Source organism: Endozoicomonas sp. 4G (assembly GCF_023822025.1).
Classification (GTDB): Bacteria; Pseudomonadota; Gammaproteobacteria; order Pseudomonadales; family Endozoicomonadaceae; genus Endozoicomonas_A.
This window is the reverse complement of record NZ_CP082909.1, coordinates 3,476,335-3,707,020: the sequence shown is the minus strand read 5'-3', so window position 1 is coordinate 3,707,020 and position 230,686 is coordinate 3,476,335. Positions and strand designations below refer to the sequence as shown.

Below are 230,686 nucleotides of genomic sequence, written 5' to 3'. Positions count from 1 at the left end.
CCTGCTGACCAGAGAGCCAGGATACCCAAGAGATCCAAGGTGCATCAGTGTGACCATGAGGGCTGTAACTACAGCACTATCTATTCGGACAATCTGAAAAAGCACAAACAGACTCACCTGCCTGCTGACCAGAGAGCCAGAATACCCAAGGGATCCAAGGTGCATCAGTGTGACCATGAAGGTTGCAACTACAGCACCTACCAGACAACCAATCTGAAACATCACAAGTACGTCCACCTGCCCGCCGAGCAGAGACTCAAAGTGCTGTGTGACCATGAGGGCTGCAACTACCGCACCGACCGGGTGGGCAATCTGAAAGTGCACAAACGGACCCACTTGCCTGTCGAACAGAGACTTGAGATGCCCAAGGTGCACCATTGTGATTATGAGGGCTGTAAATACAGTACCAACCATTCAGGTAATCTGAAAACGCACAAACAGACCCATCTGCCTGCCGACCAGAGGCTCAAGAGACCTAAGCCGCTCCTGTGTGACCATCAGGACTGCCACTTCAGCACCAGCCGTACGAGTGATCTGAAATCGCACAAACGGACCCACCTGCCTGCCAATCAGAGACCCAGGATTCCCAAGGGCCTCAAGTTGCTCAAGTGTGACCATGAGGGCTGCTACTATATCACCAACCATTCGGGCAATCTGAATAAGCACAGACAGACCCATCTGCCCGCCGACCAGAGGCTCAAAAGGAAAGCGCATGATCAGCCGTCATCTAACAAGAAAAGAAAGAGGGCTAATAAAGAATGATCTGCCTCTCAACCTTTGCGACACCTACTTCAGGGCGGGGTTTCTTGATCGCTGATGTATTGGCCCAGGTATGCAAAAATATGGGCGGCAACCCGGGTAAGCCCTCTGACCAAAGCAACCAGGGGAAAAACAGCGTTACTGGCTCCGAGATTAAGATGACCGCTGGTATGGAGGAAGTCTCTGGGAAATTGTTTTTGCTTATCCAGAGGGTGCAAAAGTTCCGGGTACAGTATCTTATCCAGGTGCCCCGTGAGCTGTAGGTGTTGTGAGTAGCACTCACCGGAAGGGGTGGATGCACAGGGGTCTGTGACTTCATAAGGTTGCCGGGCCGTCCAGTACAGGATCTCCTGAGCGGTGCGAGTCAACCATGAACGGTATTTGCTATCGTCAAGCTGCATGAGTGCTTGCAGTCTTGGTTTGGGTTGTAATTCTTTTTCTTTTGCAAACAGGCCCGACAGGTACTCGTTCAGCAGCTGTTCAATAAAGTTTTCGGTCTCCGCCACTGCCTGTTTATCTTTATAGTGATAATCCGGCGAGTCCCGACGCAGGCGTGACCTTAACAACACGGCTGCCAGCAGGTTTTCACACAGGGCATTGGCAAAGCTTAAGCGTTGAAAAACCTCAGGAGTATAACCCCAGGCTTTAGAGTCTTGGGCACTAAGGCCGCTTTTCATCGAGCCATAGAACTCAACATCGCCCCAATCCCGTAAACCATCCCAGCCAAAATCAGGACGTTCAATAGCTTCGATCCAGTTTTCAAAATCTCCGGGTAACGGGAAGGCGTAATAATCGGAGTTGCCCAACAACGGACTCAGGAACACCCAGCGACGTCCGGTAGCATGAAATGCCGGTATCGTTGATGTAGGCATAATGCCAAACTGGCCATTTAGTACGCCAATATCATGGATGCCATTTAATAAACCACGCTCGCCAGCTGCGTAAGGCGTGCGGGTTTCATCAGGCCTGTGTGCGTATTGACTGTAGTCGTCCGTAGCTGTGAAGTGATAGACCCGGTAATCGGGTTCACCGTTAACAAAGCTCACTTTTAAACGGTCAGTGAAACCTCGGGTACTTTCCGGAAGGTCCTTTTCCAGTACCACAAGGTACTGGCCAAAGCGGGGTTTCCGACTTTTAAAGCGGTCACTTTTGGCAATAAATTGATGCATAATGCCTTCTTGCGCAAGGGTGGCCTCGGACTCTCCGACTCGAATAAACTTATAGTAATCAACCTCTTTACCATTGGGATTGGGGACTGCCAGTGTACGACCACCAACGACGGTACCTTTTTCCTTAAACAGTGATAGCGAGTGTTGATCAGGATATACCGGCTGAAAGACTGTTCCACCGGCATGAGCAAATTCTGACTGTAACTGAGCAACGGAATCTCCACCCCCAGGATTTGAAACAGGTGCCTTGAGAGCCACCATGAATTCGAATAGCGAAGTATTGGGCAGTTGAAAATTGAGCGGGTTAACAGGTTCTGCTAATTTGTCGGAAGAATCCAGTTTGTAAAAAAGTGCCGGGTCTTTGAGAAAATCCAGAGTATCATCCAATAATTTTTGGGGTAGATAATACTGCCAGTACAGCAGTGCATCTTCTTTATTGGTAACTAACCTTTGTGCAAGTGTTAGAATGAGCCTTTGCCGTACTGTTGGATTAGAGAAGTGATTCTCAAAGTATTCTTTATTTTTAAAAAAATACAAAAATTCCCGATGCTTTTCAATATAGTTTATTAAAGTGTGAGGGTTGCCGGGCTCTAACTTTCTGATCAGAATGTAGTTGTGTCCTTTATCAAAAGGTTCTGAATTGGATACCATTCTGTCGAGCTTCTCCAGAATGACCTCCGGAAGCATCTCGATACCCGGGTCAGGAAAATACCGATAAATAATATTCAAAACATAGGTTTTAAACTCGTTGTCTGCATTAATGGCTTCAAAGAAAGAATAAAGGAAAGTAATATCAAAACCCCTGCTTACTTCGGGTCTGTTTTTTAATATGTCCAAAAATGAAGTTTTAGCTGTCTCGATTAGCTTCTGAAGTAGCCTATCATTCAGATTTTCAATGTAAGCTAATAAAAAAGGATTGGCTTTCACCAGTTTTTCTAATAACAAACCAAGTTTTTCTTCGTCTTCCTCATATCTTTCTGAGGCTAAATCATATGCTTTAAACAGAGACTGTCGATAGTTTTCATCTGATTTATGATTTGTTTCCAATTCAGTGGTTACAGCCTTGATCAGTATTTCTTCAAAAAAGACAGGATCCTTGTTGAAGTGATCGTAATTGTGACGTTTAGAAAAAATACTTATAAAATTACTATACCAATGCTGACTATTGAACGAATCTAAAATTATTTCTTTTGTTATAAACTGAATCGGAACCTCTGATAATTTAGTCAACCCTTGTGATAATTGTGACAGGCAGTACTCTTTGTTTTTGATTTTGATGTCTTCCGGAAGGTCTTTAAGTTTTATCATCCCTGAACGAATGAGTTCATCGTACAAATCATCATTTCCATTTTTAAAACTGTCAGGAAAGGCATTCAAGGAAATAAGTTTTTCTGCGATGTCCAGATGACCATAAATATAAACTGCCAGAGCTTCCGATATACCATTGGGAATACCATGTATTTTCGAATATTCAATAAGTGATTTAACGTCATTTTTCAATTCATCAGGTAGATCATTGTAATGAATTCTGAGAAATTTATTCTTGGATCGAGTTAATAGTATATCTTTAGTTAGTTTATTTTTTTCTATTTCATCTTGCAGTAAAATACCATTTTTAAAAAATTCTTTCGTAAATATGGGGTCTGTTAAATAAGTTTTGGGCACATATGCTCCACGACTTTTTAGTGGTATATAGCTGATAATTTCTATAAATTGATCTTTTGTGAGTTCATAGACTCGACCATCAACGAGTTTTTTAATCAGTTCGACGTGTTTTTCGGTCAAGATAGCAGTGTTTGCCCCCTGACTGGTTTTAAGCCTTTTTAAAGGTCTGGTCAATGAGGCTTCGGGCTCCATCATAAAACTTTTAAATAAGCTGGGGTGCAGTCCCCATAGCATCGGTAAAACATTGTTGAGCCTTTCTGATTTCCAGATACCCCTTTCTGGCATCAATGCTTTAACGGCTGGCTGTAAAGCTGTAACGAATTTATGGGGTGATGGTACGATGGCCGTTTCAGGACTGACTTCCTCTTGTTTTTGCTGAACAGAGGCCATAAAAAAGTGCAGAGTCGCCTTTTCCAGCAGTTGCAACATCAGCTCAGCACGGTTGGCATTCGCCAGTTGTGCAAGGGTCGCGTCAACGTTGCTCTTAATGTCATGCTGCCCCTGCAAAGTCATCCCGAAATGTGGGTATGGAAACAGTTTATAGGTTAATTGCAGGTGGCTGTCGCAATCAGGTTGTTGCTCACCGCAAAGCGGCAGCTGACCGCTATGACCATCCGCCGTAAATTCAACTTTGCCAGCGACCTGTGACACCGGGATGCTGGCTGGGGCTGAATTCGGACTTTGGATCAGGGCTACGGTGTGGTTAATGATCACATCGCTTAACAGGCTGGCAATAGCATGACCATTAGCAAAATCGCCCGCTTCATCGTTCGCTTCATTGTGCAACAACGACTCAATACTCACCGGGTGACTGTCTGAATCACCGCTTTGGGCCAGTGTCACTAACCTTGACTCCGCAGGTTTGTCTGAATAATGAATGTCGATGCGAATAGCTTCTGGCGATTCGGGCGCCACCCATGAGAGATCAATATGAACGACACTGTGTTGCGAACTGGTTTCATACAACTCCAGCCAGGGCGAGTAGCCGCCAGATAAGGCAGTCTCGACCATGGATGGATTTAATGGGAAGGGTGTTATTCGCAACATCTGTTGATGATTTTTCTGCTGGTAAATCAGCTCCAGGTAAAATCGCCTGCGGATATGGGGAGGGTCTACCTGGATTTGCTCTGAGCCCAAACGAGTTCCGGTATACCAACTGTAGAGTGCACTTTTTACGCCGGGAAAAATGGCCATGGACAGGACTTGAGCTGTGTGCAGCGCCAAAGGGTTTTCTGTCCAGCGACTCAGTACGGAGGCGGTTGTTTTGCTCACCATCCAGTAGGTCATGGCACTGAATGCCAGCGAGGGCAGTGTGTTCAATGAGAGATAATCACCATAACGGCGAAAGGTAAAATCATCGCCAAGTCGGAAAAAGAAGCCCAATGGTGCGGTTGGGTGAAACTCAACATCAATTGGTGACAGTGTGTTTAATTGGTTTTTATGAGCGCCATCATCCTGATTATCTGTATCTGAAAAGCTGAAGCTTGCCAAAGATAACAGCAGAAAAAAAATGACTAATAATGCGTGATTTTTCATAAACTACAGGCAGTAGGTAGTAACAATATTGTTTAAATTTAATAACGGAAGATCCCATCAAAAACAGCATGAAAGCGTAGTTGGATTATGGAAACTTTTCCAATAATGATCCGCCTCAAAGAATGGTTCCGTAAGGATGGCTCAATTATGGCAACTTTTTCAACTGGCTCTCAAGATATTTAATACGATTATAAGCACCCCGGTTTTCAAACATGAAGAAACAGCCGCTACAGACTGACACACAATCGACTTTTAATGAGCCATAATGACAAAGTTTTACATGATTGCTCATTTCATCTGAGTTAGGGTAGTCCTGACAGTTTTTCAGCTCGAAGTTCAGCCAGTTCTCAATAATTTCCAGCTCGTCCTGGCTCCAGCCTTTGCGCAGAGGCAGGCATTCCTTTGTCAAAAAGTTGTCAAATTCGTCGCCCATTTCGCTCTCCACATACGGCACATACTTCCATCCTCTTTCCTGAAAAATCTCATAATTCCTGTAGTCTTTTTCATCAAAAAAAACAAATGCACAGTGGAACTTCACCAAAGCTTGATACTCCTCTGGAGCCAGCTTGTCTCTGCCAGACCAGTCTTTATTCAGGAACTGATATAACGCTGTCGGCAACTTCATTAATATTGAGTCGGCCAGTAATTTTTCTTCATCCCACGTAGGCAGATCGTCTCTATTGTTTCTTTCATAAAGAAAAACCAATCTGTCGTGTACGTACTCTATAAGGGCATCTTTCAGTTTTCGGGGATTTACATTTAAATCAAAGCCGGGGAGATTGGAAGAATAATCGGGGTAGATGAGCAATAGATCATCTTCCTGAAACGTTACCGGTGATTGAACAGACTCTATTTTTACGACAGCAGACTTTTGATCAGGCATTTGATGATTATCCAGCCATTGCATTGGACGCTTTACGGAATCAAGAAGCGGACTTGCTGGCATCAACGTTTCAGGCTGCAAAGCTACAACGGGTTTATGGGGTGATGGTACGAGGGCCGTTTCAGGACTGACTTTCTCTTGTTTTTGCTGAACAGAGGCCATAAAAAAGTGCAGAGTCGCCTTTTCCAGCAGTTGCAGAAGCAGCTCAGCACGGTTGGCATTTGCCAGTTGTGCAAGGGTCGCGTCAACGTTGGTTTTAATGTCATGCTGCCCTTGCAAAGTCATCCCGAAATGCGGGTATGGGAACAGTTTATAGGTCAATTGCAGGTGGCTGTCGCAATCAGGTTGCTGCTCACCACAAAGCGACAGCTGACCGCTACGACCATCCGCCGTAAATTCAACCTTGCCAGCGACCTCTGACACCGGAAAGCTGGTGGGGGCTGAATCCGGATTTTGGATCAGGGTCTGGGTGTGGTTAATAATTGCATCGCTTAACAGGCTGGCAATAGCATGACCATTAGCAAAATCGCTCGCTTCATCGTTCGCTTCATTGTGCAACAACGACTCAATACTCACCGGCAGACTGTCTGAATCACTGCTTTGGGTCAGTGTCACTAACCTTGACTCCGCAGGTTTGTCTGAATAATGAATGTCGATGCGAATAGCTTCTGGCGATTCGGGCGCCACCCATGAGAGATCAATATGAACGACACTGTGTTGCGAACTGGCCTCATACAGTTCCAGCCAGGGCGAGTAGCCGCCAGATAAGGCAGTCTCGACCATGGATGGATTTAATGGGAAGGGCGTTATTCGCAACATCTGTTGATGATTTTTCTGCTGGTAAATCAGCTCCAGGTAAAATCGCCTGCGGATGTGGGGAGGGTCTACCTGAATTTGCTCTGACCCCAAACGAGTACCGGTATACCAGCTGTACAGGGCACTTTTTACGCCGGGAAAAATGGCCATGGACAAGACTTGAGCTGTGTGCAGCGCCAAAGGTTTTTTTGTCCAGCGGCTCAGCACGGAGGCCGTTGTTTTACTCACCATCCAGTAGGTCATGACACTGAATGCCAGCGAGGGCAGGGTGCTCAGTGAGAGATAATCACCATAACGGCGAAAGGTAAAATCATCACCAAGGCGGAAAAAGAAGCCCAATGGTGCGGTTGGGTGAAACTCAACATCAATTGGTGACAGTGTGTTTGATTGGTTTTTATCTGCACCATAGTTCTGATTATCGGAATAGCTGAAGCCTGCCAAAGATAGCAGCAAGACAAAAATAAAAAATAATGCGTTACTTCTCATTGTTTGGGACACCGTTGAGATTGTTTATATCGAATAATGATTAACTGCACACTCTTTTAATCCTTGGTGTATTGAGCGGAGTGTTCAAAAACTTTGTGGGCAATCGATGTAAATCCTGTGGTCAAAGCGGTCAGTGGAAAACCAGAGCCAGTGGCTCCGAGATGGAGTCGACCAGAGGTTCTCTGAAAGTCTCTGGGAAACGCTTTCCGTGCGTCCATGGGATGCAAAGGATCCGGGTACAGTGTTTTATCCAGGTGCCCCGTGAGCAGTAAGTGTTGTGAGTAACACTCACCAGAAGGGGTGGATGCACAAGGGTCTGTGACTTCATAAGGTTGCCGGGCCGTCCAGTACAGGATCTCCTGAGCGGTGCGAGTCAACCATGAACGGTATTTACTATCGCCAAGCCCCATAAGTGTTTGCAGTCTTGGTTTCGGCTGTACTTCTTTTTCTTTTGCAAACAGACCAGACAGGTACTCGTTCAGCAGCTGTTCAATAAAGTTTTCTGTCTCCGCCACGGCCTGTTTATTTTTATAATAATAATCCGGCGAGTCCCGACGCAGGCGTGACCTTAACAATACGGCTGCCAGCAGGTTTTCACACAGGGCATTGGCAAAGCTTAAGCGTTGCAAAACCTCTGGAGTATAACCCGACGTTTTGGAGTTTTTGGAAGTAAGGCCGCTTGTCATCGAGCCGTAAAACTCAACATCGCCCCAATTTTGTAAACCATCCCAGCCAAAACCAGGACGTTCAGTCGCTTCGATCCAGCTTTCAAATTTTCCAGGTAACGGAAAGGCGTAATAATCGGAGCTTTTCAACAACGGGCTAAGGAACACCCAACGTTGCCCGTCAGTATGAAATGCCGGAATCGCTGACTTAGGCATAATGCCAAACTGACCATTAAGCACGCCAATATCATGAATGCTATTCAATAGACCTTGCTCAGGTCTTGCGTAGGGCGCGCTGCTGGTTTCATCAGGAGTATGGGCGTATTTATGATAGTTGTTTGTCGCTGTGAAGTGATAAGCCAGGAGGGCTTTTTCGTTGTGAATATAGATCTCCAGCAAGGGGTCAGTGAAGCCTCGGGCGCTCTCGGGGAGATCCTTTTCCAGTACGACAAGGTACTGGCCAAAACTTGGTTTCTTGCTTTTAAAACGGTCATTTTGGTCAATAAACTGATGCATAATGCCTTCTCGCGCCAGAGGGGATGTGAACTCTCCGATCCGTTGGAATTTATAGTAGTCAGCTTCTTCCTCGTTATCGTTCGGTATTACCAGTGTACGACCGCCAACGATGGTTCCTGCTTTTTCAAACAGTGGTCGCCGATGTTGATCAGCAAAAACCTGATGAAATTCTACGTCACTGGCATGGGCTAATTCTGACTCTAGCTGACGAGCGATATCTACACTGGCAATATGAAGGTCAGCTGCGTGAGCCATCACAACTAGTCCGAATGCCGAAGTATTAGGCAATTGACGTTTGAAAGGATGAGCAGGCTCTGCCAATTTGTCGGCAGAATCCAGTTTTAATAAAAGTGCCGGATCTTTGAGGAACTCCAGAGTATCATCCAGTAATGTTCTGGGGAGAGCAGATACCCAGACCTTCAATAACCAAGGCTTGTTAACAATTAACCTTTGTGCCAGTACGCGTATGAGTCTTTGCCGGTGTATTGGGTCATTGCAATAGTGCTCCAGATATTCTTTGTCGTTAAAATCGCAGAAAAAATCCAGATTGCGTTCAATGTAGTCTATGACAATTCCAGGGTTGTCTGGCCGTAACTTTCTGCTCAAAAAGTGTTCATACCCCCTGTCAAAGGGTATAGATTTGAGTACTAAGTCGTCTTGCTTCTTCAAAAGTTCTTCAGGAAGCTTATCCTTACCCTGATAAGGGAAATAAGGATAAATAATATTCAGAACGTGGCGTTTAAAACTTTCATCGGCATAAGTTAATTTAAAGAACTCATAAAGTAAGCCAATATTAAAACCTTCGCTGACTTCAGGCTTGTTTCTTAATATTTCCAAAAGTGAAGCCTTTGCTATATCGATTAAATCCTGAGGCAACTCATTATTCGGACTCTCAATGCAAACTAAAATAAAAGGGTTGATGTTCACCAGTTTTTTTAATAGTAAATCAAGTTTTACTTGATCTGTGCTGTATCTTTCTGAGGCAATAGAATATAACTCATCTATGATGGACATTTGAAAGTCTGATTTTGAAGTATCGAATTTATTAATCGCTTCTAAATCAGCTATTCCAGCCTTGATCAGAAATTCTTCAAAAAAATCAGGATCATCGGTAAATGTTTTATATTTGTCTGATGAAAGGAATCTAAAAAAATTATATCTCCAATATTTACTATTGAGCGCATCCAAAACGGAATCTTTGGTCAAAAAATGAACTGGAACCTTTGCTAATGTGCAGAAGCCTTTTGATAATTGTGAAAGACAGTATTCTTTGTTGTTATTTTTAATGTGTTCTGGAAGGTATCTAACTTTTATCATTCCTGAACGGATGAGTTCGTCGTACAAATCATCATTTTTAAAACAGTCTGGAAGTTTTTTCAGGGATGTTATTTTTGTACGGATATCCAGGTGACTGTAAGTAATAAAGGCCTCTTTCGGGGGGGTACCATCAGGAATATCATTAATTCTCGAATATTCAATAAGAAAAACAAAGTCGTTTTTCAGCTCGTCAGGTATGTCATCGTAGCGAAGAAAAAATTTATCATTAATGGGCTGAGCCAATAGTATATCTTTAGTTCGTTGGTTTTTTGGTATATCGACAACCGGCAAAATGCCATTCCTTACTAACTCTTTCATAAAGCTGGGTGTTTCCAAGTAAGCATCAGGCACATAATCTCTAAAGTTACCTAATGACAAATAGTCGATAACCTCCATCAATTCATCTTCTGTGAACTTATGTGTTTTACCACCATAAGCGAGCTTTTTAATCAGCTCGACTTGTTTGCCGGTAAGGATAGCGGTGTTGACATCCGGACTGGTTTTAAGACTATTTGAAGATCTGGACGATGAGGCTTCGGGCTCCATCATAAAACTTTTAAATAAGCTGGGGTGCAGTCCCCATAGCATCGGTAAAACATTGTTGAGCCTTCCTGATTTCCAGATCCCCCTTTCTGGCATCAATGCTTTAACGGCTGGCTGCAAAGCTGTAACGAATTTTTGGGGTGATGGTACGATGGCCGTTTCAGGGCTGACTTCCTCTTGTTTTTGCTGAACAGAGGCCATAAAAAAGTGCAGAGTCGCCTTTTCCAGCAGTTGCAGCATCAGCTCAGCACGGTTGGCATTCGCCAGTTGTGCAAGGGTGGCGTCAAGGCTGGTTTGAATGTCATGCTGCCCCTGCAAAGTCATCCCGAAATGTGGGTATGGGAACAGTTTATAGGTCAATTGCAGGTGGCTGTCGCAATCGGGTTGCTGCTCACCACAAAGCGACAGCTGACCGCTATGACCATCGGCCTCAAATTCAACTTTGCCAGCGACCTGTGATATCGGGAAGCTGGTCGGGGCCGAATCCGGGCTTTGGATCAGGGCTACGGTGTGGTTAATCACTGCATCGCTCAAAAGGCTGGCAATAGCATGACCATTGGCAAAATCCTTCGTCTTATCTTTCGCTTCATTGTGCAACAAGGATTCAATACTCACCGGCAGACTGTCTGAATCACCGCTGTTGGTCAGTGTCACTAACCTTGACTCCGCAGGTTTGTCTGAATAATGCATGTCGATGCGAATGGCTTCTGGCGATTCCGGTGCCACCCATGAGAGATCAATATGAACGACACTGTGTTGCGAACTGGTTTCATACAACTCCAGCCAGGGCGAGTAGCCGCCAGATAGGGGAGTCTCGACCATGGATGGATTTAATGGGAAGGGTGTTATTCGCAACATCTGCTGATGACTTTTCTGCTGGTAAATCAGCTCCAGGTAAAATCGCCTGCGGATATGGGGAAGGTCTACCTGGATTTGCTCTGAGCCCAAACGAGTACCCGTATACCAGCTGTACAGGGCACTTTTTACGCCAGGAAAAATGGCCATGGACAAGACTTGAGCTGTGTGCAGCGCCAAAGGTTTTTTTGTCCAGCGGCTCAGTATGGAGGCGGTTGTTTTGCTCACCATCCAGTAGGTCATGACACTGAATGCCAGCGAGGGCAGTGTGTTCAGTGATAAATAATCACCATAACGGCGAAAGGTAAAATCATCACCAAGGCGGAAAAAGAAGCCCAATGGTGCGGTTGGGTGAAACTCAACATCAATTGGTGACAGTGTGTTTAATTGGTTTTCATCTGCACCATAGTTCTGATTATCGGAATAGCTGAAGCCTGTCAAAAATAACAGCAGAAAAAAAATGACTAATAATGCGCCAGTTCTCATAGATTTAACCACTCGTTCCCACGCTCTGCGTGGGAATGCATACCTCCCCTGAAAAGCGGACTCTACATCGCGAGATAGGTATGGGTTCCCACGCTGGAGCATGGGAACCAGAGTAAATTGTTCAAATCGAATGATGATTAAGCGCACAGTCTTTTAATCCTCGGTGTGTTGAGCAGAGTGTTCAAAAACTTTGTGGGCAATCGATGTAAATCCCGTGGTCAGAGCGGTCAGTGGAAAACCAGATTTAGTGGCTCCGAGATGGAGTCGACCAGGGGTTCTCTGAAAGTCTCTGGGAAACTTTTTTTGTGCGTCCATGGGATGCAAAGGGTTCGGGTACAGTGTGTCATCCAGGTGCCCCGTGAGCAGCAGGTGTTTTGAGTAGCACTCACCAGAAGGGATGGATGCACAAGGGTCTGTGACTTCATAAGGTTGCCGGGCCGTCCAGTACAGGATCTCCTGAGCGGTGCGAGCCAACCATGAACGGTATTTACTATCGCCAAGCCCCATAAGTTTTTGCAGTCTTGGTTTGGGCTGTACTTCTTTTTCTTTTGCAAACAGGCCAGACAGGTACTCGTTCAGTAACCGTTCAATAAAGTTTTCTGTCTCCGCCACGGCCTGTTTATTTTTATAATAATAATCCAGCGAGTCCCGACGCAGGCGTGACCTTAACAATACGGCTGCCAGCAGGTTTTCACACAGGGCATTGGCAAAGCTTAAGCGTTGCAAAACCTCTGGAGTATAACCCGACGTTTTGGAGTCTTGGGAAGTAAGGCCGCTTACCATCGAGCCATAAAACTCAACATCGCCCCAATCTCGTAAACCGTCCCAGCCAAAATCAGGACGTTCAGTCGCTTCGATCCAGCTTTCAAATTTTCCGGGTAATGGAAAGGCGTAATACTTGGAGTTCCCCAACAACGGGCTAAGGAACACCCAACGTCGTCCGGTGTAGTGAAATGCCGGTATCGTTGACGTAGGCATAATGCCAAACTGACCATTAAGTACGCCAATATCATGAATGCTATCCAATAGACCTTGCTCAGGTCTTGCGTAAGGTGCGCTGCTGGTTTCATCAGGAGTATGAGCGTATTTACTATAGTGGTTTGTTGCTTTGTAGTGATAAACCAGGATGGCTCTTTCGCCCTTAACATCGGTCACCTGCAAGGGGTCAGTGAAGCCTTGGACGCTCTCGGGGAGATCCTTTTCCAGTACAACAAGGTACTGACCAAAACTCGGTTTCTTACTTTTAAAACGGTCATTTTTGGCAATAAACCGATGCATAATGCCTTCTTGCTCCAGGGTGGACTTGAACTCTCCGACTCGTTGGAATTTATAGTAGTCAGCCTCTTCCTCGTTATCGTTCGGTATGACCAGTGTACGACCACCAACGACGGTTCCTGCTTTTTTAAACAGCGGTAGCTGATGTTGATCAGCAAAAACCCGTTGAAATGCTAAGCCACCGGCATTGGCAAATTCTAACTGTAGCTGACGAGCGATGGTTAAATGCGCAATACGAAGATCTGTTGCATGAAGCATCACCACTAATCCAAATGCCGGAATATTGGGCGATTGAAATTTGAAGGGATGAACAGGTTCTGCCAATTTGTCGGAAGCATCCAGTTTGAATAACAGTGCCGGATCTTTGAGGAACTCCAGAGTATCATCGACTAATGTTCGGGGGAGAGCATCTACCCAGTACTTCAATAACCAAGGCTTGTTAGCAATTAACCTTTGTGCCAGTACGTGTATGAGTCTTTGCCGGTGTAGTGGGTCTTTGCAATACTGCTCCAGATATTCTTGGTCGTCAAAATAGTACAAAAAATCCAGATTCCGTTCAATGTAGTCTATGACAATTTCAGGGTTGTCTGGCCGTAACTTCCTGCTCAGAAAGTGTTCATACCCCTTGTCAAAGGGTACAGATTTGAGTACAAAATCGTCTTGCTTATTCAAAAATTCCTCAGGAAGCTTATCCACACCCTGATAAGGAAAATAAGGATAAATAATATTCAGAGCGTGGCTTTTAAAATATTTATCTGCATTAATGTTTTCAAAGAATTGATAAAGTATGCCAATATTAAAACCTTTACTTAATTCAGGCCTGTTTTTCAATATTTCCAAAAATGAAGCCTTTGCTATATCGATTAAATCCTGAGGCAATTTATCATTCAAACTCTCAATGTAAATTAAAACAAAAGGGTTGGCGTTTACCAGTTTTTTAAATAACGAATTGAGTTTTACTTCATTTGTACTGTATCTATTCGAGGCAATATCATATAATTGATCCATGATCAAATTTTGAACTCCTTTGCATGAAGTGTCGTATTTATTAATTGCTTCTAAATCAGCTATTACAGCCTTGACCAGTAATTCATCAAAAAAGTCAGGATCCTTGGTAAACGTATTATATGTATTTATTGAAAAAATTAAGTTGAAATTAGTACTCCAATATTGACTGTTGATCGAATCCAAAGCGGACTTTTTGGTCATAAAATGAGCTGGAACATCTAATAATGTGCAGAAGCCTTTTGATAATTGTGAAAGGCAGTATTCTTTATTTTTATTTTTAATGTGTTTCGGAAGCTCTTTAAGCGCTATCATTCCTGAACGGATGAGTTCGTCGTACAAGTCATCATTTTTAAAACTGGCTGGAAGTTTTGTCAGAGATTTTATTTTCTCGCGGATATCCAGGTAACCGTAAATAATAACGGCTATTTCTGGTGGGGTATTAACAGGAATACCATTCATGCTCGAAAATTCAATAAGAAAATCATTGTTTTTCAGCTCATCAGGTATTTGGTCGTAGGAATAATAATGAGAATTTTCATTAATGGGGTGAGCCAATAGCATATCTTTAGTTAGTTTGTTTTTTGGTATTTTGTAAGCCTGCAATATGCGATTTCTTACCAATTCTTTCATAAAGCTGGGTGTTTCTAAGTAAGCATTAGGCACATAATATTTAAAGTTACCTGATGACAAATAGTCAATAACCTCGAGCAATTCATCTTCTGTGAACTCATGTCTTTTACCACCATAAGCGAGCCTTTGAATCAGCTTGACTTGTTTGCCGGTAAGGATAGCGGTGTTGACATCCAGACTGGTTTTAAGACTATTTAAAGATCTGGACGATGAGGCTTCGGGCTCAATCATAAAACTTTTAAATAAGCTGGGGTGCAGTCCCCATAGAATCGGTAAAACATTGTTGAGCCTTCCTGATTTCCAGATTTCCCTTTCTGGCATCAATGCTTTAACGGCTGGCTGCAAAGCTGAAACGAATTTTTGGGGTGATGGTACGATGGCCGTTTCAGGGCTGACTTCCTCTTGTTTTTGCTGAACAGAGGCCATAAAAAAGTGCAGAGTCGCCTTTTCCAGCAGTTGCAGCATCAGCTCAGCACGGTTGGCATTCGCCAGTTGTGCAAGGGTCGCGTCAACGCTGGTTTGAATGTCATGCTGCCCCTGCAAAGTCATCCCGAAATGCGGGTATGGAAACAGTTTATAGGTCAATTGCAGGTGGCTGTCACAATCAGGTTGCTGTTCACCACAAAGCGACAGCTGACCGCTATGACCATCCGTCGCAAATTCAACCTTGCCAGCGACCTGTGATATCGGGAAGCTGGCTGGAGCCGAATCCGGACTTTGGATCAGGGCTACGGTGTGGTTAATCACTGCATCGCTCAAAAGACTTGCAATAGCATGACCATTGGCAAAATCCTTCGTCTTATCTTTCGCTTCATTGTGCAACAACGACTCAATACTCACCGGCAGACTGTCTGAATCAGCGCTGTTGGTCAGTGTCACTAACCTTGACTCCACAGGTTTGTCTGAATAATGAATGTCGATGCGAATGGCTTCTGGCGATTCCGGTGCCACCCATGAGAGATCAATATGAACGACACTGTGTTGCGAACTGGCTTCATACAGTTCCAGCCAGGGCGAGTAGCCGCCAGATAAGGGCGTCTCGACCATGGATGGATTTAATGGAAAGGGCGTTATTCGCAACATCTGTTGATGATTTTTCTGCTGGTAAATCAGCTCCAGGTAAAATCGCCTGCGGATGTGGGGAGGGTCTACCTGAATTTGCTCTGACCCCAAACGAGTACCGGTATACCAGCTGTACAGGGCACTTTTTACGCCGGGAAAAATGGCCATGGACAAGACTTGAGCTGTGTGCAGTGTTACCGGATTCACTGTCCAGCGACTCAGTATGGAGGCGGTTGTTTTACTCACCATCCAGTAGGTCATGACACTGAATGCCAGCGAGGGCAGGGTGCTCAGTGAGAGATAATCACCATAACGGCGAAACGTAAAATCGTCGCCAAGGCGGAAAAAGAAACCCAGTGGTGAGGTTGGGTGAAACTCAACATCAATCGGTGCAAGTCTGTTTAACAGAGCTTCATCTTTGTCATAATCCTGATGATCCGTATCTGAGTAGCTGAAACTTGCTAAAGACAACTGCATGAAAAAAATGAAAAATAATGCACAATCTCTCATAATTCTATGGTTTTAGATCGTAATGAAATGGTTTAAGTCCAATAATTGATGAACTCATGAAAAAAGAGTAGTGAGCTTTATCGTTATCCTTAAAACAGAAATCCAGATTTAACAGATTTAACGATTGAACCCTGTTCGCGAATGAGACTAGTCAATATTTTTGGTTCCGGCAAAAAATATTCGCTCAGTATTCTAGCCATTGCCCCAAAGATAAATGGTCTACTATTCCTGACTGTGACGGTGAACAGCGTTTATCGGGACAATACGCGAAAGGTATATTACATGCTGGCTGTTTGCAGATTTCTTTTTTTCTGCTTTGTGGTGCAACTGGCAACGATACAGCAGGCAATGGCCGCGGTTAGTCTTGCTGAGCCCATGTCTTTTAGTTCGTTGTTGCCCTTGCTGGCCACTGTTTACCGGGGGACGCCTGAAGCTAAGAATTCATTGCCTGATTTGGATCTGCCGCCCCAGCTCACCTTTCAGGATTCCATTGGGTTAAAGCTTGATGAGGAAGAATCGCTGGTTCTTGCACCTTCGCAGTTCCCTGCGGTAGCAAAAGTCAGCGATATGGCTGATGAAAACTGGCCGCAGCTTATTGCGGCTGAGTCTGTTGACAGTGATACCAGTGGTATTCGATCTGTGTTCAGATGGTCTGATCAATGGCGGCTGAACGCGTTCCCGGACGACCCGTTATTAAGATTTCTTGCCTTTATTCACGGAGCCGCCTTTTGTGTGCAGGATAATAATGGGCAGCTGTCATACATTATACAGCGCAACGGCAAGCTGTTATCTGTCAGCAGGTTTGAAGCTTACTTACAGTTCAGTCTGTATAGCCAGAGTTTCCTTGAGTCACTGTATCCGGAGATTTTCGGCCCGTCGCTGCCAGCGAGTGGCGGCTGGCATGAATGGAACCGTTTTGTTCGCAAGCAGCCTTTTCATCCCTATAAGAGTCCCGAACAGGATGCTAATAATGAAAGGCCTGTAAGCCTCAAAGGCGGTAATCATGAAAGACCATCACGATCTGAAGCTCATTCAGTGCGTCATTCAGAAAGTAGTTCAGAACAAGCTCGGGAACCCGGTACAGCATCTACCAAAAGAGATGGAAAGCAAGAACACCTGAACCAGCAGAAAGTTGAGGCTATTTACGATTATAAACCGCCAGAAAATGGCGATGAAACACCCATTCCGTTATACGCGATCGCTTTTCTTAATAAAGACCAGCAACATATGTATTGCCCCGTTTGCGATGAATTCATTTCCGGAGAAGCGAAAATCTGCCATTCCAGTACTCCTCACAGTATCTGTATCGGGTGTTACAATGGAATGATTCGAGCAGGTGTGGAAAACATTGGACAATGTGTCAGCTGTCGTGGAGCAATGAATGATCATTCATTCAACTACGAAGATGCTGCCGCGCTCGTCATGTTTCAATGTCCGTTAGGGTGTGACTACAGCTGCCCGCTGGCATTCATGAAGAATCATATCAAAGAGGATCATAGTATCCTTGACGATCGATCAGAACCCATGAGCCGGGGTCAGGAAGAACAGGCAATTCCTCCGGGTAGTGTATTATTTTATGGTGTGCCGGTAACGCCAGAAGATAAAGAGAGAGTCGAGCAATTTCTTCTCGCTTGCCGTCAGATCAACGATCCCGAACACCTGCAACTGGCAGAGACATTTACCCGGATATTCGAGGCAGGTCAGAACCGGTGCAAACAGCTGGCCGATGGTCAATCTGGACAGCAGAGCACAGGCGCAGCATGTCATACCCATCACTCATCCTATGCTTTTTTTCAATTCCGGAGGAAACAGCCTTGATTCGGCTTACTTGAAATGCATCAGAAGCGCGGGTCAACAAAGCGCCAAATGCCGTTTTTGTAATACCCGTTTATCGTTGAATCAAGGTGTGACGAGTATAGGGGGTGCATTTAAACAACTGCTGGGGAATGGTTCCTTGTCCTAATGCCGCTGATGGCTGTACTTTTCAACATCAGCCTGCCTTAGTGCCACTGCACCTGAGGAAATGCCGTTACAACAAAGTCAAATGCCGGATATGCCTCCAACAGGTAATTTTATCGGGAATGAGAGAACACAGAGAAAACTGCCTGTCCAGTGTGCGACTGGATCAGTGTGATACCTTGTTTTATGAAAAAACCGAACAGAAACCCATTCAACTCTGCACAAGGAAAGAGAAAACAGGAGTTATTCCAGTGTATAAGACACCTGAAGAGGATACCTTCTACTGTAAAATTTCAAAGCTTTTTTATGAGTCAATAACCGACAGAGGGTATAAATCCGGAAAATACTCCATAAAGTTTATGGGCGATAACCCTGATGCCTCCGATAGTTTTTCTGTTAAATTCAAATTTGATATCTTGGAAGGTAGTTTGACTTTCGAAATAGATCCGCAAGCAGAACATCGCCGCATGGCACTACCCATAATTTTTAACGGAAAAGGTGAAAAGCTGGTAGACAAATCGTTTGTACTAACAGGTGACTCATCATGTGAAGAGTGTGGTTGCGATATTAGTCGCGATATGAGTACGCATCCCGATCCTTATCCAATATGCCTATCGAGTTTACTCTGGCAACACCTGTCTGGCAAAGACAAAGGTAAACACAACAATGATTTTCCTGAGTGTGTTTACGTTCAGATTAAACTCACCCCGGTTGGCCGGTAGAGCATTTGATGGTCTATCCTGCTATGCAATATCGAATTCACTGGGAGTGGAAGGCATCTCTGTCCCGGTAATTCATTGAATGGAAAAGCAGGTAATTGGCACTAAGGAAAGTCCATCGACAATAATTTTTTAACTCGATTATACATTCCCATTAATTGATTTCTGACTGGGATGGTGAATCACGGAGATCATAGCGATATGAAAAAAAACTATTACACATTGGCTGTTAGCAGATTTCTTTTTTTCTGCCTTATAGTGCAACTGGTAACGATACAACAGGCAATGGCTGCGAGTAGTCTTGCTGAGCCCATGTCATTAAGTTCGTTGTTACCCTTGCTGGCCACTGTTTACCGGAGTCCTGAAGCAAAGAACTCATTGCCTGATTTGGATCCACCGCCTCATCAGCCAGTGCCATTTCCAAAAAATGTCGGAGACAGTCCAGACTCTTTTGACCCCTTCGTTACTATGGTTGCACCGCAATACCGTGAGATAAAGTCACAGCTCACCGTTCAGGATCCCATTTGGCTAGAGCTTGATGAGGAAGCGTCTTTGGTTCTTACGCCTTCGGAGTTTCCTGCGGTAGCAAAAGTCAGCGATATGGCTGATGAAAACTGGCTGCAGCTTATTGCGGCTGATGAATCTGTTGGCAGTGATACCAGCGGTATTCGAGCTGTGTTCCAATGGGCTGATCAATGGCAGTTGAATGCCTTTTCAGATGACTCACTACTAAGGTTTCTTACCTTTATTCACGGAGCTGCCTTTTGTGTGCAGGATGATAATGGGCAGCTGTCATACGTTATACAGCGCAACGGCAAGCTGTTGTCTGTCAGCAGGTCTGAAGCTTACTTACAGTTCAGTTTGTATAGCCAGAGTTTCCTTGAGTCACTGTATCCGGAGATTTTTGGCCCGTCGCTGCCAGCGGGGGGTGGCTGGCACGAATGGAATCGTTTTGTTCGCAAGCAGCCTTTGCTTCCCGATGAAAGGCCTGAACAGAATGCCAATAATCCTTCTGGTGTTCAAAGACCTTTAAGCCCTGAAGGTGAGAATAATCAAGGATCGACCCGAACTGAAGCTCATGCCATCGATCACTCAGAACAAAGCTCAGAACTGCACAGGGAAAACAGGCTTCCCAGTGTGCAACTGGATCAGGATCATGCCTTATTATATGACCGAATCAGGCAGAAGCCCATTCGGCTCTATGGAGATAATGATAAAAAGGGGACTATTCCAGTGTATAAGGTACATGGAGAAGATACCTACTATCTCAAGATTTCAAAGCTTTTTATGAATCAATAACTCAGGATGGACGTATAAAGGCAGCAGAGCACAGTGTAAACTTTATCGGCAAGGATCCCAAAAAGCTCCCTGATTTTTTTATAGACTTTCATTTTAATGCACAGTTAAGTAGTTTGAGTTTAAAAATACATGTATTAAACGGAGATATAAAAAAATGTCGTCGTATGGCCCTACCCATCATTTTTAACGAAAAAGGTGAAAGGCTGTTAAATAAATCATTTGTACTAAGAGGCCAATCGTCGTGTAATGAATGTGGTTGTGAGGTTACTGAAAATACGATCACTCATCCCAACCCTTATCCAATATGTTTAAATAGCTTATTTTTTGGCGCGTTATATAACAACGATAGAATTCGTCACAATTTCAATTTTCCTGAATGCATTTACGTTCAGATTAAACTCAACCCGGTTGAGTAATAGAGCATCTATTCTCGGTCAGGCTCCTAGGAATGGTTCTCATTTCCAGCATCTGGCAGAGTTTTTTGAATAACGGATAGTAGGGCGATATGAAAAAAAACTATTACGCATTGACTGTTTGCAGATTTCTTTTTTTCTGCATTACGATGCAACTGGCAATAATACAGCAGGCAATGGCCGCGGGTAGTCTCGCTGATCCCATGTCATTCAGTTCGTTGTTGCCCTTGCTGGCCACTGTTTACCGGGGTACTCCTGAAGCAAAGAACTCATTGCCTGTTTTGGATCCACCGCCCCAGTCAGTGCAAATCCCGGGAAATATCGGAGATAGTCCAGACTCTTTTGACCCCTTCTTTTCCGTGGTTTCACCGCAATACCGTGAGATAAAGTCACAGCTAACCTTTCAGGATTCCATCGGGCTAAAGCTTGACGAGGAAGAGTCTTTGGTTCTTGCGCCTTCGGAGTTCCCTGCGGTAGCAAAAGTCAGCGATATGGCTGATGAAAACTGGCCGCAGCTTATTGCGGCTGAGTCTGTTGACAGTGATACCAGTGGTATTCGATCTGTGTTCAGATGGTCTGATCAATGGCGGCTGAACGCGTTCCCGGACGACCCGTTATTAAGATTTCTTGCCTTTATTCACGGAGCCGCCTTTTGTGTGCAGGATAATAATGGGCAGCTGTCATACATTATACAGCGCAACGGCAAGCTGTTATCTGTCAGCAGGTTTGAAGCTTACTTACAGTTCAGTCTGTATAGCCAGAGTTTCCTTGAGTCACTGTATCCGGAGATTTTCGGCCCGTCGCTGCCAGCGAGTGGCGGCTGGCATGAATGGAACCGTTTTGTTCGCAAGCAGCCTTTTCATCCCTATAAGAGTCCCGAACAGGATGCTAATAATGAAAGGCCTGTAAGCCTCAAAGGCGGTAATCATGAAAGACCATCACGATCTGAAGCTCATTCAGTGCGTCATTCAGAAAGTAGTTCAGAACAAGCTCGGGAACCCGGTACAGCATCTACCAAAAGAGATGGAAAGCAAGAACACCTGAACCAGCAGAAAGTTGAGGCTATTTACGATTATAAACCGCCAGAAAATGGCGATGAAACACCCATTCCGTTATACGCGATCGCTTTTCTTAATAAAGACCAGCAACATATGTATTGCCCCGTTTGCGATGAATTCATTTCCGGAGAAGCGAAAATCTGCCATTCCAGTACTCCTCACAGTATCTGTATCGGGTGTTACAATGGAATGATTCGAGCAGGTGTGGAAAACATTGGACAATGTGTCAGCTGTCGTGGAGCAATGAATGATCATTCATTCAACTACGAAGATGCTGCCGCGCTCGTCATGTTTCAATGTCCGTTAGGGTGTGACTACAGCTGCCCGCTGGCATTCATGAAGAATCATATCAAAGAGGATCATAGTATCCTTGACGATCGATCAGAACCCATGAGCCGGGGTCAGGAAGAACAGGCAATTCCTCCGGGTAGTGTATTATTTTATGGTGTGCCGGTAACGCCAGAAGATAAAGAGAGAGTCGAGCAATTTCTTCTCGCTTGCCGTCAGATCAACGATCCCGAACACCTGCAACTGGCAGAGACATTTACCCGGATATTCGAGGCAGGTCAGAACCGGTGCAAACAGCTGGCCGATGGTCAATCTGGACAGCAGAGCACAGGCGCAGCATGTCATACCCATCACTCATCCTATGCTTTTTTCAATTCCGGAGGAAACAGCCTTGATTCGGCTTACTTGAAATGCATCAGAAGCGCGGGTCAACAAAGCGCCAAATGCCGTTTTTGTAATACCCGTTTATCGTTGAATCAAGGTGTGACGAGTATAGGGGTGCATTTAAACAACTGCTGGGGAATGGTTCCTTGTCCTAATGCCGCTGATGGCTGTACTTTTCAACATCAGCCTGCCTTAGTGCCACTGCACCTGAGGAAATGCCGTTACAACAAAGTCAAATGCCGGATATGCCTCCAACAGGTAATTTTATCGGGAATGAGAGAACACAGAGAAAACTGCCTGTCCAGTGTGCGACTGGATCAGTGTGATACCTTGTTTTATGAAAAAACCGAACAGAAACCCATTCAACTCTGCACAAGGAAAGAGAAAACAGGAGTTATTCCAGTGTATAAGACACCTGAAGAGGATACCTTCTACTGTAAAATTTCAAAGCTTTTTTATGAGTCAATAACCGACAGAGGGTATAAATCCGGAAAATACTCCATAAAGTTTATGGGCGATAACCCTGATGCCTCCGATAGTTTTTCTGTTAAATTCAAATTTGATATCTTGGAAGGTAGTTTGACTTTCGAAATAGATCCGCAAGCAGAACATCGCCGCATGGCACTACCCATAATTTTTAACGGAAAAGGTGAAAAGCTGGTAGACAAATCGTTTGTACTAACAGGTGACTCATCATGTGAAGAGTGTGGTTGCGATATTAGTCGCGATATGAGTACGCATCCCGATCCTTATCCAATATGCCTATCGAGTTTACTCTGGCAACACCTGTCTGGCAAAGACAAAGGTAAACACAACAATGATTTTCCTGAGTGTGTTTACGTTCAGATTAAACTCACCCCGGTTGGCCGGTAGAGCATTTGATGGTCTATCCTGCTATGCAATATCGAATTCACTGGGAGTGGAAGGCATCTCTGTCCCGGTAATTCATTGAATGGAAAAGCAGGTAATTGGCACTAAGGAAAGTCCATCGACAATAATTTTTTAACTCGATTATACATTCCCATTAATTGATTTCTGACTGGGATGGTGAATCACGGAGATCATAGCGATATGAAAAAACTATTACACATTGGCTGTTAGCAGATTTCTTTTTTCTGCCTTATAGTGCAACTGGTAACGATACAACAGGCAATGGCTGCGAGTAGTCTTGCTGAGCCCATGTCATTAAGTTCGTTGTTACCCTTGCTGGCCACTGTTTACCGGAGTCCTGAAGCAAAGAACTCATTGCCTGATTTGGATCCACCGCCTCATCAGCCAGTGCCATTTCCAAAAATGTCGGAGACAGTCCAGACTCTTTTGACCCCTTCGTTACTATGGTTGCACCGCAATACCGTGAGATAAAGTCACAGCTCACCGTTCAGGATCCCATTTGGCTAGAGCTTGATGAGGAAGCGTCTTTGGTTCTTACGCCTTCGGAGTTTCCTGCGGTAGCAAAAGTCAGCGATATGGCTGATGAAAACTGGCCGCAGCTTATTGCGGCTGATGAATCTGTTGGCAGTGATACCAGCGGTATTCGAGCTGTGTTCCAATGGGCTGATCAATGGCAGTTGAATGCCTTTTCAGATGACTCACTACTAAGGTTTCTTACCTTTATTCACGGAGCTGCCTTTTGTGTGCAGGATGATAATGGGCAGCTGTCATACGTTATACAGCGCAACGGCAAGCTGTTGTCTGTCAGCAGGTCTGAAGCTTACTTACAGTTCAGTTTGTATAGCCAGAGTTTCCTTGAGTCACTGTATCCGGAGATTTTTGGCCCGTCGCTGCCAGCGGGGGGTGGCTGGCACGAATGGAATCGTTTTGTTCGCAAGCAGCCTTTGCTTCCCGATGAAAGGCCTGAACAGAATGCCAATAATCCTTCTGGTGTTCAAAGACCTTTAAGCCCTGAAGGTGAGAATAATCAAGGATCGACCCGAACTGAAGCTCATGCCATCGATCACTCAGAACAAAGCTCAGAACTGCACAGGGAAAACAGGCTTCCCAGTGTGCAACTGGATCAGGATCATGCCTTATTATATGACCGAATCAGGCAGAAGCCCATTCGGCTCTATGGAGATAATGATAAAAAGGGGACTATTCCAGTGTATAAGGTACATGGAGAAGATACCTACTATCTCAAGATTTCAAAGCTTTTTTATGAATCAATAACTCAGGATGGACGTATAAAGGCAGCAGAGCACAGTGTAAACTTTATCGGCAAGGATCCCAAAAAGCTCCCTGATTTTTTTATAGACTTTCATTTTAATGCACAGTTAAGTAGTTTGAGTTTAAAAATACATGTATTAAACGGAGATATAAAAAAATGTCGTCGTATGGCCCTACCCATCATTTTTAACGAAAAAGGTGAAAGGCTGTTAAATAAATCATTTGTACTAAGAGGCCAATCGTCGTGTAATGAATGTGGTTGTGAGGTTACTGAAAATACGATCACTCATCCCAACCCTTATCCAATATGTTTAAATAGCTTATTTTTTGGCGCGTTATATAACAACGATAGAATTCGTCACAATTTCAATTTTCCTGAATGCATTTACGTTCAGATTAAACTCAACCCGGTTGAGTAATAGAGCATCTATTCTCGGTCAGGCTCCTAGGAATGGTTCTCATTTCCAGCATCTGGCAGAGTTTTTTGAATAACGGATAGTAGGGCGATATGAAAAAAAACTATTACGCATTGACTGTTTGCAGATTTCTTTTTTTCTGCATTACGATGCAACTGGCAATAATACAGCAGGCAATGGCCGCGGGTAGTCTCGCTGATCCCATGTCATTCAGTTCGTTGTTGCCCTTGCTGGCCACTGTTTACCGGGGTACTCCTGAAGCAAAGAACTCATTGCCTGTTTTGGATCCACCGCCCCAGTCAGTGCAAATCCCGGGAAATATCGGAGATAGTCCAGACTCTTTTGACCCCTTCTTTTCCGTGGTTTCACCGCAATACCGTGAGATAAAGTCACAGCTAACCTTTCAGGATTCCATCGGGCTAAAGCTTGACGAGGAAGAGTCTTTGGTTCTTGCGCCTTCGGAGTTTCCTGCGGTAGCAAAAGTCAGCGATATGGCTGATGAAAACTGGCCGCAGCTTATTGCGGCTGAGTCTGTTGATACTGATACCAGCGGTATTCGATCTGTGTTCAGATGGGCTGATCAATGGCGACTGAACGCGTTCCCGGATGACCCGTTATTAAGATTTCTTGCCTTTATTCACGGAGCCGCCTTTTGTGTGCAGGATAATAATGGGCAGTTGTCATACGTTATACAGCGCAACGGCAAGCTGTTATCTGTCAGCAGGTTTGAAGCTTACTTACAGTTCAGTCTGTATAGCCAGAGTTTCCTTGAGTCACTGTATCCGGAAATTTTTGGCCCGTCGCTGCCAGCGGGTGGCGGCTGGCATGAATGGAACCGCTATGTTCGCAAGCAGCCTTTTCATCATCATGAAAAGCGTAAAAAGAAGGCCAAGAACAGTTCCGGTGCTAAAAGGCCTGTAAACTCTAAAAGTGGGAGTAATAAAAGATCGTCACGATCTGAAGCTCATACAATGCATCGTTTAGAACAAAGCTCAGAACACAATTCAGAACAAGCTTGGGAATCCGGCGCAACATCTATGGAAACAGATGGAAGGCAAGAACACATAAACCACCAGAAAGTCGAGGCCATTTACGATTACAAACCGCCAGAAAACGTCGATGAAATGCCGACTGCGTTATACGCAACCGCTTTTCTTGATGGTAGCCAGCAACATTTGTATTGCGTCGCCTGCAAAGGGTTTATTACCGGAGAAGCGAAAGCCTGCAATTCGAAAACTCCTCATAGTGTTTGTATTGGCTGTTTTGAGTCAATGGTTAAAGAAAGAGCGCACAACATCAAAGAGTGTATTACTTGTAGTAGGAAAATGAAGAAGGTTTCATTTAACTATAGAGCCGCTGCCGAGCTCGTCATGTTTCAATGTCCGTCAGGCTGTAATCACCGCTGCCCGCTGGCATTTATGAAAAATCATATCAAAGAGCACCATAGCCAGGATGCGCTTGAAGATCGATTAGAATCCACAAGTCTGGGTGAGGAAGAACAAGCAACTCCCCCGGCATTCCAGACAGTTCAAAGCCGGTTAGAACAGTCGGCCATTGCTCATACTGGCCAGATGAACGAAGGCGCAGCTTGCCATACTCATCACTCGTCCCATGCTTTTTTCAATTTCACAGAACACAGCATCCATTCGGCTTACTCGCAGTGTATCAGAAGCACTGATCAACAAAGTGCCAGATGCCGTTTTTGTAATACCCGTTTATGTTTGAATGAGAGTATGACGGGTGTGCAGGAACATTTAAAAACATGTTCTGGAATTGTTACCTGCCCTAACAAGGGGGATGGCTGTTCTTTTCAAGACAAACCTGCCCTGATACCGCCGCACCTATTAAAATGCCGTCACAAAAAAGGCGAGTGTCGTATATGCCGTCAACAGGTAGCCTTATCGAGAATAACCATGCACAGGAAAAATTGCCTTCCCAGTGTGCAACTGGATCAGGATGATGCCTTGTTTTATGACCTAGCTTGGCAGAAGCCCATTCAGCTCTACGGAGAGCATGATAAAAAGGGGACTATTCCAGTGTATAAGGTACCTAAAGAAGATACCTACTATTGCAAAATTTCAAAGCTTTTTTATGAATCAATAACCCAGGGAGGAAGTATAGGGACAGAAGTTTACGATATAATCTTTATCGGAAATAACTCCGATAAATCCGTTGATTTTCGTATAGCGTTCTTTTTTGATGGCGGATCAGGTGGTTTTAGTTTTTTTATATCTTTACCAGATGAAAATATAAATATATCAGAAGAATGTCGTCGTATGGCTACACCCATCATTTTTAACGGGAAAGGTGAAAAGCTGTTAAATAAATCATTTGTACTAACACTAATAGATGATTTCTCGTGTGATCATTGTGCTAATAAAGCAAGCAAAGGCACGTTAACCCATCCCAATTCCTATCCAGTATGCTTAAATAGCTACCGTCGTAAACAGTTTGCTAGTAAAGATGGAGTTCTTCACAATAACGATTTTCCTGAATGCATTTACGTTCAGATTAAACTCACCCCGGATGACCGGTAGAGCATTTATTCTATGAACAGTTCTCATTTCCAGAATCTGGCAGAGTTTTTAAATAACGGATATCAGGGCGATATGAAAAAAAACTATGACACACAGGCTGTTTGCAGATTTCTTTTTTTCTGCCTTATGCTGCAAATGGTAACGATACAGCAGGCAATGGCCGCAGGTAGTCTCGCTGAGCCCATGTCATTAAGTTCGTTGTTGCCCTTGCTGGCCACTGTTTACCGTGGTACTCCTGAAGCAAAGAACTCATTGCCTGTTTTGGATCGTGAGATAAAATCACAGCTCACCTTTCAGGATTCCATCGGGCTAAAGCTTGATGAGGAAGAGTCGCTGCTTCTTGCGCCTTCGGAGTTTCCTGCGGTAGCAAAAGTCAGCGATATGGCAGATGAACACTGGCCGCAGCTTATTGCGGCTGAATCTGTTGGCAGTGATACCAGCGGTATTCGATCTGTGTTTAAATGGGCTGATCAGTGGCGGCTGAACGCGTTCCCGGATGACCCACTATTAAGATTTCTTGCCTTTATTCACGGAGCTGCCTTTTGTGTGCAGGACAATAATGGGCAGCTGTCATACATTATACAGCGCAACGGCAAGCTGTTATCTGTCAGCAGGTTTGAAGCTTACTTACAGTTCAGTCTGTATAGCCAAAGCTTCCTTGAGTCACTGTATCCAGAGATTTTTGGCCCGTCGCTGCCAGCGGGGGGCGGCTAGCATGAATGGAACCGCTATGTTCGCAAGCAGCCTTTTCATCCCTATAAAAGGTCTGAGAATGCCAATAACAGTTCTGGTGTTCAAAGGCCTTTAAGCCCATACGGGAATAATGAAAGATCGACTCGATCTGAAACTCATGCACATCACTCAGAACCTAATTCAGAACAAGCTCGGGAATCCGGCACGACATCTATGGAGACAGATGGAAGGCAAGAACACATAAACCAGCAGAAAGTTGAGGCTATTTACGATTACAAACCGTCAGAAAACGTCGATGAAATGCCGACTGCGTTATACGCAACCGCTTTTCTTGATGGTAGCCAGCAACATTTGTATTGCGCCGCCTGCACAGGGTTTATTACCGGAGAAGCGAAAGCCTGCAATTCGAATACTCCTCACAGTGTTTGTATTGGCTGTTTTGAGTCAATGGTTAAAGAAAGAGCGCACAACATTTGTATTACTTGTCGCGGGGAAATGCAGAAAGGTTCAATTAACTATAGAGCCGCTGCCGAGCTCATCATGTTTCAATGTCCGTCAGGCTGTAATCACAGCTGCCCGCTGGCATTTATGAAAAATCATATCAAAGAGCACCATAGCCAGGATGCGCTTGGAAATCGATTAGAATCCATAAGTCTGGGTGAGGAAGAACAAGCAACTCCCCCGGGGAGTGTATTATTTTATGGTGTACCTGTAATGCCGGAACACAGGGATAGAATCGAGGGTTTTCTTAGTACTTGCCGCCAGATCAATAATCCCGAAAACCGGCAACTGGCAGAAGCATTTACCCAGGTATTCCAGGCAGTTCAAAGCCGGTCAGAACAGTCGGCCCATGTTCATACTGGCCAGATGAACGAAGGCGCAGCTTGCCATATTCATGACTCGTCGCAGGATTTTTTCAATTTCACAGAACACAACATCCATTCGGCTTACTCGCAGTGTATCAGAAGCACTGGTCAACAAAGTGCCAGATGCCGTTTTTGTAATACCCGTTTATGTTTGAATGAGAGTATGGCGAGTGTGCGGGAACATTTAAATACCTGTTCTGGAACTGTACCCTGCCCTAATAAGGGTGTTGGCTGTTCTTTTCAACAGAAGCCTGCCCTGATACCGGCGCACCTGTTAAAATGCCGTCACAACAAAGGCGAGTGTCGTATATGCCGTCAACAGGTACCCTTATCGAAAATAACAATGCACAGGAAAAACTGCCTTCCCAGTGTGCAACTGGATCAGAATGATGCCTTGTTTTATGACCGAACCAGGCAGCAGCCCATTCAGCTCTACGGAGAGCATGATAAAAAGGGGACTATTCCAGTGTATAAGACACCTGGAGAAGATACCTACTATTGCAAAATTTCAAAGTGTTTTTATGAATCAATAACCCAGGGAGGACGTATATGGGCAGCTAACTACGATATAGGCTTTATCGGAAACAACCCTGATAATTCCGTTGATTTTTGTATAAAGTTCAGTTTTGATGGCGGGCCAGGTAGTTTAGCTTTTTATATATTTTTACCAACTAGTCATACAGGTATATCAGTAAAAGAATGTCGTCGTATGGCTCTACCCATCATTTTTAACGGAAAAGGTGAAAAGCTGATAAATAAATCATTTGTACTAACACGAACAGGTGATTCCTCGTGTGATAATTGTGGTTGTGAGGTTACTGAAGACACGTTCACCCATCCCCATCCCTATCCAGTATGCTTGGAAAGCTACTTTCATATAGGGTTTGGTAGCAGAGATGAACTTCTTCACAATAACGATTTTCCTGAATGCATTTACGTTCAGATTAAACTCACCCCGAATGACCGGTAGAGCATCTATTCTATGAAAAATAGTCTATCATTCCTGACTGCAATAGTGAGTAACGGCTATCAGGGTGATATGAAAAAAAATCATCAAATACAGGCTGTTTGCAGATTTCTTTTTTTCTATCTTACGATGCAAATGGCAATAATACAGCAGGCAGTGGCCGTGGGTAGTCTCGCTGATCCCATGTCATTTGGTTCGTTATTGCCTTTTCTGACCACTGTTTACCGGGGTACGCCAGAAACTAAGAATCCATTGCCTGATTTGGATCTGACGCCCCAATCAGTGCAACCTCCAAAAATTATCCGTGACAATTCAGACGCTTTTGACCCCCTCGCTTCCGTCGTTGCACCGCAATACCATCAGATAAAGTCACAGCTCACCTTTCAGGATTCCATCGGGCTAAAGCTTGATGAGGAAGAATCACTGGTTCTTGCGCCTTCAGAGTTTCCTGCGGTAGCAAAAGTCAGCGATATGGCTGATGAAAACTGGCCGCAGCTTATTGCGGCTGAATCTGTTGGCAGTGATACCAGCGGTATTCGATCTGTGTTTAAATGGGCTGATCAGTGGCGGCTGAACGCGTTCCCGGATGACCCGTTATTAAGATTTCTTGCCTTTATTCACGGAGCCGCCTTTTGTGTGCAGGATAATAATGGGCAGCTGTCATACATTATACAGCGCAACGGCAAGCTGTTATCTGTCAGCAGGTTTGAAGCTTACTTACAGTTCAGTCTGTATAGCCAGAGCTTCCTTGAGTCACTGTATCCGGAGATTTTTGGCCCGTCGCTGCCAGCGGGGGGCGGCTGGCACGAATGGAACCGCTATGTTCGCAAGCAGCCTTTTCATCCCTATAAAAGGTCTGAGAATGCCAATAACAGTTCTGGTTTCCAAAGACCTTTAAGCCAATACGGGAATAATGAAAGTTCGACTCGATCTGAAACTCGTGCACATCACTCAGAACCTGATTCAGAACAAGCTCGGGAATCTGGCACAACATCTACGGAAACAGATGGAAGGCAAGAACACATAAACCAGCAGAAAGTCGAGGCTATTTACGATTATGAACCGCCAGAAAACGCCGATGAAGAACCGACTGCCTTATACGCAATCGCTTTTCTTAATGAGAGCCAGCAATATTTGTATTGTGCCGTCTGCACTCTGCTTATTACCGGAAAAGCGAAAGCCTGCAAATCGAATACTCCTCACAGTGTTTGTATTGGCTGTTTTGAGTCAATAGTTAAAGAAGAAGCGTGGAACATCAAACAGTGCATTACTTGTCGCGGGGAAATGCAGAAAGGTTCAATTAACTATAGAGCCGCTGCCGAGCTCATCATGTTTCAATGTCCGTCAGGCTGTAATCACAGCTGCCCGTTGGCATTTATGAAAAATCATATCAAAGAGCACCATAGCCCGGACACGCCTGACGATCGATTAGAATCCACAAGTCCGGGTGAGGGAGAACAAGCCATTCCCCCGGGGAGTGTATTATTTTATGGTGTCCCTGTAATGCTGGAACACAGAGACAGAATTGAGGGTTTTCTTCAGACTTGCCGCCAGATCAATAATCCCGAACACCAGCAACTGGCAGAAGCATTTACCCAGGTATTCCAGGCATTTCAAAGTCGGTCAGAACAGTTGGCCATTGCTCATACTGGTCAGATAAACGAAGGTGCGGCTTGCCATATTCATGACTCGTCCCATACTTTTTTCAATTCCATAAGACACAGCGTCCATTCGGCTTACTCGCAGTGTATCAGAAGCACTGGTCAACAAAGTGCCAAATGCCGTTTTTGTAATACCCGTTTATGTTTGAATGGAAGCATGATGGGCGTGCGGGAACATTTAAGCGAATGTTCTGGAATTGTACCCTGTCCTAACAGCGGTGATGGCTGTTCTTTTCAACATAATCCTGCCCTGGTGCCGATGCACTTGCTAAAATGCCGTTACAACAAAGTCGAGTGTCGTATATGCCGTCAACAGGTAGCCGTATCGGGAAAAACAATGCACAGGAAAAACTGCCATTCCAGTGTACTACTGGATCAGGATTATGCCTTGTTTGATGACCGAACTGTGCAGAAGCTCATTCAGCTCTACGGAGAGCATGATAAAAAGGGGACTATTCCAGTGTATAAGGTACCTGAAGAAGATACCTACTATTGCAAAATTTCAAAGCATTTTTATGAATCAATAACTCAAGGAGGACGTGAACGGGAAAGGCAGGGCATAGTGTTTATCGGTAACAACCCCGATAATTCCGTTGATTTTATTATAGAATTCTTTTTTGATGGCAGATCAGGCAGTTTAGCTTTAATGATATTTTTACCAACTGAAAAACTACATAAATCAAAAGAATGTCGTCGTATGGCTCTACCCATCATTTTTAACGGAAAAGGTGAAAAGCTGTTAAATAAATCATTTGTACTAACAAAAGATTTCTCGTGTGGTGATTGTGGTTGTAGGGTTACCAAAGACACGTTCACTCATTCCGATCCCTATCCAATATGCTTAGACAACGTCATTCATAAACGGCTTCATAGCAGAGGTGAAGTTCTTCACAATGACGATTTTACTGAATGCATTTACGTTCAGATTAAACTCACCCCGTTTAAGCGGTAGAGCATTTATTCTATGAACGGTTCTCATTTCCAGCATTTGGCAAAGTTTTTGCAATGACGGATATCCTCGTTCCCACGCTCTGCATGGGAATGCATACCTCACCTAACAAGCTAGTACACGCTTTCAATCTAATTGACGGGTTCCCGGTTCCCAGTTCCCCCTATTAATGGCACCCAAGCTCCGCTCAGGATGAACGGGGTTTGGTTGCTCAAGATGACATAAAGTCACTGCACTAAAGATAAATAGTCTATCATTCCTGACTTCAATAATGAGTAGCGGCTATCAGGGTGATATGAAAAAAAAATATTACGCACTGGCTGTTTGCAGATTTCTTTTTTTATATCTTACGATGCAAATGGCAATCATACAGCAGGCAGTGGCCGTGGGTAGTCTCGCTGATCCCATGTCATTCAGTTCGTTGTTGCCTTTTCTGGTCACTGTTTACCGGGGTACGCCTGGAGCTAAGAATCCATTGCCTGATTTCGATCCGATGCCCCAGCCAGTGCAACCTTCACAAATTATCGGTGACCGTTCAGACGCTTTTGCCCCCCTCGATTCCGTCGTTGCACCGCAGTACCGTGAGATAAGGTCACAGCTCACCTTTCAGGATGCCATCGGGCTAAAGCTTGATGAGGAAGAGTCGCTGCTTCTTGCGCCTTCGGAGTTTCCTGCGGTAGCAAAAGTCAGCGATATGGCAGATGAACACTGGCCGCAGCTTATTGCGGCTGAGTCTGTTGACAGTGATACCGGCGGTATCCGATCTGTGTTCAGATGGGCTGATCAGTGGCGGCTGAACGCGTTCCCGGATGACCCGTTATTAAGATTTCTTGCCTTTATTCACGGAGCCGCCTTTTGTGTGCAGGACAATAATGGGCAGCTGTCATATATCATCCAGCGCAATGGCAAGCTGTTATCCGTCAGCAGGTTTGAAGCTTACTTACAGTTCAGTCTGTATAGCCAAAGCTTCCTTGAGTCACTGTATCCGGAGATTTTTGGCCCGTCGCTGCCAGCGGGGGGCGGCTGGCACGAATGGAATCGCTTTGTTCGCAAGCAGCCTTATCCTTATAAAAAACAACATTCCAAAAAACGCTACGGTGCTCAAAGGCTTGTGAACCCCAAACGCGTGAATCGTGAACGAAATAAAAGATCGACTCGATCTGAAGCGCATTACTCAGCACGTAATTCAGAACAAGCTCGGGCACCCGGAACAACATCTACCGAAAGGGATGGAAAGCAAGAACCCATAAACCAGCAGAAAGTTGAGGTTATTTACGATTATAAGCCGCCGGAAAACGGTGATGTAACTGGCATTTCGTTATATGCGATCGCTTTGCTTAATAGCAGCCAGCAGTATCTGTATTGCCCTGTTTGTACGGGACTCATTACTGAAGGAGCGAAAGCCTGCAAATCGAGTCCTCCTCACAGTGTCTGTTATGGCTGTTTTAACTCAATGGTGAAATCAGGAGTGGACAACATTGAAATGTGCGTTACTTGTCGTGGGAAAATGTGTCGCGGTTCATTCAACTACAAAGATGCTGCCGAGGCCGTCATGTTTCAATGTCCGTTGGGGTGTAACCACAGTTGTCCGCTGGCATTTATAAAGAACCATATCAAAGAGCACCATAGTCAGCTTGCTTCCGAAGATCGATCAGAAAGCTTGGGCCTGAATGAGCAAGAACAAGCGATTCCCCCTGGGCATGTATTATTTTATGGTGCGCCTCTAATGTCAGAGCACAGAGACAGAATCGAGCAGTTTCTGCAAACTTGCCGCCAGATCAATGATCCCAAACACTTGCAACTGGCAGAGGCATTTACCCAGGCATTCGAGGGACTTCAAAGCAGGTGTGAACAGCAGAGCGCAGCTCATAATGCATCGTATGTTTTTTTCGATTTCAGAGAGAGCCGCCTTGATATAGCCTACTTGCAGTGTATCAGAAGTACTGACCGACAAAGCGCCGAATGCCGTTTTTGTCATACCTGTTTACCGTTGAATCAAGGCGTGATTGGCGTGCGGGAACACCTGAACGAATGCTCTGGAGTCGTTTCCTGCCCTAATAGCCGTGATGGCTGTTCTTTTCAACAATGGCCAGCCTTGATGCCGCAGCACCTGTTAAACTGTCCTTACAACAGAGTCAAGTGTCGTATATGTCATCAACAGGTAGCCTTACCGAGGATAAAGATGCACAGGGAAAACTGCCTTTCCAGTGTGCAGTTGGATCAGGATGATGCCATATTTTATGAGCGAACCGAGCAGAAACCCATTCAGCTCTACGGTGAGCAGGATAGCAAGGGGACTATTCCAGTGTATAAGGTACCTGGAGGAAATACCTACTATTTCAAAATTTCAAAGTTATTTTATGAATCAATAACTCAGGGAGGATGTTTAAGGGCAGATCACACTATAGAGATTGTTGGTAATAACCCCAATAATTTCGTTGATTTTTCTGTGCAATTCGATTTTGATGCCGCATCAGGTAGTTTTGGTTTTATAATAGTTTCAGCAGATCAATATAAACTTGGATATCCAGAAAGAGAAAAGCATCGTCGTATGGCGCTGCCCATCGTTTTTAACGAAAAAGGTGGAAAGCTTTTAAACAAATCGTTTTTACTAAAAGGCCGTTCCTCATGTGATGATTGTGGTTGTAAGGTTACCGAAGATACGTTCACCCATCCCGATCCATACCCAGTATGTATGGACAGTTTATTGAATAATCAGTTTACTGGCGACGATGGAATTCGTCATAACGATGATTTTCCTGAATGTGTGTACGTTCAGATTAAACTTACCCCGGTTGCAGGGCTTACGCATGAAGATAATCATTCTCATTAAATAACCGATTTACCCTCGTTCCCACGCTCTGCGTGGGAATGCATACCTCACCTAACAAACTAGTACGTCACTTCATTGAGTTTGATGTGAACAATCCACGTTCATCCTGAACGGGGTTTGATTGCTCAAGATGACATAAAGTCATTGCACTCAAGAAAAATAGTCTATCATTCCTGACTGCAATAATGATTAGCGGCTATCAGGGCGATATGAAAAAAAACTATTACGCATTGGCTGTTTGCAGATTTCTTTTTTTCTGCATTATGATGCAACTGGCAACGATACAGCAGGCAATGGCCGCGGGTAGTCTCGCTGACCCTATGTCATTAAGTTCGTTGTTACCCTTGCTGGCCACTGTTTACCGTGGTACTCCTGAAGCAAAGAACTCATTGCCTGATTTGGATCGTGAGATAAAATCACAGCTCACCGTTCAGGATTCCATCGGGCTAAAGCTTGATGAGGAAGAGTCGCTGGTTCTTGCGCCTTCAGAGTTTCCTGCGGTAGCAAAAGTCAGCGATATGGCTGATGAAAACTGGCCGCAGCTTATTGCGGCTGAGTCTGTTGGCAGTGATACCGGCGGTATTCGATCTGTGTTCAAATGGGCTGATCAATGGCGGCTGAACGCGTTCCCGGATGACCCGTTATTAAGATTTCTTGCCTTTATTCACGGGGCTGCCTTTTGTGTGCAGGACAATAATGGGCAGCTGTCATACATTGTACAGCGCAACGGCAAGCTGTTATCTGTCAGCAGGTTTGAAGCTTACTTACAGTTCAGTCTGTATAGCCAGAGCTTCCTTGAGTCACTGTATCCGGAAATTTTTGGCCCGTCGCTGCCAGCGGGGGGCGGCTGGCACGAATGGAACCGTTTTGTTCGCAAGCAGCCTTTTCATCCTTATGAAAGGCCTGAAAAAAAGGCCGATAAACATTCTGTTCAAAGGCCTTTAAGCCCAGACGGGAATAATAAAGGATCGACTCGATCTGAAACTCGTACACATCACTCAGAACCTAATTCAGAACAAGTTCGGGAACCCGGCACAACATCTACGGAAAGAGATGAAAGGCAAGAACACATAAATCATCAGAAAGTTGAGGTTATTTACGATTACAAGCCGCCAGAAAACGGCGATGAAACCGGCATTCCGTTATATGCGATCGCTTTTCTTAATAAAAGTCAGCAGCATCTGTATTGCTCCGTTTGCGCGGAACTCATTACCAAAAAAGCGAAAGCCTGCAAATCGAGTCCTCCTCACAGTGTCTGTTCAGGCTGTTTTAACTCAATGGTGAAATCAGGACTGGACAACATTGAAATGTGCGCTACTTGTCGTGGGGAGATGTGTGGCGGTTTATTCAACTACAAAGATGCTGCCGAGACCGTCATGTTTCAATGTCCGTTGGGGTGTAAGGACAGTTGCCCGCTGGCATTTATAAAGAGCCATATCAAAGAGCACCATAGTCAGGTTGCCTCCGAAGATCAATCAGAAACCTTGAGCCTGAATAAGCAGGAACAAGCGACTCCCCCAGGGCATGTATTATTTTATGGTGTGCCTCTAATGTCAGAGCACAGGGACAGAATCGAGCAGTTTCTGCAAACGTGCCGTCAGATCAATGATCCCAAACACTTGCAGCTGGCAGAGGCATTTACCCAGGCATTCGAGGGACTTCAAAGCAAGCGTGAACAGCAGAGCGCAGCTCATCATGCATCGTATGAATTTTTCGATTCCAGAGAGAGCCGCCTTGATTTGGCCTATTTGCAGTGTATCAGAAGTACTGGCCTACAAAGCGCCGAATGCCGTTTTTGTCATACCTGTTTACCGTTGAATCAGGGCGTGATAGGCGTACGGGAACACCTGAACGAATGCTCTGGAGTCGTTTCCTGCCCTAATAGCCGTGATGGTTGTTCTTTTCAACAACGGCCTGCCCTGATGCCGCAGCACCTGTTAAGATGCCCTTACAACAGAGTCAAGTGTCGTATATGTCATCAACAGGTAGCCATACCGAAAATAAAGATGCACAGGGAAAACTGCCTTTCCAGTGTGCAGTTGGATCAGGATGATGCCTTATTTTATGAGCGAACTGAGCAGGAACCCATTCAGCTCTACGGTGAGCACGATAGCAAGGGGACTATTCCAGTGTATAAGATACCTGAAGAAAATACCTACTATTTCAAAATTTCAAAGTTATTTTATGAATCAATAACTCAGGTAGGATGTATAAGGGCAGACCACACTATAGAGATTGTCGGTAATAACCCCGATAATTTTGTTGATTTTCTTGTGCGTTTCGATTTTGATGAACCAACAGGTAGTTTTGGTTTTCAAATAAAATCAGCAGATAACTATATGCTTGGATATCCAGAAAGAGAAAAGGATCGTCGTATGGCGTTGCCCATCGTTTTTAACGAAAAAGGTAGAAAGCTTTTAAACAAATCGTTTTTACTAAAAGGCCGTTCCTCATGTGATGATTGTGGTTGCAAGATTACCGAAGATACGTTCACTCATCCCGATCCATATCCAGTGTGTATGGATAGTTTGATGTATACACGGTTTACTAGCGGTGATGGAATTCGTCACAACGGTGATTTTCCTGAATGTGTGTACGTTCAGATTAAAGTTACGCCGGTTGCAGGGCTTACGCATGAAGATAATCATTCTCATTAAATAACCGATTTACCCTCGTTCCCACGCTCTGCGTGGGAATGCATACATCACCCATCAATTACATTGAAACCGTGTGCCAGTACGTCACTTCAGAGAGTTTGATGTGAACAATCTACGTTCATCCTGAACGGGGTTTGGTTGCTCAAGATGACATAAAGTCATTGCACTCAAGAAAAATAGTCTATCATTCCTGACTGCAATAATGAGTAGCGGCTATCAGGGTGATATGAAAAAAAATTATCAAACACAGGCTGTTTGCAGATTCCTTTTTTTCTGCATTATGATGCAAATGGTAACGATACAGCAGGCAATGGCCGCAGATAGTCTCGCTGACCCCATGTCATTAAGTTCGTTGTTTCCCTTGCTGGCCACTGTTTACCGTGGTACTCCTGAAGCAAAGAACTCATTGCCTGTTTTGGATCCACCGCCCCAGTCAGTGCAAATCCCAGGAAATATCGGAGATAGTCCAGACTCTTTTGACCCCTTCTTTTCTGTGGTTTCACTGCAATACCGTCAGATAAAGTCACAGCTCACCTTTCAGGATTCCATCGGGCTAAAACTTGATGAGGAAGAATCACTGGTTCTTGCGCCTTCAGAGTTTCCTGCAGTAGCAAAAGTCAGCAATATGGCAGATGAAAACTGGCCGCAGCTTATTGCGGCTGAGTCTGTTGGCAGTGATACCAGCGGTATTCGATCTGTGTTCAAATGGGCTGATCAGTGGCGGCTGAACGCGTTCCCGGATGACCCGTTATTAAGATTTCTTGCCTTTATTCACGGGGCTGCCTTTTGTGTGCAGGACAATAGTGGGCAACTGTCATACATTATACAGCGCAACGGCAAGCTGTTATCTGTCAGCAGGTTTGAAGCTTACTTACAGTTCAGTCTGTATAGCCAGAGCTTCCTTGAGTCACTGTATCCGGAGATTTTTGGTCCGTCGCTGCCAGCGGGGGGCGGCTGGCACGAATGGAACCGCTATGTTCGCAAGCAGCCTTTTCATCCCTATAAAAAGTCTAAGAAAACCAATAACAGTTCTGGTGCTCAAAGGCCTTTAAGCCCATACGGGAATAATGAAAGTTCGACTCGATCTGAAACTCGTGCAACGCATCGCTCAGAACGCAATTCAGAACAAGCCCAGGCACCCGGCACAACATCTACCGAAAGGGATGGAAGGCAAGAACACATAAACCAGCAGAAAGTCGAGGCCATTTACGATTATAAAACGCCAGAAAACGACCATGAAAAAGCCACTGCGCTATATGCGACCGCTTTTCTTGATGAAAGCCAGCAACATCTGCATTGCCCCGTCTGCGACGGATTCATTACCGGAGAAGCGAAAGCCTGCAATTCCAGTCGTCCTCACAGTGTCTGTATTGGCTGTTTTAATTCAATGAAGAAAGCCAAAGTGCCCAATATTGAACAATGCGTCACCTGTCGTGGAAAGGTGTGTGGCGGTTCATTCAACTACAAAGATGCCGCTGCGGCCATCCTGTTTCAATGTCCGTTAGGGTGTAACCACCGCTGCCCGCTGGCATTCATGAAGAACCATATTAAAGAGCACTATAGTGACAATACCCTTGAAGGTCGATCAGAAGCCGTGAGCCAGGGCGAGGGAGAACAGGGAATTCCCCCGGGCAGTGTATTATTTTATGGTGTGCCGATAACGCCAGAAGATAAAGAGAGAGTCGAGCAATTTCTTCTTACTTGCCGTCAGATCAACGACCCCGAACACCTGCAACTGGCAGAGACATTTACCCGGCTTTTAGAGTCAGCTCAGAACAGGTGCCAACAGTTGGCCAGCGGTCATTCTGGACAGCAGAGCACAGGCGCAGCTTGTCATAGTCATAACTCGTCGAATGATTTTTTCAATTTTGGAGGAAGCAGCCTTGATTCGGCTTACTTGCAATGTCTCAGAAACGTGGGACAACGAGGTGGCACATGCCGTTTTTGTAATAGCGAATTATGGTTCAATCAAGGAGTGACGTCTATACAGGAACATTTAAACCAGTGCTATGGACCCGTTTACTGTCCTAATGTCGATAATGGCTGCACTTTTCGACATCGGCCCGCCATAATGCCGATGCACTTGTTAAAATGCCGTTACAACAAAGCCAAATGCCAGATATGCCTCCAACAGGTAGCTTCAGAGGCAATGAATATGCACAGGGAAAGATGCCTGTCCAGTGTGCAACTGGGTCAGGGTGACGCCTTTTTTTATGACCGAACTGAGCAGACGCCCATTCAGATCATCGGAGAGCTAAATAGAGATGGGACCGTTCTGGTGTATAAGGTACCTGAAGAAGATACCTACTATTGCAAAATTTCAAGGCTTTTTTATGAATCAATCACTAACTTCGGAATTAAATCTGGATTTAAAAGGGGAAGGCACCGCATAAAGTTTATTGGCAATGATCCTAATGACTCTGGTGGTTTTTCTATAGAGTTCCAATTTGATGAGGGAGAAAGTAGTTTGTCTTTCCGTATTTTTTCTGAAGAAAACCATCGTCGTATGGCGCTACCCGTAATTTTTAACGAAGAAGGTAAAAAACTGGTAGAAGAGACATTCGTACTAAGGGGTCATTCCTCATGTGATGTCTGTGGTTACAGGGTTGATAAGGATACGATGACTCACCCCGATCCGTATCCAATATGTTTGAGTAGCCTGACTTCTAACCTGCTATATAGCAATGATCAACGTGATCACAATAGTTTTTTTCCTTCATGTATTTACGTTCAGATAAAACTCACCCCGGTTGAGCGATAGAGCATCTATTCTATTAACGGTACTCATTTCAAGCATCTGGCAGAGTTTTTGGAATGATGGATATCGGGGCGATATGAAAAACTATCACGCATTGGCTGTCTGCAGATTTCTTTTTTTCTGCCTTATGATGCAACTGGCAACGATACAGCAGGCAGTGGCTCTGGAAAGTCTCGCTGAACCCATTTCACTGAGTTCGTTGTTGCCCTTGCTGGCCACTGTTTACCGGGGTGCGCCAAAAGCAACGCTCCCATTGCCTGATTTGGATCCACCCCTCATTTCCGACGTCGCACCGCAATACCGTCAGATAAAATCACAGCTCACCTTTCAGGATTCCATCGGGCTAAAGCTTGATGAGGAAGAGTCTTTGGTTCTTGCGCCTTCGGAGTTTCCTGCGGTAGCAAAAGTCAGCGATATGGCCGATGAAAACTGGCCGCAGCTTATTGCGGCTGAGTCTGTTGACAGTGATACCGGCGGTATTCGATCTGTATTCCGATGGGCTGATCAGTGGCGGCTGAACGCGTTCCCGGATGATCCGTTATTAAGATTTCTCGCCTTTATTCACGGAGCTGCCTTTTGTGTACAGGATAATAATGGGCAGCTGTCATATATCATCCTGCGCAACGGCAAGCTGTTATCTGTCAGCAGGTTTGCAGCTTACTTACAGTTCAGTCTGTATAGCCAGAGCTTCCTTGAGTCACTGTATCCGGAGATTTTTGGCCCGTCGCTGCCAGCGGGCGGTGGCTGGCACGAATGGAACCGTTTTGTTCGCAAGCAGCCTTTTCATCCTTATGAAAGGCTTGAACATAATCCCGATAAACATTCTGGTGCTCAAAGGCCTGTAAACCCTGAAGGTGTAAAGAATCCACAAAATAAACAATCGACTCGATCTGAAACTTATGCAACGCATCATTCAGAAGGCAATTCAGAACAAGCACGGAAACCCAGCACAGCATCTACCAAAGGGGGTGGAAAGCAAGAACACGTAAACCTGCAGAAAGTTGAGGGCATTTACGATTATAGAACGCCAGAAAACGACTATGAAAGACCCATTCCGCTGTATGCGATCGCTTTTCTTAATAAAGACCAGCAACATCTGTATTGCTCCGTTTGCGAGGAGTTCATTACCGGAGAAGCGAAAGCCTGCCATTCCAGTCCTCCTCACAGTGTCTGTATCGACTGTTTTAATGCAATGACTAAAGCAGGTTTGAGGAACATTGGGAAATGCGTCACCTGTAGTTTAGAAATGTATGGTGGTTCATTCAACTACGAAGAGGCTGCCGCGGTCATCATGTTTCAATGTCCGTTAGGGTGTAACCACAGCTGCCCGCTGGCAATGATGAAGAATCATATCAAAGAGCACTACAGTGACAGTCCCCTTGAAGATCGGTCAGCACCCGCGAGCCTGAGTGAGAAAGAACAGGCCATTTCTCGGGAGAGTGTATTATTTTATGGTGTGCCGGTAATGCCAGAAGATAAAGACAAAATTGAGCAGTTTCTTCTCAATTGCCGTCAGATCAACGATCCCGAACACCTGCAACTGGCAGAGGCATTTACCCGGGTATTCGAGGCCGCTCAGAACAGATGCCAACAGCTGGCCGACGGTCATTCTGGACAACAGAGCACAGGCGAAGCTTCTCATATTCATCACCAGTCGTATGCTTTTTTCAATTCCGGAGGAAACACCCTTGATTCAGCTTACTTGCAATGCATCAGAAGCACGAGTCGACACAGCGCCACATGCCGTTTTTGTAATACTCGTTTATCGTTGAAACAAGATGTGGTGATGGGAATACGTGAGCATTTAAAAAACTGCTGGGGAATTGTTCCCTGCCCTAATGCTGCTGATGGCTGCACCTTTGAACATCAGCCTGCCATAGTACCGATGCACTTGAGAAAATGCCGTTACAACAAAGTCAAGTGTCGTATCTGCTACCAACAGGTCGCTCTATCAAGAATGAGGGTGCACAGGGAGATCTGCCTTCCCAGTGTGCGACTGAATCAGGATGATGCCTTATTTTATGACCGAACTGAGCAGTCCCCCGTTGAGCTCTACACGGGTGAAGGCAGGGAGGGGATTATTCCAGTGTTTAAGAAATCAGGGGAAGATACCTACTATTGCAGAATTTCGAAGATATTTTATGAATCAGTCACTAGAATAGGGTATCGACGCGAAACCCACTGTGTAAAGTTTATCGGCGATGATCTTTATAACTCTGATGGTTTTTCTATAGAGTTCAATTTTGATCTCGGAGGAAGCAGTTTTTCTTTCCGTATTTTATCTAAATTAGAACATCGTCGTATGGCGATACCCATAATTTTTAACGAAAAAGGTGAAGAGCTGGTAGAAAAATCATTCGTACTGAGAGGCAGTTCATCATGTGATGTCTGTGGTTACAAGTTTAAAAGGTCTATGATGACTCATCCCGATCCGTATCCAATATGCCTGCGTAACCTGATTGGTGGGCTGCTGTATAGCGAGGACAATGTTAAATACAACAACAATTTTCCTGAATGTATTTACGTTCAGATAAAACTCACCCCGGCTGGCAGGACAAAAGATAACTAGTGCACCCAAGCTCTGATATCCGTACACCCCCTCGTTCCCACACTCCGCGGGGAATGCATACCTCACCCATCAATTAAATTGAAAGCGTTTACTATTCGTTTTCCTTCTGAAACCGTGCCCGGATTGAGCTAATGATCTCTTTCGTCATTTTCCCCATTCCTGGCCGCTGACCCTCTGCAAAAGGCACCGGCCGGCACAGTTCCATGGCCAGAAGACCGATTCTTGCCGTATAGAAACCCATACCTGCCCCCGTTGCGGCCTGAGTGCTGATCGTGCTGATCAGTTTGCTGGAGGCCAGATCTACCAGCTGGTCGGTAATCAGCTCGGTACTGCCCGCCAGGGCCATTTGGGTGAGTGCCATCTTTAATAATTTCATTCTTGCAGGCAAAGAGGGACAAAGACCATAAATCTGGCAGATTTCATCCAGCATCTTCAGGCAACGCCAGCCTGACAACAGGATATCCAGCAGCGCCAGTGGACTGATAGCCACCATAATGGCCGTTTGCTGGCTATGCTGGGAAATTCTGGCAACAGCCTGTTCATCCAGATGATTAAAAAGCTGCTTATCAAGATGCTGGAGGGTTTCGGTATCATCGGCATAATCAGGCAGGGTGCTGAGGGCTTTTTCCAGCAACAGTTGATGAGGCTTGTTCCGATAAAGCGCATTTAATTTTGCCAGCCAGGATTTGGATTGTCCGCAGGAGCGGACTTTAACAATGCTCTCGGCGCCTGACTGCAACTGGTTGACACTTTTGAAGTCTTGCTGATAGCCGAAGTATTCCCAGACTGCTTTTCCCAACACCCCCATAAGGCCAGCAACCAGCAAGCCAAATACGGTGGCTAATGACCAGTGTGTCTGACTCAGGAAATGAAAGAATTCAACCGTTTGCCAGGTGGCGAGAATGGCAATCAGGGCAAGCACGCCTTTGGCCGCACGGCTTAGAAAACGCAGTGGTTTCAGTGATAGTGAGGGATCACTAAACAGCGGCAGGTTGTGATCATCGCTCAGGGACTGTGGCGTTTCCAGTTCTACGCTTTGATCCAGGGGAATAAAAAACTCGTCTTTCTCTTGAGTGGGCTTCATTGAAATTTATCTCCCAGCAGATCATTCAGAACACTGTCCAGGCGGATATGAGGTAACCGGCTTCCGTTGTTTAGTTTCAGTCCGGCTGGAGGTAGTAGTTTGCGCAGTTGCCATTGCTTGCAGTTCTGCCAATAGTCATTATCAGGATACTGCTCTGGCAAGGGAGGATGGAGAAGCAGTCCGGGCCCCTCTTCGGTATTGCCTTTCAGGACTCTCTGGCCCTGATGATCGGCATAGCTGGTGGAACGCACCGAGGCGATGGCTTCGCAACGAATATCAACCTCTTTAAACGTGGCCTGTCGTTGAGATTCCCTGACCAGAGACGCCGTCAGGGATCGCACCTGTTCATGCTGGTCAGGCAAAACCTGATCGATTTTGCTGGCCGCGAAGACAATTCGGTCAATCCGGGGCTGAATCAATCGGCGAATAATATTGTTAGTCCCGTATTCAAAGTTTTGCAGAACCTGGGTCAGTGACAGTCTCAGGTTGTCCATGGTTTCCTGACCCTGATTGAGACTTTTCAGCACATCAATCAGAACCAGCTGGCGGTCGATGCGTTGAAAGGTATTTTTGTAGAAAGGCTTTACCCACTGTTTCAGATAATGCTGGTAATTCGTTTCACAGATTCGATAGAGCGCATCCTCAGGAGCCGCCGTTTTTGCTGCTTCGCTCAGCTCCACCAGTTGTGGCAGGGGAATAAATGGAAAATGGCTTTCAGGGCTGTCGGGAGCCAGGTGCAGCAAGCGTCCGGGCTGAATCATCGTTAACCCTTTTTGCTGGCAGCGTTTCAGAAAATCCAGTTGTTGTTGCCAGAGTGAGTTCAGCCGCCATGGGTCAAGAGGTTCCAGAAGGTTCAGCGACGTCAGTTGAGTTAAAAAAGGATCTTCAGGCATGGCGGCGGATAGTTTTCGGCTTTGCTGGCACCAGTCCTGGTAACTCATTTCCAATAGCGGCAGATCCAGCAACCATTCCCCCGGATAGTCGTGTATTTCCAGATAAAGACGACCAATGCCCGGTTTTTTTCCGGGAATCAGATGGCTGCGGGCGCGGTATTTGATCTCCAGCAAACATCCTGATGCCTGTCGTGTAGCCTGGGGCCAGGCTTCCCTGTCCAGTGCATTGGCTCCCTGTTGATAGGGAAACAGCGGCAGATCCTTCAGTGGTGATATTTCGACACCCAGCAGACGATCCTGCAACGCGGGGGGCAATGCGGTCAGGGCAGCATCGGGGTAGTAACGAAGCTGGTGAATAAGGCTGGTGATCAGAGTCGTCTTGCCGCTGCCACTGAAGCCGGTAATACCCAGACAGACTCTTTTATCCAGCAGACGGTCAACACCGGCAGCGACGGCAACTGATGTCGAATTGGCCAGTCTTTTCGCCCTGTCGCCAGTGATTTTTAATGTTCTTTTGAGGTCTTGCTTGCGCACATTGATCAACTATTTGTTTAACTATTCGTTTCTGTTCCTCTGATAGTGATGTCGGGTGGTGTTATTTTCAAGGGGGCTTGTCCTGATAAAAAAGCCCGGAGTCATGCTACTGACTCCAGGCTTTTCAAGAAACACACTGTTTCAGCAACATCAGCGGTTATTCACAAACAAATGCCTCTTTCCAGACCGGAGCAACTCCCGGCTCTTCACCCGGGTTTGCCCAGTATTCTGCTGTCCAGGCAATGCCGTTGTGGCTGACTTGCTCACCCTGCTCGTAGGACAGATTGGTATTCCACGGCTCAGCGACATCGCTGTAGAGTTCCCAGGTATCGGATACACCTGGCTCTTCACTGGCATTAGCATACCAGGCCGCTTTCCAGACCAGATTATTATGGCTCACCATTGAACCACCTTCGTAATCCTGAGCTTGCCATGGCTCGTAGTTGGCTGCTTCAGGGTCGATGGCTTCGCAGGAACCTGTTGAACCACCACTGCCTTTTACGGTGAGCGTTGAGTTTGCTTTGGCTGAGCGCCCGTCATCGCTGCTTACCTCAACCGAGAAGGGAGAACTGCTATCGTTACTTTGAGTGGGAGCGGTTACCGAAATGGAAGGGCTACCCTGGCCGTCGAACACAATGTTGGCCGGCAGGATCCATTCGTAGATCAGGCTTTCACCGCCGTCTGCTTCTGCCGTGATCTCAATCGTTCCACCTGAGTTGACCTGATACTCTTCGTTCAGACTGACAACCAGTTGCTCAGCACTGCTCACCGTTACAGTGACGTCATCTTCATCTGTATACTGACCATCTGTGACTGAGAGAGTAAAGGTATAACCGGCGTTGACCGCAGCAACATTAAAGCTGGGTGTGGCGGTATTGGCATTCTTTAATGCAACAGGATCGCCTGCTTTCTGAGTCCAGGTATACGTCAGTGCATCACCATCAGGATCGGAGGAACCGCGACCATCCAGTATGACTGTGGTTGGTCCTGTCACTCTTTGATCAGAACCGGCATCGGCAGCAACATAGTCAGTGGTGGAGCTGTCATTGCCAAAGGGTGAGAAGATCTCACTGAAAGCATAAGCTTTGGCCTGTTCGGAAGTCAGCCCACTGTGATCCGGCGCGACCTGATCTTCAGTACCCGGTTTATCCCGGGCAATAGACCAGATTCCCACCATGCCCAGACCTTTGTCCTGTGCATGGTTATACACCAGCTCAGCATCGGACAGGTAGAAAACTTCAGCATCAACATCATTGTGACCGATCATGGGAGTAGTGCCTAACATGTCCCAGATCTGCTCATCTGATTTGTCAGTAAAGATGCCCTTGACCTGTTTGAACAGAGCGTTAATGGCATTGACACTGCACCGACCATGAATCTCTGAGCCTTCCTGACCTTCTGACCGACACTCCGGCGAGCCGTAATTCATTGTCATGACGTTAATGCCATCCAGCTCAACACCGTGTTCTTTGGCACTGTTCAGCACATTCAAGCCGTCCACTGTCAGGCCGGTTGGCATAACGGGCAGGGTATACCAGATTTTGACCTGGCGGTCTTCCTGCTGCCATTGATCCTGAACCATTTTCAGCGCCTTACTGCGCCGCTCAATAGAGTCCGGGTCGGCCACTGCTGCACCTTCAATGTCAAAGTCCAGAGCTTTGAGGTTCATATTGTCGACGATGTCATAGTAAACCGTGGCCAGATCATCCAGGTTGGTACAGGCTGTTGCCAATGGCGTATTGGTGGCCCCGCCGATGGATGGCATGACGTCACCACCGGCCTCACGAAGGCTCTTGATATTGTTGTACTGAGCGTACTCGCCAACGGGGTAAACACCGCCCCAGCTTGGCAGACAGGTGGTCGGCGTTTGCGCAACAATAAAGGCGGTAGTGAAATGCTTTATGTTCTGGTTTTTGGCCAGCTCGGCAAAGTCAGGAATATCCCCAAGCGTCAAGTCTACATAGGGAGCAAAAACCTGATCCGGCCATGGCTGACTGGCTTCACCAATCATTGCTTTGGTGTTACCCCAGTCAATAAATAGCTTCCAGGGGTTAGCCTGATCCGGGGTAACAGACGTCACCTGTTGCTGAGCTACGTAAGGTTTATCCTGATACTTGACTAGTTCGTTCGCCTGATAGGTTTTGTCGGTTTCCAGCTCAGGGGCATTAGCCAGTTCTTCTTCCGTGAATACCAACGCTTGACCCAGTGGGTACCAGGGCATGCCATTATTTTTGTCCGGGTTCTGATTGTCAGGATTAGAAGGGTCAGCACCCTGAGTGTAGAAAAGGGCCTCATAAGCCTGACCCTCTTTTTCAACCACATCGCCAGTGTTATAGACGACAGCGGCACTCCAGGCAGGGAGTGGAGCATAGGCTTGCCAGGGATTTTCCTGTCCCGGAATAAATGAGTAAGCCGTTATCGTCGCAGTAGCAACATAGCCTATTTCGTTGTAGGAGATTTCATCACCTTCCTTATAGTCGACGGTTGGATCGAATTCAGGAAGCTCTGTGGCATCTTCTTCCCCGCCGCCACTACTTAAGTCGCAACTGGTAGGATTTCCGTGTTCGGCTAGTTCGTCTTTTGTGGCCGCACGGGTGAACCGCCAAGGGTTGTGATTAGGGTTTTGTGCCGCTTCTGCCGGGCAATGTGTTGACTCAACCCACCATTGATTCTGATAGACAGAGCCATCAAAAATAACGTCATAAGTGTCTGAGCCACTTTGGCCATTCCAGGCTTCTAATGCATAAAGTGGCGTCGAAACAGTGGCGGCCAGAGTGACCATACTGATGATTCTGGCCAGCTTTTTCGGTCGGATTATTTTTTTTTCAGAAGAGATCAAGGCGCTATCCTGTAGGGAGTTTATAAGAGATTTTTTAACTCCTCTGGAAAAACAAGAGAGCCTGAGAATCCAAAAAAGCGCAAGGTCGGCTTCTGCATGGACTAAGGAAATGCAGTTTGATTTTCACAGCTGGCTGCCACTCTCTTACTCTCCCAAGGCTTAAGAAGGAGTCACTTCCTAATCTATAGAATAAGCTTGTGGTCGTGTATTTCGGAGATTACGTATTTCCGAGGTCAGTTTATGAAGTAAGAGTTCTCAAACCAATTTGTTAAGAATTTTCCTGACACCATTTAATACAAACATACAGACAATGGCATAAACCCATACCACGCCGATCAATTCAAAACTGATGGCTGGCATCAATAACCCGAACGCACAAATAAAGACGGCAACGATCTGAGTCAGGACAATGGCCAGAAACAACTTCAGCGACGGCCAGGGTTTCATCCAGAACCAGTTGTTGTGGCGGCAGATAAACAACAGCAAGTGACCCGCCACTACCAGTTGTAGAAACATCACCGTTTGCATAAGGTCAGCACCGAGTTGATAACACTGCGTCATCAATACCATCAAACCAAAGTTACCGATAACACTCACCAACCCAAGCCCCGTGGCTACCGTAAGCACTCTCTTGAGCTGCCATTTCATAGGTTCTGGTGCACTTTCGGTGTTGTCATAGGCAATGGTAATAATGGGAATGTCATCCAGAAGGGCCAGAATAACAATCATGATGGCTGACAGAGGCACCACCCTGAGAACCAGTACTGAGACTGCAACAAACACCATCAGGTTAATGGTCATGGCAATGCGATAGTTTATATAACTGATCATTCGGGCAAATATACGGCGAGCCTCTTCTACGGCGTGAATAATGACCGACAATCCGGGTAGGGTCAGAATCAGGTCGGCAGCAGCCCGGGCCGCATCGGTGGCCCCTGAAACGGCAATCCCGACATCGGCCTGTTTGAGAGCCGGGGCGTCATTAACGCCATCGCCCGTCATGGCGACAAAAAAACCTGACTTTTGCAAACTTTTCACAATGCCGTATTTATGCTCTGGAAAGACTCGGGCAAAACCTTCAGCGTCAACAATGGTGTGCCTGACGTCTTCTGGCAGATGATCCATATCGGTGTGCTCATCAAAGAGATCATCAGCGGCCAGTAATTCCGTGCCCAGTCCCAGCTGGCGTGAGATCTCCTGACCTATGGCCAGATCATCCCCGGTGACCATTTTGACATCCAGGCCGTAGGCTCTGGCCTGGGCAATCACCTCCTTCGAATCTTCCCTGGGTGGGTCGAATAATGTCAGCAAGCCTGCCAGTTGGAAGTTTTCATGGCTATCAGTTCTCGCGACCCCCAGAGTTCGAAGGCCTTTTGCCGCCATTCTCTGAACATGGTCCCGGGCATCTTTTTTAACGCTGTCGCTGTCGGTGCATAAATCAATAATGACCAGAGGGGCTCCCTTGGTGACCCGAAAGTGCTTATTCGCCTCTTGGATGGAAGCTTCGCTTCGTTTGCTGACCGGATCGAAGGGGATAAACTCCAGTTGCTCAAACTGCTGCATTAAATCCGCCGGAACGGAGCGGCAAATCAGGGAATCAATCGCGTCTTTACCATCCAGACTGGAGGCCATGGCGGCATTGAGATTCAGGTCTTCGGCAGATTCAGCCCCATAGAGCACGGGTTCGCCAAAAGTCAGTTTGTTCTGGGTAAGGGTTCCGGTCTTGTCGGAGCAGAGGACATCAACACTGGCCAGTTCCTCTATCGCTTGCAAGTTCGAAACAATGGCTTTCTTTTTCGATAACAACAAGGCACCCAGCGCCATGGTCACCGACAGCACTGCCGGCATCGCTACGGGTATAGAAGCAATAACGAGCACCAGAACCAGCTCGGTGATGCTTAATACAGGGGCTTGCTGATACCACTCTTTGACGATAATAAGAACAGAGAAAAGCAAGGTGCCATAAATCAGGAACTTGCCAATGCCCAGCACTGATTCCTGAAAGTGAGATACGTTGCCTGCCGTTTGCACCAGCTTTGCGGTGTTGCCAAAAAAGGTATTGCTCCCCGTTTGGGTCACCAGTGCCTGCATGCTTCCCTGTTTAACGACAGAGCCTGAGTAAATGGTGTCGTTGACGGCTTTATCCACCGGCAGGGATTCCCCGGTCAGGGCGGCCTGATCAACACTCAGGTATTTCCCTTCACATAGCAGGCAGTCTGCCGGCACAATATCGCCATTTTCGATATGAACGATATCCCCCGGAACCAGCTCCCGGGCGGGCAGGTCCAACCAGTTCCCGTCTCGTTTTACCCGTGCCTGAAGCGCCATGGAAGATTTCAGGGCAGCCAGTGCATCCTGCGCTTTACTGCTCTGGATAAACTCAATCAGGGAGTTCAACACCAGCATAAAAAGAATGATAAAAAAATCCGGCCAGTGCCTTATAACTGCCGACAGTACAGCGGCTATCTCGATAAGCCAGGGAATAGGGCCCCAGTAGGTTTTGAGGAACTGCAATAATTTGCTTTCACGCTTTTCCTCAAGCTCGTTGTACCCGTATTGATGCAGCCTGTCTCTGGCATTGCCGGATGACAGTCCACTCAACGAAGTGTCAAGCTGGTTTAGAGCCTCTTGATAGCTCGCCCCAACAGATTGCTTTTCGGTCATGATTGAAACCGCAAAAAGGAAGAACCGTTGGAGATAGAGCTTAGATCATATATTGCGAAGTGGTTCGACGTCGTCTATTTGCAGGGCAGGTTCTTTATTCTGACGGTCTGGATCAAGACTCCAACGACAGTTTTCAGAAAATTGGCTACTGAGATAATCAGCCTGTTCGGGCAAAATCCTGTTGCTGTTCACCAACGCCAGGTATTCAGCCGCGTTGGGCCGATAGGGCAAAGCCACCAGTGTCATATTCAGTTCTTTCAGCAAACGATCACTTTTGAATTGATTGCATCGCTTGCAGGCGGCCACTACATTCATCCAGTCGTCTAGCCCGCCTCTTGAAGTTGGCAGGATATGGTCACGGGTCAAAAAGCGGCGTGACAGGAACTTGCCACAGTACATACACTGGTGATTATCGCGCTCGAAAAGAGAGGAGTTAGTTAAAGCAGGATTAGTGCGGGCCGGGAAGAGTCGTTTACCACCGCAGGCGATGATGCTGGGTAATTCAATGATGGTCTGGCTGCCAAGCCATCGGTTACGACCGCCTCTGACTCGATAAATAATATCACCAAGACTCCAGCGGATCAGGTCTCTTGAGTAGAGACAGACTGTCTCCTGCCAGGTCAGCCACTCAACCGGTTGTCCGGCAGCATTCAGTCGCAGAATATACATAATTCAGCTCCCGTTTTTTCATCCCTGATACAGCCAGTATCGCAGCACAACTCAATATATAGTGTGTCGGCGAATGATGACTATCTTCTACTAAGGTACCGAAATGATGCCCCCTTGCCAACGATATATTTATGCCAATTTTTGGGGCTTTTTCAGGCTCCTAGTTATAGCTTTTAGGGCATTGGTACGGCCCGCACTGGCTAATGAACATCATGTTAAACGTATCAATGAACTGTTCTACGGTCATTTTAATGATGCCGGTCCTGGCAGGGCTCCTCTCAGAAGTAGACATGGATAATGGAATATTGGAAGGGATTATGCCTTTGGCTATGTTGTCCATCATCAGTGCGGCGGTTTGGTTAAGAAAGTAGTTTAGTTGAGGCTCCATCAGTCCATTGTCCATCATCAGTGCGACGGTTTGGTTAAGAAAGTAGTTTAGTCGAGACTCCGTCAGTCCATAAGCGAGTTTATACTCAGGATTCCAGGGATGACTGTTTATGACTTCAAATATTTCACTGTTGCCTGAGGAAAGAGTCTGAATATGGCGATTGATGGTATAGATATTTACAGTCGCATCAGACTGACCTTGAGGGTCACGAATATAAACAATATCTTTTTCTTTGTCATAGCCAATCAGGCTATAGGCGTGCCTGCTCCTGATTTCAGCGAATGGCCTTAACTTCAGGAAAGTTGAAACTGATGGGGTAGCAGCAACAATCACTACTTTTTCATTATCAACAAAAGCGTTGAGTTGCTCCTTCAGCTGCTCCTGACTTTGAAATTGCGGGTTGATGTAATTGGAATTCGACCCCATCAGTACAGTAAAAGCTTGATTTTCATCTACTTCGTCCAGCTCTGAATATTTGCGATAGTCAAAGCGTGACCAGTCATTTTGTCGATATTTTTTAATGAAACTTTTTGGCAGGTGGTTGTAAGCGGCTTCCAGCATAGCCAGCCAGACACCGCCATCCCGTGTTTTGGCAAATTTGTGGTGCTCAACTTCTCTGAATCGAGTCAGTATATTTGTATCACTGCCGCGAAAAACAATGCTAAATATCTCTTTATCAGCCGTCTTATAAAAGTAATTGAATATCAGCCTTTTTCCGGTTTCAAAGCTGGCTATTGAGGCCAGCGAGGCAATCAGAACACAATCTGGAAAATACCTTTGCACAAGATTATCCGGAGTAATGCTGGTCAGACCATGGGGAAAAAGTCGTCTATAGGCATCGGCATAAGGTTGCCGTTCCGGCTTTGCAAGCCAGGCATCCCAAAAAGTGTTGTCCTGCTCGTGGTGATACTTTGCCACTTGCCCAGACAGTTCGGCCAGCTCAATACTATCTCTGCTTAATGAGACGGTGACAGGGTTTTGCCATGACTCGAAATTAACGAGGTAAAGCCTGATGGTTTGGTAAAGCTCTTTGTTCAGATACGGAGCATGGTAGCCATCAATGAGTTCATCGTAGGAGAGCAGGCCATCAAAGTTTTTATCAAGTGCAGTAACCAGCTCTGGGAAGTGGCGGTATGCCGTCGCGTAGCCGGGTGAGAATTCCCTGCTAAAAGCCTGGGCAGGAAAAAAGATCAGAATGGTCACTAATAGAATGCGTAATCGACCCATAACGTGTTATCCCTCTAAAAGCACATTGTTGGCGTTACGCAACTCCCTCTGGTGAGATCAGAGGTGGCGATACAGCCTGTTTAATTATTAGAGGCAGGAAAGCTTTAAAGAGTTCATATATAGGTTAGTGAAATGGACACACCTGTTAGTACACGGTTTCAATGTGATTGTTATTAGGGCATTGGTACGGCCCGCACTGGCTAATGAACATGTTGTTAAACGTATCAGCAAACTGTTCTAAGGTCATTTCAATGATGCCGGTTCTGGCAGGGCTTCTCTCAGAAATATGCAAGGGTACTGAAATATCAGAGATTGTGCTTTTGTCTATGATGTCCACTGCCTGTGGTGCGGTTTGGTTAAGGAAGTGGTTTAGTTCAGGCTCCGTCAGTCCATAAGCAAGTTTATAGTGAGGGTCCCAGGGGTGGCTCTTTATGACTTCAAATATTTCGCTGTTTCCTGAGGAAATAGGCTGAATATGTTGATTAATGGTATAGAGGTTTGTAAGCGTAGCAGAATAGCCATTAGGGTCACGAATATAAACAATATCTTTTTCTTTGTCGTAGCCGATCAGGCTATAGGCGTGATAGCTTACGATTCTAGCGAATGGCCTTAACTTCAGTAAATTTGAAACTGCTGGGTCAACACCCAAAAACGCTATTTTTTCATTATCAACAAAAGAGTTGAGTTGCTCCTTCAACTGCTCCTGACTTTGAAGTTGCGGGTTGATGTAATCGGTATACGACCCCATAAGTACATCAATAGCTTGAACATGATCTACCCCGTCCAGCTTTGAATATTTGCGATAGTCAAACCGTGTCCAGTCATCTTGTTGATATTTTTTAATGAAACTTTTCGGCAGGTTGTTGTAAGCGGCTTCGAGCATTGCCAGCCAGATACCGCCATCACGTGTTATGGCAAATTTGTAGTGCTCAACTTCTCTGAATCGAACCGGTATGCTTGTATTACTGCCGCGAAAAGCGATGCTAAATACCTCTTCATCAGCCGTCTTATAAAAGTAATTGAATATCAGCCTTTTTCCGGTTTCAGAGCTGGCTATTGAGGTCAGCAAGGCAATCAGAACACAATCTGGAAAATACCTTTGCAAAAGATTATCCGGAGTAATACTGGTCAGACCATGGGGAAAAAGCCGTCTATAGGCGTCGGCAAACGGTTGCCGTTCCGGCTTTGCAAGCCAGGCATCCCAAAAAGTGTTGTCCTGCTCGTGGTGATACTTTGCCGCTTGCCCCGACAGTTCGGCCAGCTCAATACTATCTCTGCTTAATGAGACGGTGACAGGGTTTTGCCATGACTCAAAATTAACGAGGTAAAGCCTGATGGTTTGGTAAAGCTCTTTGTTCAGATACGGAGCATGGTAGCCATCAATGAGTTCATCGTAGGAGAGCAGTCCATCCAAGTTTTTATCAAGTGCAGTAACCAGCTCTGGGAAGTGGCGGTATGCCGTCGGGTAGCCGGGTGAGAATTCCCCGCTAAAAGCCTGGGCAGGAAAAAAGATCAGAATGGTCACTAATAGAATGCGTAATAGATCCATAATATGTGATCCCTCTAAAAGCACATTGTTGGCGTTACGCAACTCCCTCTGGTGAGATTATAGGTTGCGATACAGTCCGTTTAATTATTAGATGCAGGAAGATTCAAAGAGTTCATATATAGGTTAGTAAAATGGACACACCTGTTAGTACATGGGTTCATCCTGAGCTTGTCGAAGGATAACCTGGATCAGCATAAAAAGCCCGCTAAGTGCATGAACATTTGCTTTTAGGCAACCATAAACATTCTTGCAGCCTGCGGGCAACAAAACATACAACTTCATTCGGCCATGTACTTATGTTGAATTTGACGTGATTCTTGATATTGTTTAATAGCATCGAGAAACTTGGTTCCATTATTAACAGTTCCTTTGTATGCAGTTGTTGTAAAGATACCTGAAGCCAATATAGTCCCTGTTCGTGTCTCAATGGTGTATTTCACAGGGTAGTGTATATCTTTTACTTCAAGAATTCGTTTAGCTCCTGTTAGCGATGGCAGGAGCATTCCTTCATGCGCTTCGCTGGCTTTCAGCATAAAGGCTTCCTCAGCAATATTCTCATTACTAGCAACACTATTCTGTGTAAGAACAATAAGGTAATGCTCTGGTGTCACCTCAAGATAGTCAATACTATTGTCTTCGATGGGCTTAAATTTTATGTTCCTGAATTTGTAATCGCCACTACTTTTCTGATTTCCAATGACTTCTGTAAATACCATGTGAGTACCTACTTCAAGGTCATCTGGAAGCGTTTGTACAAAATCACCAACTTCAACTTCTTCAACTGATACCTCCTTCAAAGATTCCGCAGGGCATAACCCAGTATCCTTTACGTAATCCTCTTTGCGACAAATAACAAATCTGGTGTTACTTGAAAAAGAGGGTAGAGTGCAAGCTACTTCACACGCAAATATGCAAGCTGGAATAGTTACGGGTATCATGTAGCAAGCTTTAACACAACGTCTCATGCATTCAGGGAAACTTGAATCTGCATAAATTTTGTTAGAAAGAATCAATAGCGCTATTGATAACAGTCTTTTAATTGAAGGCTTTAAAAAAGCTATTTGTCTTGCCGCGAACATCAGGGAATTCTCCTCATACAACTTCATTCGGCCATGTGCTTATCTTGAATTTGATATGATTCTTGATATTGTTTAATAGCATCAAGGAACTTGGTTCCACTATTAATAGTTCCTTCGTATCCTGTTGTTGTAAAGATACCTGAAGCCAATATAGTTCCTGTGCGTGTCTTAATTGTGTATTTCACAGGGTAGTGTATATCTTTTACTTCAATAATTCGTTTAGTGCCTGTTAGCGATGGCAGGAGCATTCCTTCATGCACTTCGCTGGCTTTCAGCATAAAGGCTCCTTCAGTAACATTCTCATTGCTAGCAACACTATTCTGTTTAAGCACAATAAGATGATGCTCTGGTGTCACCTCAAGATAGTCAGCACTATTATCTTTGATGCGCTCAAATTTTATGTTCCTGAATGTGTAATCGCCATTACTTTTCTTATTTCCAATGACTTCTGTAAATATCATGTGAGTACCTACTTTAAGGTCATCTGGAAGCGTTTGTACAAAATCACCAACTTCAACTTCTTCAGCTGATACCTGCTTCAACGCTTCCGCAGGGCATAACCCAGTATCATTTACGTAATTCTCTTTGCGACAAATAACAAACTCGGTGTTACTTGAAAAAGATGAAGCAAGGCAACCTAGTTCACACCCCAGTATGCAAGCTGGAATAATATCTGATATAAGGCAATCTTCTATACAATTGTTCACGCATTTCTGGTATGGAGTTGCAAAAATATTGTTAGAAAGAATCAATAGTGCTATTGATAGCAGTTTTTTAATTGAAGGCTTTAAAAAAGCTATCTGTCTTGTCAAGAACATCAGGAAAGTCTCCTCATAGTACTAAAACTAAGGAATAAGCTCACTGAGTGCACGAACATTTGCTTTTAGGCGAGCATCAACAGTAAGAGCAGAAATCCCCGCTGACCAGCGCCAAGAGAACAGGGCGTTCTCACACTGATCTTCACTGCCGTAATTAACCATAAATTGCATAACGCCAATGCCTTTTTGGAACTGAATGGTATTTTTACACATCAGTTTTACCTTCAAGCATATGACTACCGACGCTTATTATAGCAGCTGATTCATTAGGCAAGATCAGTGGTAATCAGGAAAACATATGCATGATGTGAACAATCTCCGCTCAGGGTGAACGGAGCCCGTCAATTTTATAGAAATGGTGTACTAACCCATCTCCTGAGGATCCACATCCAGTGTCCAGCGAAGATCTCTGGGTAATTTCGTGGCGTCCAGATGCACGACAGCAATAGCCAGTAAACGGTGCAGGGCAGCACGTTGGCTACTCTGCAAAAACAGTTGATAACGATAGCGCCCCTGTCTTTTTTCCATAGGCGCCGGGATGGGGCCCAGAACTCTGACAGAGCCTTGCTGGTGGTGGTTTAATAAAACATGCCGGAGATTTTTTAACAGGTTTTCACCGGCTGCCGCCATAGACGACTCTGTTCTGAACAGCGCCAGATAACCTTCAGGTGGCAGTTTGAGGTGTTTGCGTTCATTCATCAAACAGTCAGCAAACTGGCTGTATGGCTGAGTGACCAGCATCTGCAAAGCCGGGTGTTGAGGGTTGTGGGTTTGTATGATGACATGGCCCGGTTTTTTTTCTCTGCCTGCTCTGCCAGCGACCTGAAGGATCAGCTGCCCGGTTTTTTCCAGCCCTCTGAAATCAGCACTGAACAGTCCGGAATCGGCGTTGATGATCGCCACCAGAGTGACATCGGGAAAATGATGGCCTTTGGCCAACATTTGAGTGCCCAGAAGTATGCAGGGGTTGCCGGTGTGAACCGTATCCAGAATTTCTGCAAGTGCATTTTTACGGCGCGTTGAATCTCTGTCCACTCTGATTAACGGGATATCCGGAAACATCTGCTCCAGAGTTTGCTCACAGCGTTCGGTGCCCTGACCGGCAGGCTGAAGATTTTTGCTGTGGCATTTTGGACACGACCAGGGAATAGCGGTTTGATAATCACAGTGGTGGCAATGCATATGAGGCGGCAGGCGATGCAGTGTCAGGTGAGCATCGCAGTGGGGGCAGTCGGTCACTTCACCGCAATCATGGCAGACCAGAGAGGGAGCGTAGCCTCTGCGGTTCAGAAAGACCATCACCTGTTCACCCTTGTTGAGGGTGGATTGCATTCTTGTTATCAGGCTCTGGGCAAACCCTTCATGGAGTACCTGCTGTCGTATATCCAGTAGCTCCAGAGTCGGTGGTCGGGAATGCCCGGCCCGGCTACTGATCTCAAGATGGCTGTAACGACCCTTTCTGGCATTAACGAGGGTTTCCAGAGAGGGGGTGGCGGAACCGAGGACAACCGGGCAGTCTGCTATTTTGGCCCGGTATATGGCCAGGTCCCGGGCATTGTATCTGAGGGTATCCTGCTGTTTGTAAGAGTTGTCGTGCTCTTCGTCAACAATAATTAATCCCAGTTCGGGTAATGGCGTAAAAATACCGGAGCGGGTGGCAATCAGTATCCCGGCAGTGGCTCGACTGGCAGCAAGCCAGCCCTGTAAGCGTTCGCCGTCGCTTAATCCGGAGTGAAGGCAGGCCACCGGGACGGTAAACCGATTGCGAAATCGTCTGACGGTTTGCGGTGTCAGACCGATTTCCGGCACCAGCACAAGCGCCTGTTTACCGGCTTTAAGTGTGGCTTCTATGGCCTGAAGGTAGACTTCTGTTTTACCACTTCCGGTAACACCATCCAGTAAAACCGGGTGAAAAGACGGACATGCCAGAATGCCTTTCAGGGCGGAAGTCTGTTCAGGATTCAGTGTCAGAGGCGCTTGTCTGACTGGGTTTGCATACTCAGTGAACAGTCGGTCAGTCCGTTCAATCTCACGAACCACCACCCGTTGCTTTTTTTGTAATTGGGTGAGGATGGTTTTACTAAAACCCACTTCCCGAAGTTCAGTTTCTGACAGGCCTTCAGGATATTTTTCCAGCCATTGCAGGGCCTTGAGCTGTTTGTGGGCTCTTTTCAGAGACTGGCTGGTGGCTTCATCAAGCGGAGCAGCAAGGCTCCAGAGTGCTATTTTTTCCCGGCTGGCAGGTTTTCCCTGTCGGAGTGCTTTGGGCAATGCCTGAAGCAGGGTTTCTCCAAGGCTGTAGTGATAGTAACCGGACGCCCAGCGGCACAGTTGCATAATGTCTTCAGGAATCAGAGGGGCCTGGTCCGGAACGGCGGAGACTTTTCTGAGTTTTTCCCTGGGGTAATCGGATTCCGGTTTAATGGCTTCGATAATGCCAACCAGTTTTCTGGGGCCAAAGGGAACCTGAACTCTCATACCCGGTTGCAGGTGTGTCTCATTATCAGGAGGAAGGTAGTCGAACATCTGCCTCAACGGGGTGGGTATGGCGATGCTGAGATAATTATCGTCACATGAGGTCATGAAGGTTGCTTTTTAATGGCTGTCAGAAGGCTTCCGGAAGAAGTCCTGACCAGTGTAACCTGATATGTGGTTTGGTTAAAATGAATGCGCGGTGAAATACTGGTATTTGCTTGACGCAGATACTTTGGTATGATTCCGCCTCAATTTTCCAGGGTCACTGAAGAGCGGTTCCTGGGCGGCACTTTCCAGTGACTGCCCTGGTGTGCTGTTCGGTGACCGTTTCGCGTGCGGTGCCCTGGCCGAGTTGCTATTAGCCAGAGACCGGGTGGCGGCACGCATTGTTTTGAGGTAGATCCCATGAAGCCGAAAATCCATCCAAATTACAAAGAAATCGAAGTTACCTGCTCCTGCGGTAACAAGATCAAGACTCGCTCTACTCTGTGCAAAGACTTGCACATTGAAGTTTGCTCCAAGTGCCACCCATTCTACACCGGCACCCAGAAAGTGATGGACACCGGCGGTCGTATCGAGCGTTTCACCAAACGTTTCGGCAAGGTTGGTGCTCGCAAGTAAGCGTCTCCTGCTGCCAGCAGCCATGAGTTAAAAATACCGCTATGCTTGTTCGGAGTGATTCGAAAGGTAGCGCGATGTTTTTTTCAGATTTTACTGGCTGCGAGAAAAAGGCGATTCACAGTTTTGTGGGCGCCTTTTTTTATGTCTGGTTATTTTTGTGGGTATCCCCTGTATCCGCCATTGAGACCTGCACTCTGAAAGGTGCTTCAGAAATGGTGGTGTGGGACGCCATCGCTGACGGCGATTCGCTGCGCTTGAAGGATGGCCGTAAAATCCGTTTTCCCTCTATTAATACGCCTGAAGTAGCCCATGACAATAAACCGGCAGAGCCTTACGGAGATCAAGCCTCCCTGGCTCTCAAAAAACTGCTGTCAGGAACAAAGAAAATCAGGATTCAGGTGGTGGGAAAGGATCACCATGGTCGGGTACTGGCTCATCCCTTTCTCATGGACGGTCGATCCATTGAATCACTACTGATTGAACAAGGTCTGGCTTACCAACTGTTTTCTGAAGAGCCTGATATTTACCGGGCATGCCTGAAGCAGCAGGAAGCAAAAGCCAGAAAGGGGAAAACAGGTGTTTGGTCAGACAATCCGGTTCTGGATATCAGGGCCAACAGGCTGAAGCCCGGCTTTAACCTGCTCAGGGGTAAGATCGTTCAGGTTGCCAGTCCCAAAAAGAGTGATTTTCTGTGGGTGGAAATGGATGGCCCTGTGGTTATTCGTATACCCAAATCCGCTGTACAGGGAGAATGGCTGAAAAAGCTGGCAGGTCAGCATGTTGAGCTCAGGGGCTGGCTGGTGGACCGCAAGGATAAAAGTAAGGGAGGGCGACGCTATAAACGCTGGATGATAGGTGTTTACAGTCGTGATGGTATTTTTGTTGAGCTTCCGTAGTACGTCACTTCAATGAGTTTGATGTGAACAATCTACGTTCATCCTGAGCGCCCTTCGACTCCGCTCAGGGTGGGGGTCATTGATAATCTGGAGCATGGGAGTGGTATGAATCGAGAGGTTCACGTACCGTTCTGAGAGGGGCTGGCGGGGAAGTTCCGCCGGTCTACTCACCAGGGGGAGCGGATATCAGAGCTTAGCTCCTAGTGATGGCTGCCACAAAATGTTTTGCTTGCGCTATAGCTGTTTCGTTACAGTGCATTAATTCAGGTTACCGGTCTGTAGATATACTTTTCTGGCCGACCGGCTCCTTGTTCGATAAACAGTGATCCGATATTCTGCACGTTTCCTCTCATGTTTTCATTAGGATGAAAGTACAAGGATATGAAGCAAGCTGCTCTGGATTACCATGCCCTGCCTAAACCCGGAAAGATCTCGATTGAACTGACCAAGCCAGCGGAGACCGCCAAAGATCTGTCTCTGGCCTATAGCCCGGGCGTTGCCGAGCCCGTGCGTGAAATCGCCGCTGACCCTGAAAATGCCTACAAATACACCATGAAAGGTAATCTGGTTGCAGTGATCAGTAACGGTACTGCCATTCTTGGTCTGGGTAATCTTGGCGCGCTTGCCAGTAAGCCTGTGATGGAAGGCAAGGCGCTGCTGTTCAAACGTTTCGCTGGAGTCGACTCCATTGATCTGGAAGTGGACTGCGAAAGCCCTCAGGATTTCATTAACACCGTGAAGCGGGTGGCCTGTAGCTTTGGTGGTATTAACCTTGAGGACATCAAGGCACCGGAGTGTTTTGAAATCGAACGTCGCCTGATAGAAGAGTGTGATATTCCTGTCTTCCACGATGATCAGCACGGTACTGCCATTGTCACAGCAGCAGGTATGTTGAACGCCCTTGAGATTGCTGGCAAGAAGATCGAAGAAGCCCGTCTGGTTTGTCTCGGTGCCGGTTCTGCGGCCATCTCCTGCGTCAAGTTGCTGATCAGCTGTGGTATGGATCCAGCCAATATTTTTATGCTGGACAGTAAAGGAGTTATTCACACAGAACGTGATGACCTCAACCAGTACAAGGCTCTGTTCGCAGTTGAGACCGATTGCCGTACCCTGGATGACGCCATTGATGGCGCTGATGCGTTCTTGGGGCTGTCTGGCCCAAATCTGCTGACTCCGCAACAGCTGGCAAAAATGGCCAGTAATCCTATTGTCTTTGCCTGTGCCAATCCCGACCCGGAAATTCGTCCGGAGCTGGCCAGGGAAGTACGCTCTGACGTCATCATGGCAACCGGTCGGTCTGACTATCCAAACCAGGTGAATAACGTACTTGGTTTTCCCTTCATCTTCCGTGGCGCCCTGGATGTTCGTGCCAGCCGTATTAATGAAGAGATGAAAGTGGCTGCGGTTCATGCTATTCGTGAACTGGCGAAGGAAGAGGTGGTTCAGGAGGTAATTGATGCTTATGAAGGTGCTGAGCTGAGCTTTGGTTCGCAATACATCATACCCAAGCCCACTGATCCTCGTTTGTTGGGCTCTGTCTCTGCCGCAGTGGCAAAAGCGGCTGTGGATTCTGGCGTCGCTCGCCAGCCTTATCCTGCCCATTATCCTCTGAAGTCTCTGGACGATATTTAAACCTGCGATTCAGTGGTTAGAAAAAAACCGGCTCTGATTTCAGAGCCGGTTTTTTTTGGGGTGAAGTCATTCAAGATGCGCTCGGATTTTAGAACAAATCCTCTGGTTTCAGTGAGTCACTTTCTTCCAACGAGGGAGGGGTTCCTTCACTGACACTTTTGGGTGTGTTTTCTTTCCTGAACAGTTCGAAAATAGCCTCAGGGTCACCCTGCGTTGCCAGTTGCCCTGTCTTTGGATCAATTCGAGCCGTTTCAATGCCTGTGGGTTGGGGCAGATGTCTTTCTGGCAGGTCTGCCAGAGCGGTTTTCATATAACTGAGCCAGATGGGCAGAGCCGCGTTAGCGCCAAACTCCCAGCGTCCCAGGGTAGTGTTGTCATCCATGCCAATCCAGACACTGGTCAGAACATCAGGATTAAACCCGATAAACCAGGCGTCCTTGCTGTCATTGGTGGTGCCTGTTTTACCACCAATATCATGACGTTCAAGGGCTCTTGCTCTTTTACCCGTGCCTTTCTGGATAACATCGCGCATCATATCATTGAGGATGTAGTTGACCCGGCTGTCCATAACGGGCTCAGCTTTATTGAGGATGTCAGCAGAAACCAGGGCTTTGTCTTCTGCCAGAGGTACCGACGAGGTTTCAGAGACTTGTTCTGAGACGAACCCTTCTTCAGGAGCCTTTTCTTTCCGGCAGTCCCGGCAGACCGTTGCCGGGTTGGCCTCGTATACGATGTCATCCATAACATCGACTCTCTGAATCAGGTAGGGCATGACCTTGTAACCGCCGTTGGCAATCGTCGCATAACCTGTGGTCAATTCCAGCGGTGTCATGGAAACATTGCCCAGGGCCAGAGAGAGATTTCGGGCCAGAGTGTCTTCAGGCAGTCCCAGCTTCGTCAGGAAGTCCACGGTCGGGTTGATACCAATCTCCCTGAGCACACGAATTGAGACCAGGTTTCTTGAACGATAGAGACCTTCCCTGAGTCGCGTTGGGCCGTTGAACTTCATATTGTCATTATTCGGGCGCCAGATCCCTTCGAGTCCTTCATCTGCAAACACGATGGGCGCATCATTGATGATGGTCGCGGCGCTCATGCCATCATTCAGGGCGGCCAGGTAGATAAAAGGTTTGAAAGCTGAACCCGCCTGGCGGATGGACTGGGTGGCACGGTTGTACATGCTGTCGTAGAAGTTGAAGCCACCAACCAGCGCGAGAATGGCGCCATTTTCCGGATTCATGGAAACCAGGGAAGATTGCGCCAGAGGTTCCTGACTCAGACGGAAGCGGCCATCAGGCATTTTTCTTACCCAGATCAGGTCACCGGGCTTGAGAATGTCAGATGCCTGCTCCGGGTTGTAGCCAAAGGCATTCACATTGATATAGGGTTTTGCCCACTTGAGATTGTCCCAGTCAATGTGACTGATCTGGTCCTCTTTCATCAGGATCGTCACCGATTGCTCTTCTACGGCGGTGACGACAGCAGGTTCGAGGGTGCCGGTAGAATCGGTTTCCTCCAGGGTCTTTGTCCAGAGAGTCGTTGTCTCTTCTTCTTTTTCGTCCTCGCCCAGGTTGGTAACGGGGCCCCGGTATCCATGTCTTTCGGTATATTCGAAAAGACCTTGGGCTATGGCATCGTTAGCGGCCGTTTGTAAGACGCTGTCAACCGTGGTGTAAACCTTGAAGCCTTCGGTGTAGGTTTCTGGCCCAAATCTCTCGATCATTTCCTGACGAACCATCTCGGCAATGTAGGGAGCCTGCATTTCGATCTGGGGGCCATGGTAACTGGCGGTTATCGGGGCATGGACGGCCTCTTTATAATCAGCCTGGTTGATGTAACCCAGGTCGTACATTCTGCCAAGAATCCAGTCTCTGCGAATCAGTGCCCGTTTAGGGTCATTGATTGGGTTATAACGGGAAGGGGCTTTGGGTAAACCGGCGATCATAGCCCATTGAGCCAGGTTAAGTTCGTTGATGGATTTACCGTAGTAAACCTGTGCGGCAGCCTCTACTCCGTAGGCACGGTTACCCAGATAAATTTTATTGAGATAGAGCTCAAAAATTTCGTCTTTGGTCAGTTCCTGTTCGATCTGTAAAGCCAACAGAATCTCGTTGAACTTTCTGGAGAAGACCCGTTCGTGACTCAGGAAGAAGTTCTTTGCCACCTGCATGGTGATGGTACTGCCTCCTGACTGGATTCTACCGGTGGAAGCCAGTTGTAAGGCAGCTCGCATCAGACCCATGATATCGACACCGGGGTGGTGGTAGAAGCGGTCATCTTCGGCGGCCATGAAGGCTTTAATCAGCAGCCCGGGGGCATTGTCAAAGTGGATGGGCGTTCGGCGCTTTTCCCCAAACTCTGCGATCAGTTTTTCGTCCTTTGAGAAGACGCGCAGCGGTGTCTGCAAGTGAGTGTCACGCAGTGTCTCAACTGAAGGCAGTGAAGGGCTCAGGTAGAGGTAGGCGCTGGCTGCTATAAGAGTGATGCCACTGGCGGCTGCCAGCCCGCTCCAGAGCAGAAATTTTAAAAACTTTACCGATCGATACATTCTTGGTTGATACTCAGTTTTGGCTTGAGGAGTCTGACTGGGAATAGACAGACTCCCAGCCGCTCATTATAAAGGGAAATGTATAATTTCCCTAGAAACCAGATTGTTAGTAAATGTAATGTTCGGCTTTACATAGCTCCACCCTGGTACACGGTTTCAATGCGATATCCGTACGCCCCCTCGTGCATCCTGAGCAACCAACCCCGTTCATCCTGAAAGGAGTCGAAGAACGTAAACTTCATACCCCGCTCAAAACACCGGATGCGCGATAAATTTCTGTCATCAGTGACAGAAATTTATCGGGGCGGTCACGGCGAAGTGGATAAACCGACAGGTTCTCTAAGTAAATTGAGCTCGAACGGTTGCTTCATTGCGCAATCGAATGGACTGATATTAAATGAAAAAAAGGGAGTTTTTCATAACTTTTCATAACAAAGCCGCCATAAGCGACAGGTGCCAAAGAATAGATGTTGATCAGGCTGGCGTTTCATGGTGATAAAAGCAGGAATCACATCTGTGTTTGGGCTTTTCAATAATAAAACAAGTGCTGTCCTTGGAGTGGACATCAGTTCGACCTCAGTGAAGGTACTCGAACTGAGTCGTGGTGGCAGGGGCTACCGGGTTGAAGCCTACTGGCAGGAACCTTTGCCACCCGGGGCTGTGGTGGAAAATATTATCCAGGAACCTGAAGCGGTTGGCGAGGCTATCAAGCGCGCTGTTTCCCGCAGTCGCAGCGGCGTGAAAAATGCTGCGGTGGCTGTTTCCGGTTCGGCTGTCATCACCAAAACCATCGAGATGGATGCTTCCCTCAGTGATGATGAGATGGAAACACAAATTACCGTAGAAGCCGATCAGTATATTCCATACGCATTAGATGAAGTGGCGATTGATTTTGAAGTCCTTGGCTTAAAGGAAAATAATCCTGAGCGGGCAGAGGTACTGCTTGCCGCCTGCCGTCGCGATAATGTTGAAATACGTGAAGAGGCGCTTGGGCTTGGCGGTCTGAAAGCCAAAGTGGTGGATGTCGAGGCATTTGCCATGGAAAGGGTCTACGAGTTGGTAGGTGATACGCTGGAGTTGCCAGAAGAGGAAGCGGTGGTGGCCATTGTTGATATGGGAGCCAGCAGCACTTCCATTAGTGTGTTGAGAAATGGGCAGACGATCTACACACGGGAACAATTGTTTGGCGGCCGGCAGCTCACCGATGAGATTCAGCGCCGCTACGGTCTCAGCCCTGAAGAAGCAGAGAAGTCCAAACACGACGGGGGACTTCCAGACGATTTTGAACCTGAGGTACTGGAGCCTTTCAAAGAGGCGGTTGTGCAACAGATTTCCCGATCCCTCCGGTTTTTCTATTCTTCCAGTCAATACAACGATGTTGATGCCATTCTGATGGCTGGCGGAACCTCTTCCATTTCAGGCCTTGCTGCCCTGGTTCAGGATAAGCTGGGAACACCGGCATTTCTGGCTAATCCGTTTGCCAGCATGTCCGTTTCCAGAAAAGTGGATGCCAGTAAATTAACTGCCAGCGCTCCGGGTCTGGTCATCGCCTGTGGATTAGCCATGAGGAGTTTTGACTGATGGCAAGAATCAACCTTCTCCCCTGGCGTGAGCAACTACGTGAAGAACGCAAGAAACGCTTTTTCGCAGTTTGGATGATGACCATTCTGGCCGCTGGCAGCGTGATATTCATGGCCGACCTCTACACAGGCAATGTCATCAGCGAGCAGCAGAACAGGAATCAGTACCTTCAGAATAAAATTATCCAGCTCGACAAAAGTATTGCTGAGATCAAGGGGCTCAGAGAGAAGCGAGCCCAGCTTCTGGAGCGTATGGAGGTTATCCAGAGTTTACAGGGTAACCGCCCTATTATTGTCCGGGTCTTTGATCAGCTGGCTCGACTGATTCCTGATGGCGTTCATTTCAAGAGCCTCCAGTACCAGGGAGATACTTTAAAACTGGTGGGCGTAGCGGAGTCGAATAATCGTATTTCCAGCCTGATGCGTAATTTTGATGCCTCTGAGTGGTTTTCCGATCCCAATCTGACGGCTGTGCGCAAAGTAACCCTTGGCGGTAACCGGATGAATGAATTTGATCTGACTGTGATTCGAACATCGCCTGAAAAAGAAGGGGGAGACGAATCATGAGTTTCGCCGATTCGCTAAAAAAATTGAATGAACTGGATCTGGCAGAACTGGATCTGGAAAATATCGGTGGCTGGCCCTTACCGGTCAGGGTTATTGCCTGTGTGCTGACTTTCGGGTTGGTGCTGTTTCTGGGTTATCAAATGCACTTGAGTCCGCTCCAGGACACTTACGACACGGTTATTGCAAAAGAGAGAGAGTTAAAGGACCAGTTCAGGGTCAAGGCTTTCCAGGCTGCGAACCTGGATGCTTACCGGGTTCAGATGCAAGAAATGGAGGCTTCCTTTGGTGCTCTGGTAAAACAGTTGCCGAGTGATACCGAAGTGCCGGGCTTATTGGAAGATATTACTTTCACTGGTCGTGGTGCCGGTTTGGCGTTTGAGACCATCAAACTGGAGCCAGAGAAAGCCACGGAATTTTATATTGAGCTCCCCATCAGTATCTCAGTCAGTGGCAGTTATCACGATATTGGCAATTTTGTCAGTGGTGTCGCCAGTTTGCCTCGAATTGTGACGCTTCATGACTTTTCTATCACTCCGGAAAAAAATGGGCAGATTCTGAAAATGGAGATTCTGGCCAGAACCTATCGCTACAACGACAAGGAGTCTCAGTAATGAAGTATTTACCAAGACTTCTGGTGGTTTGTTTGGGGTTTTTATTGGCAGGGTGTTCCGGAAACACTGGCTTCAGTGATCTTGACCAGTACATGGCTGAGATGAAGGCCAAGCCTTCCGGAACCGTTGAACCCTTGCCTACTTTTACTCCTTACGAGGCATTTACTTACAGGGCTTCTGGTTTAAGAAGTCCCTTTGAGCCGCCGATCAAGCTGAAGGTCTCTGATCGGAGTCTCAACAGTAATGTCAAGCCTGACAACCGCCGAACCAGGCAATATCTGGAGCAGTTCGATATTGAAACCTTTGCCCTGGTGGGCTCTATCAGTAACGATGATGGCCTTTGGGGTCTGGTTCGTGGTGATGATGGCATTCACCGGGTCAGGGTGGGTGATTATCTGGGTAAAAACCACGGTCGAATCACGTACATTGATGACAGTGAATTAAGAATTGTCGAGATTGTGCCTGCGGGTTCTAATCTCTGGATTGAAAGACCCAGAAGCCTGAGACTGGATCTTGGTCAGCCCTGATCGCCAACCCCGCTTTGCCATACCTCCCTCACCGATTGAATCTTCAGAAAACTGAATTTTTCTGATGTCATGCCGATTAGAACAACAATTCTAAAGTGCTAAGTGGGTTCAATAGATGAAGAATAAGCCCGTGTTGAAAGCCAGCACAGTCCGAGTGCTGTTGTATACGGTGTTGGCGTGGTTGCCGCTTTCTGTATGGGGTGTGACGCTCAAAAAAATGGACGCTGGTACCCTGCCGGGTGATATTGTAGAGCTGCGTCTGATGTTCGATGGTCCTGCACCTGAAGCCAGGGGCTACAGCATAGAACAGCCTCCCAGGATTTCTTTGGATCTGCCATTTACTCGCAGTGATCTGCCCAAATACAACGAAGTGGGATTTCAGAACGCCCAGAGTGTCACAGTACTTGAGGCCGGAGGCAGAACCCGACTCGTTATTAATCTGAAAACAACCGCCAGCTTTACCACCAAAACCGATGGTAATGTGCTTTATGTTTATGTCGGAGCAGAAGGCTCCAACCCCCGTTCAGTGCTGCCAACCGTTGCTCTTTCTGGTGCCCCTCTGGCGGATCCTGCCAGTCGGGGCATTACCCATATTGATTTCCACAGGGGGGAAGAAGGTGAGGGTAATGTGGTCATTACGCTGGCAAACCCTAACATTCCAATGGATATTAATGAGCAGGGCGGTCGCATTCGACTGGAGTTTCAGGGGAATGTGCTGCCAGGTCGGTTACGTAACCGTCTGGATGTCATGGATTTTGCTACCCCGGTAAAATTCATCGATGCCAGGGTCGAAGATGGCAATGGGGTGGTGATTATTGAGCCCGAGGGTGAGTTCAGCCACCTGGCTTATCAGACGGATAACACGTTAACGGTTAGTGTTAAGCCGGTATCCGATAAAGACTTTGGTCGTGACCGCAAAGGTTTGTCCTACAAGGGGGACAAACTCTCCCTGAACTTTCAGGATATCGAAGTGCGCGCGGTGCTTCAGTTGATTGCTGACTTTACTGATCTGAACCTGGTCGCTTCCGATACCGTCAGCGGTAACGTAACCCTGCGCCTGCAGAATGTTCCCTGGGATCAGGCTTTGGATATTGTTCTTAAATCAAAAGGTCTGGACAAGCGCCTTGAAGGCAATGTTCTGACGGTGGCACCAGCCGATGAAATTGCTGCCAGAGAACGTCAGCAGCTGGAGAATGACAAACAGATTCGTGAGCTGGCACCAGTTTACACGGATCTGATTCAGATCAATTATGCTGATGCCGAAGAGATAGCGGAGGTGCTTGCCGGAGCGGGTGAAGAAACCAGCCTGCTGACCGAGCGGGGTTCGGTTCAGGTCGTGGCCCGTACCAACAGCCTCCTGGTTAAGGACACCCAGGAAAAACTGGATGAACTGCGTGCCCTGATACAGCGTCTTGATATCCCGGTCAGGCAGGTGATGATTGAGGCGCGTATTGTCAATATGAACTCTGACTTTACCCGGGACCTGGGGGTGAAGTGGAGCGGCGCAACTGATCTGGCATCCAATGACTCGAATCGGTCTATCGGTATTGGCGGCGGTGGTACTACCGCAGGGAATGAAGGAGGCACACCTTCAGCCGGAGTGGGTAACAACCCATTTATAGATTTTGGTGTAACCGGCACTAATGCCGCTACTCTGGCCATTGGCTTTGCTACTAACAGTACTATTTTGAACCTTGAGTTATCCGCTATTTTATCTGACGGGGGTGGTGAAACGGTTTCTCAGCCAAAAGTGATTACTGCCGACAAAACGAAAGCGGTGATCAAGTCCGGTAAGGAAATCCCGTACGAAGAGAAAACATCCAGCGGTGCCACTTCTGTGGCTTTCAAGGATGCGGTGTTGTCTCTTGAGGTCACTCCACAGATCACGCCTGAAGGCAGTATTATCATGGATGTAACGGTTACCAATGACTCTCAGGGGGCTGATGCGCCCAATGGCGTGCCAACCATTAATAAGAATGAAGTGAATACTCAGGTGCTGGTCAGGGATGGTGAAACGGTTGTTCTGGGCGGAGTCTTCACTCAGGAGAAGCAAAAAGGCACGGTTAAAGTACCTGTATTGGGTGATATTCCTTACGTAGGTCGACTTTTTAGAAAAGATACCAAATCAGATAGCAAAACTGAGCTGATGATTTTTATCACCCCCCGGGTCATCAACGATAATATTACCCTCCGTTAATTTCTCCACCCCGGAAGGTTCAGGCCTTCCGGGATCGCTTCCCGAAAAAATGCCCTGCAATGGATCCGCACTGATAGGGTAATCTTGTTTTGAATCAAGGTTTTATTCATTTAACAAAAAACGGGAGTGAAAGCTCCCGTTTTTTGTTGTCAGCATGACTCAGGATGCGCTAGGCTCAGCTCCACACGCAGGCAGGAAGTCAGGCAAGCAAAGACAATGCCATTAAGAAATATATATTTGATAGGCCCAATGGGGGCTGGTAAGAGTACCATCGGGCGGATGCTGGCCAAAGAGCTGGGGCTGCCATTTTTCGATTCTGACCATGAGGTGGAGGCACGCAGTGGTGCTGGCATTCCCTGGATTTTTGATGTTGAGGGCGAAGAGGGCTTTCGGCAACGGGAAATACAGGTAATACAGGATCTCTGCTCCAAAAAGGGGATCGTGCTGGCCACCGGAGGTGGAGCCGTGACCCGGCTGGAAAATCGCCAGCAGCTGGGTACGAACGGGGTGGTTGTTTTTCTCAAGGCATCCGTGGCAGCACAGCTGGCCAGAACTGAGAAAGACAAGAAAAGACCCCTGTTGCAAAGGGCCGATCGTAAGGAAGTGCTGACACAACTGTTGACTGACAGAGCGCCATTGTATTCCAGTATTGCCGATATCGAGCTGGATACCGAGTCGCTGTCACCCAAAGCACTGATTAACGAAATCGTCCGAATTGTTGGCAAATTGCCATAAAACAAATTGCCACAAAAGAAGTAGAGAGAGACGTTTGATGCAGGAGTCGCAGATCCTTGAACTGAACGTAGATCTGGGTGACAGAAGCTACCCCATCTTTATTGGTTCAGGCCTTTATGCGGGTGCTTCCAGACCCGGGTTGCTCAAGCCTTACATCAAGGGGCAACAGGTGGCCATTGTCACCAACACAACGGTGGCTCCCTGCTATTTGGCAAGGGTGCGCAGCCTGCTGGATGGCTTTGATGTGATGGAGATCATTCTTCCTGATGGCGAAGCATTTAAAAACCTGGCCACGCTTGAAACCGTGTTTGATGGTCTGCTCAAAGCCCGCCATACCCGTAAAACCACATTGATTGCCCTGGGTGGTGGTGTGGTCGGTGATATAACCGGCTTTGCTGCGGCATCCTATCAGCGTGGTGTCGATTTTATTCAGATTCCAACCACGCTATTGTCTCAGGTCGATTCTTCCGTTGGCGGGAAAACCGGCGTCAATCATCCGCTGGGCAAGAATATGATCGGTGCGTTTCATCAACCCAATGTGGTGCTGATTGATACCGACTCTTTGAATACCCTCCCCGATCGGGAGTTTTCTGCTGGCGTTGCCGAGGTGATCAAATACGGCCTGATTTGTGACGAATCCTTCTATCAGTGGTTGCAGGCCAATATTGAGCGAATAATGGCGAGGGATCAGGAGGCACTGACTTATGCCATCCATCGTTCGTGCTCTGACAAAGCCAGGGTCGTGGCAGAAGATGAAAAAGAGTCCGGTCTCAGGGCTATTTTGAATTTGGGCCATACCTTCGGTCATGCTATTGAAACCCACACGGGCTACAGTGAGTGGCTGCACGGTGAGGCCGTCGCTGCCGGTATGGTGATGGCGGCTGAACTGTCTTGTCGATTGGGATACATTGCCAGAGCAGAAGTGCAGGGGATTGTGGCTATACTCAAAGCCGCCAATCTGCCGGTAGAGCCTCCTGAAGGTATGTCACCTGATCGGTTTATTGAGCTGATGTCCGTTGATAAAAAAGTGCTGGATGGCAAGCTGAGGCTGGTACTGTTAGAGCAGATCGGTAAGGCGGTTGTGACGGATAGTTTTGACCGGGGCGTGCTGGATGAGATGCTTCTGGAGACGTGTAAAGTGTAGAGTTTACTGCTTATTGTTCTTTTCATGCATTTGTGATCAAGGGGGTGGCTGTGTAAAATGGTCAGCCCCTTATTTGAATTTAAAACCATAAAAACGAATTAATATTCTTTTTCTTGCTTACAGGGAAGCGTTTAAAGCCGTCGGAGTTCAGGGGCAGCGACGGTGTGGGTTCCGGAGTGACAGAAGTTTGAAAGTTAATAATAAGTGATGACGAGAGAGTGCCTATGAAAGCAGGTCTGTATAATCCTGGGGAATTCAGGGATAACTGTGGCTTTGGGCTGATAGCCCACAGGGAAGGAGAGAAAAGTCACCACCTTCTGACCACCGCTATTGAAGCGCTTACCTGCATGACACACCGGGGTGGTATTGCCGCGGATGGAAAAACAGGCGACGGTTGTGGTTTGTTAATTCAGACGCCCGATACGTTCTTTCGCACTGTCGTCAAAGAGCAACTGGCCAGAGACCTTCCCGCCCAATATGCGGTGGGAATGCTATTCCTCAGCCAGGATAAAGCCATCGCCGACCATGCCAGAAAAACCCTCGAAGCTGAGCTGCAAAAGAAAAACCTGTTAGTGATCGGCTGGCGAAAAGTACCGGTCAACAGTGATTGTCTCGGCCCTATCGCTTTGGATCAGCTACCGGTTATTGAGCAGGTGTTTGTGGGGCATCAGGGCGAGTTGGATGAGGCAGAGTTTTCAGCTCGCTTATACATGGCTCGTCGTTTCGCTAACATGGCGCTTGAGCAGGATCAGGACTTTTATATCTGTTCACTGTCTACCCAGGTAGTGACCTACAAAGGCCTGATGATGCCGGTCGATCTGGCTAACTTTTATCAGGACCTGGGGGATCCCCGGTTTGAAACTGCGATCTGTGTATTCCATCAGCGTTTCTCCACAAACACCATGCCACGCTGGAAGCTGGCGCAGCCTTTCCGCCTGCTGGCCCATAATGGTGAAATTAATACCATCACTGGTAACAGAAACTGGTCACAGGCCCGTCGAAACAAATTCAAATCAGAGCTTCTGCCGGATTTGAACCAGATCTCTCATCTGGTCAACCGAACCGGGTCTGATTCATCCAGCCTCGACAACATGCTGGAAGTTCTGGTGACCGGTGGTGTTGACCTGTACCGGGCTATCCGGATGCTGGTCCCGCCTGCCTGGCAGAATGTTGATACCATGGATCCCGGTCTCAGGGCATTTTACGAATACAACTCTATGCACATGGAGCCTTGGGATGGTCCTGCCGGTCTGGTGATTACCGACGGTCGTCGTGCGGTTTGTGCACTGGATCGCAATGGTTTGCGACCTTCCCGCTGGGTTATTACCAAAAACGGCTATCTGACCGTTGCTTCTGAAGTGGGCGTTTACAATTACCAGGCTGAAGATGTAGTAGCAAAAGGTCGTGTCGGACCGGGTGAAGTGCTGGCTATTGATGTCGAGTCAGGCGAGTTGCTTCAGGCCCATGATATTGATGACCAGTTGAAGACTCGACAGCCTTACAAACAGTGGTTGAAACAGCACGCTTATCGTATCCGTTCCCGGTTCAGGAATGAAGATCACAAGGTTGAGCGACTGGATTCAGAACTGCTGAAGGTTCATCAGAAAATGTTCTCGGTCACTTTTGAAGAGCGTGATCAGGTGATTCGTCCTTTGGCTGAGAATGGACAGGAAGCGGTAGGCTCAATGGGCGACGATACGCCAATGGCGGTATTATCCGGTCGTGTGCGCTCAGTGTATGACTACTTCAGGCAGCAGTTTGCCCAAGTCACCAACCCTCCTATCGACCCACTGCGTGAAGCGATAGTGATGTCGCTGGAAACCTGTCTGGGGCGTGAGAAAAATGTTTTTGAAGAGACCCCTGAACATGCCCGCCGTGTGGTACTCAAATCGCCCGTGTTGTCGACGACAAAATTCCTGAATCTGATCAATGCCCATCATCAGCAAGATGAGTTGAATGTCGTGTGCATCGATATCAATTACCGGCCTGAAGAAGGGCTAAAAGCCGCCATTGAGCGCATCTGTAATGAAGCAGAACAGGCGGTAAGAGATGGCAAGGCGCTGATCCATCTGAGTGATCGTGCTATCAAAGAACACAAACTGCCAGTCCATGCTGCTATGGCTACAGGCGCTGTTCATCACCGGTTGATTGATACGGGTTTGCGTTCCGATGCCAATATTCTGGTAGAAACGGCGACAGCCAGGGATTCTCATCAGTTCGCGGTGTTGCTGGGTTTTGGTGCGACGGCTATTTATCCTTATCTGTCTTATGAAATTATCCATGACCAGATTCGCTCCGGCGAGATTCTGGCCGATCCCCTGGATGCCTACAAAGCTTACCGAAAGGGGATTGATAAGGGCCTGTTGAAGATTCTCTCCAAGATGGGAATCTCCACCATTGCGTCCTATCGTGCTGCGCAGTTGTTTGAGGCTATTGGTTTATCCTCTGAAGTGATTGATCTGTGTTTCAAAGGCGTTCAGAGTCGTATAGAAGGCGCCGGTTTTACAGCGCTTCAGCAAGATCAGCAATGGCTCTCCGATACTGCCTGGAAGCAGAGAAAACCCATTCAGCAGGGCGGTCTGCTGAAATATGTACACGACAGTGAGTATCACGCATTCAATCCTGATATCGTTCAGCAGCTTCAGAAAGCCGTTGCCAGCGGTGATTATGAAGAGTTCCGTCGTTACTCCAGACTGGTTAACGAAAGACCGGTCACAACCCTGCGTGACCTGATGGGGCTAAAAGCAGCCGACAAAGCTCTGGCTATTGATGAGATTGAACCCGTCACTGACATTCTCAAACGATTCGACTCGGCGGCCATGAGTCTTGGTGCCCTGTCTCCGGAAGCCCATGAAGCTCTGGCTGAAGCGATGAACCGTCTGGGAGGCCGTTCCAACTCCGGCGAAGGCGGTGAAGACGAAGCGCGTTTTGGCACTGACCGGGTTTCAAAGATAAAGCAGATTGCCTCAGGTCGTTTTGGTGTCACGCCTCATTATCTGGTCAATGCCGATGTGTTGCAGATTAAAGTGGCCCAGGGAGCCAAGCCAGGTGAAGGAGGGCAGTTGCCCGGCGGCAAGGTAAACAAACTGATTGCCAGACTGCGTTATTCGGTTCCCGGTGTCACACTGATTTCACCACCACCGCATCATGATATTTATTCCATTGAAGACCTGGCCCAGCTGATCTTTGATTTGAAGCAGGTGAACCCGGACGCGCTGGTTTCCGTAAAACTGGTATCAGAGCCCGGTGTCGGCACCATTGCTGCGGGTGTTGCCAAGGCTTATGCTGATCTGATTACCATCTCCGGTTACGATGGTGGCACTGCTGCAAGTCCGTTGACGTCTATAAGGTACGCCGGTTCTCCGTGGGAGTTGGGTTTGACCGAGGCTCATCAGGCATTGAGGGCTAATGATCTGCGTGGCAAGGTTCGCCTTCAGACAGATGGTGGTATCAAAACCGGTCTGGATGTGGTTAAAGCGGCTATCCTGGGGGCAGAAAGTTATGGTTTCGGAACAACACCCATGGTCGCCATGGGTTGCAAATACCTGAGAATCTGCCACCTGAATAACTGCGCAACCGGTGTGGCAACCCAGGATCAGCACCTGCGGGAAAACCACTTCATCGGCACGGTTGAAATGATTATGAACTTCTTCACTTTTGTCGCTGAGGAAGTGCGTGAGTGGTTGTCAGTGCTGGGTGCTAAAAGCCTTGAAGACGTCATTGGTCGTACAGAGTTGCTGGAGCTGCTGCCCGGTAATACCGACAAGCAAAAAGGTCTTGATCTGACGCCGCTGGTTCGCAACGACCTGATTCCTGAAGATAAGCCCCATACCTGTCAGGTTAAGCGTAATCCTTCCTACGACAAAGGTGCGCTGGCTGAGGTGATGGTGAAAGCCTGCCTACCCGCCATCGAAAGCGGTAAAGGGGGCGAGTTTGAGTTCACGGTAGGCAACTGTGACCGTTCAATTGGTGCCAGATTGTCCGGTGAGATTGCCAAACGTCATGGTAATCAGGGGATGGCAGACAGTCCGCTCAGGTTGAGCCTGAAAGGTACAGCCGGGCAAAGCTTTGGTGTCTGGAATGCCGGTGGCCTGGATATGTATCTGGAAGGCGATGCCAACGACTACGTGGGTAAGGGCATGACGGGCGGCAATCTGATTATCCGTCCGCCCAAAGGGAGTGCTTTCCATTCTAACGAAGCTTCTATCATTGGCAACACCTCGCTTTATGGTGCGACTGGGGGACGCCTGCTGGCCGCTGGCTGTGCCGGTGAGCGTCTGGGAGTTCGGAACTCTGGTGCGACTGCCATTGTCGAAGGGGCAGGGGATCACTGCTGTGAGTACATGACGGGTGGCCTGGTGGTGGTACTGGGCGAAACAGGTCACAACTTTGGTGCCGGTATGACCGGTGGCTTTGCCTACGTACTGGACCTGAAGCGTAACTTTGTTGATCACTACAATCACGAGCTAGTGGATATTCACCGAATTGATACCGAGTCCATGGAGGACTACCAGTCTCACCTGATGGGTCTTCTGGATGACTATGTAAAAGAAACCGGCAGTGAATGGGGGCGTGAACTTCGGGAGGAGTTTTATGACTATCGGGGGCGTTTCTGGCTGGTGAAGCCAAAAGCAGCCAGTCTGGACTCATTGCTGGCGAGCACACGTGGGCGTCCTGAATAGCTCTCCTGAATAGCTATGAATAGCTGAGTAGGATATGAGGGTATAAAAACAATCAGCGAATGAGGTCAAATCCATGTCACAGTTTAACAGTCGGCTGAATAATCATTTTCAATTTGTTGAAGTTGGAAGAGAAGATCCGGAAAAAAAAGCGCTTCGGGTCCGTAAGAGTGATTTTGTAGAAATCTATGAGCCTTACAGTGAAAAGCAGGTCAAGCATCAGTCTCATCGTTGCCTGGCCTGTGGTAATCCTTATTGTGAGTGGAAGTGCCCTGTCCACAATTATATTCCGGATTGGTTGAAGCTGGTTGCCGAGGGTAACCTGTTTGAAGCGGCTGAGCTTTCTCATCAGACCAACAGTCTGCCGGAAGTCTGTGGTCGTGTATGTCCCCAGGATCGACTCTGTGAAGGTGCCTGTACCCTCAATGATGGGTTTGGAGCGGTCACTATTGGTGCCACTGAAAAATACATTACCGATACAGCGCTGGCCCTGGGTTGGCGCCCGGATATGTCGAAAGTGGTATGGACGGACAAAAAGGTCGCGGTGATCGGTGCCGGTCCAGCGGGTCTGGGTTGTGCCGATGTGCTGGTCAGAAATGGTGTAAAGCCCGTCGTCTTTGATAAGAACCCGGAAATTGGTGGTCTGCTGACGTTTGGTATTCCTGAGTTTAAACTTGAGAAATCCGTTATGTCCCGCCGTCGGGAGGTGTTCACGGAAATGGGCATTGAATTCAGGCTGAATACGGAAATCGGTAAAGATGAACAGATGGCCGATCTGATGGCAGAGTACGATGCCGTATTTATGGGTATGGGTACCTACACCTTCATGAAAGGTGGTTTTCAAGGTGAGGATCTTCCCGGTGTTCATGATGCTTTGCCATTCCTGATTTCCAGCGTTAATCGTAATCTGGGTTTTGAAAAGCAGGCGTCTGATTTCATCGATATGAAAGGAAAACGTGTCGTTGTCCTGGGCGGGGGTGACACGGCGATGGATTGCAACCGTACCTCCATTCGTCAGGGGGCTGAATCAGTCGCTTGTGCCTACCGCCGTGATGAAGAAAATATGCCGGGCTCCCGTCGTGAAGTAGCTAATGCCAGACAAGAAGGCGTCAAGTTTCTGTTTAATCGTCAGCCCGTTGAGATTGTCGGTGATGGCAAGGTGGAAGGTGTCAAGGTCATCACCACCAAACTGGGAGAGCCTGATGAGCAGGGGCGCCGCCGCCCGGAGCCGGTTCCAGGCAGTGAGGAAATTCTGGTTGCAGACGCAGTGCTGATTGCTTTTGGGTTCCGTCCAAGTCCTGCTGACTGGTTTGAATCTTATGATATTCAACTGAATGAGTGGGGAGGCGTGGTTGCGCCTGAGCAGGCCAGGTACAAGTTTCAGACGTCCAACCCGAAAGTATTTGCCGGTGGGGATATGGTTCGCGGCTCTGACCTTGTGGTGACAGCGATCTGGGAAGGTCGTCAGGCGGCTGAAGGGATTATGGATTATCTGGATGTTTGATGAAGCGCCATTAAAATATCAATACCAAACCTTTTGATTGATCGAGACTCCAGAGGAGGTCAACCATGTCACAGAGTATCAATCTCGTTAAGTACGAGGCAGCTAATGATGGAAAGCTATACGAAACCAAAACAGACCTCATTGAAACGGCCTTCGTCACCTCATCCTTGCTTGAGGAATTAAAGGGGCAGTTTTCCTTAACAGAAAAGAATATCTTTGAGGCTTTAGGCTCTGAAGATCACTATTCAATAGACTGCTTTAATGACTCAGATGTTGAAGCGGCTATCAGGAAACTGGAAGACATTTTTTTATCCATTTTAAAATCTGAAGGGAAAAATCTATGTGACGAGAGAGGGGGGACTGCTTCCGAAAACCTCCCTTCCAAGCTCTCTGCGCATATTAGCTCACAGGACATCGGGGACTCGATCAGCCGTTTCAGAACACTCACCAACCTGATACACGTGTTCAAATTGAAGCACAATCAATTCAGAACTGATAACTCTGTTGTGTTGAAGGTTGGGTAACAGGCTCTTGAGCGCAGGAAGATTGTCAATACGGGGTGGAATCAGTATTCTCTCGTCTTTTATTTTGCAACATCGTAGTTTACCCCATGACCGAGCTGAAAAATGACCGCTTTCTGAGGGCTCTGCTGAAAGAGCCTGTTGATGTCACCCCCGTATGGATGATGCGTCAGGCTGGACGTTATCTTCCTGAATATCGGGAACTTCGAAGCAAGGCGGGCGATTTTATGTCGCTGTGTATGAATCCGGAGCTGGCCTGTGAAGTGACCATTCAGCCACTGGAGCGTTTCGACCTGGATGCGGCCATTCTGTTTTCTGATATTCTCACCATCCCGGATGCAATGGGTTTAGGGTTGTATTTTGAGACGGGCGAAGGCCCAAGATTTAAAAAGCCCGTTCGTACCGCCACTGATATTGAAGCGCTGTCTGTTCCGGACCCGGAAAAAGATCTGGGTTATGTGATGGATGCAGTGCGCACCATCCGCTCTGAGCTGAATGGCCGTGTACCTCTGATTGGTTTTTCCGGGAGTCCCTGGACTCTGGCTACTTACATGGTTGAAGGAGGGAGCAGTAAAGACTTTCGTCGCATCAAGGCGATGATGTTTGATCAGCCCCGACTGCTGTCTCAGTTGCTGGATGTTCTGGCAGAGTCTGTCACACATTATTTGAACGCCCAGATTAAAGCCGGGGCTCAGGCTGTCCAGATTTTTGATACCTGGGGGGGAGCACTTTCTCCTGAGTGTTATCAGGCATTTTCCTTAAAATATATGGAAAAGATTGTTGCCGGCCTGATCAGTGAACATGAAGGTAGAAAGGTGCCCGTCATTCTATTTACCAAAAATGGTGGTCAATGGCTTGAATCCATGGCGGCAACCGGTGCTGATGCGCTTGGCCTGGACTGGACGACGGATATTTCTGCTGCACGTCGTCGTGTAGGGGACAAGGTTGCCTTGCAGGGAAATATGGATCCATCGGTTCTCTACGCATCACCAGAACGTATAAGAGAAGAAGTCGCTAAAATTCTCAGAGATTTCGGTTCGGGTGAAGGTCATGTATTCAATCTGGGCCACGGCATTCATCAATTTGTTGAACCTGATCGAGCCAAGGTCTTTGTCGATGCCGTTCATGAGCTGTCAGCCCAATACCACGTCCAATAATTGACCCTGTTGATCAGCCCGATGTCTTTTGGCATCAGGCTGTATCATTCTCATCCTGCCGGGTTTCTCGCAGTACTTGTGAAAGCGCCTTCTGAAGCGTTTTGTATTCAGCGGGTTTGGTCAGGAATATATTGATTCCCAATCGTTTTGCCCGCTCTTTTCCGGGGGGATTTGTGGTCCCCGTGAGCATGATGATGCCCGGGGTGTCCATCTGGCTCTCTTCCTGAAGTCTTTCCAGCATCTGGATGCCATTCATCCCCGGCATATGATGGTCAAGAATGATCACGTCGAAAGGTCTTCCCAGGTAGGCTTCGTTGCGAATCATAGCCAGTGCTTCCAGGCCGTTTTCAGCATCCAGGGTATTAATACCCATCAGGGCGCATTGTTGGGCGAGAACCTGTCTGCAGGTGTTATTGTCATCAACAATCAATGCTTTAATGTTCTTGTGAGAGAAAAGTGGTTGTACATCCTGACAAATGGCGTCTGTCGTTTGTTGTTTATGTGGAATGGCAAACCAGATATGCGTGTTGCCCTGATTCATAACGCCAAAGTGCCCGGACATGGCCTTAATTAATTGGATGACAATGTACAGCTGTATGCTGATGTCAGTTTGTTGCTTTGCTTGCGAGTAGCTGAGTTCGTGGATATCAGCCGGAAGATTCAGGGCCTGCTGCCCCTGACTGTACCTGATCTGATAAATAATGAAGCTGTCTTTAATCTCTTGTTGTCTGTCCGGCTCTGAGCCCGGTAGCCAGGGGGTGTTATTAACAGAAATCATTATTTCACTGTTTTCTGTATGGCGGCTAAAAATATGACTCAGGATACCTTCTAAAATGAGTGATAACTGACGTGTATCTGTTTCGCTGATATCCGGGACATCAGAGTGCACAAAGCTGATCAGTTCAGTATTCAGTTGCTCTGCCCGGAATCGGAATTTCAAGAGGCAGTCGTTCAGAAATTCATTAATATCGTAGGGTTTGATGTCAGAGTTGATGTTGTTTTGCTTAAGTTTCCAGGCTTCTGAAAGCAGGTTGATCAGGTTGCTGAGTTCATTACCTGCATACCTCAGGGTTTCAACGTAGTTTTCCTGTTTGGGTGTCAGCTGTGTGCTTTGAAGGAGTTCAGACATCCCCAGGACACCATTCAGAGGCGTTCTGAGTTCATGCCCCATAGTGTTGAGCAGGTCATTGTCTTTGCTTATTTGGGTTGTCGGTGTCGGGCTGAACAATGGGTTTTGCTTAGGGGCTGATTTTGTTGCCGGGCACCGCTGGTTACCAAAATAAAAGCTGAAGGCAAGAAGGGTTAACGAGGTCGTGTGCAGCAGCAGCCATGTGGCGGCAGTGGGGTTGTAATTGATAACGCCCAGAATAGCCAGTGAGGCGATCAGGTGGATAATCACATAAGGAGTGAAAAGCCAGGCAGGAATGGTCAGCGCACCAGGGACTCTGATGAACAGACTGCAATACCAGACGATCAGAGTCGTTATCAGGTTGAGCAACAGACTGTGCTCCAACGAAGCATAGACGCCTGTCACAGTAAAAAGCAGGAATACTGCCGGGATGATGGAAAGGGTGTTAAAACAGTAGATCAGTTTGACACTGTTGCCCGCCAGATTGACGCGGGCTATTTGACTGAGCAGAATGGTGCTAACGATCAGTGAGAGATTCATCATTAAGACCTGCTGCCATTCCAGCTCGAACCCACTGATCGGAAGCAATCCCTGCCAGCTTATCAAGAACACCGAGCCCGTTAAGCAGATGCCAGCCAGGTAGATATAAGCCCTGTGGTGATTCTTAAAGCCGTTAATGGCATTGATCATCATCATGACGAAAAACAGGGCCAGTAGCCAACCGGTTTGCCAACCGGTAAATACCTGATCACTGAGAACTTCCCTGGGGGATTTTAGATAGGCCTGCAAATCGTCGGCAGCGTCGGCAGGTATCTCAATAAATACGTCCAGCTTCTTATTTATAATGGGCTTCAGATTATAGAGATAAATATTACTGTTTTCCTGTCGTCCATCTGGCAGCATTCGGTAATAGTTTGGACCTGAAATATAGGCATTCAGGGATACGCCGGGTGGTGGTCGAAGCCAGAGCAGCGGCATAGGCTTAACCTTAATGTCTTCAGGCAGTGAGATCTTGATCCAGGCTGTGCCTTTTTGGCTGGTGAAGTACAGGCGTTCTTTCTGCCAGGGAGCAAAACGAAACAGGTAGTCCGGATCATTGATCTGATCCAGCTCGAGTGTGCTTTGAGGGTCAATGAAGATGCCTGAGAAAGGCTCAATGTTGATAGAGACCTTATAAGGCTGCTGATCCGTTATTTGCTCAGTGCCGAATGCTTTTGTAACACAAGTGGTCAGAACCAGCAGGAATACTGCCCTGATCCAGAATTCAATCCTGATATAGAGTCGTGACGTAAACTCCGGGGAAGGCTGGGGGACAATGGATAGCGGGCGTTTGAATACATCTCTCATAATATTTGTTGAAAATTCCATTTTTCCATTGCCTAGAGGATATACCTAAAGCAGTCCTGTGAGAAATCGAAATCGCTGCGGTTTTTACCTATTTTGCCTTGTCCCCAAGCTTCATGTAACAGCAGGACGGCCTTACTGATAAGTTCTGATGAGGTGATTAATTAGTAATAAGTAATTTATTCTTGCGTACTTAATTAGTAATGACTAATTTTTTTTGTATAATTAATTAGTAATAAGTAATTTTATTAAAGTCATAAAATAGGTTATTACTAATGAATTGGGATAAAGAACTGAACTTGCAGCAGATTGATGAGACCCTTGGCAGGGTTCGCCCGATGATGGACTTGAACAAGCCCGTAAACGGCTGGATTAATGCCATAAGGACGGCCTTGGGAATGAGCGCCAGGGTTTTGGGTGAGCGAGTGGGTCTCTCTCAGTCAGGCGTCGCCCTGATGGAAAAAAATGAGGTGACGGGCTCCATTTCACTGCGAACTCTGGAAAAGGCTGCTGAAGGTCTGGGGTGTAGGGTTGTTTATGTGCTGGTTCCTGAGAACCAGTCTCTTGCGGCCATGAGGGAAAAGCAGGCTATGGACAAGGCCAGGACACTCAATCAGTACGCAGAGCGACATATGGAGCTTGAAGACCAGGCAACAGATATGCAGTTTCAAAACGCAAACACCAAGAAATTAGCAGAGGAATACTTGCGCACTTGGCCAAGGGATTTTTGGGATAATTTATGATAAACGACAATTTGTCATCAGTGCACCCAAGCTCTGATATCCGTACATCCCCCTCGTTCCCACGCAAAGCGCGGAACGAGAGGAAGGCCCTGCGTTCAGCTGATCAAGGAGATATGACCGCACTCATGAAATTTGCACGATAATGGTTAACCTTCTCTGGCTACAGCCCGATAGCCAATGTCTGTCCTGAAGTAAGCACTCTCCCACTGAATCTTTGAGACACCCTGATAGGCTTTTTCCTGTGTTTCTCTGACGCTGTTGCCCAGGGCGGTGACGCACAGTACACGACCGCCGTTGGTCAGTACCTGTTCGCCTTCCAGTTGGGTGCCGGCATGGAACACTTTGCAGTCTGTTGAATTGGCTTCGTTAATGCCAGTGATAAGGTCTCCCTTGCGGTATTTTTCAGGGTATCCACCTGCGGCCATAACGACGCCCAGTGCTGTTCTTTCATCCCAGCGGGCCTCCATTTGATCCAGCTGACCTGTTGCGCCCGCCAGGCAAAGTTCAGTCAGGCTGGACTGCAAACGCATCATAATGGGTTGTGTTTCAGGGTCACCAAAACGACAGTTGAATTCCAGTACTTTGGGCGTACCTTTGGCATCAATCATCAGGCCAGCGTACAAAAAACCCTTATAAGTGTTGCCTTCGGCGGCCATACCTTCCACGGTAGGAACGATGACTTCCTGCATGGCGCGGTCATGAATGTTTTGAGTCACCACCGGTGCCGGCGAGTAAGCACCCATGCCGCCGGTGTTAGGGCCTTTGTCACCGTTATCCCTGGCTTTATGATCCTGGCTGGTGGCCAGTGGTAGAATGTTTTTGCCGTCTACCATAACAATAAAGCTGGCTTCTTCGCCCTGAAGGAATTCTTCAATCACCACCCGATGTCCTGCTTCACCAAAGACATTGCCTGCCAGCATGTCATCAACAGCAGCAAATGCCTGCTCTTCTGTGTCAGCAAGAATGACGCCTTTGCCGGCAGCCAGACCATCCGCTTTTACGACAATGGGTGCGCCTTTTTTACGAATGTAGGCTTTGGCCTGATCAATGTCGGTGAAGTTTTGATAGTCGGCAGTGGGGATGTTGTGACGAGCCAGGAAATTCTTGGTAAAAGCCTTTGAGCCTTCCAGTTGTGCGGCGCCTTGAGAAGGGCCGAAGATGTTGAGACCGGCTTCTTCAAAACGATCCACGACACCGGCTACCAGAGGCGCTTCGGGGCCAACAATGGTCAGCTCAATGTTTTCTGCGCAGGCAAATTCAACCAGTCTATCCAGTTCAAGTACATCAATACTGATAGTAGTGACGCCAGGCTCAAGGGCTGTCCCTGCGTTTCCGGGGGCGACAAACACCTGTTCTACGTTGTTGTCCTGAGCGACCTTCCAGGCGAGCGCGTGTTCGCGTCCGCCGCTGCCAATGATGAGTACTTTCATAAATTTGCCTGTCCCCCAGAAGTCTGGTTGTGGTGGATAGTCAGTGGTGGATAGTCAGTGGCGGAAATGCCTGACGCCAGTAAATACCATAGCTATGCCAGCCTCATTGGCAGCATCAATGACTTCCTGATCTCTCATGGAGCCACCCGGCTGAATGACCGCGGTAATACCCGCGCTGGCCGCTGCATCAATGCCATCCCTGAATGGGAAGAAGGCATCTGAGGCCATTACCGAGCCGCGGACTTCCAGATTTTCATCCGCTGCCTTGATACCGGCAATGCGAGCACTGTATACCCGACTCATCTGACCGGCACCGATACCAATCGTTTGGTGATCCCTGGCGTAGACGATCGCATTGGACTTAACAAATTTGCCCACTTTCCAGGCAAATAGCAGGTCGTTCAGCTCTGCTTCGGTGGGTGCTCTCTCAGTGACTGTTTTCAGTTCCCGGGTACTGGTTACTTTGATGTCGCTGTCCTGAATCAGCAAGCCACCATTGATCCTTTTGAAGTCCAGGAAATGCTCCGCTGTTTCTGGCAGAGTGCCGCAGCTCAGCAGGCGGATATTTTTTTTGTCCTGAAGAATGATGGCTGCTTCACTGTCGACTTCCGGAGCAATGATGACTTCTACAAACTGACGTTCAATGATGGCTTTGGCCGTCACTGCATCGAGTTTTCTGTTAAAAGCGATGATGCCGCCAAAGGCTGATGTGGGGTCCGTTGTATAGGCTCTGTTATAAGCTTCCAGGATGTCAGCGCCAGTGGCCACACCGCATGGGTTGGCATGTTTGACGATGACGCAGGCCGCAGGTTCAAAGGATTTGACGCATTCCAGGGCGGCATCGGTATCGGCAATATTATTGAAGGAAAGTGCCTTGCCCTGAATCTTATGGGCGCTGGCAACGGTGCCCGTTGGCGCCGGATCTTCTACGTAGAAAGCGGCTTTTTGATGGGGGTTCTCGCCATAACGCATATCCCTGGCTTTTTTATATTGACGGTTAAAGGTGCGGGGAAAAGCTTCTGGCTCTTCCTGGTTGTTCGTCAATGTACCCAGGTAGTTGGCGATTGCGCCATCGTAATGCGCGGTATGTTCAAAGGCTTTTACCGCCAGATCAAAACGAGTCGTGGCTGCAACCGAACCGTTGTTCTCATCAAGTTCAGAGAGAATCCGCGGGTAATCTCCTGAATCGACGACAATGGTTGTGTCTCGGTGGTTTTTGGCAGCAGCGCGCACCATGGTCGGACCGCCAATATCAATGTTCTCAATGGCCATTTCCAACGTGCAGTCTTCATTGGCGACTGTCTGCTCAAAAGGATAGAGGTTGACGACCACCAGGTCGATGGGTTCAATGCCATGCTCCGCCATGACGACTTCGTCCTGACCGGAGCGACCCAGGATGCCGCCATGAACTTTGGGGTGCAGGGTTTTGACCCTGCCGTCCATCATTTCTGGAAAACCGGTGTACTGGGCAATGTCGACAGCGGGAATATCGTGTTCAACCAGCAGCTCGTAGGTGCCGCCAGTGGAGAGTATTTCTACTGAGCGCTGGTGCAGTGTCCGGGCAAATTCCACTATGCCGGTTTTGTCTGAGACACTGATCAGGGCTCTTTGAAGAGGTGGCTGTTGGGAACCGTCTGCCATCATTCCTTTTTACTCGCTGAAAAATCGTTGCCTGAAAAGCTGACTGATTTTAGCTGGATTTGACCTTTTTCGCAGCATCCGATTCGTGGGAATGGTAGGAAATACTGAATGAATGCTGCGATCCTGAACTGAAATTCAGGTTATTAGAGCAGGTCGTATTGTTTGAGTTTCTTTCTTAATGTTCCCCGGTTCAGGCCAAGCAGAACCGCAGCCCTGGTCTGGTTGCCCTGAACGTACGTCATAACCGTTTCCAAAAGGGGCGCTTCTACTTCAGAGAGCACCATCTGGTAAACATCGGTGACGCCCTGACCGTCCAGATGGCTGAAGTAGTTGTTCATAGCCTTTTCAACACTGTCGCGAAGTGTCTGTGTTTCACTCTCGATGGGACTGGTCAGTGTCTGTCCGTTGGCAGAAGGTTCGTCAGTAATAATTTGGGATGTCGTCATGCTGCAATATCCTTGTGATGACTTAACGTTTGAAAATACTCCAGTATGCAGTTTTCTTGTTCTTGTGCAGACTCCAGACTGTTGAATTGTTTGCGCAGACTGGCGCCTGATGGGCTGGCCTGCAGATACCAGCCAACGTGTTTTCTGGCGATGCGTACGCCCTGAACTTCACCGTAAAACTCGTGAAGCGCCGCAAGGTGATCCACCAGAATCGACTGAATCTCTTTGTTTTCTGGGGCTGGCAGGTGTTCACCCTGCTCAAGGTAATGGTTAATCTCTCTGAATATCCAGGGTCTTCCCTGGGCTGCACGTCCCACCATAACCGCGTCTGCGCCGGTGATATCCAACACTGTTTTTGCTTTTTTGGGAGAAGTGATATCGCCATTGGCAATCACTGGAATTTCCAGGGATTCACAAATCCGGGCAATGGTCTCGTATTCGGCCTCACCTTTATACATACACTGACGGGTTCTGCCATGAACGGCCAGGGCGGATATGCCACAGTCCTGTGCCATCAGGGCAATATCGAGACCGTTTTTGTTTTCAGGGCACCAGCCGGTGCGTGTTTTCAGCGTGACCGGGATATCAACTGCTTGAACGACGGACTGTAATATTTGTTTTACCAGTTCAGGTTCCCTCATCAGAGCCGAGCCCGCCGCTTTGTTGCAGACTTTTTTAGCCGGGCAGCCCATGTTGATATCAATGATCTGGGCGCCGCGCTCCTGGTTCAGGCGAGCGGCAAGGGCCATCTGTTCCGGATCGCTGCCGGCAATCTGAACCGAGCGAGGTTCAAACTCCTCGGCGTGATGATTCATTCTCAGTCGGGACTTTCGTGTGTTCCAGAGCTTTGGGTTGCTGGTCACCATTTCTGAGACGGCCATACCGGCTCCCATTTTCAGGCACAGCTGCCTGAATGGGCGGTCGGTGACACCGGCCATGGGGGCCAGGATAACCGGGTTTTGAATCGTGTATGGGCCAATCTTCAACAAGGTGTTTTGCCTCAATCCAGCGTTAGAACTGCCCGGAGTGCGAAAAGTATTTCTTGGTAGAAGCTCAGGCAGACAGGCGTAGCCGGGTATAATACTCTGTACGATTTTTAGACGAAAGGGGGAGCTGTAAGGTTTTGTCTTTAATCAAGTTTGCCTGGCAGGCAAAAAGCGCAACCGATAATTGCTGGCGCCATTGCCGGGATCAACAATTTCGATGCTAAGCCTTACGGGTTGTCCGCTGGGCATTTCTCTGGATCCGGCCAGTGCGCCGCCTAAATATTCTCTGGGGCGAAAACGTCTGCTGGCTACGGGTTGGCCATTAATGTCGGTAAACGTTAACTCAAGCTTTGGCCAGGGCTGGGGGAATGCCGCGTCATTGATGATGACTGAGTCGACAACCAGCCCTTCACTTTGCTTAGGATGGCTACGAATATGCAGTTGCAGACTTTTAATGGCGTTAACGTCTACTAATCCGGGCAGAGAGCACTTCAGGTACTGACAGCTTAAGGTCAATGCTGGCCTCAAACGCGGGTCGAGCGACAGCTGATCTTTGTTAAACCAGATGTATTGACCTGCAAGTGTGATGGATAAGATCAGGATCAGGGAGATCCAGCCTGCCATTCTCAGGGAACTTCTTTCCGGTTCTTCGTCAACTTCGACGTGCTCTTTGTCCAGAGTGTTGAGAAAAGAATGCAGTGGGGGCTCTACTTCATGTTGTGTTATTTTTTCGGGTTGGTTTGACCGTTTTTCAGAGGGGTTGTCTTGAGATTTTTTCTGGTGTGATTTTTCCGGTGCGGGGTCGTCGGGCATGTTGGACCGGGCATCAAATACTTCCAGGCAGGAACCGCATCGAACCGAACCGCCGGCAGCTCGTAATTGTGACTGGGTGACTTTAAAAGAGGTCTGGCATTTTGGGCAGCGGGTGATTTGGGAGCCTGTCATGAAGCCTGCGTGCGTTGCTGTCTTGATTGATTAAGGAGTATTAGAGCAAAGAGGGGTGAAGGATGTCTACTGCCCGAAAGATAAAATCTTCCGAGCAGTTGTCTGGAGTCAGTCTGCTATCAAAAGGGTGTATTTTTTGGCTATTACTTCCTGACGCCAGTCACCAAAATCCAGTCTTCATTATGAACAACAGGTTCCAAATCAAACCACTCAGAATAAGTACTGACAATACTATCTTTCTGCTCTGAAAGAATACCAGACAAAGCAATTTTACCACCGCTGTCGAGATAGCCTGCCAGAGTGGGTGCCAGCTCTACCAGTGGGCCTGCGAGTATGTTGGCAATGACCGCATCGGCTTTATCTTTTGGAGCCTGGTCGGGCAGATAAACTTTCAGTTTTTCCGGGGCGATTCTGTTTCTTTCAGCATTATTGATGGTGGCTTCCAGGGCCTGCGGGTCAAGGTCGACGCCGGTCACGGTTTTAGCGCCCAGCAGTAGCGCTGCAATGGCTAGAATGCCGGAACCGCAGCCGTAGTCGATCACTGATTGGTTTTCGAAACTTTCCTGTTTTTCCAGCCATTCAAGGCACAGGGCTGTGGTTGGGTGAGTGCCTGTTCCAAAAGCCAGCCCCGGGTCGAGCATCAGGTTAATGGCATCGGGCTCTGGAATTTCTTTCCAACTGGGGCAGACCCAGAGTTTTCTACCAAATTGCATGGGCACAAAATGCGTCATCCACTCTCTTTCCCAGTCCTTGTCTTCGACAATTTCAACCTTGTAGCCCGGAAATGGATCTTGCTGGTATTGGGACTGTAAGTGTTCTATGACCGCCTCCATATCTGCATAAGCATCGAAGAGACCGATGACGACGGTGTGATGCCACAGTGGCGTACTGCCTGGCTCAGGTTCGAACAGTGGCTGATCTTTACCGTCCTGAAGGGTTACGGCGCTGGCTCCGGCTTCCAGAAGCAGGTCTTCCAGTTGTTCAGCGTGGTCGGAAGTGGTATCTAGCTTGATTTGTATCCAGGGCATGGGTATGGGCTTACTGATTGGGAGTGGAAGGCAGGATAGCTATCCGCCGGGTCGGGCTCATTCTAGCATGAAAGAAGGGAGGGGGAAGCTCTCTGAAAGCGGCTTTCAGAGAGCCCCGGAAGCAGGGTCAGGATGCTTCAAGTTTCTTTTCCAGGTAATGGATGCTGACGCCTCCCTGCTGGAAGTTCTCGTCCGTCACCAGCTCCTGGTGCAGTGGGATATTGGTACGAATGCCGTCCACAACCGCTTCATCCAGTGCATTGCGCATTCTTAACAGGGCGGTCTCACGATCCGGGCCATAGGTGATGATCTTGGCGATCAGTGAGTCATAGTAAGGAGGAATGCTGTAGCCACTGTAGAGGTGAGAATCAACACGGACACCATTACCGCCAGGAGAATGGAACTGGTTAACCAGACCCGGCGAGGGCATAAAGGTTTTGGGGTCTTCGGCATTGATGCGACATTCAAAAGCATGGCCTTGAAGCTCAACGTCTTGCTGGGTAATGCTCAAAGGCAGGCCGCTGGCAATACGAATCTGTTCTCTGACAATATCCACGCCCGAAATCATTTCGGTAACAGGGTGCTCAACCTGCACACGGGTGTTCATCTCGATAAAGTAGAACTGGCCATCTTCATACAAAAATTCGAAGGTGCCTGCCCCGCTGTAGCCGATTTCAATACAGGCATTAGTACAGGCGGCCGCTACGGTGGCTCTGGCGTCTTCGTCAATGCCCGGTGCCGGAGCTTCTTCAATGACTTTCTGGTGACGACGCTGTAAAGAGCAGTCGCGGTCGCCCAGGTGTATCGCATTGCCGTGGCTGTCAGACAGTACCTGGAATTCAACGTGACGAGGGTTTCCCAGGAATTTTTCCAGATAAACGACATCGTTATTGAAGGCGGCTTTCGCTTCAGACTGGGTCAGGTTGATGGCGCTGAGCAGGTCGGACTCGCTGTGAACCACTCGCATACCGCGACCACCGCCACCACCGGATGCTTTGATAATGACTGGATAGCCAATGCGGCGAGCAATGGCTAATGTGCGTTCGTCGTCGTTTGTTATCGGGCCGTCAGAGCCGGGAACGGTAGGAACACCGGCTTTCTTCATGGCAGTAATGGCAGATACCTTGTCACCCATCAGGCGGATCACGTCAGGTTTGGGGCCAATAAAGGTGAATCCGCTGCGTTCTACCTGCTCGGCAAAATCAGCATTTTCTGAGAGAAAGCCGTAGCCAGGGTGGATACCATCAGCATCGGTCACTTCTGCCGCGCTGATAATGGCCGGGATATTCAGATAGCTTTCAGCAGGGCTGTTGGGGCCAATGCAGACAGACTCGTCAGCCAGACGTACATGCATCAGGCTTTCATCAGCCTTGGAGTGCACAGCGACGGTCTTGATGCCGAGTTCTTTACAGGCCCGCAATACCCTCAGGGCTATTTCGCCCCGGTTGGCGATTACGATTTTATCCAGCATGGCATCTGTCTCAAGCAATGGTGAACAGGGGTTGGTCGTATTCAACGGGCTGCCCGTTTTCAACCAGAATGGCTTCGATGGTGCCTGACTTGTCGGCCTTGATCTGGTTCATCATCTTCATGGCTTCGACAATACAGAGCACGTCACCTTCCTTAACCTGCTGCCCCTGCTCAACAAAAACCGGTGAGGTAGGGGAGGAGGCCGTGTAGAAAGTACCGACCATTGGCGATCTGACCTGGTGACCAGACAGTTTTGGCCTGGTTTCAACGGTTGCGGCTGCCGGAGCTTCAGGGACAGCTGCCACAGGCGCAGGAGCTGCTGCAGGAATGATCTGTGGGGCAGCGACTGCGGCTACCGGAGCATTCTGGGAATAACGGCTGATGCGAACGGACTCTTCACCTTCGTGAATTTCCAGTTCGTCAATTCCAGATTCTTCCAGCAGCTCAATGAGCTTTTTTACTTTTCGGATGTCCATGGTCAATCTCAAATGCTGTTGGACAGGGAGAAACTGTCCCGTGGTTTATAGAATGTATTCTGGCGCACTCAATCATGCAGCCTTCAGGCAGGTCGGCCCGCCGGTAAAGCCAGTGGTGACTAAGACTTTTGAGCGAGCAGGTCAAGGGCGTAGGCCAGACCAAACTCATAGCCCCTGGGTCCGAGCCCGGCGATAACACCTTCGGCGATATCACTGAAATAGGAGTGATGTCGGAAAGCTTCCCGTCGATGGACGTTGGACAAGTGAACTTCAACAAAGGGAATGGCGACAGCCAGTAGGGCGTCTCTGATAGCAACACTGGTATGGGTGTAAGCAGCCGGGTTGATAATGATGAAATCAACACTCTGCTCAGAGGCTTTATGAATCCGTTCTATAAGCTCGTGCTCAGCGTTGCTCTGGAAGCAACTGAGCTGGTGGCCAGCCGCCTGAGCCTGTTGGGTCAGAGTCTGGTCGATGTGTGCCAGTGTCTTGGCACCGTACACGTCGGGCTCTCTGGTTCCCAGCAGATTCAGGTTGGGGCCGTTCAGAACAAGTAGTGTTGCCATCAGTATCCTCTCATAGTGGCGTACATTGTGCCGCAACGAAATGAAACGGTCTAGTTCGTGCGTGTTACTGAACGTTAAGGCCAGTTACCAAGCATTTCAAAGCCAGATTTACATGGGCGCAATCGGGTTCACACTGACGACATTGGGATTCGGGACAGCAATACTAAGTGTTTGTGGCGGATAGCAAAGACCCGCATCAGCACAGCCCTGGAACTTTATTTGGAAGAGAGGCTTGGGTTCAGAGCTCTTGATGGGAATTTTGATGGTGATATTTTCTGGAAAGATCTCCATGTCCTGCTCAAAGTTAATGTCGTACTTTTTCTTACCTTTGGGGAATAGCGGCTTTCCAAGCCGGGTGGCGCTTTGATGGCTGGAAAAGCTGAATCGATCTTTGTAGAGATAATGCCCTGGCATGACCAGAAAGTGCAGTAGCAGGGTGTTGTTTACGATCTCTGCTTCCAGTTTGAATGCCTTTTCAACTGGAACAAATGTTTCGGTGTCGGATGAAGGGTTACCCAAGAGTTGATTCAGGTCAGAAGAAGCGCAGCAGGAAAATGCCCAGGTAAAAAGAGCGAGGAAAAAGGGCGGGAGGCAAGATTTCTGATTGCTTTTGAATAGCTGAACCATAGAAAACCTACTGCTTTTGTTTCTGGTTTTTTTATTGTCAAGCGAAAGAGCCCGGTGAGGGTGCCCGAGTCCCTAACAAACTATTTTACAAACGATCTTAAAAGATAGTTTGTTAGGGTAGTCTTGTCAGCCTTTGTAGTTGGCTACAGATTTTTTGATGACTTCAAAGGCCGCTTCTTTGCCTTCCCAGCCTTCGATCTTGACCCATTTGCCGGGTTCCAGATCCTTGTAATTCTCAAAGAAGTGTTCGATTTGCTTCAGTAGTAGCTCGGGCAGGTCGGAGTATTCCTGCACATCATTGTACAGTGCCGACAGCTTCTCGTGAGGCACCGCAATCAGTTTTTCGTCCTGACCGCTTTCGTCTGACATATTCAGCATACCCACTGCTCGGCAGCGAATGACAGAACCCGGAACCACAGGGTATGGAGTGATGACCAGAACGTCCAGGGGATCACCATCGTCCGCCAGCGTCTGAGGGATGTAACCATAGTTGGCAGGGTAGAACATGGGGGTAGCCATAAAACGGTCTACCATCAGGGCATCAATATCCTTGTCGATTTCATACTTGATGGGTGACGCATTGGCCGGAATTTCGATAGCAACATAGATATCTTCAGGCAAGCTTTTACCTGCCGGGATATTTGCATAGCTCATGTGTGTATACCTTTGCCTTATTTCGATTACAGAGGTAAAAAGGGTGGAAAGGCAGTCATTATAGAGTCCCTGAGGGGACTTGTCTCCGTTCTGAACAAGACTTTATGAAGGAAGTTGCTCCGGAAGCTGTACTTTGTCCGAAAAAGGGTAGAATACTGTAGGTGTCAGTATGGCTCCTGACTGCTCGGAACAAACCGGAGAAGTCTTATGAGATCAATCAAAGTTAAAGACTGCATGACGCCTCAGGTGATCACTATTCCTGCAACCATGGAAGTGGTTGAGGCGATAAGAATATTGCTTCATAACGATATTACAGCCCTTCCGGTCGTTGATGAAAGTGGCAGGGTGGTCGGAATCCTTTCAGAAACCGACTGTCTTCAGGGGACTTTGATGGGGGGGTATTTTTCCCAGGAAGGGGGTCTTGTGGGTGAAAGTATGAATCGGGATGTCCTTGCCGTATCCTCCAATGACGATATCATCACCGCTTATGAGCACTTTATGAAAGCCCATGCTTTCAGGGTGCCGGTTGTTGATGACGGTGTTCTGGTCGGGATGCTCAGTCCCAAGGATGTCATGTCTTCGGTGTTGGAATTTTATGAAACACCTGTCGTGCAAAAAAACGATGTAAGGGATCTGGCTAACAAGCCTGTGGTTGCTTGATGGTGTTGGTCTGAGTGGTACGAGCTTAGCGGAAAAACCGGTAAGCTCTCTCTTCTTTAGAAATATCTGTCTGAATGGTCATGTAGCCCCGCCCTTCTTTTGAATATCTAATGGCAGATTGTTGGTAAAAAATGAATTTATATATGTTCATTTCTAGTATTTTTGCTATTTTGAATCTATATAAAGTCAAAAATGATGAAAATGAGCACTATCGGACAACAATGTCGGGATCGTCGAAAGGCCAGGGGCTGGAACCAGACCGAGGCGGCTAAAAAGGCTAAAACTACCCGAAGTGTGATCTCTGCCATCGAAAACGATCGGTACCGGGGAGCTTTGTGGGCTTTGAACAATTACCTGGGGTTGTTGGGTCTGGAGTTGACGGTCAAAGATGCTGAAAGGCCCACATGGGATGAACTTGATGAGTTGTTTAAGTATGAAGAGTGATCAATGGATAAAACCATGACTGGAGAGAATGATTGAATCGCTTTGATGAATGGCCTGAAAAAATGAATCGGGTCCGGGTTTATACTCCGGTAGGTCAGGCCGGAGTGTTGGACTTTGATCGGGGCTCTTTTTCCTTTTCTTATGGAGAGTCTGGCGAAGAAATCTCTTTGACGATGCCGCAAAGAGTGGCTTCTTATAACAGCGGAGCCCTTCATCCCGTTTTTCAGATGAACATCCCTGAAGGCTATGTCAGGGAAAGGCTAACTGAACGACTAAGGCGGTATATCAAGGTCAACGATATGTTGTTTCTGGCGCTCCAGCAGAACCGTGGAATAGGTCGACTCAGTTATGAGAGTGATCTTGTGCTGGAGCCTGCCGGGTATGAAAGCCTTGAAGCTCTTGTAAGCTGGGATCGTCGTGAAAGCGTCTTTGAATATCTTCTGGACAAATACCTTTTGAACACGGCGGCAATATCAGGTGTTCAGCCAAAACTTCTGGTCAATACTCAGAAGTCCAGTGAAAGAGGAACTTTAGTCGAACCGGAATTGATCGTTAAAACCGGGGGAGATGAGTATGAGAACCTGGCACTGAATGAGTTTATCTGTATGAGCATTGCCAGAGAATGTGGCATCAGTGTTCCAGAGTTCTGGCTGTCACAGAATGAAGAGCTGTTTATCATGAAGCGCTTTGATCGTTTAAAGGGGCAGTCATTAGGCATGGAAGACTTTGCTGTATTGATGAAAAGGGCGGGGGATGACAAGTATCTGGGTAGCTACGAACAGGTTGCCAGAGTGGTGCAACTTTATACTAAAGATACGCAGCAGACTGATCAGATTTTTGACTACATCGCCATCAGTTGTTTGTTGGGTAATGGTGATGCTCATTTAAAAAACTTTTCATTACTTTATGACAGCGTTAATCCGTTAACATGGTTAACGCTTTCTCCTCTTTATGATGTGGTCAACACGACGGTGTACAAAAGTGACGCTCATGACCTGGCTTTGAAAATGGGTCAAAGCCGTGAGTTTCCAGATCAAGACAAACTGGTAAAATTTGGCAAAGGAATTGGTGTCAAAAGTCCTTCAAAACGACTGGAAGAGATGGCGGACACTGCCAGAGATTATATTAATGGCTTCGATCGGTGGGAGTCGTTTCCAGAACTCAGGGTTGCCCTGGAGAAGTCTATCGCCAGAGCTATGTCGGTCACAGGCTCTGGGATTAAATACAATGTTAAAAGGGCTAAAAAAAGGAAGGTTGATCGTTATTTGTGATGTTGGTACTCAGGTCATTCGAGCTGTATCGGCCTAACCGTAAAACATGTCGATTAAATGTACTTTTTTAAACGTGTTTTTCTTACATGTCGATGCTATCGACATAACTGTAAAACATGTCGATTAAATGCGCTTTTTTAAACATGTTTCCCTTACATGTCGATGCTATCGACATAACTGCAAAACATGTCGATTAAGTGAGCTTTTTTAAACATGTTTTCTTTACATGTCGATGTTATCGACATAAGCTGAGAACGTGTCGATTTTTTACCGGTTTATGAACATGAAGTGCCAGCCTGATCAGCCTTACAACCAGCTTCCACCGTTGCCTGTTGCTCAAAGTCTAGAGACAGTTCCCGTTCTCAAAGCCTGTATCAGGGCTCGGTCTGCATTGGCAGAGCTCAAGCAGGCCGGAGAGCTGTTACCGAATCAGGAACTGCTGATCAATATGCTGCCACTGCTGGAAGCGAAAGACAGTTCCGAAATAGAGAATATTGTCACCACCACCGACAAGCTGTTCCAGTACGCCGAAGAGGACAGCCAGGCAGATCCGGCAACCAAAGAGGCTCTGAGATACCGAACTGCGCTTTTTTCGGGTGTTCAGCAACTTGCCCAAAGGCCTATATCAACCAATATGGCGGCAGCTGTGTGCAGCACCATTAAAGGGTGCGAAATGGACATTCGCAAAGTGCCAGGCACTAAGCTCGCCAATGATCTGACAGGCAGAATCATCTATACCCCACCCGAAGGAGAAGCGGTAATCCGTGACCTGATGGCCGATTGGGAGCGGTATATTCACGTAGAAGACGACACTGACCCGCTTGTGAAAATGGCGGTAACGCATTATCAGTTTGAGGCGATTCACCCCTTTACCGATGGCAATGGCCGTACCGGGCGGATACTGAATATTCTTTACCTGCTGGAGCAAGGTCTACTGACATTGCCCATTCTTTATTTGAGCCACTATATCGTCCGGAACAAGGCTCAATACTATCAACTGCTTAATCAGGTCACTCAGGAGCAGGCCTGGGAACCCTGGGTGTTATATATGTTGGAAGCTGTGGAAAATACATCCTGCTGGACCCGGGCAAAAATAGCCGGTATACGGGAACTGATGGAGATGACATCACGGTGGATTCAGCAACAGGTACCCAAAATCTATAGTCATGAGTTGATTCAAATTATTTTTGAACAGCCCTATAGTCGTATCAGTAACCTGACAGAGCGCGGCATTGCCCGGCGACAAACTGCCTCGCTCTACCTCAAGCAGCTTTGTGCAATAGGTGTGCTCGAGGAAGTTCAATCTGGTAAAGAAAAGCTGTTTGTTCATAAGAAGTTGATTGATCTGATGAAGCGCGATAGTAATGACTTGGTGCCCTATTGATGAACGTTCCAGTTAATGCTGAGTGAGAGTGGGATCAGGGAGTGGAAAAGTGGAATCCGGAGCACGAGGCAAAGACCAGATTAACCTGATAAACGACGAATATCGTATTACGACCATTTGCGTTGTGTCTTCTTGTGGTTGATGAGCAGGAAAGGCTGGCTACTGAGTAGGTCTTATGAAACATGGCCAATGACGTATACAAAGAATCACACCACCCGGTAACTTCGGCTTGATATACCAGTTCGAGCTGGCCGGAGCTTTGGTAAGCGGGAGTTCGATCCATTACTGATCAGCATGGTTTAAGCGGAGGTAGCATTAATGCCTACCCTTCAATAGAGAATACTGGCACAATCTTACTACTTTCAGACAAGCAGGAAATGATTGAGATAAGGGAGTCGTTGTTCTTCAGCTGTGTGGCAGTTGGGCGGTAGTGTGCCTGTCATATTTTATGGTGTTGCGTGCTTCGGTTACAAAAGGGGATGGCATGGTAAATTCGATAGCTGTTATTTTGTACTGTGTTTTTGAAGAAAGTACCAAAAATGCAAGTAACTCACTTGCGGCCTATTCGGGGAGGGGGTGAAATGGGTTATAAATTGTTGATAATTAATGACTTTTTGGCAGGTTGAAAAGTTAGGATATATCTCAGGTGAGTTTATTTTCCTTGGTTTAGGGGGATATGCTACGTGTGAGTGTGATAGCTGATATCACTCGCTTGAGGTCTAATAGCTGTTATGCCTCAAAGCCAACTCTGAGCATGTGTAGAAATATCTCAAAAATTTTAATACAGTGGAAAACATGCAACTTACGGAAAAGTTATGGCTAACATAATTGATCGTCTCATGGATGAGCTTGAGAGCACCTTGGATAAAGCGGGTTTTCCCCAGACAACTTATCTTGGTAGGTTTATTCTCAATACATGTTCGTATGGTATTTGGTTTTATTTCATTATCATGGTGATTTTCTTTGCTGTCACAATATTTGAAACAAAGGATATGGAGCAATTGATGCCCCATAAATGGGATGGTAAAAGTGCATTCCAGTTATTTTTACTCTGTTTAGGATCTGGGGCTTCTATCTCATTTGTTGTTTCATTCGATAAGTAATTTATATTTTTATGAATAAAAAAGAACAAAAATGCATTGAATTGGCAATAGAATTAAAGCTAAGAATTGCTCGCAAAGAGTTGCAAGATTTGCAGCAAAAGAAATATGAAAGTCCGCTTAAAGGTATAATTGACGGAATAGTGTTAGATGAAAACTGGAAGACTAAAATCAAACAAATTTTATTTCTTCCCATGGCTTTTATTCTAATATTATTTCTAGCAATATTGTTACCTTTCCACTATGTTTCTGATATTTTAGAGAAACGAAAAGATATTGAAAAAGCAAGAAAGAAAATAACTTCAATAAAAGAGTCAAATATAAGTAAACCGCCGGAGATCAAAAATATTCATGAGCTTTGGTTATCTCAAAAAATGTATGAAACAGATTATCCGTTTTCTGAAAGAAAATTATTGTTAGAAAACTGGATTAATATTTTATATGGGGAAAATTCATGCAAAAGCTTAATGCTAGATTCAAAAATAGCGTCAATACAGAAATCTTTTTCTGATGCTAATAAACCGTTTTTTGATAGAAAAGAAGGGGCTCCTCATTTTAGCTTTAAATGTCCAATTGATTGTGTAATTGATGATATCGCAAAGCAATTGCCAGCCTACGAGTAGAGGTATAACAAGTGCAGTCAAAGGGTTGCTCACTGTGTTCGCACCCTTGCAGCAGGCTTTAGCTGCTCAACATAAAGTACAGAGTTTCAATGCCGATGTTTGTGCTGCTACTTTTTGGAACTCTTCATTAGAGTGTGTCTACAGCAATGGAAATTAGGTATCTGGTGATTTTATGTTGAAAAAAGAGCTCAATTTGACCAATGAAGAAGTTGCAGTATTTGAATCGATCATGCCGGGGGGAGAAACATGGCATAAAGAAGGACAATGTCTCGAGTCATGTCCTTTCTATGAAGGGTGTAAAAATGCAGGCCCGGACTCATTGTGCTCTGATGAGTGGAAAAAAGTTGAAGTGTCACCAATTGTATCAGATGTGCTATTCCATATTTTTAGCAATTTTGATTCTTACGATATGGGAGATTTGGGCGAAGAGTTATGTTTATCTGAAGATGTCAAAAATATACTAAATAAGATACGTAAATTAGAAGGTGACGATAGTCTTGCTGAGGGTGAAATACGATCAAGAACCCATAATTATAGAGAAAGAAAGTCGGCAATTTCTCGAAAGTTAAAAATTAATGCATACAAAAATAATAAGTTAATTTGTGCAGCATGTGATCATGATGGAAACAAGTATGAAGAAAAAGCAGCACTTAGAATTATTGAGTGCCATCATACGGTTCCAATAAGTAGCGATAAACATACAGGTAAAACAAAGAAAAGTGATCTTATTCTTTTGTGTGCAAACTGCCATAGACTGGATCACTCTGAAAAAGAACCATTAAATGTGGAAGGGATTCGAAAAATTCTTTCACATTGACCATTACATTTAAAACCAGTTGGTTCAACAAGAGCATCCAGCGGAGGGCGCTAGACGCGCCGCCGCTTATGCAGGCGTTATGTGTATCCACAAATTTCAAGTTAATGCTATGAATAATAATTACTTTTCGACTGCGAGTGTTTTCACGGATACTGCTAATTTTCGGTCAATACTTGAAAATTTACCCAGTGATATTGAAAGCATTTGTCAGTTTACTCAAAATCTATTGATTCATGCCTATTGGTTTGAAAGATATGGTTGTGACTTTGATGAAGCCACGCAGTTTAAAGAAATGCAGCTAAGATACATTTCAGATATCTTTGAGCGTGCAGAATCAAAGGGAGAGAAGGATTTAACTTCTCCTCGAAAAGCACAGAATAGAATTGTGAGTATCTGTCGTGATTTTTCTCTGATGCTATGTTCAATCCTCAGGGCTAAGGGAATTCCTGCACGCTTAAGATGTGGTTTTGCAACGTATCTGAGGTCAAATCACTTTGAAGACCACTGGATTTGTGAGTTTTGGAGCGAGAGGAAATCGAAGTGGGTTATGGCTGATGCTCAGTTAGATAGCTTGCACCGAGATACATTGAAAATTGACTTTGATCCGTGTGATTTCCCTCAAGATAAATTCATTCTTGCAGGTAAAGCATGGGAGATTTGTCGATCCGATAAAGAAAACCCAGAATTATTTGGTATCAACGGTTTTAGTGGTCTTGCCTTTATTAAAGGTAATGTGATTCGTGACCTATTCGCACTCACAAAGATCGAGTTGTTAGCTTGGGATACAGGGTGGGGCATACTCCAAGAATATATCACTCCAATAGCAGATGAAAATGAACTTTCATTAATGGATGAATTAGCTGTGCATAGCAGTTTATCGGACGTGCCAGCAGCTAACGAAGCGATAGAAAGCTGCAAGCAAATAACGTTACCTGATGATTGGGGTTGGTTTAAATCGCCAAGCATTAAAGATCTATATTCCAAACATAGAGAATACACATGACGAATAAGGATAAGATTGCGCCCAGCCGCAATCTTATCCTGTTGTTGCACAAGTCCGGCTTGAATTCTGGTAAGGAAGGTCTATTAAAGTTTACTTTTCTGGCGAGCCTTGAATCAAAACGTTTTTGCTGAACGCCATTTATTCAGGATGAGTGTCTCCAGACCACTGAATTACGGTAGTCTTAGATATGTCGGTTCTGTCTGGCTGAGCTTACATTTCCTCCCTGCTTGTGAATGGCGGTTTTTGTTGCTGTGGCAATGCTCAGGTCGGTTTCAGGAAACTGAACGCAATGTGTTTCATAGACTCACCGCAACGCCTGCATGTGAATGTCGGGCGAATGACGGGTTCGACTGCTTTGACCATCACATTTAAAACCAGTTGCACCAGTTATAATTGTTTTTTTGCGTTGCTGTTTAAAAATCCATAATCCCGCGATCGTCGAAGTCGCCTGGGTAATACATGTTTCAGTACCAGCCACAGGAAGTCTTCTCCTGGCAGGGTTCGCTTCTCCTTTTTGCCGGTCTCACCGTTGAGGCAAGAAAAGGTCACCTTTCCCTGTTTGCTGGCCAGGATGTTGTTGTCACTGATCAAGCCTCGGTACAGATAGCAGGATAGATATTCAAGTGCTGGTAATCCTTTGCCCACCCGCTTGCAATTGACGACCCACTCTTTGGGCAGCCTTGTTTTCAGGCTCGGTGATAGTAGTCCTTACATGTTTCCAGAAAAACTGTAGGCCATTACGAACGGTTTTGACCGTGCTCCAGGAGTGGCTTTCCACCAGGGCGGCAAAATAGGTTTTTAAATCCTCAGGGCTGAGTCTGTCAGGACAATGGTCAAAGAAGTCAGCCAGCCGCCGCAGCGGCCTGCTGTATAGATCAATGGTTGATTTTCTTTTGCCCTGAAGTTTCAGGGTGGTGAGGTGTTTTTGATACAGTTTGTCAAACCGGATTTGTGCAGAACGTTCCATGTTGCTTCCTTATATAAGCCGCGTCGGAGTGGTACGGATATCAGGAAGTATTGGCAACGGTGGGGTGGCTGGGATGAACGGTATTTTTTTGCCGCGTTAGAGGCTTGGTTCAACAAGTAAATCCAGGTGATGCCTACGGCGCACCTGATTTAGGCGTTATAACAAGGAATCAACATTGAGATCAACTCACTCAAAAAGAATCAAAGAAAACATATGGCCATTTATTATAATTGGCATTTTCTCTGGCACATTAATTTCACTTGAAAAATATATAATCAATAGCAGTATTTATAAATTAATAATAAAAAATACAGATATAAACTTCGACCTTTCAAAATTTGCTACATCTCTATTTGAAGAAAGCATAGCTATCAACACACTCCTGTTCTTCTTCATTATTACAGGCTTGTCTATTACAGGGCATCGTATGCTTTTTGGAGTTGTTGATCGCCGAAGTTTACAATCAGGATTCATTCATACAATTGAGAACTTCTCCGCCTTGCTTTCTATAGCAATGATTGGGCTTTGTGTAGGTATCTCAATTCCCGCTTTCATCTCAGAAGGGAAGAATGTAGGTGGTATATTTATTCTGGCAGCTATAGTTCCAGCGTGTTACCTAATGATAACAGCAGTTACTGTTGAGGTTTTATATTGGAAAGGGGTTAAAGACCTGCCAAAGTTCGTTGAAGACAATCGCAAATGGCGCTGGGCAGCTAGAATTGAAGGTTTTATACTATTTATAGGTCTTATATTGTATTTATCATTCTACAAAACCTTTGACTCATTTATACGCACAATTCAAAGTTATGTGCAGTCCTTGTTATAACAAGTGCATCCAGGTGACGCTGACGGCGCACCTGATGCAGGCGTTAGGTGTTTCGCGAGTTTTCAATAACTCAAAACATTAAGGGTCAGGTATTTTCTGCTAATATGAAATATCAATTTTTAATCTAGAGACTTTAATGACTATAACTAATGAATACTTAGATCAGATCTTGGCTCCAAAACTTAAGGAAAAAGGGTTAAATCAAAAGCAAACATCATTTATTAAGCTTGATATTTCTACAAGACTGAATTCAATTTTATCAGTTTGGAACAATAAAAATGAAAGAGCTTCATTTCTTGAAATGTCTCGCGAAGAAGCAGTAAATTATGAGCCAAAGGCTCCATCATTATTGGTTAAGATGCTTGTAAATTCATCAATAAGAAATAGTGTTATAGAAGATCTCCACGCAGATGAATGTTATAGCCAAGAATTAATAGGAGAGGAAAAGGTATTTATTGATGACGATGATATTAAAGAAATTACAATAGAAGCAATTAATTTCTTTAATTCAAAAGATATTTTTACAGATTTACCTTCGAGTGAGGGGATTTCCTTTAGTAAAAGTCATCCAATTACATATAAAGCTTTTTTAGAATTAAGCAAAATATCTAGTGGAACTACAACATATCAGCCATCTAAATCAGAATACATATTTAGCATAGAAGAAAAATATGATTTCAATACAAATAGCGTTGGTAAAAATAAAACTGTTGTTTTAAGTGGGTTTGATCCAAGGTTTGATGAATATTTGAGTGCAGTAATACCTAGAATTAGAAAAGATAAGGCTATATTTTTTATTCCATGCTTCAAATTCCTGACTAGAAATCCATTGAAGCTATATGACGTTTTTGAACTAATCTTGTCATCTGGTGCATCAATAGCAACATTTAACTATTACATTGAAAATGGTTTTATCTGCAAAAGGTATGATTTTTTACCTGCCCCGCATTCAACAGATGATGTTGAACGTCAAATGAAAAATAAAAAAGGGTTGAGCCACAAACATAAGCAAGCAATAAAGTTTGTGCAAAAAAACACCTAACAAATTCTTCCAATTCGTTCCGGGGCTACGCCCCTCCGCCCGACGCCGCCGTCAGCAGGGCTGAACCAAGCGTTATGTTGCTACCTAAATAATTCAGAATGTGATCCAGTTCTTTCAAAAAAGATTTCACTCCCAACAATCATGTAGATCAATAACCAGTCAGGCTCTATATGACATTCTCTACGCCCTTTGTAGTTTCCGGTCAGGTAGTGATCTTTATACTTAGGTTCAAGGATTTCTTCTTTGGCAAGCCGAACCATAATCGTTTTAAGTTTCTTTAAATCCTTACCTTGCCGTTCGACTTTCTTGTAATCCTTTTTAAACTTCGTTGATCGTACTGGAGTAAGCATCAGTCAGCATCCAGATCATCAAACATTTCTTCCATTGAATCGTAATGAGTTAAGCCTACCCCTTTGTCTGTATCCTTGAAGGCTTTCAGGGTTTCTTCATTAGGTATACGAACATCAAAGGGCAATCCGTTACACAAGCCTACCTGCTTATAAAACAAAGTGATTGCGTCTGTTGCGTTAAGTCCGAGTTTCCTGAATATCGCTTCTGCATGTTCCTTTACATCAGGTTCTATTCTGGCTCGGATCATTGCGCTCTTGCTCATTTTAAGTACCTCTGTGTGTCATATTGTTCTACACCGTGTCATTGTAGATCATTTGAGGAACAGTGCAAACGCAACATAACATATATGATCCGTACCTCTGTCAAGGGCAGCAAAGGTACCCTTGGCAGCTTAAGCCAATCAGGGCTTACGCATGAGAATAATCATTCTCATTTAGACGCGCAAAGCAACAGCTTTGCCACATCATGAGTTGATCATGGCTCACACATCTGTGCTAAAAAGCTGTAAAATACCCCAATTTTACGCCTGATGCCTATTAATCCTGAACCGCTAATCATGTTTCTCAACGAGTTAACCGACCCACGTAAGCGTGCTTCTTCCTGCGAGCATAACTTTAACGACATTCTTGTGATTGCTGTGTGTGCCATCATCTGTGGGGCTGATACATGGCAAGATATGCAAGAGTTCGGTGAAGAAAAAGAAGACTGGTTTCGTTTATTTCTTGAGCTTCCCAATGGTATTCCGTCGCACGACACCTTCTACCGGATTTTTTGCATGCTCAAACCGGATGAATTTCAGGAATGCTTCACCCGGTGGGTAAAATCTGCTTATCCTGAAGCCCTTGATATACCTGATGGTGATGCTGAAATCATTCCAATTGACGGCAAGGTTATCAAGGGTTCCAAAGGGAAAGGCAAGGGTAAAAAAGCAGTCCTTATGGTTAGCGCCTGGAGCACCAGACTGAGCCTGGTCTTAGGGCAAAAAAAGGTTGATAAAAAGTCGAATGAGATAACCGCTGTCCCCCAACTTCTTGAAGCTATCGACTTGAAAGGCTGCATGATTACAGCCGATGCAATCAGCTGCCAAAAAAGTATTGCAGAAACCTGCGTAAACCAGGAGGCAGATTATCTTTTTGCTGTTAAAGGAAACCAAAAAACACTGCACAACGATATTCAGACAGCGGTCGAAGAGCGATGGAATAGCAACCCGGAAGAGCCAGTATCAGATGCATTTTTTGAGTGCAAAAATAAAGGCCATGGTCGTCATGAATATCGCTGCTGCTGGGTTTTTGATGACGTTTCGGCTCTTTCAACAGCTGATGAATGGACAGGAATAAAGCAGTTTGGTGTCGTTCAGTCTGATCGAACAATTGATGGCAAAGCCACGACAGCTCTAAGGTTCTACATTTCCAGCAAAACCATGACAGCCGAGGGAATGCTCAATGCAACGCGCCAGCACTGGGAAGTGGAAAATAGTCTGCACTGGATGCTGGACGTTGCCTTTGATGAAGATGCTTGCCAAACCAAAGATGAATGCGCTGCTGAAAATCTGTCTACCTTGCGTCGTATTGCCCTAAATATTCTGAAGGCCGACGTTACCAGTAAGAGGAGCATCAAGACAAAGCGTAAAAAGGCTGGATGGAGCAATAGATACCTGTCTCAGCTATTGAAATCATTCATTGTTGGGGCTAAATGAGAATGATTATCTTCATGCGTAAGCCCTGTTAAGCCAATAAAAAACTTGGCAAGAAAGTCTGCTTCGGTTTGTCATGATTCGCTGCAAATCAGTCGTTTACAGCAAGCACATATTGAGGCTCTCTTACTGTGGTCTCATCACAGCCTGGTGGTCTACTTCTGGCATCCTTTGCCCATCCGCTTGCAATTGACGTTTGGGCAGCCTTGTTTTCAGGCTCGGTGATAGTAGTCCTTGTTCGTCCAGGGCGCGAAGGAGTTTTGCCCGAAAGACCATGGTCAGGTTCTTGCCACTGAAAAGATAGTTGCCTTTGAGTTTGCGCCACTCTTGTCGTCGGGTGTCAGCGGACGGCGCTAGACGCGCCGTCGCTTATGCAGGGGTTATGCGCTTCAATTCCTCATAAAGCATAATAACGATACCATTTAATGACACTATGCTCTATAGTGTCTTTTATGAATGCAAAACACCGTAAAACGCTAACAGCGGTATTCAGAGATCCGACCCCAAAACAGTTGGAATGGAAGGCTATAGAAGCCCTCTTGATCGAAATGCTGGCGCAAACCCGTTCCTTCAGGGGCGGGTCTAGCCAGCGCAAGGCGTTAGCCTTGCTGTGACAGTCGTTTGGAAGTTTTAGCAGATTTTTCTGAAGGCGGTGTTCTCTGGCTTTCAATATATTTTTTAACTGTCTCCATACTGGCACCACCTGCTGATACACAGCAATAACTCGGGCTCCAGAAGTGTTTCCCCCATAACATCGGCTTTATGCGCTCCCGGTATTCACGCTTTAAAATATAGGACGACTTTCCCTTTAGATTGCCTGCCAAGTTAGAGATTGCCAGCTTTGGGTGAACAGTAACTATTGCGTGAATATGATCGTGCTCCCTGTCAAATTCGATTAGCTCACAATCCATCTGAAGACAGGTCTCTGAAAATATTTCACGTAGCCGGTCAATCATTTCCTTGGTGAACACGTTTCTACGGTATTTAGTAACAAATACTAGGTGTACGTTATTCCTAAATACACATGATCTACCCGATTTCCATTCGTACATAAAAACCTCATATTTGACAGATATTTCTAGCCAGACTAGCATGAAGCCATTAAATTCAACAGGTTATGTAATGCTTCAAGGTATCCGACTCAAAGCCAATCCAACAGATCAGCAAAAGTTGGTTCTGTCTCAGTGGATGGGTTGCGCTCGGTTTGTCTGGAATGCGAAATGTGATGAACATCGCTATTACAGCACTTACGCAAAAAAATACTGCCCCATAGGTATGTATGCTCCTATTGACACAAAGGCAGCCCAATTCAAAAGCGAAGAGTTATCACCCTGGTTATCCGATTGTCCCAGTCAGATAATCAGAAACTCGGCTACCAACTGGTATAAGACCTACCGGAAGTACATGAATGGCCAGTGCGGTAAACCAAAGAAAAAAGCCAAGACAGACAAGGGCAGTGTTTACCTCACCAAAGAGTTGTTCCGGTTCGATATCTGTGCAGATGGTGTAACCCGTCTTTTCATTGGCACAAAGACCAATAATATTGGTTATTTGTCGTTTAAAACTCACCGTTTATTCAACGAACCAAAATCCATTTACATTAGAAAAGAGGCTGGTCAATACTCCGTTTCTTTCTGTTACGACGATGGATCAGAAGAACCAGCAACAGAAAAAGAGCATTTGGAATACCTCAAAGGTGCTTCCAAAGAGTGGCTGGAAGAGCATGTTATTGGCGTCGATCGAGGTGTTGTCATACCTGTTCATACTGGCGTTAAGCCTTACGACTTTGAAGAAGACCAGAAAAAGAACATGGATAAGCGCCAGCGATACCTGAAGAGGTTTCAGCGCCGTTTGTCTCGCCAAACCAAAGGCTCAAACCGTCGTCAGAAAACAAAGAACAGGATTAGCAGGCAGCACAAGAAAGTAGCCAACATTCGGCAAGACTTCTGCCACCAAACCAGCAGAACAATGGTCGATAGCAAGGCCAAGGTCATTGTTTTCGAAGATCTGAAAACCTCAAAAATGACTCGCAGGCCAAAAGCAAAAAAAGATCAAAACGGAAAGTTCATCTCCAACAAGGCGAAACAAAAAGCCGGACTGAACAAGGCCATTCTCAACGTAGGATGGCACTTCTTGGAAACTTACACCCGATATAAAGCAGCAAAAGCAGGCAAAGCAGTCTTCAAAGTGCCTGCACCCTTTACGAGTCAAGAGTGTGCTGATTGCGGTCACACTCACCCCGACAACCGCAAGACACAAGAACGGTTTCTTTGCGGTCAATGTGGACACTTTGACAACGCTGACAGAAACGCCAGCATCGTAATCAAGAAACGAGCAATTAAGTTTTTCATGGACTCTGGGACGGAGTTGGTTGGCAAAGGAATTCCTGTGCTAACCAAAGGACGTGGAGCGAAATGTAAGCCGGGAAAGGGCAAGCCCTCTCCCGCAGCTCGCAGTGAAACGTCAAAAAAGAAAAGAACGGTAACTACTCCGGTAGCTTGCTTAGTATTGGAAGCTCGTTCCTTTAGGGGCGAGTAGTTCACTGCTGTTGGAGCCGATATTATTGAGGGACGCGGGTCGCGAGTAAGGTTCCATAAAAATGGTGAAATCGGAACTTTCCATAGACCGCACCCGAAAAAAGAGGCAAAGCCGTATCAGGTGAAAGATGCACGAGATTTTCTAATCAGGATTGGAGTTAAACCATGAACACAATGACATATAAAGGTTATGCAGCCAGCATAGAATACAGTGATGATGATGAGTGTTTCATTGGTCATATTGCAGGTATTAAAGATCGAGTTGGTTTTCATGGTCAGTCAGTAGCAGAATTAAAAGAGGCTTTTCACGAAGCAGTTGAAGATTATCTCGAAACTTGTGCTTCTGTGGGCAAGGAGCCTCAGAAACCATACTCTGGTAAATTGATGCTTCGTATTCCACCAGAACTTCATGCAACCATTGCAACAGCAGCTCAGGTTAGTGGTCAAAGTATTAACCAATGGATTTCAAAAGCCTTAATTCAAGCTTCTCGCATATAAACCAGCGCATAACAAGTGCGTGATGTCGCCAGCAAGCTGGCTGAGACGCCGCCCCGCCGTTGGCGGCGCGGCTGAACCAGGCGTTATTAGGCTAATTGCCTAATCTATGTCCCTTTCCTGACATAGCTGTAACTTGTCGTGTTGTAGCTTTTGTCCATAGTTCAGAGAAGAAATCGGAAAAATTTTCCAAAACTGTCTGACATTGTTCAGGCCTGAATGCACACGTTATAAAAACCATTAAAGAGCCAGGCGCTAAATATGAAGAACCAAGCGCCCATAAAATTGCAAAGGTAAGGCTCGTAGCAATTATTGCTGGACGAACTTTATTAATAGAATCTGAACTAGTCAATTGAGTCGGCAATACTACTATTAATGGCTCCTTGTCATCTTTACTATCTTCTAAAGTCAAATATTGCTTGATGCTATCTTTCAAATATGGAAATTCATTAGTTAATTTCTCTAAATTAACTGTTTTACAAAAATTGGGGATGTAATAGTCCTTAGCAAGAAAAAGCGGAGCAAGCTGATTAATTACAGCCCCACTATTATCAAAATCATCATTAAAGATTTTTTTATCAATTGTTTTTCTTTCAATAACAGCATATTGACTTTTATTTTCAGTAGCTGAACATATAAAAAAGTTTATCTGCTCAGAAGCATAAGCATTGAATATAAAAAGATTGGTAATTGTCATGGAAAGAATAAATAACATTCTGTAAATAAGTGCCATAGTATGTAGATCCTAAGATTGGTTCAATGATTTATTTTTTGATGAACCTCGGAAAAGTAGACCATAAAACGCCACATAACAAATAGTTCCAGTTCGTTCCGGGCTTTGCCCTATGACCGCAGGGCAAACGCATGAGCATTTTTTGAACAATTTCTTGTAAAAATGTCCTTGCTAAGCCCTGTTTGATTCTGGTACATTCTGCCTTTTTTATGGCATTTCACTCTCTTCTCGAACGAACCAGCCAGTTGCCAGACCCCAGACAAGCTGCCAAATGTACCCATATCCTTGGGGAAGTCGTTTTTATGACCATTGTCGGTCACCTTTGCGGAGCTGACGACTGGGACAGTGTTGTCCAGCGTGCTGACAAGAAAAAAACCTTCATTTCAGGATTCATTCACTTTACAGTTTGCTGAGATCGGTAGCCGTTTGAGAAAAGCCAGTCACTTTCAGTTATTCTCCAACTTAAAAAGGTATAACCATGAAAACACGTGCAGCTGTCGCTTGGGGACCAGGCAAGCCTCTTACTATTGAGGAAGTTGACCTTCAAGAACCTCAGGCTGGTGAGGTTCTGGTAAAATTAACAGCAACCGGCGTATGTCATACCGATGCCTTTACCCTGAGTGGTGAGGACCCTGAGGGTATCTTTCCCTGTATATTAGGTCATGAGGGTGCAGGTATTGTAGAAGCGGTAGGAGAAGGAGTAACATCCGTCGCGGTTGGTGATCACGTTATCCCGCTATATACTCCGGAATGTGGCGAATGTAAATTTTGTACCTCCGGTAAAACCAATCTCTGTCAGGCCATTCGTGCAACTCAGGGCAAAGGCCTGATGCCGGACGGAACCTCGCGATTTTCAAAAGATGGGCAGCCCATTTATCACTTTATGGGCACATCGACCTTTGCAGAGCATACGGTATTACCTGAAATTGCCGTGGCAAAAATCAGTCAGGCCGCACCATTGGATAAAGTCTGTTTGTTAGCTTGTGGTGTATCTACCGGTATTGGTGCTGTGCTGAATACAGCGAAAGTAGAAGAAGGAGCAACCGTAGCCATATTTGGTTTGGGTGGTGTTGGCCTGTCGGCAGTTCAAGGCGCTGTGATGGCCAAAGCCTCGCGCATTTTAGTGGTGGATATTAATCCCGATAAATTTCAAATGGCCAAAGACCTTGGCGCAACTGATTGCATCAACCCAAAGGATTACAATAAACCCATTCAAGAAGTGATTGTTGAGCTCACCGGGGGCGGAGTAGATTACTCATTCGAGTGTATCGGTCGAACTGAAACCATGAGAAGTGCCCTGGAGTGCTGTCATAAAGGTTGGGGTGAGTCGACGATTATTGGTGTGGCTGGCGCTGGTCAGGAGATCAGTACACGTCCATTTCAATTAGTCACAGGCCGTGTCTGGCGCGGCAGCGCTTTTGGCGGGGTTAAAGGGCGGACTCAACTGCCAGAGTATGTTGAAAAATATATGGCTGGTGAAATTAAAGTCGACGAAATGGTCACCCATACAATGCCGTTAGAAGACATTAATAAAGCTTTTGACCTGATGCATGAAGGTAAATCGATTCGCACCGTCATCAAATATTGACAAATGAGTGAATGAGGCTCGTGAATTCTACTCACTTGCCAGATAGCTTTTAAGTGAATCAATAGGCAAGATCAGCTATGAAAGAATTATCCCGTGTTAAATGCTTTGGTGGCGTTCAACTACAACATGAGCATGAAGCTGACACTACCCGCTGCACTATGCAGTTCTCGATTTATTTACCCAGTAAAGCCGAGTCCGAAAAGGTGCCGGTTCTGTATTGGCTGTCAGGTCTTACCTGTACGGATCAAAACTTTGTGACAAAAGCAGGCGCCCAACAGTTTGCACAAGAGTATGGTGTTGCTATTGTTTGTCCAGATACGAGCCCCCGTGGAGAGGGGGTGGCAGACGATCCCGAAGGCGCCTGGGATTTGGGTTTAGGGGCCGGTTTCTATGTTAATGCAACAGAGCAGCCATGGGGTGAGCACTATCACATGTACGATTATGTGGTGCACGAACTTCCAGCTCTGATCGAGGCGAACTTTCCCGTTACCGGTAAAAAATCAATCTCAGGGCATTCTATGGGTGGCCACGGTGCCTTGGTGGTTGGTCTGAACAATGCCAATCATTATGAGTCAATTTCGGCTTTTGCGCCGATCGTAAACCCCAGTCAGTGTCCATGGGGGCAGAAAGCGTTTACTCATTATTTAGGGCATAACCAGGACTCATGGCTTGCATATGACGCCACTGTGTTAATTGAGAATCAGGCATACGATCGTGTCTTGCCTGTTATGATTAACCAGGGCCTGTCGGATAATTTCTTGCAACAGCAATTACTGACAAAACATTTCAAGTCGGCGTGTGATAAGGTGAAGTACCCTATCCAGCTATCTATAGATGAAGGCTATGACCATAGCTATTTCTATATAGCCAGTTTTATCAGAGAGCATATCGCTTTTCATGCCAATGCCTTAAACACTTCACTTTAAATATGAAGACTCTGTCTTATCAGCCACCTTTAGCTCCGATGGCAGCCACGTGGTAACCGCCAGTGGTGACGACGTTGTGAAAATCACTGAACTACGGAGGAAATATGAAACGCTGTTAATGAGTAATGCCATTCTGCGTGCGCTGCAAGAAAAAAACTTTGTTAGTTGTACTTAACAACATGTTATGAACTTTTATCCCATAGACAACTCTATGTTACTACGCTCATTTTTAATCAACTGGCTAATCTGGGATAAATTCTAACTTGTTGTGAGGAATCCATGAACGGAATAGATAACAACTCCAAAATTGTTGGCTCCCCAACACCTCATCAATCTCAATCTCAATCTCAATCAGAGACAGCAATGGGTGTCAGTATGGGCAGAGACGTCAAGAGTCAACCTTCATTGCTCAACTTTACCCCGGTAGCAGGCACAGCACAATTAACAGTGCCAGGGGAAGAATCAAAGCCTGTTAAGGACACTTTAGAAGAAGTTTCCTGTGCATTTTCAAGAACTGTTTCAGCTCAAGATGAGATTAAGGTAGGTAGTGGATTTTTATCCAATGCTACTGATGAGACATTGGGTACAGATAAACAATGCATGTCTGATAAGTCTCCCATAAAAGCAAACAGCACTTGTTTATCTCCATTAGAATTGAGCGCTAACGAACTAAAGAATCAATATGTATGTCACATAACAGCAGAAGTTCTTGCGAAAAACTTAGCTAAAGGAAATTGTTCAATCCCCTATGTTTTTTCATCTGACAAACAGGATATATATAAGGCTTACATTAATTGCGACCCAGAAAATGATTACATATTCGTACATAAAATCAGTTACATACATGAAAATATTAAAACACATTGTCACGATTTTGTAATTCTCAGAGAAAACAATAATTTTCACATATTACAGTCGATGGTAGGTCTATTCACTCTTAATCAATGGCTTACTGGTGACTCTTCAACAATAGATGACTATACAAAAACCTTTAAAGAAGGCAATGATTTGATTTTATTAAACAACAAAAGTCAATTGAAATTACTTTTTTCGAACAAAGAAATAGATGAAGTGAAAAGAATATGGAAAGAACTAAAAAGCACCAAGCACTTATTTAATAAAATAATTAAAACAAGAAAGAATAAACCCTGTTCTAAAGCTATTTTTAATCAGAAGATTTTACCCACTTTGTTTGAAGCTTTAAGAAACTCGGATGATCGTTCATATTTTAGAATGTTCTCAGCTTCAAGAAGACACTTAAAAATAAAACCAGAATATGAGATTTTTTTAGAAGTACAGAATGCAAAAATATAAGTCTCCGACTGTTTAAATTCAGGACTCCGGGGTCACATCTTTAATCTTGAAATTAGTTTACTCACGGTTGAGCAATCCAACCCCAAACAATCGGCAATCATATCCTTGGGGAGGTCGTTTTTATGACCATTGTTGGTTTCCTTTGCGGAGCTGACGACTGGGACAGTGTTGTCCAGTGTGCCGAATATAAATCCTTACCTTGCCGTTTGACTTTCTTGTAATCCTTTTTGAACTTTGTTGATCGTACTGGAGTAAGCATCAGTCAGCATCCAGATCATCAAACATTTCTTCCATTGAATCGTAACGGGTTAAGCCTACCCCTTTATCTGCATCCTTGAAGGCTTTCAGGGTTTCTTCATTAGGTATACGAACATCAAAGGGCAATCCGTTATATAAGCCTATGGTTGCAAGATATAAAGGCAAGCACTGGACAGCGGTTTATACTCTGCGAGGAGATAACATCAGGATCATTTCAGTTCGCCGTTCCAGAACAAAGGAAATTACTTGCTATGAAAACTGAAGATTTCGACAAAGCCTTTGATGAAGGTAGTGATCTAATTGATGATGTAGTTCAGTGGGATAAAGGTCATCGCCCTGATCACGACACGAAACGTGTCAATATTGACTTTCCAATTTGGATGATCAATGCCCTCGATAAAGAAGCAGCCAGGCTTGGGGTCGCTCGCCAGGCAATAGTAAAAACATGGATGGCTGAAAAATTAGATCAAATCCGCCGGTGAGAACGCAGCATAACAAATTACCAGTTTGTTCCGGGGCTGCGCTCTCCACCCGCCTTCGGCGGCGCGGCTGAATGTGGAATATGTGCCGAACATGGCACTTAACTGGAGGTGAAAGTCCTCCTATCAGGTATTCGCAGAGCCGAAGGTTAGCGAAAGGGCAAGGGCGTCGTTGTAAGGCAGGGTCTGCGCGACCCGATCTACGCGACCCGATCTACGCGACCCGGCCTGAAGGAAGCCCAACGCAAAATTGCGGGGCGATGAACAGAAACATTAAAATAGGTAAATTTGACAAGATACGGCAATGCCGTATGCTTGTAATCTATGATTTTCATCGAAACAAGTAAATTTACCAAGATACTTTCTGATTATTTGTCAGATGATGAATACAGAATGTTGCAATGGCACCTTCAGGAAAAACCTGATTCTGGTGACATTGTTCGTGGTAGCGGAGGTGTCCGTAAAGTACGCTGGGCACCAGAAGGCAAAGGTAAAAGTGGTGGCGTTAGAGTAATTTATTACTGGAAAAAGAGTGACTATGAAATATGGATGCTCACAATGTACAGTAAGTCTGACCAAGCCTCTATACCCGGCCACATACTTAGAAAGATTGCGGAGGCTATCGAAAATGAATGAACGTGATATCGGCCAGGAAATTCTTGATGGTATAGAAGAAATTAAGGCTTTTAAATCAGGTAAGGGAAAGCTGAAAACTTCTATTCTTTCAGAGCCATCTCCAGCCAAAGAAATTCGACAAAAATTACAACTTTCACAATCAGCATTTGCTGGTTTCATGGGAGTGAGTATCAGAACCATTCAAGACTGGGAGCAAGGCCGCAGAACGCCACAAGGCCCAGCAAAAGCCTTACTCAGAATAGCAGAACAGTGTCCTGAAGTATTTCAAGAGTTACGCTAACCCATACATTAAACAACAATCGTTGTTTTTGTATATCCCAGAGGATGAATCGAAATCGCGAGACCCGATTGAACCAAAATTCAGCTCTTGTTCATCGGGTTCATGTCTTTACAAGCCACCCGATTATTTTTAAACCCCACCTGACAGATCCAGAAAACTACCTGTCGAGAAAGACGCCTTCTCAGAAGCCAGCCAGTAGATAGCCTCCGCCACTTCTTCAGGATGGCCGCCACGTTTCATAGGTAGCACATCGGCCAGTCGATCGACCCGGCCAGGTTCCCCTCCATCAGCATGCATGTCGGTATAAATACAACTGGGTCGTACACAGTTGACCCGGATATTTTCTGCCGCCACCTCCAGAGACAAACCTTTCGTCAAAGTATCAATAGCCCCTTTGCTGGCTGCATAGTCAATATATTCATTGGGCGAGCCGGTTCTGGCTGACTGCGCCAATACCTCGTCCAGCTCCCGTTATAACTGCAATTTTATTCTCAGGCATTTGAATATCCGTTGGCAGATTATTGGTGGGATTTGTTATTGGGGTGTTACAGATACGATGCCAATACCGATATCTTGAAGCTCTCCTGAACCCTTCCACTAACTTTCTGAACGAGAACAAGGATTATCGTTTTTGGCATTTCATATACTGCCTGATAAAACACTTACCAGGCAGTACAGACGCTTATGAAAGGTCTATTTCCCAAACAGGTACTCAGCCCGCATAATTAGCCGCAGCAAAATCCCAGTTAGCCAGTTCCCAGAAATGTTTCAGGTACTCTGGACGAACATTGCGATAGTCGATGTAGTAAGCGTGTTCCCACAGGTCGCAGGTCAGCAGTGGTTTCTGATCGGTGGTCAGAGGAGTGCCGGCATTGCTGGTGTTCACGATTTCTACAGAACCGTCGCTGTTTTTAACCAGCCAGGTCCAGGAAGAGCCAAAGTTGTTAACGGCTTTGTCGTTGAATGCAGCAACGAACTCGTCAAAAGAACCGAAAGCCTTGTTGATGGCGTCAGCCAGCTCACCGGCAGGAGCGCCGCCACCGTTAGGGCTCAGGCAGTTCCAGTAGAATGTGTGGTTCCAGATTTGAGCGGCATTGTTGAAGATACCGCCTTCCGATGTTTTGATGATGTCTTCCAGGCTCTTGCTTTCCAGTTCGGTACCCGCAACCAGACCGTTCAGTTTGTCAACATAGGTCTTGTGATGCTTGCCGTAGTGGTAGTCCAGAGTTTCTTCAGAAATATGAGGAGCCAGAGCATTGCGTGCATAAGGCAGTGCGGGCAGTTCAAAAGCCATGTTGTCGTTCTCCACTTGAAGGTTGATTTTGTTTGACCCGATTTGTCTCGCGCGACGATAGTAACATTGGTTTAATTACGAATCTATGCGGTGGATAGTGTGGGAGCTGGTGTTATTTCATAGTAGTATTGCGCTTCAACTGACCAGATCCCCATAGCGAAATGAGAGAAAGATGCCCATAGCGAAAGAAGAGAACCCATGAGAAAAGAGGATAAGGCGATCAACGATATACCGGATTTCTCAATTGCAGCAGACGAGCGTCCAGGACGCAGGAAAGCTGCTGATGCTGGCGGAACACCCCCTCACAAGAAAGCAGGGCAGACTCCTGCAGGTAAAGGTGGCAATGGCCTGACCTGGCTCTTACTGGTCATGATTATTGTGCTGGGGGCTGGTGGCGTCTGGCAGTTTAGACTGATGCAACAGCAGCTGGCTGACACCCGTCAGGCTCTGAAGGTCACTCAGGAAAAACTGAGTACTGTGACCGGAGAAGTCACTGCTACCGGTGAAAATCTTGATCAGAGTGGTTCTGCGCTGCGATCTGAGCTGGAAGTGGTGAATTCTGAAATTCGCAAACTCTGGGACGTCTCGAACAAGCGAAACCGTCAGTGGATCCTGATCAATAAAGATAATGTAGTCAAAGCCCTCAAAGAGGCGGAGGAGGCAGGTAAAGCAGCCGATAAGGCATCTGGCCAGCTGAACGCTTTGCAAAAGAGTATTCGTGAGATGGATCAGTTGATGAAGGCCATCAGCACCGAGCAATTGGCGGCTCAGGGTACGATGACGGAGAGTCTTGCGAAGTTTGACAAACAAGTGACAGAAATGAGCAAGCTTCAGGCAGAGCTCACCCGAAAAGTAGCAAATCAGCAACAGGCGGTGAAAGCCGTTGACTCATTCCGCATACAGGTCAACCGCAAACTACAGCAATTGGAAGAGACGGTCAGAGATCTGACTCAACCGCCCGAGCCGGGTCTGGGGCTGGAATAATTCTGGCGGTTGGATGGTTGGTTTCAGGGGCTGTTGAATGCGAAACAAACGCTCAACAGCGCCTGAAAAACGCTTTTTATTCACTGAAGGGCGAGATAGCAGTTCGATCTGACTACATTTAAAGATAATAACCCTTTCCAGAGCGATAGGCTGATGATGAGCTATTTTTCCATAACAAGACGTTTATGTCTGGTGGTTGCGATAGCTGTGATGACCTCTTCCTGCTCCGTCCTCGACTGGTTTGATAATAAGCCAGACGCCTCCACATCGGTTAAACCTGTTGCAGAAAAGCCATCAGACTGGACTTTCTTTCACCAATGGCGGGTGGACAATCCCCCCCTTCAGTCTCTGGTACCTGACGAACATATGACCCTGACAGGGCAGTGCTACTTTTCTGCCGATATGCTGGCGTTACTGAAATCAAAGCCAAAAGGTTTGTTGGTTCCTGTTATCAAGACAACCCGTGATCTGACGTTGTCGCCGGATCTGGAAAACAGTGTAAAACTTTATCAGGTGCTCAGGTCTCAATTCCCGCTGTCCGGAGCTGGTGATAGCCTGACTTTCTATCAGACCCTGTTATCCAGCATTGAGCATACCTGTCCAGACAATATGACCCGTGAGATCGATAGTTGCCGCTTTAAAAGATGGATGTCCTATGTCGGTTTAGAGGGAAAAAATACGGTTTATGATAAAGGTCGGCTCACACGCTGGTACACATCTCATTCATCCATTAAATACCTGATTATGGGCTCTGGTGACCTGTTTAATTCTGACGCTCTTCTGAGTGCACGTTACTCTGAAAATTCCAGAGTGATTACTGAACAGCCCCTTCCTGTGAGAGAAAAAAGCATCAGACCTTATCTTGGCAGCGTTCGTTTTGATTGGGTCGTTCCGGGGAGTGACGGGCAAAAACCGTTCGTTAGCCTTGGCTCCTGCACATTGAGCTGGCAAGAGCTTGAGCAACAGAGGCGTTTGCATGGCCAGGGTTGGATGGATACGGCATCACTGGCAGAAGTCAACAAGCTCCTGCTTCCTTATTTTATTGAACTTATGAACGAAGCAACCAAAGCCATGCCAGAGCAAACCCGATGAATACATCAGTATTTTGACGATTCCCGATGGATTGCCAGAAGATGATTGAGTAGCCCATTGACGAGCTGTGCTTTCAAGTCCCCGGAATGCAAAATCCCCCATAAACCCACTGCTAACCTTAAATTGTGGATTCATACGACGGGTATGAATTCAGCGAATTAGGTGCCGGAATTTGAGCTGTTTCTTGGCAATTGTGTTGTTTTTCAACGGATGTTGTAGACCGCATGGATCGCAGAAACAGTGGCATTGGCATTTCCCATGACCATTTCCTGAACAGTACATCAGTGCCCGGCTCTCAGACTGCTGAGGAGCAGACGAGCAATGGCGTGGGTTCGATTCAGTTGCCAAACAGGCTTTTACAAGGTGATCGTCCGATCACAACGGCCATCAGCGACAGGGATATTTCCCATATCGAAGTTGGCGTACCCATCATTCCAAAACCCTACAGCTTAGTCTGCAGAGCGTTTGCCCATCCAGTCAGCCCGATTCCTGAACACACCCTTTTCAGACTCAGAGAAAGCATTACGCCCGAGACCGTCGCCACTGCCAGCAGGAAAACCAAGCACCAGATGGCTGAGCGCGTGGGCAGGCTACACAGTGAGTTGGGCTGGCGTTTTAAAATGCCTGACAAGATTCAACAGCTGGAAAGTAACCTCAATGGCAACAACGGGCACTTGATGACTCTGGCCATGGCTCGATCCATGATTCACCAGATTGAGGTCAAAGAGGCGGGTATTGCCGATGCCATCACCGCCAGTGGTCAGTCGAAGGAAGCCTGGCAAAAAGGGTTGCTGGAAAGACATAAGCTGGAAAAAATGCATCGGGAAGTGTTGGCTCTGGCTGAGTTCTATTGTCAGCATTATTCCGGGTTTACCCATTCTGAAGAGATTTCTACCCCTCCAGACAATGATCCGTTTCAGGACCTTGAAGACCTCTTTTTAAGGAGCAAGCTGAGCATGCCGCCGCTGGTGCCGACACTGGCAACGCCCAGAGCGCCAGATGGACCCGTTCTTTCACCCCAGAGTTTCGAGTTATCCAGGGCTCAGCAGGAACTAAGCCATCTCAGACAAGAGAAAGAAGCCTTAGGCTCCGAGCTACAGCAGACCCGTGAGCAGTTGCTTGAACTCATGGAGCAGGTAGACGCACTCAAGCAGAAAGAGCAGGCAGTACCTGAGCACTTTTCTGAAAGACTCAGTGAGCTTGAGAAAGAACACGCTGAACTAAAAGACGAACTCAAAGCGAGGGATCATCAGTTACGTCAGGAGCAGCATCGGATCGTTAACATCCAGGACTCTGCTGTTGAACCCAGTGACATATCGAATGAGGAACCGCTTGATTCTGACCACCGGCTGGATGAGCTGGAAGCAGTGAACCGTCAGCTTCAGGCTCAGATGGACGAGCAAACCCGAATGCTGGCTGAAAATGACGTTACGATTTCACAGCTTCAAACTCAGATGGATACTTCTGGTCAACAAATAGACAGCCTGCAAACTCAACTTCAGGCTGCACACTCGGACTATCAGCAATTGAGCCAACAGGCTGATTCAGATCTGGAACAAAAGGATCAGTTAGTAGAGCATTTGCAGCAGGAGTATCTGGATAGCTACAAGACACTTGAAAATGAGTTGGAGCAGGAAAGGGTCAGGTTGGCAGAACTTCAGCAGAACTTTCAGAGTGCTGAAGAGCGTGTGGCTGATCTGTCCAGTCAAAATGGCGCACTAAACCTTGATATTCAGTCTCTCAAAGATACCAAAAGAGAGCTCCAGGAAAAGGTCGAAGAACTCGACAAACAGCAGTCTGAGTTTGAGGTAAAAGCCCGGTCATTAAAAGAGATTCATCTGGAACGAAAGAAATACGACGACGAAATCAGTGCTTTGCAACAAACCCTTATTGAGCACAAGGATAAAATACGCGGTGAGGCGTTTTTAAAGAATGAAGCATTGGAAGAGAAAGCACAGCTTGAAGCGTTACTGCTGACTAAACGGTCTGAACTGGAAGCGCTGCAACTGAAATATGAAGAGGACTTCAAAAGCCTGCAAGAACTGAATGTACAGTTGGTTGCAGCCAGAGCTGAGATCACTGCTCTGAAAGAGCAATTACAGAGCCTCCAGCTCGCTCAGAGCAACGGTTTGCAGGAGAGTCAATCTTACCAGGCTGAGATAGCTCAGATCACAGAGCAATTAAGCGTTGCTGTGCAAAAGCATCAAAAAGAAAAAGCTGATTTAGCAACAGCAGTGGCAAGCGCCAACACCTCCGAGCAGCAGGCTCAGGCTCAGCTTACAGACAAAGAAAGAGAGCTGAGTGAGTTGCAGTCAAGACTGGAGAGCACTGAGCGTGAACTCAGGGAAAAAATAGTCAGCCTTGAGAAAGGTCTTCGCTCAAAAGAGGAGGATCTGTCAGAAAGAGATCAGGCGTTAGTGATTGAGAGGAGAAAGGTTCAGGAGCTGACGACGAAAAGCGATGGGCTTGAGGAGGAAAAAGATCAACTCGAATCATCGCTGGTAGCACTTCGCGAAGAACTTGACTCGGCTCAAAGGGCTACCCGATCGTCGAAAGAAGACGTCACAGAGCATATAAGACAGCTACAAGTCGCTGAAAAAAACGCAGAGAAGTTGCAAAGCAAATTTGAAGAAGCAAAAAGCAAGGAAAGAGAGGCGAAAGAGCGCCTTGCAGTAGCAGACGAGTCTATCCCTAAATTACAGAAGACCTCAGAGCGTTATCATAGAGAGCTTCAGTTAAGCCAGCAGGAAGTGAATCGACTAAAAGACCTGCTGACCGGAAAAGAAGATGAACTTGCAGAAGCTAAAATCAGGGAAAACTCGCTGTCATCTTCGATCTCAGCCAAGGATGACAGGATTCGAGAGCTTGAAGAGGCTGAGCATGAGTTCAGGCACGAGATCGAAAAAGCCAATCAAAGAACTCAGGAAAAGCAACAGACAGTAGCCGGGCTTAGACAGAATGTAGACGATCAAGTTCGTACTATTGAAAAGCTGACCCATAGAGTTCAACAGCTGATACCCGAGAAAGAACTGAGTGACAGTAAAGTCATTGAGTTGGAAGCAAGTGTTCAGTTCATTGAACAACAGCGAGATGAAGCAAAACAAAAGCTTCTGGACGCTGAGCGTCGTTTACAAAGCGATAGTGATGCTGCTGGATTTGAGAAAACCCAGTGGGAAAGCCAGCTCCGGGATTCAAGATCCAGGGTTGCTAGTCTGGAAAGTCGTCTTAAAGAGACGGAAAAGAAAAGAGACCACTTTAAATCAGAATCAGAGGCTCTTACTCACGACAGCGGTGAGTTAAAGAAGCAACTTCAAGAGCTTCAGCTCAGTGCTGAAAGTCTGAAAAGTCAGCATACCCTTGAGATGGAGAGGCTTACTCGAGAAAGAGATGAGTTCAAGCTACAGGTCGAGGCACTGGAGCAAAAGGCAGAAGTGACTTCGGCGGATTGGGATAAAGAAAAAGTCAGCATTGAGCAGGCCAGGGATAAACTCTTTGCTGATTTGAAAAGCCAGCATGACCAGCTGGTTGAAACAAAACAACGACTGGATCAACAACTTATTGACTCTAATGAAGAGGTCAGGAAGACAAAACTCGAGCTATCCCGTAAAGACGCCACTCTCGAACAAAAAGAACAAAGCATTGAATTGATCAATAACCAGTTGGTTGCCTTGAAAAACAGTCTCGAGGAAAGCCAGGCCAGAGCGTCAAGCCTGGAGGGTGAGGCGACAGAACTGGGTACACAATATGGAAGGTTGGAGCTGGAAGTAAAACGGTTGACGCAAGAGAGGGAACAGGCTCATACCGCTTCTCTAAAGCAGAATGAGGAGCTGTCTCTTTTGCGGAGCAGTCTTGAAAAGGCAGATATCAGGCTGAAGTCTCTGGAAAAGCAGCTTGACGATGAGCAAAGTAAGAAGTCAGTAGAGTTGACTGATCTTAAAAGACAGATTCGTTTGGCTGAAGACAACAGGGATCACTTTCAATCGCTTTCTGAGACAGCAGAAAAACAAAGAAAATTACTGGATAAAAGGGTCACCGAGCTGGAAGCCTTGTTGAGGAATAGCCAACAAGAGGCTGATAGTTTACAGAGCAAAATGGATGATCTGAGTGTTCGACAGGAAAGAGAATTGCAAGAGGCTCAAAGTCGAAACAGCCAGCTTGAAAAAGATTGGGTTCTTCAGGAAAGCAGACATAAAGAAGAAGCTTCGGGTTGGGAAGAAGAAAGGCAGCGCCTTACCCGCTCACACGAAGAGGTCGTCCTTGGTCTTAAAGAACAGTTGGAAACACTCCAGCATTTGAAAAGTAAAATGGATAGCAATCATCAGAGTGACTCTGGTTTTGATTCAGATTCTGTTGCCACGGATGGGTTTTCCGAGGATGAGTCGGTGGGGTCAACGGATTTTTCTGATCCGTTTTCTGAATCTGTTGCTCCTTTGCCCAGGTGGACTGATTTGGGGTCAGTGGTTTCAGAGATCAAAAGCGAGGAGTTTGCTTCTCTGGGGCCCGGATCCTTTATTATTCCGGGTCTGATTCAAAAAATGCGTTCAGCCTGGTCTGAGCTGGTTGCCAGTCAGGAGCTGCTCGAAAAAGAACAGGAAGCGTATCATTTCACCAGCCCGGATCATCTGCCGGGCAAGAGTATTGTTCGAAACGAAGTGCTGTCACTCCATGAGCAATTCCTGGTGGATCTGGAGTCTATCGGTCAGGCCTATCAAAAAGCCCAGGGTGCGACCTTGGATCGTGATTTTTCGGATGACTTTACCCGTCAGATTGACCGGACTAAAGCCCTGGCCCGGGGCAATATACAACTACTGGCTAAGACGCAGGATGACTTTCAGGCTCAGGTGAACCAATTTGAAGCCTCACTTGAAGCCTTAAAGCCCGATGCTCAGGCTGGCCCGGAAGACCCTGAGGCCATCGTCGATTCAGGCTTGACCAGTATGAGTACCGTGTTGGCGAAGAATCCGGGGGATCTGGACAGTGAGTTCTATATCTATGCCCTGTGTGCCATCGCCAAGTCGGCTTCAGAGCGTCTGAATGAATCCTGGCAGCAAAAAATTGCAAGGGTTCAGGAGTCGGACGAGGGACACAGGCTTTTAAAAGACTATCAATACTCGCTTGCACGATTGGCCTCAGAACATCTGCCACCCAGATTGAGACAAAGTGTACCCGAACATGGCCGGGTATTTTTATCGAAGCTGGTTGAACATCACAAGGCGGAGTTTGAAGCTCGTTTGGATCAACAGTTGGGTGGCGGTCATAAGGCACTGGCGGGCCATGCTCTGGAAGAGCGCATGGTCAGGGATCCTCAGATCTGTGACCGACTGTTGACTCTGTTGTCCAGTTTACAGGAGCAGCATGAGGGGATTGTCAAACAGCCCGAATCCGTAAAGCTGGCAGCGGGGGCAAGGCAATGGGTTGATTTCAACTATGCCGACGCCTCGCTGGTAGGGCTCAGTCAGATCAGGGATGAATTTGGATTACCCGCGACACCGACCATGATAAAGGTGCTCAAAACCATTCAAAAGGAGCTGAAAAGGCCCGGATCACTGATTCTGACCATGGCCGTCAGGCAGCACAAAGAGAATTACGACACCCGAAAAGAGAAGGAGACGCGCAGGCGCAAGCTGGAAAGACAGTGTACCGAGTTGCTGGCTCAGGAAACGAGACTCAATACGAAGCAGAAGTTTAGAGGTCTTACCCATGATGATGACTTTACCCAGGCGGTTGCCCATCCTCATCAAGCTGAAATTGCCTGTTTTCAGCCAGATTCATCAATACCTCTGGTAGAAGCGTCAGATCATGTTCAAACTCAGGCTGGCTTCAGGCTCAGTGCCCTCACCCAGAATCCTGACTGTCTTATCAACAGTTTCATGAATGGTTTTAATAAGCCCGCTGTTCATAAAACCAGCCTTGTTACCGGCGACCAATATATTGAATTGTCCGAGGGGGCTCAATGTCGGCCTTCACTGGTGTTTCATTCCAAAGAGGGTAAGCACTGGCAGCTGCAGCTGGATGGACGAACCTGGTCTTTGGATCCTGCTTTTCTTCATGGGCATCCTAATTACAAAATCCCTTTCCAGGTCAGCACTGAAGGAAGAGAAAAGAAGCGGGACTGGATTCCCCTGAAAAGTGCTTCGGGACAAACCGTCCTGCTGGTGGCTCAGAAAACACCTTCAGATCAGCAGTGCTTTATGTACGAGCTGGGTTCCAATCAGCAACTGATCCCGGTTCCTATCCGGGGAGAAAATCCCGAAGCCGAGCTGATTAAAGCGAACTTACTGAGCAAGGCCTGCTTGCTGAAGCCGGGCGGTACTTCACCATCAAGAGCACGCAAAGAGTATCCACCTGAAGTCCTTGAGCTTGAATCGCTGAAAAATAGCTGGCTGCCTAATGCCTCCCTCGAGCAAATCAATGAATGTTACAAGATAGTTGTTCAGGAAGTAGAACATCAATTACTGAAGCCGCCTTTTACCTGCACACCCTGTGAAGGACGTGTCAGAAGTCTGCCTGTTGAGCTTCCGGTGGTGAGAAAAGTGGCTCAGGAAAAATCAAGGAAGCCAGAAAGCGGCGCTCATCAGGAAACCTTCCATCCAGAACAGTTTTCGCCCTTTACCGTCAATGCCAGTTTTGGTCATGTCAGTGAAGCGTTTCTGAAAGCCAAGAGGGAGCTGTTGGAGGATAGTGCTCATAGTGCTGAAAGCACTACTGACAGCGTCATTAAAACCCTTGAAGGCGAGCAAAAAGCGTTTCAGGAGCAGGTATTTAAAAACCTGTCGGTTTACTCCGGTTGCGAGTTGCAAACCTATGGGCCCCGTGGGATGCCTGACCCGAAAACGCTAAAAACCAACAGGCAATCGGTGCTGAGCCATTTTGAAAAGGTCATCGTCAACAACAGAAAGCACTGCGTTCGTACATTGCAGTTGAAAAAAGCCCTGGAAAAAGGTCTGGTCAGCTACATTCGCAATGCTTCTGAAAATGATTTGCAGGGCTTTTCAGACGGTGAGCTGCTCGATCATGCCATTCGTAACTTTGAGAGGGGGCTGGCACCCGGTGGTAATGATGTTGATGGCTTTATCAAGCGCATGTCGCAGTTGATGCTGGTGGATATTGACCTTGAGCAGAGCAGTATCATCGGTCAGCGTCTTGAGGCTCTTCAGCACGAGCTGGTGGATCTGGACTTTGCTGCCTTTGAGCAGGTGAGTGAACCCCATGAATACATCCGGCGTTGTCAGGAATGGAACCTGAATATGGCGCTGCTGGCCTCCAGGCAGAACAATCTGAATCACCGAATCAGCAGTTACGACAACATCTTGCTGGATACTAAAAACCTGGCCCTTTTGTCCTTTGAAAGAAGGCATCACATTGTTCTGTCACCCGATCAGGCTGAGGAACTGGCTGTGACACTGGACGGCGTCAGCCAATGGGCCAATGGCCATGAAGTCGCCATGATGTCTCATAAGGGCACCGGCTACGGTAAAAGTACACTGCTGCTGGCGCTGACGGATCACGCTACTGCCCAGTTAGGTGCGGATACGCACCGCTCGGTTATTGTCATGGCACCAAAGACCAACCAGGCCGAACTGGATAAAGGCCTGCGTGAGTATTACGCCCGCAAGGGGCAGGACTATCGTCGATTGAATCTTGAGACCCGCTTTGCGTCCCCCTGTGAGTTATCCGTCGCCAGACTGGTAGAGGTTGAGAATACCCTGCTGGGTTTACCTGCCGATACACCGCTGAATGACAGAGAATCTCTGTTGGCCCGGGGGCGAGTTCCCGTGGGAGCCGCCATCACGGATGTCCAGATTCTGATGCATCTCAAACAGGCTTTGCTGGACGCTGAAGGTTTTATTCAGGACAAGCAGGCGATACTGGCAAAATTGGATGCCTGTCTCGACTTGCTGAAAAACTCCATGGTGTTTGCCGACGAGTTTGACAGTGAAATGGTGTCTCATTCTGAGGCTGAGTCGATATCAGTGGCTCAGACCGTGCAAACAGTGATCAACGGGCTTGGCTATGCCATCGAAGTAGAGCCCCGAAGCATCAATCTGAAACATTCAGAATTTCTGTTTGGGTGCAAAGCCCGGCATTTACTTTCAGCGACACTGGGTACCCTGTACTGTGCCGCTTTGGCCAGCGCTTCAGGCAGTGCTGAAGAAGTGCGGCACAAGGCAAGAACAGATCCGGTAACCACTAACCAGCGTTTCTGGCATTTTATTTCTCTGGCGGAGCCGGTGTTTTTCAGGTCCTCCGATCCTGAGGGCAGGAACAAGCTGTTGACCGATGTTCTGCACAGGGTAGGTCCGGAGCCCCAGATTATTTTCTTTGATGGCGCTGAGTCGGGAGCAGCCTGTACGACAAAAGCCCAGCAAATGAGTCGGACTTTGAACCAGCAACGACTGGCCATGGGGGGCGTTCAGAAGTCCGTTATTTACTATGACCATGACAAGAATCTGCAGATGCAGTATCAGGACGATCCGGTCTATGGGCAGGGCGCTTCAGCTTCTCCGGAAACCATGACCCAGCTCAGGCGTACAGGTGGTCAGAGTACCGATGGTTACTTGAGTAAAGCGCAGTCCGTGGGCACTGATATGCCCCAGGGGAGTGCCAGTGTCGGTATTTTTCATGGCCTGGTGGGTCAGGCCGGTGGTGAAGCCAATGAGAACTATCTGGTTCAGCAGCTTGGTCGTCTTACCCGCGACAGTAAGGACTTGCATAAGGCTCAGAGAGTGTTCATGGCCGTTGATCTGGATGCGGTTGAGAACATCACAGGTGCCGACCAGCAGAAAGAGTCATTTACTCAGGCTCTGGCAGCGTTGGATGAGTCCATGCAGACTTCAGAAAACCTGTTTCCTGAGGGCATTGACAATGCCTCTCCCGCTTTGAAAAGAGTGGTTGAGCAAACGGTTACCTTTCCTGTTCAGAAAACAGAGGAAGGCGAAAAGGGATATTTACAGAGCCTGCCACACATAAGGGCCCAACTGGCTGAGATGGCTAAAACAGAGTGGGCAGAGCTGGGTCTCTCTCAAGCCGCATTGCAGGAGCTGATTGAACTGAAAGTCCGTCAGTGGGTCTGTAAGAATGCATGGCTTGAACTGGTGGCTGTGGATATTGCCAGTCGTGAGAAAAGTCATCATACCCTGAATTGCGAGAAGGAGTTGATGCAGGCCAGAACCAATAGCCATCTGGATAAGGTTTTTGCCAGAGAGCACCACTGGCTGAATGATGAAGGCATCAGCCTGGTGGATGGTCTGGACTTGAAAGCAGCGGGTATTCCTGCGGAAGCGGTGCCTGTCGTGAGCCGTAATCTCAAGTCAGAAGTTACAGGCTTTCTCAAATCGATTGAGAGGCGATTTGTTTTGCCAGGCACCTATCAGGAGGATCTGGTTGCAACAGCGGATGCCAAACCCATGCGTGAGCGCCTTAGCGGTTACTTCAGGCAGTTAAAAAGCGAAGGCATCCGGCTTGATGGCAAAGACATGGTGAGTGAGGTCAATGAAAAACTGATCAACGAGAGCGATGCCGCTTTAGAAGAAGCTCTTATGAGAATTACCGAGCTCCACAATGCTGTGAAGAAATTAAATGACAAAGCTTTAGGCGCTCAGGGTTTCGCAAACATTATGAATTCCCTTCAGGACAGCAGGCAAAAGCTCCGTGCTGAAGGGGGAGTGCGGGAAGCGATGCAAACGGAAGCCACCATACGCAGAGCATACAGCGATATGATGGATGCTGTTATGAAAGTCATTGTTTATCGAATGACATCATCTGAGGTTGAAGCATTAGAAACGCAGATGATGGCCGTGATCACTCAATGTGTTGATCTTGATGAGACTCTGTGGCTGTCTCTGCAGAAGAATTCCATTGCTCCCGCAAAAATGAAAGCGATGGGTATCAGGCCACCTAAAGAGCTCGCTGCTAACCCTGAAAAGTTCAGGTGGCGGAAGAAGGGAAAGCGGGGGCAGTGGATCTTGATTGGGAATAGCGATCAGAACATTATGGATTGCGATAGGGCTGAAGGTCGTTTCAAGATTAAAGACGGTTATATATCCAACAAAGCTCAGTTGACCAGCTTGCAGACCCAGGCTGCTTCCCTCAGTCACCGGCAGGCTGAGCTGGATCGTGCTGTCATGTTGTGCCAGCAGCCGGTCAAAGAAGAGTTCAAGGGGTGTGTGAGTGAAGTCGAGCGGGCATTAATGCAGCAGTTTGATGCCTTTGCCAGGGAACAGAAAAAGATCACCGAGCGTGAGCAGGAGTTAATGCTGAAACAAGGTGAGTTAAGGCAGAGCAGGTTGTACAAGGCTCTGGTTTAAATTTTTTACAGGTAGGGCAGTAAAGGAGTACAGATTATGTCTACGGTTCCACGCGGCAAGGAGCGCCGCCGCATCAAACGACACCAGTTGAATGATTATCTGACTGTGTACAACAGGAACACGCTGAAGGAAATGGGAAGTATTGGCAATATCAGCAGCAATGGTTTGATGCTGATCAGTACCGTGCCGGTGCTTATTGGTGCGGTTTACAGTATGAGAATCAAGCTGCCTGGCCCGGATGAAGAGGAAAACCATATTGACTTTGATGCCCGCTGCCATTGGTGCAAGCCGGACGTGGGCCCGGAATTTTTTGATTCTGGCTACAGTATTGTCAATGCAGGGCATGATATTATTGATCTGGTCGAAGTACTCAAGGAGTACTTTTCTTTCACTGAGTGTTAGCAGAAACTACGGTCAACGATCACTGTCAAGCGAAGCCGTTTTATTACCTTCCTGTAGAGAGTGACCTCAAGGGCGGAAGCTCTCTCCTTTCAGCAATCTCTGAGACATCAGTTTCCGGATGCCTCCCATCATTGCCTCCCATCATTGCCTGGCTTATATTGCCGGTCCTCCCGAGGGGAATACCGTTCTGGGATTTGCTGATGACGGTGAGCCCGGTGGCACGGCTGGCAAGCCTATGCTAAAACGGCTGGCAAGCCTATGCTAAATGTTTTGCAGCATCGTCAGATCGGAGAAGTCGCGGCCGTCGTGGTACGCTACTACAGAACCCCTGAAGGGGAAGATTTCATTAAATTGGCAGGAGTGAACATGCTGAGAAGTTTCTACTGGCACGACTACGAAACCTTCGGAACCGATCCGGCGACGGATTGGCCCTGCCAGTTCGCCGGTATCAGAACCGATGCCGAGTTGAATGAGATCGGGGAGCCTCTCAATATCTTCTGCAAACTGCCCCCGGATCATCTGGCTCATCCCATGGCCTGTTTGGTCACCGGTCTGACCCCTCAGGTTGTCAACGAAAGGGGGCTGGCTGAGCCGGAGTTTATTGGTCGGATTCATGCCGAGCTGATGCAGCCCGGAACCTGCACCGCAGGCTACAATTCGATTCGCTTTGATGATGAAGTGACTCGTAACAGCCTTTATCGAAACTTTTATGATCCCTATGCCAGAGAGTGGCAGAACGGAAACAGCCGCTGGGATCTCATTGATCTGGTGAGACTGACAGGCGCACTAAGACCGGAAGGTATTATCTGGCCCAAACGGGAAGACGGTTTGAACAGTTACAGGCTGGAAGATCTGACTGAGGCAAACGGGATTGATCATGGCGATGCACACGATGCTTTGTCGGATGTGAGAGCGACCATAGCGATGGCGCGTCTGATACGTGACCGGCAGCCCAAGGTCTTCAACTTTATCCTGAACCTCCGTGATAAGAAAAGTGTTTCCCAGCAACTGAATCTGACGAAAAAAGAGGCAGTTGTTCATGTTTCCGGGATGTTTGGTGCTCACAGGCATTGCCTTGCCGTGGTCATGCCTCTTGCCATGCATCCCGTTAATCGCAATGGAGTAGTGGTCTACGATTTGTCGGTCGACCCCGAAGTTCTGATGGACTTGTCGGTGGAAGAGATACAGGCACGCTTGTTTTCTCCGGCTGTTTCTTCAGCTAAAGAAGGGCAGGAGAGGATTCCGCTGAAGGTAGTGCATATCAATAAGTGCCCGGTGGTGGCTCCCTTGAATGTAATCAGGCCCGAAGACCAGCAGCGACTGGAAATAGATCTGAATACCTGTCTAACTCACAGAGAGAGGTTGCTGCAACATCCACCCGTGATGCAAAAGGTTCAGCAGGTATTTGCTTCTGCACCGGAGCAGGTTACCAGCGATCCGGATCAGATGATCTATTCGGGTGGTTTTTTCTCTACAGAAGATAAAGAGCGGATGCAGGTGATCAGGTCCACAGAGCCTTCCCGTCTGGCAGGGCTGGGTTTTTCTTTCGATGATGCGCGATTGGATGAAATGTTATTTCGTTACCGGGCACGACATTATCCAGAGGCGCTGGATGCTGAGGAGATGGAAACCTGGGAACACTATCGCAGGCTGCGACTGTCTGACAGTGACCATCGGATTCTGGGCGTTGGCTCGTTCTGGCAGGCTATGGATGAAGCCCGAGGGACGGCTTCCGTCGCACAGCAGATTCTGCTCGATGAGCTGGCTGATTACGTCAGGGGGCTGGACTTATCTGATTAAAGTGTTCAGCCAGTCGACCATAAATAACGGGCTTCTCAATGTAGTCGATAGCACCTGCCTTGATGGCAGCCACGGCAGTGTGCATATCATTGTGCTGGCCCAGAATGATAACGGGGATATCATATTCACCCTCGTTCAAGGCTTCCAGAAGTTGCACGGCCTCCTCACTTTCTTTCTCATTTGCGGCAATGATGCAGTCAGGGTGTACGCCCTGCATGGCCATCAAAAGTTCACTGCTGCTGTTGAAGCATTCCAGTCGCATAGACTTCTCATCACACAGGCCGCGGATGGTGTCGGTAACATTCGTATCCTGTTCCAGTAGATACACGGTTGCTTTTGTTGCCAAACTCATAGGGGCAGCCTTGATGGTCAATTCAATAACAATACGTAAGTCGTTTGCCGAGATGCCTGCTTCTGTCGAGTAGAACCCTTGCCAGAAGTTGGACTCTCTGTAGTACTTATGCTCTGAAGGACAGATCTGTGCTTTTTTTGACACAGGTCTTATATGCCAGGCAGAGCGTTTTATCGGGCAACGAAAGAAAACAGTCAGTTGCAATAAGGTAGATGATTATTCTGAAATGATCGCTTTTTTATTGATAAAGTATTCAGTCACCCCGTGGTAACCAAAAATAGCTCCGCCCATTTCAGAAAAACTTAACTTCTGTCTCCAGCTCTTTCATAGCGCACTAGCAGTTTAGGATTAGACTCAAAGTTGCTGAATGGAGGGATGTACTAGACGTTGTACGGGGACTACCTAAAAGGTATTACAAGGCTTCGCAGGGGGGGGAGAGATAATTGATAGGGGGTAGAACGGGCGTGCAATAGACTGATAAGGGTGTGTGACGACCACTAGCAGGAGTGGTAGTGATCCGGGGCGTTATCCAAAAAGGTGCCCCGGATAAAGGTCAGGCTTTGAAGTAAAACTCACCTTCCAGATGCTCTTTAACCTGCATGACCTGACGAACCAGGTGGGCCAGAGACTTGGTACCCATTTTTTCCATCACACGGGAGCGGTGGATCTCTACGGTTCTCTGGCTCAGGTTGATGTCGGCAGCAATGACCTTGTTTGCCTTGCCTTCAACCACGTGATGAAGTACCTCACGCTCACGGTCAGTTAGCGTGGAAAGACGACGAAGAATTTCTTTGTGCTCAAGCAGTTCACGACGCTGTTGCGCATCCAGCTTCAAGGCGTCGTTAATCAGATCCAGAAGTTCCTGGTCACGGAATGGTTTCTGGATAAAGTTCATTGCACCATCCTTGATGGCCTGAACGGCCATCGGCACATCGCCATGTCCGGTAATAAAAATGATAGGCAGGATGCAGTGCATTTCATTGAGCTTGCTCTGAAGCTCCAGCCCGCTCATTCCCGGCATACGAATGTCCAGAACAATGCATCCCGGACGATTTTCATCGTAGACTTCCAGGAACTCGGCGGGGGAAAAAAAAGCTTCTACTGTCTGTCCAACAGACTGCATCAGCATTTTCAGCGAATCACGCACAGCCTCGTCATCGTCGATGATGAAAACGGTGGGTTCCTGCTTCATATCCTGTTGCTGCATAACGACTCCACTGTAACTGTATAAAAGTTGCCGTAAACGGGTTAGTAATAAAACGCCGTCAGGCAGGAGAAAATTTGCGAAGGTAGAGCCACACTATCGTTCGATTACACGCTTAACGGCTGTGGAATTCGATCTCAGTGTAGCAGAGGTTTTTAACAACATACACTGAGCGGGCTGCTCTGCCTGGATTGCGCTGGACAGTTACTTCTACGCCAGGGCTCAGTATTCTGAGCCGGGTTTTTCGATGTCCGATGTTTCCAAGTCGTAATTACGTTTGAATGGTTCTGGTTGTTTCGCTTTCTACTGATTGCCTCACGGAATGCGCAATATTAAAGGAAAAATTATACATTCCAAGTGGTAAAACTACTGTAAATGTTTATCAGGCATGGGCAAGTAAGCTGAATAATAAAAAAACCGCACCTGTAACAGTGCGGTTTTTTGTGGGTTGAGCGCTGGGTTAGCGCCGGTATAGACGACTGATGTTTAAGATCAGTGGACCTTGCTGCTCAGGTCCAGTGGTGCAATCATGTTCTCTGGCTTCAGGATTTCGGCCAGTTGCTCATCCGTCAGCAAGCCTTCTTCTTTTACCAGGTCCACTACACGACGACCGGTCTTCATAGCCGTTTTGGCAATGCGACTGGAGTTCTCGTAACCCAGATAAGGGTTCAGAGCAGTGACCAGACCAACAGAGTTGTAGACATAATCCATGCAGATGTCTTTGTTGGCAGTGATACCTTTCACGCAGCGGTCGGACAGCATAAACATACCATTGGTGAGCTGCTGGATGGATTCCAGAATTTTGTAAACCAGTACCGGCTCAGCGTAGTTCAGCTGTAGCTGGGCAGCCTCCGATGCCATGGTCACGACCAGGTCATTGCCAATAACGTGGAAAGCGATCTGGCTCATGGCCTCAGGAATAACCGGGTTAACCTTGCCGGGCATGATGGAAGAACCTGGCTGCATTTCAGGCAGGTTGATGTCATTAAAGCCACACAGAGGACCGGAAGAGAGCAGGCGCAGGTCATTACTCATCTTGGACAGCTTAACGGCCATACGCTTCAGAGAGCTGGAGAAGATGACAAAAGCACCCATGTCAGAGGTGGCTTCTACCAGGTCACCCGCCAGAATCATATTCTGACCGGAAATTTCCGACAGGTATTTAACCGCCAGAGGTGCGTAACGGTTGTCGGCGGTGATACCGGTACCGATGGCGGTACCGCCCAGGTTAATTTCGCACAGCAGCTTGGCCATATCCTTGATACGGTCAATGTCTTCACCAATGGTGGTTGAGAAAGCACGGAATTCCTGCCCCAGGGTCATAGGTACAGCGTCCTGCAGCTGGGTACGACCCATTTTCAGCACGTCCTTGAACTCTTCTGCCTTAATGTCGCAGGCATTCTTCAGGCTCTTGGCGGCCACCACCAGCTCGTTGTGCTTCAGTACCATGGACAGACGCATAGCCGTTGGATAAACGTCGTTGGTAGACTGAGCCATGTTGACGTGGGTGTTAGGGTGCAGGTGCTCGTACTGACCACGACGGTAGCCCATCAGTTCCAGTGCGCGGTTGGCAATCACTTCATTGGCATTCATGTTGGTGGAGGTTCCGGCTCCCCCCTGAATCATGTCAACGGTAAACTGGTCATGCAGTTTACCGGCAATGATTTCGTCACAGGCGTCGGCGATGGCGTCGGCTTTGGCTGCATCCAGCATTCCCAGGTCACGGTTAGCCAGGGCACAGGCTTTCTTAACCATGGCCAGGGCTTTCGGGATGTTTGAGAAGTGGTTCAGTGTGACACCGGAGATGTTGAAGTTTTCCAGGGCTCGCTGAGTCTGGATGCCATAGTAAGCTTCCTGAGGTACAGGGGCTTCACCCAGCAGATCATGTTCGATGCGGTATTCGTTCAGATCAGTATTGTCCAGTGCCATTGATGTATCACCATTAATAAGGAATATCGGCAACAAGAGGTGGAGAGTCTGGTGAATCACCACCTCAAAATATCAGGGTTAGTCTGTTCCTGCTTAGAGCTTCCGGCAATATGAAATTCTACTTATCAAACTATTACAAATGTCATCATTCAGAGCGTTGTAGCTATTGTTAACGGGTTGTGAGCTTCGCCTTTAGCTATTCTTCTAATAAGGTGTCAAGGGCATTATTGATAATGTTACTGAAACATATTCCAGATTTGCCCTTCAATCTTGAAAATTTATCCCCGACTAAGGAGTCAGAGCAATGGAAGGCGGCAAGCTCCCAACGGGCCCACAGCCCACATCAATGAACCCTCACGCAGCAGCACCCGATGTCGGAGAACTGGAAAAGGTCGGGCGTAGCAGCCGCCAGAACCGGCTGGTCAAAGCGATCAGGAGTGTTCTGAAAAAGTTGTCAGGGCTGGGTAACCGGACTCCTCGTGATATTCCCATACAACAGAGGCAAGTCGCTTCAGTCAGTCGGCCCAAACCAATAGAGGTCTCTGGCAATGTCCGTCCTCAGGCTCAGGCTGACAACGTTTTCAAACAACAGGGGTATGTCTTTGCCGAGGTGAAAATGGGGCAGGGTGACAAGCCTGAAGTACAGAGGGCTTATCAGCAGGCCAGAAATCAGTATGAGAGTGCTGCCGTCTCTGTGGCCAAAGAAGTACTCAATGAAGCCCGGCTACAGACTGATGGTGGTGAGCTTATTCTGGCAATGAAAGACTTTATCCAGCGACATGAGCAAAAGATTCATCAGAACTATGAGCCCGTGACGGAAGAGATGGTGGAAAATCTAAGGAACCTTCCTTATAAACTCCTCGATGAATTATCTTCAGCCAATGTAGACAAGCTGGTTGCCAGTGAAATATTCAGAATGCATCTGCGGGAAAGTGGAGACACCCAGACCCTTTTAAATCGCTATCAGATAACCGTGTCCGATGTTGAAGTGGCCGTTCCCGGAAGTACTCATGACCATAAAGAGTTTTTCAAGCTACAGAAGCTACAGTTTGATGCTGCCAGAGGGGTTCTGAATAATAAACTTCAGTTGGCCCAGAGCGAGGGGCGTACAGAGGACGTGGCACGTCTGACCAAGCTTGATCGACAACTACTGAATGAGTTAAGACGACTTCAGCAAACGGTTCAGCTAAAAGGTGATGAACCTGTCAGCAAGGAGGAGATACGCAAGGCTAATGAGCATTATCCGAAAATTCTGCAAGATGCCCTGGTGTCAGCAGGCGTCGATAAACACACCGTGGCCAGCGATTTCAAGGCGGCTTATGCTGATCAGTTAAATAATCGTCCCTGGAAAACAACAGAAAATTCGTTTTCTCAGGATGGCGTTGAGTTTACCTCCAGACAACAGCCCGCGGCTGAAATCAAAGTGCCTGAGTCAGCAAGGGGTGAAGTCTCTCGCCTCTATGATATCGACTATGAAGGTCGTGGAGTTTGCTGTCTTGATACGGCCAATACGGATCATGCCTCAAACCTGAATCGCAGTGATTTCTCGATTAACAATAATAATGTCTACACCGGCATACGGCATGGGATTGCTGATCCCTATGGCGTCGAAGGGGATCCGGATCTCAAGGCAGAAGGAGGAAAAACAAGAGTCAAAGAAATTCTGCTTTCGGCCCTGGCAACCCGGCCTGATATTTTTGAGCAGGCTCTGGTGGCGGCAGAGGGAGGCCCTGTCCCCACTCTGACGACAACTTCCACCTCTCTGGTGACCACCGGTCTGGGTTCTGGGCATGAGAAAAAAATGCAGAAGGCTCAGAATGAAGCTTTCAAGCACTTTACCGACCCTGCAAAACAACCCGTTACTTTGGAACTTCCGGGGGCGGACGGGCAGCCCCGGACAATCAAGCTTAATTTCAAACAGGCACGCTTTAACATTCCGGTAAACTGGGGTGGGGTAGGTGGTGCCTCTCTGATAACCGGGGGAAGGTCTTTCCAGAAAAAAATGAATGATCCTGCTATGGAAATGCTGGTGGGCAAGTCCGGTAAAGCAGGTATTTATGGCGGGATGGCCGGTGAATTTCTCAGTGACATCTCAACGAAAGGTGAGGCCATCAGGGTGCAGGTCAGGGATGCCGAAGCGGCGGGCAACAGGGAAAAAGTCTCCGAACTCAATGCTCAATTGGATCAGTTAAAAAGAGATGGTCGGTCAGTAGAGAACCTTGCAGACCAAATTAAGACGATCTATAAAAAAGGTCGGCATTACCATCATCATCATGACGCTTATAAACTGGCGGCCAGGGTCGCTCTGTTGACTCATAAGGTGGGGGCTGTGCCACTGTCCAATTGTAAAAGCGGTAAAGACAGAACAGGAATGCTGGATGCTGAGATCAAGTTCCTGGCGGCCCGAATCAATCCCGGAACCGGTGAAGTGCCTGAGCCTGGCCGTATTGTGGATCCTGCTGACAGAACCTTGTTCCAGACGATTCTCCAGCAGAGTGGTAATCTGGAGGTTCAGGAGCAGAACGTGGGTGTCCGGGGATATAAAACAGAGTGGGTTAAATCGATCACAGAGAGAGTCGGTGATCCTGCCGTTCGTGAAGAAGTCAGGGGACTTTCCAGAACAGTGCGCTCCTGAGGAATTTTGTCTGTATGGTGAGGTCTAAGTTCACTCGGAAATTAAACGTAGTGGGAGATAAATCTATGAATAACAGGATCAAGCAGACAGGGATCGTCTTGTTGCTTTCATTTTCTTTGGCTGGCTGTACGACCGATCAGACAGGAACGACGTACTCAGCTTCTGAAGCCCGTCACATGCAGACAGTTCGTTTTGGTACTGTCGCTGAATCCAGACCGGTCAAACTGGAAGGTACTCAGGGGCAGGTGGGTACCCTTGCAGGGGCCGCAGCAGGCGGTATTGCAGGTTCCAGTATTGGTGGTCAGCGTGAAAGCGCCATTGCCGCAGTGGCTGGAGCCGTTGCCGGTGGTGTTTTGGGCAGTATGGCCGAGAAGAAAATCACTTCTAAGCAGGGGGTTGAGCTGACAGTAAGGCTGGATGATGGCTCTTATGTTTCTGTGGTTCAACAGGCCGACCCGGCCGTTAACTTCGCTGCCGGCGATAAGGTGAAAATTCTTACCCAAGGCACTGCCAGTCGGGTTGTTAAGGTTCAGTAAAATAACAGAGTGGGCTTTATGAATGAAAGCCCTCCAGTAGATTATTTGTGCGTTTCCCGGGGTCTTAAAAGGTAATAATCCACAAACAGTTTGGGTTTGTTGTCCACCTTAATCCGTGTCACTGGTTCGAACGCAAATCGCCCGAGAAACTCAGCCTGGGGGTAGTTCTTTTCAAGCCTCTGCCTGACCAGGTTTGAGTATCGTTTACCCTCTATTATGACAATGATTCCGCCTTTGTTGCGGAAATCTTCTTCTTCCATCCAGAGGCTTTCTGCCGGATTCAGGCCGAAAAATGGAATGGTTTTTCGGTTGCGGCTGTACGCGATCAGTTCGGCAACGTGGTAATGAAGCCCCCCCAGGTAAGGTATGTGGCTGCCGTTTTCAGGCAGGCCTTGCTGGTGGAGTGCCCACAATTCCTCAGCTTTTAGCATCTGTTCACGTAAAGGCGTGAATTCTACTGTATTCCAGTAATGCTCATCAAAGACCGGCTTGAACAGCAAATAGCTGCATCTTAATGAGACAAACAATAGTCCGGTGAATAAACACCAGAACACCACCCTCTTGAAAAGTGGATAATCAATCAATGGACGAGTCCAGAACAGAAGCAGCAGGGGCAGCCAGGCAAAGTAAGGGGTAGCCCAGCGAGGTACCAGTTTTTCGCCGGTTATCAGTCCAAACAAGAGTGTAAAAGCGAATGGGCCTGTGGCTATGGCAATGAGAAAAACTTTTTTGAAATGATCGTAAACGATAGGGAGTTTCGGGGCCCTGAACAGTGGGATCATTAAAAGAAAAAATACCAGAACATTGCCCAGATTATTCTTAATAAATGTCAGGGGAAATATCAGGTGATCCCAGTTAGTACCGGTGCCATAACGATCAGTTTCAACGTAGTTTTCTCCCAGATAATTGACCGCAGTAAAGTCATTGTTCCATAGCCAGTAAAGATGAGGGGAGGCGATAGCCAGCGCCAGAACCCCGCCCAGCCAGGGACCCGCGGAGGAAAGGGCAAGTCTGCCTTCCCGGGTGATTAAAAGCACAATAAATAAGGGCGCAAACAGTACGGCGACCTGATATTTAGTCAGAATGGCCAGCCCTGAAATGACACCGGTCAGCAGCCAGTAACCCAGGGATTGGCGGGCTACTGCAAAATAGAACGTTAGAGCCAGCAGGGCCCAGATCGGATGCTGAAGCGTATCCGGTGTCACTCTTTCCACACGGTTGCTGTAAAAAAGAATTCCCTGCAGTAGAAAGACCGTCAGCAGGGCACCTGCTTGGGTTAAATATTCTCTGGCCAGTCGCCAGACAGCAACAAAAGCAATGACCACACAGATCTGGGCAAACAGGTAGACTGGCCAGTCACTGGTGTCACTGAAGTGTGAAGAAAGCGCGGCAGCCCAGGCTGCCAGCGGTGGGTGCTTATCATACCCCCACTGCCAGAGATGACCCCAGGCAATACCTTCAAGTGTGTCAGAGTGAAGTGTGTTTCTGACCATCCAGGGACCGAGAGTCCAGAAACATAGCTGGAAAAGACAGATCAGGCTGAGCCAGCGAAGAGGGTGCTTAATCACTGCTGAAGAGTCAGCAATTATTGTCTCATTCTGCACAGATTAACTCCTGCTTGTTGACAGTCGTCTACAAATTGCTGGCCTGATAAATAATCAAACTCTGACTGTCTGGCCTGAGAGTGGTCGAGGTTATTGTGTTCCGCGGTTTTGCCGGGGTGGCACATAATCAGGCCTCTGTCGTATGAATCAGAGAGCCATGATTTCATCAGGGCGGAATAGTTTTCTTCCGGTTTCAGCGAATAGATACCCGCAAAGGAAGCATTGCTACTGATCCCCCGATTGCTCAGCTGATCGTGGAGGCTCCGACTGCCGGAACCCTCAATGATATAGCTTTTCAGTCCACCACCGTGGCGAATGACCGGGGTAACGCTTCTTACCCAGAAAGAAGGCCCGGGCTTATAACTGCGTATTACCGACAACAGGGCTTCACGTACCACGGGCAGGTGGTGTACGTGCTGATGTCCATCAACAAAGTCCGGGGCTCTGCCGGTCGTGTCTATAAAATTCTGATATTGTGCCGTGACTTCTTCCAGAACAGCCGTCTTGTTCAGTAAGTGAAAATGGCTCTTAATTAATATCTGCCTAAGACTGGGCAAGCTATCCATATAGCTGGAACTAAGGCCTTTGCCTTCGGTTAAATTCAGATGCAGGCCAATATCAACCTTTTCCTGAATGGTCGTCAGGCTTTTTGCCTGCGTCGCCCAGTTCCTGCCAGTGACCAGGCAGCTGGTGGCGTGAATGCTGCCTTGACTGGCCAGCTCCAGGATAGCTTCCGATACACCGGGGTGCATCCCATAATCATCTGCGCACAATGTTATTCTTTTCATTTAAAGGCCCAGTATTTGCTCAGGGAATAAGTGACCAGAGGAATGGTTGCCAGTACGATAAAGCTGGCTATCAGATAATTTAAACCGGTGCAGGTTAACAGCAGGGTATAAAGCCCCTGGTTGAGTAGAAAGCTGCAGAGCAGCTGAACCAGCAGAAATTTCACTAAAGTGCTGCGCAGCGCATGGTGTTTGTGATTAAACGTCCAGAATGCATGGCCCAGGTAGCTGACGATAAAAGCCAGGATAAACGCGGCGGGATTGGCCAGCAGAGGGGCTGCTTGAGCCACATCTACCAGCAGCCAGAGGGTGGAAAGGTGGACAACAGCAGCAGCACTGCCAGTAATAATAAACTTAATCGGCTGCATTGTTGTCCTTCTGATTGTTGAATCCCAGCTGTCTTTGTATCAGGTATCTGGGGCGCTTTTTCACTTCGCAGAAAATACCGGCAACGTACTCACCCAGTATCCAGAGAGACAGAAGCTGTACGCCGCCGATAAAAGTGATGGCAACAGCCACCGTGGGCCAGCCTGGCAGGGGCGCACCAAGAACCAGGGTTCGGAAGATGATAAAGAATGCGTAAAAAACCGAGATGAAGGAAATAATCAGTCCGAGTCCACCGACAATTCGCAGGGGCAAGGTGGTGAATGCCGTAATGCCCGAAAGAGCCAGTCGGGTCAGTTTGGCGTAACCCCAGCCGGATTCTCCCGCCAGTCGGTCTCTGACTTCAAAGGGAAGGCCAATACTCTTGTAACCTACCCAGGCATAGATGCCTTTCATAAAGCGACTGCGTTCGGGCATGGCTTTCAGGGCATCGACAACCACCCTGTCCATCAGCCGGAAGTCCCCTGCATGGGCCGGTACATCAATGCCTGTGCTGGAGTGCATGATCTGATAGAAAAATTGTGCACCTTTCTTTTTCAGGAAAGATTCATTTTTCCGATCCTGACGAACGCCATAAACCATCTGATAACCTTGTCGCCAGTAATCAACAAAGACCGGGATCATATCCAGCGGGTGTTGAAAGTCGGCATCAATCAGAACCACTGAGTCACCGGAAGTGGCGTCAATACCGGCAGTCAGTGCCGTTTCCTTACCGAAGTTTCTTGATAGCTCAATCAGCTTGATTCTTTTGTCATCACAGAAAGGTTCCACCAGCTCAACGGTTCTGTCGGTGCTGCCATCATCCACCACAATGATTTCAAAACGCGCGGTGATAGCTTCCAGCTGTTCTTTCAGTGCCTCCATAAACTGGCCAATGACCGGGCTTTCATTGAAAACCGGAACCACACAACTGAGTAAGAATGAGTCGTTAACTGGCATTTTGTTTCTAGCTCGTAGCTGCTTTTGATTGTTATTGTTCATCGGCTTGACACTGTTTACAGTGAAGCCCGATTTATGAAGTTGTAGAAAAAGAAAAAAGCTTTTTTTTGGTAAATTTCAGCTCATTCCCACTATTGCAATGTGTTGCTATTAGTCGAACAAAGTTCTACGTCCATAGTGGTATGGTATGGCTGAAAAAGCAAGTTGCTGCCAGAGTTTGACAGACGCTTTCAGGACAGACACAGGAATAGAAGAGTGATCAATGTCCTGTCGTCTGGTACGGTATCAACTCACAAGTAGACCCTGTGAAGGAGTGGTTATGAGAAAGGGGCATCTGGCCGCCCTGGCATTTGGTTTTGGAATTCTGGCTATTGCCGCGGGGCTTTACCTGATGGAGCCTGTTGATGAATCTCCGCAGGAACCTGCTGACAGTCCGGTCGTTGAAACATCCGCCGAGCCCGAGGCAGACCTCAGGGCACCTGAAGAGGAGGATGTTCCTTTGCAGGGTGGTGATGTGACACGGATTATTATTGATGATGAGGCTGAGGATATCAGTCACATTCTGTCTGACAAGGTTTTGATCGATGATGAAGTGGTGGATCAGAGTAAGCTGGATAAGCCGGGCGAGTGAGGTACAACCGATCCTGAGGCTGTTGGATTGACTACAAAGTTGTGGGCAATCTCTTACAAAACTTGATGATTTCTTCCTGCATTCTGCCTTCTTTTAGGTTGATACATTGAAGGTGCATGGATAGCCAATTCACACGGATGTGAACCCTCCATGGATCTTCGGGTAGATCCCTGAATTACCCTCAGGGAACCCACCTTACCCTGCCTTTATTCTTGCCCTTGCCTTTGTAGTGACCGGTAATAGTCTGGTAACTTAGCTGTCGTGTTCGATACGTTTAAATGGATTAATCCGATGTCACCCTTCATAGCCCCCGAAGTCCTTGCAACCCTGCTCAATACCCCCGGCGTTGTTGTACTTGATGCCCGCTTCAGTCTTGCTGATCCCAAACTGGGACAGACACTTTACCGTCAGGGGCATATTCCTGATTCCAGATACATTGATCTGGAAAAAGACCTTTCTGCTCAGGTGGTTCCCGGAAAAACCAGCAGGCACCCGCTGCCGACCCCCGAGGTATTTGCTGAGCGGTTGAGAGAGCTGGGTATCAGCAAAACCACTCATGTGGTTGTTTATGATGACGGTGGTCACGCTATGGCGGCCCGTGCATGGTGGCAATTGCGTTGGGTGGGCGTGCAACGTGTTCAGGTTTTGCATGGTGGTTTCAAAAGCTGGTCTGCTGGCCGTTATCCCGTGACAACTGAAACGCCTGTCATTACCTCTTCTGACTTTATGGCTGATGTTGATCACAGCATGACCGTTTCTGCCAATGACGTTATGGAACAATTGCAAAATCCGATTTTTCGTTTGATTGATGCCCGCGCTCCAGAGCGTTTTGCCGGAGAAGTGGAGCCTCTTGATCATAAAGCAGGTCATATCCCCGGCGCTGTCTGTTATCCATTCACCTCCAATATGGACGACTCAGGCTCTTTTCTTTCCGTAGAACAGTTGCAAAAACAGTTGGGTGATCTGATGGTGGATGGGCTTGCACCGGTGTTTTACTGTGGCTCGGGTGTGACTGCCTGTCATAACCTTCTGGCGATGGAGTACGCTGGCCTGTCGGGTGGCAAACTCTATCCGGGTTCATGGAGTGAATGGATTACCGATAAAATCAGGCCGATCGCAACCGGTTTGAATGCGCTGGGGGCTGATAAATGAGCAGCAGTTATAGATTCCCCATAGGCACTCCGGGTCAAAAGTGGGGCAAGGAAGAGCGTCAAGCCTGGTATCAACAAACCCTGATTCATCGTGAATACCAGAAAGAAGTTGTACCCAAAATCATGGCTTTAAAAGAGCACTACGATGTAGAGCAGTATGGTGCCCTTTCTTACGACGTTGAACGTTTTCCTCTCTATGCCATTAAGAGTCGAAACTGGAGTGCCAACAAGCCCGTTGTTCTGGTGACCGGTGGCGTTCATGGGTATGAAACCAGTGGCGTCCACGGTGCGTTGAAATTTCTGGAAACCGGGGCTTTAAATTTTATAGACCATTTTAATATCCTGGTGGCACCCTGCATCAGCCCTTGGGGTTATGAAACCATAAATCGCTGGAACCCCAATGCCATTGATCCTAACCGTTCCTTTTACAAAGAGAGCCCTGCAGAAGAATCAGCCAGCTTGATGAAGCTGGTAAGCGGTTTGGGGCAGGAGGTATTAATTCACTTCGATCTACATGAAACCACGGATACCGATGAGACCGAGTTTCGCCCTGCTCTGGCAGCACGGGACGGTGTGGATTATGTAGAAGGGATAATACCTGATGGTTTCTACACGGTGGCTGATACTGAAAACCCTGCTCCCGAATTTCAGAAGGCTGTGATTGATTCTGTCAGGGAGGTAACGCACATTGCACCAGCAGACGATCAGGGTGAAATTATTGGTTCCCCGGTGATTCAGGAAGGTGTGATTCACTACCCAATGCGCAAGCTGGGTCTGTGTGGTGGGGTAACAGACTGCAAGTTTGGTACGACAACGGAAGTTTACCCGGATAGCCCAAAAGTAACGGGCGAAGAATGTAATGACGCCCAAGTGGCGGCCATTGTTGGTGGTCTGAAGTATGTGATAGGGCAACTCTGATCCCAACTCTGCCCCCAACTCTGACCCATGTCAGCCGGCACTTCCTGCAGCACGCAAAGGCTGCAGGAGACAAGTGCTGTAGACAGGGGTCACCGGCGCAGTGGGGTCAGCTCGCGAATATCTTTTTCCATCGCCAGTCTACTGACAACCTGATTCTGGTTGGTAAAGCCCGAGATAGATATTTTCACCTCGTAATGGCCTCTCTCTGGAACCAGTTCAGCAGAAAAATTGCTGATCTTCAGACCGTCTTTTGCACTGGAATGCAGTACCTTCTCAAGGCTGTCGAGGCTGCCTGTAGTGACCAGTCTGAGTTTGAGCTCGCTCACTGTCTTCTCCTTGTTTTCCCGTGACGCTATTTCGCAGAGGCAAAAAAAAGCCCCCGGACCTCTTTTGGTGCGGGGGCTGCGTTTTCTGCTTTTCAGCTATCCACGACAGACCCCGCAACACATAATCATGTCGCGCTTCATCATGGTTTTGGTAGTGGATAGCATAGGATTCATTCGGTTAATGCACTTGGTTAAATTACCAGTGCACTGTATATCAAATTGTTTAATTGCCTGTAAAGGTCTTTTATCAGTAGTTTAAAAGCACGCTGTGCACTTGGCTCGGGTTGGGCGTTGTTCATCGGTTTCATGTAAAATGACCTATCATGTTCATGAAGTCATACGACGCGCCGAGAGTATTGAGTCACTGAACCCCGCCCTGAAGGACGGGGCTTGAGAAAGCTCCCAATTTGGGGTTAGAAGTGACCAGACTCAGCAACCGCAAGGTTGCTACGTTAAGGACGAATGTATAGTTACCGTGGGATGCTTCACCAGTCCCACGCTCTAAGGATAGTGGTTAAACAGTGTATTGAGGGTTAATCACAGTGCTGCTATCAAGAAACCGTCCATTAACATTGTCGAGGTGAACTTTACTGCCGCAAGGCTAGAACGGTGCGTAAGCACCAAATCTAAGGACAACGATGTATGAACCGAGTGTTCGTATTTGACAAAAACAAAAAGCCTCTTATGCCTTGCCATCCGGCAAGGGCAAGAAAGCTGTTAGACAAGGGTAAAGCGGCTGTCTTCAGACGCCATCCTTTCACGATCATCCTGAAAGAGAGAGAAGGTGGTGTTGTACAACCGCTGGAACTCAAATTCGACGTTGGAAGCAAAACAACAGGCATAGCCGTTGTTGCTGACTGTGATCGTGGAAAGAAAGTCGTCTTTGCTGCTGAACTCCAGCATAGAGGACAGAGGGTTAAGGATTCTCTTGAGTCTCGACGTGCAAACCGTCGAGCCAGAAGAAACCGGAAAACCCGCTATAGAAAAGCCCGTTTCATGAATCGAACAAGACCTGAAGGCTGGCTACCGCCCAGCCTTATGAGTCGAGTCTTCAATACTGAGACTTGGACTAAAAGGCTCTGCCTGAAAGCACCCATCAGTGATGTGGCTGTTGAGCGTGTTAAGTTCGATATGCAGTTGATGGAGAACCCCGATATCTCGGGGGTTGAATACCAACGAGGTACGTTGTTTGGTACTGAGTTGAGACAGTATCTTTTGTATCGAGATGGACACAAATGTTCTTACTGTAAGGGAGTGAGTAATGACCCAATCCTCAACATCGAACATTTCATATCCAGAGCCCTGGGAGGCTCAAACCGGATCGGGAATTTGTACATTGCATGTCGTACATGCAATGAAGAGAAAGGAGCTATCCACCCTAAGCAGTGGCTTGAATCTATTTCAAAGAAAAAGAACAAGAACAAGCTGGATACAGCAAGAGTCAGAAATGTAACCAACATCTTGAAAGGAAAGAAGGTCAATTGTCTGAAAGATGCTGCTGCCGTCAATGCCACAAGAAACGAAACCGCTAGACGTGTTCAGGCCATAGGTCTTCCTACCACCTTTGCTACTGGCGGTAGAACGAAGTTCAACCGCACTCAGCAAGGATACAAGAAAGAGCACTGGATAGATGCCGCCTGTGTAGGAGAGTCTGGAGCCAGTGTATACATACCAGAAAGCACAAAACCCTTAATCATTAAGGCTATGGGTAGAGGCTCACGACAAATGTGTAGAGTGGACAAATACGGATTTCCCCGTACAAAGGCTAAAGGCTCCAAACAAGTAAAAGGTTTCCAGACTGGAGATATCGTCAAGGCTATCGTTCCAGCTGGTAAACGGCAAGGAACGTATACAGGACGGGTTGCAGTGAGAACGACAGGCTCATTCAACATCAAGACTGAAAGTGACACCATCCAAGGAATTTCATGGAGAAACTGTCAGAAAATTCAGTCTGTGGATGGTTATGGTTACAGCTTGCTCTAACGAGCAAGTCAACATTCCTCCCCGTACTAGAAGTACGGGGTATCCAGTTGAGGTAAAACGATGAAACAATGGCAAGTTGATAGCTGGAGAAAAATGCCCGTCATCCAGCTGCCAGAATACCCCGACCAAGATCACCTCCAACAGGTAGAACAGCGGTTAAACGTCATGCCACCACTGGTTTTTGCCGGTGAGGTAAGGGCTTTGCGCCAGAAGCTGGCAGCTGCCACTCGGGGTGAGGCGTTTCTACTGCAGGGTGGTGACTGTGCCGAGAGCTTTCTGGAGTTCTCGGCAGATAATATTCGGGATACCTTCAAGGTCTTGATGCAGATGGCCGTTGTGCTGACGTTTGGAGGCAGTTGTCCAGTCATCAAGGTGGGCCGAATGGCGGGTCAGTTTGCCAAGCCTCGTTCGTCGGGTACCGAAATTATTGATGGTATTGAGCTGCCGATTTATCGCGGCGACATCATCAATGCTATGGAAGCTACTGTTGAATCGAGGAGGCCTGACCCAGAGAGAATGCTTAAGGCTTATCATCAGGCGTCATCGACCCTGAACCTGCTCAGGGCTTTTGCCCAGGGGGGGCTCGCGTCTCTGGAACAGGTTCATGCCTGGAATCTGGACTTTGTCGCCAGCAGCCCACATTCAGAGCAGTACTGTCATCTGGCCGATCGCATTGATGAAGCGCTGGATTTCATGAAGGCTTGTGGTATCTCCTCCGAGCATTCCAGAGTGATTAACGAGACTGACTTCTATACCTCCCATGAAGCTCTGCTGCTGCCTTATGAACAGGCTATGACCCGCCAGGACAGCCTTTCCGGTAACTGGTATGACTGTTCAGCACATATGCTCTGGGTAGGCGACAGAACTCGTCAGGTTGAAGGCGGTCATGTTGAATTTGTTCGGGGTATCAGCAACCCGATTGGCTTAAAAGCCGGTCCAACCATGCCTCCGGAAGACCTGATTCGCCTGATTGACCTGATTAACCCACAGAACGAAGCCGGACGCCTGAATGTGATTGTGCGTATGGGCGCTGATAATGTTGAAAAACATCTGCCAGAACTGATTCGTGCTGTCCAGCGGGAAGGGCGTCAGGTGTTGTGGAGTTGCGATCCTATGCACGGTAATACATTTAAGGCTTCCAGTGGTTACAAGACACGTGAGGTAAGCCGGATTCTGTGTGAAGTGAAGCAGTTCTTTGCAGTTCACCAGGCAGAGGGAACCTATGCCGGCGGAGTTCATTTTGAAATGACCGGGCAGAACGTTACGGAGTGCATTGGTGGTTCTCGTGCGGTGACCGAAGACGCCCTGGGTAATCGTTACCATACTCACTGTGATCCAAGACTGAATGCCGATCAGGCATTGGAGTTGGCTTTTATGATTGCTGAGACGTTGAAAGATTGTCGCAAACTGCGTGAAAGCTGATTGCCTGAAAAAGTTTGCCCGGATAAGGATCTGGGTGATGAAGCAGGAAGGTTCCTGAAGAGATTCAAGAACCTTCGGCCAAAACCAGGCGGCGGGCGAGGCAGGTCAGAGCTTGTAAGTCACTGCAAAGTAATGACTGATACCGGTAGACTTGAGCTGTTTAGAATCCTCGATCAGGTAAATATCTTTATACAGCTTGAGGCCGTACCCTGCCGCCCAGTGCTCTGAATGCCAGTAGAAGCCGTTGAACATGGCACCACCGCTACTGGTTTGTTTGTTTCCCTTAAACTCGTCCTCGGCACCAAACTGATAGTCAATATACCCCTGGTAAGCAATAAAGCTCTCATTTTCAAAATGGATAAAGGGTTTGAACCAGTTTGTGGAAACCTGATAGCCATTCCAGGCTTTCTTGTTCAGTTCATAAAGGCCATACAGGTTGACGCCAACTTTGCCAAACCAGGGCACCATGACATCAGCACCCAGACCCCAGAAGGAATTATTCACATCCGTAGTTCCTCCCCCCCAGTTAAAAAGGGTTGAAAAGTACAGTTCCTGAACCGGGCCGAAAGAGAGATCCCTGCCAGTGATGGCGTCCAGCGAGAAACGAGGCTGAAGTTTAACGAAGGTTTTTGAAGAGCCTTTTTTGTCGCTGTCGTCACTGTTGGTCAGGTTAAAAATATCCACATAGCCGTAGAGATCGAGAAATCCGGATCGACCTCCGAATTCTATTTCAAGATAGTCATGACCGGTCTTGGCATTCTCGGGTCTTGGCAGTTCCTCATAAGCGTACATCAGGTTGAATTGCAGCCATTTGTAATCATTTTTGTGGATGTTGTCCGCGTACTCTGTAGCCAACACAGGTATGGCAGTAACGGTAAGGAAAGAAGTCAGGGTTAGAGTCTGAAGGTGCTTCGTAGTCATGGTCAGGATCCTGGGCAGGGCGTGAGGGCGTGAGGGCGTTAAAGCCGAAACTCTAAAAGGTTAGACCAGAACCGGAATAAAGAGAGGTATCTTATCGCGCTTAGCGGTATGAAGTGTTCGTTTTTTAACCGCTTAAAGTTTTGTGACAAATACTTTTGTCAAAGACGAATCATTTTGGTAGATTAGCCGCCGTTCAGTGACGAGGCATACGAAGCTCGTCGTGAAAGAAAGACGGGGTATAGCGCAGTCTGGTAGCGCGCCTGCTTTGGGAGCAGGATGTCGGGAGTTCGAATCTCTCTACCCCGACCACTTTCTTGTTGAGACGCATCTTACAGAAGCATCGCGGCTTCTGAGTGAATAATCGGGGTATAGCGCAGTCTGGTAGCGCGCCTGCTTTGGGAGCAGGATGTCGGGAGTTCGAATCTCTCTACCCCGACCACTTTCTTGTTGAGACGCATCCTGCAGAAGCATTGCGGCTTCCGGGTGAATAATCGGGGTATAGCGCAGTCTGGTAGCGCGCCTGCTTTGGGAGCAGGATGTCGGGAGTTCGAATCTCTCTACCCCGACCACTTTTTCCTCCTTTTTTTTCTGTCTATAGTGATGGTGTAATAACCGACAAAACACATACAGAAGAAACTCTATGGCGATTTTAGAACTGGTTCCGGAATCCGATCCTGCATTAAGAACTCCTACCACTCCTGTTACTGACTTTGGTCCGGATTTTCAGAAAATCGTGGATGACCTGTACGAAACTATGTACGCCGTCAAAGGTGCCGGACTGGCTGCTACCCAGGTGGGTCTGGGAATGAGAGTAGCAGTGATTGACGTCACCTCTGATAAAAGTCAGCCACTGGTCATTGTCAACCCGGAGATTATTGAAAAGTCGGGTGAACAGAAAATGGAGATGGGGTGTCTGTCACTGCCGGGCTGCTGGGCGGCGGTTAAGCGGGCTGGCTGGGTTAAAGTCAGGGCTCAGGATCGTCATGGAGACACTTTCGAGATGGCAGGTGAGGGTATCCTGGCAGAAGCGTTTCAGCATGAGATTGACCATCTGGATGGTGTCTTGTTCATTGATAAACTCTCGGCTTTGAAACAAAAAATGGTGCGTCAAAGAGCACGCAAGACGCTAAAGCGCCATGAAAGAGGTGGTCAATAATTCTTCTGACAGCAATATCAACCGATATGGTCTACTTTAGATGAGGATGTATTTGTTGGATTGAGGTTGCTGTTTTGCTTATTAAAAAAATAGAGGGATTTCTTCGATCGGGACGTCGTTCATTATTTATAGCGTTTATTGTTTCAATTCCCTGGGCTGCTGCTGAAGAATCAAACAGCCTGATTATTCAGGCTCTTGCCATTAATGCTTTTCTTGATTATCTCTATAATCTGGAGCAGGGTAATCTGGAAGGAGAAAGTGCCTCTGCCAGACCTTTTATAATTGGCCTGGATGGACCTTCCGGAGCCGGTAAGTCAACCTTTCTTGAAGAATTTACTGAACAGCTTCGAACTTCTGCGGCGAGTTATTGTCAATCACAGTCAGGGCAGGCAGGCAGGGTTTGCAGTTTGGAAACGCTGGGGATTGATACCTTTCTACATTCCCGGGCAGACAGGCATAAGATGTTCAGGCATCTGGGTGATGGCGCATCTGGAAACAACAATGGTGAAGAGTATCGGGCAGACCTTAGAGACAGCTGTCTGGCAGCCATAGCAAGGGGTGATGCTTTTCGCTATACCCCTTATTGTCGCCATCTGGAAGGCCGGCTGGGGCCGGAAGAAACCCGGCAGATCAACAGCGATATCCTTATTATCGAAGGCACCCATGTGAATGATCCGGGAGCTCGGGCTTCTATCGATCATGCTCTGTTTCTTAACGGCGACGATCTTTTAATTGCCTGGAATATGTGGAAACGAAATTGTTTTCTCGGCAATCGAACCCAGGATGAATTGTTTGCAATATTAAAGGTCTTGTTTGAACAGTTTAAAACCTGGAGGGCAAGAAACGCTGATCTTTCGGACGTTCATTTTTATTGGAGTGCAATTAACGACGTTCCGGATCTGACAGAAGAAACCATTGATTCAGGGCCGCCAGAACTGATTCGGCAGTTGCAACTTCATCATTTTAATTCGGGGTTTGCCCTGACTCGTCTTTTTCAGCAAAACTCGTTGGGTTCGCAAGTATTAAGCAGTCGTATGCGTGATCGTTTTCAACCTGTGATGCCTGATCGAAACCCGGTGGCGATGGCGCATCAAAGGTTTCTTTCAGTGGTTAAGATGTTGTTAGAACCATTGGGGCTCGGTCTTCATGAAGTCCATCACGGTAATGAGTGTTTATTTGTTTCACTGAATTCTATCCTGCGACCCTATCATCTGAATCGGGGAAGAGTCATTGTCCTGTTGAGACAATTAGAGGAAGCCTGGAAGCAGAATAGACTGACGGATGCCCAGAGAAAGCTGTTAAGCTGGATTGCCGGAGATATTGAAGCGGAAGCCGACTTTCTGTCACAAGGGAACCTGGGAGGGCTGCCCACCATATTGATGACATGGGCAGCCCTGCTGGGATCCAGTCATCCACCTGACAAGCCTCTGTACCTTATGATTCGGTTGGGTGAAGCTGTGCAGATCTGGTGCCTTAACCTCGATGGTTCCATCAGCGAATTAGACAGTCTTCCTGCCGGTGAGCCAGTACTGATCTACGATGGTGTCAATCGTTGGATGTTTGCAACGCCCGAGCAGGATGGAATGAATAATATGGCCAGGGTCAGGGTGCCGCCAATGGTGCTCTCCAACGCTGGTGGAGGCAGTGATGATGGTGACGATGATTCAAGCTTATATTCCAGTTCCAGTTCATCTTCTCCGTTGTCATCGCCTTTGAGCTTACCTGCTAACACTATCCGTGAGGTTGATGATTTGGTGTTCGGGCCTAATGTCACTGAGCCTGATTCTGAGTCGCAGTCTCACCTTATTTTGCCAGGATTGATAATGCATTCTCAGTAGTGGCCTGCGCGATCTCTTTAGCAGAGCTGGAACGTAATTCTGCGAGATGCTCAAGGATGACAGGCAATCGGATGGGAGTATTTCTCTGACCCTGATAGCCTGACATCGGCATATCCGGGGCATCCGTTTCCAAAACAATGCTACTGAGGGGCAGGGAAGCGGCAAGCTGTCGTGTTTTTCTGGCCCTTTCGTAGGTGATTGTGCCACCAAAGCCCAGTTTGAAGCCCAGCTCAATATACTGTTGGGCCTGCTGTTCGCTGCCAGAAAAAGCATGTACGATGCCGCCCCTGGTCGGTTTGACCTGCCTGATTTTTTTGAGGATTTCATCGTGGGCTTTTCGGCAGTGCAGAATAACAGGCAGCTTGAATTGACTGGCGAGTTCCAGCTGTTGGGCAAAATAGTAGTGCTGTTGTTCACGGTTTGAGTCAGTCAACGAGTAGTCCAGACCTATCTCACCCACCGCACAAATGGTCTTGGAATGATGTTCTAGAAGTGTCTTTAGTTCGTCGAGGTGATGGGGTTTGTGGTTTTTCAGAAAATAAGGGTGCAGTCCAAGTGCAACATAACGTTGCACAGAACCGGGTATCGAACAGGCTTGCTTCAGCACTCTGGGCCAGTGACGAGCCTCCGTTGCCGGGATGCAGATAGAGTGCACACCCGCAAGCCAGCACTGTTCAAGGGTTTTATCACGGTCTTGATCGAATTCAGGAAAATCCAGGTGGCAGTGGCTGTCAAACAATTCTGGCATGGGGGTCATAATGTTTACGCAGTTGGTTATGGAGCATCAGTCTGCTATGTTACCTCGATGAAAATAAAGCAGTATACAGGGCTGGGCGTTTCGCTGGTGCTGATGGCGGCACTGGTTTTTTTACCCCGCTATTTTAACTCGGAACCTGAAACAGGGCTGACCCGGTCGGGCTATCAAGAGAGCTATCAGAAGAGCTATCAAAAGAGCTATCAAAAAAAATGCCAGGTGGCTGACGGTTGTCGACTGACGACAGAAGGCCGCCAGATTGAGCTGAGTATCAAGCCATCCAGTCTGCCAAAGCTGGAACCGTTGGATATAGAGGTTCGTTTGCAAGGTCTGTCAGCAGACAGGGTTACCATGGAATTTCTCGGTCGGGATATGCCAATGGGGCTGGCACCTTTTCCGCTTTACAGGCAGTCCTCTTTTCTGGGCCCTTCGGTTTACCGTGGTGTGGGCAACCTGACTTTTTGTACGGTTGATAAGGACATGACCTGGTTGGCCAGACTGGTGATTGAATCAGGTTCCGCTGTAACAACCGTTATTTTTGAACTGGAGAGTTGAAGCATGAAGCCTTTGGCAATGAGAGCGCTGGCTATTTTCGCAGGTATGGCAGTCACGGCCCTTCAGGCGGCAGATGTTGAGATAAAGGGTCAGTACGCAAGAGCGGTACCGGCTGTTTCCACAAACTCTGCGGCCTTCCTGACTATTACCAACAAGGGCAAGCAAGATATCAAACTGATCTCTGCCGACAGTCCCTGTGCGGCTCGTGTCGAGTTGCACGGTCACAAGCATGAAGGGAATATGATGAAAATGTTCAAGCTGGAAGATATTGATATTCCGGCAGGCAAAACAGAATCCCTGGGAAGCGGCGGCAATCATATCATGCTCATGGGGTTGAAGAGGCCAATGAAGGCCGGTGATGAGGTGGATATCACTCTGCATTTCTCTGACGGAGATGCTGTGGATGTAAAAGTGCCGGTGAAGGATCTCCGGCAGCAGACCGAGGATACGACCCACCATGGTGGGATGGACCATGGTTCAATGGATCATGGTTCAATTGATCATGGTTCAATGGATCACAGTAAAATGGATCATTGAGTCCGATGTCATCGTGGCAATCCCCTGCCACTCCACTTTAAAGCGAAGTGGCAGGGTTCAGGAAGGTCAGTGCTCGCGAGTGGTTCGGAAGGTAATATCCGGGTAGCGTTCTTCTGCCAGTGATAGGTTGACACGGGTGGGTGCCAGGTAAGTCAGGTGGCCACCGCCATCAATCGCCAGATTATCAGCGCATTTGCGCTTGAACTCCTCCAGTTTGCGTTCGTCTTTACAATCCACCCAGCGAGCGGTATTAACATTGACCGGTTCGTACATGGCTTCCACCTTGTACTCGTCCTTAAGGCGACGCATAACAACATCAAACTGAAGTACACCCACTGCCCCGAGGATCAGGTCGTTATTGTTCAGGGGCATAAACAACTGGGTTGCGCCCTCTTCTGAAAGTTGTTGCAGACCTTTCTGGAGCTGTTTGAGTTTCAGGGGGTCTCTCAAGCGCACGCGTTTGAAAAGTTCAGGGGCAAAATGTGGAATTCCGGTAAAGCGAATCTCTTCACCCTGGCTGAAGGTGTCACCAATCTGGATGGTTCCGTGGTTGTGCAGACCGATAATATCTCCAGAGATAGCCTCTTCCACATGAGAGCGATCCCCCGCCAGGAAGGTGACGGCGTCGGCAATTTTTACATCTTTGCCGATCCGCACATGCTTCATTTTCATGTTGCGGGTGTATTTACCTGAACAGATACGCAGGAAGGCAATACGGTCACGGTGTTTAGGATCCATGTTGGCTTGAATCTTGAACACAAAGCCGGAGAATTTGGCTTCGTCCGGTGCTACAGCTCGCTGATCGGTTTCGCGTGCCAGAGGCGCCGGAGCCCACTGGGCAAAGTCGTTCAGCATTTCCCGGACACCAAAGTTAGCCAGGGCGGTACCGAAGAAAACCGGTGTCATCTTACCGGCACGATAGGCTTCCAGATCAAACTCGTGGCTGCCGCCTCGTACCAGTTCCACCTCATCGACAAAGTCTTCATGGATATCACCCAGCAGTTCTTTGGCCTCATCGGATTCAATACCTTTGATACGAATATCGTCGGGTATCGTGTGTCCCTGGCCGGGAGTGAAGACGTGGATCGTGTCAGTGTAGAGGTTATAAACCCCCTTGAAGTTTTTACCCATGCTGATTGGCCAGGTGATGGGAGCGCACTGGATTTTCAGGATGCTTTCCACTTCGTCCAGCACTTCAATCTGATCCCGGACTTCACGGTCCATCTTGTTGACGAAAGTAAAGATAGGGGTGTCTCTCAGGCGGCAGACTTCCATCAGTTTAATGGTCCGATCCTCGACACCCTTGGCGCCGTCAATCACCATCAGGCAGCTATCCACAGCCGTCAGGGTGCGGTAGGTGTCTTCCGAGAAGTCTTCGTGTCCGGGGGTATCCAGCAGGTTGACGGTGCAACCTTGGTAAGGGAACTGCATGACCGAGGTGGTGATCGAGATACCCCGCTCCTGCTCCATTTTCATCCAGTCTGAAGTAGCCATGCGACCGGTTTTACGACCCTTGACAGTACCAGCCATCTGGATGGCGCCACCCAGCAGCAGGAGCTTTTCTGTGATGGTGGTTTTACCGGCGTCCGGGTGGCTGATGATCGCAAAAGTGCGCCTTTTGCCTACTTCTGTGGCTACTTGGGGGTTCGGCATAATATTTTGATCTTAATGGGTGCACAGCTATGTACACGAAAAACTATGTAGCAAAGCTGCAGGGTGAGAATTGGGGACTATCTTAATGAACCACCCTATAGACAGCAACAGTCATGCAGAACAATGGAGAGATTATGAATAACCTGGAACCCGCCCCTAAAGAAGCGGGTTTGCGCCAGTATACAGATCAAGCGTGTTGAGAAGACACATACTCCTTTAATGCCTCGTTTATACGGGTCTGCCAACCTTTGCCGGTCGAGCGAAAAAATTCCACTACCTCGGGCGAAAGCCGGATAGTAATGCGCTCCTTGGTCTCTTCAGCCTTAGGTCGCCCCACTGGCCGGAGTTGTTTGATCTCCTCGTCTGTAAGTTCATAGGTGTCAGGATCTGCTGCAATGCCCGCATTGATAGCAGCCTCTTCTTCGTCGGTGTTCATCTTAAGCCACCGACCGGATTTAGTCTTGATTCGCATAAACAGTTTTCTCCCGGTTATTGGTTTTTCGCAAGGAAATAATGCGACGTATCTTGCCGCTTTTTGTGTACACCATATTCATGCTTCATAGGGTTTTTGTATGTACATTAATTAAAGTTTGCCAGTTAAAGATAGCACAGCCTAAAGACGCCATGAGGGCAGAGCGTGAAAAAGGAAGGAATCATGCTCATAAACCGTTTAACCATGCTTTCAGTCTTGTCTTTACCCAGGGGCGACAGCGGTCAAACAATGAAATGAGTTTGTGTGCCTGATGCTTCAGGGCTTTTAGCAAATCTGGCCGATAACATTGCAAGGATATTGGTGATAAGGAAGCGGCACTTTGGATCCAACGCAACGGACTTTGCAATGCCTGCAACCTCTGCTGAGCGGGGAGCAGGATGAATCCCGGGAGAGCCCTGTCAAAGGCAAGTGGCGCGGCCGGGAGGCTGAACTGCTGCCGCTTCCTGTCAGGCTGGCAGAGAGTGAAGTGCTCAGTGTCAGGGAAGGTACTTCGGCATTTGCCAGCAAGTACGGCAGTTTTGTGGAAAATCAGCTTCACCACGATCTCAAAAGCAAGCCGCTGAACCAAAGAACTGTTAAAAAGCTGGAAGCACGGGCTACGGACCTGTTACGGGATGTCAGAAAACTGAACTGCACCAGCATAGAGCTCTGGCTGGATTCTGGCATGGTGGAAAAAGCGTTTGAGCGTGCAACATCTTTCAAGTGGCGATCCCTTCCTCCTCATGAGCAGGAGCACCTCAAGGAAGTGGTTCAGTTTCAGCTCTCTGTCCAAACCGATTTCCTGAGTGAATCAAAGGCGCTTGAGCTTACGGTAAAAGCAGTCAGTCAGCATGAGTCCATATTCTCAGCTCAGATTCCCGAAACAGTTCGCTTTCTCACCGGAGGCGCTGAAGAGGGACATACTCTTTTTCCCGGTCAGCTCAGCCTCTGGGCTGAAGAGCATTTTGACAGAGGTAGAGTTCCGGGAATGCCGATAGAGGATGATGGAGATGACCTCTATATCAGTGAATACGAGATGAAGCTGATAGGTAATGCCGAGTATTACAGCAACTGTGTTTCTGACCTTCTCTCAGGTTCCTCATTGGAGCGTCTGGAGTACACCAGTTATGCTCAGCAGGCTGAAGAAGCCAGAGGGCTTGCCAGACAGCTTATCAAGACGCTGGATGCACTTGAGCGTCATCCACAAAATATCCCTGCTGGCTTACAGCAGGCCCTTATCCGGGATATGGTGGCGCAGCTGGATGGTGTGCTGGACTTTATCGATCATTTGGAGGTCAGTGATCAGGAGAACCCACTGGGAGAGCGCCAGTGGAAGAAGTTTAAATGCCTGGAGGTGCTCTCTGCGATCAATGTTCTCAAGAATGAAATTGACCATGAAGCCGCAATCATCAATGGTTCAGGCAAGGAAGGGCTGTTCACCAGGAAGAAAACCAGAAAACTGGCAGAGCTGGAGGCCCTGCACCAAGTGTGGAGTGGTCATTTTAGTCGTGTTCAGCAGGGAACAGACAATAACTTGCCACCACCCAGAGCCCAGCTGACAGGAAGAGCTTCCCGCACCAATGCTTCACCCCTGAGTGATGCAAAAACTTATACTGCCAGCATTCTGAAGCAGCTTGCTGAGGTGGGTCTGGACAACGCCGGGAAGAAACTAAAAAAATCACGCAGTCAGGTGCTTTCTACCGTTCAATGGGAAACCATTACTACCCATCTGGATGTGAGGATTGAAGGGCAGGCCCGGCATTATGAAAGTCAGTTGACGCCTGCTTCCCAAATGAAACTGGGAAAAGGTGAAACTGATGTCTTTGAGCATTCTTATAAGGGTATGGGCAGACCGTCGACTGAAACCAGAGAGTCGATTCATGCCATCAATATGGGGCAGTCTGAGCTGTCGACTACAGAAAATGGACAAAAGAAAGTCTTGTTTAAAGGATTGCGTTCCGGAACTCTGTCTGCCTATGGGATAAAAGAAAAAGAACCCCGGCTTGCCGCAGCTAAAAACCGGGCCAGGGAGTTGGTGACAGCGGGGGTAAAACAGTTTCTGGATGATAATCCCGACTATCTGACCTCGGGGCGGCCTGTTCCTCTGAAAATGCTTTCTACTTCTATGCTCAGTGCCGACAAACTGAGGCACTATCTGCATATTCATGATGATGAATTGGTCATGCAGAGAGAACAGGTGGCCGCACTTAAAGAAATACAGAAAGAGCTCAATCATGGCCAGCCGTTGGTTTTTTTTGATGGGCGTGGAAACAAGCATCTGCTCAAGGTCGATATGAAACTGGCCAATACCAACTATGGTGTTAATCCACTTTCATTGACTGGTTTGAAAACTGTCCTCCGTCCCTGGGGGGAGGCCAATCGGGTCAATAATGAAGGGCTTATGGAACTGATGGGTTCTGTGGATCAGTTTGATCCCATCGGGGGTTGGGTGGGCGAATATCTGGCAGGCTCAGCCCCGGAGCCATCAAAGCAGATTGCCCGTATGCTGGTTGAGCAGATCAGGGATTTACACGTTTCGGGCGACTATAAAACAGAAGGCGAAGATGCCTACAAGATGGTTGAGCGCATCCAGCTGCTGGCATTCAAGATTGGCGCGGTGGGCCATATCAATTGTAAAAGTGGTAAGGATCGAACGGGTGAGGCGGACGCTTCGATCAAGCGCTTTGCGGCAGAAGTGGAGGCCAGGGGCTATGTGCCTGACCCTCGTAAGCCTGTTAGCCGGGAAGACCGCAACCTCAGTCAGGCTTTCCAGTTTGGCACAGGTAATCTTGAGTGGCAGCAAATGAACATCAACGTGCCCGGTTTCAAGACCCAGTTAAATAAAAAACGTTTGGGTGAGTTTGCTCATAAGCGTGCCCATAACGCCCGGTTTAATCTGAAATAGCCGTCCAATATCTTTCGGCTGTACTGGTCAGAACGTTCTGGCTATAGCAAAACGTGCCAGGTCTTCCATGGCGTCTCGGTACTGGCTGTCAGGCAGGGCTTGCAGACAGGCAATAGCCTTTTCAGACTGCTCCCTGGCTTTTTGGGAGGTATAATTCAGTGCTCCGCAGGCGCGAACTGCCTCAATGATCTGATCAATTTTATCCAGACCACCCTGTTCAATAGCTTCCCTGATCAGTACTTTTTGTTCCGGAGTACCTTCGGAGAGGGTGAATATCAGAGGCAGGGTGGGTTTACCTTCGGCCAGATCATCACCAAGGTTTTTTCCCATGTCTTCGCTGTCGCCTTCATAGTCCAGCAGGTCATCCACCAGCTGGAATGCCATGCCCAGGTGATTGCCGTAATCTCTCAGGGATTGTTCAACCCTGCTGTCCACATTGGACAGAATGGCTGCCGTATGAGTGGAGGCTTCAAACAGCATGGCAGTCTTGCATCGGATAACATCCATATACTGTTCTTCTGTCACGCTGGCATCGTTGATGTTCATCAGCTGCATGACTTCACCTTCAGCGATGACGTTAGTGGCGTCAGAAAGAATTTTGAGCAGTTTCATGTTGTCCAGACTGACCATCATCTGAAAGGCTCGGGAATACAGGAAGTCACCTACCAGAACGCTGGGAGCATTACCCCAGAGGGCATTGGCTGTGTCACGGCCCCGACGGAGGTCGGACTGATCCACGACATCGTCGTGCAGCAGGGTAGCGGTATGGAGAAACTCAATCACAGCCGCCAGAGGGATATGATCGTTTCCCCGAAAGCCTGTGGCCCGTGCTGTCAACAGAACCAAAAGAGGCCGGAGCCGTTTACCGCCAGACTGGATGATGTACTGGCCAATCTTGCTAACCATGGCAACATCCGAGTGCAGTTGCTCGGCGATGCACTGGTTAACCAGGGTAAAATCTTCGCTGACAACGGTTTGGAAGGAGTGCTTGTTGCGTTGAGGCATAAGGTCGCTGAAGAGGTAGGGAAATCGAGCATCCTAGGTAGTGGCCGCCTGACTGTCAATAGCTGTATGACCCTGGGGCTTATTTCGCGTTTTAATCCTCGGATCATAATGAACAAAACGGGGTTGCCAGCCGGGTTGCAATTCCTTAGAATTTGCGCCCCTGTCTTACAATCTGGCTGAGAATCCGGGCCGTGGTCCATTTTGTCATGTCTTTGGGCTCTGTTTTCAGAGTTGACCGGAGGCTTATGCGGCGCAGCCCATCTGGAAGTGATGATCAGATAGACGTAGATAGTATTAAAAATTCCGGTCTGAGTACCTCGGCTTGATTCTTTTGAAGGTCAGTCCTGATCTCGCCGGATGCCTTTGACAAAGAGGCTATTTAGGATTTTCGGAGATAAATATGTACGCAGTTATCAAAACTGGCGGCAAGCAGTACCGTGTTGCTGAAGGCGAAACCCTGAAGGTTGAAAAACTGGACGTAGCGGCAGGTGAGAACCTGGACATCAGCGACGTTCTGCTGATCGCTGACGGTGAAGAAGTCAAAATCGGCGCTCCTGTTGTTGAAGGTGCCAAGGTTACTGCTGAAGTTGTAGCTCACGGTCGTGGTCCAAAGATCAAGATCATCAAGTTCAAGCGTCGTAAGCACCACCGCAAGCAGATGGGCCACCGTCAGTGGTTCACTGAGCTGAAAATTACCAGCATTGCTGGCTAATACCAGGCCTTTTTTAAAAGGCGTAGCTGATGGGCTGGAAACAGTTCATTAAACACTTCTAAGGTCTGCATCTGGTGTGGTAGCCGGCTGTTGGACCGAGCTAAAAGGAGAGCAGCATGGCTCACAAAAAAGCTGGTGGTTCTACTCGTAACGGTCGCGATTCAGAAAGTAAACGCCTTGGCGTTAAGCGTTTCGGTGGTCAGGTAGTGACTGCAGGTAATATCCTGGTTCGTCAACGTGGTACCCGATTCCATGCGGGTGAAAACGTCGGTATTGGCAAAGATCACACTCTGTTCGCCAAGGCTGATGGCAAGGTTGTTTTTGAGGTTAAAGGTCCTCAGAAGCGTAAGTACGTTCGCATCGAAGCTGCGTAACAGTACTTTTGGTGTTTACCCCTGGTTGAGGGGAACGCCTAGGAGCCTGACCGAGAATAGCGCCCGTAGCGAGGACGGCAGAAAATTGAGGATGAAAATTCGGTTTTGTGAGGAGAATAGCTAGCTATTTGACGAACAAAAGCGGATTTTCAGACCAGTTTGCTGCCGCCGCAGTAGGGCAGCTATTCTCGGTCAGGCTCCTAGAAAAGCCCCGCTTTTTGGCGGGGCTTTCTTGTATGTGCGTAAAGTCAATTGAGTGGTGTAGACTCCTGAGGTTGAGTGTCTGGAGATCAATGCTTTTCTTTTGCTGCAGGCATCTGGGTAAGTATTTATCTGCAGGCATTGACCGTTTGAAGTCATTGCTGCGGGAGGTTTTGAATGAAGTTTGTCGATGAAGCCACCATTAAGGTTCAGGCTGGCAAAGGTGGCAATGGCTGCCTGAGTTTCAGACGTGAAAAGTACGTTGCCAAGGGCGGCCCTGACGGTGGCGATGGTGGTGACGGTGGCAGCATCTACGTGGTTGCTGAGAACGACCTGAACACATTGGTGGATTATCGCTATCAGCGCAGCTATCAGGCGGAAAGTGGTGAGCCGGGTCGTGGTCGCAATTGCTCCGGTGCCAAGGGGCAGGACCTGGAATTGCCGGTGCCTGTGGGCACTACGATTGTCGATGATGAAACAGAAGAGGTTATTGGTGACCTGACTCACGTGGGTCAAAAGTTGCAGGTAGCCCAGGGTGGTTGGCACGGTCTGGGTAATACGCGCTTTAAATCCAGCGTTAACCGTGCTCCGAGGCAGACTACCAAAGGTTCTCTGGGCGAAGAGCGTTCCCTCAGGCTGGAACTTAAGGTGATTGCCGATGTCGGTCTCCTGGGTATGCCTAATGCCGGTAAGTCCACCTTTATCCGCTCAGTCTCACATGCCAAGCCGAAAGTGGCAGACTATCCCTTTACCACGCTGGTTCCTAACCTGGGTGTGGTAAGTGTGGAAAAACATCGCAGTTTTGTCATTGCTGATATTCCCGGTCTGATTGAGGGCGCCGCCGAAGGTGCAGGTCTGGGGATTCGATTCCTCAAACACCTTTCACGTTGCCGTGTACTCCTGCATTTGGTCGATGTGGCACCGTTCGATGAGAGCGATCCTGTGCAGGTTGCCAGGGCTATTGTGGATGAGTTGCAGCGTTTTAGTCCGGCTCTGGCTGAGCGTGAGCGTTGGCTGGTGATGAATAAGCTCGATCTGTTGCCGGAAGATCAGCAGCAGGAGGTCTGTGATCGGGTGGTGGCAGAGCTGGGCTGGGAAGGGCCTGTCTACAAGATTTCTGCCATCTCTTCCCAGGGCACAGAAAAGCTGGCTCAGGATCTGATGACTTACATTGAAGAGCGTAATCTTCAGGAAAGTGAAGATGCTGAAATGGCTGCCCAGGAAGCAGAGGCTCGTCAGAAGCTGGAAGAAGAAGCCCGGGGTCGTATGCGCGAACTGGCAGAAGAGAGAAAGCAGCAGCGTCTGGCCAGAAAGGCTGAAAAAGCGGCTCGAGACGATGATGATCACGACGATGATGATGATATTGAGGTGTTCTACGCACCTTAAGTTCGGGAGATTGGTATGAGTGAGCGCAACAGGCTGAAAACAGCCCGGCGCTGGGTGGTCAAAATAGGTAGCGCGCTGTTAACGGATGAAGGGCGTGGTCTGGCGGTTGATCAGATTGATGGCTGGGTTGATCAGTTGTGCGAACTGCGCAGGCAGGGTATTGAGCTGGTTTTGGTGTCGTCCGGAGCGGTAGCGGCGGGTATGGAAAAGCTTGGGAAAAAGCAGCGACCCACCGCTTTGAATGAGCTTCAGGCGGCAGCTGCCGTAGGGCAGACGCGACTGGTTCAAACCTGGGAGAGAAGCTTTCAGAGGCATGGTATTCAACCTGCCCAGGTGTTGCTGACCCATCCCGACCACAGTAATCGCCAACGCTACCTGAATGCCCGCAGTGCCTTGAGAACCTTGCTCGACATGGGGGTGGTGCCCGTCGTCAACGAGAACGATACGGTTGTGACCGATGAAATTCGATTTGGTGATAACGATACCCTCGGTGCGCTCGTGGCTAATCTGGTGGAGGCCGATGTTTTAGTGATTCTGACGGATCAGAATGGCTTGTATACCGCAGACCCTCGTAAAGACCCTGCTGCGAGATTGATGACTGAGGCCAGGGCGCTGGATTCGGTCCTGGATGCTATGGCGGGTGGCGGCAGTGGTCGCCTGGGGCGTGGTGGCATGCAAACCAAGCTTCGGGCAGCTCGCCAGGCTGCGGCTTCCGGTGCGGCTACGGTGATCGTGGGTGGCAAGATTGAGAATGTTATCCGTCGCCTTGTTGAGCAGGAGGCTTTAGGAACGTTGCTCACGCCGGATCATGGGCGATTGGCGGCACGCAAGCAGTGGCTACAGGGGCATATGCAGACGTCAGGCAGGCTGGTGTTGGATTCAGGGGCGGTGAATGTGCTCAAAAATCAGGGCAAAAGTCTTCTTGCTGTTGGGGTCAAGGCTGTAGAGGGGAGCTTTCTGCGGGGAGAAATGGTGGCCTGTGTCGATGAGTCTGGTCACGAAGTGGCTCGTGGTTTGATTAACTATGGATCTGATGATGCCCGCAAGATCATCGGCAAACCCAGTCACAAGATTGGTGAGCTGTTGGGTTATTCCGGTGAGCCTGAGCTTTTGCATCGAGACAATATGGTGCTTGCCGGTCATTGAGTTGAGCGTGGGATCAGATCGTGAAGATCTGATCCCGGTTTTTATACTGTTAATCCTTCTTGTTTTTTCTCCAGAAAAAAGATACCGCTTTTGTTAAGTGTTTGCCCGCCCAGGCCGTTTGGCTGGCAATCAACCCTGTTTGTTTGACTGCCCAGGAAATGATCAAAAAGTTGCTGACGACAAACCTTTTGCCGTAATAGGGCCAGTTTCTGACATTGGCTGCGCCGTATTTTTTATTGTATTTGAAAATGGGGATGTGGTCTTCCAGGGGGGAGCCTGTCAAGCCTTCAAAGAGAATGTTGAAAGCGGCTTGGCCAAATGAAACGCCCAGGGCATTGCTTGTGCTCAGGCCTATATATTTGGCCGCGGCCACTTTGATGGAGTTGAACGTAAGAGCAGTGATGGCGACTTGCTGGTTCAGGACTGCCCATGAGGTTGTTGGTAAGGTTTCATGGTCTGCTTTGGCAGTTCGAAGCTTGTGGTACTCTTCTTTCACTGCGTCCAGATTGTATCCTCCGGTGTCCCAGGTATCCTCAAACTCAGCTCCCTTGTTTTGTTGATAGAGAAGGCCTGCCTGAGCAATGATACCAGCGGTATTCAGTGTCAGGATGGTGAGTGAATTCCAGATGCCTGTTTGATGAAATGAAACACCCAGGGCGAGTACCATAACGTAGTAAATGGTGTATTCAGAGGCACCAATTGCAGCGAATGCCATGGGGGGGAGCAGCAGGAGTGTGCCGGTATTTTTGCTCAAACAGTCGCTGATGCCACCGCTGGACAAGCCGGAACCGGTTTGCTCCTTCGCCTCCGCTGATGAGCCGAAGATTTCCTTTGTCATCTCCGGGGGGATGGTGTGGTAAGTAAACTCATAGATCCCTCTGCGGAATCTGTTGGACTTTGTTTCCGTCTTCGCAAAGGCATCTTTGATCTTCTGGACGGTTTCAAGGTCGTTATCGTTGGTGCTCAGGGTTTTGCCAATGTTGGCTTTGTCTATGATCTTTGATGGTTCGCCAGTGCAGACGACGTTAGGAAGCAAAGGGTAGTCAGATATTTTCTCCTGTACGATTGCGGCAGCCTCGACGGGGTTCAGTTTGTAGTCGAATTTGGCTATTCCCATTTCGGCGACCTTTTCAGCCGATGAGCCTTTTGGGGCGCAAAACACCAAGGTGAATTCCTGTTGAGTAGGTATTGCATAAGAGAATGTTGCTGTCAGACAAGTGAAAGCGAGTAAGAGTAACGAATAAACATGCCGCATGATTAAGGTCCTCGTTGAGAGGGGTGAGGAAGAAACAATGCGGAAGTATAGTTGTGAATTCTAAGTTTCAAATTGTATAGGCATAAAAAAAGCCGGTAAAAAAAACCGGCTTTTTTGAAATACCCTGCTATGGAAGGGTTGGTAATTATGCGCTCAGAGCTTTGATCTGTGCATTCAGACGGCTCTTGTGACGAGCAGCCTTGTTTTTGTGGATGATGCCTTTGTCGGCCATGCGGTCGATCACGGGCACAGCCGCAGTGTATTCCGTTTTAGCCAGGTCAGCGTCTTTAGCTTCGATGGCGCGAACAACTTTCTTGATGGAAGTACGAACCATGGAACGCAGGGAAGCATTGTGACTACGACGCTTTTCAGCCTGACGTGCGCGCTTCTTGGCGGATGGAGAGTTAGCCATTTGTGGTGCTCCTAAGAATCTTGATAACCGTTTGCACTGTTTTTAAACAGGGCTGCTTCGGGCACCCTGTTGGGAGTATGGTGTTTGCCGCGTCACGGATGAATCCCCCGGGCAAGGGTCTCAACAGTGCCATACCCATACAGTCGAGTCGCGGAATCATGCCTATTTGGACAGGACTTGTCAATAAGGCTTCTTCATGCTGTTAATGGTTTTAACAACTCAGTACCATTATCAGTTTTTGATCGTTTGAGCGACCTGAATGTCCACAGAGAACCCATCACAGAGCACCCAGAAGAGTGCGCCAGAGAGTCAGTCGCCCAGTTTGCTGAGATCAAGCCTGGTTGTGGGTATTATGACCATGCTTTCGCGGGTTCTGGGGTTGGCCCGGGATGTGGTTATTGCTGGGTACTTTGGTTCCACAGCTTCGGCGGATGCGTTCTTTGTCGCCTTCAAGATTCCAAATTTTCTTCGTCGGCTGTTTGCTGAGGGGGCTTTTTCCCAGGCGTTTGTACCCGTGTTGTCAGAGTATCGAAGCAAGCGCAGCTTTGATGAAGTGCGCTATTTGCTCAGTCGGGTCAGTGGTACCCTGGCGGGTTTGTTGCTGCTGGTGACGCTGATCTGTATGTTGGCTTCTCCCCTGTTAATTCGCCTGTTTGCTCCGGGTTTCACGGACTATCCTGAAAAACTGTTGCTGGCAGGAGAGATGTTGAGGATTACCTTTCCCTACCTGTTGCTGATATCGCTGACGGCGCTGGCAGGCTCCATTCTGAATAGTTACAACCGGTTTGCGGTGCCCGCCTTTACCCCGGTTCTGCTGAATCTCAGTCTGATAGGTTCCACTGTATTCCTGTCACAATGGTTTGCTGAGCCGGTCATGGCTCTGGCTTGGGGAGTGGTGATTGCCGGTGTTTCGCAGTTGTTACTGCAAATTCCTTTCTTATTGCAAATTCGTCTGTTGCCTGTGCCTCGATGGGGGCATCAGCATGAAGGTGTGAGACGAATCATGAAACTGATGGTTCCGGCGTTGTTCGGGGTTTCTGTGAGTCAGATCAATTTGCTGCTGGATACCGTGCTGGCATCTTTTCTGGAAACCGGAAGTGTTTCCTGGTTGTATTACTCTGACCGTTTGTCAGAGCTGCCGCTGGGTGTTTTTGGCATCGCCATTGCCACAGTGATTCTTCCCAGCCTCTCTCGTAAACATGCCGAAGACGCCGGAGACCAGTTTTCCAGAACCCTGGACTGGGCGATTCGTTTGGTGTTGTTGATTGGTGTTCCAGCGGGCATTGCGCTGTTTATTCTGTCAGAGCCTCTGCTGGCAACGCTATTTGATTATGGAGAGATGCAGAACCGGGATGTGATCATGGCAGGTATGAGTCTGAGGGCTTATTCTCTGGGTCTGATCGCCTTTATGCTGATTAAAGTGCTGGCGCCTGGCTACTTTGCCCGTCAGGACACTAAGACTCCGGTCAAGATCGCCATTATCGCGATGGTGGCCAACATGGGGTTTAACCTGATGCTGGTTTTTTGGCTTAAACATGCGGGTCTGGCTCTGGCCACTACCCTGTCAGCCTTTTTAAATGCCGGGTTATTATTCTGGGGCTTGAAGCGTTCTGGAGTATTTGTACCTCAGTCAGGTTGGTGGCTGTTTTGCGTGCGTTTAATCTTTGCCAATCTTGCGATGGCGCTGTTATTGCTCTGGATGGCGGATGATGCTCTCTGGTGGCTGGATGCAACGCTCTGGCAGAGAGTTTTTGAAATGACGAAAGTGGTCAGTGCCGGGCTTGCTGTTTATAGCGTGGCACTCTTGATCGGCGGGGTGCGTCCTGCCCACTTCAGGCATTAATGCTCAAGAATGCTCAAGAATGCTCAAGAATGCTCAAGGTCTGGCGGGCAGCTTTTTATCGTCTGCCAGATTTCTCTTTTTTAATGCTTTTGTGAGGAAAATAGCCAATTCGGGAAAAAAGAGCAGTGATTTGATGAATATGGCTCTTAAGTCCAAAACGCACCTGAGATATAATCCCTGCCTTTGCCAGCCCTACAGAGAATAAACCGCCTAATGCAGCTGATTCGCGGAATGCACAATATCAGACCGGAGCATCGCGCTTGTGTTGCGACTATAGGTAACTTTGATGGCGTTCATCTTGGTCACCGCACTATCCTGGAAACACTGCGACAACAAGCCTTTGAGTTGGGTGTCAGGGTCTGTGTGATCACTTTTGAACCCCAGCCCCGGGAATATTTTCAGGGCGATCAGGCGCCACCGAGGCTTTCCAGTCTGAGAGAAAAGTTGATTCTTTTGCAGGAAGCAGGCGTTGATCAGGTGTTGTGCCTGCCCTTTAATCGGAAACTGCAAAACCTGACACCGGATGATTTTGTTATGAAGGTGTTGGTAGATGGGCTGGATATACGCTATCTGATAGTGGGAGATGATTTCCGTTACGGACTGAACCGGCAGGGAAATTTTGCGCACCTGAGAAAGATGGGCGATCAGTTCGGGTTCGAGGTGTGCGATACCCGAACCGTATCCATGGATATGGATCGTATCAGCAGTACCCGGATTCGAGAGCAGTTGGCGAATGTGGGCCTGGAAGCAGCAGAGAAACTATCAGGACGGCCTTTCACCATGTTAGGGCGTGTTATTAAGGGCCAGCAACTGGGCCGGCAGTTGGGCTTTCCAACGGCCAATATACGTACCTGTCGACGGACGTTGCCCATACAGGGCGTGTTTGCAGTCAGAGTGTGGCTTGATGGTCGAAGTCATGAGGCGGTCGCTAACCTGGGTGTCAGGCCCACCGTGAGTGCTGCCCGTGCCATGCTGGAGGTGCACCTTCTGGACTATCAGGGTGACCTGTATGGCCATACTCTGCGGGTTGAGTTTCTGAAAAAGCTCCGCAGTGAAAAAAAATTTGAATCGCTGGGTGCCCTCAAGGCTGCGATTGCTGAGGATGTAGAGGCAGCAAGAAGCTTCTTTCATCAATAAGCAGGATTGACCACCTGTTACACCTGAAGACCCGGATGGAACAGGTCGCGAAAAACATTGATGGGAAATATCGTTCCAGGCTTGCGGACGGTTTTCTTAAAACATTTGGGATGGTTTTTGTGGGCGATTCCGTATGGCCGAGTACTTGTATGTCTGGCCCGCATATGTCTGGCCCGCAAGACGCGTGATGATGAGATCCAATTATGACCGACTATAAGCCTACATTGAACTTGCCGGAGACTGATTTCCCAATGCGTGGAAATCTGGCAAAGCGTGAGCCTGAAATGCTCAAGCGCTGGTATGACGAAGCGCTCTACGAAGAGATTCGCAAAGTATCTGAAGGTCGTGACAAGTTCATTCTGCACGATGGCCCTCCTTATGCCAATGGTGATATTCATATCGGTCATTCGGTCAATAAAATCATCAAGGACATGATCATCAAGTCCAAAACCCTGAGTGGTTTTGACGCTCCCTATGTGCCGGGCTGGGACTGCCACGGCCTGCCGATTGAGCACAAAGTAGAAGGCATGTTGGGCAAGGCGGGTGACAAGGTTGATTTTAAAACCTTCCGTGCCAAGTGCCGTGAATACGCTGCCAAGCAAGTGGATGGTCAGCGTGAAGACTTCAAACGCATGGGTATTCTGGGTACCTGGGATCAGCCTTACCTGACCATGGATTACCAGACCGAAGCCGACATTATCCGCGCGCTGGGTAAAATAGCGGACAATGGTCATCTGGTGAAAGGTTATAAGCCTGTTTACTGGAGTGTGGTCGGGGGCTCTGCACTGGCCGAGGCGGAAGTAGAATACCAGGAAAAAACGTCTATCCAGATTGATGTGCGCTATGCTGCCCTGGACGAAGCGGATCTGCTGTCAGCTTTTGACTTTTACAGTGAAGGTGAAGAGCACAGTGAAGGTAAAGAGCAGGGTGAAGGTGAAGTCGCCATTGTTATCTGGACCACAACGCCATGGACTCTGCCATCCTCTCAGGCGGTGACACTGGGGGCAGAACTGGGTTACGCGCTGGTTCAGTGCCAGGTTAACGATCAGCCTGCACGACTGATTCTGGGTGAACAGTTGGTTGAGTCGGCCATGCAACGTTATGGCATTGAAGATTACACCATCATTGCCCGCAGTCTGGGCACCCGGCTGGAAGGCAAGAAAGTCGCCCATCCATTCTACCAGCGTGAAATCCCGCTGATCCTGGGTAATCATGTCACCACCGACGCCGGTACCGGCTGTGTCCATACTGCACCGGACCATGGTGTGGATGACTTTAATGTCGGCAAAGAGTACGGCATTGGCACACTGAATTATCTGGATGATGCCGGGATTTATCGCAGCCATGTTGAACGGTTTGCCGGTGAGCACGTTTACAAGGTCGATCCAAAAGTGGTCGCAGCGGTAGAGGAGAAAGGTCGTCTATTAGCTCAGGCCAAAATGGTGCACAGTTACCCACACTGCTGGAGAACCAAAACCCCCCTGATTTTCCGGGCAACCCCGCAGTGGTTTATCAGCATGGAAAAAGAAGGCCTGCTGAACACCGCTATGAAGTCGCTGGATAATGTCAGGTTTACTCCGGACTGGGGGCGAAGTCGTATGGAGTCCATGCTGGGCCAGAGCCCTGACTGGTGTATCTCCCGACAGCGTACCTGGGGCGTGCCCATTGCTCTGTTTATTCACAAGGAAACCGAAGAGCTGCACCCTGAGACTTCTGCCCTGATTGAAAAAGTGGCTCTGAAAGTCGAGCAGGAAGGGATGGACGCCTGGTTTGATCTACAGCCAGCTGACCTGTTAAGCGCGGAAGATGCTGAACACTACGTGAAGGTGACAGACACCCTGGACGTCTGGTTTGACTCCGGTGTCACCCACTACTCGGTACTGGGTCGTCGCGAAGGTCTGCGTTCACCGGCGGATATTTATGTCGAAGGTTCTGACCAGCACCGTGGCTGGTTCCAGTCTTCCCTGAAGACCGGTATTGCGACCAAAGGTGAGCCTCCTTACAAGCAGCTCCTGACCCATGGTTTCGCGGTAGATGCCAATGGTCGTAAGATGTCTAAATCTTTGGGTAATGTCATTGCTCCTCAGAAAGTATTTAAATCTCTGGGGGCGGATATTTTGCGTCTCTGGGTGTCAGCAACCGACTACACCGCAGAAATGACCGTGTCTGATGAAATCCTCAAGCGCACGGCAGACAGCTATCGTCGTATTCGTAACACCGCTCGTTTCCTGCTGTCTAACTTGAACGGCTTTAACCCTGACACCGACTGTGTGGCCTGGGAGGATATGCTGTCTCTGGATCGCTGGGCAGTGGATCGTGCCATGAGATTGCAGGAAGAAGTCATCGCCGCTTATGACAGCTACAACTTCCTGAACGTTTACCAGAAAGTCCATAATTTCTGCTCTCTGGATCTGGGCGGTTTCTATCTGGACATCATCAAGGATCGTCAATATACGACCCAGTCAGATAGCCTGGCTCGTCGCAGCTGTCAGACCGCTATGTTCCATATTGTTGAAGCCTTTGTCCGCTGGATTGCTCCTGTCACCAGCTTTACTGCCGATGAGATCTGGCAGTTTATCCCCGGCCAGCGCAGTCAGTCTGTTTTGCTGGAAACCTGGTATGAGGGCCTGAAAAGCCTGGAAGGTGATGAGTTGGGTGTTGATTACTGGAACTCCGTTATGACCGTCAAACACGCCGTCAACAAGGCGCTTGAAGATGCTCGTAAGGCGAGTGTGATCGGTGGCGGACTTGAAGCAGAAGTAACCTTGCATGCTAATGACGAACTACTGGAAATGCTGGGCAGGCTGGGCGATGAGCTGCGCTTTGTTTTGATTACTTCCAAGGCAGAACTGAAGCCTTTGTCGGAAGCTGTGAATGCGGTTGATACCGGTGTTGAAGGTCTGAAGGTGGCCGTTCGCAAGTCAGGGCATGAGAAGTGCGATCGTTGCTGGCACCGTCGTGAAGACGTTGGCACTATCGAAGCCCACACGACACTCTGCGGGCGTTGTGTTGAAAATGTTGATGGTGAAGGTGAAGTCAGGAAGTTTGCCTGATTCATCATCATGAGTCAGAAATGCCCGACAGTGTTCGGGCATTTTTGCAGGTATCGTCGATGGTCTATCTCGGTTTGTAACCATATCGGGAGTTATACGACTCGGCATAAGATTTAACCGGGACTGACTAAAACAGATTAAAAGGGCCTCAATCGTATGAGAAAAAAATCCTGGGGAATGCTCCACTGGTTGTGGGTTAGCGGAGTGGTTCTGATTCTGGATCAGGTGGTCAAGCACCGCATAGTAGACAGCTTATATCTCTACGAGCAAGTGCCTGTCATTCCATCCTTTTTCTCCCTGACTCTGGCCTATAATACCGGTGCTGCTTTCAGTTTTCTAAGTGATCAGGGCGGTTGGCAACGGTGGTTTTTTGTGGGTGTGGCATCTGTCGTTAGTCTGATGCTGGTTGTCTGGCTTTCCCGGATGAAGAAAGGGGAAAGTTGGGAGGCGTGCGCAATGGCCCTGATACTGGGAGGCGCACTGGGTAATCTTTATGACCGGGTGACCAATGGCTACGTTGTGGATTTCCTGCTGGTGTATTACGAGGGTTGGTATTTTCCATCCTTCAATCTGGCGGATGTAGCCATCACCATCGGTGCAGCGATGTTAATTCTGGATATCTTCCGGTCGCGACCGACCAGCCAGAACTGAAATTATCTGGTCGAAATCCTTCACGGTTTGGTTGTTGTCTTTGTTAATGAACGGACTTTTCGAAAGCGGGTTTAGAAAAACAATGTCTGATGTTGTCGTAGGACCTGGAAGGCAGGTAACGCTGCACTTCGCCCTGAAACTGGAAGATGGGCAAGTGGTGGACAGTAATTTTGATGGCCAGCCTGCCACCTTTGTCGTGGGGGATGGTAACCTGCCCCGGGGCTTTGAACAGGCTATTTATGGCTTGTCTGAGGGTGACCAGGGCAGTTTCAGAGTTCCTCCCGCCGGTGCTTTTGGCATGCCCAACCCTGATAATATCAGGGAGTTTGCCAGAGACAGCTTCTCGGGTGATATGGTGTTGCAGGAAGGTTTAGTCATTTCTTTTGCCGATGCCGCCAATTCCGAGCTGGCTGGCGTCATTATTGGTCTGACCGACAGCCACGTTGAAGTGGACTTCAATCACCCACTGGCAGGTAAAGAACTGTTGTTTGAAGTGAAAGTTCTGAATATCACTCAGGCCGCTCAGACATCAGACCTTCATACATCAGACCTTCATACATCAGACAAGGGTACACAGGCATGAAAATCAGGCTGGCAAATCCCCGGGGATTCTGTGCAGGTGTTGACCGGGCTATTGACATTGTAAACCGGGCTCTGGATGTTTTTGAGCCTCCTATCTACGTGCGTCACGAAGTCGTTCACAACAAGTTTGTGGTAGAAAATCTCAAAAATCGTGGTGCCATTTTTGTCGAGGAGCTTCATCAGATACCGGATGATTCTATTGTTATTTTCAGTGCACATGGTGTCTCGAAAGCGGTCGAAGCAGAGGCTGGGCGTCGAGGTCTGAAAGTTTTTGATGCTTCCTGTCCGCTGGTCAAAAAAGTCCATATGGAAGTCGTGCGTTACTCCCGTGATGGTATGGAGTGTATTCTCATTGGTCACGATGGTCATCCCGAAGTGGAGGGTACCATGGGTCAGTACGACGAGTCCGGAGGCGGGAAGATGTACCTCGTTGAAACAGAAGACGACGTTCAGAAACTGGAAGTGAAAGATCCGGAACATCTTGCTTACGTCACTCAGACGACGCTGTCCATGGATGATACTGCCAAAGTCATTGATGCCCTGAGAACCCGGTTTCCTGACATTAAAGGACCGCGGAAGGACGATATCTGCTACGCCACTCAAAATCGTCAGGATGCCGTGAGGGCTCTGGCCTCTGAATGCGATGCGGTCTTTGTGGTGGGTTCTGTGAACAGCTCCAACTCCAATCGCCTTCGGGAATTGGCAGAAAGAACAGGGGCTTCAGCCTACCTTGTTGACGGGGCCGATGATATACAACCCGGGTGGTTGGAAGGCAAACAAAGCCTGGGTATTACTGCAGGGGCTTCAGCCCCCGAAGTATTGGTGAAAGGTGTTATCAATCGATTGATTGAACTGGGCGCCCAGGCACCTGAAGAGCTGGAAGGTAAGGAAGAGAATATTGTTTTTACCATGCCAAAAGAGCTTCGGATTGTAGAAGCCTGATGTTTCCGAAGGCTCACGATAGCGGGCTTTCTAATAAAGTTTACTTAGGACGTTTCCCTTATCACCCTCACGAAGTTTCGTTATGACTGTTCGAATGAATTCTGCTACCAAACCGGGAGTAATGGGCGCTGTGCCTGTTCTTGAAATTGACAACCCTTTTGCCAAAGCCACGATTTCCCTGCTGGGTGGGCAGGTTTTAAGTTATCAGCCAAGAGCTCAGGAACCGGTTCTCTGGATGAGTCCATTGGCAGACATGACTGAGGGTAAAGCGATTCGTGGTGGTGTCCCTGTTTGCTGGCCGTGGTTCGGTTCTGGCAAGGAGGGAGGCCCCAATCATGGTTTTGCCCGCACGGTACTCTGGACACTGGAATTGAGTGAAACGCTGGACACTGATGAGACTCGGGTGGTGTTGTCTTTACCCATTGACAGTATTCCGCAATGGCATGGGAAGGCAGACCTGAGCATAGAGGTTATTGTTGGCAAAACACTAAGAATCAGTCTGACCTCGGTGAATACCGGAGCAAACAACATTGAAATTAGTCAGGCGTTGCATACCTATTTCACCGTTTCAAACACAGATCTGATCCGGGTTGAAGGGCTGGATGGAAAGCGTTATCTGGATGAGACCGACGATGGCAAAGCCTGTATCCAGGAAGGAGATGTGATCATCCGCACTGAAGTGGACAGAACCTATATTGATGACACCGAAACCTGCATCCTTCACGACCCCGGTTTAAGAAGAAAAATTACCATCAAAAAATCCGGTAGCAATGGCACCGTTGTCTGGAATCCGGGACCCATTCGAGCAGAACAAATGCACGATGTGCCTACCGATGATTATAAAACCATGGTTTGTGTAGAAACCATCACATTGCCCCAGGTTCCTGTTGAGTTGGAACCAGGTCAGAGTCATATTATGACGGCTGAGATGTTTGTGGAGTGATTGGGTTTTTACCACTGGTCGGTTGAACTGATCTTGCTATCCGGCTTTGATAAGGCGCTTCTACGGTTTGCTATCAGGGACAGCTAAGGTGCAGTAAGGCGTTGGGAAACCTTCTTCTTCAAGCATCGATGCAAGGAACTGATTATGGTGTTCGGACCGGGTCGAAAGTGGCTGAGCAGGGCAGGGATGACGCTACCTGAAATGCTGGTCACACTGTCTGTATTTGCCATTCTTATTGCTGTTGCCGTCCCCTCTTTGAAAGACTTATTGGCTGATCGTCGTGTCGCAGCCGCTACCCAGACTCTTTTCGTCAGTATGTTGCTGGCCCGAAGTGAGGCTATTAAACGACGAAGTTCTGTTTCCATTTGCAAGTCCGATAACGGCTCAGGGTGTGATAATTCACTGACTGACTGGAGCACGGGATGGCTGGTGTTTGCCGATGGCAATGCCGACGGTGTGGTGGATGCGGGGGATCAGTTAATCCGGGTCTTTGAGGAAACCGATAATCTGGCTTCCATGCAGTGGAATAATGGCAGCACACTGGGTTTTAACTATCATGGACAGGCCTATAGGGCAGGCACTTTTACTTTGTGCGAAGCCAGTTCCAGTGGCTTTGCTGTCAGGCAGATAGTTCTGAGTCTCACCGGGAGAGCAAGGGTGTCAGAATCGGGAACGTGCAACTGATCAGACTGCGATAATTAATGAGGTGCGTATGCAAGGAATTACACGCAACCTGAGCCGATATGAACGACTAAAGCAGTGTTTCTTCCCCCATGCTGACCGTCGCCAGAAGGGAGTCGGCCTGATTGAAGTCATGGTGGCTTTGCTGGTGATATCCGTCGGTGTATTAGGTATGGCGGGCCTGCAAACCAAAAGCCTTCAGCATAACCAGCTTGCCTATCTGCGCTCCCAGGCGGTGATTATTGTCAACGATATGATGGACCGTATTCGTGCCAATAAAACAATCGCCGCCAGTGGCAATGATTACGTTATCACTGAAGCAGAGTATGTAGCTGCTGGCTGTACCACGACTGATTTTATTGATCGTTGTGAATCTGCCACCTGCAACGAGTCCCAGTTAGCCATCTATGATGTGCAGCAATGGAAATTCCAGATGGCTTGTCAGCTGCCCGATGCCACAGGCTCTATTGCGATAGAAAATACTTCCTCAGGCCGTGTTTATGTCATTACTTTGAAATTCAATGATTCCCATAGTGCCCGGGCTGCACGTGAAGTGGTGTTGAGGAGCGCATTATGAGGGGAGAGGCGTTGAGGCAAGCAGGGTTATCTCTGGTAGAGATGATGGTGGCCACGCTGCTTGGATTGGTGCTTATAGCGGGTATTGGGCAGCTTTTTTTGAGTGCCAACCGAACCTACATGCTTCAGGATGAGCTCTCCCGCATTCAGGAAAATGCCCGCTTTGCCATTGATTTAATCGCCCGGGATATCCGTATGGCAGGCTCTACCGGTTGTCCTCCCGGCGCGGATCTTGCCAATGCGGTGTTTCCCAACAAGGATGACCGCACCTGGATGGCTCATTTTGATAAGGGCATTCTGGGTATCCCCCTGGCCAATCATTCCAGCGTCGATCGCAATGCCATTTCAGAGAGTATTGTCATTCACAGGGTTGATCAGGAAAGAGGCCTGAGTGTCACCCGCCATGATACCGGAACGGCCAGCATGACGTTGTCGGCGCTTCATGGTTTTGATCCGGGGGACCTTCTGGCTGCAGTTCGCTCTGACTGTCAGGGTATTTCCGTTTTCAGAGCCGGTACCAATACCATCGGCTCAACGGTCTCTCATGAATCAGCTGCCAGTGGCAATTTGTACAACTGCACCAACCGGTTGGGAGGTGCCTATGATTGTGCGACATCCGCCGTCAATGCAAGGGTTGAAAGTCATGCGGGCTCACAGTTATTTCCTCTGTCATCTGTCGTTTACTACCTGAGGAACAGCAATGGTGTGCCCAATCTATATCGCAGATTTGCCGGTGAAACGGTCTCCGGAGCTATTAATTCGGCTGAAGCGCTCATTGAAGGTGTAGAAGGTTTAAGCCTGCGTTATGGCTATGACAGTGATGCCGATGGCATTGCTAATCAGTACCGAACTGCTTCAGATATAGGCTTATTCAGTCTCGATTGGCGAAATGTAACCAGTGTCCGGATGGAGTTACTGGTCAGGAGTTTCCAGGAAGTGACGGACATACCTCAGTCCTATTTTTTTGCCGGAAGCCGTATAACACCGACGGATCATTTTTTACGCCGATCGTTTGTGATCACCATGGAATTGCGGAATCGAATGGTGCAGTGAGGATCACTCAATGAAGAGTCCGATGAAGTCTCAGCAGGGAAGCGTTTTACTGGTCAGTCTGGTACTGCTATTGATTCTCACGGTAACCGGTATTACTTCCATTCGAATGACCAGCCTGGAAGAGAAAATGACCGGTAACTTCCGAAATGAGCAGTTGGCATTTCATTCGGCAGAAGTAGCGGTACTTGAGGCTGAAAGCTACGTTGCCAATACTGTTTTTTCACTGGCCAGTTTTAACCCGGATTGTAGCAATGGGCTTTGTTTCAGTGGCTCTCAAAGCACCGAGGTCGGAACCTGTAAAAATGGCACCGACAGGCCCTGGGAAGATGAGTCCGTCTGGTCAAGCTCTTCAAAACATCGGACCACGGCCATCCAACTGGATGGTATTGCTGCACAGGCCAAATACATTGTTGAGTTCCGGTGTTATCTACCCAGGGAAAGTTCTGGTCCTGTGCCTGACCCGGCCAGTGTTGCTGACTGGGCGCGGTTTTACCGAATTACCGTACTGGCAACAGGTGGCTCCACGGATGCCCGGGTCATGCTGCAAACCACTTATAAGAGGAATGACTAGCAGAGTTTTTTAGCTCAGGGAGTGCGGTCATGAAAATAAGACAAATACTGATAAACAGCCTGTCCGTGTTGTCAGTCTGGTCCACTTTAGCATCTGCTGAACCTTCATCGAATCTCTATTCTTCGGTGCCGCCGCTATTAAGTCGTAGCTCGGAACCTCTGGTTATGTTGGTCATGTCGGTTGATCACGAGCTGTTTAAAAAAGCGTATCCGGATTACTCGGATCTGGATGGTGATGGCCAGTTGGATGTGACGTATAAAGACAGCTTTGCGTACCTGGGGTATTTCGACAGCCATTGGTGTTATTCGTACCGTTCGGCTGATAGTCGATTTTCACCGGTTACAAAGGCCACCGGTAGCAATGGTCATTACTGTGATACCCCGGGTGCACCCTGGAGTGGTAACTTTCTGAACTGGGCCACCATGAGCCGAATGGATGTTCTGAGGAAGGTGCTGTTCGGTGGTAAACGCGCTATTGATACGGCATCACTGACCGTTCTTGAAAGAGCCTATTTACCCAGGGATATTCATGCTTTTGTCAAAGTGTACAGTGGTCGTGATCTTTCCAGCCTGACGCCCTACACGGGGTCCGTGAGTCTCTGTAACCTGGCGACCACTGAAAATGGTGAGCCAAAGGTTCGTATTGCCAGCGGTCAATGGCCACGCTGGGCATCCACGGATATGATTCAGTGTCAGTGGGATGCGTCCGACAGCCCTGCCAGCAGTGATCAATTGGCAGAAAACACAGTTCGGGTTGAATCCTGTGTAACGGCTAAAGATGCAGCAACATCGGATCGTTGCAGGGAATACGCCAATGGCAATGCCAAACCGGCAGGATTGCTGCAACGCTATGGTGAAGACGGCAGTATTCGCTTTGGCCTGATCAGCGGCAGTTACGACAAGAATATTTCTGGCGGCCTGCTGCGTAGAAATATCTCTAAAATTGGCGGCAACCTGTCGTCTTCTGATGATGAAGTAGACGTCTCTACCGGTATTTTTAACGGTTCTGTCAATGGCATTATCCAGCATATCAACCGTTTCAGAATAGCCAGGTACAGTTACAGTCAGAATAAATATACCGATTGCAGCACTTATGGTATTTCTATCGATGCCTTTAAATCCGGGCGTTCAACCTATTCAAATCGACATTGCAGCAACTGGGGGAATCCAGTGGCTGAAATGTATCTGGAGGCCCTGAGATACTTTGCCGGTCAGTCATCGCCCACCAGTGCCTTTGACACCCGTGCTGATCATCAATTTGTGCCGGGTCTCGCTACCGAGTCCTGGGTTGCTCCTGTCACCTCGGCCAACGCCTGTGCTAACTGTTCCATTATTCTGTTGTCCAGCGGGTTGAACTCTTTTGATGCCGACGAACTCGCCAGCAGTGCCGATTTGCCCGGCCTGTCGGGCACTGCCAGTGTGAACAGTAAAACCGATGAAGTGGGTCAGCTTGAATATAACAACAACTTCGCTGGTAACTATCTGGTGGGAGGGACGGATAGCACACGACAATGTACACCCAAGTATCTTAATGGCTTATCAGAAGCCAGGGGACTATGTCCGGAATTGCCCCAGTTGGAAGGAAGTTATCAGGTGTCCGGATTGGCCTTTTATGGCAACCAGACGGATTTGAACCGCACTCTCGATGGTGTGCAGAAAGTCACAACCTATTCCATCCAATTGGCAGAAAGTATTCCCAGCTTTACCCTGAGTGCGGGTGGCAAGCCTGTCACTTTCCAACCGGTTTGTCATACCAGTTCCAACTCTGGCTCGGGAACGAGTTTCTCTGGCAGCGGAAGCGACTGCACACTGGTTGACGTGGTGGTAGAGCATACCGTACTGAATTCTGAAGGCGAGGTTGTAGAAGGCAGTTTGCTGTTTACCTGGGAAGACTCTCTCTGGGGCAGTGACTTTGATTATGATGCTTCTTCACGCATCAAGTTCTGTGTGGGAGCCCAGTGCCAAGCCACCTCAGATTCAACCTTAAACATGGGGGGTTTTGGCAGTGACCAGGTACGAATGGCTGTGCAGGTGGACGGCGTTAATGCCGACTTGAACCTGAGATTCAGTTACACAATGACCGGTACTTACGACGATGGATTACAAAATGAGTTTGTCTACAAAGGGCAGACGCATTTTGAAGTGAATAACTTTACGGCCAATGGTAACGCTGCCGGTTTGCTGCAAAAGCCGCTCTGGTTTGCAGCCAAGTACGGTGGTTTTGTCGATCTGGATGGTGATGGTACGCCAGGCTACGACAACAATGGCGACGGGATTTCAGATGATGACCGTGAGTGGGACAGCCGGAATAATACCACAGGTTCGATGGGCCCCGATGGTTTACCTGACAACTATTACTTCGCCCGTAATCCCGGTCAGTTAGACGCTCAGTTGGGAAAAGTTTTGCAGGATATCGTCAGCAGGGTGTCTTCTGCCACTAATGCAGCTTTGTTTTCCAACAGTCAGACCGGTACCGGTGTGCTCTATCAGGCGCTGTTTCAACCCGCTATGGAGTATAACGGCAAGACAATTTCCTGGGGAGGAATGCTTCATGCCCTCTTTGTCGACAGTAAAGGGCTGCTCCGGGAAGACAGCAATGGTAATGACAGGCTTGATGATTACTCTGTCGATAAAGTCGTAGAGCTGATTTCTGACCCTAACTCCAGCCAGACCCTGTTTCAGCGATATTCCACTTCAGATTCAGGCGTGACATTATTGCCCGACGGTGCGTTACAGTCTCTGAGTCGGCTGGATACGGTCTGGGATGCCAGAGATCAATTATCCCGTCTTTCCAACCTCACTGGTCAACGCACATTCAGTTCCCTTGCTTCGGGTGGCCGACATATCCTGACCTGGTTGGATGAAAATAGTGATGGCGTCGTCGATACCGGTGAAACCCTGCCACTGACGCCTGATACATTCAGTGGCGTTGAAGGTTACCTGGGAGTTTCAGCTTCAAAGGTAAGCGAGGTCATCAACTATGTTCGCGGTGAAGAACTCTCCGGAACTCGTCCAAGAACCATTGATTACGACGCAGATGGAAAGGATGATGTCTGGCGTCTGGGTGATATTATTCATTCAACCCCACAGCTAGTGTCTGCTCCCGGAAGTCGGTTCGACGCCCTCTATTCCGATACCACCTATGCCAGCTTTTATAACCAATACAAAAACCGTCGGCACGTGCTTTACGTCGGGGCTAATGATGGCATGATCCACGCTTTTAACGGAGGCTTCCGGGATGGCAGTCATTATGGCTATAACGTCACGGGTAATAATGGCGAAGTCAGCCATCCACTGGGCTCGGAACTTTGGGCTTATACGCCCATGAATCTGCTGCCTCATCTGCAATGGTTAAGAGAGCCCGACTATCCCCATGTTTATTATATGGATGCAGAGCCGGTAACCTTTGATGCTAATATTTTTGACCGTGATGACAGTGACTATCCCGGAGGCTGGGGTACCGTTCTGGTTATGGGTATGCGTCTTGGTGGCGGGCACTACGACGTGACGGTGGGCGGGAATAGCAAAGCATTAGGCTCTGCCTACGTAGTGCTGGATATTACTAATCCAGAGAAACCGCCTGAACTTCTGGCGGAAATCACCCACCCGGAACTGGGCTTTACCACGTCTCGTCCGACACTGGTAAAACGTCGTGTGGCTGCCAAAGACAGTCAGGGTGAAGATGACTGGAGTCAAACACCTACGACGAATGAATGGTATCTGGTATTTGCTTCAGGACCCATGGGTAGCGGGGAATCGGGAATCCGGGCGGCACTGGATGATGGATCGAGTAACCAGAATCTGAAACTCTTTGTTTATGACCTGAAAAGTAAAGCTTTTGTGACGGGGATGGCGCCCGTGGACTCAGGGATTGCTCAGGCGTACGGAGGCAATGTGACCGCCGTCGATTGGGATCGGGATTATCAGGACGATGCAGTTTATCTGGGGGCGATTGAAACCAGCACAGCGACGTTGGGCGGCAAAATTCTGAGATTGCGTATGCAAGGTACCCTGGCCGACTCAACCATGGCAACGCTTCTTGATACCGGGAAGCCGGTTTCAGCTGCGCCTGTTGTGGTCTCAGACAAAAGCCATCATTGGCTTTATGTGGGGAGTGGAAGGCTTCTGACGTATGATGACAATCGCACTACACAAACACAGTCTTTTTATGGTTTCAGGGAACCACAGGATAGCAACGGTGCCTTAACTTACAACGGAGTGTCTTTGTCAGATCTGGTCAATACCACGGATGTTCAGGTTTACACCAACGGTACCGTCAATAAAAAAACCAGCACTGGCAATGTAGCCTTTACAGTGGACTCCTCGACTGTCGGCAGCTTTACTGCGCTGCAGTCAGTCATTGCCGCCAGAAGTGGCTGGATGCTTGATTTAAGGGGGGGCGGTGTTATTCCTGCCGGACGGGTAACCACCCCGGCTTCCCGCTTGTTGTCAATGGTTCTGTTCTCTGAATACACGCCATCAGCAGACAGTTGCCGGGTGGATGGCTCCAGTGCCCTGTTGGGATTGCATTACCAGACGGGAACCGCATCACCCGATCCCATTCTGGGCGAGCAGGATCAAGGCGATCAGACCAGTGATACCCTTTCCATAAAAAGGCTTAATCTGGGGCTGGGTTATGCATCATCTCCGGTTATCCATCAGGGGGTCGGAGGCCGTAGAACAACCGTTATTCAGGGTGCCGGAGGCAGTATCAGCAGCCACGAACTGAATTACCGTTCCCAGACCTCCGGCAGAATGTCGTGGCGACAGATCTTTGGCATTCCCCAGGGAAGCGATTAATTCCCCGATTCGTGTCAATTATTTGCAGTGTTTACGGCAGGAGAAATCCGGTTCACACCCGGATAAGCCGCCTGTCATTCCCTGAGTCTTCGGTCTTGGTGCTCTTCCTATAGTTGAACTGTCATTCAGTAAAGGAAGCAGGTTGTGTTCAGGCGTAGCTTCGGAATCACCCGACCCAAAACCATGAAAGGGCTGACCCTGATCGAGATGATGATCACCATTCTTCTGGTGGGCATCATTGGTTCCATGACGCTGTCCCTGGATTCGCTGGTGCAATCCTTTCGAATGGATTTTTACAATCAACGCGTTTTCAGCAGTATGGTGCTGGCCCGCAGTGAGGCGATAAAAAGGGGAGTGAATGTCAGTCTCTGTCGAAGCAAAGACAGCAAAAGTTGTGATACCTCAGGCAGCAACTGGACATCAGGCTGGCTGGTGTTTGTAAATCCCAACAATAACAGTTCGGTTGATTCGGGTGAGGACGTTATCAGGGTTTACGATGAGATCGACAGAGGGGTCACGATCAATCTGAGTGCCGGTAATACCGTGACATTTACACCCAGAGGCAGCCCATCGGTGGTGCGAACAATGAGAGTCTGTCCCACCGGCGCACTGGGTGCTCCAATCAAAACCGTATCGGTCACGACGACAGGACAAATTCGTAAAACTTCTTCGACAGGGAATTGTTGATGGAAGGACAGTCAAAAGCACACTTAAAGACCTGCGGAAAGGTTCCACAGGGTAAAGAAACCGGCTTTGGTCTTATTGAAGTGCTGATCAGTGTGGTGATTTTTATGGTGGGTATTCTCGGGATGGCAGGTATGCAGGCCCAGGCGGTCAGGGCCACTCAGGACAGCCTGCAACGTTCACAGGCTATCTGGCTGGCGAATGAAATGTCTGAACGAATGAAGGTGAATGTTCAGGGCGTGGGGTCAGGCAGATATCAGAGTACAGCCCAGGCCGCCAGCAGTAATCTTTCCTCCTATTGCGCCGGACCGGCCCCCAGACAATGCATTGCCAACAGCTGCACGGCGGATGAAATGGCTGACTTTGATGTTCATGATCTTATGTGCCGAAATGCCAGAGTGTCCAACCAGCAATTGACCATCAGCTGTTCGGCTACCCCTTGTAATTCTGGCGAAACGGTGTCGATAACCCTTAAATGGGAAACCAGAGGCAGTATTGGCACTCTGTTTCTGGCCCAGAAGTCACTGACCCTGACATATCTAAGGCAATGATTAGAAAATCCTTACCCCGACAGCAAGGACTGTCGCTGATTGAACTGTTGCTGGCGCTGGTGATTGGTTTGTTAATCATGAGCACCTTTTTACAACTGATGTTGAACAGCAGCCGTTCCACCTATTTCCATGAAGACCTTGCCCTGGCTCAGGAAAATGGTCGGCATACCCTGTATTTACTGGGTCGTGCCATGAGACAGGCAGGCTACAGCAATGAAGTGAACCGTCTGGTGCTGCCCTTTTTTACCGGCAGATGTGGCAGTGCGGCGCAATGTACATTGGATGGTGGCGGTATCAACAGTGACCAGGTGGCCGTCCAGTTTTTACCTCAGAACGGTGAAGATTGTGCGGGTAATACCGTTCCGGCAGGGGAGTTGACGGCCAATGTCTACTATGTGGCTCCTGATCCGGCTAACAGTAATATTGATACCCTTTTCTGTCGGGGCTACAACCCGGCAAACTCCGTAGCCCGAGGTGCAGCCAGGGCGGTCATTATTGGTGTGGAGCGTCTTCAGGCTGTTTATGGCGTTACCCATAACGATACCAATAATGTGCATCAGTATCTGGCGGCCAGTGCCGTCAGTGACTGGCAGGATGTCAGAAGTGTAAGAATCGGCGTGCTGGTGAATTCCGGTCAGCTGGCTCGTTCATTCGATCAGCGAACCCGAACCTACAACATTCTGGAAAGCGGTACCTTGACCCTTAATGATGGACGCCCACGATATGTCTTTACCACAGCCTACAAACTTAATAATGCCGGTTTCTAGGAGCCTGACCGAGAATTCTAGACAGCAGGGTGCCATCATGCTGATGACCATGATCATTATGCTGGTGATGTTATTCTCGGGGTTGTTTGTTATGGAGATGGCTATTTTTGGGGAAATGGCGGTCAACAATGAACAAAGGGGATTGCAGGCTTATCAGGTAGCTTACAGTGAGTTGGATGGGCAATATCAATACCTTATTAACAACCCCGGTGTGTTAATGAATGCCAAGGCCGCTAATGTCAATCTGGCCATCATACAGAACCCGGCAGGTTGTTCTAATCTGGCGCAATTCTGTCAGACCGCCACGCTTCGTTATATGGGTGAGATACCACCGCCACCGGGTTACAGTCTGAGTAAATACATTGGTTTGATGTTCGAAATTGACAGCGTCGCTACTCTCGGTCAGGCCGGTGCACGTTCCAGCCAGACTATGGGTTTTACCTACGTGACCACGCTTTCGAATTAATCTGAAAGATGTGCTGCCGATGCAGAAAGAGAGTACGTAAGGAGAGTACGTAAGGAGAGTACGTAAGGAGAGTACGTAAGGAGAGTACGTAAGGAGAGTACGTAAGGAGAGTAAGTAAAGGAGGGGTTCACTCTTGAAGCATCATCTACTGCCTGCACTAGTTCTCAGCTTATTGTTTCTGTCAAAGGCCCGGTCTGACGATACAGATCTTCTAGTCAATGCGTACAATAATTACCAGACTAATGCTCTGGGGTTTGCGGCACCCGCATCGGTCAGTGATGCTGCAAACGCTCTTCAAAGCTCTGATGAACTCTATTATATCCTGCTGCGATCGACTAATGGCCCCAGCTGGCGAGGCAATCTCAAGCGTTACCGGCTGGGTACGGATAACAAGGTGTATGATGCCAACGGTAATCTGGCTATTGATTCATCCACCGGGTTTTTTACCAGCAGTTCCAGAAGCTTTTGGGGAAATACTCGTGATGGCAACATTGTTACTGAAGGGGGAATGGCTGCCCATTTGAGTCAAAGTCGGCTGGTAGTCTCCAATATTATCAATGGTAACAATCTCATCCTCAATGCTTCGGGCAATCGTGTCAGTGAGAATAATTCGGGAATTACCACCGGGCTTTTGGCTTTGTCCGGGAGTGCGGCGGGAACGAACCGTACCAATGTTCTCAAGTGGGCCAGAGGTGTGGATGTCGACGACGAAGACCGTGATACTTCCATTACCGACAACCGAACCAGTATCGGTGACCCTCTTCATACCCAGCCAAAAGTGATCACCTATTACAAGAACAGTGCCGGGTCGGTGGTGGATCGAACCGTCTATTTCACCACTAACGACGGTTTTTTACACGGTGTGAATACCGATAATGGCAGCACGGAGTTCTCATTTATTCCTAAAGAACTGCTCGTTAATCTTAAACTCTATAAAGATAACCTGGTCGGAGGGGGAGACCACTATACCGGCCCATCCTCTGATGAGGGTTGTGTTTGGGACTATCAAATACCCGGTAAATGCATCCCCGAGCACTGGTGCAGTTTTCAGTATCAATTGTTTGACCTTCATTTTTCACAGAGTTGTCGTCTTGACAACACGCCAACATCGGACGCCGACTGTGACTACGATTGGACTTCAATCCCGTTCTTCCCCACCTGTTTGCGCCCTGAGTTTTGTGAATACGACTATCAGTTTGGTGATCTCACCTTCGACCAGAGCTGCAGGCTCAGGAGCACCCCTCAAATACCGCCTCCCACTGTCAGTAAGCCAGCCAAGCCCTATGGTATGGATGGCCCGATGACAGTATGGATGAACGATGCCAACGGTGATGGTGATGTTCTCCAGGGCAATAACAGTCTTCTTAAAGATCCTGGAGAGCATGTTTACCTTTATCTCACCATGAGACGCGGTGGCAATAATATCTACGCTTTGGATGTTACCCACAGAAACGAACCGGTATTGAAGTGGGTGATTCGAGGCGACATGGATAGGGACAGTCAGGCAGACAGTACGACACTGAATCCCGATTTTCCTGAACTGGGCCAGACCTGGTCAGCCCCGACCCTGGCAAAGGTTCGTTTTAATGGTGCTGACCGGCAAGTGCTGTTATTTGGTGCTGGCTACGATCAGGATGCCGATGAGCAGACGACGATCGGCAATAATAACATTGGCCGGGCCATCTATATGGTGGATGCTGAAACAGGCCGGAAGCTCTGGTCTGCCGGTAACAGTGGCACTAATCTGAATCTGTCGGATATGGATTACAGTATTCCTGCTGACCTGGCGGTAATCGACATTGATAACAATGGACTGACGGATTACTTTTTTGCGGTGGATATTGGTGGTCAGGTCTGGCGATTCGATGTTAACCAGAATAACAGCGGAGCCTGGAACTTTGCCACGGGAGGGCGAATTGCCAACTTCTCTGGCAGTTCCAGTGCCGACGCCCGACGGTTTTATGAAAGGCCGGATGTTTCACTGTCCAGATCGGTTGATCATCTCAACATTGTCGTAGGCAGTGGTTTCAGGGCACAGCCTCTGGATACCAAGGTGGATGATCGGCTCTATGTCATCAGGGATCCCAATATCTACAACGCTCCCGCCAGTTATGACTACAACAACGGTTCCGTCATTGATGAGTCAGCACTCTACGATGCCACTGACAATCTCGTACAGCAGGGGAATAATGCCCAGCGAGCGAACGCCATCAGTGCTCTGGGCAGCCTGAAGGGTTGGTATATCCGTTTTGAGGTATCTGGAGAAAAGCTGCTGGGCAGGCCCACCGTGTTCAACAATGTGCTGACTTTCACAACCTATGCGCCGGCTGGCGGCGGTAGCAGCTTCCTCTACGTGTTGAACATTGATAATGCCAGTGCAGTGGTTGATCTTGATAACAACAGTCAGGTGGTTAAAGGCGATCGCAAGAGACAGCTTCGTTACAGTATTTTGACTCCGGCCCCGGTCATTCTTAACCGTAGCAGCCAGGGGGCAGATATCTGTGTGGGAGGGGAATGTTTTCAGGATATTCTCAGGGAAGCGGGCTCAATACCTTTTCACAAAAACTTCTGGAGGGAAAACCAGTGACAAAGGTAAAGGGATTTACATTGCTTGAAATTATTATTGTGGTGGCCATCATCGGTATTCTCGCCGCAATCGTTGTCCCGTCGTATAACGAACATGTGTTGCAATCCCGACGTAGCGAAGGCATATCGTCCCTGTTAACGATCATGCAGCAGCAGGAGCGATATTTTACCGAGCAACTGGGTTATACCAATGATCTCTCAAAGCTGGGCTATACAGTGAATGGTGTCGGTGAAGTGGTTTCTGAGAATGGCTATTATCTGATCAGGGCGGCAGCCTGTCCCGCTATGACTATCTCCCAGTGTGTATTATTGACTGCAACCCCCCGGGGCGTTCAGGCCCCGGACGGCACCCTGACCATCAATAGTCGTGGTACACGGACGCCCCTCAGCGCCTGGCAATAGTTCTGTCCTGCTTACCAACATTCTGTAGACGCTGTTCCGGCACTGTTAAAACCAGCTTTGACCCCAAGTTGATTTAAGGTGATGGTTCGACAGTCAGTATCTTCAAATTGGTTGCTGCTGCTGGTCGCTGTGGCTGTCAGGGTATAAGTGGTGTTGGTGGCCGTTACGGCGATGGTGTAATGCCCATCCGGAGAAGTAGCGCCACCAAGATTGTTGATATCAGTGGTGTAAGCATTGTCGTAGGTGTAGAACTTTTCCTGTTCTGCAGCTGCTGTTGTCAGGGCGACATGGGCATCCGTCCTGCGACTTTCAAAAACATATTGCTGATAGGATGGAATCGCAACAGCGACAATAATGCCGATGATAGCAACGACGATCATCAGCTCGATCAGGGTGAATCCATTGCCTTTAGTAGACACTGGCTCGTTATCCATAACTCAGCTCCTTAAAATTATTACGCATTAAAGCCTTAAAGCCTTAAAGCCTTAAAGCCTTAAAGCCCAAAACGATAGCCTTCCTACTTGGGGATATTAAATATCTGTCGCCAGGATTGTCGGCCATCATCTGTCAGTGTGTATTCCAGATTGGTGCTGGAAATATTACCGGCACCGCCCTGAATAATAATGCTGGTTTTGCCATCAATACCCTGGTGGACTACCGGAGCCGGTGCCAGACCTGCCCCCAGGCTGATTTTCTTTTCCGATACCGTATCGTCAGTGAAACCACCCGGAGTCAGCACTTGCTGGATACTGGCGGGTATTGCCGTGCCGGTTTGATAGTGCAAAGCATTCAGAAAGCTGGTGCCATCCACCAGACACTGATCAGCAGGTGGTTGGTATTCGGTGAACAGCAGCAGGGCAAAAGCATTGGCCGGCGAGCTAACACTTTTACCGCTGGGATCTTTGCCGTCATGGATCAGTCGGTTTTTCCAACCGGCTTCGGTGGTCAGGGTGTTGCGCAGGGACTCAAAGTTACTCACTGTCGTACCCGGTGATACGGTAAAGCCGGATTTCAGGTCACCATCGGCTTCCACTTGAATATCCGTGGTATCAATCAGGCTGGCAAAAGGCACTGAGCCATAAGAGAACACATCACCGATCCTGGGCTCTTTTACGCCAAAAAAGAATTCCTGCTGAGTATCCTGACTGTCTGTCCGGGTCAACTCACGACCCGTACCGACAAACACCCAGCGCTCATTATCGCTGTTGGTCACTGCCGTAGGGCGGGCGGTAACAGGGCGCTGTGGGCGGGTTAAGGTACCCAGTGTCCAATTAGCAGCCAGTGGGTCTGCCAGGTTGATCCTTAGCAGTTCGCCACTGAGATTGCCTGCGGTTTCTACACTGCCAAAGTAGATCGCATCGTCATAGTAATCCTGATCCCAGTCCACGGTGGCCATGTTGCCGGCATAAGCCTGTGCGATACCACTGTCCATCGGGTTAAAAGCGCTGAGAAAGTTTTTGTTCTTCAGGTCATAGACAAACACTTTCATATTCTGGTCGCTGGTAGCATCACCCAGAGCTTGTCGTATACCGCTGGGCCCTGTGCCCGTCGGACCTGAGCCAAAGGCCAGATACCAGTTGTTTTCGGTGGGGAAATTATAGTCTCCGGAAGCATTGGGTTTTCGCCGTTGTATCACCACGGGTCGGCCTGTGGTAAAGCCCAGCTCCGGATGAGTAATTTCTGCCATCAGTTTGGGAGGCTTTTCCGGATTAGTAATATCCAGCATGACGTAGGCAGAACGCATGGTCCGGGTCACACCATTGACTGAAGCGTCAATCGGCCCACCGCCCAGCCGCATTCCCATGAGCAGTACGGTTCCCCAACCTTTGGGGTGATCAACATCCGGGGTGAAAATATTGGCATCAAAAATCAAAGGTTCGCCATCCATGTAATAAACATGGGGATAATCCGGTTCTGACAGCCAGCGAAGATGGGGCAATAAATTCATCGGTGTGTATGCCCAGAGTTCTCCTCCCAGGGGGTGCTGAGTTTCTGAGGGATCATGATTCAGGTCAAAGCGCTGATTGTCTTTGTCCCAGAAACCGGCATTGAAAGCATGGATCATGCCATCGTTGGCACCCAGATACACGACCTGACGACGGTTTTCGTAGTGTTTCTGAAAGTCGATAAAGGTTGAGTCGTTGCTGTTAAAAGGTTTGCTGTCAGAGTAATACCCTTCCGGTTTCGACACGGCGACGGGATTGGACTGAATGATGTCGCCCAGGCGCCATACTTCCAGGTCGCCATCATTGTCGATATCCACAGAGCGGGAGCGATAACCTGTTTGGTCTTCGCCACGAATGAATTTAACCAGCTTATCCGATTCCGATGCGTTCACACCCAAATAGTCACCGTTGCTGCCTGTGAAGGTGGCAGAGACAAAAGGCTGTTCCTCACCGGCATCGACACGGCCATTATTATTGGCATCCAGCCAGGTCAGGATATGACGGCCAGTGTTGGTCAGCGCCGTATAGTTTCTTTGATTGGTAATATTGTTGATTTCCGTCAAACGTTCACGAGCATCCCAGACAGGTTTCAGTGAAGTCAAATCCGCGGTACCGCCATCAGGCGTCAGTGTTACACCGTTATCAGAAGAGGTATAACGTTGAATAACAGTAGAATTTCTGATGGGGTCAAAAGACAAGGTCACAACCCGGTCAGTCGAATAGTCATCCAGCGTCCGGTTACCATTGGAGTCTTCCCGGAAGTGACCTCTGGTATCAACAAATAAACTGTGCAGCAGTCCAACCCAACTGATTTCAAGGTTATTGACCGTTATTTTGGGGCGGAATAGCCCCTGAATAGCCGAGCCTGCACCGCTGGCACTGTTAGAAACCAGCGCAGCACTGGCACCGGAAGATATACGGCTGGCGATGTCCTTAAAAACCAGCTCCAGCTGGGTTCGTAACAAAGATGGATTGCTCGCCAGAAAAAAATTGTCGGGAATATTGTCGGCGCCCAGTTCACCTGTTGCGTTATTTCTGATATCCCACTCTCTGGAATCATTGTCAGGCACTCCATCACCATTGGCATCATGATTGGGTGTACCGTCATTATCCAGGTCGTTGAAGCCTCCATATTTTGCTGCCAGCCTCAGTGGCTTGGGCAAAATACCCGACGCCGTGCCAGTCGCCACATAGGTGTGAGGCTCTGGCGTTCCGGGACCCTGGGCTGCTCCACCACCGGGGCCAAAGGCGTAGGGTGACGCTATACCATCATTATTGGTACCAAAAATACTGTGGGAAAAAGTGTAACCTCCGTTAGAAAACTTCCCTTCGAAACGGGACGTGACCTTGATCTGAGTGCCGGTGATGGCGGGTGTACAGGCACTGTCAAGGCAATATTCAATACTGGAACTGGCGTCATAATCATTGTCACAGCCTTCCTGGCAATCTTCCCAGATAAACGTGTATTTTCCTTTTTTGCCGTCTGCCGTCTGCTCATCAACCACAAGGTCACGGAAAGAGCCGCTGGAACTGATCGGTTGGAAGCTGACGGTCCTGTTGTTGACACTGGCGCTAAGGGAGGGAAGGCTGTCAGCCAGTTGAATGGTATAGGTCTTAATATTCTGGATACCATCAAGATCGGTTCTCAGGTCCGTTGTTTGAGCGTGATAAGCCAGACCCGAAACTGCGTAACCCCCTTCTTTGTTCGGAGCTTCAGGGCAGATACCGACGGCATCTGAAAGATTAGACAGGGACTTTGCTGTGCAAAGGTTGTTACTGCCACCGTAATAATAATTACCTGAGAGGTTGCCATTGTATTCAATGTCACCGAGATCGTCGGTTATGTTAATCAGATCATTGATATTGCTCATGCCTGTGACATCAGAGATGCTATTGTCTAAATCATCCAGGTCATACACATTGGTGCCACTGGATATAAGAATGATGGCACAGCTGGCGCAGTCATTGGCCTGAGTCATGGGTGTCACCCAGGCTTCGTTGGTCATGCCCCGTCCGGCGTCTGAGGTGCTGAAGTCAGAAGAACCTGCGTTGCTTCCCGAGAAATACCTGATGGCCTCAAGATAAATTTCTGAAATCGGGTTACGCCATGCGGTCAAACCAATGGCATCGATATTGTGAATAATACCCTGAACACTGGTATTAAAGGTGCCATTGGATAGATTGATCTCATCCTCATTTGGATCGGTATTACCTGCAAATTGTCTGATATTGCGCCGCAACAGACCACCTGAGCTGTTGCGGCCATAACTTCCGGTAATAAGACCAAATTGAATCTGATTTTCTTCGCCATAGCCTTGGAGCAGGCCAACGGGCTTGGGAACACCGCTGGAGTACTGTTTGCAACGCTCGGTATTATTGCCATCTTTGCTCGGGACACAAGCTTCTATCTCGACCGTGTGAGTAGCCAGTTCAGCACTTCTGGCAGGACTGAATGCATTTCCCCACTGACATTGGTTGATTTCTGTAGTGGCCCAGCGAGGAAACTGACCCGCTGCGATTCTCAGTGACGGTGCTCCAGCCCAGAGACTGCAAAAAGAAGTCGGCGATGAATACGGAGTGTATTTATCAATGTCTGCACCGGAATAAACTTTGGCAAAAGCACCACTGAGGTTTGTAGAGAGGGAAGACCTTCTAAGTACTGTCTGTGTGGCAGAGTCAGTTGACCGATGTCCACCGTAGAGAATGACTCTCAGTATTTCCATTCTGGACATGGACACCCAGTTCATAAAGTTACCACTCCATGGGGCTGAGGCGTCCTGGCAGAAATGTTGATTGCTACCCGTAGCTGGCAATACGGGTTGGTACATCTTGTCCGAGCTGCTGTATGCGTAGCACCAGTTACTGTCAAAGTAACCGATGTAATCAAAGTCGTCCTTGTAAGTTGAATCGATCAGGCCATCGTCATCGAGATCGGTGTAGTCTGAATAAGCTCTTTGAAAGAGCTGTTGATCCACTGGCATCGCCAGCATAACCAGAGGCGGTGAAAAGGTGCTGCCCTGGTTGGGCGTTGCAGCATAGTCCGAGGCGGCTGCGATGGCCTGCTGCAGGAAAAGAGGCTGGAGCAAGAGTGAGAATAAACCGCTTTTCAGCCAAAGCAGAGGTGAAGACTGTTTGCTGGCTGCAAAAAGCGCAGACGGACTGATCCCTTTTATCACGAGCATTAACACGAGCACTGTGAAATCCTTTTTCTTCTGGTTCACCGTTTGTAGGTGGACTGCAACATAACCTGACTATTGGGGTTATCGACCGCAGAAAGCACGGTTACACGGTAAAGCTTTGACCAGTCGGAAGGGTTGGCAGGGTTGGGGGTGACTCCAAACAAGACTCTTGGAATGTAGCAGAGGAATTCCACTATATAGCGGGCTGAGGTGCCTGAAGGCACACTGGTGGCAACAATGGTTTTACTGGCATCGGCCCAGAGGGCGGCATTTTCCCAGGGGCTGGCATTCCCGGCCCGACAGCTGATAATACTGTTACGGTCAGAGCCACTGAAGCACAGGCCATTACTGCAATCGCTGGCGAACGTGTTGATATTGTTGCAACTGCTCTGGTTTTTGATACAGCGTTCGGCTTCCAGCAGTGCGGTTTCGGCAGCGATAAAAGCGGTCTGATGAGTCCGGTAGCTGGCTGACATTCTTTGCTCAAGGCTTGAGAATTGAACCGCCGTCAGGGTTGCTATCACCATGAGGGTAAAAAATATCATGGTGTAGAGCAGGGCGCTCCCGTTTTCATCATGGTGTCTTCTGATACGGCTCATGTTCATCCTCTGTTTCGCAGGGCCATGGTCATGACATATTCCTTGCGCAAGAAACGATCCGACTGGGTGACCTGGTTACCATTGAAAAGATAGCTTCTTGGCGGCGCAGGTGGAGGTGCCGGAACGGGAAGAATTTCCCTTTCACTGCGGGTCAGCAGATGAATTCGGATAGAAGTGGTCTGTAGCCAGTCAGCATGGCGAAAACTACGATCACCGGCACTGATATAGCGGTTAGTCACGCCATCGTTATCCGTATCCAGACCGTAATGAATTCGAATGTCCTCAATACCGTCCACAATAGCCTGTGCGGCAGAATTGCCAGCTTCTTTTCGGAACAGGGTCGGCAAACCGTTATCCAGTTTTACAAAATAGCCCACCGACGCCAGTGGCTTCAGGTAACCCGGATTAAATGACAGCGCGCCCGAAGGCGTCGAGCCGTCATAACAACGAAAGCTGCCCTTGAGTTGACTGACACAATTTCTGAAATCGCCGCCACCGCTGGTGGTATGGGTGATGGTGCTGCCGCTGATGGAACTCAGGGCTATCAGGGCTACCTGAGAGCAGTCCTGGCGGGTGATGGCTGCGGCACCACCCACCGACAGGGTCGAACCGATGTTGCGATCCAGTGTCAGGGTGGATCTGGTGGTGTCATGGTTGGTGATGGCGAAAACACGGTCGGGATTAACCTTGAAGACCAACAGGCTTTCTGAACTGGCCTGAGCGTCCATCTTTGACTGGGTGTTGGCAAGGTTCATTCCCTGTATCGGTTGTTCAGCGGTGAGCCATTCATGGGTAGCACTGTTTTGCAGCAGAGCGTTACCGATTGACGCATCGGTATTACAGCCTGTGTAGCCAGCGACACGGACGTCATTGGATATGGAGCTGACAGCAATTCGGGCCGCTTCCTGCATCAGCCCCAACTGAAAGTTCAAGCGATTGGAGTTATTGCTGCTAAGAAAGATCTGGGTGACTGAGATAATGATGAAAATACCCAATAACATCGAAATCATCAGTTCAATCAGGCTGAGTCCTTTTTGCCTGGGGCTGTTCATGGTTTATAGCGTGCTCCTGAGAATCACCTGACGGCGTGACTGCTGGCCTTTGCTGTCGTCAAAGAAAACCGTGATGGTGTAGTTGCGACCTTCCGGGGTATCGGTTTTAACGATTGAACCATCTGAATCGGGGAGCTGGGCGTTCAGGATGAACTTCCATTGTGCTATGTCGTAAACGGCCAGCTCAGCGGGTGTACAATCGGCTGTGTCGCAATCATCGGGATAGGTCGCAGGCACATTGCCGACACTGGCAGAATAACCGGCTCCATTAAGGGCATAGACCGGGTTGGCCCTGATCCTGTCGAGCATGTCGTAGGCAAGGATGTTGGACAGGGAGTTGAGGTAGGCAATGTTGTTGTAACTGATGCTTCGGGTTTGCAAGGCGGCCATACCCAAAAGGCCAGAAGCCAGAATGATGACGGTGATCAGAATTTCCAGCAGGGTCATACCCGCCTGGCAGTGCCTTGAACTCATGGGCAAACCACCGAGTCAGTTGAGCGAACCCGACCAGACAGGTTAATGGTGACGCCTTTGGCGATCTTCGATGTTGTTAGATTGTCACAGATAAGGAAGGTGCCTGAACTGGTGTTGTTGACGGTGCCATCTCCCTGAAACACGATTGGAGTGCTGTTACTCCAGGTGATTGAGGCAATAGAGTCTGTTGTCTGGGATCGTTTCAAGGTATCAATTCCTGAATCAAATGCGCCGTTACTGTTTTCATCGGTGAAAATGATCCAGCCTTGACTCCACAGGGTTGGAGTTACTGAGCAGGTAGCCCCGTCAGTGGATGCACAGGCGATGTTATTAGTCCCGGTCTTAACGGCTTCGCTGCGGGCGTAAAGCAGGTTTGAAAGCAGGTTTTGTTGAATGTTTGAGAAACGAATGGAGTTAGACATTTCTCTCAGCTGTGGCAATCCCATGGCAACAATAATCGCAGCGATCAACAGAGTGATCATCAGTTCAATTAATGTAAATCCTTGTTCCTTTATTCTTTTGGGCTCAAGGCTGTTGGGCTCAAGGCGGTTTGATTGCCCCATGACATCTGACCGGTTTTTAGTACTGATCTGATCAGTTTAGAAGTGCATTGTTATAACCTGATCAGAGGGTCAGAGAACCAGTAAAATTATTAACAAAGCGGTCAATCAGATAAAAACAGAGGTGGGTTTTTGACAGGGGCTAATGATTTCAGGCCTGTGGCAGTTATAACAATGAGATAAGCCTTAAAGTCTTGTTGAATCGGGTCAATACCATGGAGCAGGAAAACAGGGATACGGTCCGGCTGCTGATAGTGGATGCCTCCTCTGAAGAAGCTGAGGCACTGCTGACTGTCTATCGGGATGCCGGATACCCGACCCGTGCTCATCATGTCAACTCTATGGAAAGTCTGGAAGACGCTTTGTCCGGCCATCAGAAATGGGATTTAATGATTATCTCTTCAGCTGAGCTGCCAGAAGGATTAACCATCAGTTCGGTGCTTGGTCGGGTTGACCAGCAGGGCAGGGATATTCCTTCCATCGTGTTGTCGGAACAACAGGAAGAAGAACCGTTGGAGTGGCTCAAGCTGGGGGTGCGAAGTGTCATTACCCCGGACAGCGATGAACTGCTGCTGCTGACCTCTGATCGGGAAATTGCCGACCTTAATACCCGTCGTCACCACCGGCGCATGAGTGTTGCCCTGAATGAGTCAGAGAAACAGAGGCGTCATCTGCTGGATGACCAGGTGGATGCCATCGTCTATATCAGTGGCGGAGGGGTGAAATACTCAAACCCGGCATTTAATGAGCTTCTGGGGGTTGCCGGAAGCGCCAGCCTTGTGGGTAAACCTTTTACGGACCTGGTAGCGAGAAAAGATCGCAGGGATGTGGGTGACTTCCTGAACAATACCGAAAACAGTGGCCGTGCCCTGGCCGCGATTCAATGTTCGTTGCTGGCTGATCAGGATAATGAGGTGCCTGTCAGGGCTACCGTCAGTCCCACTTCCTTTGAGGGGCGCTATACCCTGAGCCTTTTGGTGAGGCTCCGGGAAACTGAGCAGAAAGACGTTGAAGTGGCCCGTCCTGACAGCGAAACCCATCTCTATAGTAAAGAAGCTTTCAAAGAGCAGCTGGACGTTGCCATGCAGAGAGTCATTGCCGGTAAAGACCAGTTTGCCTTGCTTTGTATTACCCTCGATTCACTGCGGGCGCTTCATGCCAAAGCAGGTAAAAGAGTCAGCCAGCCTTATTATAAAGCGGTCAGCTCACGCCTTGGGTTGGAATTGATTGAGCATCAGGCCGCCAGTTGGGGCGGCGATTGTATTATGGCACTGGTGAAGGCCGGTGATGAAAAGGCCGTGCAGGACCTGGCGGATCAAGTCATTAAAGGGGTGACCGGGGAGACGGTGACACTGGGCAGCAACAAGCTACCCATCAAGCTCAGTCTGGGGAGTGTCATCCTGACCGATACTAACAGTGATCTTAATACTCAGCTGGTCAGAGCCCGTCATGCTGCTACCCAGGCACAAAATGAAGGTGGTGGAAAGCTGTGCTTCTACCAGAAACGCAAGGTTAATACCGTCAGTTCTGTTGAGAAGCACCTGGCTGGAATGATCAGTCAGGCGTTGAAAAATGACAATTTCAAATTGAAATACCAGCCCGTGGTCAGTCTGAAAGGTTCTTCTGAAAAACACTTTGAAGCTCAATTGCGTATGGTGGATGCCAGAGGTCGTGAACATGACTCAGTGACATTCCGAAACAAACTGGACAAGAATACACTCTGGAGCAAAGTCGATCGCTGGCAGGTGATAGAAGCAGCAAAAGCGCTTCTGAACAAAACCCGCAGCAAGGACAGCATCCGACTCTTCATGCACCTCGGCGGTAACGCCATTCTGGAGAAAGAGTTTCTGCCCTGGATGGGGGTTGCCTTTAAGGCGGCAGGCATTCCTGCTTCGTCGGTGGTGGTGGAAATCAGTGAGCAGAATATTGTCCGCTTCAATAAGCAGGCACCGGACTTTTTCAAGGCGGTCAAGGCGCTGGGTTGCAGTACTGGGGTGAGTGAGTTTGGTTGCAGTTTACACCCTATGGAAACCATTGCCCCGATGATCGTGGATTACGTCAAGGTTGATCCCTCTTTCACTAAAGATCTGACTAGCGAAAATCAGGGAGAAGAGCTCAAAAAAATGGTGCTTGCTCTGTCGGAAAAGGGGCAGAAGGTCATTGTTCCCCAGGTTCAGAGTGCTGTTGAGATGGCCCCGCTGTGGCATACCGGGGTTGATTTCATCCAGGGCGACTTCCTTCAGGAGCCAGCAGAACATATGGACTTTGATTTTGGGGGGGATTTTTAGTGGCTGATGCCGCCTTCCCATCATCATTCATCAATTTGGTTTTACTCCGACTGCAACATCGTTGAAAATAGCCCGCTTTCAGATTGAACAAAATTAAGACATCAGGCTTTTCAATGTCAGCAAAGCTCAATATCGTCATGGCCCAGCTTAACCTCAAGGTGGGCGATATCGACGGCAACACCCACCGGGTAATCGAATCGGCTGAAGAAGCCCGTGATCAGCATCAGGCTGATCTGGTGGTTTTTCCTGAATTGACACTTTGCGGGTATCCACCTGAGGATCTGTTACTCAGACCCAGTATGGTGCTCAGAATTGAGCAGGCCATCAGCAAACTCAGTGTGGTGAAAGGCATTGACCTGGTGATTGGGCTGCCCGCCGTAGGCGCTCACGGTCTGGAAAATCAGGCCGTGGTATTGAGAGACGGTCAGGTGGTGGCCCGCTACGCCAAACAGCATCTGCCTAACTATCAGGTCTTCGATGAGAAACGCTACTTCATGCCGGGACAGAAACCCTGTGTTTTTGAGTGTAAAGGGGTCAAGCTGGCGCTGACTGTCTGTGAAGACCTCTGGTATCCCTCAGCGGCTCAGCAGGCTGCGGATGCCCGGGCAGACCTGATTTTGAGCCTCAATGCTTCTCCCTTTCATAAAGATAAACAATCGATCCGTTACCAAACTATTCGCGACCGTTGCCTGGAAACGGGGCTTCCTGTTGTTTATGTCAACCTGCTGGGTGGTCAGGATGAGCTGGTGTTTGACGGTGGCTCGTTTGCTATGAACGGCAATGGACAGGTCGCTGTCAGGGCCGATTACTTTGCCGAAGGTCTCTATAAAACCCGTTTTGATATAGCGGATAAAGCGTTTGAACAGGAAGATGTGGCAGAGCTGCCTGACTTGCATGAACGCGTCTACCAGGCTCTGGTCATGGGGGTTCGTGACTACGTGAATAAAAATGGCTTTAAAGGGGTTGTGTTAGGTTTATCCGGTGGCATTGATTCTGCCTTGACTCTGGCCATTGCCACCGACGCTCTGGGTGCTGAGCGAGTGCAGGCGGTTATGATGCCTTTTCGCTATACCTCAAACATGAGTCTGGAAGATGCCCGGGAAGAAGCCGATATTCTCGGTGTTGATTATTCCGTCATGCCCATTGAACCGATGTTTGATGCGTTTATGGCAACGCTGAGTGCTCAGTTTGAGAATACCCAAAAAGGCACCACGGAAGAAAACCTTCAGTCCCGTTGCCGGGGCGTCATGCTGATGGCCATTTCCAACAAAAAAGGTTATATGGTCCTGACCACTGGCAACAAGAGTGAAATGGCCGTGGGCTATGCCACGCTCTATGGCGATATGTGCGGCGGTTACAATGCCCTGAAAGATGTACCAAAGACACTGGTGTTTGAGTTATCCGAGTACCGTAACTCGCTGGGCTATGTGATTCCGCAACGGGTGATTGATCGTCCACCTTCTGCCGAGCTGGCACCGGATCAGGTGGATGAAGACAGCCTGCCTCCCTACGCGGAACTGGATCGAATGATCGAAATGTACGTGGAAGAAGATAGAAGCGCCGAAGCCATTATCGAGTCTGGTTTTGACCGCGAGACTGTTTATCGGGTACTGCGTCTGATCGATGTGAATGAGTTCAAACGTCGCCAGGCGGTGGTAGGGGTTCGCATCACTCCCCGTGGTTTTGGACGTGACCGCCGTTACCCGATCACCAATGGTTGGCGTCCGGGCATTTGACAGTCTGGGGCTTATAGGCTGGCCAAATCCAGATAAGTCTGATGAATCTTATCCAGTTGTTGAAACAGCTGCTCCAGAGAGCCGCTGTTATCAACGATGTCGTCAGCTCTCTCCAGCCTTTGTTGCCGGGAAGCCTGTTTGGCCATAATCGTCCGGGCTTGTGCTCTGCTCATGCCGTCGCGGCTTATGGTTCTTGCCAGCTGAATCTCTTCAGGGACATCGACCACCAGAATGCGATGGGTGAGTAAATGTTGATCGGTTTCTACCAGCAGTGGTGAAACCATGAGGGTGTAGGGCGACTCGGACTCGGCCAGTTCCTGAATAATCTGGTTACGAATCAGAGGATGCAGCAGCTGTTCCAGCCATACACGTTCGTTGTCGTCATTAAAAATAATGTCCCTGAGCTTGCTTCGATTCAGAGTGCCTTCGTCGGTAAGAATATCCTGACCATGCCTTTGGGCAATTTTTTGCAGAGCCGGCCGACCGGGCTCGACAACGATTCTTGCTGCCTGGTCGGCATCCACCACGGTAATACCGAGACTGGAAAAGTAGTCGGTGACTGCCGTTTTACCACTGCCAATACCGCCTGTTACGCCAATAACTAACTTACTCATCAGCTCACAGTCCCATAATCTGCAGATAAGACTGGACCAGTGTTTCTCCCCAAAACAGGGCAATAAAACCGGCGGCGGCCAGATAAGGTCCAAAAGGAACCGGCTGACTCCGTTCCTGCTTTTTCAGAATAATCAGCGCCACCGCGACAATGGTTCCCACCAGTGACGACAGCAAAATAATCAGAGGCAGCATTTGCCAACCCAGCCAGGCACCGAGGGCAGCCAATAGTTTAAAATCGCCGTAGCCCATGCCTTCTTTGCCCGTCAGCAGTTTAAAGATCCAGTAAACAGACCAAAGTGAAAGGTAACCGGCAGCGGCACCCAGCACAGCATCCTGCAAAGGAATCAATAACCCAAAACTGTTGGCCAGCAAGCCCAGCCAGAGCAGGGGCAGGGTGATGCTGTCTGGCAGCAGTTGGGTGTCCAGGTCAATCACGGTTAATGCCAGTAATGCCCAAACCATAAAGCAGAGCAGAACCGTCTGGAGCGTGGCACCAAAGAAGGTGCCCACAGCAACCGTCAGCAGGGCAGAGATGATTTCAACAATCGGATAACGGACAGAAATAGTGGCTTTGCAGGAGGAGCAACGACCTTTTAAAAACAGGTAGCTGAGCACCGGGATATTCTCCCAGGCCCGAATCTTATGGCCACAGTGGGGACAGGTGGAGTCGGGCTTGATCAGATTGTAAGGTTCCATTTCAGAAGGCACCTTGTCCGGGTGCAAGGCTTCGAGGCATTCCAGTTTCCACTGCCGTTCCATCATCACGGGCAGCCGCAGAATAACAACATTGAGAAAACTACCGACCAGCAGACCGACAACCGTCAAGGTAATGTAGAAATAAGTGGGTGAATATTGCAGTAATTCTATAAGTGCCATTCGTTAATAAATCCGGTTTTTATCGTGAAAAATCTTTACCCTGTCAGTAAAGCTTCATGAGTCTGTTTTACAAGAAAATGCCTTCTGTTTGTACCCGGATATGACGCACGATAATTAATCTTCAATCATTTGACTAAAGGCAGCAATGGCATCAGGATCTCCGCGTTTGATTTTGTTGGCAATGATGTGGTGGAAGAAATACCTGAAATCTTCATGTTCCTGGGCCGGAAAAAGGCATTCATCTTTGGGTAGAATGGGGGTGGTTTCTACTTTCTTTTCATCGGCCAGCATGGCATGAATACGACCATCGTTGTATAAACGCCAGCTGGTGACATGAATCAGCATCAGTGTGTGAAAGTTGTCTTCCGTCAGGATGGCGTGGGTACCAATGTTGTCGCCTATTTCCTGCACAATAAAGTTGGGGTCGTCTTCTTCTGTTTTAAAATAATGGGCGGCGGTTTCCAGCTCTGTCAATTTGTGTTCGGGAGGCTCAAAAAAAGCGTGGTCATGAAAGCTGTCGTAATAGCCTTCCCAGTGTCCGTTTAGTGGGTCATTGAGGTTTTGGGCAAATACCAACTGGTTGAGCCAGGGCACCATGGCGTCCACCGTACCGTCTTTTTTCAGGGCCCAGCAGAGGATTTTCATGCTGAAAAGTTTGCCGGGATTGGCGTCGTTGCTGTAGAGCATTTCCAGACCGTCCATCTCCGGTGCCAGCCTGATGATTTTTTCATTCTCTTTTTCGTCGATGGGCCTGCGGGTAAAAAGGTCAATCACATTCCCTTCGTCATCCGGCTTTTTATCCATTGAATCTCCGGTGGTGCAGGGCATAAAAGTGTGAATGAAGAATTGCCCTTAGAGCTGTCTATCGGCACCGGTGCGTGGAAATTAATTCGCAGGATTTTGCCCGGGTTGAATCTGGCATTCAGTCAGTACTTTCTGCCAGCTTTGGGCATGTCGCAGGATGGCTCTGTTCAGTTGATGCCAAACGGAAAAGGCGGAATCACAATCGGTAATGGCCAGCAGGTAGTCTTCCATGGCTTTGTCTGGAGGAGGCGGCAGTTCAAGCAATAAAGGCAGCATGACAGACCGCCAGTCCCTCCCTTCTGAAACGACTCTGGCTATGTAAGGTTGAATACTGTCGACATAGAAAAGTCTGAAGACATTGTTGAGGCGTTCTATTTTTACAGAACGCCGACCTTGTGGGCAGATGGTATTGTTGCTTTTTTCCAGCATCACGGAAACCCGGTTGAGGGTGTTGGTGAGAGCGGTAGCAGCAGCCAGAAGCTGACCGCTGTAGTGAGAGGCGGTTAATTGTTGCAGTTGCACTTCCAGAGACTGTTGATCGTAGGGGGGAGAAAAACGGTCATCTTTCAGATACAACTTCAGATACTTCAATGCCTCCAGCGTTCCCTGGCGGCCATTATCACCATGAAGCGGGAGCAGCGTTTGAAAGCCGCTGAGCTGGTCTGGCAGCTCGGTGTTAGACAGCAAGGCGTTCCATTTCGCGGCAGGCAATGCGGCTTCTTTTTGTTGGAGAATAGCTTCCAGTCGGGTCCTTAGTTCTGGCTTTTTATTCTGTTGCTGTAAATAGTTTGTGCAGTCTTTAAGCTGAGCGATCAGTTTTTTTTCGTAGTCCAGCAACTGGGAAGGTTGCATCTGTTTGCCCAGACTGTTGTTGCGATGTGCGATAAGCTGAGTGAGCCTGGGGCATTCCAGAAGATTCAGGGCTTCCAGTGCTTTCAAGCGAATATCCGGCAATGGGTATTGCCTCTCTCTTAGCGGAGGAAGTTCAGGAAAGCTGACCGTAGCGGGAGGCAGTGGCTGCCCGGTAACGGTACTGATCCTTTCTTCATACTCCTCCAACTGATATTCAGGTGTGGAACGATAACCACAGCTTGTCAGAGTGAACAGTAAAAGCAGGGCAAGGGTGCGAACAGTTACTTTCGAAGTCATGGGCAGTAATTGGCCGGAATGAAAGCTGTATAGATTTTATTTCTCAAACAGGAAAAATGGAATCCCATAAGTCCTGAGTTGTTAATTTTAAGGATGGACTATAGTATCACGGCATTACTGAACTCAATGAGCACTGCTATCGATGAAAATTGTTGCTGACGAGAACATTCCACTGCTCCATGAATGCTTTGGTGCACTGGGTGAAGTAGTGGCTTTGCAGGGGCGGGATATTGCTGCTGGCGATATTGCTGGTGCCGACGCGCTGCTGGTGCGCTCAGTGACAAAGGTGAATGAAGCGCTGCTGAGCCAGGCTTCTTCACTCAGGTTTGTTGGCTCATGTACTGCTGGCGTTGATCATATTGATCAGTTCGCCCTGGCCAACCGAGGCATTACATTTGCTAATGCGCCTGGTTGTAATGCTCAATCGGTTGTTGAGTACGTGCTTTGTGCTCTGGATATTCTTGCTGATCGCGATGGCTTTGAGCTGAAAAAAAGAAAGGTCGGCATTGTGGGCCACGGGCAAGTGGGCAGCCGACTGTATCAAACCTTTGCAGGACTGGGTGTTGAGGTTATGGCCTGTGATCCGCTCTGTGAGCGAACGCCGGGAGTCCGATTTGAACCTTTAGAAACACTGCTGCAACAGTGTGATGTTATTGCCCTGCATACCCCCCTGACCTGGCATGTGGATTACCCCACCCATCACATGCTGGATTATGACAGGCTGAGCCAGATAAAACCGGGCTCTATTCTGATCAATGGCGGAAGAGGCCCTGTCATTGATAACCAGGCGCTGCTGAAAGTCCTTGAAGAAGGTCTTGATCTCAGTGTGGTGCTGGATGTTTGGGAATATGAACCCGATGTCAATCTGGATTTGCTGGCCCGCGTGGATATTGGCACCCCTCATATTGCTGGTTACAGCCTGGACGGAAAAATCTCGGGTACTGAAAAGGTGTATAAGGCCCTGTGCCGGACCTTTGGTTTGCCGGGCCGGGTCAGGCTGGCCGCTGTCACTCCCATGCCCGCCCTGAAAAGAATGGGTTTTAATGACTCTGCCACCGCTGCCCAGGCTGCTGGTCTGGCGATGAAATCAGTCTACGATCTACGCCACGACGATGCCCTTATGCGCCGCCTCCTCTATATGGATAAGAAAGCACGCTGCATCGAGTTTGACCGAATGAGAAAGCATTACCGGGAGCGGCGGGAGTTCAGCACTCTGACAGTTCAGGCCAGAAAGTGTGAGGCAGGAGTGCAGGAGCATCTGAAGGCGCTGGGCTTTCATCTTCAGGAGTGCTGAGAAAGGTTTGGCAGGTCGTATAAATAGAGTAAAGAGTCTCGGTGATCTTACGATAACCCTGTTGAGATAAGTTCACTGAGACCGGTTCCATGATCAAGACATTGGTGCTAAGCCGCTATATCAGACCATTGGGATGGATTGCCATTGTGATTTGTGCAGTGACCTGGTGGATGGATCTGACAGAAATTGTGAAAACCTGCCCATTCTGCCGCACTGAAAGAACGGTTATCGGGCTGCTCGGCATCCTGATGGTGCTGCCTCATTACCGTTATATCAGTATATTTTTGACCTGCCTGTTTGCTGCGGTCGGCTTGGTCACCGCCTCCCAGCACCTGTTCCTGATGATAAAAAACTGGCACTTCTCATTAAATACCCCGCTGGTTATTATTGCTCTGTGTCTGCTCAGTGGTGAGCTGCTGCTGCTGATCGAAAGAACCTGGCTGAATCGCAAAAAGTCTGACACAAAATGAAACTCAGTGCCCGCTATGTTGTTATGCGGGCATAAACGGGCACTTTTTAATATTGAAAATGATTATAATTCGGTAGATGGATCGAGAAGGCCATCAACAGTTAATGGTTTTCTCAGCAAGACCCTTTTCCATTTATTATCATGAGGCAGATAATGCTGAGTGTATAAATAGCTAAAAATTGCGTATGCTTCGAGTACTGACATAAGGCCATAAAGAATAGGGGTGCCAATTTTATCACCAGGCGTTTGACGCCGATCCCAGAAGCTATAACCCTCACGTACGCGAGCGAGTCCGGTAATAACATAGAGGACAGGGAAAGATGCCATTCCTAATAATGCAGTCCCTTCACCGTAATAAGGGTAACTAAAACTGTAATAATCAATTGTTCTGGAGTCCGATAAATCATTCTTTAGCTTGTTTTTGAAATTTTCTCCAACGGAAATATTCTTATGTTGAACAGTATTGCTTGCAAAATCATATAATGCTGTTGATATATCTGTATTAATGTCGCCGGGTGACGCAAACATATGAGACACCCATCGTTCAATATAAGGAGAATTATACGGTTCAGTTTTAATGTCGATCAATGTTGAACTTCTCCATAGAATCAAATCAATATTATCAACTGTCAAAGCTGTAGTAGGGTAAAAAAAGAGGTCTTTGGGTTTAAGGTAATCGACTGTTTTGCTGGAAATGACCGGGCCAAAAATATTTATTCCCTTAATATCAGGCAGGTTGATGTTTCTATCTTTAGCATTGAGGTCTATCCGCCTTTTCAGCTCTTTAATATCAACGGTATCAGTGCACAAGTGAAATGCAGAATGCCCGTTTTCTTCAAGATTCTTCATGTAATATTGAATGGAATACCTGTATTTTTTACAGTAATTCTCATGGAAAACTACCACGTAATGTGGCGGCGGGATTGTGATGGCTTTACTGTGCAAAAAAGGAAATAAGCAAAATAAAGTTAGTATACTGAGCAGAATCTTTTTCACTTTTGTTTACCCTGAGTTATTGGTTCAGATATAGACATCAGAAGTTAAAAATAGTTCCAAAATGACGGAGTGTACTGACCCCGCTCAAACCAGGCAATAATATGGGGTGGCAAGCCAAAGTCTAAATGCTTTTCGACGGTTTTTTCGACGGTTTTTTCGACGGTTTTTTCGACGGTTTTTTCGACGGTTTTTTCGACGGTTTTTTCGACGGTTTTTTCGACGATTGTTATGCAGACTTACCTGATGGTTATTATTAATCAACAAACAAGGGAATTATTGGCTTTCTTATCTGTCGTATAGAGAAATAATACAGGATGTATGCCAATGAACCCAGTAACAGAGATATGCTTGCAAGCTGATCTCGCTTTAACAGAGTCAGTAAGCTCCGGTCGTAAAGAGTTGGCAACTAATCAATTAACTTTGGATAAAAGCTATCAGACTCAGGTTAATAATAAATGGTTATCAGAAAGAAAGGTTAGTCCTGCCAATCAATTAATCTTTCACGATGAAGAATTCTTTATTGAGGTAAGGAATAAGGACTTTGACTCTCATATTTTTCCATTTAGTCTGAATGGCATAAAGTATCATAACGTGACTCCTGACTTGCCTGTTTTAGAAAAAGATTTTTCAGGTTATTTGTCTTTTTTTGAAGAGGTTGTTCCTGATTCAGACCACTGGATTGAAGCTAAAAAAAGATTATCCAATATCTTCACGGAGGGGTTTGAGAATGTGTGTAAAACTTTATGGAATTTTCAAGATGATGACAGTGTTGTAAGTGGCTGCTGTCATCAATTTGTTAATTATCTGGCATTTGGAATGGATAGACAATCGGTTAAAGATTTTAATGGTTGGTATGAAAGCCTGCCTTTTGCTTCTGTTCAGGAATTTGATCAAGAAAAACTACGCTGGGGAGATATTGTACAGTTATTATCAGATGGAAAATTGATTCATAGTCTCTTTTATATAGGAAATGGAAAGTATATAAACAAGCACGGTGGGTTAGATATATTTTTCCAGGCTTTACCCTCTGTACAAGTTTCATACCCTTCAGACTCAGTGCGCATTGTCAGACTAGCGCCTGAATACTACTCAAAAAAAATACCGTTTCAAGCAAAGTACGGACTTTCTACTGCTGCTCAAGCGAAAATTCCCCGTCGTCTACAGCGACCACAAGTGACTTAAAGTGAACACTTGGAATTCTCTGCTTTTCCCACTCGCGAGGGTGGCACGAAAAGGTCATCGGTGAATTCATCTCACGAATGTGCTGCCAACCAGTCTGAAGCATGACCCAAATGAGGCTTGCTGGCATCCGACCGTAGATCTCCCGGGGGTGTCCATCTTTGCAGATGGCACCCGCAAACGATCGATAAGGAGGGTTATTTCACGTCATTTTTCACAAAAAAGTCGAAAAAAGGATTAAAGTGTCGAAGAAATTTGACGAAATAGGATTTTAGACCTTAAATGAATTAATAAGAGTTTGCTTATTGCGATTCATATTATTTCAAGGCTGTTTATTCTCATTGCGTAGATGACAAGGAAAGTCGTTACAATGGATGCAGCAGATCAGGTATTGATCATCGAAGACTCTCAACAGCGCCGACATGATCTAAGTACCATTATCGAGTTTATGGGGTATCGTACCAAGGCGGTCAGCTCCGCCCATTGGGAAGATGCTATCAAAGAATCCGACAAAAGTGGTTTCTGTGCGCTTTTTCTTGGAGATTTTCTCCAGGCAGAAAGCTCAATGCAGGGCATGATCGCCCGCATACAGAATTGGAGTGGCGGTGTTCCCGTCATTCGCATAGCTGAGCCGCTTCCGGAAAACCTCCAATCCTCCCTTCGCAGACAGATCATCGCTCGTGTAGACTGGCCCTGCAACCGTTCACAGTTACTCTCGTGTTTGCATTATGGTCAGGTGTACCGTGAGCAATGGCGTCAACTTCACCAGACTGGAATGAATCAGCAGGTAGAACTGTTCCGTGGACTGGTCGGTAAAAGTGATCGAGTTCGTAAAGTTCGCGCTTTTATGGCACAGGTGGCCAACCGTGACGTCAATGTTATGGTGACCGGTGAGTCAGGAACAGGCAAAGAGCTGGTGGCCAGAAATCTGCATGACCATTCCCATCGTCGGGATATGCCTTTTGTGCCAGTAAACTGTGGTGCCATTCCTAACGAGTTGTTGGAAAGTGAACTGTTTGGCCATGAGAAAGGCTCTTTTACCGGAGCTGTTAGCTCAAGAAAAGGACGGTTTGAACTGGCACAGGGTGGCACACTGTTTCTTGACGAAATTGGTGATATGCCACTGCACATGCAGGTTAAGTTGCTCAGGGTTTTGCAGGAACGGACGATTGAAAGAGTGGGCGGTTCCGAGCAGATTCCCGTGGATGTCAGAATTATAGCGGCTACCCATAAAAACCTTTCTGAAATGATTGAGTCCGGTGAATTCAGGGAAGACCTGTACTACCGACTGAATGTATTCCCCATTGAAATGCCTGCACTCAGGGATCGTCCGGAAGATATTCCGCTGATTCTCAACGAGCTGGTCAGCGCCATGGAAAAACAGAGTCGTGGCTCCATTCGTTTGAGTTCCGCTGCCATTATGTCGCTCTGCCGTCATGGCTGGCCAGGCAACGTCAGGGAAATGTCCAATTTGCTGGAAAGGCTGGCGATCATGTACCCATACGGTGTCGTAGGTGTTCAGGATCTGCCTCAGAATTTTCGTTATATGGAAGCCATTTCTGATGATGACGGTGTTGCCGAGTTATTCCCGGACAGCATTCAGCCCGCCGGGCCTGGAAAAGTGGATGACTTGGCGATTCTTCCTGTTGGCGGCCTGAATCTGAAGGAGTTTTTGACGCGACTGGAAAAAAGTCTGATTCAGCAAGCCTTAAGTGACTGCAACAGCGTTGTAGCCAGGGCGGCTGACAAACTTCAGATTCGCCGTACTACGTTGGTTGAGAAAATGAGAAAGTATGGCCTTCATCGTTATGAAGAAACCATGCGTTAAGTCGATCGTTTAAAAAAAATGGCTGTCAGCGTTAGCTGACAGCCATTTTTTTTGCCTGAAATTTCCAGTTTTCAGCGTCCATTTTATGACGGCCTCACCTGCTTTTGAAAAAAAAGCAGGTGAGGCCGTTTTTGTATTTTTTTGACGGTTTTTATCTCAGAGTGAACCGTGTTTTTCGATGTGTATAAAATTATCTTTATTTTGTCGTTTTTTAAGTTATCCACATTTTGTTTTTATTTAGTCAATAAAATAACGGTTTTTTAAATTCGAAAAATTTTTATGCGACAGTAATTCGTCACTATAAAATGACAGTGTCAAATAATTTGCTTTTTATTTTTCAACAAAAAGACATTTGATGCCTTTTTGTTGACAGTCGTCTTAACGCTGTCAAAAAAGTAACGTGACAGCAATTCGACTAATAAAAATAAATTTCAATAAAAACAGTGGGTTATGTTGATTTTTTTGAGGGCGATAAAAATGGTGTTTCGTCAGGCAGGCGATTATCCCTGAAAAACAGGCATTTTAAAAAATTGGCACGGCTCTTGTTACTAATAAGACATAGGCAGTAAAAAGAAAAAACGTTTTTGATTCCAGATCTCATGCAGTAATCACTTATAAGAAGCTGAAACTCATGAACTCATCAACAAAACAGATTATTGCGGTTGCAGGATGTAAAGGTGGAGTAGGTAAAACACTGATTGCTGTCAATCTCGCACTGGCGCTTACAAACAACGGAAGACGTGTGGTTTTAATGGATGGAAACCTCGCAGTCCCTGATGTTGGACTAAGCCTTGGGCTTGAGAAGAAGCTCGATATGACTCACTTCGATGACAACGACTCTTTTTCCAGTTTTATTCAGGATGGACCCGGGGGGCTGAAAGTATTGTCGCCAGAAGGGGAACCCATCTGGAGAGAGACCGTAGAAACCGGTCATGCTGTCCGAATGATAGACAGTCTGGAGTCACTGGCTCCCACGCTTGATACCCTGGTCATTGATACCGCTCCCGGGTTGGCTCCGGATAATGTAGCGCTTATTCAGGCAGCGGGAGAAATTCTCATCGTTATCAATCAGGAAGTTTTATCACTGTTAGATGCTGTGAGGATGATCCGTATGCTTTACCGAATATACGGTGTTCGTCGTTTTGGAGTGATTGTAAACGCCGTTAGTAATCGTCGGTATGGTTCTAACCAGTTTGAAAGACTGCAATCTTATCTTAATGATGAAGTAGAAATTATTCTCCGTTACCTGGGATCCATTCCATTCGACAAGGCGGTTGCAGGTTCGCTGGCCCGTCAGCAGGCTCTTTTGCAGTTCAGTCCGGATTGCCGGGCTTCGAAAGCCATTTCTCGTATTGCCCATCAGATGATGGCAATACCGGTCACACCACCAAGAGGTCGTATTGAATTCTTCTTGCCAACAAGAATAAAAGAGAGGGTATAAGCATGGATGCTACAGCACAGGATGTGCAGGCAATTAAAGCGGCTCAGGAAAAGAGTCAGGAAAAGAGTCAGAAACTGATTCAGACCGAAATGGTTGAAACCCATAAAGCCCTGGTAAAAAGAATCGCTAACCATCTGGCAGCCAGAATGCCAGCCAGCGTTCAGATCGACGATCTGGTTCAATCAGGCATGATCGGTCTGCTGGAAGCGGCCTCAAAATACGATGCCAGTAAAGGAGCCAGTTTCGAAACCTTTGCCGGTATCCGTATCCGTGGTGCCATGCTGGATGAAATCCGTAAAGGTGACTGGGGACCAAGATCCGTATACAGAAACAGTCGTAAAGTGACGGAAGCGATTCAGAAAGTTGAAGCCCGCCTGGGAAGAGATGCCAGAGATTTCGAAGTGGCCCAGGAGCTGGAAGTTAATCTCGATGAGTTCTACACCATTCTTAGTGATCTCCGTGGTTGTCGACTGTTCAGTTTTGAAGAACTGTTCGACAGCGAAGAGTCCAGAATGCAGGCCCGTTCTGGAGATCGGGGCCCATCCGCCGATATTCAGGAAGAGAAGTTCAAGTATGCCCTGGTGGAAGCGATAGAGAAGTTACCTGAGCGAGAAAAGCTGGTGCTGATGCTTTATTACGATGAGGAAATGAATCTCAAGGAGATTGGTAAGGTTCTCGGTGTCAGCGAGTCCAGAGTCAGTCAGATTCACTCCCAGGCCGCTGTCAGATTGAGAGCCAGACTTCATCACTGGTTAGGTTAAAACATCAGTGTTCCTAAAGGGACCCTTGCGGGTCCCCAAGCTCTCAGGTCCTTGCTCCATGTCTTTTTTAATAAATAGTCTTAAACGGAATAAATAGCCTTATAACGGACCTGTTTTCATATGAAATGGAATTTTTATCTTGCGGGGTGCTTTCTAGCCCTGACCTCCTGCTTCCTCTCTGCCCAGGAAGCGCCAGTCCATATCAAAAATGTTGTTACCATCAACTCACAACAGGCCAAGCGCCTTCATGAACTGGGAGCCCTGTTTATCGATGTGAGGCCCTATCAACAGTGGCAATGGGGGCATATTGAGCGGTCTAACAGCCTGGATCTCAGGGCCGGTTTCAGACAACTATTTGCGCCTGATACTCTGGATAAAAAGACGCCTATTGTCATCTATGGCAACAGCACTTACCACATGAGGGGAGCGGTAGCGAGTTACCTTGCAGCACTCTGGGGGTACAAGAGAGTGTTCTTTTTCAGGGATGGCTACTTTTCCTGGTTAGCACTTGATTATCCGGTCACTCTTCAGTCAGATCAGGTACCAGAAGAGGTAGTCAGTCGGGAGCCAGAGAAGGAAAAAGATTGATGATAGGAGTGAATGGCGGGCGTTCTCGATCATGCTGATAAGGTGAGTCTTATACAGCTATTAAAAAAGACGTCTAATAACGTCTTTTTTAATAGCTGTATAAACAAAATTTTTGTAATCAGTGTTCGTGATTATTAAACGTCTGGGGAGCTAGCTGGGCAATATTCACCAGCACTTCGACGGTTTTTTCCATGTCTTCCAGACAGATAAACTCATAGGGTCCATGGAAATTGTAACCGCCGGTGAAAATATTGGGGCAGGGCAGTCCTTTAAAGGAAAGTCTGGCACCGTCGGTACCACCCCGGATAGGAATGATTACAGGTCTAACTTCTGCAGTTTCTATGGCCTTGATAGCCAGGTTGATAATATCTTTCTTAGGTTCAATCACTTCACGCATGTTGCGGTAGTTATCGGTTAATTCCAGGGAGAGCCTGTGCTCACCATATCGATAGTTGAATTCAGCGACTTTGTCAGTGATGAATTGTTTGCGAGCTGTCTGTTTTTCCGGATCAAAGTCTCTGATGATCCAGTTCATCGTGGTTTCTGTCACTGAGCTTTCCATGGTCTTAAGGTGGTAAAAACCTTGATAACCTTCGGTAGTCTGAGGTGTCTCGTCTGAGGGCATTTCACCGATAAACTCAGCAGCGATGAGCATGGCATTCACCAACTTGTTTTTCGCATGTCCCGGATGAACACTTTGGCCAGTCACGTTGATTTTAGCAGCTGAAGCGTTGAAGTTCTCGTACTGGAACTCGCCCAGTGGCCCTCCATCAATTGTATAGGCGAAGTCTGCACCAAAACTGCCGACATCAAACAAGTTTGCACCCCTGCCAATTTCTTCATCAGGAGTAAAGCCAATACGAATTTCGGCATGGGGAATTTCTGGGTGGGCTATTAAGTAGTCAACAGCGGTAAGTATTTCAGCAATACCTGCTTTATTATCTGCGCCCAGCAAGGTAGAGCCATCGGTAGTGATCAGAGTTTTGTTCAGGCAATTATCCAGCTCCGGGAACTCTGAAGGACATAGGGTGAACTGTTGGCCGAGTTCAATGGCTTTGCCGTCGTAGTTTTTAATAATCTGTGGGTTGACCTGATGACCTGAAAAATCCGGGGCGGTATCCATATGAGCGATAAAGCCAATCACAGGCGCTGCGGTTTCTGTGTTGGTGGGCAGTCTGGCCGACAGATAGCAGTGCTCATCCAGTACGACATCGGTAAGGCCCATAGTTTCCAGTTCATTTTGCAGATATCTGGCCAGGTTCCACTGTTTTTCAGTGCTGGGAGTGGCTGAGTGATCCGGGTTGGATTGGGTATCTATACGGACATATTCCAAAAAGCGATCGAGCAGTTTTGACATAACTTTCAGCTCCCTGTTGGGTCATTAAGTAAAAGAATCGTTTGTGCGCAAGCAGTGCCGGAGTACCAGCAACCACCTTGCGCTATTTTTTCAAGTCAGTGGCTGTTTATGGGTAGATTGGTAAGTAGAAGAGGGTGATCACAATGTTCACCACCAGACCAAATGCCAGGGGTGGAATGGTGCGTTTTACCAGATCCATCGGCGATACCTGAGCAATACCGGCTGTTGCGACAATAACGCCAGCAACAGGAGACATGCCCCGGCCTGCATTTGAAGCCTGTTGCATGGGCAAAATCAGGAACGCTGGGTTGATGCCCATTTTCATAGCAATAGCAGGAATCAACTCGACAAAAGCGTAGAAAGGGGCGTTACCTGACCCCATGATAATGGAAGCAATCAGAGTGATAGCGACAAAGAACAACATGATTAAGACCGGGCCAAACCCCATATTGCTTGTCAGTCCCAGAAGATTGTCAATAACGCCGGAAGCCACCAGACCTTGAGAGAACACACCGGCTGCAATCAGCAGGGTTACTACATTGGAAAAGGCCTCGCCCATCTTTTCAAAACAATGCTTCATACCACCAAAAACAACATCGCTGTCTCTGTGTCGGATCATTTCTACCAGCATCACGATAAAAATACAGATGAGCAGGATGGTCACCACCTCCAGCTCAAGGCCAGCAATCAGGCCGCTGCCAAACAGCGTGACGAAAATAACCGGCAGAAATGGAAACAAGGCATAGTAACGAGGTGCAATAATATCCAGTGATTGTTCGACCTCTACAGATTCCCCGCCCGTTAGCCCGTGTTTCTGATCCATGTATTTTTGCCAAATAATATGACCAATACCGATAGCGATAATGGCTGGCATTGCTGCCGGCCACTGCATGGAGAACACATACTCATTAAGAGAAACTCCAACACTCTGGGCAGCGACAATACTGTCTGAAGAAGTGGGAGAGAAACTGATAGAAGCCGTAGTTGCCATAGCGGCAGTAGCAGACAGTCGACTTATACCTAAGCGGGTCAGAACAGGGAACAGGGTGGCCATTAGCAGAACCCCCAGCCCTGTGGCACTGGATACCGCCAGAGACAAAAGGCTACCGACCAGGAAAGCGGAAAACAGCAAAATGTAGGGCGACTTCAGCCGGGCCAGGGGCTTAGTGAACAAGTCGACAACTACTTCATTGGCTCCGACTTTGGTCATGTAAGCGGCAAACCCACACAAAGCCATGATGATCATACCCAGGCCACCGGCACGGTCCATAAACATGAACTTGATGTATTCAAAAATATCCAGCCAGAGAATGCCGGTGCTTTTCACTCCTTCAGGCATAATCGAGCCGCCCTGAAGAATGGTAAAAATAAACAGTGCGATGGCTCCGCCGAAAAGTACCCCCTGGGGATTGCAGCCCTTTAAAATAAAACGTGCGACAAAAATTACGACAATTGCACCGACCAGTAGCTCCAGCATTAGGCTGCTCCAGACTGTTTGAGTTGCTGCATATGTTAAGTATGCGGCACTGGTCTGTTTTGACAGGGATCAATAAAGGTTGAAAGAATTCGGTTTTAAAATTGTATCAGTCACGATCTGGGGTAAGCGCATGAACATTATTTAATCACACCTGTGGTTTAAGGTAGGCTATACGACTATTTTCTGTTTCTGCCTATGACTGAGGGTCAAAGGGACTCATATGAAATTCCTTATAGGCATTTCTATCGGTGTTAATGGTTGAATTCGAGAAAACGGTTTTCTTTTGCTACGGATCACTGTGGTGATTCACAGGTGAATTTTTCACTGCGGGCATGTATTTTTGCCATGCAGATACATATTAGTGGTAGTAGAAGGATCCATAGACCCAAAAAAGGTACATTGTCTGAGCAATGTGTCTTAAATTTTGCTCGGATAGGGTCATACAGTTTATTAATTTAATCATTATGACCTAATGTTGTCGTATAATATGCGGCTGCTCGTTTTTTTTGACTCTCGGAAATTTGAATGGCTTCTGAATCGATCGGTTCTCTAGACCTTGGACAGTTGGTGCCTGAGTGGGGCACTTTGTTGAATGGCTTCCCTGCTACTGGGCCGGAGCTTAGTGCCTGGTTCGTTTTTCTTCTTATTGTTCTGACTGTTGTATTTATTGGTTATTCCGTCAGGCAAGCGCGGCGAGCTAACCGAAAAATCCATTGGTTGCGAGGACTTCTTGCTGATCAGAATTACAATACAATTGCGGCAAGCCGAGAGGAACTCAGAGAGAGAGCCCAAGAAGTTGAGGGCGATGAAGGCCATCTTTGGCTTGAGTTTGATGAAACCTTGGTTGAGGTTCAGGAGCATGACCGAACCTACCTCTATAACACCTACGACGCAGCTTATTTCTTTAACAGCTCAACGCTGGCATCGGGTATTACCGAGAGCCGTATGCTGGCTGCTGTTCCAGGCTTTCTTACTGCTCTGGGCGTCATTGGTACTTTTGTTGGTCTGCAGTTGGGGCTGTCTGAACTCAATATTGCCAGCAATGTTTCTATCGAAGAGATGAAAGGTGGTATTGCAGGTGTCATCAATGGTGCTAAATTTGCGTTCATGACTTCGGTTTGGGGGGTATTACTCAGTGTTCTGTTTAACTTTGGCGAGAAGTTCATTGAGAGGCGTATCAAGAAAGATATCACCATTGTTCAAGAGACGATTGATAAGCTGTTTCCACGTCTAAGTGCAGAAAGCCAGCTGCAACGAATTGCTGAGGATGGAGAGCAATCCAGAGTAAGCCTTCAGGGTTTGGCGGAGCAAATTGGTGAAAAAATGCAGGAGTCACTGTTTGGGGTGACAGCCGGTATTCGAACCGGGTTGGAAGCCAGTCTGGAAAAAATTATGGCTCCTGCCATTAATAAACTGGTAGATGAGACTTCTGATAGCAATCAGAAAGCTCTGGAAGGGCTAGTAGAGCGCTTTATGGATAAGTTTGGTGAGCAGGGGGCTCAGCAACGACAGGCGATGGATCAGACTTCAGACAAAGTGAATGCAGCACTGGATAGCCTGAATACGTCCATGACAGCTTTTATCGGTAAGTTAGAAGCTTCTCAAAATGCTTCTGGTGAAAGGGAGCAAGAGCTGGTGAGTTCCATTTCATTGCAGGTATCTCAACTGGTTGAGCAGGGAAATGAACAGAAAAGGGTTATGGCCCAGTTTGTTCAAGATCATATGGGGAATATGTCAAGTGAGCTAAATCGCCGGGAAGAAGCTGCTCATCAACGTGAAGAGGCTCTGGTTGAGAAAATATCTACTCAGGTAGAGTACCTGGTGGCCAGTACTAAACAACAGAACGATATGATGGTTGAGTTTGTGAAACATAAACTGGGGGCTGTAAACCAGACGTTCTCTCAACATCAGCAGGATGCAGCAGATCGAGAAGCTCAGAGGAATCAGGTTTTTGTAGAGCAAACCAGTGCGATCAAACAGGGGACAGATCAGTTGCTTGAACGTATTGAGCAAGGCATGCAAACCCAGATCAATGCTTCGAACCATCTGTTAGATCAGGGGCGTGCACTTCAAAGCAGTATTGATAGTTCTGTTAGGGCCAGCGCAGAGGCTTCTAGCAATATGAAGGCTACTGCGTCTGAACTCAATGCATCGGCTGAGAGTGTGAGTGCATTTGGCTCTCAAATCAGGGCCACGGGTGATCAGTTGTCGAATGCTGTAACTATGGCTGTAGAAAATACAGGAAAGCTGGCTGAGCAAAATCACATCAGCAGTCAGCAAATGAATACTCTGCGTTCTCAACTTGTGCAGGATGCAGCACAGTTTAAAGTAGTCATTGGTAAGTTGCAGAACGTTGTTGAGTTAGCTAATGATTCTTTCGATAAGATGTCTGAGCACCAGCTCCACTACGTTAATAGTCTTAAGCAGAATGTAGAAGAACTGGCTGCAAAAATGACCAATCTACTCGAAGAGTACGCCACTCAGGCTAATAGCCAGACGACAAGGCATCTGAATGTTTGGGCGGAAGGTACTAACCAGTATGCAGCTACGATGAATACTGCAGCTCAGGCACTGTCTGGTGTTGTTGACGAGATTGAAATGAAACTGGGGCGCTGATATGAAAAAGCGTTTCGATCATAAGGCAGCCTCTGTCGATGAAGAAAATCCATACTGGCTTTCATTTTCAGACTTGATGTCAGCTCTGTTGGTGGTTTTTATCCTGGCGGCAGTGGCACTGATTATAGAGTTGACGCAGACACAAAAAATTATTCAGAGGGATATTGAGGATCTTAGAAATGCGGAGAAAGCTCGCAAGGAGATCCTTTATGAGGTGAAAGAGGAACTTGAATCTCAGAATATTCTGGTTGAGATTACAGATAACGATACAGTGCTACGTATCCCAGAGTCGACACTGGCATTTGCTTCCAACAGTTATGATATACCCAAAGCTTCGGATACACAGAGATCGGTTGAGGCTATCGGACAAGCATTGCACAGGGCTATCAATCAGCCGTTTGGTGACGACAGCGATCTAATGAGGTTTGAGTATCTGGATACTGTTTTCATTGAAGGCCATACAGACAGCTGGCCTTCCAGAAGGGTTAAAGGTAACTGGGGACTCTCGTCTTTCCGTGCAATATCTCTATGGGAATACTGGATTAATAACCTTGCCCTGACACCTCATTTTGATGAGATGACTAACGCTTTTGATCAAAAACTGTTTTCTGTTAGTGGTTATGCTGCTTCACGAAGAGTTCAGGAGATTGAAAAAACACCGGAGCAAAGAAGGCGGAATCGTCGCATCGATTTGCGTTTTACTGTAAAGCGTCCCTCTATTACAGATCTTGAAGGCGTTGCCGATCGATGAAAATCAATATTAACCGACTCCGATTTTCATTGCCGGATAGGCCTTTTGGTGCAAAGCTCGAGGCTATGAGAGAGCTGGAGCAAGAGTTAAAGGTCATCGCCGAAAAAGCGGGAACCGGAAATGATAAATTCAAAGCTGTTTTTGGATCGCTCTGGAATAGTGTTGAGCAAGACCAGAACTTGGAGGCAGTGCTTGACTCTCCTATCAAGGTTCGAGCTCTATCTTTGTTGTTGAGCTCCAAAATGGCAGAAAAAGTCAAATTTTCTCAGAGAGTTTTGGAAAAAATCAGTCAGTTAAGGCCTGTGCCCAGTACTCTATTTTTGAAGTCAGTGGAGCAGTATTATCTGACACACTATGACCAATCGGGTGATTATAAAGCCGTTGGTGCCTGGCTTTTGGAAAATTTGCCTAAGCGGAACCTCAAGAAACCCTTTCATGATTATCTGTATGGAATTGATGGACCAAAATGGTTGGCCCAGGAAGCAATCAAAGCACAGCGTGAATTTCAGAATCAGGTTGTACATTTAGGGTTGGATCGTTATATATCAGGCCGTTTTATGACCTTGGCCGTGAATATTTATTATGTTGAGCAACTTAAGTCCATACCTCTCAATGAGCCACATCAGTTGTTGGAGGAAGTGCAAAGGCCTTCCGTTTTTGATGCCCCTTATGATGAGCGCAGTTTGCTCGGCCACAGAGTTTTAAAGACTCTGATTTCCAGAGCTGCAAATACGAGTGTTCATGACAGCTGGCTCCAAGTTGTTATGGCTATTGCTGGCGACCCTCGGGTGCCTAAAAGCCACCCTAAATTTCAGAAGTGGTGGAGTCAGTTGGATCAGGGCTTGCATCGAGTAGTGCAAGGGTGGTTATCCAAGCTGGATTTAAGGCTATTCCTGGAAGCTCTGGAGAATTTTTCAAACCAGCCTGGTCAGGAAGAGCTACGAAGAATGTTTCCTTCTCGTAAAAGGTTTCTGGAAGGTCTGGATGATAAAAAATTGGTAAGTCATACTCGTCTTTATCTTTCCCGTTCTGCAGAAAAATATTTGAAGTTAAACTATAAAGCAAAACACCTTCCTGAATATTCTGTTGTTCAGAGTGGCGATAAGTCTTTGATATATGTCCAGTTGGCTAATGGTCAAGCTCACTTTCTTGAGGGAAGCCATAGTTGCTATTTATGGATATATGCAAGACTGCATGGTTCAGCAGTGGTATTTAACTATGGCAAGTCCAAGGTGACCTACTCGGAATTGACAGCTGGTCTGAATACCCTTATGGAAAGCCATGGTTGTGGAGCAGTCGCTAAAATTACTCATCAGCCAGTTAATTTCAGTTGGCAAAAAAATGCTCTTGAAACACTGAAAAAACTAGGTGTTAGGGTCACCGCTCAAGATGTACTTTCTGCTAGTGACTATCGGCTATTCAAGCGCCAAACAGGGATTATCTAAATGGGAATAAAAAGTTGGCTTGAAAAAATCAGAGGCACTTCGGAGAAGCAGGAAAGCTATTCTTTTAAAGCTGACTTTGAAGGGTTGAACTTTTATACAACGGCGGAAATCTACCAGAAGATTGAAGCAGGCAGAGCTGAAGGTTGGATAACTTATCAGCACATTGCTTTAAACATGTTGGTTGAGCAGGGAAATGCCGAGAAAATCCCCAATGGTTATATCGTACCCAGTGAAGTGGCAGTTTATTTGGATGAGGATACTCGATCCCTATTGCAGCTTCCTAAATTTTGGTCTGGCCATTCAAAAGCAGATATCAAGGGTAAGACCAGTAACACAACATTCGCCGTTTCACTGGCAGTAGAGACTCGTTCGGGTGGGATGACCAATTCATACACCCTGATAGGGCCGATTTTGCGTCTTACGGAGAAACAGCAATTTTTGCTAAGCCCTGGGCATTTCCAGATCTTTTCTGCGCTGGAAAAGCATCGTGATTCCGACAAAAATGAATTTGAAAACTTGAGTTTGATTCTTGCTATACAGAGCGGGAGGAGACAGGGCGCAAAAGTTGATATAGGGCCTTTTGAGAAGCTCGAGGTAAAAGCTCCAGATAACATCTCATTAGCAGTTGAGACTGATGCCGAAGGAAACTTGTTGCTAACGCCTCAGATGGGTCAGGAAGCGAGCAATGACAAGATCCAAAAAGTACTTGGTCAGTTTGAGAATCAGGCTGCTACTGCTCTTCGAGTTGGTGAAGAAATCATTCTTTTTGATGAAGCTAAGCTCAAGGCGGTTCATGAAATTCTGGATAACCGCGTAGTACCCAAAAAGAGAGTTAAAGAGTTTCTTGAGAATCCCACCGCTTTCATCGATGCCAGTTTAGTAGATTTAGATCTCGGCTTTTCCCATAGAGTCAAGGGTGCAACTGCTTTTAAGCATGCTTATTTCGGAGATACAGATGGCTCCGGAATTGATTGGTTTGGAGCAAGTGCCTCGTCTAGTTCTGATGTTTACCCTCCAACTACACTGTCGGAAAAGATTGAAGATATAGAAACTCTCGGTCAGGTTAGGGAGAAGATAGAAGATGCTTGGAAAACAGGCGCGCAGGAAATAGAACATAACGGCCAAGTTTACGATATTTCTTCTAGAGAAGCTGTTAATGAGGCTTTAGGAAAGGCAGAAGCCCGTATTTCACTGGGGTATTCAGGAGAGAGTGAAGGCTCAGACACGTTTGAAGAGGATATTGAGGAGTTAGTAAATAATGAACTTGACCACCCCGAAAATAGCGTCGTTGATATAGAGCTTAATGATGAGGATCTGGATATTGAATCTCTAGCTGTTGGACATGGAATTCAAGATATTCTCTATCCTGAGTCCAGTCTGAACTGGAGTCACTATGATCGTAAGCCTTTTCCTCATCAGCTGACGGGTGTTCAGTGGTTGGTCGGTCTGAGCCAGATTGCTGAGGGGGGGCTCCTTGCAGATGACATGGGGCTGGGGAAGACGTTTATGGCCCTGTCTGCCATAGATCAGATTTATCAGTTACAGCCTGCAGAAGCGACAAAGAAACCGGCACTGGTTGTTGCTCCTCTTAGCCTCCTTGAGAACTGGAAAGACGAAGTAGATAAGACCTTTTCTGAGCCCCCTTTCAAGTCCACAGTGATTCTGCAATCTAATGCAGATTTGAATACCTATCGCTCTGGCGGTGTTGAAATAAGAAATCAGGATCTTTCTTCAGATGAAGATGGAATAGCAGAGATCAAATATTCGTTGAAGATTGGACCTGGATTTGGCCCAGATCGTCTTGATTTGCCTGAAAGGCTGGTTATTACCACCTATCAAACCTTGAGAGATTATCAGTTCTCGTTATGTAAGATTGATTGGGGGATGGTGGTTTTTGATGAGGCACAGAATATCAAGAACCCAAATGCGTTACAGACAAGAGCAGCGAAAGGACTGAAAGCAGATTTCAAACTAGTGGCAACGGGAACACCGGTAGAGAACAGTCTTGTAGACTTCTGGTGTTTGATGGATACGGCCTGTCCAGGTCATCTGAGTAATTATCAGGATTTTCGCCAGCGGTATGTATCACCAATTGTTCAGGCAGCAGGTGATGAAGTTGAAGAGATTCGAGCCAGAATTGGACGTGAGCTGCGTTTGAAAGTTGGGTCACTTATGTTGAGGCGAGTTAAAGAAGACGAGCTGGAAGGTCTTCCCAAAAAAACAGTATATGTGGGGATTCAAGGTGACGACTGGTCTTATATGGATGTACTGGGCTCCGAGATGGAGGGAATGCAGCTTGAGCTTTATAACTCATCTATTCAGGGACAAACAGAAGCTGAAGCTAACCAGGTGTTAAGTTCTTTGCAGCGATTGAGGGATGTAACTTTACACCCAAGGCTCGCGGATAGAGGGCGACTGGACACCCCAAGACAGAAGGCGGAGCTTAAGAGCCTTTTTAATGAGTCCGCGAAAATGCAGAGCTTATTATTATGCCTTGACGAAATTCAGCGCAGAGGCGAGAAGTGCATTATTTTTGCAGTCAACAAGCGTCTGCAAGCCTTCCTGAGTTTGGCGCTGGGTATTTGGTTTAAGCTTGGACCTTTGACTGTTATCAATGGTGATGCGAAAGCTGTTGCCAAAAGGGGTTCGTCACCCACCCGAAAAAGCATGATCCAAGATTTTGAGGCCGTGAAAGGCTTCAATATTATCATTATGTCACCTGTCGCAGCGGGTGTTGGGTTAACCGTTGTAGGAGCGAACAATGTGATTCACTTCGAGAGACATTGGAACCCGGCAAAAGAAGCACAGGCAACAGATCGTGTTTATCGTATTGGACAGACAAAAGACGTTTCAATTTATGTTCCGATTCTGCACCATCCAGAGTTGGAGTCCTTTGATGCCAATTTGCATAGGCTTTTGAGTAAAAAAATCTCATTGAAAGATGCAGTAGTGACGAGCGAGCAGGTGATTCCAACCCCTTCAGGCTTTGGTGAGAACACTTTTGTTCCAGAGCACAGGATATGTGCAGAAGATCTTATCAGGATATCTTGGCAGCAGTTTGAGTCATTGTGTTGCATTTTGATTGCGAGAAGCCAAAATGCCAACCAGAGTTGGTTGACACAGTCAGGTCCAGATTATGGAGCTGATGCTGTCGTCCTGACAGACAATGAAGGGTTTCTGATTCAGTCTAAGCATACGAAAAATGCCAACTATGATGGCTATAAGGCCATTACTGAAGTTTACAGCTCGAAGGTCAAGTACGAAGGTAAACTTCAGCGAGAGTTCGATAATGTTCTTCTGATGACTACTGCGAGAAAACTGTCAGCAAAAACGAGAAAGGTAGCTAAAGAGTATAAGGTGCAAGTATTGGCTTATGGCCACATTAGTGAACTACTTGAAAAACACGCAGTGACTTTTAAACAGGTGTTGGATTTTCTCTCTAAAAGTCGTTTAAATGTTGATTGACTCCAGCAGCTACTCTGGCAGTCTTGAATACAAGAATGGCAGTAATGGTACTTTCGGCTTCTGGCTGGTGTAAAAACATGATATCAAGAAACACATGTTTTTTTACCGGAAACCCAAACTGCTTACCCAGCCAAGCTGTAAGCTGGTACCTTCGATCGTCTTTCAGCCAAAACTTTCCCCGCCTTCTCAAGTTATCCTCTACATGGATTCGATACGAATCGAAGCAGCTCCTAACACGACTACATTTTAATTCACATCGACCAGCCCCCACAGGCACAATGACCCGCAGCTCCCTCACTTTCATCCTCCTCCTCATCACCCACCAGATAATCCACAGCATTGGAGTTTATAACAACCCACCCCGGCAAATCGTTAAGCAACGCCTGTAACTGTTGCAGCTCCTGCCCGGCACCAAACTCACTGCGCCTGAAACCGCCTTCCTGCAACGCACTGAGTGCCATTAACATGGCCCCAATCGTATCCTGGTCGATGGTGAATTCTGCTACCTGCTGCAGCAACGAATTCTGGGATCCGTCACCGGTAAACAGAAAATACAAGACGGCGGCTGCAGAACTGGGAGCCCAGGTTCCCCTGAGTTTTGTGTCACCCGTTTTTTTACGGGATCGCTCTGCACCAGAGCTGGAAGGCATTAGGAGATTTAACTGTGCCATCACCGCCCCATGATCAGGATTGCGAGCATTCGTGTTTTGCTGAATCTGTTGTTCAACAATCCTCAGGCATTTCAGTACTTCTGGGTCGGTTACATGTCTATAAATGCGCTGTAAGGTTATTTGGGCCAGATCCCTGTTTGCAGTCCTTGAATCACGATCTTCAATCAGGACTCTTGCCGCAAGGGCGATAGCGATGGCTGCCTGCATGGCCTGCTCATGGTTATGACTGACCTGAACCGTCTGCCGAACCCGGCTGACAAATTCCTCGTCACTGATAAATGGATCATGATCAAGGATCGCTACAATCGTAGCAATGCCCATACAGCCGCCATTACCAGAAGAGCCTTCTGCCTTTCCTGACTTTGTACGAAAACTCTGGCCGGAAAGACCCAGAACCTGGTCTCTGGTTGTTAGCGTGCCATTCCTGAATCCCTGGAAGAAATTTTTTAACAACCGTGAGTGAAAAGTACCGTATTCGCTTAACACGACATTAGTTGAATCTGCCATGTTTAAATGAAAATGCTGCCCTTCGGGAAATGCAAAAAAACACTGATATTTAGCCAGTCTGACAGCATCAATGTGTGCGTCTTTAGCCTTTTTTTGACGCTGCTTTTTAGTGAGGCCAGAGTTTTGGTAATAGTCCAGGAAGAACTGATAAATTGCAGCCGCTTTATGAGTATCATCGGTAAATAGTCCACGTCTGGCTGTGCCGTAACCGTAACGAACGGTTCCCCTGCAATCCCCCAGGGCAGTGCCAAGCAAAGCCAGCTCTGCATTGGTGGGGGTAACAGCAAATACTGGCATTATTACTGTGAAAAAGACAACAAAGCACAGGCACTGAGCAAAGAAGAATTGACAATTAACGCTGCCATAGCAACATTTTTTCTCAGTTTGACTCGGGGCGGTCATTAAACATATTCCTTAGGTTAATTAAGATAAGGAAATAATAGTGGCTGTGTTGATTCTTGCTAGTTAATGTAGAAACTATAAAAGCCGGTTAGCTTTTATAGTTTCTTATTCAATAATGTGTCGAATATAACCAGTGGAGCGACACCCGCTTGCTTCCCTTCTTCATTGGCTGGAATCGTTAAGCCGTACAGTCGTTCATCTCCAGCCACTTTAAACTCCCATATAGGCTCGTTCTGATATTTAAAGCATTTGTAGCCCGTAGCGCCTTGTTCATGGGGGGCATACCGGCCTGCTTCATGAATGCTTTGCATTTTTTTAATGGCATCATCGGATATTGTGCTTTTGATTGCATCTGATGAAGGGTCAAAATAGGCATAGGCAACAATGTTTTTTGTATCCGTATCTTTACTGGATGGGGTATAGTTTTTTCTGTAAATAGGCCTGATGCATTGGTGATTTATCGGTATATCCTCTTTCCACGGCCTTGCAGGCAACTCCTCTTTTTTTGGCATAATGATATCCTTGAGTTTCCTGGCTATTGCTCGAATACTTCGACTTTTTTTAGGGCGCTTCTTTTTCTTGACCTGTGTTAAGTCATGATAGAAGGGTAAATGCGGTTGAATCCAGTCTGTGGGGTACCTAGCTTTGGTCTTGGTTTCAAACGCTTCGTCTTGTGCTTTGTCGCACTTACCCATAGATTCTTTGAGGTTTACTGGCATCTTCGTTTTTTGGGTTTTGATTCTTCTTTCTATTATACGCCCAATGTTTATTTTTTTTCTGTAGGAGAAGTAACGTTTTATTTTTTTGGGTAAAGGAATCAATGACAGTGAAAAAGCGGACAGGCACAGACCTACAAGTGCGTAGCAACCTACATACACAAAATTAAATGCCTTCACAGCAATGCTGTTCTTAAATGCTTCTCTTCTGGCCCTGACTCTTTCAGCAACCTCTGCGGCGTGAGCCCGCTTATTCTCGTTGATACAAGTTTGACGTTCCTTCATGCATTGTCGAAACATTGTTTTTATTTCTGACTGGGTAATAACCTTATCTAATCTTTTAAATTGAGATCTGAGGAACTGTCTGTGTTTCTGAATACGCTCTTTTTCGTGGTCACTATTGATTTTTAATGTACCTGACGTGTCTTTTTTTATCACGTTAAATTTATCTTTTAATGATTCAAATATACTTGTCAATAAGGCATCACGTCCCTTTATCAATTGCTTCTGATCTTCAGAGAAAGCTTTGTAATTTCCCGTTTCTTTATGGAACATAAAAATTTCTTTTAATGCTGTATCGTAGCTGTCAAGTTGACTGAACAAGCCTTGCAAACAGGGACTGAAAGGAAAGGTACGGTACGTTTTTCCATAAGTGCCTTTCTCCTCGTTATAAGAAAGTAGTCCGAAATCAAGGTTGTTTTGATGGATGTATCGGTTAATCTGTTCCACAATCTGCGCTAACTGTAATGCCTTGAGCTCTAAACGACCAAGGTCTTTAAATTTTTTCATGACAGGAACGGGTTCTCGATTATGAATACCCAGTACTATGCTGGCCTCATCTGATTTTTTATAAATACCGGTCATTGTTTTTACCGGACCGATTTGCTCCATCAGGTCTGGTTTTTTACAGGACTCAGGCTGGATGTCTGTTTCACGTACTGATTTTTTTTCGTAGGTTATTTCTTTGAGTGCTGAGCACTTATCTGCCGGGCACTTATCTGCCGGGAACTTTGTCTGCACAACCTCTTTTCGGCCTGTTTCTTCTAACTTCGGAGCCCTGTCCTTTGCGGCCCAGTCTGGAGTGATCAAGTCTGTCAAGCCAGCTTTTGGGCAGCTGTTGAGGTCAGCTGTTGTTAGCGAAGTCATACTGCAAACGTCAGCTTTTTCCCTGACTGGTGCAGATACACCCCGTAAACCTGATAAAAGACCAAGAGCAAAGACGAAGCATTGGGTTATCGACATATCAGAAAATCGTTTACCGCCGATTGCAGGCAGTTCTCGTTTACTGATTTTTTGGGGGTGGGCGTTTTTGCGGACTCTCCGGCGACCCCAGCGTTTTTTCTTGCTTAATTTTGTGGATTGTTCTGGTGCAGAGCCAGATCCATCAAGAATTGAGGTGCTATGACTGGAAACAAGAGGTGACATCGTAATTCTCCCTAATATGAATGTCGTGTACAGGCCAAAAACAGGTAGGCCTTGTTAAGTGAAGTTATAGATTGACTGATTTCAGTAAAGTTCCTTTGGTTTCATAGATTTTTTAAACAACGATGATCAAGCAATGACCTGTTGTTGGTTTTTGTGAGTGCAGACTTCGGTATTTCCCTGCCAGAATTCCGAAGTCTGCGTGAGGAGCGTATCAGTGAGGTATTACTCCCAGCCAGGCACACCGGTCATGTCAGGTAGCTTATGGGCAATCCCCTTGTGACACTGGATACAGGTTTCACCGTTTTTCTCGGCAGTGGTATGGCTTTTGACGGCCAGCAGCGATTGTTCAGACAGCTCCATGGATTCCTGGGTGTGGCAGTTACGGCACTCCTGGGAGTCATTGGCTTCCATCCGGGCCCATTCCCGCTCAGCCATTTCCCGTCGATGGGCCTCAAACTCCTCCGGGGTATCTACCTTGCCAGTAATATGGGCAAAGACTTCCTTGCTGGCCTGCACCTTGCGGATCATCTTTGGCAAAAACTCTTTAGGCAGGTGACAGCTGGCGCAGTCAGCCTGAACTCCGGAGGCATTGCTGAAATGAGCACTTTGCTGGTATTCCGGCACCACATCATTGGTATGACAGCTGGAACAGAACTCCAGGGTGCTGGTGTATTTCATCGTCGCATTGTAGGTGCCATGGAGGATCAAGGCCCCAATAAAGCCAATAACCAGTAACAGACCCACAGAAAGTTTGGCGCTGGGTCGGCGCAGAAACTGCCAGAGTGCCTTAGAAAGCAGTCGTACCTTGTTCATCATTGTTTCTTCCTTAAATTAATCTGCTTTCAGGGATTCAACCGGTTCAAAGGTGTTTTTCTTCAGAGGTTGGGCCTCTTTCTGCGGGACATGACAGGTCAAACAGAAATAGCGGTTGGGAGCGACATCAGCCAGTTGCTCACCGTCACGGTTCTGGTAATGGGAAACAGCGATTTTGGTCGCGCCCCATTTATCGGCATTTTTCATGCTGTGGCAGCGCAGGCAGCTGTTGGCATCCTTGTCGACCTGATAGCGATCCACTGAGTGTGGAACCAGGGGCGGCATATCCACAAAGTCACGTCCCATGGTTGGGCCCTGGTAGTCCTGTTTCATGTATTCAGCCTGTGGTTCGACACTGACGTCTTCTTTTCTGAGTGATTCCAGCCCACCCACTTCGTTGCTGTTGATCGTTTCTGCGAAGGCGGGCAGGCAGATGGCCAATGCCAGTAAAGCACTTATCATTTTGTTCATGGGTTGTATCCATTTTCTAAGCAATGCAGCGTTCCAGATAAAGTGTCCGGGCGATACCGGACACGGTCGGACCCGTTTTCAGACTTTGGCAACCTTGATGGCGGTTTTCTTGTAGTCAGTCTCTTTAGAGAGTGGGTCGGTGGCATCCAGTACCAGCTTGTTAGTCAGCTGGCTAGCATCAAAGAACGGCATAAAGGTCAGTCCCCTGGGTGGACGGTTACGGCCCTTGGTTTCAACCCGGGTACGCACTTCGCCATAACGGGAAGTTACTTTGATCTCATCACCACGGCGCAGTCCCCTTTCTGCCGCATCGTCAGGATGCATAAACAGTTGGGCATCGGGGTAAGCCCGGTAAAGTTCCGGAACTCGACGGGTCATTGAGCCGGAGTGCCAGTGTTCCAGGACACGACCGGTGGACAGCCACAGGTCAAACTCCTCATCCGGAGCGTCATGGGGTGGCTCGTAGGGCAGGGCAAAAATCCAGGCTTTGCCATCAGGTTTGCCATAGAAATCAAAATCACTGCCTGCTTTGGCATAAGGATCAGAACCTTCCTTGAAACGCCAGCGGGTTTCCTGACCATTCACCACGGGCCAGCGCAGACCGCGCTCCTGGTGATAACGCTCAAAGTCCGCCAGATCGTGTGCCTTGCCACGACCGAAGCTGGCGTACTCCTCAAACAGCCCCTTCTGGGCATAAAAACCGAATGCACGAGCGTCGTCGTTCAATCGGTCTTCAGGAATCTCATCCAGTTTGAACCGGTCTACCTGACCGTTAGCGTACAAAACATCAAATAGCGTCTTACCACGATAGTGTGGGTGTTTTGCCAGCAGGGCATCTGGCCAGACTTCCTCAACGTTGAAGCGTTTGGAAAATTCCATCAGCTGCCAGAGGTCAGACCTGGCTTGGGCAGGGGCTTTCACCTGCTGATACCAGAACTGGGTACGACGTTCTGCGTTACCATAAGCCCCTTCTTTTTCTACCCACATGGCGGTTGGCAGAATCAGGTCAGCTATTTGCCCGGTCAGGGTTGGGTAAGGGTCAGAAACGACAACAAAATTGTCAGGATTTCTGTAGCCTGGCAGTGTTTCATGGTTAAGGTTCGGTGCGGTCTGGGCGTTGTTGTTGCACATGACCCAGTAAGCATTGAGTTTGCCGTCTTTGAGCATCCGGTTTTGTAATACCGCATGGAATCCCGGTGTCGCTGGAATGGTGCCTTCAGGCAGTTTCCAGACTTTCTCGGCATAATCCCGGTGGTCTTTTTTGGCAACTTCCATATCAGCAGGCAGACGGTGGGCAAAGGTGCCCACTTCCCGGGCGGTACCACAGGCCGATGGCTGACCGGTCAGGGAGAACGGACTGTTCCCCGGCTGGGAAATCTTGCCAGTCAGCAGGTGCAGGTTGTAGATAATGTTGTTCATCCACACGCCACGGGTATGCTGGTTGACGCCCATGGTCCAGAGGGACATCACTCTGGTGTCCGGGTCGGCGTACAGTTTCGCCAGGGCTTCCAGCTGTGCTTCAGGCACGCCAGACAGTTTGGATACTTTTTCAACGGTGTATTCACTGACAAACTGTGCAAAGCCATCAAAGTCCAGCGGGGTTGCGCCACCATTACCGGGGTTTTTGGCTTTCTTTTCCAGCTCGTGCTCCGGGCGCAGGCCATAGCCGATATCCGTCACACCTTTGCGAAACACCGTATGCTTCTTAACAAAGTCCTGGTTAACCTTGCCGTTCTGGATGATGTAGTTGGCGATGTAGTTACCAATAGCCAGGTCAGACTGAGGGTTGAAGATGATGGGCTGGTCGGCCAGTTCAAAGGAGCGGTGTTTAAAGGTGGACATCACCGCCACTTTGACATGGGGGTTGGATAGACGACGGTCAGCCAGTCTTGACCAGAGTACCGGGTGCATCTCGGCCATGTTGGAGCCCCAGAGTACAAACGCATCGGCATGTTCAAAGTCGTCATAACAACCCATGGGCTCATCAATACCAAAGGTACGCATAAAGCCCACCACCGCAGAAGCCATGCAGTGTCGTGCATTGGGATCAATGTGATTGGAACGGAAACCGGCTTTCATCAGCTTGGAGGCTGCGTAACCTTCCCAGACGGTCCATTGGCCAGAGCCGAACATGCCCACAGGAGGCATCTCATTGGAGTTACGGGTTTTGGCTATGGCCGCTTTCCATTTTTCAGCCATGATATCGAACGCCTGATCCCAGGAGATCGGAGTGAAATCACCGTTTTTGTCGAATTTACCGTCTTTCATTCTCAGCAGCGGTGTTTCAAGACGATCCTTGCCGTACATAATTTTCGACAGGAAGTAACCTTTGATGCAGTTCAGGCCTTTGTTCACAGGTGCCTTTGGGTCCGCCTGAGTCGCTACTACACGACCATGCTGTGTGCCCACCAGTACCGAGCAGCCAGTACCACAGAATCGGCAGGGGGCTTTGTCCCATTTGATTTCGGTGTCTTTACTGCTGGTAATCAGGTTGGTTGCAGCAGCGTGGGTACTGACTCCCGCAGCCGCGGCCGTGGCGGCTACGGCACTGCTCTTGATAAAGTCACGGCGACTTTGTTTCATGGTTCTCTTCCTGGGTCTTTAAATCTTTTCTCAGGGTTGTATCGTGCCCTGAATGATGAGTCTTTGTGTTTGTTATTCCTGGTGGGTGTACACCAGGGTGGTGGTAATAACGCCTTCCATCTGGCTGATTCGGGTCATGGTGTCCACCATGGTGCGTTTGCCGGGCTCTTCTTCAACGGTCACTACCATCTTGCCCGAAGGGTCAGTTATATGAACTTCGACCCCGGACAGTGCCTGTAGACGCTCTTTCACTGCCATTATCTGCTGAGGGTGGCTCTGAACGGACAGTCCGGAAATGCTGTAATGCAAGGCTTCAGCGTCTTGTGGTGTCGGTATGGTCATCGGCGTTTTCTCTGGCTGTCATGGCGATCGCATCCACAGGGCAGGAGGAAACGCAGTCACCACAGGCGGTACATGGGTCTGGATCTATGGCTGGCTGAGCGACGCCACCCGTTTGATAGTGAAACTGGATAGCGGTGGGGTCAC

General features: G+C 47.7%; 172 protein-coding genes, 3 tRNA genes and 2 pseudogenes (2 of these 177 running past the window's edge). 106 read left to right on the top strand and 71 right to left on the bottom strand.

Features of this window, described 5'->3' with window-relative positions; genetic code table 11:
* Window positions 1–762, top strand: partial view of a hypothetical protein gene (locus tag K7B67_RS14450; protein ID WP_252176596.1) — the 3' end only. Its footprint begins 954 nt before the window's first position; the window shows 762 of its 1,716 coding nt (coding positions 955–1,716); the start codon falls outside the window, past its left edge; its stop codon occupies window positions 760–762.
* 29 nt (window positions 763–791) lie between these two features.
* On the opposite strand, the gene K7B67_RS14445 is transcribed toward K7B67_RS14450, so the two are convergent.
* The 4 genes from K7B67_RS14445 to K7B67_RS14430 all read right to left on the bottom strand — a co-directional run bounded on the left by K7B67_RS14445 (window position 792) and on the right by K7B67_RS14430 (window position 15,488).
* Window positions 792–4,436 (bottom strand): hypothetical protein, encoded by a 3,645-nt coding sequence (locus K7B67_RS14445; RefSeq protein ID WP_252176595.1) that lies wholly within the window; start codon window positions 4,434–4,436, stop codon window positions 792–794.
* 838 nt (window positions 4,437–5,274) lie between these two features.
* Window positions 5,275–7,314, bottom strand: a complete 2,040-nt coding sequence (locus K7B67_RS14440) for a hypothetical protein (protein ID WP_252176594.1) — start codon at window positions 7,312–7,314, stop codon at window positions 5,275–5,277.
* A gap of 56 nt (window positions 7,315–7,370) precedes the next feature.
* The gene (locus tag K7B67_RS14435; protein ID WP_252176593.1) at window positions 7,371–11,009 is read right to left on the bottom strand and encodes a hypothetical protein; all 3,639 of its coding nucleotides are present in this window, start codon (window positions 11,007–11,009) and stop codon (window positions 7,371–7,373) included.
* Window positions 11,010–11,849: 840 nt separating this feature from the next.
* Window positions 11,850–15,488, bottom strand: coding sequence for a hypothetical protein (locus K7B67_RS14430; protein WP_252176592.1), 3,639 nt, complete (start codon window positions 15,486–15,488; stop codon window positions 11,850–11,852).
* A gap of 975 nt (window positions 15,489–16,463) precedes the next feature.
* Between K7B67_RS14430 and K7B67_RS14425 the strand changes: the two genes are divergently transcribed.
* From K7B67_RS14425 to K7B67_RS14365, 13 genes are all read left to right on the top strand, one after another.
* Window positions 16,464–17,999: a hypothetical protein gene (locus tag K7B67_RS14425; RefSeq protein ID WP_252176591.1), complete on the top strand. Its 1,536-nt coding sequence runs from the start codon at window positions 16,464–16,466 to the stop codon at window positions 17,997–17,999.
* Window positions 18,000–18,319: 320 nt separating this feature from the next.
* Complete coding sequence (locus tag K7B67_RS14420; RefSeq protein WP_252176590.1) at window positions 18,320–18,862, top strand: hypothetical protein; 543 nt, start codon at window positions 18,320–18,322, stop codon at window positions 18,860–18,862.
* A gap of 198 nt (window positions 18,863–19,060) precedes the next feature.
* Window positions 19,061–20,158 (top strand): hypothetical protein, encoded by a 1,098-nt coding sequence (locus K7B67_RS14415; protein ID WP_252176589.1) that lies wholly within the window; start codon window positions 19,061–19,063, stop codon window positions 20,156–20,158.
* Between the two features lie 505 nt (window positions 20,159–20,663).
* Window positions 20,664–23,174 (top strand): hypothetical protein, encoded by a 2,511-nt coding sequence (locus K7B67_RS14410; RefSeq protein WP_252176588.1) that lies wholly within the window; start codon window positions 20,664–20,666, stop codon window positions 23,172–23,174.
* A 461-nt stretch (window positions 23,175–23,635) separates the two neighbouring features.
* Window positions 23,636–24,883 carry a hypothetical protein gene (locus tag K7B67_RS14405; protein ID WP_252176587.1) on the top strand — a complete coding sequence of 416 codons (1,248 nt, stop codon included), beginning with the start codon at window positions 23,636–23,638 and terminating at the stop codon, window positions 24,881–24,883.
* Window positions 24,884–24,972: 89 nt separating this feature from the next.
* Entirely contained in the window at window positions 24,973–27,417 is a 2,445-nt protein-coding gene (locus tag K7B67_RS14400; protein WP_252176586.1) for a hypothetical protein, read from the top strand.
* A gap of 12 nt (window positions 27,418–27,429) precedes the next feature.
* Window positions 27,430–28,131 (top strand): hypothetical protein, encoded by a 702-nt coding sequence (locus K7B67_RS14395; protein ID WP_252176585.1) that lies wholly within the window; start codon window positions 27,430–27,432, stop codon window positions 28,129–28,131.
* Window positions 28,132–28,323: 192 nt separating this feature from the next.
* Window positions 28,324–29,946 carry a hypothetical protein gene (locus K7B67_RS14390; RefSeq protein ID WP_252176584.1) on the top strand — a complete coding sequence of 541 codons (1,623 nt, stop codon included), beginning with the start codon at window positions 28,324–28,326 and terminating at the stop codon, window positions 29,944–29,946.
* 12 nt (window positions 29,947–29,958) lie between these two features.
* A complete protein-coding gene (locus tag K7B67_RS14385; protein ID WP_252176583.1) occupies window positions 29,959–32,556 on the top strand; it encodes a hypothetical protein in 2,598 nt (865 codons plus the stop codon).
* A 292-nt stretch (window positions 32,557–32,848) separates the two neighbouring features.
* On the top strand, window positions 32,849–35,386 hold the full coding sequence (locus tag K7B67_RS14380) for a hypothetical protein (RefSeq protein ID WP_252176582.1): 2,538 nt from the start codon (window positions 32,849–32,851) through the stop codon (window positions 35,384–35,386).
* A gap of 209 nt (window positions 35,387–35,595) precedes the next feature.
* Window positions 35,596–38,043, top strand: a complete 2,448-nt coding sequence (locus K7B67_RS14375) for a hypothetical protein (RefSeq protein ID WP_252176581.1) — start codon at window positions 35,596–35,598, stop codon at window positions 38,041–38,043.
* A 226-nt stretch (window positions 38,044–38,269) separates the two neighbouring features.
* Complete coding sequence (locus K7B67_RS14370; RefSeq protein ID WP_252176580.1) at window positions 38,270–40,804, top strand: hypothetical protein; 2,535 nt, start codon at window positions 38,270–38,272, stop codon at window positions 40,802–40,804.
* 73 nt (window positions 40,805–40,877) lie between these two features.
* Window positions 40,878–43,370, top strand: coding sequence for a hypothetical protein (locus tag K7B67_RS14365; RefSeq protein ID WP_252176579.1), 2,493 nt, complete (start codon window positions 40,878–40,880; stop codon window positions 43,368–43,370).
* Between the two features lie 91 nt (window positions 43,371–43,461).
* Here K7B67_RS14365 and K7B67_RS14360 read toward each other — a convergent pair whose 3' ends face one another.
* The 11 genes from K7B67_RS14360 to K7B67_RS14310 all read right to left on the bottom strand — a co-directional run bounded on the left by K7B67_RS14360 (window position 43,462) and on the right by K7B67_RS14310 (window position 59,697).
* Window positions 43,462–44,454 carry a TIGR01620 family protein gene (locus tag K7B67_RS14360; protein ID WP_252176578.1) on the bottom strand — a complete coding sequence of 331 codons (993 nt, stop codon included), beginning with the start codon at window positions 44,452–44,454 and terminating at the stop codon, window positions 43,462–43,464.
* Window positions 44,451–45,881 (bottom strand): YcjX family protein, encoded by a 1,431-nt coding sequence (locus K7B67_RS14355; protein ID WP_252176577.1) that lies wholly within the window; start codon window positions 45,879–45,881, stop codon window positions 44,451–44,453. The genes K7B67_RS14360 and K7B67_RS14355 overlap by 4 nt, the downstream gene beginning before the upstream one ends.
* A gap of 157 nt (window positions 45,882–46,038) precedes the next feature.
* On the bottom strand, window positions 46,039–48,720 hold the full coding sequence (locus K7B67_RS14350) for a glycosyl hydrolase family 18 protein (protein WP_252176576.1): 2,682 nt from the start codon (window positions 48,718–48,720) through the stop codon (window positions 46,039–46,041).
* Between the two features lie 255 nt (window positions 48,721–48,975).
* A complete protein-coding gene (locus K7B67_RS14345) occupies window positions 48,976–51,384 on the bottom strand; it encodes a plasma-membrane proton-efflux P-type ATPase (RefSeq protein WP_252176575.1) in 2,409 nt (802 codons plus the stop codon).
* Window positions 51,385–51,429: 45 nt separating this feature from the next.
* Complete coding sequence (locus K7B67_RS14340) at window positions 51,430–52,053, bottom strand: HNH endonuclease (RefSeq protein WP_252176574.1); 624 nt, start codon at window positions 52,051–52,053, stop codon at window positions 51,430–51,432.
* A gap of 160 nt (window positions 52,054–52,213) precedes the next feature.
* Complete coding sequence (locus K7B67_RS14335; RefSeq protein WP_252176573.1) at window positions 52,214–53,668, bottom strand: hypothetical protein; 1,455 nt, start codon at window positions 53,666–53,668, stop codon at window positions 52,214–52,216.
* Window positions 53,669–53,813: 145 nt separating this feature from the next.
* Window positions 53,814–55,259: a hypothetical protein gene (locus K7B67_RS14330; RefSeq protein ID WP_252176572.1), complete on the bottom strand. Its 1,446-nt coding sequence runs from the start codon at window positions 55,257–55,259 to the stop codon at window positions 53,814–53,816.
* A gap of 236 nt (window positions 55,260–55,495) precedes the next feature.
* The gene (locus tag K7B67_RS14325; protein ID WP_252176571.1) at window positions 55,496–56,296 is read right to left on the bottom strand and encodes a hypothetical protein; all 801 of its coding nucleotides are present in this window, start codon (window positions 56,294–56,296) and stop codon (window positions 55,496–55,498) included.
* A gap of 23 nt (window positions 56,297–56,319) precedes the next feature.
* Complete coding sequence (locus K7B67_RS14320) at window positions 56,320–57,114, bottom strand: hypothetical protein (protein ID WP_252176570.1); 795 nt, start codon at window positions 57,112–57,114, stop codon at window positions 56,320–56,322.
* A gap of 27 nt (window positions 57,115–57,141) precedes the next feature.
* Window positions 57,142–57,342, bottom strand: coding sequence for a hypothetical protein (locus K7B67_RS14315; RefSeq protein ID WP_252176569.1), 201 nt, complete (start codon window positions 57,340–57,342; stop codon window positions 57,142–57,144).
* A gap of 135 nt (window positions 57,343–57,477) precedes the next feature.
* The gene (locus tag K7B67_RS14310) at window positions 57,478–59,697 is read right to left on the bottom strand and encodes a primosomal protein N' (RefSeq protein ID WP_252176568.1); all 2,220 of its coding nucleotides are present in this window, start codon (window positions 59,695–59,697) and stop codon (window positions 57,478–57,480) included.
* Window positions 59,698–59,994: 297 nt separating this feature from the next.
* On the opposite strand from K7B67_RS14310, the gene rpmE reads away from it, so the two are divergent.
* The 3 genes from rpmE (at window position 59,995) to K7B67_RS14295 (ending at window position 62,738) form a co-directional block, all read left to right on the top strand.
* Complete coding sequence (gene rpmE / locus K7B67_RS14305) at window positions 59,995–60,210, top strand: 50S ribosomal protein L31 (RefSeq protein ID WP_252176567.1); 216 nt, start codon at window positions 59,995–59,997, stop codon at window positions 60,208–60,210.
* 74 nt (window positions 60,211–60,284) lie between these two features.
* Window positions 60,285–61,106 carry a thermonuclease family protein gene (locus tag K7B67_RS14300; protein WP_252176566.1) on the top strand — a complete coding sequence of 274 codons (822 nt, stop codon included), beginning with the start codon at window positions 60,285–60,287 and terminating at the stop codon, window positions 61,104–61,106.
* 381 nt (window positions 61,107–61,487) lie between these two features.
* Window positions 61,488–62,738: a malic enzyme-like NAD(P)-binding protein gene (locus K7B67_RS14295; protein WP_252176565.1), complete on the top strand. Its 1,251-nt coding sequence runs from the start codon at window positions 61,488–61,490 to the stop codon at window positions 62,736–62,738.
* An 88-nt stretch (window positions 62,739–62,826) separates the two neighbouring features.
* On the opposite strand, the gene K7B67_RS14290 is transcribed toward K7B67_RS14295, so the two are convergent.
* Window positions 62,827–65,286, bottom strand: a complete 2,460-nt coding sequence (locus tag K7B67_RS14290) for a penicillin-binding protein 1A (RefSeq protein WP_252176564.1) — start codon at window positions 65,284–65,286, stop codon at window positions 62,827–62,829.
* Window positions 65,287–65,802: 516 nt separating this feature from the next.
* Here K7B67_RS14290 and K7B67_RS14285 point away from each other — a divergent pair.
* From K7B67_RS14285 to hemE, 11 genes are all read left to right on the top strand, one after another.
* The gene (locus tag K7B67_RS14285) at window positions 65,803–66,867 is read left to right on the top strand and encodes a pilus assembly protein PilM (RefSeq protein WP_252176563.1); all 1,065 of its coding nucleotides are present in this window, start codon (window positions 65,803–65,805) and stop codon (window positions 66,865–66,867) included.
* A complete protein-coding gene (locus K7B67_RS14280; protein WP_252176562.1) occupies window positions 66,867–67,433 on the top strand; it encodes a PilN domain-containing protein in 567 nt (188 codons plus the stop codon). Before K7B67_RS14285 ends, K7B67_RS14280 begins: the two co-directional genes overlap by 1 nt.
* Window positions 67,430–68,044 carry a type 4a pilus biogenesis protein PilO gene (gene pilO / locus K7B67_RS14275; RefSeq protein WP_252176561.1) on the top strand — a complete coding sequence of 205 codons (615 nt, stop codon included), beginning with the start codon at window positions 67,430–67,432 and terminating at the stop codon, window positions 68,042–68,044. Before K7B67_RS14280 ends, pilO begins: the two co-directional genes overlap by 4 nt.
* On the top strand, window positions 68,044–68,571 hold the full coding sequence (locus K7B67_RS14270) for a pilus assembly protein PilP (protein WP_252176560.1): 528 nt from the start codon (window positions 68,044–68,046) through the stop codon (window positions 68,569–68,571). The genes pilO and K7B67_RS14270 overlap by 1 nt, the downstream gene beginning before the upstream one ends.
* 115 nt (window positions 68,572–68,686) lie before the next feature.
* On the top strand, window positions 68,687–70,768 hold the full coding sequence (locus K7B67_RS14265; protein ID WP_252176559.1) for a type IV pilus secretin PilQ family protein: 2,082 nt from the start codon (window positions 68,687–68,689) through the stop codon (window positions 70,766–70,768).
* 216 nt (window positions 70,769–70,984) lie between these two features.
* Window positions 70,985–71,503, top strand: a complete 519-nt coding sequence (gene aroK, locus K7B67_RS14260; RefSeq protein WP_252176558.1) for a shikimate kinase AroK — start codon at window positions 70,985–70,987, stop codon at window positions 71,501–71,503.
* A 52-nt stretch (window positions 71,504–71,555) separates the two neighbouring features.
* On the top strand, window positions 71,556–72,647 hold the full coding sequence (gene aroB, locus K7B67_RS14255) for a 3-dehydroquinate synthase (protein WP_252180586.1): 1,092 nt from the start codon (window positions 71,556–71,558) through the stop codon (window positions 72,645–72,647).
* Window positions 72,648–72,871: 224 nt separating this feature from the next.
* The gene (gltB, locus tag K7B67_RS14250; RefSeq protein WP_252176557.1) at window positions 72,872–77,329 is read left to right on the top strand and encodes a glutamate synthase large subunit; all 4,458 of its coding nucleotides are present in this window, start codon (window positions 72,872–72,874) and stop codon (window positions 77,327–77,329) included.
* Window positions 77,330–77,402: 73 nt separating this feature from the next.
* On the top strand, window positions 77,403–78,830 hold the full coding sequence (locus K7B67_RS14245) for an FAD-dependent oxidoreductase (protein WP_252176556.1): 1,428 nt from the start codon (window positions 77,403–77,405) through the stop codon (window positions 78,828–78,830).
* Between the two features lie 65 nt (window positions 78,831–78,895).
* Window positions 78,896–79,354 (top strand): hypothetical protein, encoded by a 459-nt coding sequence (locus tag K7B67_RS14240; RefSeq protein WP_252176555.1) that lies wholly within the window; start codon window positions 78,896–78,898, stop codon window positions 79,352–79,354.
* A gap of 86 nt (window positions 79,355–79,440) precedes the next feature.
* A complete protein-coding gene (gene hemE / locus K7B67_RS14235) occupies window positions 79,441–80,508 on the top strand; it encodes a uroporphyrinogen decarboxylase (RefSeq protein WP_252176554.1) in 1,068 nt (355 codons plus the stop codon).
* 34 nt (window positions 80,509–80,542) lie between these two features.
* Here hemE and K7B67_RS14230 read toward each other — a convergent pair whose 3' ends face one another.
* Window positions 80,543–83,005, bottom strand: coding sequence for a response regulator (locus K7B67_RS14230; RefSeq protein WP_252176553.1), 2,463 nt, complete (start codon window positions 83,003–83,005; stop codon window positions 80,543–80,545).
* Window positions 83,006–83,256: 251 nt separating this feature from the next.
* Between K7B67_RS14230 and K7B67_RS14225 the strand changes: the two genes are divergently transcribed.
* Window positions 83,257–83,724 (top strand): mobile mystery protein A, encoded by a 468-nt coding sequence (locus K7B67_RS14225; protein ID WP_252176552.1) that lies wholly within the window; start codon window positions 83,257–83,259, stop codon window positions 83,722–83,724.
* Between the two features lie 146 nt (window positions 83,725–83,870).
* Here K7B67_RS14225 and purD read toward each other — a convergent pair whose 3' ends face one another.
* The 11 genes from purD to ppa all read right to left on the bottom strand — a co-directional run bounded on the left by purD (window position 83,871) and on the right by ppa (window position 93,993).
* On the bottom strand, window positions 83,871–85,154 hold the full coding sequence (gene purD, locus K7B67_RS14220) for a phosphoribosylamine--glycine ligase (RefSeq protein WP_252176551.1): 1,284 nt from the start codon (window positions 85,152–85,154) through the stop codon (window positions 83,871–83,873).
* A 54-nt stretch (window positions 85,155–85,208) separates the two neighbouring features.
* Window positions 85,209–86,795: a bifunctional phosphoribosylaminoimidazolecarboxamide formyltransferase/IMP cyclohydrolase gene (purH, locus tag K7B67_RS14215; protein WP_252180585.1), complete on the bottom strand. Its 1,587-nt coding sequence runs from the start codon at window positions 86,793–86,795 to the stop codon at window positions 85,209–85,211.
* A 143-nt stretch (window positions 86,796–86,938) separates the two neighbouring features.
* A complete protein-coding gene (gene fis / locus K7B67_RS14210) occupies window positions 86,939–87,241 on the bottom strand; it encodes a DNA-binding transcriptional regulator Fis (RefSeq protein WP_252176550.1) in 303 nt (100 codons plus the stop codon).
* Window positions 87,238–88,230 (bottom strand): tRNA dihydrouridine synthase DusB, encoded by a 993-nt coding sequence (gene dusB, locus K7B67_RS14205; RefSeq protein WP_252176549.1) that lies wholly within the window; start codon window positions 88,228–88,230, stop codon window positions 87,238–87,240. The genes fis and dusB overlap by 4 nt, the downstream gene beginning before the upstream one ends.
* 144 nt (window positions 88,231–88,374) lie before the next feature.
* Window positions 88,375–89,040 (bottom strand): DUF3426 domain-containing protein, encoded by a 666-nt coding sequence (locus K7B67_RS14200; RefSeq protein ID WP_252176548.1) that lies wholly within the window; start codon window positions 89,038–89,040, stop codon window positions 88,375–88,377.
* Window positions 89,041–89,315: 275 nt separating this feature from the next.
* A complete protein-coding gene (gene prmA, locus K7B67_RS14195; RefSeq protein ID WP_252176547.1) occupies window positions 89,316–90,200 on the bottom strand; it encodes a 50S ribosomal protein L11 methyltransferase in 885 nt (294 codons plus the stop codon).
* A gap of 127 nt (window positions 90,201–90,327) precedes the next feature.
* Window positions 90,328–91,671, bottom strand: coding sequence for an acetyl-CoA carboxylase biotin carboxylase subunit (gene accC / locus K7B67_RS14190; RefSeq protein ID WP_252176546.1), 1,344 nt, complete (start codon window positions 91,669–91,671; stop codon window positions 90,328–90,330).
* A gap of 10 nt (window positions 91,672–91,681) precedes the next feature.
* Window positions 91,682–92,146 carry an acetyl-CoA carboxylase biotin carboxyl carrier protein gene (gene accB / locus K7B67_RS14185; protein ID WP_252176545.1) on the bottom strand — a complete coding sequence of 155 codons (465 nt, stop codon included), beginning with the start codon at window positions 92,144–92,146 and terminating at the stop codon, window positions 91,682–91,684.
* Between the two features lie 119 nt (window positions 92,147–92,265).
* A complete protein-coding gene (gene aroQ, locus K7B67_RS14180) occupies window positions 92,266–92,712 on the bottom strand; it encodes a type II 3-dehydroquinate dehydratase (protein ID WP_252176544.1) in 447 nt (148 codons plus the stop codon).
* Window positions 92,713–92,820: 108 nt separating this feature from the next.
* A complete protein-coding gene (locus K7B67_RS14175; protein ID WP_252176543.1) occupies window positions 92,821–93,231 on the bottom strand; it encodes a protein-disulfide reductase DsbD N-terminal domain-containing protein in 411 nt (136 codons plus the stop codon).
* Window positions 93,232–93,465: 234 nt separating this feature from the next.
* Complete coding sequence (ppa, locus tag K7B67_RS14170; protein ID WP_252176542.1) at window positions 93,466–93,993, bottom strand: inorganic diphosphatase; 528 nt, start codon at window positions 93,991–93,993, stop codon at window positions 93,466–93,468.
* Between the two features lie 207 nt (window positions 93,994–94,200).
* Here ppa and K7B67_RS14165 point away from each other — a divergent pair, with 207 nt between their 5' ends.
* The 8 genes from K7B67_RS14165 to K7B67_RS14130 all read left to right on the top strand — a co-directional run bounded on the left by K7B67_RS14165 (window position 94,201) and on the right by K7B67_RS14130 (window position 101,295).
* Complete coding sequence (locus K7B67_RS14165; protein ID WP_252176541.1) at window positions 94,201–94,653, top strand: CBS domain-containing protein; 453 nt, start codon at window positions 94,201–94,203, stop codon at window positions 94,651–94,653.
* 201 nt (window positions 94,654–94,854) lie between these two features.
* The gene (locus tag K7B67_RS14160) at window positions 94,855–95,097 is read left to right on the top strand and encodes a helix-turn-helix domain-containing protein (protein WP_252176540.1); all 243 of its coding nucleotides are present in this window, start codon (window positions 94,855–94,857) and stop codon (window positions 95,095–95,097) included.
* A gap of 32 nt (window positions 95,098–95,129) precedes the next feature.
* Complete coding sequence (locus K7B67_RS14155) at window positions 95,130–96,368, top strand: type II toxin-antitoxin system HipA family toxin (RefSeq protein WP_252176539.1); 1,239 nt, start codon at window positions 95,130–95,132, stop codon at window positions 96,366–96,368.
* Between the two features lie 283 nt (window positions 96,369–96,651).
* Window positions 96,652–97,752, top strand: coding sequence for a Fic family protein (locus K7B67_RS14150; protein ID WP_252176538.1), 1,101 nt, complete (start codon window positions 96,652–96,654; stop codon window positions 97,750–97,752).
* A gap of 815 nt (window positions 97,753–98,567) precedes the next feature.
* On the top strand, window positions 98,568–98,855 hold the full coding sequence (locus K7B67_RS14145; RefSeq protein ID WP_252176537.1) for a hypothetical protein: 288 nt from the start codon (window positions 98,568–98,570) through the stop codon (window positions 98,853–98,855).
* A gap of 11 nt (window positions 98,856–98,866) precedes the next feature.
* Window positions 98,867–99,475, top strand: coding sequence for a hypothetical protein (locus tag K7B67_RS14140; RefSeq protein ID WP_252176536.1), 609 nt, complete (start codon window positions 98,867–98,869; stop codon window positions 99,473–99,475).
* 172 nt (window positions 99,476–99,647) lie between these two features.
* Window positions 99,648–100,292 (top strand): HNH endonuclease, encoded by a 645-nt coding sequence (locus tag K7B67_RS14135; protein ID WP_252176535.1) that lies wholly within the window; start codon window positions 99,648–99,650, stop codon window positions 100,290–100,292.
* Window positions 100,293–100,311: 19 nt separating this feature from the next.
* On the top strand, window positions 100,312–101,295 hold the full coding sequence (locus tag K7B67_RS14130; protein WP_252176534.1) for a transglutaminase-like domain-containing protein: 984 nt from the start codon (window positions 100,312–100,314) through the stop codon (window positions 101,293–101,295).
* 619 nt (window positions 101,296–101,914) lie between these two features.
* Here K7B67_RS14130 and K7B67_RS14125 read toward each other — a convergent pair.
* The gene (locus K7B67_RS14125; RefSeq protein ID WP_252176533.1) at window positions 101,915–102,262 is read right to left on the bottom strand and encodes a phage integrase N-terminal SAM-like domain-containing protein; all 348 of its coding nucleotides are present in this window, start codon (window positions 102,260–102,262) and stop codon (window positions 101,915–101,917) included.
* Between the two features lie 175 nt (window positions 102,263–102,437).
* Between K7B67_RS14125 and K7B67_RS14120 the strand changes: the two genes are divergently transcribed.
* The gene (locus K7B67_RS14120; protein ID WP_252176532.1) at window positions 102,438–103,088 is read left to right on the top strand and encodes a hypothetical protein; all 651 of its coding nucleotides are present in this window, start codon (window positions 102,438–102,440) and stop codon (window positions 103,086–103,088) included.
* A gap of 136 nt (window positions 103,089–103,224) precedes the next feature.
* Window positions 103,225–104,130, top strand: a complete 906-nt coding sequence (locus K7B67_RS14115) for a hypothetical protein (RefSeq protein WP_252176531.1) — start codon at window positions 103,225–103,227, stop codon at window positions 104,128–104,130.
* A gap of 80 nt (window positions 104,131–104,210) precedes the next feature.
* On the opposite strand, the gene K7B67_RS14110 is transcribed toward K7B67_RS14115, so the two are convergent.
* A complete protein-coding gene (locus K7B67_RS14110; protein ID WP_252176530.1) occupies window positions 104,211–104,480 on the bottom strand; it encodes a type II toxin-antitoxin system YafQ family toxin in 270 nt (89 codons plus the stop codon).
* Window positions 104,480–104,743, bottom strand: a complete 264-nt coding sequence (locus tag K7B67_RS14105; protein WP_252176529.1) for a type II toxin-antitoxin system RelB/DinJ family antitoxin — start codon at window positions 104,741–104,743, stop codon at window positions 104,480–104,482. The genes K7B67_RS14110 and K7B67_RS14105 overlap by 1 nt, the downstream gene beginning before the upstream one ends.
* 294 nt (window positions 104,744–105,037) lie before the next feature.
* On the opposite strand from K7B67_RS14105, the gene K7B67_RS14100 reads away from it, so the two are divergent.
* Together K7B67_RS14100 and K7B67_RS14095 are read left to right on the top strand one after the other, a co-directional pair.
* Window positions 105,038–106,177 carry an ISAs1 family transposase gene (locus tag K7B67_RS14100; protein ID WP_252176528.1) on the top strand — a complete coding sequence of 380 codons (1,140 nt, stop codon included), beginning with the start codon at window positions 105,038–105,040 and terminating at the stop codon, window positions 106,175–106,177.
* 449 nt (window positions 106,178–106,626) lie between these two features.
* The gene (locus K7B67_RS14095; protein ID WP_252176527.1) at window positions 106,627–106,788 is read left to right on the top strand and encodes a hypothetical protein; all 162 of its coding nucleotides are present in this window, start codon (window positions 106,627–106,629) and stop codon (window positions 106,786–106,788) included.
* On the opposite strand, the gene tnpA is transcribed toward K7B67_RS14095, so the two are convergent.
* The gene (tnpA, locus tag K7B67_RS14090; RefSeq protein WP_252176526.1) at window positions 106,774–107,226 is read right to left on the bottom strand and encodes an IS200/IS605 family transposase; all 453 of its coding nucleotides are present in this window, start codon (window positions 107,224–107,226) and stop codon (window positions 106,774–106,776) included. The genes K7B67_RS14095 and tnpA overlap by 15 nt on opposite strands.
* Window positions 107,227–107,296: 70 nt before the next feature.
* Here tnpA and K7B67_RS14085 point away from each other — a divergent pair, with 70 nt between their 5' ends.
* From K7B67_RS14085 to K7B67_RS14075, 3 genes and pseudogenes are all read left to right on the top strand, one after another.
* Entirely contained in the window at window positions 107,297–108,712 is a 1,416-nt protein-coding gene (locus K7B67_RS14085; protein ID WP_252176525.1) for a transposase, read from the top strand.
* 18 nt (window positions 108,713–108,730) lie between these two features.
* Window positions 108,731–108,880 (top strand): annotated as a pseudogene (locus K7B67_RS14080) (type II toxin-antitoxin system HicA family toxin); the annotation flags it as partial.
* Complete coding sequence (locus K7B67_RS14075; RefSeq protein WP_252176524.1) at window positions 108,877–109,209, top strand: type II toxin-antitoxin system HicB family antitoxin; 333 nt, start codon at window positions 108,877–108,879, stop codon at window positions 109,207–109,209. The pseudogene K7B67_RS14080 and the gene K7B67_RS14075, both read left to right, overlap by 4 nt.
* A gap of 91 nt (window positions 109,210–109,300) precedes the next feature.
* Here the strand turns inward: K7B67_RS14075 and K7B67_RS14070 are convergent, their stop codons facing one another.
* Entirely contained in the window at window positions 109,301–109,939 is a 639-nt protein-coding gene (locus tag K7B67_RS14070) for a hypothetical protein (RefSeq protein WP_252176523.1), read from the bottom strand.
* A gap of 478 nt (window positions 109,940–110,417) precedes the next feature.
* Here K7B67_RS14070 and K7B67_RS14065 point away from each other — a divergent pair, with 478 nt between their 5' ends.
* The 3 genes from K7B67_RS14065 (at window position 110,418) to K7B67_RS14055 (ending at window position 113,767) form a co-directional block, all read left to right on the top strand.
* Complete coding sequence (locus K7B67_RS14065; protein WP_252176522.1) at window positions 110,418–111,527, top strand: S-(hydroxymethyl)glutathione dehydrogenase/class III alcohol dehydrogenase; 1,110 nt, start codon at window positions 110,418–110,420, stop codon at window positions 111,525–111,527.
* Window positions 111,528–111,604: 77 nt separating this feature from the next.
* Window positions 111,605–112,453 (top strand): S-formylglutathione hydrolase, encoded by an 849-nt coding sequence (gene fghA / locus K7B67_RS14060; RefSeq protein ID WP_252176521.1) that lies wholly within the window; start codon window positions 111,605–111,607, stop codon window positions 112,451–112,453.
* Between the two features lie 279 nt (window positions 112,454–112,732).
* Complete coding sequence (locus K7B67_RS14055; protein ID WP_252176520.1) at window positions 112,733–113,767, top strand: hypothetical protein; 1,035 nt, start codon at window positions 112,733–112,735, stop codon at window positions 113,765–113,767.
* 258 nt (window positions 113,768–114,025) lie between these two features.
* On the opposite strand, the gene K7B67_RS14050 is transcribed toward K7B67_RS14055, so the two are convergent.
* Complete coding sequence (locus K7B67_RS14050) at window positions 114,026–114,190, bottom strand: type II toxin-antitoxin system RelB/DinJ family antitoxin (protein ID WP_252176519.1); 165 nt, start codon at window positions 114,188–114,190, stop codon at window positions 114,026–114,028.
* An 86-nt stretch (window positions 114,191–114,276) separates the two neighbouring features.
* Here K7B67_RS14050 and K7B67_RS14045 point away from each other — a divergent pair, with 86 nt between their 5' ends.
* From K7B67_RS14045 to K7B67_RS14035, 3 genes are all read left to right on the top strand, one after another.
* Window positions 114,277–114,507 (top strand): CopG family transcriptional regulator, encoded by a 231-nt coding sequence (locus tag K7B67_RS14045; RefSeq protein WP_252176518.1) that lies wholly within the window; start codon window positions 114,277–114,279, stop codon window positions 114,505–114,507.
* Window positions 114,508–114,828: 321 nt separating this feature from the next.
* The gene (locus tag K7B67_RS14040; protein ID WP_252176517.1) at window positions 114,829–115,140 is read left to right on the top strand and encodes a type II toxin-antitoxin system RelE/ParE family toxin; all 312 of its coding nucleotides are present in this window, start codon (window positions 114,829–114,831) and stop codon (window positions 115,138–115,140) included.
* Entirely contained in the window at window positions 115,133–115,420 is a 288-nt protein-coding gene (locus K7B67_RS14035; RefSeq protein ID WP_252176516.1) for a type II toxin-antitoxin system MqsA family antitoxin, read from the top strand. The genes K7B67_RS14040 and K7B67_RS14035 overlap by 8 nt, the downstream gene beginning before the upstream one ends.
* Window positions 115,421–115,549: 129 nt before the next feature.
* Here the strand turns inward: K7B67_RS14035 and K7B67_RS14030 are convergent.
* Together K7B67_RS14030 and sodB are read right to left on the bottom strand one after the other, a co-directional pair.
* A pseudogene (locus tag K7B67_RS14030) lies at window positions 115,550–115,864 on the bottom strand (SDR family oxidoreductase); the annotation flags it as partial.
* Window positions 115,865–116,132: 268 nt separating this feature from the next.
* A complete protein-coding gene (gene sodB / locus K7B67_RS14025; protein WP_252176515.1) occupies window positions 116,133–116,714 on the bottom strand; it encodes a superoxide dismutase [Fe] in 582 nt (193 codons plus the stop codon).
* A gap of 198 nt (window positions 116,715–116,912) precedes the next feature.
* Here sodB and K7B67_RS14020 point away from each other — a divergent pair, with 198 nt between their 5' ends.
* The 6 genes from K7B67_RS14020 to sbcB all read left to right on the top strand — a co-directional run bounded on the left by K7B67_RS14020 (window position 116,913) and on the right by sbcB (window position 131,299).
* Complete coding sequence (locus tag K7B67_RS14020) at window positions 116,913–117,698, top strand: hypothetical protein (protein WP_252176514.1); 786 nt, start codon at window positions 116,913–116,915, stop codon at window positions 117,696–117,698.
* Between the two features lie 153 nt (window positions 117,699–117,851).
* Complete coding sequence (locus K7B67_RS14015) at window positions 117,852–118,790, top strand: hypothetical protein (protein ID WP_252176513.1); 939 nt, start codon at window positions 117,852–117,854, stop codon at window positions 118,788–118,790.
* A 224-nt stretch (window positions 118,791–119,014) separates the two neighbouring features.
* A complete protein-coding gene (locus K7B67_RS14010; RefSeq protein ID WP_252176512.1) occupies window positions 119,015–129,097 on the top strand; it encodes a hypothetical protein in 10,083 nt (3,360 codons plus the stop codon).
* Between the two features lie 36 nt (window positions 129,098–129,133).
* Window positions 129,134–129,499, top strand: a complete 366-nt coding sequence (locus tag K7B67_RS14005; protein WP_252176511.1) for a PilZ domain-containing protein — start codon at window positions 129,134–129,136, stop codon at window positions 129,497–129,499.
* 118 nt (window positions 129,500–129,617) lie between these two features.
* On the top strand, window positions 129,618–129,764 hold the full coding sequence (locus K7B67_RS14000; RefSeq protein WP_252176510.1) for a YigZ family protein: 147 nt from the start codon (window positions 129,618–129,620) through the stop codon (window positions 129,762–129,764).
* Window positions 129,758–131,299 (top strand): exodeoxyribonuclease I, encoded by a 1,542-nt coding sequence (gene sbcB / locus K7B67_RS13995; protein ID WP_252176509.1) that lies wholly within the window; start codon window positions 129,758–129,760, stop codon window positions 131,297–131,299. Before K7B67_RS14000 ends, sbcB begins: the two co-directional genes overlap by 7 nt.
* Here sbcB and K7B67_RS13990 read toward each other — a convergent pair.
* The 3 genes from K7B67_RS13990 to aspA form a co-directional block, all read right to left on the bottom strand.
* Window positions 131,274–131,795: a response regulator gene (locus K7B67_RS13990; RefSeq protein ID WP_252176508.1), complete on the bottom strand. Its 522-nt coding sequence runs from the start codon at window positions 131,793–131,795 to the stop codon at window positions 131,274–131,276. The genes sbcB and K7B67_RS13990 overlap by 26 nt on opposite strands.
* Window positions 131,796–132,204: 409 nt before the next feature.
* A complete protein-coding gene (locus K7B67_RS13985) occupies window positions 132,205–132,858 on the bottom strand; it encodes a response regulator transcription factor (RefSeq protein WP_252176507.1) in 654 nt (217 codons plus the stop codon).
* A gap of 489 nt (window positions 132,859–133,347) precedes the next feature.
* Entirely contained in the window at window positions 133,348–134,784 is a 1,437-nt protein-coding gene (gene aspA / locus K7B67_RS13980) for an aspartate ammonia-lyase (RefSeq protein ID WP_252176506.1), read from the bottom strand.
* A gap of 304 nt (window positions 134,785–135,088) precedes the next feature.
* On the opposite strand from aspA, the gene K7B67_RS13975 reads away from it, so the two are divergent.
* Both K7B67_RS13975 and K7B67_RS13970 read left to right on the top strand, forming a co-directional pair.
* Window positions 135,089–137,419 carry an inositol phosphate phosphatase SopB gene (locus tag K7B67_RS13975; protein WP_252176505.1) on the top strand — a complete coding sequence of 777 codons (2,331 nt, stop codon included), beginning with the start codon at window positions 135,089–135,091 and terminating at the stop codon, window positions 137,417–137,419.
* Window positions 137,420–137,484: 65 nt separating this feature from the next.
* Entirely contained in the window at window positions 137,485–137,955 is a 471-nt protein-coding gene (locus tag K7B67_RS13970; RefSeq protein WP_252176504.1) for a glycine zipper 2TM domain-containing protein, read from the top strand.
* 41 nt (window positions 137,956–137,996) lie between these two features.
* Here K7B67_RS13970 and K7B67_RS13965 read toward each other — a convergent pair whose 3' ends face one another.
* The 4 genes from K7B67_RS13965 to K7B67_RS13950 are packed head-to-tail and all read right to left on the bottom strand — an operon-like array spanning window position 137,997 to window position 141,667.
* The gene (locus K7B67_RS13965) at window positions 137,997–139,559 is read right to left on the bottom strand and encodes a glycosyltransferase family 39 protein (protein ID WP_252176502.1); all 1,563 of its coding nucleotides are present in this window, start codon (window positions 139,557–139,559) and stop codon (window positions 137,997–137,999) included.
* Window positions 139,541–140,347, bottom strand: coding sequence for a ChbG/HpnK family deacetylase (locus K7B67_RS13960; protein WP_252176500.1), 807 nt, complete (start codon window positions 140,345–140,347; stop codon window positions 139,541–139,543). Before K7B67_RS13960 ends, K7B67_RS13965 begins: the two co-directional genes overlap by 19 nt.
* Window positions 140,344–140,712, bottom strand: coding sequence for a GtrA family protein (locus tag K7B67_RS13955; protein WP_252176499.1), 369 nt, complete (start codon window positions 140,710–140,712; stop codon window positions 140,344–140,346). The genes K7B67_RS13960 and K7B67_RS13955 overlap by 4 nt, the downstream gene beginning before the upstream one ends.
* A complete protein-coding gene (locus K7B67_RS13950; protein WP_252176497.1) occupies window positions 140,699–141,667 on the bottom strand; it encodes a glycosyltransferase family 2 protein in 969 nt (322 codons plus the stop codon). Before K7B67_RS13950 ends, K7B67_RS13955 begins: the two co-directional genes overlap by 14 nt.
* A 319-nt stretch (window positions 141,668–141,986) precedes the next feature.
* Here K7B67_RS13950 and K7B67_RS13945 point away from each other — a divergent pair, with 319 nt between their 5' ends.
* From K7B67_RS13945 to K7B67_RS13935, 3 genes are all read left to right on the top strand, one after another.
* Window positions 141,987–142,298, top strand: coding sequence for a hypothetical protein (locus K7B67_RS13945; protein WP_252176496.1), 312 nt, complete (start codon window positions 141,987–141,989; stop codon window positions 142,296–142,298).
* 291 nt (window positions 142,299–142,589) lie between these two features.
* Entirely contained in the window at window positions 142,590–143,450 is an 861-nt protein-coding gene (locus K7B67_RS13940; protein ID WP_252176494.1) for a sulfurtransferase, read from the top strand.
* Window positions 143,447–144,367, top strand: coding sequence for a M14 family metallocarboxypeptidase (locus K7B67_RS13935; RefSeq protein ID WP_252176493.1), 921 nt, complete (start codon window positions 143,447–143,449; stop codon window positions 144,365–144,367). Before K7B67_RS13940 ends, K7B67_RS13935 begins: the two co-directional genes overlap by 4 nt.
* Window positions 144,368–144,456: 89 nt before the next feature.
* Here the strand turns inward: K7B67_RS13935 and K7B67_RS13930 are convergent, their stop codons facing one another.
* Window positions 144,457–144,693: a hypothetical protein gene (locus tag K7B67_RS13930; protein ID WP_252176492.1), complete on the bottom strand. Its 237-nt coding sequence runs from the start codon at window positions 144,691–144,693 to the stop codon at window positions 144,457–144,459.
* A 642-nt stretch (window positions 144,694–145,335) separates the two neighbouring features.
* On the opposite strand from K7B67_RS13930, the gene iscB reads away from it, so the two are divergent.
* Together iscB and K7B67_RS13920 are read left to right on the top strand one after the other, a co-directional pair.
* Window positions 145,336–146,676: an RNA-guided endonuclease IscB gene (gene iscB, locus K7B67_RS13925; protein ID WP_252176490.1), complete on the top strand. Its 1,341-nt coding sequence runs from the start codon at window positions 145,336–145,338 to the stop codon at window positions 146,674–146,676.
* 60 nt (window positions 146,677–146,736) lie between these two features.
* The gene (locus tag K7B67_RS13920; RefSeq protein WP_252176488.1) at window positions 146,737–148,098 is read left to right on the top strand and encodes a 3-deoxy-7-phosphoheptulonate synthase class II; all 1,362 of its coding nucleotides are present in this window, start codon (window positions 146,737–146,739) and stop codon (window positions 148,096–148,098) included.
* 105 nt (window positions 148,099–148,203) lie between these two features.
* Here the strand turns inward: K7B67_RS13920 and K7B67_RS13915 are convergent, their stop codons facing one another.
* On the bottom strand, window positions 148,204–149,019 hold the full coding sequence (locus tag K7B67_RS13915; protein ID WP_252176486.1) for an outer membrane protein OmpK: 816 nt from the start codon (window positions 149,017–149,019) through the stop codon (window positions 148,204–148,206).
* Between the two features lie 232 nt (window positions 149,020–149,251).
* Here K7B67_RS13915 and K7B67_RS13910 point away from each other — a divergent pair.
* From K7B67_RS13910 to K7B67_RS13890, 5 genes are all read left to right on the top strand, one after another.
* Window positions 149,252–149,328 (top strand) — tRNA-Pro (locus K7B67_RS13910).
* A gap of 53 nt (window positions 149,329–149,381) precedes the next feature.
* Window positions 149,382–149,458, top strand: a tRNA-Pro gene (locus K7B67_RS13905).
* Window positions 149,459–149,511: 53 nt separating this feature from the next.
* Window positions 149,512–149,588, top strand: a tRNA-Pro gene (locus K7B67_RS13900).
* Window positions 149,589–149,659: 71 nt separating this feature from the next.
* Entirely contained in the window at window positions 149,660–150,175 is a 516-nt protein-coding gene (gene def / locus K7B67_RS13895) for a peptide deformylase (protein ID WP_252176485.1), read from the top strand.
* A 74-nt stretch (window positions 150,176–150,249) separates the two neighbouring features.
* Window positions 150,250–152,013, top strand: a complete 1,764-nt coding sequence (locus K7B67_RS13890) for a P-loop NTPase fold protein (protein ID WP_252176483.1) — start codon at window positions 150,250–150,252, stop codon at window positions 152,011–152,013.
* Here K7B67_RS13890 and K7B67_RS13885 read toward each other — a convergent pair.
* Window positions 151,979–152,761 (bottom strand): TatD family hydrolase, encoded by a 783-nt coding sequence (locus tag K7B67_RS13885; protein WP_252176481.1) that lies wholly within the window; start codon window positions 152,759–152,761, stop codon window positions 151,979–151,981. The two genes, K7B67_RS13890 and K7B67_RS13885, sit on opposite strands and share 35 nt — an antisense overlap.
* A gap of 57 nt (window positions 152,762–152,818) precedes the next feature.
* Here K7B67_RS13885 and K7B67_RS13880 point away from each other — a divergent pair, with 57 nt between their 5' ends.
* Window positions 152,819–153,322 (top strand): hypothetical protein, encoded by a 504-nt coding sequence (locus tag K7B67_RS13880; protein WP_252176479.1) that lies wholly within the window; start codon window positions 152,819–152,821, stop codon window positions 153,320–153,322.
* 3 nt (window positions 153,323–153,325) lie between these two features.
* Window positions 153,326–153,859 (top strand): copper chaperone PCu(A)C, encoded by a 534-nt coding sequence (locus K7B67_RS13875; protein WP_252176478.1) that lies wholly within the window; start codon window positions 153,326–153,328, stop codon window positions 153,857–153,859.
* Window positions 153,860–153,925: 66 nt separating this feature from the next.
* Here K7B67_RS13875 and K7B67_RS13870 read toward each other — a convergent pair whose 3' ends face one another.
* Together K7B67_RS13870 and K7B67_RS13865 are read right to left on the bottom strand one after the other, a co-directional pair.
* Window positions 153,926–155,512: a peptide chain release factor 3 gene (locus K7B67_RS13870; protein ID WP_252176476.1), complete on the bottom strand. Its 1,587-nt coding sequence runs from the start codon at window positions 155,510–155,512 to the stop codon at window positions 153,926–153,928.
* 187 nt (window positions 155,513–155,699) lie between these two features.
* Window positions 155,700–155,984 (bottom strand): BrnA antitoxin family protein, encoded by a 285-nt coding sequence (locus K7B67_RS13865; protein ID WP_252176475.1) that lies wholly within the window; start codon window positions 155,982–155,984, stop codon window positions 155,700–155,702.
* Between the two features lie 340 nt (window positions 155,985–156,324).
* Between K7B67_RS13865 and K7B67_RS13860 the strand changes: the two genes are divergently transcribed.
* Window positions 156,325–158,889, top strand: a complete 2,565-nt coding sequence (locus K7B67_RS13860; protein WP_252176474.1) for an inositol phosphate phosphatase SopB — start codon at window positions 156,325–156,327, stop codon at window positions 158,887–158,889.
* 27 nt (window positions 158,890–158,916) lie between these two features.
* On the opposite strand, the gene ispB is transcribed toward K7B67_RS13860, so the two are convergent.
* Window positions 158,917–159,894 (bottom strand): octaprenyl diphosphate synthase, encoded by a 978-nt coding sequence (gene ispB, locus K7B67_RS13855; RefSeq protein ID WP_252176473.1) that lies wholly within the window; start codon window positions 159,892–159,894, stop codon window positions 158,917–158,919.
* Window positions 159,895–160,294: 400 nt separating this feature from the next.
* On the opposite strand from ispB, the gene rplU reads away from it, so the two are divergent.
* From rplU to proB, 4 genes are all read left to right on the top strand, one after another.
* Window positions 160,295–160,606: a 50S ribosomal protein L21 gene (rplU, locus tag K7B67_RS13850; RefSeq protein ID WP_252176471.1), complete on the top strand. Its 312-nt coding sequence runs from the start codon at window positions 160,295–160,297 to the stop codon at window positions 160,604–160,606.
* Window positions 160,607–160,722: 116 nt separating this feature from the next.
* Entirely contained in the window at window positions 160,723–160,980 is a 258-nt protein-coding gene (rpmA, locus tag K7B67_RS13845) for a 50S ribosomal protein L27 (RefSeq protein ID WP_252176470.1), read from the top strand.
* Window positions 160,981–161,358: 378 nt separating this feature from the next.
* Window positions 161,359–162,567 carry an Obg family GTPase CgtA gene (cgtA, locus tag K7B67_RS13840; protein ID WP_252176468.1) on the top strand — a complete coding sequence of 403 codons (1,209 nt, stop codon included), beginning with the start codon at window positions 161,359–161,361 and terminating at the stop codon, window positions 162,565–162,567.
* A 15-nt stretch (window positions 162,568–162,582) separates the two neighbouring features.
* On the top strand, window positions 162,583–163,713 hold the full coding sequence (proB, locus tag K7B67_RS13835) for a glutamate 5-kinase (RefSeq protein ID WP_252176463.1): 1,131 nt from the start codon (window positions 162,583–162,585) through the stop codon (window positions 163,711–163,713).
* A gap of 49 nt (window positions 163,714–163,762) precedes the next feature.
* On the opposite strand, the gene K7B67_RS13830 is transcribed toward proB, so the two are convergent.
* Both K7B67_RS13830 and rpsT read right to left on the bottom strand, forming a co-directional pair.
* The gene (locus K7B67_RS13830) at window positions 163,763–164,878 is read right to left on the bottom strand and encodes a hypothetical protein (RefSeq protein ID WP_252176462.1); all 1,116 of its coding nucleotides are present in this window, start codon (window positions 164,876–164,878) and stop codon (window positions 163,763–163,765) included.
* 235 nt (window positions 164,879–165,113) lie between these two features.
* Window positions 165,114–165,380, bottom strand: coding sequence for a 30S ribosomal protein S20 (gene rpsT / locus K7B67_RS13825; RefSeq protein ID WP_252176461.1), 267 nt, complete (start codon window positions 165,378–165,380; stop codon window positions 165,114–165,116).
* Window positions 165,381–165,639: 259 nt separating this feature from the next.
* Between rpsT and murJ the strand changes: the two genes are divergently transcribed.
* The 18 genes from murJ (at window position 165,640) to K7B67_RS23890 (ending at window position 187,667) form a co-directional block, all read left to right on the top strand.
* Window positions 165,640–167,223 carry a murein biosynthesis integral membrane protein MurJ gene (murJ, locus tag K7B67_RS13820; protein WP_256484459.1) on the top strand — a complete coding sequence of 528 codons (1,584 nt, stop codon included), beginning with the start codon at window positions 165,640–165,642 and terminating at the stop codon, window positions 167,221–167,223.
* Between the two features lie 213 nt (window positions 167,224–167,436).
* Window positions 167,437–168,360, top strand: coding sequence for a bifunctional riboflavin kinase/FAD synthetase (gene ribF, locus K7B67_RS13815; protein ID WP_256484458.1), 924 nt, complete (start codon window positions 167,437–167,439; stop codon window positions 168,358–168,360).
* 203 nt (window positions 168,361–168,563) lie between these two features.
* Window positions 168,564–171,413, top strand: coding sequence for an isoleucine--tRNA ligase (gene ileS / locus K7B67_RS13810; protein ID WP_252176456.1), 2,850 nt, complete (start codon window positions 168,564–168,566; stop codon window positions 171,411–171,413).
* A gap of 156 nt (window positions 171,414–171,569) precedes the next feature.
* Window positions 171,570–172,064, top strand: coding sequence for a signal peptidase II (lspA, locus tag K7B67_RS13805; protein ID WP_252176455.1), 495 nt, complete (start codon window positions 171,570–171,572; stop codon window positions 172,062–172,064).
* A gap of 82 nt (window positions 172,065–172,146) precedes the next feature.
* On the top strand, window positions 172,147–172,647 hold the full coding sequence (locus tag K7B67_RS13800) for a peptidylprolyl isomerase (protein WP_252176454.1): 501 nt from the start codon (window positions 172,147–172,149) through the stop codon (window positions 172,645–172,647).
* Entirely contained in the window at window positions 172,644–173,588 is a 945-nt protein-coding gene (gene ispH / locus K7B67_RS13795) for a 4-hydroxy-3-methylbut-2-enyl diphosphate reductase (protein WP_252176453.1), read from the top strand. The genes K7B67_RS13800 and ispH overlap by 4 nt, the downstream gene beginning before the upstream one ends.
* 82 nt (window positions 173,589–173,670) lie before the next feature.
* Window positions 173,671–174,531, top strand: coding sequence for a D-hexose-6-phosphate mutarotase (locus K7B67_RS13790; RefSeq protein ID WP_252176452.1), 861 nt, complete (start codon window positions 173,671–173,673; stop codon window positions 174,529–174,531).
* Between the two features lie 144 nt (window positions 174,532–174,675).
* Window positions 174,676–175,215, top strand: a complete 540-nt coding sequence (locus K7B67_RS13785) for a GspH/FimT family pseudopilin (RefSeq protein ID WP_252176451.1) — start codon at window positions 174,676–174,678, stop codon at window positions 175,213–175,215.
* Between the two features lie 28 nt (window positions 175,216–175,243).
* A complete protein-coding gene (gene pilV, locus K7B67_RS13780) occupies window positions 175,244–175,789 on the top strand; it encodes a type IV pilus modification protein PilV (RefSeq protein WP_252176450.1) in 546 nt (181 codons plus the stop codon).
* Entirely contained in the window at window positions 175,786–176,841 is a 1,056-nt protein-coding gene (locus K7B67_RS13775) for a PilW family protein (protein ID WP_252176448.1), read from the top strand. Before pilV (K7B67_RS13780) ends, K7B67_RS13775 begins: the two co-directional genes overlap by 4 nt.
* Window positions 176,842–176,851: 10 nt before the next feature.
* Window positions 176,852–177,412 carry a PilX N-terminal domain-containing pilus assembly protein gene (locus K7B67_RS13770; protein ID WP_252176446.1) on the top strand — a complete coding sequence of 187 codons (561 nt, stop codon included), beginning with the start codon at window positions 176,852–176,854 and terminating at the stop codon, window positions 177,410–177,412.
* 29 nt (window positions 177,413–177,441) lie between these two features.
* Window positions 177,442–182,211 (top strand): PilC/PilY family type IV pilus protein, encoded by a 4,770-nt coding sequence (locus K7B67_RS13765; RefSeq protein ID WP_252176444.1) that lies wholly within the window; start codon window positions 177,442–177,444, stop codon window positions 182,209–182,211.
* Window positions 182,212–182,355: 144 nt separating this feature from the next.
* On the top strand, window positions 182,356–182,898 hold the full coding sequence (locus K7B67_RS13760) for a GspH/FimT family pseudopilin (RefSeq protein ID WP_252176443.1): 543 nt from the start codon (window positions 182,356–182,358) through the stop codon (window positions 182,896–182,898).
* Window positions 182,898–183,446 carry a type IV pilus modification protein PilV gene (pilV, locus tag K7B67_RS13755; protein WP_252176442.1) on the top strand — a complete coding sequence of 183 codons (549 nt, stop codon included), beginning with the start codon at window positions 182,898–182,900 and terminating at the stop codon, window positions 183,444–183,446. Before K7B67_RS13760 ends, pilV (K7B67_RS13755) begins: the two co-directional genes overlap by 1 nt.
* Window positions 183,443–184,213 carry a PilW family protein gene (locus K7B67_RS13750; protein ID WP_252176440.1) on the top strand — a complete coding sequence of 257 codons (771 nt, stop codon included), beginning with the start codon at window positions 183,443–183,445 and terminating at the stop codon, window positions 184,211–184,213. Before pilV (K7B67_RS13755) ends, K7B67_RS13750 begins: the two co-directional genes overlap by 4 nt.
* Before the next feature lie 37 nt (window positions 184,214–184,250).
* The gene (locus K7B67_RS13745; protein WP_252176439.1) at window positions 184,251–184,679 is read left to right on the top strand and encodes a hypothetical protein; all 429 of its coding nucleotides are present in this window, start codon (window positions 184,251–184,253) and stop codon (window positions 184,677–184,679) included.
* A 133-nt stretch (window positions 184,680–184,812) separates the two neighbouring features.
* The gene (locus K7B67_RS13740) at window positions 184,813–187,266 is read left to right on the top strand and encodes a PilC/PilY family type IV pilus protein (protein ID WP_252176437.1); all 2,454 of its coding nucleotides are present in this window, start codon (window positions 184,813–184,815) and stop codon (window positions 187,264–187,266) included.
* Complete coding sequence (locus K7B67_RS23890; protein ID WP_276576703.1) at window positions 187,263–187,667, top strand: type IV pilin protein; 405 nt, start codon at window positions 187,263–187,265, stop codon at window positions 187,665–187,667. Before K7B67_RS13740 ends, K7B67_RS23890 begins: the two co-directional genes overlap by 4 nt.
* 11 nt (window positions 187,668–187,678) lie before the next feature.
* On the opposite strand, the gene K7B67_RS13725 is transcribed toward K7B67_RS23890, so the two are convergent.
* The 6 genes from K7B67_RS13725 to K7B67_RS13695 form a co-directional block, all read right to left on the bottom strand.
* Window positions 187,679–188,101 carry a type IV pilin protein gene (locus K7B67_RS13725; protein ID WP_276576702.1) on the bottom strand — a complete coding sequence of 141 codons (423 nt, stop codon included), beginning with the start codon at window positions 188,099–188,101 and terminating at the stop codon, window positions 187,679–187,681.
* Between the two features lie 83 nt (window positions 188,102–188,184).
* The gene (locus K7B67_RS13715) at window positions 188,185–192,795 is read right to left on the bottom strand and encodes a PilC/PilY family type IV pilus protein (RefSeq protein WP_252176435.1); all 4,611 of its coding nucleotides are present in this window, start codon (window positions 192,793–192,795) and stop codon (window positions 188,185–188,187) included.
* Window positions 192,796–192,830: 35 nt separating this feature from the next.
* Window positions 192,831–193,391, bottom strand: coding sequence for a PilX N-terminal domain-containing pilus assembly protein (locus K7B67_RS13710; protein WP_252176433.1), 561 nt, complete (start codon window positions 193,389–193,391; stop codon window positions 192,831–192,833).
* Window positions 193,392–193,393: 2 nt separating this feature from the next.
* Window positions 193,394–194,443, bottom strand: a complete 1,050-nt coding sequence (locus tag K7B67_RS13705) for a PilW family protein (protein ID WP_252176432.1) — start codon at window positions 194,441–194,443, stop codon at window positions 193,394–193,396.
* 3 nt (window positions 194,444–194,446) lie between these two features.
* Entirely contained in the window at window positions 194,447–194,917 is a 471-nt protein-coding gene (gene pilV / locus K7B67_RS13700; protein ID WP_252176431.1) for a type IV pilus modification protein PilV, read from the bottom strand.
* On the bottom strand, window positions 194,914–195,480 hold the full coding sequence (locus tag K7B67_RS13695) for a GspH/FimT family pseudopilin (RefSeq protein WP_252176430.1): 567 nt from the start codon (window positions 195,478–195,480) through the stop codon (window positions 194,914–194,916). Before K7B67_RS13695 ends, pilV (K7B67_RS13700) begins: the two co-directional genes overlap by 4 nt.
* Before the next feature lie 212 nt (window positions 195,481–195,692).
* Between K7B67_RS13695 and K7B67_RS13690 the strand changes: the two genes are divergently transcribed.
* Entirely contained in the window at window positions 195,693–197,765 is a 2,073-nt protein-coding gene (locus K7B67_RS13690; RefSeq protein ID WP_252176429.1) for an EAL domain-containing protein, read from the top strand.
* Window positions 197,766–197,878: 113 nt separating this feature from the next.
* Complete coding sequence (locus tag K7B67_RS13685; RefSeq protein ID WP_252176427.1) at window positions 197,879–199,501, top strand: NAD+ synthase; 1,623 nt, start codon at window positions 197,879–197,881, stop codon at window positions 199,499–199,501.
* Window positions 199,502–199,512: 11 nt separating this feature from the next.
* On the opposite strand, the gene coaE is transcribed toward K7B67_RS13685, so the two are convergent.
* From coaE to K7B67_RS13665, 4 genes are all read right to left on the bottom strand, one after another.
* A complete protein-coding gene (gene coaE, locus K7B67_RS13680) occupies window positions 199,513–200,115 on the bottom strand; it encodes a dephospho-CoA kinase (RefSeq protein ID WP_252176425.1) in 603 nt (200 codons plus the stop codon).
* A gap of 4 nt (window positions 200,116–200,119) precedes the next feature.
* Window positions 200,120–200,992: an A24 family peptidase gene (locus tag K7B67_RS13675; RefSeq protein ID WP_252176424.1), complete on the bottom strand. Its 873-nt coding sequence runs from the start codon at window positions 200,990–200,992 to the stop codon at window positions 200,120–200,122.
* Window positions 200,993–201,106: 114 nt separating this feature from the next.
* Window positions 201,107–201,796, bottom strand: coding sequence for a hypothetical protein (locus K7B67_RS13670; protein WP_252176423.1), 690 nt, complete (start codon window positions 201,794–201,796; stop codon window positions 201,107–201,109).
* A gap of 81 nt (window positions 201,797–201,877) precedes the next feature.
* Window positions 201,878–202,945, bottom strand: coding sequence for a DUF3080 family protein (locus K7B67_RS13665; RefSeq protein WP_252176422.1), 1,068 nt, complete (start codon window positions 202,943–202,945; stop codon window positions 201,878–201,880).
* A 142-nt stretch (window positions 202,946–203,087) separates the two neighbouring features.
* Here K7B67_RS13665 and pdxB point away from each other — a divergent pair, with 142 nt between their 5' ends.
* Complete coding sequence (gene pdxB / locus K7B67_RS13660; protein WP_252176421.1) at window positions 203,088–204,239, top strand: 4-phosphoerythronate dehydrogenase PdxB; 1,152 nt, start codon at window positions 203,088–203,090, stop codon at window positions 204,237–204,239.
* A gap of 89 nt (window positions 204,240–204,328) precedes the next feature.
* Complete coding sequence (locus tag K7B67_RS13655; protein WP_252176420.1) at window positions 204,329–204,709, top strand: hypothetical protein; 381 nt, start codon at window positions 204,329–204,331, stop codon at window positions 204,707–204,709.
* A 62-nt stretch (window positions 204,710–204,771) separates the two neighbouring features.
* Here the strand turns inward: K7B67_RS13655 and K7B67_RS13650 are convergent, their stop codons facing one another.
* Complete coding sequence (locus tag K7B67_RS13650; RefSeq protein ID WP_252176418.1) at window positions 204,772–205,557, bottom strand: hypothetical protein; 786 nt, start codon at window positions 205,555–205,557, stop codon at window positions 204,772–204,774.
* 471 nt (window positions 205,558–206,028) lie between these two features.
* Between K7B67_RS13650 and K7B67_RS13645 the strand changes: the two genes are divergently transcribed.
* The 5 genes from K7B67_RS13645 (at window position 206,029) to K7B67_RS13625 (ending at window position 211,501) form a co-directional block, all read left to right on the top strand.
* Complete coding sequence (locus K7B67_RS13645; protein WP_252176417.1) at window positions 206,029–206,886, top strand: hypothetical protein; 858 nt, start codon at window positions 206,029–206,031, stop codon at window positions 206,884–206,886.
* A gap of 367 nt (window positions 206,887–207,253) precedes the next feature.
* On the top strand, window positions 207,254–208,711 hold the full coding sequence (locus K7B67_RS13640; protein WP_252176416.1) for a sigma-54 dependent transcriptional regulator: 1,458 nt from the start codon (window positions 207,254–207,256) through the stop codon (window positions 208,709–208,711).
* Window positions 208,712–209,342: 631 nt separating this feature from the next.
* Complete coding sequence (locus K7B67_RS13635; protein ID WP_252176415.1) at window positions 209,343–210,152, top strand: P-loop NTPase; 810 nt, start codon at window positions 209,343–209,345, stop codon at window positions 210,150–210,152.
* A 2-nt stretch (window positions 210,153–210,154) separates the two neighbouring features.
* Window positions 210,155–210,913 carry an RNA polymerase sigma factor FliA gene (locus tag K7B67_RS13630; protein WP_252176413.1) on the top strand — a complete coding sequence of 253 codons (759 nt, stop codon included), beginning with the start codon at window positions 210,155–210,157 and terminating at the stop codon, window positions 210,911–210,913.
* Window positions 210,914–211,033: 120 nt separating this feature from the next.
* Window positions 211,034–211,501, top strand: coding sequence for a rhodanese-like domain-containing protein (locus K7B67_RS13625; protein WP_252176412.1), 468 nt, complete (start codon window positions 211,034–211,036; stop codon window positions 211,499–211,501).
* A 118-nt stretch (window positions 211,502–211,619) separates the two neighbouring features.
* Here the strand turns inward: K7B67_RS13625 and pepT are convergent, their stop codons facing one another.
* Complete coding sequence (gene pepT / locus K7B67_RS13620) at window positions 211,620–212,858, bottom strand: peptidase T (RefSeq protein ID WP_252176411.1); 1,239 nt, start codon at window positions 212,856–212,858, stop codon at window positions 211,620–211,622.
* 106 nt (window positions 212,859–212,964) lie between these two features.
* Window positions 212,965–214,335, bottom strand: coding sequence for an anaerobic C4-dicarboxylate transporter DcuC (gene dcuC / locus K7B67_RS13615; protein ID WP_252176410.1), 1,371 nt, complete (start codon window positions 214,333–214,335; stop codon window positions 212,965–212,967).
* A gap of 525 nt (window positions 214,336–214,860) precedes the next feature.
* Here dcuC and zorA point away from each other — a divergent pair.
* From zorA to K7B67_RS13595, 4 genes are read left to right on the top strand one after another with little or no spacing between them, the layout of a single operon-like run.
* Window positions 214,861–216,951 carry an anti-phage ZorAB system protein ZorA gene (gene zorA / locus K7B67_RS13610; protein WP_252176408.1) on the top strand — a complete coding sequence of 697 codons (2,091 nt, stop codon included), beginning with the start codon at window positions 214,861–214,863 and terminating at the stop codon, window positions 216,949–216,951.
* A gap of 1 nt (window position 216,952) precedes the next feature.
* Window positions 216,953–217,702, top strand: coding sequence for an OmpA family protein (locus K7B67_RS13605; RefSeq protein WP_252176407.1), 750 nt, complete (start codon window positions 216,953–216,955; stop codon window positions 217,700–217,702).
* Window positions 217,699–219,147 (top strand): EH signature domain-containing protein, encoded by a 1,449-nt coding sequence (locus K7B67_RS13600; RefSeq protein ID WP_252176406.1) that lies wholly within the window; start codon window positions 217,699–217,701, stop codon window positions 219,145–219,147. The genes K7B67_RS13605 and K7B67_RS13600 overlap by 4 nt, the downstream gene beginning before the upstream one ends.
* Window positions 219,148–222,612: an SNF2-related protein gene (locus K7B67_RS13595; protein WP_252176404.1), complete on the top strand. Its 3,465-nt coding sequence runs from the start codon at window positions 219,148–219,150 to the stop codon at window positions 222,610–222,612.
* Window positions 222,613–222,863: 251 nt separating this feature from the next.
* On the opposite strand, the gene K7B67_RS13590 is transcribed toward K7B67_RS13595, so the two are convergent.
* From K7B67_RS13590 to napF, 7 genes are all read right to left on the bottom strand, one after another.
* A complete protein-coding gene (locus tag K7B67_RS13590) occupies window positions 222,864–224,087 on the bottom strand; it encodes an ADP-ribosylglycohydrolase family protein (RefSeq protein WP_252176403.1) in 1,224 nt (407 codons plus the stop codon).
* Between the two features lie 200 nt (window positions 224,088–224,287).
* Window positions 224,288–226,333 (bottom strand): hypothetical protein, encoded by a 2,046-nt coding sequence (locus tag K7B67_RS13585; protein WP_252176402.1) that lies wholly within the window; start codon window positions 226,331–226,333, stop codon window positions 224,288–224,290.
* 222 nt (window positions 226,334–226,555) lie between these two features.
* Entirely contained in the window at window positions 226,556–227,149 is a 594-nt protein-coding gene (locus K7B67_RS13580) for a NapC/NirT family cytochrome c (RefSeq protein WP_252176400.1), read from the bottom strand.
* Window positions 227,150–227,164: 15 nt separating this feature from the next.
* On the bottom strand, window positions 227,165–227,617 hold the full coding sequence (locus K7B67_RS13575; RefSeq protein WP_252176399.1) for a nitrate reductase cytochrome c-type subunit: 453 nt from the start codon (window positions 227,615–227,617) through the stop codon (window positions 227,165–227,167).
* 78 nt (window positions 227,618–227,695) lie between these two features.
* Window positions 227,696–230,200, bottom strand: coding sequence for a nitrate reductase catalytic subunit NapA (gene napA, locus K7B67_RS13570; protein WP_252176398.1), 2,505 nt, complete (start codon window positions 230,198–230,200; stop codon window positions 227,696–227,698).
* Between the two features lie 72 nt (window positions 230,201–230,272).
* Window positions 230,273–230,542 (bottom strand): chaperone NapD, encoded by a 270-nt coding sequence (locus tag K7B67_RS13565; protein WP_252176397.1) that lies wholly within the window; start codon window positions 230,540–230,542, stop codon window positions 230,273–230,275.
* Window positions 230,514–230,686, bottom strand: partial view of a ferredoxin-type protein NapF gene (gene napF, locus K7B67_RS13560; protein WP_252176396.1) — the 3' end only. 373 nt of this gene lie beyond the right edge of the window; the window shows 173 of its 546 coding nt (coding positions 374–546); its start codon lies beyond the right edge, outside the window; the stop codon is at window positions 230,514–230,516. Before napF ends, K7B67_RS13565 begins: the two co-directional genes overlap by 29 nt.

What these genes read in the sequence shown, in the direction of transcription:
- K7B67_RS14440 (WP_252176594.1), bottom strand. Translation starts at nt 7,314, where the DNA reads ATGAGAAGTAACGCATTATTTTTTATTTTTGTCTTGCTGCTATCTTTG.
- K7B67_RS14425 (WP_252176591.1), top strand. Translation starts at nt 16,464, where the DNA reads ATGCTGGCTGTTTGCAGATTTCTTTTTTTCTGCTTTGTGGTGCAACTG.
- K7B67_RS14415 (WP_252176589.1), top strand. Translation starts at nt 19,061, where the DNA reads ATGAAAAAAAACTATTACACATTGGCTGTTAGCAGATTTCTTTTTTTC.
- K7B67_RS14410 (WP_252176588.1), top strand. Translation starts at nt 20,664, where the DNA reads ATGAAAAAAAACTATTACGCATTGACTGTTTGCAGATTTCTTTTTTTC.
- K7B67_RS14405 (WP_252176587.1), top strand. Translation starts at nt 23,636, where the DNA reads ATGGTTGCACCGCAATACCGTGAGATAAAGTCACAGCTCACCGTTCAG.
- K7B67_RS14400 (WP_252176586.1), top strand. Translation starts at nt 24,973, where the DNA reads ATGAAAAAAAACTATTACGCATTGACTGTTTGCAGATTTCTTTTTTTC.
- K7B67_RS14395 (WP_252176585.1), top strand. Translation starts at nt 27,430, where the DNA reads ATGAACAGTTCTCATTTCCAGAATCTGGCAGAGTTTTTAAATAACGGA.
- K7B67_RS14390 (WP_252176584.1), top strand. Translation starts at nt 28,324, where the DNA reads ATGGAGACAGATGGAAGGCAAGAACACATAAACCAGCAGAAAGTTGAG.
- K7B67_RS14385 (WP_252176583.1), top strand. Translation starts at nt 29,959, where the DNA reads ATGAAAAATAGTCTATCATTCCTGACTGCAATAGTGAGTAACGGCTAT.
- K7B67_RS14380 (WP_252176582.1), top strand. Translation starts at nt 32,849, where the DNA reads ATGAAAAAAAAATATTACGCACTGGCTGTTTGCAGATTTCTTTTTTTA.
- K7B67_RS14375 (WP_252176581.1), top strand. Translation starts at nt 35,596, where the DNA reads ATGAAAAAAAACTATTACGCATTGGCTGTTTGCAGATTTCTTTTTTTC.
- K7B67_RS14370 (WP_252176580.1), top strand. Translation starts at nt 38,270, where the DNA reads ATGAAAAAAAATTATCAAACACAGGCTGTTTGCAGATTCCTTTTTTTC.
- K7B67_RS14365 (WP_252176579.1), top strand. Translation starts at nt 40,878, where the DNA reads ATGAAAAACTATCACGCATTGGCTGTCTGCAGATTTCTTTTTTTCTGC.
- K7B67_RS14360 (WP_252176578.1), bottom strand. Translation starts at nt 44,454, where the DNA reads ATGAAGCCCACTCAAGAGAAAGACGAGTTTTTTATTCCCCTGGATCAA.
- K7B67_RS14345 (WP_252176575.1), bottom strand. Translation starts at nt 51,384, where the DNA reads ATGACCGAAAAGCAATCTGTTGGGGCGAGCTATCAAGAGGCTCTAAAC.
- K7B67_RS14340 (WP_252176574.1), bottom strand. Translation starts at nt 52,053, where the DNA reads ATGTATATTCTGCGACTGAATGCTGCCGGACAACCGGTTGAGTGGCTG.
- K7B67_RS14335 (WP_252176573.1), bottom strand. Translation starts at nt 53,668, where the DNA reads ATGGGTCGATTACGCATTCTATTAGTGACCATTCTGATCTTTTTTCCT.
- K7B67_RS14325 (WP_252176571.1), bottom strand. Translation starts at nt 56,296, where the DNA reads ATGTTCGCGGCAAGACAAATAGCTTTTTTAAAGCCTTCAATTAAAAGA.
- K7B67_RS14320 (WP_252176570.1), bottom strand. Translation starts at nt 57,114, where the DNA reads ATGTTCTTGACAAGACAGATAGCTTTTTTAAAGCCTTCAATTAAAAAA.
- K7B67_RS14310 (WP_252176568.1), bottom strand. Translation starts at nt 59,697, where the DNA reads ATGACCTCATGTGACGATAATTATCTCAGCATCGCCATACCCACCCCG.
- rpmE (WP_252176567.1), top strand. Translation starts at nt 59,995, where the DNA reads ATGAAGCCGAAAATCCATCCAAATTACAAAGAAATCGAAGTTACCTGC.
- K7B67_RS14300 (WP_252176566.1), top strand. Translation starts at nt 60,285, where the DNA reads ATGTTTTTTTCAGATTTTACTGGCTGCGAGAAAAAGGCGATTCACAGT.
- K7B67_RS14295 (WP_252176565.1), top strand. Translation starts at nt 61,488, where the DNA reads ATGAAGCAAGCTGCTCTGGATTACCATGCCCTGCCTAAACCCGGAAAG.
- K7B67_RS14290 (WP_252176564.1), bottom strand. Translation starts at nt 65,286, where the DNA reads ATGTATCGATCGGTAAAGTTTTTAAAATTTCTGCTCTGGAGCGGGCTG.
- K7B67_RS14280 (WP_252176562.1), top strand. Translation starts at nt 66,867, where the DNA reads ATGGCAAGAATCAACCTTCTCCCCTGGCGTGAGCAACTACGTGAAGAA.
- pilO (WP_252176561.1), top strand. Translation starts at nt 67,430, where the DNA reads ATGAGTTTCGCCGATTCGCTAAAAAAATTGAATGAACTGGATCTGGCA.
- K7B67_RS14270 (WP_252176560.1), top strand. Translation starts at nt 68,044, where the DNA reads ATGAAGTATTTACCAAGACTTCTGGTGGTTTGTTTGGGGTTTTTATTG.
- K7B67_RS14265 (WP_252176559.1), top strand. Translation starts at nt 68,687, where the DNA reads ATGAAGAATAAGCCCGTGTTGAAAGCCAGCACAGTCCGAGTGCTGTTG.
- aroK (WP_252176558.1), top strand. Translation starts at nt 70,985, where the DNA reads ATGCCATTAAGAAATATATATTTGATAGGCCCAATGGGGGCTGGTAAG.
- gltB (WP_252176557.1), top strand. Translation starts at nt 72,872, where the DNA reads ATGAAAGCAGGTCTGTATAATCCTGGGGAATTCAGGGATAACTGTGGC.
- K7B67_RS14245 (WP_252176556.1), top strand. Translation starts at nt 77,403, where the DNA reads ATGTCACAGTTTAACAGTCGGCTGAATAATCATTTTCAATTTGTTGAA.
- K7B67_RS14240 (WP_252176555.1), top strand. Translation starts at nt 78,896, where the DNA reads ATGTCACAGAGTATCAATCTCGTTAAGTACGAGGCAGCTAATGATGGA.
- hemE (WP_252176554.1), top strand. Translation starts at nt 79,441, where the DNA reads ATGACCGAGCTGAAAAATGACCGCTTTCTGAGGGCTCTGCTGAAAGAG.
- K7B67_RS14230 (WP_252176553.1), bottom strand. Translation starts at nt 83,005, where the DNA reads ATGGAATTTTCAACAAATATTATGAGAGATGTATTCAAACGCCCGCTA.
- K7B67_RS14225 (WP_252176552.1), top strand. Translation starts at nt 83,257, where the DNA reads ATGAATTGGGATAAAGAACTGAACTTGCAGCAGATTGATGAGACCCTT.
- purD (WP_252176551.1), bottom strand. Translation starts at nt 85,154, where the DNA reads ATGAAAGTACTCATCATTGGCAGCGGCGGACGCGAACACGCGCTCGCC.
- purH (WP_252180585.1), bottom strand. Translation starts at nt 86,795, where the DNA reads ATGGCAGACGGTTCCCAACAGCCACCTCTTCAAAGAGCCCTGATCAGT.
- fis (WP_252176550.1), bottom strand. Translation starts at nt 87,241, where the DNA reads ATGACGACATCCCAAATTATTACTGACGAACCTTCTGCCAACGGACAG.
- K7B67_RS14200 (WP_252176548.1), bottom strand. Translation starts at nt 89,040, where the DNA reads ATGCCCGACGACCCCGCACCGGAAAAATCACACCAGAAAAAATCTCAA.
- prmA (WP_252176547.1), bottom strand. Translation starts at nt 90,200, where the DNA reads ATGCCCTGGATACAAATCAAGCTAGATACCACTTCCGACCACGCTGAA.
- accC (WP_252176546.1), bottom strand. Translation starts at nt 91,671, where the DNA reads ATGCTGGATAAAATCGTAATCGCCAACCGGGGCGAAATAGCCCTGAGG.
- accB (WP_252176545.1), bottom strand. Translation starts at nt 92,146, where the DNA reads ATGGACATCCGAAAAGTAAAAAAGCTCATTGAGCTGCTGGAAGAATCT.
- aroQ (WP_252176544.1), bottom strand. Translation starts at nt 92,712, where the DNA reads ATGGCAACACTACTTGTTCTGAACGGCCCCAACCTGAATCTGCTGGGA.
- ppa (WP_252176542.1), bottom strand. Translation starts at nt 93,993, where the DNA reads ATGAGCTATGCAAATATCCCGGCAGGTAAAAGCTTGCCTGAAGATATC.
- K7B67_RS14165 (WP_252176541.1), top strand. Translation starts at nt 94,201, where the DNA reads ATGAGATCAATCAAAGTTAAAGACTGCATGACGCCTCAGGTGATCACT.
- K7B67_RS14160 (WP_252176540.1), top strand. Translation starts at nt 94,855, where the DNA reads ATGAGCACTATCGGACAACAATGTCGGGATCGTCGAAAGGCCAGGGGC.
- K7B67_RS14150 (WP_252176538.1), top strand. Translation starts at nt 96,652, where the DNA reads ATGAAGTGCCAGCCTGATCAGCCTTACAACCAGCTTCCACCGTTGCCT.
- K7B67_RS14145 (WP_252176537.1), top strand. Translation starts at nt 98,568, where the DNA reads ATGGCTAACATAATTGATCGTCTCATGGATGAGCTTGAGAGCACCTTG.
- K7B67_RS14140 (WP_252176536.1), top strand. Translation starts at nt 98,867, where the DNA reads ATGAATAAAAAAGAACAAAAATGCATTGAATTGGCAATAGAATTAAAG.
- K7B67_RS14135 (WP_252176535.1), top strand. Translation starts at nt 99,648, where the DNA reads ATGTTGAAAAAAGAGCTCAATTTGACCAATGAAGAAGTTGCAGTATTT.
- K7B67_RS14125 (WP_252176533.1), bottom strand. Translation starts at nt 102,262, where the DNA reads ATGGAACGTTCTGCACAAATCCGGTTTGACAAACTGTATCAAAAACAC.
- K7B67_RS14115 (WP_252176531.1), top strand. Translation starts at nt 103,225, where the DNA reads ATGACTATAACTAATGAATACTTAGATCAGATCTTGGCTCCAAAACTT.
- K7B67_RS14110 (WP_252176530.1), bottom strand. Translation starts at nt 104,480, where the DNA reads ATGCTTACTCCAGTACGATCAACGAAGTTTAAAAAGGATTACAAGAAA.
- K7B67_RS14105 (WP_252176529.1), bottom strand. Translation starts at nt 104,743, where the DNA reads ATGAGCAAGAGCGCAATGATCCGAGCCAGAATAGAACCTGATGTAAAG.
- K7B67_RS14100 (WP_252176528.1), top strand. Translation starts at nt 105,038, where the DNA reads ATGTTTCTCAACGAGTTAACCGACCCACGTAAGCGTGCTTCTTCCTGC.
- K7B67_RS14095 (WP_252176527.1), top strand. Translation starts at nt 106,627, where the DNA reads ATGAATGCAAAACACCGTAAAACGCTAACAGCGGTATTCAGAGATCCG.
- tnpA (WP_252176526.1), bottom strand. Translation starts at nt 107,226, where the DNA reads ATGTACGAATGGAAATCGGGTAGATCATGTGTATTTAGGAATAACGTA.
- K7B67_RS14085 (WP_252176525.1), top strand. Translation starts at nt 107,297, where the DNA reads ATGCTTCAAGGTATCCGACTCAAAGCCAATCCAACAGATCAGCAAAAG.
- K7B67_RS14075 (WP_252176524.1), top strand. Translation starts at nt 108,877, where the DNA reads ATGAACACAATGACATATAAAGGTTATGCAGCCAGCATAGAATACAGT.
- K7B67_RS14070 (WP_252176523.1), bottom strand. Translation starts at nt 109,939, where the DNA reads ATGGCACTTATTTACAGAATGTTATTTATTCTTTCCATGACAATTACC.
- K7B67_RS14065 (WP_252176522.1), top strand. Translation starts at nt 110,418, where the DNA reads ATGAAAACACGTGCAGCTGTCGCTTGGGGACCAGGCAAGCCTCTTACT.
- fghA (WP_252176521.1), top strand. Translation starts at nt 111,605, where the DNA reads ATGAAAGAATTATCCCGTGTTAAATGCTTTGGTGGCGTTCAACTACAA.
- K7B67_RS14055 (WP_252176520.1), top strand. Translation starts at nt 112,733, where the DNA reads ATGAACGGAATAGATAACAACTCCAAAATTGTTGGCTCCCCAACACCT.
- K7B67_RS14045 (WP_252176518.1), top strand. Translation starts at nt 114,277, where the DNA reads ATGAAAACTGAAGATTTCGACAAAGCCTTTGATGAAGGTAGTGATCTA.
- K7B67_RS14040 (WP_252176517.1), top strand. Translation starts at nt 114,829, where the DNA reads ATGATTTTCATCGAAACAAGTAAATTTACCAAGATACTTTCTGATTAT.
- K7B67_RS14035 (WP_252176516.1), top strand. Translation starts at nt 115,133, where the DNA reads ATGAATGAACGTGATATCGGCCAGGAAATTCTTGATGGTATAGAAGAA.
- sodB (WP_252176515.1), bottom strand. Translation starts at nt 116,714, where the DNA reads ATGGCTTTTGAACTGCCCGCACTGCCTTATGCACGCAATGCTCTGGCT.
- K7B67_RS14020 (WP_252176514.1), top strand. Translation starts at nt 116,913, where the DNA reads ATGAGAAAAGAGGATAAGGCGATCAACGATATACCGGATTTCTCAATT.
- K7B67_RS14015 (WP_252176513.1), top strand. Translation starts at nt 117,852, where the DNA reads ATGATGAGCTATTTTTCCATAACAAGACGTTTATGTCTGGTGGTTGCG.
- K7B67_RS14010 (WP_252176512.1), top strand. Translation starts at nt 119,015, where the DNA reads ATGGATCGCAGAAACAGTGGCATTGGCATTTCCCATGACCATTTCCTG.
- K7B67_RS14005 (WP_252176511.1), top strand. Translation starts at nt 129,134, where the DNA reads ATGTCTACGGTTCCACGCGGCAAGGAGCGCCGCCGCATCAAACGACAC.
- K7B67_RS14000 (WP_252176510.1), top strand. Translation starts at nt 129,618, where the DNA reads ATGCCTCCCATCATTGCCTCCCATCATTGCCTGGCTTATATTGCCGGT.
- sbcB (WP_252176509.1), top strand. Translation starts at nt 129,758, where the DNA reads ATGCTAAATGTTTTGCAGCATCGTCAGATCGGAGAAGTCGCGGCCGTC.
- K7B67_RS13985 (WP_252176507.1), bottom strand. Translation starts at nt 132,858, where the DNA reads ATGCAGCAACAGGATATGAAGCAGGAACCCACCGTTTTCATCATCGAC.
- aspA (WP_252176506.1), bottom strand. Translation starts at nt 134,784, where the DNA reads ATGGCACTGGACAATACTGATCTGAACGAATACCGCATCGAACATGAT.
- K7B67_RS13975 (WP_252176505.1), top strand. Translation starts at nt 135,089, where the DNA reads ATGGAAGGCGGCAAGCTCCCAACGGGCCCACAGCCCACATCAATGAAC.
- K7B67_RS13970 (WP_252176504.1), top strand. Translation starts at nt 137,485, where the DNA reads ATGAATAACAGGATCAAGCAGACAGGGATCGTCTTGTTGCTTTCATTT.
- K7B67_RS13960 (WP_252176500.1), bottom strand. Translation starts at nt 140,347, where the DNA reads ATGAAAAGAATAACATTGTGCGCAGATGATTATGGGATGCACCCCGGT.
- K7B67_RS13955 (WP_252176499.1), bottom strand. Translation starts at nt 140,712, where the DNA reads ATGCAGCCGATTAAGTTTATTATTACTGGCAGTGCTGCTGCTGTTGTC.
- K7B67_RS13950 (WP_252176497.1), bottom strand. Translation starts at nt 141,667, where the DNA reads ATGCCAGTTAACGACTCATTCTTACTCAGTTGTGTGGTTCCGGTTTTC.
- K7B67_RS13945 (WP_252176496.1), top strand. Translation starts at nt 141,987, where the DNA reads ATGAGAAAGGGGCATCTGGCCGCCCTGGCATTTGGTTTTGGAATTCTG.
- K7B67_RS13940 (WP_252176494.1), top strand. Translation starts at nt 142,590, where the DNA reads ATGTCACCCTTCATAGCCCCCGAAGTCCTTGCAACCCTGCTCAATACC.
- K7B67_RS13935 (WP_252176493.1), top strand. Translation starts at nt 143,447, where the DNA reads ATGAGCAGCAGTTATAGATTCCCCATAGGCACTCCGGGTCAAAAGTGG.
- iscB (WP_252176490.1), top strand. Translation starts at nt 145,336, where the DNA reads ATGAACCGAGTGTTCGTATTTGACAAAAACAAAAAGCCTCTTATGCCT.
- K7B67_RS13920 (WP_252176488.1), top strand. Translation starts at nt 146,737, where the DNA reads ATGAAACAATGGCAAGTTGATAGCTGGAGAAAAATGCCCGTCATCCAG.
- K7B67_RS13915 (WP_252176486.1), bottom strand. Translation starts at nt 149,019, where the DNA reads ATGACTACGAAGCACCTTCAGACTCTAACCCTGACTTCTTTCCTTACC.
- def (WP_252176485.1), top strand. Translation starts at nt 149,660, where the DNA reads ATGGCGATTTTAGAACTGGTTCCGGAATCCGATCCTGCATTAAGAACT.
- K7B67_RS13885 (WP_252176481.1), bottom strand. Translation starts at nt 152,761, where the DNA reads ATGCCAGAATTGTTTGACAGCCACTGCCACCTGGATTTTCCTGAATTC.
- K7B67_RS13880 (WP_252176479.1), top strand. Translation starts at nt 152,819, where the DNA reads ATGAAAATAAAGCAGTATACAGGGCTGGGCGTTTCGCTGGTGCTGATG.
- K7B67_RS13875 (WP_252176478.1), top strand. Translation starts at nt 153,326, where the DNA reads ATGAAGCCTTTGGCAATGAGAGCGCTGGCTATTTTCGCAGGTATGGCA.
- K7B67_RS13870 (WP_252176476.1), bottom strand. Translation starts at nt 155,512, where the DNA reads ATGCCGAACCCCCAAGTAGCCACAGAAGTAGGCAAAAGGCGCACTTTT.
- K7B67_RS13865 (WP_252176475.1), bottom strand. Translation starts at nt 155,984, where the DNA reads ATGCGAATCAAGACTAAATCCGGTCGGTGGCTTAAGATGAACACCGAC.
- ispB (WP_252176473.1), bottom strand. Translation starts at nt 159,894, where the DNA reads ATGCCTCAACGCAACAAGCACTCCTTCCAAACCGTTGTCAGCGAAGAT.
- rplU (WP_252176471.1), top strand. Translation starts at nt 160,295, where the DNA reads ATGTACGCAGTTATCAAAACTGGCGGCAAGCAGTACCGTGTTGCTGAA.
- rpmA (WP_252176470.1), top strand. Translation starts at nt 160,723, where the DNA reads ATGGCTCACAAAAAAGCTGGTGGTTCTACTCGTAACGGTCGCGATTCA.
- cgtA (WP_252176468.1), top strand. Translation starts at nt 161,359, where the DNA reads ATGAAGTTTGTCGATGAAGCCACCATTAAGGTTCAGGCTGGCAAAGGT.
- proB (WP_252176463.1), top strand. Translation starts at nt 162,583, where the DNA reads ATGAGTGAGCGCAACAGGCTGAAAACAGCCCGGCGCTGGGTGGTCAAA.
- rpsT (WP_252176461.1), bottom strand. Translation starts at nt 165,380, where the DNA reads ATGGCTAACTCTCCATCCGCCAAGAAGCGCGCACGTCAGGCTGAAAAG.
- murJ (WP_256484459.1), top strand. Translation starts at nt 165,640, where the DNA reads ATGTCCACAGAGAACCCATCACAGAGCACCCAGAAGAGTGCGCCAGAG.
- ribF (WP_256484458.1), top strand. Translation starts at nt 167,437, where the DNA reads ATGCAGCTGATTCGCGGAATGCACAATATCAGACCGGAGCATCGCGCT.
- ileS (WP_252176456.1), top strand. Translation starts at nt 168,564, where the DNA reads ATGACCGACTATAAGCCTACATTGAACTTGCCGGAGACTGATTTCCCA.
- lspA (WP_252176455.1), top strand. Translation starts at nt 171,570, where the DNA reads ATGAGAAAAAAATCCTGGGGAATGCTCCACTGGTTGTGGGTTAGCGGA.
- K7B67_RS13800 (WP_252176454.1), top strand. Translation starts at nt 172,147, where the DNA reads ATGTCTGATGTTGTCGTAGGACCTGGAAGGCAGGTAACGCTGCACTTC.
- ispH (WP_252176453.1), top strand. Translation starts at nt 172,644, where the DNA reads ATGAAAATCAGGCTGGCAAATCCCCGGGGATTCTGTGCAGGTGTTGAC.
- K7B67_RS13790 (WP_252176452.1), top strand. Translation starts at nt 173,671, where the DNA reads ATGACTGTTCGAATGAATTCTGCTACCAAACCGGGAGTAATGGGCGCT.
- K7B67_RS13785 (WP_252176451.1), top strand. Translation starts at nt 174,676, where the DNA reads ATGGTGTTCGGACCGGGTCGAAAGTGGCTGAGCAGGGCAGGGATGACG.
- pilV (WP_252176450.1), top strand. Translation starts at nt 175,244, where the DNA reads ATGCAAGGAATTACACGCAACCTGAGCCGATATGAACGACTAAAGCAG.
- K7B67_RS13775 (WP_252176448.1), top strand. Translation starts at nt 175,786, where the DNA reads ATGAGGGGAGAGGCGTTGAGGCAAGCAGGGTTATCTCTGGTAGAGATG.
- K7B67_RS13770 (WP_252176446.1), top strand. Translation starts at nt 176,852, where the DNA reads ATGAAGAGTCCGATGAAGTCTCAGCAGGGAAGCGTTTTACTGGTCAGT.
- K7B67_RS13765 (WP_252176444.1), top strand. Translation starts at nt 177,442, where the DNA reads ATGAAAATAAGACAAATACTGATAAACAGCCTGTCCGTGTTGTCAGTC.
- pilV (WP_252176442.1), top strand. Translation starts at nt 182,898, where the DNA reads ATGGAAGGACAGTCAAAAGCACACTTAAAGACCTGCGGAAAGGTTCCA.
- K7B67_RS13750 (WP_252176440.1), top strand. Translation starts at nt 183,443, where the DNA reads ATGATTAGAAAATCCTTACCCCGACAGCAAGGACTGTCGCTGATTGAA.
- K7B67_RS13745 (WP_252176439.1), top strand. Translation starts at nt 184,251, where the DNA reads ATGCTGATGACCATGATCATTATGCTGGTGATGTTATTCTCGGGGTTG.
- K7B67_RS13725 (WP_276576702.1), bottom strand. Translation starts at nt 188,101, where the DNA reads ATGGATAACGAGCCAGTGTCTACTAAAGGCAATGGATTCACCCTGATC.
- K7B67_RS13715 (WP_252176435.1), bottom strand. Translation starts at nt 192,795, where the DNA reads ATGCTCGTGATAAAAGGGATCAGTCCGTCTGCGCTTTTTGCAGCCAGC.
- K7B67_RS13710 (WP_252176433.1), bottom strand. Translation starts at nt 193,391, where the DNA reads ATGAGCCGTATCAGAAGACACCATGATGAAAACGGGAGCGCCCTGCTC.
- K7B67_RS13705 (WP_252176432.1), bottom strand. Translation starts at nt 194,443, where the DNA reads ATGAACAGCCCCAGGCAAAAAGGACTCAGCCTGATTGAACTGATGATT.
- pilV (WP_252176431.1), bottom strand. Translation starts at nt 194,917, where the DNA reads ATGAGTTCAAGGCACTGCCAGGCGGGTATGACCCTGCTGGAAATTCTG.
- K7B67_RS13695 (WP_252176430.1), bottom strand. Translation starts at nt 195,480, where the DNA reads ATGGGGCAATCAAACCGCCTTGAGCCCAACAGCCTTGAGCCCAAAAGA.
- K7B67_RS13690 (WP_252176429.1), top strand. Translation starts at nt 195,693, where the DNA reads ATGGAGCAGGAAAACAGGGATACGGTCCGGCTGCTGATAGTGGATGCC.
- K7B67_RS13685 (WP_252176427.1), top strand. Translation starts at nt 197,879, where the DNA reads ATGTCAGCAAAGCTCAATATCGTCATGGCCCAGCTTAACCTCAAGGTG.
- coaE (WP_252176425.1), bottom strand. Translation starts at nt 200,115, where the DNA reads ATGAGTAAGTTAGTTATTGGCGTAACAGGCGGTATTGGCAGTGGTAAA.
- K7B67_RS13675 (WP_252176424.1), bottom strand. Translation starts at nt 200,992, where the DNA reads ATGGCACTTATAGAATTACTGCAATATTCACCCACTTATTTCTACATT.
- K7B67_RS13670 (WP_252176423.1), bottom strand. Translation starts at nt 201,796, where the DNA reads ATGGATAAAAAGCCGGATGACGAAGGGAATGTGATTGACCTTTTTACC.
- K7B67_RS13665 (WP_252176422.1), bottom strand. Translation starts at nt 202,945, where the DNA reads ATGACTTCGAAAGTAACTGTTCGCACCCTTGCCCTGCTTTTACTGTTC.
- pdxB (WP_252176421.1), top strand. Translation starts at nt 203,088, where the DNA reads ATGAAAATTGTTGCTGACGAGAACATTCCACTGCTCCATGAATGCTTT.
- K7B67_RS13655 (WP_252176420.1), top strand. Translation starts at nt 204,329, where the DNA reads ATGATCAAGACATTGGTGCTAAGCCGCTATATCAGACCATTGGGATGG.
- K7B67_RS13650 (WP_252176418.1), bottom strand. Translation starts at nt 205,557, where the DNA reads ATGAAGAATCTTGAAGAAAACGGGCATTCTGCATTTCACTTGTGCACT.
- K7B67_RS13645 (WP_252176417.1), top strand. Translation starts at nt 206,029, where the DNA reads ATGAACCCAGTAACAGAGATATGCTTGCAAGCTGATCTCGCTTTAACA.
- K7B67_RS13640 (WP_252176416.1), top strand. Translation starts at nt 207,254, where the DNA reads ATGGATGCAGCAGATCAGGTATTGATCATCGAAGACTCTCAACAGCGC.
- K7B67_RS13635 (WP_252176415.1), top strand. Translation starts at nt 209,343, where the DNA reads ATGAACTCATCAACAAAACAGATTATTGCGGTTGCAGGATGTAAAGGT.
- K7B67_RS13630 (WP_252176413.1), top strand. Translation starts at nt 210,155, where the DNA reads ATGGATGCTACAGCACAGGATGTGCAGGCAATTAAAGCGGCTCAGGAA.
- K7B67_RS13625 (WP_252176412.1), top strand. Translation starts at nt 211,034, where the DNA reads ATGAAATGGAATTTTTATCTTGCGGGGTGCTTTCTAGCCCTGACCTCC.
- pepT (WP_252176411.1), bottom strand. Translation starts at nt 212,858, where the DNA reads ATGTCAAAACTGCTCGATCGCTTTTTGGAATATGTCCGTATAGATACC.
- dcuC (WP_252176410.1), bottom strand. Translation starts at nt 214,335, where the DNA reads ATGCTGGAGCTACTGGTCGGTGCAATTGTCGTAATTTTTGTCGCACGT.
- zorA (WP_252176408.1), top strand. Translation starts at nt 214,861, where the DNA reads ATGGCTTCTGAATCGATCGGTTCTCTAGACCTTGGACAGTTGGTGCCT.
- K7B67_RS13605 (WP_252176407.1), top strand. Translation starts at nt 216,953, where the DNA reads ATGAAAAAGCGTTTCGATCATAAGGCAGCCTCTGTCGATGAAGAAAAT.
- K7B67_RS13600 (WP_252176406.1), top strand. Translation starts at nt 217,699, where the DNA reads ATGAAAATCAATATTAACCGACTCCGATTTTCATTGCCGGATAGGCCT.
- K7B67_RS13595 (WP_252176404.1), top strand. Translation starts at nt 219,148, where the DNA reads ATGGGAATAAAAAGTTGGCTTGAAAAAATCAGAGGCACTTCGGAGAAG.
- K7B67_RS13590 (WP_252176403.1), bottom strand. Translation starts at nt 224,087, where the DNA reads ATGCCAGTATTTGCTGTTACCCCCACCAATGCAGAGCTGGCTTTGCTT.
- K7B67_RS13585 (WP_252176402.1), bottom strand. Translation starts at nt 226,333, where the DNA reads ATGTCACCTCTTGTTTCCAGTCATAGCACCTCAATTCTTGATGGATCT.
- K7B67_RS13580 (WP_252176400.1), bottom strand. Translation starts at nt 227,149, where the DNA reads ATGATGAACAAGGTACGACTGCTTTCTAAGGCACTCTGGCAGTTTCTG.
- K7B67_RS13575 (WP_252176399.1), bottom strand. Translation starts at nt 227,617, where the DNA reads ATGAACAAAATGATAAGTGCTTTACTGGCATTGGCCATCTGCCTGCCC.
- napA (WP_252176398.1), bottom strand. Translation starts at nt 230,200, where the DNA reads ATGAAACAAAGTCGCCGTGACTTTATCAAGAGCAGTGCCGTAGCCGCC.
- K7B67_RS13565 (WP_252176397.1), bottom strand. Translation starts at nt 230,542, where the DNA reads ATGACCATACCGACACCACAAGACGCTGAAGCCTTGCATTACAGCATT.